Origin of the sequence: Parapedobacter luteus (assembly GCF_900168055.1) — a bacterium.
GTDB classification, from domain to species: Bacteria; Bacteroidota; Bacteroidia; order Sphingobacteriales; family Sphingobacteriaceae; genus Parapedobacter; species Parapedobacter luteus.
Genome location: NZ_FUYS01000002.1, coordinates 173,902 through 404,587 on the forward strand (window position 1 = coordinate 173,902; position 230,686 = coordinate 404,587).

Here is a 230,686-nt window from a genome sequence, read left to right on the forward strand (position 1 = left end):
GATGTCTAAACAAAACAAGTACCACGGGAGATTTGATTTCGGAATCGGAAATTTTGTCGTATTTAGTTTAGGTATTGCTGAATAATTGACTGTATTTTAGAAGATTATACTGAAAAAATTGCAGGTTGTAATAGCAGGCATCGCTGCTAAAAATTTGGCTTGAGTAGGTACTTGTCATAGAACCGGAAGATGTGCTCCGCGGCTTCTTCGGCGGTATCCACAAGCCGGTAGAGGTTGAGGTCTTCCGGACTGATATTGCCTTCTTCAAGCATCGTATTTTTTATCCAATCGAAAAGGCCACTGTAATACGCTTTGCCGACCAAGACGATGGGGAAACGTGCGACTTTACCGGTTTGGATTAGCGTAATGGCCTCAAATAGTTCATCCATCGTGCCGAAGCCCCCGGGGAGCACGATAAAGCCTTGGGAATATTTCATGAACATGACTTTGCGGACAAAGAAATAATTGAATTGTAAGAGTTTGTCACGGTCGATGTATGCATTGTGGAATTGTTCAAAGGGTAATTCAATGTTAATTCCAACCGATTTTCCCCCTGCTTCATACGCCCCCTTGTTGGCGGCCTCCATAATTCCGGGTCCGCCTCCGGAAACAACGCCATAGCCCCGTTCGGTCAGCAATCGCGCTATGTCTTCGGCCAATTTGTAGTATTTGTGATCTTGCGGTGTCCGTGCTGAGCCAAACAGCGATACGCAGGGGCCTATTTTGGCCAGCTTTTCGAATCCATCCACAAACTCGGCCATGATCTTGAAGATTTGCCAGGAGTCTTTTACTTTGATTTCTTGCCAGGTTTTGTTTTCGAATGCCCTTATGATTTTGTCTTCTCTCGTCCTTGCCATAAGATAGTGTCTTTGTGTCTTTGATTTTCGCTAAAATACTAATTTTTGCCCGGTCTGCCTATCGATAAACGGTCGACTTATCACTTATGACTTTCGCACTAAAAAAGTATCTTTGTTCCATGAATTTTTCTTCCAAATTGTTGGAGCAGGCCGTGGCGGAGTTTGGCCGCTTGCCAGGGGTAGGGCAGAAGACCGCTTTGCGCCTTGTGCTGCATCTGCTGAAACAACCGCAGGCCGATGTTGAACGGTTTACAACAGCTTTGGACCGCCTGAAGCGCGAAATCCGGTATTGCGTCACTTGTTATAACATTTCAGATAACGCGATTTGCGAAATCTGTGCATCGCACAAGCGTGATAAAGGACTTGTTTGTGTGGTTGAAGACACACGTGATGTGATGGCGATCGAAAATACCAACCAGTATCATGGTGTATATCATGTGCTGGGAGGACTGATATCACCCATGGATGGCGTCGGACCTTCAGATCTCCAGATTGACAGTCTTATCCGGCGTATAGAAGCTGGGGGCGTACAGGAGGTTATATTGGCCTTGAGTGCTACGATGGAGGGGGATACGACAATTTTTTACCTTTATAAGAAACTCAAAGACTTCGGCGTACAGATCAGTACCATCGCAAGAGGCATAGCCTTCGGCGGTGAACTGGAGTATGTGGATGAAGTAACCCTCGGACGTTCCATCGCCACCCGTGTGCCTTATGAGCGGAACATTGCGTAACAAGACCGTTGTCATTACCGGGGCATCCTCCGGTATCGGCTTAGCCTGCGCGGAAGCATTTGCGCGGCAGGGTGCCCAGCTTGTCCTTGGTGCCAGGCGGTATGTGACGTTGTGCGAAATCGCGCAATCACTGGAGCGGCAATACGGTGTCCGTGCACTGGCTGTGCAGTGCGACGTCACCAAGGAGGCGGATTGCGAGGCATTGATAAGGCAGGCGACTACTACCTTCGGTGTTATTGACGTATTGGTCAACAACGCTGGGCTTAGCATGCGGGCATTGTTTGCCAACCTGGACCTTGCTGTGCTCCGCCGTCTGATGGATGTAAACTTTTGGGGTACGGTACACTGCACAAAATACGCAATGGAGGCATTGCTGCGAAGCAAAGGAACGGTGGTGGCGGTTTCATCTATCGCAGGTTTCCGCGGGCTTCCTGGTCGCACAGGGTATGCAGCTTCCAAATTTGCCATCCACGGATTCATGGAGTCACTCCGTGTTGAAAACCTGAAAACGGGGTTGCATGTCATGGTGGTGTGTCCGGGCTTTACCGCTTCCAACATTCGGCAAACCGCACTGGATGCAATGGGTGGCGAACACGGTGAAACCAGTATGGACGAAACGAAAATGATGACAGCCGAAGAAGTGGCCGAACGGATTGTGCAAGGTGTTGTCCTTCGCAAGCGTACGTTAGTCATGACCCGACAGGGTAGGCTAACTGTGCTGATGAACAAACTATTCCCGGCCTGGGTGGATAAGCAAGTCTATAAATTGTTTGCTAAAGAAAAGAATCCGTTGGTGAAATAGCCCATCGCAGCACATGGGGCTGCTACCGAACAGGTTTGTGTACGCTCTTGCATGGGGCTCACAATTTCCTGACAATAACATAGAGTCCAATGGCTACGCCCACAAGTACGATAGTAGTGCCCCACCATAGCGTATTGAACCCATACTGATCGGCAATGCGGGTGCCCAGGAATGGCGAAAATACGTGAGCAGCGGAGAAGGCTAACGCATTGAGCCCCATGTAAGCCCCCTGGGTGCGTCTTGACGCCCGCTGTACAGCCACGGAGGCCATGAAAGGCATGGCCAGTATCTCGGAGATGCTCAACAGAAAAATAGACACATAGAGTATCCAATAGCCTGTGGGGATGGGAAGCAAGGCAAACGATAAGGCACAGAGTGCCGTGCCCCAAAAAATGCTGCTGGCATAGGAGAGGCGCCGCTCCGCGATATGCACAAGCAGCATCTCGAACAGGACGACGACAAATCCGCTGAACCCTAATATGATGCCCACCTGCTTTTCGTCCAGGCTATGTGCCTTTTGGTAGAAGAGTGGCAGGGTGCTCAGCAGTTGAAAGAAGCAGATCGCGTAGATACAGCAAAAAAAGCTGAATAATAGGAATACCCAGTCGCCGTAGGGGGACTTCGGTGCTGCGGTTTCGTCGATGTTGTGCGTAGACTTAGACCGGATCGTTCCTTTGCGTTTTGCAAAGAAGGCGATAAAAATAAGCGCAGCTATGAAGGCGCCCAGTGCGTTGCCATAAAATATCCAGTGGTATGAAATAGAGGCAAGGAAACCACCCATCGCAGGGCCGACGGAAAAACCAAGGTTGATGGCCATGCGGTTGAGTGAAAATGCCCGTGTGATGTTTTCAGGGCGTGCATAGCGGGCCACCGACACGGAGTTAGCGGGCCGGAACGATTCGGTCACCACACTGAGTATATAGATGGCGGCAGCCAGCGTTTCAACCGATGTAAACAGTGGCGTCACAACGAACAGCGGTACCGAGGCCAGCAAACTTAAGGTCTGTACCCAGAAATTGCCAAAACGGTCGGTCAGCCAGCCGCCAAGCCATGAGCCCGTGACTGCGCCAAGGCCAAAACAAGCCAGTACGACCCCGACTTCCCTGATGGAAAAATTGAGCGCCTGTGTCATGTAGATACCCAAAAAAGGCAGCACCATGGCGCCTGTGCGATTGACGAGCATGACCAGGGCCAGCATCCATGCGGGGCGCGATAGTCCCCGGTACGCGTCGATATATAGGCGTATAAACTCCTTCATTTATTTTACACCGATTTCAGATTTTGCGTGGCGATCGCTGCGATTAGCGTTTATGTCGTTCTTCGCATCTGACGCGGCCCGCCAACACTCTTCTCAAGCGGAGCGCTTCCCGAAATTTCATATCGGCTCGCTGTTAGCAAGGTTTTTTTGCCGGATCGCCGCTCAAATAGGTAGTCCAGCCGTCCGAGATTGATGCCGCCAAACCCTACTTGGTTTATCGTAGTGACTTCGCCATCCAGGTTTCGGATATCCTCAGGTTCGGGCATAAACGTGTGCGTATGTCCGCCAATGATGAGGTCGATACCACGGGTATGGGCAGCCAGTACCTGGTCGGAGACTTTATTGTCGCGGTAGCGATAGCCCAAATGCGATAGGCAGATGACGAGGCTACACTTGTAATCGTGCTTGAGTCTAGTGGCAAATTCATTGGCAGTATCAATTGGATTGAGGTAACGTACATCGCGATGGTGATTGGGATCAACTAATCCTTCCAATTCGATGCCCAGTCCGAAGATGCCGATGCGTAGCCCCTGTTTTTTGACGATAAGGTAGTCTCGGGTTTTTCCCTTCAGGATGGTATCACGGAAGTCGTAGTTGGCCGTCAGGAACGGAAACTGGGCATAGGGAAGCATTTTTGCCAATCCATCCAGCCCGTTGTCAAATTCATGGTTGCCCAAGGTGCTGGCGTCATAGCCCATTTTACTCATGAGCTCAAGCTCAACTCTTCCCTCAAATAGGTTGAAGTACGGTGTGCCTTGTACGGTATCGCCGGCATCGAGCAACAGCACGTTGCGCTGTTCGCGGCGAATACGCTCAACTAACGTTGCCCGGCGGGCCACACCGCCCAAGCCCTGGTTTCTGGAGCCATCCATTGGGAATGGCTCGATGCGGCTATGTACATCATTGGTATGAAGGATGGTAAGCGCAACATGATCGTCATTGGCCAAGGCCGATAACGGAATGCCGCCAAGGGTTGAAAATGCCGCAAGTGCGCTGGCTTGTTTCAGAAAAATGCGCCTACTGGTTGCGAGTGATTCGTCCATCGAGTTGCGTGTTAATATTTTTGCCTTCCTTGGTTTGCTGGCTGACGTAGTCTATTAATGCTTCGCGGACTTTTTTGCCCAGATCGATGCGTTTCGACGGTTTTTCGAGTCCCCGCGAATTGTCGCCCCCGTTAGCCAAATAATCATAGGTGACCAAGGTGTAGGTGCGGGAAAGATCGATCGGCTTGCCGGCGATTTCGATATCAACGGGTTTGCCGTCTTTAGTCTTCATCCGTATACCCGCAACGGGTTGCCCGCCTGTACTGGCGATAAACTGCGCCAACTGCTGTACGCTTTGGCCGGGTAGCTCCAGCACTACCAATTCATTTTCGAAAGGCATCAGCTCAAAGAGGAGGCCGACGGTTATATTCCCCTGTTGCAGCTCGGTACGCAGGCCGCCTTTAGTACCAAAGGAAAATTCTGCATTGGGATAGTGCTTACGGCCTTCAGCTAAAAGTGCGTCCGCAAAGAAATTGCCAAGCAAGGTTTCCGGCGCGTCGCTCGGCTTCGTCAGGTCTACATCGGTATAGCCGACAACCCGGTTCATTTCGGCCTCCAGCTGTTGTTGGTAAGGTGAATAGTACTTAATGTACGCCGAATCGGCGGGTATTTCGCCGCTGATTCCGTATTGCGTATACTGTGGTTTGGTTGGAGTAAAGTACCTGGAGCAGGCCATGATACTCCATACCACGAGAATCAAAGGAATACCCATTTTGGTAAGTCTCGCCATCCGAATCGCGTATTTAAAGGGATAAAGGTAGTCAAGAAGTATGGAAAACGGAAAAAGATATCATTAAGCTTTCGTAAAATACGTCTCAAGGCTGTTCATCAAGCGCTGACTCCATACTGATGATGCTGCGCTGTTCGGCCACCTTCAGTAAGAATACCAGAAGCTTCTCAAGGACAACCGGCTTATTGAGAATGTCATACGCATGTATTTCTGATAACCTTACCCGAACATCACCCATGATGTCTGCTGTGGAAATAACGATGTGTGTGTCCGGATAGTGTTTGTGGACGAATTCAGAAAGGGCTTGTCCGTCCATACCCGGCATATGCAGGTCGATGAATGCAATGTGATACGCATTGTTCTTCAATAATGATAAAGCCTCCAGGCCATCGTAGGCACAATCGGGGACGATGCCAAAATAAGCCAGTTGTTTTTGGGCCACCATTGCATTAATGGGGTTGTCTTCTACGAGCAATACCCGCAAATCCCCCAATTTATTGGCATAAGTGTCTACGGAATAGCTTATGCTCGGTTGGTCAATTGCCATGTTGCTCTGGGGCAAATCGAAGGCGATATCAAAACGGAATGTCGTGCCTTTTCCCATCGTGCTCTCCATCGAAATATGGCTATTGTGAAGTTCGATAAGTTTCTTGGTAATCGCTAAGCCCAATCCGGTACCGGTATGTTTCCTGGACGCCGGCTGCTGCACCTGCTTGAAACTATCGAAGATAACCTCATGGTACTCCTCGGGGATGCCGATGCCGGTATCTTTGATGGTAAAACGGATGGTCACCTTATGCGCATCACAGGACAATGCTTGCAGGGCAACCGTTACCTTCCCCGCATCCGTGTATTTAAGGGCATTGCTTATCAGGTTGTTTAGTATCTGGTTTATCCGGACGGCATCAGCTATGATTTTTTCTGGTATTCCGGGGTCCACAAAAGTGATCAGGTCGATATTTTTTGACTCAGCCAGTGAGTTGAATTGGTTCGTGATACGCTGCAACAGTTCGAACAAGTTGACTTCGTTTTGCACCAGCTCAACATGGTCACTGTCTATTTTCGTGAGATCAAGGATGTCATTAATAAGTTGCAACAAGTGATCTGCCGAGAAAATCAAATTATCCACATAGGCTTGGTGATCTTGAAAGCGGTTCATTTTTAGTAGGTTGCTTATGCCGATAATACCGTTTAATGGGGTCCGTATTTCGTGGCTCATGACCGATAAGAAGTCAGTCTTTGCCTGTGCAGCCTCTTCCGCTTTGTTTTTGGCTTCCAACAGCGCTTGGGTGGTTTTCATTTGCTCGGTAATGTCCATCGTTGCTCCCCGCAGTTTTACGACGCAGTTGTTTTCAACCACGGGAAAGCCGATGCTCCTCAACCACTTCTTGTCACGGATACGGAAAATAAAATCGTGCGGCTCCTTTTTTTCCAAGGATCGGCGAATATGCTGATCAAAGATGTAATCATAACCCGGGTCGCACAACGTCAGGATATCCTGGTAATTGATGGTGTCATTTTCGCCAATCTCAAAGATCAATTTGGTCTGGTTGGTCCAAAACATCTCTCCCGTCAATACGTCAAATTCCCAGCCACCGGTATTGCTCAGCTTTTGGCTGGATTCCAGTATCTGGTTTGTCCGTTCGAGCAATGCTTTTGTTTGTTTGAGGGCTTGCTCCTGTTTGATGCGGCTTGTGATGTCTTGGATTGTCAGCGCCAGGCGTTGCTGTTCTGCCGGTTGGTTAGTTTTGCTTACCATCGTTACTTTGGCTTTAAACCATTTATCAATGGTGGGATCAATGTGCTTGTATTCGAATTCTTGGGGCTCGCCTGTACGGATGGCCGCCGTAATGGGGGCGGAAAACAAGCTTTCCATGTGGGGAAATACCTCGGCTATGGTTTTACCGATAAATTTTTCCTTAGGTAGAAAAAACAGTGTTTCATCTTTGGCCCAAACATTTATAAACCGCCTTTCGGTATCGATTTCCAATACAATATCTTCAAGGAAGCAATCAACGAGGTAAGGTAGGTGTTCATTTCCCGTTGTCTGTTTTCGGCTTCCTTTAATTTTATATGGGTTAAATGGTCGTCGGTAACATCTTGTACATAACCGATAAGGCATTGGCTTCTATCCTGTTCGTTTTGTATCAGCCGTACATCCATGCGGCAAAAGCGGATGCCGCTTTGGGGGTGGTGTATGCGAAAGCCGAAGGCTACGGTTTGCTTTTGCCCGGTTGTTGCTTCCCTGATGGCGGTGGCGATCACCGGTATGTCCTCGGGTACCAAGACGCTATGCCAGCCTTTGCCCAGGGAGACGCCGACTTCGAGACCAGTGATATCTTCCCATGATTTGCTGACAAAAAGCGCATTGCCGTCCAGATCGAGCTTGAAAAAGCCGAACGGGGCCGCATGGAGTATTTCCTGGAGGTTTTGATCGGTTGTCTGGTCAAAATTTTTCATAGCGTACATAGCGGGGTCGTCCGATAAAGGCAGGCAATAAAGATAGTAATAAAGTAAGAAACCAAAAAGTTTTCTATTTCTTTTTACTTAATATTTTTAAACGACTATGCAGCTATTAGCCAGTCGGTTATAATTTAATGGGTGCGTTGCCTGTGCGCAGGGCTATCCTATTCCGGATTCTGGATCGAAGGGATGGCCTCGGACGGCCGGTTTTATCTGGTTTCCTGCGCTTAAACGAGGTCGGAAGATTGTACGCGGTCCAGTTGATGAGGAGTACACTGATAAGGATAACCGCCAATCCAGTAATTTGGATGCCGGTAATGTGCTCATCTGTAAGCAAAAGGCTTAGCAATACCGCTACGATAGGGTTTACATAAGCATATGTACTCACCTCTGTTGCCGGCCGCACCTTGAGTAACCAGATATACGCGCTGTATGCAATGATGGACCCGAATAGGATAAGGTATGCAATAGCCCACCAGGCTTGAGCGGGGATCTCCTGTGGGCGGAAGGCCTCCGCTTCGCCGCGAACAAATGCCGTGATGGTGAACGCCAGGCCGGCAATCAATAGCTGCCAAGCGGTGCCGACCATGCCATTGGCGGGCGTAGCCTTATCCGGTTTGCCAGTATATTTGGAGTATAATGAGCCAATTGTCCAAGCGATGGCACCGAACATCAACAACAGTAGGCCATTGGTGTTGGTTTTCCGCTCGGCGAGATCTACGGAAAGCGCCACCTGCTCTCCAAAAAGCATGACCACACCAAAGAAGCCCAGAAAAAGGCCAGCGATGGTCGGGAGGTTTGAAAAGTTTTCCTTCCACTTTGGTTTATCCAATAGGATAAACCAGATAGCGGCAGACGCAGCCATAATGGCTACCAGGCCGCTGGCCAGAAACTGCTCCACCCAAATAATGATACCCGTGTCAATGTATAGCAGCAGCAATCCGGTTATGCCAGCGTTCCGTATCACGGACCAATCGAAAATCGGATATTTTTTATAGGCATACCATCCAAGCATGAGCAGACCGGCGGTTGTAAACCGGATAGCGCCCAGCGTGAAAGGTTCGAAACCAGCCAGCGCTTTGTGGATAAAGAAAAAGGTTGAACCCCAAACGAGGTAAACGATGGCAAATGCCAGCGCGACCATGAGCTTAAATTGGTTTTGATTTGTTCCAGTCGTCATTGCTTTTGCTGTCAATTTTGGGGGATAAGTACCTGCTGTTGCTCTTTGACGGTTTCCAACACAATGGTTGTCCGGGTAGAGATGATATTTGGAATTTTAGCAAACGAATTGCGCATTAATTCTACCAGTGCCGAAGCGTCTGCCGTGCGGACCTTTACGAGGTAGCCATCGTCGCCCGCGATATCATGTACTTCCTGCACTTCCGGAATGGCCGCTAAAGCCTGTCCGGTGGTCGCACAGCCGATGCCATCAGCCGCTTTGATAAAAATAAAAGACAACAGCTTTTGGTTGACCGCAGCCGGATTAATTTTGGCGTTGTATTGCAAAATCACCTGTTTCTGCTCCAGTTTTTTCACCCGTTCCAGCACCGCCGAAGGCGCCATGCCGAGTTCGCGTGCGATATCTGCATTGTTGATACGGGCATTTTCCTGCATCAACCGGATAATGGTGAGGTCTACGTGGTCTAACGTGTATGTTGTTTCGCTCATTGTTCTCTACAAATTGTGTTATTTAGAATATTATTCAAAATGTATGCCATATATCGGAATAATATTCAAACCTGTTGATTTGTCAGTTTCGAAAAAAAGAATTTGCTAATATTAACACCGTTAATTAACTTTGCCACGTTAATATTTGTCATGGGAATCAAAGAAAGAAAAGAGCGCCATAAAGAGGATTTGAAAATAAGGATATTGGAGGCGGCAAAGAAGCTATTTGTAAAAGAGGGCTATGAGGCGACGTCTATCCGCAAGATCGCGGCAGAGATAGAGTTCAGTCCTACAACCATTTACTTGTATTATAAAGACAAAACAGATATCGCGTATGCGTTGCATCAAGAGGGGTTTAGTTTATTGCGCGAGCGGCTGGCTGCCTTGGTGTATGTGGACCAGCCGTTTGAGCGGCTGAAAGCCATGGGAAGGGCATACATTCAATTTGCCTTGGATCATCCTGATTTTTATGAGCTTATGTTTATTATGAAGGAGCCGATGAAATATTTGCAGGCCCATCATCCAGAGGAGGAATGGCCAGAGGGTGAGCGCATTTTCGATGGGCTGATAAAAACTGTGGCCGCCTGCCAGGACAGCGGTTATTTCGGGGGAATGGATACTAACGAGGTAGCGATGCTTTCTTGGAGTGTCGTGCATGGCTTATGCTCGTTGCATATTACGAGCCATTTCAAGCATATCGCTGAAAAGTGCGGCAGCTATGCGCTGCCGGCGCATGAGGCGCTACTGGAAAGCGTTTTCCAGGTTTACCTGAGGTCGCTCGAGCGGTTATCGTAATTTTTTTTGTTTATATATAAACACTGTTAATAATGAGAACAGTATTAATTATCTTGATTTGCATTCCGCTGTTTAGCTCGTACAGTGTGCATGCCGTTGCTCAGGACGCGTTAGCGGGCTATGTACAGGAAGGGCTGGCCAGTAACTTGGTACTCAAGCAACGCGATGTCTCGTTGCAGCGGGCCGAATACGGATTGAGGATTGCCAAGAGTATGTTTCTCCCTGCCGTCAACCTCCAGGCCGGCTACCAGACTGCGGATGGCGGTCGCAACATCCCGTTGCCCATCGGAGACATGCTTAATCCCGTATATCGTACGTTGAACCAATTGACGCAATCCAACAACTTTCCTCAAATTGAGAACGAAACCATCAATTTTCTTCCCAGGAATTATTACGATGCGCACATCCGGACCACCTTACCGCTCATCAACACGGATATTGCTTACAACAAACGCATTCAGGAGCAACAGGTGCAGTTGAGTGAGCTGGAGGTGGACATTTATAAACGTGAGTTGGTCAAGGAAATCAAAATCGCCTATTTTAACTACCTGAGTGCCCAGCAGGCCGTCGGTATCTATCGGTCAGCATTAGAGCTGGCCCGGGAAGGGAAACGCACCAATGAACGCCTGGTAGAAAATGGCAAAGGACTCCCAGCTTACGTCCTTCGCTCCAGTGGCGAGGTGGCCGAGGCTGAAGCTAAATTGACCGATGCTGAACTAAAAGCACGGAATGCGCAGCTTTACTTCAACAGTTTACTTAATCGTACAGCAGATTCAGGGATTGATACTGCTTTTAACCATGATGATGCCTTATTGGAGGCAGCAGGTATGCTCCGGCAAGGTACGCTATCGGTGGGCGAACGAGAAGAATTGCTATCGTTGGCTACCGCAATAGGTATACGTGAAACTGTGCTTCGGATGAACAAGCGTTTTGCGGTGCCCAAGCTGAATGCGTTCTTTGACCTGGGCTCGCAATCGGAAGGGTTTCATTTCAATGGGCAGACACGTTATTATATGGCCGGCTTACAATTGGAATTCCCTATTTATAACGGTAATCGGAATAAATACAACATTCAACAGTCACGGCTCGACCTTCAGGATGCCCAATTGCAACTGCAGCAGGTGCAGCAGCAATTGCAGCTTGCCAACTCGGTGGCACATCACAACCTTCAATCGGCCTGGCAGAGCTACCGGTCGTCCAAAAGTCAGCTGGAAGCTGCGCAGGCTTATCAGCGCCTCATCAGTAAGGGGTATCAAGCAGGTTCAAATAGCTATATCGAGACCGTCGATGCGCGCAATCAATACACGTCTGCCCGCATGGCTTTATTAATAAACACGTATCAGGTGCTTTCGGCAGCCGCTGCGCTCGAACGTGAAAATGCAAATTATCCGCTTATCCAATAAATTGAACAATCAAAAGAGATAGAAATGAACAAGTTCGGGAATATCAGTGTCGTGTTGGGCCTCTTGCTGAGTGCGGGGGCATGCGGGCACCGCAAACAGCAAGAAAGCTTGCCGGGTACGGAAGTCATCCCTGTCGTCGTGGTGCCGCTTGCATCACGGGATACGGTACAGTCGGTAAGCGCTACGGGCGTATTTACCACGGATGACGAGACCGTACTTTCATTCAAGAACGGCGGCGTCATTCAGCACATCCAGGTGAAGGAAGGGGATGCATTCAAGCGTGGCCAGTTACTTGCTTCGCTGGAGCCTACGGAAATAAACACCGCGGTGAAGCAGTCACAACTTGCGCTGGAAAAGGCCGAGCGCGATTACAAACGCGCTCGGCAGCTTTACCTCGATAGTGTAGCAACATTGGAGCAATTGGAAAACACGCAAACAGCGCTTGAGGTGGCCAGGCAGGATGCGGAACGTGCGACTTACAACCTGGGGCATACCAGCATCCGGGCGACATTCGATGGTTATGTGTTGCAACGCCCTGTCAATCCAGGGCAGATAGTTGGGCCCGGTACACCCGTGTTGGTCGTCAGTGGCACGGGACGTAGTGGATGGTTGCTCAAGGTCGGTGTCAGCGATAGGCAGTGGGCGGCCATCCGTGTGGGCGATAGCGCTACGGTATATAGCGGTGCTATTGCGGATGGGGCAATGCGAGCGGTGGTATTGCGCAAATCCGAGGGCATCGATCAGCAATCAGGAACGTTCACCGTCTATCTGAAGCTTTTGGATAAGCAGCTGCCTGCCTTGGCTTCAGGCATGTTCGGTAAAGCGGAAATCCGGCTGGCCGGTAAAAAGGACGCCTGGTTCATTCCATACGAAGCACTTTTGGATGGTGATGCCGGAACGGGTTATGTCTTTGTGACCGACGACGGTAAAACGGCCAAGCGGGTGCAGGTGCAGATAGGTGATATCCAACGTGATCACGTGATGATTACGGGCGGGCTGGAAGATGCGCAATCGCTTATCGTTTCGGGGAGTCCCTATTTGCGCGACGGTTCAACGATCACGGTAAAGTAAGATGACATGGATTTAATCAGATATCCCATAAAAAATTATCAGTTTACGCTAATCATGGTGTTGATGGTCATCGCTATCGGTGTGAGCAGTATCCTGACCATGCCCCGGGCTGAGGACCCCGAGATGCAACCACCTAATTTCCCTGTGGTGGTCATTTATCCAGGCACCAATCCGAAGGATATGGAGCAATTGGTCGTAAAACCCATGGAAACCCGGATCTACGACCTCGACAATATTAAGCGTATACGTACCACAATCCTGAATGGGCTGGCCGTACTTTTCGTCGAGTACGAACACGGTGTTGATTACGATGATAAATACCAAGAGCTTATTCGGGAAGTCAGCGCATTGCGTCCGCAATTGCCTGATGAGCTATACAGCATTGATGTACAGAAAATCGATCCTACGGGCGTAAATGTTTTGCAAGTTGCATTAATCTCTGAGAATGCGTCACGCAAAGTGATGAAGGATGTTTCCGACGATCTGAAAGAGGCGCTGGAGAAGGTGAAGGCCTTGAAGGATGTGAAAGTAAGCGGCCTGTCTGACCAGATAATAAGGGTGGATGTTGAGCCGGCGCGGCTCGCACAGCTAGGTATCCCGCTCAATCGGGTCATGCAAGCTATCCAAAGCGAAGGGGCTAACATTCCTGGAGGAAGTATATTGGCTGGAGGCAAAGTGTTTAGCATCAAGACCAGCGGCAACTACCAAAGTATTGAGAGCATCAAAAACACCATCATCTCCAGTGCGGAGGGAAAAAACACGCTGTTGAGGGATGTTGCGGCCGTGTATGCCGATTTTGCGCCGGAGACACATATTACGCGTCTCAATGGCCATCGGGCCGTATTTGTGAATGCGGCGCAAAAGGCCGGGGAAAACATTAGCCGGACACAGGAAGCGTATCTGAAGGTGCTCGATCAATTCAAAGCGCGCTTGCCGGACAATATCGACATGGTGTTGCATTTCGACCAAGGTGAAAACGTCAATAAACGGCTCAGTGGCTTGGGGATTGACTTCCTCATTGCAGTCACGCTGGTGCTTATCACGCTGTTGCCCTTGGGTATGCGTGCGTCGCTCGTGGTGATGATTGCTGTACCGCTGTCGTTATCCATGGGGGTCATTGTTCTCAATGCGCTGGGTTATTCATTGAACCAGCTGAGTATCGTCGGCTTCGTGGTGGCGTTGGGTTTGGTCGTAGATGATAGCATTGTGGTGGTCGAAAACATCGAGCGGTGGATGCGCGAAGGGTTTTCGCGTGTGGAGGCAGCCATCAAGGGCACCCATCAGATTGCGCTGGCAGTAGTCGGCTGTACAGTGACCTTGGCGATAGCCTTTATGCCCCTGATGTTTATGCCTGAGACGGCGGGCGATTTTATCCGTAGCTTACCGATGGCGGTCATCGGTTCGGTCATCGCTTCCATGTTGGTGGCCTTGCTGGTGGTGCCTTTTCTGTCGAGCCGGTTACTAAAGCCGCATGAAAATCCCGACGGAAACGCCGTGCTTCGCTGGCTCCAGCGCGCTATCCATAGCACGTATGCGGTATTGCTCGATAAGGCGCTGAAGCGCCCGTGGCAGACGGTCGCAGTGGCCGTTTTGATTTTTGCTGGCGCATTGGCACTTATTCCTGTGGTCGGTTTCAGTTTGTTTCCGTCTTCAGAAAAACCTCAGTTTCTAGTCCGTATCAATGCGCCGTTGCAGGCTAATATCTATGTGACAGATAGCATTACGCGCCAGTTGGAAGCTGAGCTTGCGGAGATGTCTGAGGTGCAATACTTCGCGTCCAACGTCGGTAAAGGGAATCCCCGGATCTATTATAATGTGGAGCAAGCCAACGAACGAGCAGATTTCGCTGAGCTGTTTGTGCAGTTGCAGGCGGATACCTCCCCAAAGGAGAAGGAAGCATTCATTGAGCAACTGCGGCAGCGTTGGACGCCTTATCTGGGCGCGAAGGTAGAGGTGAAGAATTTTGAGCAGGGGGTTCCTGTGATATCCCCGGTGGAAGTGCGTCTGTTTGGTGAGAACTTAGATACGCTGAAACGTTTAGCTGCGCAGGTGGAAACGATGATGGAGCGCACGCCAGGTGCATTGTATGTGAATAATCCTATACGAAACGATAAGACAGATATCCAGGTGGATATTCATCGGGATAAGGCGTTGGCCCTGGGGGTACCGAGTGCAAATATTGATCGGACGGTTCGTCTGATGTTGGCGGGATATGACGTGACTACCTATACCGATCCGGAGTCGGATGACGACGATTACCTGGTACGGTTGAGTATGCCTCGCGGCTCTTATCCGGATCTGACGGTGTTTGATCGGATTTATGTAGACAACGTAGCGGGTGTAGCCGTGCCGTTTAGCCAATTGGCTACGCTGAAACTGGTGCCTTCGCCACCTGCCATCTACCATATTGACCGGGAACGCACCGTATCGGTCAATTGTTTTGTAGCAAGTGGTTATACGAATGACGAAGTTATCCAAGACGTTGTCCGCCAAATGGACGAGATGTCTTTACCCATGGGATACCACTATGAGATGGGCGGTGAGGTGGAAAGCCGAGAGCAATCGTTCGGGGGCTTTGGAACGGTCATTCTGATTACAGTATTTATGTTTATTGCTGTGCTGGTATTAGAGTTTAAGACCTTGCAGAGTACCGTGATCGTTCTGTCGGTGATCCCGCTGGGAATTGTTGGTGCTGTGTTGGCCCTGCTGGTTACAGGCAATACGCTTTCCTTTGTGGCTACGGTAGGTTTGGTGGCGCTGGCGGGTATTGAAGTGAAAAACACGATATTACTGGTTGACTTCACCAACCAGCTCCGCCGGGAAGGTATGGAGCTTAACGAGGCGATTGAGAAAGCGGGGGAGATGCGGTTTTTGCCGATTATCCTGACTTCGTTGACAGCAATAGGTGGTTTATTACCGATTGCATGGTCAAGTAATCCACTGATTTCGCCATTGGCTATTGTCATGATTGGCGGACTGATTAGCTCAACGTTGCTGTCGCGTGTCGTTACGCCGATTGTTTATAAGCTGATGCCGCCAAAGGTATAAACGCAAACTGCCCGGCCTCTTGTGTGCCGGGCAGTCCTGCATTGGTCATTTATCTTTTTTTATTTGTCCGGTGCGTACGCCACCTGCATTAGGCAGCCCTTGTGCCCGTTTTTGCTTTTTTGAATCGGCGAATGCTTTGTCCGCAGTTGAGCTGCCCATTTCGCCTTTGCGGCTTTTGTCTTGTGTGCCAGTTACATTTTTTTCCTTCATGGTACCCCTCCATTTGTTTTGTTACCTTCAATAACAACCGAAGCGGTAGCATTGTTCTTTCCCATGAAGTAAAAAATCATTCTTGTTTCCCGCTGTCAGGCTCTTCGGCTTTTCTTTCTATCTCTTCCTTCATTTTCCGCTCCTTGGCCTCCAGCAAGTCCCGCAGGTTCCATCGTTTCAGGAGAATCTTGGTCGAATACCGCTTGAGGTGGTATTTTTCCGGCTCACCGATCAGGAATCCGAAAGCATTCATGGAAGGGATGGCATCGAACAACACCTTGATGGTCGCCGTTATGGGCAGTGCGAGAATCAATCCGGCCAAACCGAACAGCATGCCACCCAATAGAATGGATATGATAGCCATCAACGGGTTGATGCTGACTTTTCCACCCACGATGTTGGGGGTAATGACGTTGCCTTCCAAAAATTGCACCACCTGAAACCAGGCGATGACACCAATGGCATACCAAGAGCTGTCTTTGGTGGCCAATGCAAAAAGGGCGGGCAAGATTGACCCGATAGCGATACCAATGTAAGGTAGCAGCATGAGTAGCGAAGCCAGCGTGCCGAAAAACCAAGCGTACTGGATACCCATGAGCAATAGCCCCACCGTATTTAAAATAGCTACGATGCCCATCACGGTGACAAGCCCCAGCAAGTAGCTTTGTACGACCGTGTAAATTTTGTTGAGTGTATTGTGGACGCGTTCCTGCGGTGTGGATTTAAATGCGCGGAAGAAGAACTCACGGAAGAAAACCCGATAATACAACAGGAAGAACGAAAACAGGGGAACCAGCACCGCTCCCGCGAGCAAGTTGCCAATAGAACCAAAGGCTGCGGTGATATGGGAGGCTGCATTAGATAAAAACTGGTTGGCTTGGCCCCGTAACCTTTCGGCGACCTCCGTGGGTTCAAGGCCGAAACGGTCATGCAGCCATCGTTGTATCGTGTCAAAAATGGAAAGGAATTTTGATTGGATTTCGGTGCCATCCCTGCCGATGACGATGACTTGATGGATGATAAACCAGATCAAACCGGAGATAATTGCGATAGCCAATATGACGGCGAGCAGTGCCGAAAAAGCCTTGCCGAAGCGCAAGCGCTCCAGGAAACGTGCTACTGGGTACAGTGAAATGGCGATCAGGATGGAAAACATCAGTGGCACCAGCACGCTTTGCAATGCATACATGAGCGCGATGATAAGGGCCAGCGCAAACAGCGTTGCCGCCAGCTCCAGGGCATAGGGTCGTTTGGTGGGTGTTTCCTGCATAGTATAACGTTCTTTATGCCTTTCTCAAAGATAAGCAAAATTTTTGCGATCAAGACGTTAGCGTGAAATCAATTTGGCGCTTGGCCAAATCCACTTTTTTCACCCGGATACGCACCTCATCGCCCAACTGATACCTTTTTTTCTTTCGCTGGCCGATGATGGCGTAGTTCTTTTCATCAAGGGCATAAAAGTCGTCCGTGATATCGCGCAATCGTACCATACCTTCACATTTGTTTTCCTCAATCTCTACATACATACCCCATTCGGTTACGCCGGAGACGATACCCAGATACTCTTCGCCCACTTGGTCCTGCAGGAATTCAGCCTGCTTGTATTTTATCGAAGCCCGCTCGGCATCCGCTGCTTTTTTTTCCATCTGTGAAGAATGCTCGCAGAATTTCTCATAGGCTTCGGCGTTGGCCGATTTGCCTCCTGCAAGGTAATGTTCCAGCAACCGGTGCACCATGACATCGGGATAACGCCGGATAGGGGAGGTAAAATGGGTGTAATAATCAAACGCCAAACCATAATGACTGGTTTTTTTTGTCGTATAAATGGCCTTGGCCATGGAGCGGATGGCCAGGGTGGTCAGCACATTTTGTTCCTTTGTGCCTTCAATGCGCTCCATCAGGGCGTTGAGCGAACGGGCGGTCTCCCGGTCGGACTTGGTATTGAGCTTGTAGCCGAAGCGTGCGGCAAATTGCGCGAAGCCGGCAATGGTCTCTGCGTTGGGCGCATCATGTACGCGGTAAACGAATGTCTTTTTTGTCTTTCCTTTACCTTGCTTACCGATGAATTCGGCAACGCGCTTGTTGGCCAGTAGCATAAAATCTTCGATGAGTTTATGGGCGTCTTTGCGTTCTTTGGTATATACGCCAAGCGGCTTACCGTTTTCGTCGAGGTGGAACTTGACTTCGGTGGTTTCAAAGCTGATGGCGCCATGCTTAAATTTGCGGTCGCGCAACATGTAAGCCAGCTCATTAAGTGTAAGAAGTTCCTGGGCAAATTCGCCCGCCTTGTTGTCGAGTATTTCCTGGGCTTCTTCGTAGCTAAACCGCCGGTCGGAATGGATAATCGCTTTGCCGAACCACTCATTGATGACGTTGGCATTTTTGTCCATCTCGAATACGGCAGAGAAGACGAGCCGATCTTCGTGCGGTCGTAGCGAACATAGGTCGTTAGAAAGGCGTTCGGGAAGCATCGGAATAACGCGGTCTACCAGGTACACCGATGTGCCCCGTTCGAACGCTTCCTTGTCGAGTGCGGTGTCCGGCCGTACAAAATGGGTGACATCAGCGATGTGTATCCCGATTTCGTAATGGCCGTTGGGCAACTGCTGGAACGAAAGGGCATCGTCAAAGTCTTTGGCATCGGCGGGGTCGATAGTGAACGTAGTGACGGGGCGGAAATCACGTCGCTTGGCGATTTCATCTGCCGATATTTCCAAAGGGAAGGCTGCCGCATCCCGTTCGACGGCTTCTGGAAATGCCAATGGAAAGCCAAAATCGGCAAGAATGGCATTCATCTCCGTGTTGTTCTCGCCTTTTTTGCCGAGGACGTGTCTGACCCGGCCGACCGGGTTTTTGCTATCCTGGGGCCATTCGGTTATCGTCACCACGACCTTTTCTCCATCTTGCGCGCCGTTGAGATCGGCTAATGGCACGAAGATATCATTGAGCATCTTTCGGTCGTCAGCAACAAAAAAGGCAAACCGGGGCGATATCGTGATGGTGCCTGTGAATTCCGTGCGGGCACGTTCGAGTATTTCCACGACTTCCCCCTCTTTGCGCTTGCCCCGGCGCTTTTCATAGGCGTGTACTTTGACGCGGTCGCCGTGCAGGGCTTGCCGGAGTTTACGTGGTGCAATATAAACATCGTCTTCGAACTCGTCTTCGGGTACAATGTAGGCTGAACCATCCGCCGTCATATCAACACGGCCTATGACAAAGGCTTTTAGTTCTTTCAGTATATATTTTCCTTTTTCGATCTCCTTGAATAGGCCGATGTGGGCTTCCTCTTGCAGGATGTCGCGTATGGCGTTGCGCGATTCCGGATCAGCCAGGTTGAGTTTCGCGGCTACCTGCTTATAGTTCATCGGCTTATTGCCGGACTTTTCGATCACATCCGAAATCAGTTGCGTGAGGATATGTTTGAATGCGTTGTTTTTTTTGTTTGACATAGTTGAGTATTGGTACGTAAGATTTGAAACATCAAATAGGAACCACCAGATAATTTATTCCGCAAAACTAATATCGTCCGGCTCAATCAATGGCTCGCCGCGCAATCTCCGCAAGATTTGTGCCGTGGTGATAACGTCCTTTTCACAGTAGACACGGATACGTTCTAAATTGTTTTCTTTGTAATACACCTCGTAGACGTCTTCGCCGCTAATGTCGTCCTTGGGCGTAGGTATCCCCAGGACCGCCGCAATCAAGTTGAGAGACACGTTATTGCGGAAATCCCCGAAACGCCACAGTTCCATGGTATCTAAATGGTTGACTTCCCACGGTTTTTTGCCCGATACATCGAGTTGCGGCGGAAGCCCAAGCCCATTGATGATTGTTCTCTTGCAGATGTAAGGAAAATCGAAAGATTTGCCATTATGCCCACAAAGCACGAGGCTTGCCGGCTGTCTGCGGAGCAGTGTGGAAAAGCCAGTCAGTAATTCTCTTTCATCGGCTTGGGCAAACGACTTCACGCGAAACCCCATCCGGCTGTTCCGTTGGTAGAATATGCCGACAGACAGGCAGATTATTTTTCCGAATTCTGCATGTAGTCCGGCGGTGTGGTAGACGTCGGCAGCAGACTCTCCGTCTTGCAATATGTTTTTTACTTTGTGACACCACAATTCTTGGAAATGAGGTGTTAACGCGTCATATGAAGCGTATTGAGGCACGGTTTCGATATCCAGTACCAACACTTGCTGTAGGTCCAAAAGTTCTAGCATATTATTTCGTTAAAATTTCGAATCGGTGACTAATGCGTGCGCCGGTGTTATCAACCAATGTGATGCGGTGTATTCCCGCAGGCACATCAAGCGCAAGCTGATGAAATGTCTCCGTTTCGCCCACAAATGTTTCATCAAGATGCCAATATATTTTGCTGCCTTTGCTGCGATGTGCGGCACTAAAGATGACCTGACCGCGCTGGCCGTCAATTTCTAAAGGTATGTAAATTCTCGCGTCATTTTTGGGGTAAATCATTTCCATGACCAAATCTTCCGTGTGGGCCGCGCAATCGCTGGCAAAAGGAGGTAGTTCGCGGTAATTGGCGTGCCTTGACTTATAATAGAACTCCATGGCCGGAGGTAGTACAAACCAGGAGGTGGTTATCATATCCCCCGGGGCGGCACAGTCGGCGGTCACCCGTCGTGTGCCGCCCTTATTCGTGTGCACAAGTTGATGGTAAGGACAAACGGACGAGCGGTGGCCCGGTGCAGGGATGTAGATGGTATCGGGTTTAGGGCAGTCTTGCCCCGCGAGGTGACCGCTTTCGCGACATACAGCGGTCTGCACCATCCGGTCTAATGGCACTTCAAACCAACCTTGGTGAGGCAGCAACCCGAAAATTTCAAATAAGATTGGGGCAGCGGTCTCAATACCGGTCAGGCCGGGCCGTCCCTCGCCATCGGCATTGCCTACCCATACGCATACCACATGGCCGGGTGTAAGTCCTATGGCCCATCCATCGCGGAAGCCAAAGCTTGTGCCGGTTTTCCAAGCTATTTTCTTCGATGAGGTGAATTGCTCCCATAGCGCTTCCTCGCCAGGGCGCATTACTTCGTTCATCGCCTGGAAAGTGAAATATAACGAAGCGTGGTCAATCAGCGATGCTCGATCCCTGCCGTCGCCAGGCGGTCTATGGGTGTTTTTCTGATAGCTTGGGGCGTGATAATCGGCCGGGCTGTATCCACCATCATGGCGTCGATAATGGTTCAACGTACGAGCCATGCTGGCATATGTTCCCGCAAGCTGCCACATAGTCACCTCGCATCCCCCCAGAATCATGGATAGCCCATAGAAATCGGCCGGTCTGTTAAGCGTGCCGATACCTGCTTGGCGAAGAAAAGGCTGAAAGCGCTGGTATTTGTACTGTTGCAACATCTTCACTGCCGGAATGTTGAGTGACCGGCTTAACGCGCGGGAAGCCGGAAGGGCACCGTCATAGCCCAGATCATAATTTTGTGGCGTATAACCGCCGATTTGCGTGGGGATGTCCGGGATCAACGTATGGGGCAGGATCAGCCCGTCGGTAAGCATTGCCGCGTAGAGCAAGGGCTTCAGTGTGCTGCCGGGACTACGAAGTGCGGTTATCATATCTACATGGCTTTCGGCCTCGACGTTTTGCGGAGTATGTACATTGCCCACGTAAGCCAATGCGTTGCCAGTCTCGACGTTCAGCACGAGTGCTGCAGCATTGAGGATACCGTTGGCGCTCAGGCTGCGATGATGGCGATCAATAATATCGGCTATTTGCTGTTGCAAATTGGCTTTGAGTGACGTTTCGAGGCGTGTGGTGCCGGTACCGAGCTGGCGATATTCCTTCCTGAACCGATCCAAAAGGTGAGGAGCCAATCGCGGGAGGGGGCGCGGTTTGTCCGGTAGCGGTTCCAACTTGGCTAATGCTGCGGTAGCACTGTCGAGGGTGCCTTGCGCGGACAGTTTATCCAGCAGTGCATTGCGCTTGGCAAGTAGCAGCTGCCGATTGCGTCCTGGATGGATGAGCGATGGAGCGTTGGGCAGTACGGCTAGCATCGCGGCTTCTGCCCATGAAAGCTGTTGTGATGCACGGCCGAAATATCGCCAGGAAGCGGCGTCCAACCCGACCACATTACTGCCGAAAGGGGCATTTGCGCAATACATCCGAAGGATAGCCGTCTTGCTGTAACTGACTTCCAGCCGGAACGCCAGAAACGCTTCAATGCATTTTTGCCAAACCGTCCGCGGTTTGTTTCTGCTCATTCGGATAACCTGCATACTAATGGTGCTGCCTCCGCTAACCACGCGCCTGCCTGTCGTATTTTGCCACCCAGCGCGTAGCAACGCGAGAGGATCGATGCCTGGATGGAAATAAAAACGTTTGTCCTCAAAGGCGATGATGCACTCGATGAATTTTTCCGAAATGGTATCCGCTATCGGAAAACGCCATTGGCCGTCTTCCGCTATCGACGCACCTAAAAGAGCACCGGCTTCGTCCACGACCACAAACGAGGTAGGGGTACGGAAAAGTGGTTTGGGCAACGAGAAATAGAAAACGACAGTCATTAAAACGACCAACGTCAGGACCAACGCCCCTTTCGGCGTTTTACCAAAGCCAGTGAAACGCTTTGCCCATGTTTGCACCCCCGTCATCATTTTGCTAAAGTACAAAATATCATGACACCTTGGCAAGCTATGGTTTTGGATTTTGCTAAAAATACATGAATGTATATTTTGTTCATGTAATTATATTATCAATTTGAATATCTGATATTTAAAAATGATTTTGCTAAAGCTTTACTTAATTCTATGGCTATATTGTTAGCAAATTCAAGCGTGGGCGGCAACTGATAGGGAGCGGGGTTGGTAAATGATTGTTTGCTAAAATGGCCGACATGTATAACTAAGTTATATTGCTGTTATAACGAGTTGTTTCATAGGTTTTTATGTATTAATTAGCTATTCTTTTAGTGATGGTTTTGTGGTCTGTTTTAGCTGCTGTCCTGTTGCTGTTTGACGGGGAAACGGCAATCTGCAGAGGAAAGGAGGGTTATTTGCTGGCTGATTTGCATTGGGCGCATAACCCCACTGCGTTAATGCCTACGGACGTCAGTTGGTAACCTTCAGGAAGGCTGATTTTAGGCAGCTTGATTTCGTCTAAGCAATATATGCTATTGCAAGCCGAGCAGATAAAATGCACATGCTCATCATGGTGGTGGTGCTCGTCGCAGTCTGTTGAACAAAGCGCATAAGTGGCTGTACCGTGCAGGTCAAATATTTTATGCAGGATGCCTTTTTCTTCGAACGTGGCAAGCACCCGGTACAGTGTCACACGGTCTACCGCGTCGCCCAGTAATTTTTCAAGTTCCGGCTGGGATATAGCGGTGTCTTTGTCGGAAACAATTTGAAGTACACTGAGGCGGGGTTGCGTTACTTTCAGTTTGTTTTGGCGGAGCAAGCGGACGAACTTTTCGTCGGCGATGCCCTGTTCTCTTCCTGTTGCTGTCAACATCACATGCTTGCTGAAGCACCCATGGCCGGACCATGGGTGCTTAAAAGATCAATACAACTGTTACTTTCCGGCTGCGGCTTTAGCGTGGTCAGCCAAAAATTGGGCGAGGCCGTTGTCGGTAAGCGGATGTTTGAGCAGACCCAATATGGCTGATAATGGCCCTGTCATGACATCAGCTCCGATTTTTGCGCATTCCACAATATGCATGACATGGCGTATGGAGGCTGCCAATATTTGTGTTTCGTATCCATAGTTGTCATATATCAACCGGATGTCTTCTATCAGCGACAATCCGTCCGTTGATATATCGTCGAGGCGGCCAAGGAACGGGGATACATACGTAGCTCCCGCTTTTGCGGCAAGCAGTGCTTGTCCGGCGGAAAACACCAGTGTGCAATTGGTCTTGATGCCGCTGCTTGTAAAATACTTAATGGCTTTTATACCTTCCTTAATCATGGGTACTTTCACGACGATCTTATCGTTTAATTTGGCTAAAGCTTCCCCTTCTTTCACAATATTATCGAAATCAGTGGAAATCACCTCTGCGCTGACATCCCCGTCTACAATATCGCAAATGGCTTTGTAGTGGTTGATGATATTTTCCTCGCCTGTGATGCCTTCTTTGGCCATTAGGCTTGGATTGGTCGTTACCCCGTCCAACACGCCCAAATCTTGCGCTTCTTTGATTTGTTGTAGATTGGCGGTATCAATAAAAAATTTCATGTCTGAATGATAAAGAAGTTAAAATGAAACAGTGAATTTCAGCATGTAAAAATAACGATAATGTGGCAAAAAGCGAAATATTTAAGTAGTTTAGATTGAAGGCGGTAGCCGCGCGTGGTATGACTTTTGTGCGAGTATGGAGGTGAATCTCTTCCGAGCGCTCAGACATCGCAATTACCGGTTACATTTTACAGGACAGGCCATTTCCCTGATGGGTACGTGGATGCAGCGAATCGCTGTCAGTTGGTTGGTGTACCGGCTTACTGAGTCGGCCTTTATTCTAGGGTTGGTATCCTTTGCGGCGCTTATTCCATCGCTGGTATTGTCACCGTTTATCGGAAGTTTCGTGGATAGGCATCAAAAATATCGCATCGTGGTAATTACGCAGTGTGGTTTGATGCTTCAGGCCGGTGCACTGGCCCTGATGGTGTTTTTGGGATATTATAGCGTTTGGTGGATTGGAGTGCTTAGTTTAATTCAGGGTGTAATTAACACGTTTGATGTAACTGCTCGACAGTCTCTTATGGTCGAATTGGTGGACGATAAGGCCGATTTGCCTAATGCGATTGCTCTTAATTCTTCGGCATTCAATGCTGCGCGGATGCTCGGGCCGGCGTTAGGGGGTGTTTTACTAAGTACCTACGGCGAGGCAGTTTGCTTCGGGGTCAATTTTGTAAGCTTTATTGCGGTGATCGGTTCGCTATTATCCATGAGACTAACGACGAAGCCGATAGAAGCCAGGCAGGCTAGCACTTGGAATGGCTTTAAGGAGGGCTTTATTTACTTAAAGCATTCGCCACATATACTGTCCCTTATATTATTGCTGACAGCGTCCAGTATGTTAATCATCCCGTACACAACATTGCTGCCGGTAATCGCAAGGGAAATGTTTGATGGTGATGCGACCACATTCAGCTGGTTCGAGAGCGCGGCGGGTTTGGGAGCGATGGCAGGAGCTGTTTATATGGCTCGGACGCCGATGGGCGTTAACCTGCGCTTCCGTGTAATGAAGGCTTCGGGATTATTCGCGCTTGGTATTTTGGCGCTCTCATTTGCCTCTTGGCTACCTCTTGCGTTGGTAAGCACGTTGCTTGCTTCCATGGGAATGATGGTGCAGAATTCGAGTATCAATACCTATATCCAGACGCATGCCATGCCAGCATACCGGGCGCGTGCTATCAGCTACTACATCATGGCTTTCCAAGGTGTTTTTCCGCTGGGGAGCCTGTTTATCGGTGCGCTCGCCCAGGTTTGGGGCATTCATTATACTTTGCTCTTCCAAGGGGTAGCTGGATCGCTCATCGCTATGGGCTTCGTTATCTACATCTGGCAACACATCAACCGGAAGTACGTGCCTGTTTAAGCCATATCTCCGGCTATCAGCCACGGATAAATCAATGACTGATGCCGTGATATCAGATGTTACCTATCCCAGAATGCCGGCGGCTCGATGCCCAACGCGCGAAGGTAGACGTAGCCTTGCCCCCGGTGATGAATTTCATTGTCGATAAAGTAACACAGGTGCCACCAAACTTGGCCTTCCCACTGGCCGTAGGCGTTATCGATCTCCTGTAGCCGAAAAGGGGCAACTTGCGGCCATATACCGTTGATGTATGCTGTACTCCAATCCCATAGATTGAGGATGCCAGCTTTTGTTTGCGGGCTTGTGTCTATTGTTTCCGCGCCGCGTAAGTCATGTAATTCCTTCCATTCACCGGTCGCGATACCATGGGCGCCGGTGGCCCCCATACTGTTCAGCTCCATCGCTAATTCAGCAAATGTACGCATGCCGCCAATGGTGTACGATAAGAGTTGGTCTTCTGGAAAAGCGTCGATAACTTTCCGGGTAAGGCTTCGGTGCCCCTGCCAATGAGCCAGTAACTGCGAAAGCGTGATAGTGGTTTCCTGTTGTAATGATTCCATTGCAATTTATTTTTGATTACCGTAACAAAGAAAACAGGCCTCGCTGACAGCCCTATGGCAGCCGGCTATTGCATAAAGTTTTTTTAGTCTGCTGCTTGGTGGTGAGTTTATGCTATGTAGAAAGCCCCCAGCATCTCTTATTAGGTAGCTTTGTATTGGCAAGATCGGGTACATTGTTTGGGAAGTGACGGACAGGGGGCGATACAATTTCAGTTTTCATCAAGTACAGTTGGGGGTCGGTTGTCCGGGTTTCCATATATGACTCGGATGTTTTTCTGCGTAGCTGTAAATGAGTTGCATCATGTAATGGTTGCTATCGTAGCGGGTGAGGCACGCTTTCATATCCACTGCATCACATATGTCGGCCTGACGACTTACATAGCCCATGCCATAAAGATGCCCGTTTTCGACCCAGATGCAACTTAGTTCATCTGGTTCACGGCCTTTATCAAAAACAGCGAAAGTGGGCAAGTGCTGGTTGAGGTGTTCAATTGCCGACAGGACACGTTGATTGTACTCCATTTGTGGGACGTCCAACAAAGCGTCGCTTGGAAGGGCTGAGGTCGCTTTAAATGGAACGGAATCGGATGGCTGTATCCCGAAGATACAACGATGGGGGTGAAGGTCAAATTGCCGGATTAATCGATGGAGTAAGTTAAAGGCATCCAGTTGCCTGTGGAATAGCTGGATATGTTGGTGGTGCTTGGCATGCTTTCCAACGGCAAGGCGAAGGTACCCCCCTTGATCTTGGTAAGTATATAAAGCATACTTCGGTTCAAAGCGTTTCAGCGCACGGTTGTAAACAGGCCACAGCCGCTTGATTTCGATCGCTTCGAGGAGCAGCGCGAGTAGTTCAGTGCCGCACCGCTCGTATGTAACGGAATGGATATGGCGCAAAAAATGTTGGCGTTGACGGTTGGGGTTGTGTCCGCTGAAATGCTGCGCTACCCGGTTGCGTATATTCCGTGCTTTACCTACATAGATGACCTGGCCGCCCTGATCCCTGAAATGATAGACGCCCGGAGCAGTGGGGAGGCTGTCGAATTGTTCCTTCGGAAGGTTAGGAGGCAACTGTTGATGTTTGGATGTTTTCTTCAACATTTCGGGAATGATTCCATCGACATCCAGTGTCATCAACTGGGTAAATAAGATGGCTGTGGCCTGGGCGTCGCCTCCCGCCCGGTGACGGCTATTTATAGGGATGCCCATTGCATCGCATAACCGCCCCAAGCTATAAGATAGGAAGCCCGGTTTGATTTTTCGACTTATACGTACTGTGCACAACTTAGGTGCTGAAAGGTGAAACCCGGCTATTTCGAGGTGATGCCTCAAGAATGAATAGTCGAAATTGACGTTGTGCGCCACGAAAACACGGCCATCAAGTAGCTGATAAATGCGGCTTGCCAATTTATCAAATGTCGGGCTATCGGCAACCATCTCATTGGTGATGCCTGTTAAGGCTTGGATGGACAATGGTATAGGACACTGGGGGTTGATGAGCGACTCAAACCGTTCAACTATCTCTTGTCCATCATGAATGAGAATGGCAATTTCCGTGATGCCGCTTCCGGACGCATATCCTCCGGTGGTCTCAATATCCACGATGGCGTATTCGGTATGTGCAGACGGGCGCCCCATACCGGCAAATATACTAAAATAATTAGTGGTTCGCCAAAATTGATGAGGCAGAAATACCAGAAGGTATCAGACAACAAACTGACTTTGCCCGGTATACCACAGGTACCATTCGACAAAATGTTTGACCCCGATATCGACAGGCGTTTGGGGTTTGTAGCCGAAGGTATCTGCCAACTTACTGACATCAGCCCAGGTCGTTTCTACATCCCCCGGTTGCATAGGCAACAGTTCTTTAACGGCCTTTTTGCCCGTATGCTTTTCGATGGCCTCAATAAAGTCGAGGAGCTTCACGGATTTGCTATTGCCAATATTATACACCGCGTTTTTTGGCAAGTCCATCGCATGATTCTTGTTGTTTAACACGAGCTTTATTCCACCCACGATATCATCAATGTAAGTGAAATCGCGAGCTAAGTTACCGTTGTTGAATACCTTAAGCGGCTTGCCTTTGAGAATAGCATCAACGAAGAGAAACATGGCCATGTCGGGTCTGCCCCACGGGCCGTATACGGTAAAGAAGCGTAGTCCGGTGGTCTTTAATCCATAAAGGTGGCTGTAACTGTATGCAGCGAGTTCATTGCTCCTTTTGGTAGCTGCGTATAAGCTCACGGGCTGGTCCACACGATCAGCTTCGCTGAACGGTATTTTATTGTTCAGTCCGTATATCGATGAGCTGGACGCATAAATAAGATGCCCGACGTTGTAGTGTCTGCAACATTCCAAGATATTGATGAAGCCGATGAGGTTGGAGTGTGTATACGCCTGTGGATTCTCGAGCGAATAACGTACGCCCACCTGCGCAGCCATGTGCAGCACGGCATCGAAATGCTGGTTGCGGAAAAGCGGCTCGAGCTGCTCCATGCCCGCGATGTCTGCTTTCACGAAATGATAGTTTTCATGGGTCTCGCTTTGGACCAGCTGGTCAGCCGGAAGATCGACTTGGCGGATTCCGCAGGAAGCCAATCGCGCATATTTGAGTTTGACATCGTAATAATCATTGATGTTATCGAGCCCAACCACACGATGTCCTTCATCAAGGAGCATACGCACCAAGTGAAAACCAATGAAACCTGCAGCTCCGGTAACTAATACATTCATTTCTGTTGATTTTGGGGTTACATCACCTTGACCAATATATAGCGGCTCAATTGCTCGCTTCTTGTCTCCGCGTTGAGGAAAGCCGGCTTCAACCGGGTAATCCGGTAATGGGAAGCTTCAGCTACGGTTTCATACGATCGTCCGGCAGCTTTCCACTGTTCCATATCCGGAGCTGATATAAAAAGGTATTTTGCCGTTGCTTGGATGGCGGCGTCCATGGGAATTCGCTCAATATTGGTTTGTGTATAAAAGTCCAGCGTCCAGTTCGTGTAGTGATCAGGCATGACAATGTCTTTCGGCTCGATTCCCTGTTCCCGAATTTGTTTGGCGATCTGTAAACCGGCTTGATACTGTGTTAGTTGGGGGTAGAATTGCGTATTTAAGAAAATATTAAGCATGGCGGCAAAATATATGCCTATTGCAACGATACGTGATGTAAGGGCCTTGTTCGACCAGACGGAGCGTGCGAGAAGCACGCCTGCGCCCGCCACCAGTAGAAGGCCGCCAACGCTTGGAACGCCAAACGCGAAGCCAGTTAGATAGAACATCAGTGCAAGCCCAATGCCGATCAACAGGTATTCGGCCAGCAAATAGATTTTAGTTGTCCGCACTGCAGGCTGTTTGCCCAATTGGAATAGGTAAGAGGCCGTGAGGATGCTGATAATCGGAATAAGGCTGTTGAGGTAGTGAGGCAACTTGAACTTCGAAAAACTGAAAATCAACATAATCATCCAAAACCCGCCAACGGTAAGGAACTCGCATCCATTGGATTTGGAAAATCTGCTTTTGATAAAATACCATGTCCGACTAAAGACGCCGCCATACAACGGCACAGAAAATGGTATGAACACCCATAGCAGGCTATGAAAGAAAAAAAGGTAATCAGGGCTGTTGGCCCCGAAATCTTCGCCACTGAACCGTTTGAAACTTTGATCCCAAAGGATGAAGCGCACACCAGAAACGCCATATTCGCCACGTACAAGCATTTCGGGATGCAGATCGAACTGCTGGTAATATGCATAAAGGACGGGCGTTATCCCCACAACAAAGGACATGAGCCCCAAAAGCACTTTCCAGCGAAAGAACTGGCCCCACTCACGGCTATACAACAGATAAGCGAACACGCACACGCCAATAATACCCACACCGACCATCCCCTTTGCACCCAGCGCCATTGCTGCCCCTAATCCGCCAAACAGGATGTGTACGCTTGCTCCGTTTTTTATATAGGCGACGACGTGGTAAACACCAAAGATGACTGCGCCGGTAAGTATTGCGTCTGTACGGACGTCATGCGCTGAAAGTACAATGGTCTGTGCCGACAAGAACATCAAAGCTGCTACATGAGCCATCGCGCGGTCGCGGTACAGCATGTGTGTGAGTTTATAAGTGCATGCCGCTGCCATGGCAAGAAACAGAAAGGCCGGAATGCGGTACGCGATATGGTTAATGCCAAATAGTTTCATTGACCAGGCGGCCAGCCAGAAATGGAGGTGTGGTTTGTCGAGATATGGTTCATTTCCCTTGTAGATATGGAAATAGTCGTTATTCAACGCCATGCGCATAGCCATGGAGGCGTGTTGCGCTGCGTCGTTTTCCATCAATGGGACAAATAACCCCAAAAAATAAGCAACCGAAAGGGCGACATAAAGGACGATGAAATCCTTATCTGATAATTGCGTGCTCATTACTTGCATTAAATCAATAAATTTGCGCCCGTATAGGTGCAATTGGAGGCGCAAAAATAAACAAAACTATCAGCATACAACATGGACAGCAGCCGTTTTTACTCAATAGTCATCCCGTTATATAACGAGGAGGAGAATGTGCCTTTATTGATCGCAGCCATTACCGAGGCAATGCGGGGCCTGCGGTACGAGTTGATTTTGGTTGATGACTTCTCATCAGACGGCACACGTCACGCTGTCAAAAGAAGTGCAGACCCGCACGTGATCCTAATCGAATTCAAGAAGAATTATGGACAAAGCTCGGCATTGATGGCAGGGATCGACAGTGCACGCGGAGATTATATCATCACGCTTGACGGCGACCTGCAAAACGATCCATCGGACATCCCTATGATGGTCGATGTATTGGAGGCTGGCGATTACGATTTGGTCATCGGCGAAAGGCAGAAACGCCAAGACAATATTATCCGAACATTCCCATCGCGGATAGCCAATTCCATCATCCGGCGTACAACGAAGCTCAATATCCGCGACCATGGGTGCGCCCTTAAGGTGTTCACCCGGGATACCGCTAAAGAACTCCTACTGTACGGCGAGTCGCATCGATTCATCACGCTGTTGGCCCACCTCAATGGCGCGCGCATCAAGCAAGTGCCCGTGAAACATCATGCCCGTCGTTTTGGTGTCTCAAAATATGGTATTGGCCGTACATTCAAGGTGATTAATGATCTCCTGCTGCTGCTTTTTACGCAACGTTACCTTCAAAAGCCCATTTACCTGTTTGGCAATTTGGGGCTGTTGACGTTTTCGCTGGGCTTCATCATCAATGTATACCTGTTGATCGAAAAATTGCTTGGCAACGAGATAGGCGGCCGACCGTTGCTTATTTTGGGTGTGCTGCTAGTATTCGTGGGGATACAGTTTTTCACTATCGGCATCGTGGTGGATCTGCAGATGAAAACCTATTATGAGTCGCAGGACAAACGCCCGTTTATTATCAGAAAAGTCAGTACGTTTGAAAAAAGCAAGGAAAGTAGTAGCCAGTTTGGCTAGGATACTTGTCAGTGCAGTTTTGCTGTACGTCGTATTCACCAAAATTGATCTCACCGGCGTGAGGTCGTTGGTGAGTACTTCCCGCTTTGGGTTCCTACTACTCGCAGTAATAGCGTTTACCGCCTCGCAGTGGGTCTCGTCGCTCCGCCTGCTGATCTACTTTCATGCGAATGGGTTCTACCTAAATGCTGGAAGCAACCACGCGCTGTACTTATTAGGTATGTTTTACAATTTTTTTATCCCCGGGGGGATCGGTGGGGATGCTTATAAAATATATGTACTCAATAGGCGGTTTGGGTGGGCGGTAAAACCGCTTACGTCCAGTGTATTAAATGACCGGCTATCCGGATTGGTGGCCATCGTGTTGTTGGTGTTGACTATAGGTGTTGTGTTGTTGCCGGGTATATGGAAACTCGCGGTACTGCCGGGCATTGCTATGACCATATGGATAGCCCGCCTTGTGCTCCATAAACTATTTCCGATGTTCGGGCGTATTTTTTTTAAAAGTTTGGGGTATTCCTTAGTGGTGCAGATGCTCCAACTGCTTTGTGTTTACCTGATGTTGGCAGCCTTTAAAGCAACAACGGCAAGTTTGGTGTATTTTTTGGTATTCTTATTGAGCGCCATACTAAGTGTGGTGTCGTTTTCGGGGATTGGGGTGCGGGAATGGCTGTTTTTGCAGGCGTCTCAGCGATTTGACTTTGATCCTGAAGTGGCTGTTTCGGTGGCGCTATTATTCTCCTGCATGACCATATTGGTGTCGCTGTTTGGTATATGTTACCAGCTTGCAGGCACTCCCCTCAAGGCAATGGAGGAGGTGGAGTAGGAGGCCCCTGGGAAATGGCGGCGTTTATGGCCCCCGGCTCGGTAGCAGCAGGCATCGCTTGTTGGTCAATCGGTTTTCGTACGATGCGCATCATAATAAAATAAATGCAGGATAGCCCCCAAGCGCCCCAGAATAAGTAGCCTCCGGAATGAAATCTCGCCTTCATTAACCGATGGGTGGTCGTCGTAAAATCAAGATAGGTGAAATAAGATCCGATAAGGCCGGCGATGAGAAATAGCAGGATGGTAATGAAAGCCATTCTTCCGCTCAGACGTACCTTTACCAGCCATAATACGAAAATGAGCGCCAGTTGGATTGCAAAAAGCAATAATGCGATTTTCCACCATATCTTGAAAACGTTATATTGGCTGTACAATACGCTGATACCCATCTTTCCGACAAATGACATCTGTGATATCAGCACGCCGGAAACAGTTGCAAGCAAGGCCTGTACAGCAATAAGTGTTCCTATTCCTTTCATCCTGTTGCTGGGAGTTTGCTATTTGGTGACGCCCCATCCCGTTTCTTTATTGAAGCGGAGTGTATAGGTCTTCTTAGTAAACGAAGCGTTGTTGTCGGCACCTTTTTTTGCAAAGTCCACGAAGTCTGTTTCGGTCTTTTTGAGTGTTACGGTTGCTTTCGCCCGGTTTTTGCCCGTCTGTTCAACAGCAATTCCACCGTCTTCGTCAAGCGTATATTCGACGGTCTTCACGGTTGCTTTCTTATCCGTCTTTTCAAGCACGAATGGGATGGACTTATTGGTCAACTTAACAAGGTATACGAAGGTGCTGTCTTTGGCCAGGAAACGCTTTCGCTCCTTAAGCAATTCGAGTGTCACATATCCTCCTTTTTCCAATTCTTTATACGTTGCCAGGAGATCGGCATCTGATTTTTGGTCGAATTTCACTTCGCCGTATTCCATTTCGGCGGTCTCAAACACGGGATTGGATTCCAGGTGATAAGTTACCTCACTTAGCGCCACCCGATCACTGATGGACTTATCACTGCCACAGGCGGCCCACAACAGCGTGAGGATCACAATTAGCGATTGATGCTTGACGATCATCATATGCGGAAGATATCTTTGTCAAATATAGTATATTGCAAAAGTTATTCCAATGTTGCAAAGCGCTATTGATAACCTAATAGCCGAAGTACCTGCTTGCTGTTCTGCTCTTCGCCGAACACTTCAAAATTGAACGTTTCGTCGCGGTTTCTCCGCACCAGTACATGCTTGGGCGAGGGGAGCAGACAGTGGTGGATGCCGCCATAACCGCTCAATACCTCTTGATATGCGCCAGTGTGAAAAAAGCCAAGATATTGCAATTTACGCGTTTTCGGCATGAACACGCTATTGATATGTGCCTCTTGGCTATAATAATCTTGTCCGTCACACGTAATACCTCCCAAATTTACGCGCTCATATTCGGCGTCCCAGTTGTTGATCGGCAGTAAGATATACTTTTGGTTGAGCGCCCATACATCAGGTAAGTTAGTGATGAACGAACCATCCAGCATCAACCATTTTTCGCGGTCGTTTTGTTGCTTGCGGCCAATTACCTTATAGAGAATGCCGGAAGCTTCCGCAACGGTATACTTACCGAATTCGGTGATGATATCGGGTTCCATAACGTCATGCACTGCGCAGATTTGCTTGATACGGTTCACGATTTCATTAACCATGTATTCATAATCGAAATCGTGCACCAAGGAATCCTTAAACGGCATGCCCCCGCCGATGTCAAGGGTGTCCAGGTCTGGGTTAATTTTTTTGAACTTGCAGTAAAGTGTGACATACTTCTCCAGCTCATTCCAATAATAGGGGGTGTCCGATATGCCTGAATTAATAAAAAAATGGAGTAATTTGACCCTGAAATTGGGATTGGGGGCAACTTTGTTGTTATAGAAGTCGAGGATATCCTCCAAACGGATACCCAACCGGGAAGTATAGAACGGTGAATCCGGCTGTTCCTCCGCTGCAATACGGATACCAAGGTTGCAGGGCTCTTCAAGCTCTACCTCGTCGTCATAGATATTAAACTCTTCTTTATTGTCCAATACGGGAATAATGTTCTTGTACCCATCGTGCAGCATATCGATAATGTACTGCTTATACTGATAGGTCTTGAATCCGTTGCAGATGACCGTAATATCCTTATTAACCACTCCTTTCTTCTCCAATGCATCGATCATGGGCATATCAAAAGCTGAGGAAGTCTCCAAGTGGATGTCATTTTTCAATGCTTCTTCCACCACATGCTTGAAATGCGAACTTTTCGTGCAATAGCAATATTTGTAGGTGCCGCGATAGTTGTGTTTCAATATCGCCGTTTGAAATAATATCTTGGCTTGCTGTATCTTCTTACTGATAATGGGTAGGTAGGTGAAACGCAACGGCGTTCCATATGTCTCAATCATTTCCATCAGATTGAGATCATGGAAGTACAGCTCGTCGTCTATGATTTCAAACCCATCCTGAGGGAAACCTACGCTTAGGTCAAGAAATTCCTGATAGCTCTGCATTTTTTGTATATTTTTCTTCTAAATAATCGTCTGCGTTTCAATGGCAGAGGCGAATTGGACAAACATCAATTTGCATATGATGGCCTGTTTGTCTAAGTTTGGCAAAGATATATTTTCGCTACGAAACGATGTATATATCTAATGTAAATTTGCGATTTCGCATATCAATGCTAAGAAATTAATGCTTAAATACTTACATGGTCAATACGATACTACAACAGCTTATTTATCATACCCAGCAGGCAGTCAAAGCCTTATATGACTCCGATATCCCGGAAAATCAGCTAACAATACAAGAAACGCGGAAAGAATTTGAGGGGCAGCTAACCATTGTTGTGTTTCCAATCACGCGGTTTTCCAAAAAATCTCCGGAAGTCACAGGTGCCGAAATTGGCGCGTACCTAAAGGAACAGCTTCCCGAACTAGCCGCGTTTAACACCATCAAGGGCTTTCTCAACCTTAGCTTGTCTGACGCGTACTGGACCGATGTGTTTAAAACACACATTATTGGGGAAAGTTTTGGTAAATTTCCTTCAAACGGAAGCAAGGTAATGGTCGAATATTCATCGCCAAACACCAACAAGCCGTTACACTTGGGACACATCCGTAATAACCTGCTGGGTTATTCGGTTGCTGAAATACTGAAAGCATACGGGTATGAGGTTATCAAGGCTAACCTCGTGAACGACCGCGGTATCCATATCTGCAAATCGATGTTGGCCTGGCAGCGGTGGGGGAACGGAGAAACACCCGAAAGCAGTGGATTAAAAGGGGATCACCTCGTAGGCAAATATTATGTACAGTTTGATAAGGCATATAAACAAGAGATAGACGAATTGATGTCGCAAGGCTTCAGCGAAGAGGAAGCCAAGAAACAAGCACCTATCATCCGCGAAGCGCAGGCAATGCTCCAACGATGGGAGGCCGGCGACGAATCGGTGATTACGTTGTGGAAGTTGATGAACGGTTGGGTATACGCTGGATTCGAGCAGACATACGACCGCCTTGGCGTAGATTTCGATAAATACTATTACGAATCTGATACCTACCTTCTCGGTAAGGATATCATTCAAGAAGGGTTGGACAAAGGGGTGTTTTTCAGGAAGGCTGACAACTCCGTATGGATAGACCTGACAGGGGATGGGCTGGATGAAAAGTTGGTACTGAGAGGGGACGGCACGTCTGTCTACATAACACAGGACTTAGGTACTGCCCAGTTGAAATATAATGACTTCCAAATGGACGAATCCATCTATGTTGTGGGGAATGAACAGGATTATCATTTCAAGGTGCTTTTCCTGATTTTCCAAAAGCTGGGTAAGCCATGGGCTTCCGGCCTATTCCACTTGTCATATGGCATGGTCGACCTGCCATCCGGCAAAATGAAATCACGTGAAGGCACGGTGGTTGATGCTGATGACCTGATGGACGAGATGTATCAAACCGCCAAAAAACGGACGGAAGAATTGGGAAAAACAGAAGGGCTGTCCGATACGGAAAAGGAGTATCTCTACCATATCATCGGTATGGGCGCATTAAAGTACTTCCTGCTTAAAGTGGAACCAAAAAAGCGATTGCTCTTTGATCCCAACGAATCAATCGATTTTCAAGGACATACCGGGCCGTTTATCCAATATACTCACGCACGGATCAAATCGGTACTGACTAAAGGGGCTTATTCATTGGATACGCCATTAGTGATGCCTGCAACGCTAGCTTCCAGCGAGCGCGACTTGATTCAGCTGTTGTATAATTATCCGGTTATCATCGAAGCGTCGGCTAAGGAGTTCAGCCCAGCACAATTGGCCAACTATTGCTATGAAGTCGCCAAGCAATATAACAAATTTTACCATGAGGAATCTATTCTTAAGGCCGATGAAGAGGAATTGCGGGTGTTCAGGCTACATCTATCGTCAGCTACGGCCCGTATACTTGCAGGAGGCATGAAATTGTTGGGAATTGCGGTTCCAGAGCGAATGTGATGGCAAGCGAGGTTAACGTTGGACTTATCGGCTTTGGTATGGCGGGGCAAGTGTTTCATGCCCCAGTCATTACGGCTATCGACGGTTTGCGGTTGCGTAGTGTAAGTGCTCGCAAGCCGGAGCAACAAAAAGTGCTGCAAGAACGGTATCCCGGGGTAGCCGTTGTGGCACATGCGGATGACATCATCCATGATGATGACATAGATTTGGTCGTGGTGGCTACTTCGAACGACGTGCATTATACACTCGCCAAAGCTGCATTGCTCGCCGGCAAACATGTAGTGGTAGAGAAGCCTTTTACCAATACCGCAGCGGAGGCGGATGAACTGATAACGTTGGCCAAGGAGCGAGGGTTGCTGCTCAGCGTGCACCACAATGCCCGCTGGAACAGCGATTTCCTGACAGTCAAAAAGGTGATGGAAAGTGGCCGACTAGGTCGGCTGGTTTCCTTTGAAGCGCGATATGACCGGTTCCGTAATACGCTTAGGGAAGGTGCCTGGCGTGAGGCCGGACTGCCCGGATCGGGTATTCTCTACGACTTGGGCGCACATCTTATCGATCAGTCCCTTCAACTGTTTGGAACCCCCGAAGCCATCAATGCCGATCTGCGCAAGCAGCGGCCTGGTGCACAGGCGGTGGATGACTTTGAACTTATCCTTCACTACCCGCAACTCAAGGTGTCGTTGAAAGGTGCGATGCTTGTAAAGGAGCCGTCGCCGCGCTATGCGCTGTATGGTTTGAACGGAGCTTTTGTAAAATACGGTGTGGATCCTCAGGAAGCAGCCCTCAAAGCAGGGGAATCACCTCGTGGGAATCCCGATTGGGGGAGGGAATCCAGTGACATATGGGGAAAACTGAATGTACTTCAAGCCGGTACGGATATCATTGAATATATCGAAAGTGAGCGCGGTAACTATCCAGCGTTTTACCGGAATATCTGGGCCGCCGTTTTGGGTCGGCAAACACTTGCTGTAAAGCCCGAAGAGGCACGTAACGTTATCCGTATCATAGAGCTGGCTGAAAAAAGTTGGATGGAGCGGCGAACGGTGGATTTTAACTTATAGCTTACAATTGCTTGTGGATAAACAATACGATGCCATTATTGTCGGTGGTGGGGCTTGCGGCTTGATGTGCGCCGTACAAGCGGGCATGCGTGGCAGGCATACATTGGTATTGGAACGTAATGACCGTCCGGGGGCGAAGATACTCATATCAGGTGGGGGGCGGTGCAACTATACCAACTTACATACATCGGCGGCGAACTTTGTGTCGGCCAATCCGGCATTCGCCGATCAAGTGTTTGCGAGGTGGACGGTGGCCGATACCGTTGCCTTTTTTGAACAGCAGGGAATTATCGGGAAGGAGAAAAAACTGGGCCAGCTTTTTCCCGTAAGTGATAGCGCCAAAGATGTGGTACGGGCTTTCGCCAGATTGATTCAACGGCACGGGCAGGCGCTGAACCTGAATAGTCAGGTCCTATCCGTTGCCAGAACACCGGACGGCATGTTTGAGGTAAGCTATGAACATGAGGGGAAGCTGAAACAAGCGAAAGCGAAGGCGGTGGTCATCGCGAGCGGGGGGCTGCCGGTGGCAAAGTTGGGAGCCAGTGACTTTGCATTGCGTACTGCACGCCAGTTTGGCTTGGACATCGTGCCTGTAGCTCCAGCGTTGGTGCCGTTGGCCATTACGGGAAAAAATGCCGAATGGTTTGCTTCGCTTTCGGGCAACAGCGTTTTCTGCCGCGTCGCCAATGAACGCATCAGCTTTGAAGAGAATATACTATTTACCCATTGGGGACTAAGCGGTCCGGCGATATTGCAGATTTCATCGTACTGGCGGCCAGGCGAGACCATTGCAATCGATTTGTTGCCCCATTTCTCCATCGAACGATTGATAAAGGATGAACGGGAGGCAGGAGGGAGGCGGTTAGTTTCGCAAGTGCTCGGCAATTTCTACTCCCGTAGGCTGGTGGAAGCGTTCGGTAGATTTCTGCCGATCGATACAAAAATCGCGTCATTGGGAAAGACAGATTCCAAGCGGATCGCAGAAACGATCCATCGGTTCGTCGTAAGGCCAGCGGGCGACAAGGGGTACGACAAGGCAGAGGTAATGCGCGGTGGAGTGGCCGTAGACGAATTGAACCCGCAAACCTTGGAAGCAAAGAAAGTAGCCGGATTGTATTTCGGCGGCGAATGCGTAGACATGACGGGATGGCTGGGGGGGTACAATTTTCAGTGGGCTTGGGCAAGTGGATATGTGATCGCGCAAGCAATTTGATAAAAAAAATTATATCGTCATGATGTTTTTGAAATCTTTGATACTTGTTGGGCATCTTTTGACTTGCTCGAAGCAAGGAGCGGAAAACCGTGGTATTGACTACTGGGCTGCGCTGGCAGATTCGCTGCAGCAATCCACCTACACGACCTATCTATCCGCTAATGGCAATTATTACATTCAAGACAACGCGGGAGACACCACGTTCCACTATTGGTGGAATGCGCATGCCCTCGATGTGCTGGTGGATGGCTTTTTGCGTACAAAAGACAGTACGTATCTTATACGGGCAAAACGGCTGTTGAGCGGAATGCATGAAACCAACGGCAGCCGATACCCGAATGTGTTTTACGACGATATGCTGTGGCTGGCGTTGGCGAGCTTAAGAGCGTATGAAGCCGGAGGAGATCCCGTGTTTCTCGATGCCGTAAATATTCTTTGGTCTGATATCCAAACGGGTATCAACCCGCATCAAGGCGGTGGTGTGGCATGGCGGAAAGACCAACGAGCCTATAAAAATACACCGGCAAATGCGCCGGCAATTATACTGGCATGCCGGCTATACCAGCATTTTGGACGAGCATCGGATCTTCAGACAGCTATCGCTCTCTATGACTGGCTGAAAGCCACACTCGTGGATCCGGTATCCGGAGTGGTATGGGATGGCATTAACCGGCAGGGGGATGGCCGCATTGACAAAGATTGGCTTTTTACTTATAACCAAGGTGTCTTTTTGGGAGCTGCTCATGCGCTTTATGAGGTGACCAACAAGCGAACTTATCTGGATGATGCCCGCTGCACTGCGGATGCATCGCTCAAAAGCAGCGTCATTTCGCCCAATGGTATACTTCGTTATGAGGGGCAGGGCGATGGAGGATTATTTAAAGGTATTTTTGTTCGCTACCTTGCGCGACTTGCCCAAGATACGGTTGTACCGGCAGGTAAACGGGATGAATATGTCCAATTTATCGGTGCAAACGCGTCGGCCGTGGCGGGCCAAGCATTAATAAGACCGCAACTGTTGGTAGGGCCAGATTGGAATAGATTGCACCATGGTGTGGTGGACCTGTCCGCTCAATTAAGCGGCTTGATGTTGATAGAGGCCCAAGCTTACCTCGGAAGAAAAAATAATTAGCTTTTTCTTTCGGATAGCTAAAACGGTTTATATATTTGGCAGGTCGTAATGCGTTATGGCTTTGACCGAGCTGATTTAACCTTAAAATTGCATGGGAAATTTATTGTCGAAATCTGGCAGTCAGGAGTTGCCAGCTAACCAAACATCTAAGCTTACCGAACGTAAATATTGGCTCGTATTTGGCTTTGTCACGCTGTTATTTTTACTTTGGGGTATCGCCATCACCATGGGTGATGTATTGAATAAACATTTCCAGAACGTACTTGGCGTGTCGAGGGCTGAGTCAGGTCTTGTACAGTTTTCAATTTTCGGCGCATACGCCGTGATGGGCATTCCGGCCGGTCTCTTCATGAAGCGGTTTGGATACAAATCGGGTGTATTGCTTGGCTTGGCTTTGTACGCTGCGGGCGCCTTCTTGTTTGTTCCGGCTGCTGATGCGGAGTCCTTTACCTTTTTCCGTGTAGCATTATTTATATTAGCGTGCGGATTGGCCACTTTGGAAACGGTCGCGCATCCATTTATTGCTTCGTTGGGTGATCAAGCATCGAGTGACAGGCGCATTAATTTTGCGCAATCCTTCAACGGACTCGGAACCATCATCGGTCCAACGCTGGGAAGTTATTTTATATTAAGCGGTAATATCGGCGAAGCAGGGAGCTTGACATCAGTCAAGATGCTTTATGTAGGGATTGGTGTAGTCATTGTCCTTGTTGCCATCATGTTTAGCTTGTTGCGCATTCCAGCGCTACCATTTGAAGGCGGGAATGTACATGGCACGGCACAGGAGACAGCACCTATGCCGGCTAAAAAAGGTTTATTCCTGCATCGCCATTTTATCTGGGCATTTATAGCGCAATTTTTCAATGCTGCCGCGCAAGGAGGTACATGGGCGTTTTTCATCAACTATGGGCATGAGAAAATGGGACTGTCCGATGAATTAGCCGGTTATTATTTTGCCACGAGTATGGTCATGATGACCATCGGCCGGTTTGTGGGCACATTCCTGATGAAGTATATAGCTCCCAATAAGTTATTAGCTGCATTTGCCGCATGCAATATCGTCATGTGCCTAATTATTGCACAGAGCTGGGGATGGCCGTCGTTCATTGCGTTGCTGATGCTTAATTTCTTTTTCAGTATCATGTTTCCCACGATCTTCAGCCTTGGCCTCAAGAATCTTGGGCCGCATACACAACAAGCGTCCTCCTTCATTGTGATGGGGGTCGTAGGAGCGGCTATTTTTCCGTTTATTATGGGGCGGGTTGCTGATTATGACGTTGCCGTTGCCTATTACTTACCCATCATCTGCTACTTCGTGATTTTCCTTTTTGGAGCGAAGTTTTATAAAACAAGTACATAGAGCCTGTGTTCTTACGTAAAAAAGCTCGGCAGCCGCACGGATATGCTGCACTTCCAAATTCGTGACTTATTGCTTACCTTTGCAGGGTAGCAAACCTGTTCTATCGCTCCGGCCGGATGCCGGGGAGGAAAGTCCGGACAACGTAGAGCACCCCGCTTCCTAACGGGAAGGGTTTCGGCGATGGCCGGAATACGGAAAGTGCCACAGAAAAAAAACCGCCTGTGTTTCGGCATAGGTAAGGGTGAAAACGTGGGGTAAGAGCCCACGGCTTTGCGTGGTGACACGCATCGCGGTAAACCCCGGGGGTTGAAAGGCCAAATAGGTTGCGGAGATTAGGAGGTTGCTCGCTTCCATCCCTCATGGGAACCGCAACGGGTAGGCCGCTGGAGCTTGCCAGTGATGGCAAGCCTAGATAAATGATAGAAGTCCCATGCACCTGCTGTAGCAGGCTATTGGGATACAGAATCCGGCTTACAGGGTTTGCTTTTTTTGATATATGCGGAGGGAAAAGTGTATTTGGAGGACAGCAAAATGGAAGAATACTTTTATTTGTGTATCCGGTACGCAATACGCTATACCCAATACAAAATATGACCAAGATATTAATCATTGACGACGAAAGAGCGATTCGAAGTACATTAAGGGAAATCCTTGAATACGAGGATTACAAGGTAATCGACACGGATAATGGAATCGACGGTCTGGACATCATCAAGAGGGAAGATGTAGACCTGGTGCTCTGTGACATCAAGATGAGCAAGATGGACGGCATGGAGGTGCTTACTGAAGCGCTGACAATCAAACCGGATCTGCCTTTTATCATGATCTCCGGCCACGGTACAATTGAAACAGCCGTCGAAGCTAGCAAGAAAGGGGCGTACGACTTTATATCCAAACCGCCAGATCTTAATCGGTTGCTTATTACAGTCCGCAATGCGTTGGAGCGCGGTACCCTGGTTACCGAGACCAAAGTGCTGAAACGGAAAGTAAGTAAGACACGGGATATTCTTGGCGATTCGAGTGCTATTCAACGCATCAAAGAAACTATTGAACGTGTGGCTCCAACAGATGCCAGGGTGTTAGTGACGGGTGCGAATGGCAGCGGCAAAGAACTTGTGGCTCGTTGGCTGCATGAAAAGTCGCCTCGTGCAAATGCGCCGCTTATTGAAGTGAATTGCGCCGCTATCCCGTCGGAACTTATTGAAAGCGAACTGTTCGGGCACGAAAAAGGGTCGTTTACGTCGGCTGTTAAACAACGTATTGGAAAGTTTGAACAAGCACACAACGGAACGCTTTTTTTGGATGAGATCGGAGACATGAGTCTTTCGGCACAGGCCAAAGTGCTTAGGGCCCTGCAGGAAAACAAAATTACGCGGGTGGGTGGTGAGAAAGAAATTGCTGTAAACGTACGGGTAATTGCTGCTACCAACAAGGACTTGCTTAAAGAAATCGATGCAGGCAACTTCCGTATGGACTTGTATCACCGGCTGAGTGTAATCATTATTCATGTGCCGCCCTTGACTGAGCGAAAAGATGACATTCCCGTATTGGCAAAGCATTTCTGTGAGGAGATTTGTGCAGAATACAACATGCCGGTGAAACAGATAACTGAAGAGGCCATGGAAGCACTGAAAGCGTTACCATGGACGGGAAATATCCGTGAGCTCCGTAATATGGTGGAGCGTCTGATTATCCTCAGTGATAAATCCGTTACAGACCACGATGTGCGGGCATTTGCTAATCCAGGCTCTTTTTCTGAAGCATCGCCTGTTGCTCCAATCAAGACGGAGCCTACCATCGAAGCGAAGCCCGCTGTCGTCGCTACATCCCACAGTGTTTCTGCCAACCACTATGACGATTTCTCTTCCTTTCAGGATTTCAAGGACTATACAGAGAAGGAATATATTAAATATAAGCTGGAAAAGAATGGCTGGAACGTGTCAAAGACCGCGGACGAAATCGACATACAACGTAGCCACCTTTATAGCAAGATAGAAAAATACGGCTTAAAAAGAGAAGCTTAGGTTTTCATGCCCACGGCACCAGGCCGTGGGCAATCCCATCTGTTCATTCATTGAACTTCCGATACTGTCTCCGAATCAAAACCACTACGACTATAATGAGCACGATCGCGCCTAATACGATATAGCCATAAGTTTGCCATGCGGTTTCCTGGACCGTATCGTGCTGCTGGGCGAACGCAATATTAGCGGAGTTTGTCAATAAAAAAAGTAATAAGGCAGCAATACTGTGCATAATATCAGGATTTTTAAAGCAATATATATATTTAAATGCACAACCGAAGCTTATGTTTTATTATTTTTACTTTTTTATCAAATACCTGGCTTGCTACGCTATCTCGGCGAGAAAATACCCTTCTCTATCGATAATATCCCGATTTTTTAGGATATTGCTCAGATTAACTTTTCCTATAATATATTTAAAGTCCTGGGCATAATAGCGCTCGCTGATCGAAGTGAACTTGAGATGTTCAATAAAGCTCTCCTCTTTGTAACGTAGGTAGACTTCTATTTCCCAATCCGTGCTGTAAGCAAGCCCGTTGGCATCAATGTGTTTTTTGTACTCGTATTTATAACCATACCGCAAAGCCGCTATGTCGGATAGTACGGCGGATCCCGTTGGATGGCCGCCGGCGCCTTTGCCATAGAAAAATTGCTCATCGGCGAATGCGGCTTTAACCAGCACACCGTTGTATTCGTTCTCTACGCCATACAATATGTTGTCGCGAGGAATCAGCTTTGGCAACACATATAAAATGACAGATTTATCATTGATTTCCCGCGCTGTAGGGACCAATTTGATTTTGAAATTCTTTTCTTTGGCGAATTGGATATCGGATGCGCTAAGCTTGTCTATTCCGATATTCAAAATCGCTTCCGGGGCGATATAAAGGCCGTAAGCATGCGATGCTACAATAGCCAGCTTAAATTTTGGATCGTACCCACCGACGTCCAATGTAGGATCAGTCTCTGCAAAACCGAGGTCCTGAGCTTGTTTCAACGCCGTAGCATATGCCAGATTTTCGTTAAATATTTTAGATAAAATATAGTTGGATGAACCATTGAAGATACCCGTCACTGCATGGAGCAGTTCATTGTCATAGTACTCTTCGAGGTTCCTGATAATGGGAATGCTTCCGCATACCGCCCCTTCATATAGCAAACTTGTGCCATACTCCTGCTGGATGGCTATCAAATCAGCTAAGTGGGTTGCGATCATTTTTTTATTGGCAGAAACGACGTTTTTCCCCGACCGGAGGGCGCTGGACACGATATCGAAGGCAGCCTCCGCATCGTCGATAAGCTCTACAACAGTATTGATTTCCGGGTCGTCCAGCACGGCGTTGGCATCGGTGGTAAACAGTTCGGCGGGTAATGTGCGTTTCTTTTCAGGGTGTTTGATGACGAATCGTTTGATTGCAAGGTTGAGATTTTTGGTTTTGATGATATCGTGCAGCCCTTGCCCCACTACACCAAAACCGAAAATCCCCAAGGTAAGTTTGTTGTTCATGTTTACTGTTACGTTATTTAATGTCTGGCTCAGCTAACGTGGCAACGTGCGCTCCACTTTCAAGTTAAATGTTCTGGAATTTGTCAATATATGTAACATGCATTGTGTTTGTTTGCTGCTTAGTGATCGGGGTTACCTAATCTTATCAAATGCCTGTTGCAGATCGGCTTTGATATCGTCAATGTGTTCGATACCCACAGAAATACGGAGTAAACCAGGAAATACGCCGGCGTTCAGCTGGTCAGCTTCACTCAATTGCTGATGTGTGGTGGCTGCAGGGTGTATGATTAATGTTTTCGCATCGCCAACATTTGCCAGATGGCTTATCAATTGCAGGGCATCGATGAATGCATTGGCCTTATCCGCACCTCCTTTGATGATAAATGACAATACGCTGCCGAAACCATTTTTTAGATACTTTTGGGCGTTGTTATGGTGTGGATGATTTTTTAAGCCCGGATAGCTTACCCGCTCAACCTGTGGGTGGCTTTCAAGCCATTTGGCTACTTCAAGGGCGTTGTCTACGTGGCGTTGTACGCGTAGCGAAAGTGTTTCCAGGCCTTGTAATAACAGAAAGGCATTGAACGGCGAAAGCGCGGGGCCATAATCCCGAAGCCCTTCCACACGTGCACGAATAGCAAATTGAATATTCCCGAATGGGCCGCCCACGCCGAACACGTCACTGAATACCAAGCCATGGTAGCCTTCAGACGGCTCGCTGAATTGCTTGTATTTGCCATTTCCCCAGTTGTAGTTTCCTCCATCAACAATTACGCCGCCGATGCTGTTGCCATGGCCGCCAATCCATTTAGTGGCCGACTCAACCACAACATGTGCACCATGTTCCAATGGTTTGAAAAGGTAGCCGGCTGCGCCGAATGTGTTATCTACAATGAGTGGTAAATCGTATTTTTGCGCGATACTCGAAATCCGCTCAAAGTCTGGAATGCTGTAGCTCGGATTGCCGATCGTTTCTACATAAATCGCTTTGGTATTGTCATCGATGAGCGCCTCGATATTCTCTGGAGCGTCGTCTTTTGCAAATCGTGCTTCTATGCCTAATCGTTTGAAGGATACCTTGAACTGATTGAATGTGCCACCATATAGGTTTGCGCCGCTGACAAAATTATCACCGGTTTCTAATATGTTGGTCAATGCGATGAATTGAGCGGCTTGTCCTGACGCAACAGCCAATGCGGCCACTCCGCCTTCCAACGCAGCGATGCGCTTTTCAAACACATCAGTGGTTGGGTTCATAATCCGTGTGTATATGTTGCCAAATTCTTTCAGGGCAAATAGATTCGCGCCGTGTGCCGCACTATTGAATACATACGACGTGGTTTGATAGATGGGTACCGCACGCGAACCCGTAGTGGGGTCGATTTCTTGGCCAGCGTGTACTTGCAAGGTCTCAAATTTTAGATTTTCATTAGCCATAATCTGCTGTTTTTATTTGTGGATTAATCTGATATTACAAAGGATGCATGCGCTACGGTACACCAGTATCGCTGCGGGCGCTAGCCAGCAACTTGTATACCTATTGCGTGTACGGGATTAGCAGCATGTACACATCGTTCCGCTGCACATTCGGATGGCTTGAATGACGGTAAGGGAGGCGGTCTGATGCCCAGATGTCCAATTGGCTGGATAACGATTGCTGCTTGTTGGATACATGTTCATTGTCTTTTTATTTATATGCTCCCAACAACAATGTTGGTTGGGACAGGATTTGGCACCTTTTCCGTCGCTTCAGATGGTTGCCAGTGGGTCATTGAGCCAGTCTCTCGCCACTTCTTTATAAACCAAGACCTTTTGAAGAGGAATTGATTTGTGTGTGCATGCACACATCGATTGCAAATATAGGTTGTGCGATTTGTATGTGCAAAGTATTTTTGATTTTTTTGTACCAATGAATATTACATTTAATACAGCAGCGCTGCTATTTCCGGCAATCAGTTTAATTATGTTGGCTTACACCAATCGGTTTTTGGCGTTAGCTGCGTTGGTCCGCAGCCTGCATGCAAAATATCTTGAACACAATAAAAGCGGTGTTTTGCATGGACAGATTCAGAATCTTCGGTATCGGTTGAAGTTGATTAAGCAAATGCAGGCCATGGGTGTATTGAGCTTCGTCGCCTGCATCGTTTGCATGTACTGCATTTATATTGAAAACAACTACTTCTCAGAGCTGACCTTTGCGCTGAGCCTGCTTTTTTTTGCTATATCGCTCATTATTTCGTTGCTTGAGATTCAGGTCAGCAATAAAGCCCTGGAACTGGAGTTGAGCGATATGGAAGAAGGAGATGACAGGTCACTGGTCGACTACATCAAGAAAAAGTTTGATAAGAAAAAAAGTGGCCCTCAATCGGAGGGCCACTAAATTTAAGTTTAGAGGGAGGTAAGTTATCTTACGAAAAGGAGCTCCCGAAGTTTTGGCAATGGCCACTTGCGGTCGTCAATTATCTGCTCAAGTTTATTGATGTGATACCTGATTTTGTCAAAATAAGGTTTTACATTTTCATCATAAGCTATGGCCTTTTCGCGTGTGTCTTCCAATACATTGGCTTTTTTGCGTTCTTGGCGCATGGCCTCAGCTTCAGCAATAATGGTATTGACATGCGTGGATATACGCTCAATAAGCTCTACTTGAGCATTATAAGTATCCGCTTTTAATCCGATGTCTTTTAGCCCTTTGACATTGGTTATCAGATCATTCTGATAGTTAAAAGCGGCCGGAGCGATAAGACTGTTTACAATTTCACCATATACCCGTGCCTCAATCTGGATCTTCTTATAATAGTTTTCCAGTAAGATCTCGTGGCGAGCCTTGCTCTCCCGCTTACTTAGTACGCCAAGTTTTTCAAAAAGTTCGAGTGATTTCTCGCTAACGTAAACGTCCAGTGCTTTTGGCGTCGTCTTAATGTTGGAAAGGCCCCGCTTATGCGCTTCTTCTTCCCATTCTTTGCTGTATCCGTTGCCTTCGAAACGAATAGCTTTGGATTCTTTGATGTATTTGCGTACAACGTTAAGCAGCGCCAAATCTTTCTTCGTGCCTTTTTTGATTTGCTTGTCAACTTCCGACTTGAATTCGATTAATTGGTTTGCTACGATAGCACTGAGGACGGTCATCGGGCTGGCACTGTTTGCCGACGAACCGACTGCCCTGAACTCAAATTTGTTTCCCGTAAACGCAAATGGCGACGTTCGATTCCGATCGGTATTGTCTAATTGCAGCTCAGGAATTTTGGGAATACCATGCCAAAGTAACGTTTCGTTTTTGACTTTCTTTGCTACCCTTGCGGTTTCTACTTCGTCAAGCACAGCATTTAGTTGGCTGCCAAGGAAGATGGAAATAATGGCAGGTGGGGCCTCGTTAGCACCCAAGCGATGGTCATTGGCGGCACTTGCGATGGATGCGCGCAGGAGGTCTGCATTGTCATGTACCGCTTTGATGACATTGACGAAAAACGAAAGGAACATCAAATTGTTTTTCGGTGTCTTGCCGGGAGAAAGCAGGTTTACCCCAGTGTTGGTAATCATTGACCAGTTGTTGTGCTTGCCTGAGCCGTTGATGTCGGCATAAGGTTTTTCGTGGATCAACACCTTGAATTTATGCCGTAGGGCTACTTGCTCCATGACATTGAGTAATAGCTGGTTGTGATCAATAGCCAGGTTGATTTCCTCAAACATCGGTGCACATTCAAACTGTGAAGGGGCTACTTCGTTGTGCCGGGTCTTCAGCGGAATACCCAATTTGAGTGCTTCTTGCTCCAGATCCACCATGAAGGCCAATACCCGCTCAGGAATGGCACCGAAGTAATGATCCTCCAATTGCTGACCTTTAGCAGACATATGGCCAAACAACGTGCGGCCAGTAAGTTGTAAGTCGGGTCGGGCATTGAACAACGCCAAATCTACGAGAAAATACTCTTGCTCTACCCCTAAGGAGGCATTGACTTTGGTTATGGACTTATCGAAGAAATTGGCAACGTCCACCGCCGCCTTATCCAAAGCATTGACTGCTTTTAATAACGGTGCCTTGTAATCCAAGGCCTCACCGGTATACGATACGAAGATGGTAGGAATGCAAAGTGTTTTGCCGCCCCCAGTTTCATAAATAAATGCGGGAGAAGAGGGATCCCAGCCTGTATAGCCCCTTGCCTCGAATGTATTACGAATACCACCGCTTGGAAAACTGGAAGCATCTGGTTCTTGTTGTACCAAAGCACTTGCTGTAAATTTGTCGATAGCCGAACCATCCGGAAGCGGTTCGAAAAACGCATCATGTTTTTCGGCAGTTGCGCCCGTAAGTGGCTGGAACCAATGGGTATAATGTGTTACACCATTGCTGATAGCCCAGCTTTTCATTGCCTGAGAAATGTGCTCGGCGAGGTCAAGGCTAATGGCTTTTCCTTCGTCAATAGTTTCTACCAACTCGGCATAGGCATTCTTAGGAAGATATTCCTTCATCTTCGCCGTTGTAAAAACATTTTTGCAGTAATAGGAAGAAGGTTTAATCGTTTCGTAGATTTTGTTGTTGTTTAACCGGGATATGGCAGTTTCAACTGCCTTGAATCTCAAACCTGACATTTAATTTGTGTTTATTTGTTTGATACGCTTTGTTGTTTTTTTGTTTTCTGCTCCAATATTCGAAAAAAAAAATGACATTTCATTATTTTTTTACTAAAAGTGGAAATAAAAATAACATTTTATGCAGATTTGTCGGACTTGCTTTTTTTCTATTGCTTATTTTATAATAAGGTTGCTTTTCCGATCATAAGAAAGCGCCCAAAATACCAAGTGATTTTGGACGCTGAATCATGAAAAAAGTAAATATCCGTGAGTGGTGGACGTTATTTGCCGAAGCCCCAATCGATACCCTTTAATACAGCAGGAACACCCTTTTCAATCCAAGGAGCTGCTGGCTTTCCTTTCAGGAAGTGGTCAAAAAACTCCAGTTGTCTTCGCTGAATATCTTTACGGTTTTGCCGCTGTACAAGGTTGTGCGCTTCGCCGTTGTAATTGAGCATCCAAACGGGTTTCTGTAAACGGCGTAATGCCGTAAACATTTCGATTCCTTGATACCAGGGCACTGCGCCGTCTTCATCATTACTCATGATGACCACAGGAGTCATGACATTGGGTAAATGAAATAAGGGAGAATTTTCGATATACAGTTGTGGGTTTTCCCATAATGTCGCACCGATGCGGCTTTGTGTGCGTTCATATTGAAACTGCCGGTTCATTCCGCTGTCCCAACGGATACCACCGTAGGCCGAAGTCATGTTGACAACCGGTGCGCCAGCCCAAGCCGCCGCATACATGTCGGTGCGTGTAATGAGATGGGCGACCTGGTACCCACCCCAACTTTGGCCTTGGACGGCCAGGTGTTCACCATCTACCCAAGGCTGGGCTTTTAAGGCCTCCATGCCCGAGTTTACATATTCTTCGGCAGATTGCCCCGGATAGCCAATTTCATACCGGATATCTGGAGCGAAGACGAGGTAGCCGTTGCTTACAAAGAAGCTAATATTGAGCCGTGAAGGTGTAGGGGATGGCGGAATATAGCTGTATAGCCCGTTTGACAACCGCTCATAGAAATACGCGATGACGGGATATTTTTTGCTGGGATCAAAATCTTCGGGCTTATAAAGAATGCCCTCTGCAGCATAACCTTTGGGAGTGGTCCATTTCACCAACTCAGCAGTCCCCCAGTTGTATTGTTGTTGCTGTGGATTGATGCTGCTGAGTTTTGTTTCCCTGATTAGATCGGTAGATGTATAGAGATCGGGCGGGGATACGTAATTTTCTTTTGTATAAACATATAAATCAGTATCTTCCGCGCTTTTTATTTGACCGTATCGGTATGGGCCGATGACAATGGCTTTGGGATCACGGTTATTGCGGCCATCGGTGGTATACCAGCCGTTTTCTTTGGTTACGTGGCTAAAAGCCGATAATATCCAAGGTTTCTTTACGTCGATGACAGCAGCGCCACCCCGTCTGAACATGCTTGGCCGCCCGTCTGTTAAGTCCTGATAACGGAAGGTGATCTGATTGCTCCTTCCTGCGCCGTTCGTGACTAACCGGCGTTTGGTGCCATCTGGGCGAAATGCCCAGATGTCGTATTTGTCATAAATAAAGACTTCCTTGTCGTCTTCATCCCACCCGGCTATTCCATATCCATTGGGCTCATCGGGTACGTCATTATCTTCATCTGCAAAACTAACAGGTACGTCCGTATTCAATTGCACCGTATGGCCGCGTTGGATGTCATGGCTGTACCAATTGCCATCAGTACGGTTAAACCATACCGCATAGGTGCCCTGAGGGGAAAGGCTGATGGAGCCCCTGACGTTTTCCGCTATTTTTTTTCGGCTTCCATCAACGGTGGAAACTGCGTAGATATCTTGGAATGATCCAGTTTGCCATTGCGTTTCAATGCGTCTGCCTACGTCTGTAGTTGCAAGTGCAAATTCATTATCAGCATCTTCCGTAAGCCTGGTGTCCGGCAGTTGTTCGTCTGCCAATGGGATGATCTTGCGCCCCTGTTTGGGATAGGTTACCGCCAGGTAACTCCGATTTTGTTCGCGGCGCAGGTTAGCCAGTTGCTGGGATTGCAAGTAGTCGTCTTTCCAATGCCAGATATCTACCTTGGCGTGTTCGAACTCAACCAACGTGGTATCCTTGACCGCAGGAATGGGAGCCACGCCAAAAAAGAGCTTCGCCCCATTTTTGCTGAACCGTACATTGCCTTCGCCACTGACACTCCAATGTTGCGGCATGCCGGCGGTTTGCCGATGCGCAATGATTACGGCCGTGTCCTGATCGGATGTGTAATAATATAAGTTGAACGTTTTTTGAAGCGATTTTTCCGGACTTTTATCGGCTACAAACGCCAATTGCGAGGCCGATTCATCGAAGGCTATATTTTTATACACACCCTTGCCACGGCTGATATGTCTGGATGTCTTGGTGGCCAAATCATAATAGTATAGTCCCGCATCAGTGCCAATGCTGTCCTTTTCGGCGGCAGTACGTACGTATACCAGTACGTGCCCGTCTTTACTGAAGTAATACGTTTCAACGCGTTCAATGGTTGTTTCTTCGCCGTCCGTGAGGTGCCGGATATGCAAAACGGACTGGGCCTTTTTGCGTTCGGGTTTGCCCGCTTTGCTGGTGTCTGCCGCCGTCGTATCCGGACGCACAGGGTTCTGCTCGCTGATATAGGCGATATAATTGCCTGATTCTTCAGGTGTCTTATATGATTTTACGGCTGGTATCTTGTATACGTCAGCTGTTCCCAATGCCATAATGGCCAGCGAATCCTTCGGCATCTCATCGGGCTTCTTCTTTTTTATTTTTGCTTCGCGGGTATCTTTGAAAAATGGCTTGATTTGAGCTATTAAGAACTTGCCATCGGGCGAGAAACTTGGGTTGGCTGCCCTGTGTATGCGGCCCAACGGCTGGTTTTGGGGCGTGGTAACAACCAGTTCCGCGTCGCCCTCCTGTGGACTGATGATATAATAAATGAATTGGCCATTTTTAGAAATCGCAGATGTACTGATACTTTGCCAGCCATCGTAAACGCTATGGTCAAGGGGCTTTTTTTGCGCTAGCGTTGTACCGGCGACAAAAAGTAGAAAAAAAAAGGTAGCAATCTTTTGCATGGTTAAGTGGGGTTGGGTATTCATGGTGCAATATTGGCACAAAAAGATGTTATTGTAAGGGGCTGTAATATCATTTTTACATAAAATCACTCGATGGGCTGACTGCCGTCATTTCTGTAGCGTAACAAGAACGTCAAAAATGCGTCAAACCAAAGGTTTTTAGTCCTGTTTTCGTTTTGGATTTCCTTTTATGGTGTTAAATCGTTTATTTTTACAGAGAACGATCAATAATTAGCGAGTACGTGACCATTATTTTAAGTATAAAAAACGTCGGAAAGACGTATCAGAGCGGCGGTAAATCGCTGACGGTTTTGCAACATATCAATTTCGAAGTAGAGGCGGGTTCAACGCTGTCCATTGTTGGCCCGTCAGGTAGTGGTAAAACCACTTTACTTGGGCTATGTGCAGGTTTAGACCGCGCGAGCACCGGAAGTATTGTATTGAACGGGATTCCCCTTGATGACCTCAATGAAGATGAACGTGCGAGGGTTCGCAATCAGCATGTCGGCTTCGTATTCCAGAATTTTCAACTGCTCCCGACGTTGACTGCGCTTGAAAATGTAATGGTTCCCCTCGAACTGCGTGGACAACGAAACAGCCGGACTACAGCGCTTGAGCTGTTGGATAGGGTAGGGTTGGCCAACAGGGGGCACCATTATCCATTGCAATTGTCGGGAGGCGAGCAACAGCGTATTTCTATCGCGCGGGCATTTTCGAACTCCCCTAAAATTCTTTTTGCTGATGAACCGACCGGTAATCTGGACGCCGATACAAGTGAGACAATTGAACATTTATTGTTTAACCTCAATAAAGAGATGGGAACGACCCTGATACTCGTTACCCATGATTTGGATCTGGCTTCCAGAACACGACGTGTCATCCGAATGAAAGGGGGCGCAGTGGTATCGGATACTGTTGTACAAGACAACGCGTTGTAAGCCATGCAGCCATTACAAAACAAGATTGCGATGGACTGGATTATCCGCATGGCGTGGCGTGACAGCCGTAGGAGCCGTTCGCGGTTGTTGCTCTTCATTTCATCCATCATTATTGGAATAGCTGCGCTTGTAGCCATATATTCGTTTGGCCATAACCTCCAACGTGATATCGACAATCAGGCCGCTACATTGGTAGGGGCGGACCTGGTATTGCACAGCAACCGCGAATTGACAGGGGAAGCACGGCAGCTTATTGATTCGATCCGTGGATTGAGTCAAGGTTTTTCAGAGGAACAAAGCTTTGCATCTATGGTGCTGTTTACAAGTAATGGCGGCACCCGATTGGTACAAGTACGGGCTTTGAGCGAAGGTTTCCCTTATTATGGGCAGTTGGAAACAATACCAGAAACTGCTGGAACCAGTTTCCGAAATTTTAGGCAGGCTTTGGTTGACAAGACATTGATGCTGCAATTCGATACTAAGGTGGGAGATTCGGTTAAAATAGGTGCGCTGACCTTCGAAATCGCGGGCCAGTTAGAACAGGCGCCTGGACAAAGCGGAATATCCGCGACGGTAGCCCCGGCCGTATTCATCCCATTGAAATATTTGCCGGCTACCGGACTTAACCAGAAAGGAAGTCGGATAAATTACGATTATTATTTCCATTTGAAAAATGGGATGGATGCTGATGCCATTGTGGCGAACCGCGATTCGCTTTTGGAAACGCATCGCATGGGATATGATACCATCGCGTCACGTAAAGAGGAGACGGGTCGCTCATTTTCGGACTTGAACAAATTTTTGTCTTTGGTCGGCTTCGTCGCACTTTTACTGGGATGCATTGGCGTTGCCGGCGCGATACACATTTACATCAAGGAAAAGTTAAATAGTATTGCGATATTACGTTGCCTTGGTGCGAGTGCGCGGCAAGCTTTCCTGATTTATCTTGTGCAGGTGCTTGGGGTGGGTATTATCGGTTCGCTGATAGGTGCGTTGCTGGGCACGCTCATTCAACAGCTCCTGCCCTCCATATTCAAGGATTTCGTGCCGGTGGATATTAGCAATGATGTTTCATGGGGGGCGATTGCACAGGGTGTTGGTCTGGGCGTGTGGATATCCGTGTTGTTTGCACTGTTGCCGCTGATAGGTATTCGCAACATCGCACCATTGAATACACTACGGCTATCGCTGGATGCACCCAGTCCGCTTAAGGACCGGTGGAGCTGGTTTGTCTACGGTCTAATCGCGTTGTTTATCGTTGTCTATGCTTACCTGCAGCTCGATGGGATGGCGCAGACTTTGCTATTCACCGGTGGTGTCGCCTTGGCTTTTACGATGTTGTATATGGTGGCCCGTTTGCTAATATGGCTGGTTAAACGGTTTTTTCCTGCGTCATGGGGATATTTATGGCGACAAGGGCTTTCTAATCTATTTCGGCCAAATAATCAAACCGCCATTCTCGTGGTGGCGATCGGGCTGGGTACTGCATTTATCGCAATGTTGATTTTGGTGCAGGGCATGCTCATTAGTCGTGTAGCGCTATCGGCAAGCGAAAATCAGCCAAACATGGTGCTGTTTGATATCCAGTCTTCGCAGAAGGCGGAGGTGGCACAATTGGTGAGCGCGCAGGGATTGCCGGTATTGGATGAAGTGCCCATCGTGACGGTTCAGCTGGAGGCAATCAACGGCATTACGGCCGACGATGCCCGCAAGGACAGCACCATTCAGGTGTCGCGTAGGGCCTTGGGGGGCGAACTTAGGGCAACCTACCGTGCAGTGTTGAGTGATTCGGAAAAAATCACAGCAGGCGAATGGGCGGGCACGGCCGCTCCGGGCGATACAGCCCGCGTATCGTTGGAGGAAGATTACGCCCGCCGTATCCGTGTGAATATCGGTGATAAACTGCTATTCAATGTGCAAGGCGTCCGTATACCAGCTATTGTTGGAAGTTTCCGGGAGGTCGACTGGAACCGCGTACAGACCAATTTCAGATTGATATTTCCGGTAGGTGTGATTGACAATGCTCCGCAATTTCATGTGCTCATGACTCGGGTGCCAAATGAAGTGGAATCGGCAAGGATGCAACAGGCGATGGTACGCCAATTTCCGAACGTTTCCATCATCGACCTGGGGCTGATTTTGTCGGTGTTGGACGAAATATTAGAAAAGATTGGCTTTGTTATCCGTTTCATGGGCGGATTCAGCATTCTTACCGGTTTTGTGGTACTGATTGCATCGGTGATGATAAGTAAATACCAACGGATTAAGGAAAGTGTGCTGCTGCGTACGATGGGCGCGTCCAAACGGCAAATACTGATCATCACTGGTCTTGAGTATTTCTTTTTGGGCATGATTGCGTCACTCACGGGTGTATTCCTTGCCTTGGGAGCGAGTTGGGCGCTTGCCGTTTTCAGTTTTGAAGTGCCATTTGCGCCCGACATCATTACGATATTGCTGCTCATGCTTACTGTTACCGTCCTTACGGTGTTCGTCGGTCTGGTCAATAGCAGAGCCATTACCTTACGTCCGCCATTGGAGATCCTGCGAAAGGAGGTGTAAGTAGCTTACAAAAATGGCGGTTTACCGTTCCAGCAGTCTTCCTACCGGGTACCGAAGGTGGGTTTTCTCGTAATATGGCGATCGCTTATAAATCCATTCCAATTGCGCCCGGCCATCGTTGCGCAATTGTTCGTCTGCAGCTTTTGCGGCATTAAACTGACGCCTCAGTTCGGCATCTTCATTTAACATCCGGAAGGCTTCATCTTCGAAGATATACGCCGAAAAATGTTCTTTTTGACTAAGAATACTGTCGAAGAAGTTCCAATTGAAGTAAGAATCTGTCGCCTGTGGCTCCAGTGCTTCGATGATATACCGGTTGCCTGGTTGGTCTGTAATGACGAGGTAATCGCCCTGGTAACACGGGATGAGCTGGTTATCCGTGCGCAGTTTGACATTGCTATGGGGATAATGTCCTTCATAGGGGGTACGGGCCGTTTGGTAATCTTCAATGTAATAAAGTTGAAGCATAAGTGAGGTGTCTTTCTCCAATCGGTTTACCTGTATGCCATTCAATGTCAGGAGGTCCGCCACATCCTGCCATCCTTGCGGGATGACGTATGCATATGGCTTTTCCACTGTTATCCCCGGCTTATAGCGGTTATAGTAGGGGATTTCTTTTGTAAATGGCTTCTTGCGGTCGTAGTATTGGCGCGGAAAGCCGCTTACATCGCTTGGCTTTTCATTGGATTCGTATCCATTAAACAGGATGTGCTCGTATTGCGCGGTGTCGAGCTCCCAGGTAAGTACGAATTGTTGTTGGGTCTTGGACTGTTCACGGGCCCGCTTTCGCTGGGCATGGATTTCAGTAGCCCGTTCATCAGCTAAGGTAATAAAATGATTCAATAGCGTGTAGGTAGACCATACGCGTTGGGCATAAGGTTTCCACATATGAGTCTCAGGCATGTAGCCGAATGTATGGTGTAGGGCAGCATATCCCGTAGAGTAGCGTGGGCTTTCAAAGAACGATACCAATCCCGATTCGGGTGTTCGCCCACGAAAGTTGACGTAAGGAACCATGCCGAAGTTGCTTATTTCCATACGTTTATATAATTCGGCCGTGAACGCCGACGCCGTATGTTGTATTGCGGGATGCAGTTTATCAACCTGTGTGTCGATGAGTGTCATGACGTATTGATAGTCAGCGCCGTTGCTTGTGTGCGTGTCCATGAAGACATCCGGTTGCCACACGTGGAAGATTTCCTGAAAGGAACGAGCGTTGCGCGAATCGGTCTTTAGGAAATCTCGATTGAGGTCATAATTACGAGCGTTGCCACGGAAGCCATAAGATTCCGGCCCATTTTGGTTGGCGCGTGATGTACCGCGGTTGAGCATTCCGGCAATATTATAAACCGGAATGATGCACAATACCGCATTGGCGGGAAGACTATTTTGTGCCAGCAAGTCCCTGGCCAGCATCATTGAGGCGTCGATTCCCTCCGGTTCGCCCGGATGGATGCCGTTGTTGATGAGGATAATGGTTTTGTCTTGTTGATGAAGTTTTTGGGGGTCGAATTGTTCGTCTTTGGAGATAACAAATAAATGCAGTGGCTTACCTGAATCCGTTAGGCCGCAGGTAAGCAGCGTGCAAGTCTGGTATTTTGTGTCAAGAGATTGATAGAAGGCTATCACTTCGTTATAAGTGGCCGTCGTGTTGCTGTCGCGTTCGAAGGCTGTCTGTTGGGCCACAACACATGGTCCGAAGCCGATTAATGCAATAAAAAGAAACCGTTTCATGGTGTGTATGCTCTTTCACAGCAAAAATATCAATTCTACCTACAAGAGGGATGATGCAACGGAATAGATACAAAAATAGACGAACTTGAGTTCGGTTATTGCATGGCCAGGATAAAATTCAAAATTGCTACGCCGATGGTATCTACGGATTCTGCGGTATTGGAAAGTACAACTATCGCTATTCTTTTGTCGGGGGTAAATGCCATGTAGCTATTACTACCGGACGTGCCGCCGTTGTGCCAATAGACAAGCTCGTCGCCGATGAGGTTCATATGCCATGCAAGACCGATGTCGGTATCCGGAGGGTTGAAGTACGTAAACTGCCGAGTGCGTGCCAAGGCATGTTCCAGATCACTTTCGGGTAGCTTAAAGTGAGCTTTGGCGTAATTGAGCAAATCTGCCGTGGTGGACTTCAGTGAACCATGAGCCGTAAAGGCATCGAACGTCCATAATGGTGTTTCTTCGCCCTTTTGGTTGTATACCTTTGCCACATATTGGCTTTCCGGGTTAGGGTGTTCAGTGGTGTTTTTCAGTCCCAATGGTTGGCAAATAATCGCTTGTACCATCTCATCGTATGGCTTCCCATAGCTCGTTGCAAGTATGTCGCCTAATAAGCCAAAGCCCAAGTTGCTGTACAGATAGACAGAGTCAGGAGGCGTATCCGCTTGATAAGACTTTAAATAAGCATACAGATGTTCCTTGGAATAGCCGCGATACGGATCCAACGGATGTGCAGCCGCAGTAGCGTTGATATTGCTGGGCAGGCGTGGCAGGCCAGAGGTATGATTAGCTAATTGTTTGAGTGTAATCCGTTGAAGATCAGGGTTTGATGCTACGGAGTCTGGCAAGTATTTGGTAATGGTATCATCGATGCTCAGCTGCTGCGTTTGATCCAGGTAAGCGAGCAATGTAGCTGTAAATGTTTTGGTTATTGAGCCAATTTCAAAGAGGGTGTTTTCATCCGGAAGTTGTTTGTTGCCTTTTTCCGTTTCGCCATAGTAGAAGCTGCTGGTCTTGCCGGCGTTGAAGATACCGATGGCGAGCGCATGGGTATGGCCTTTGCGGCTATAACTTAAGGCAACAGAATCTACATATCGGTCAAATTTTGCGGCCACGGCATTGCTGGGGGAGGCAGGTTCGGGTTTTTCTGCCACCGGATCACCGGCATAGGGTTGGAAAAGCAATGTTTCAATCCGGTGAAGGCTATCAAGTCCCAAAACAACTTGTAAGGGGGTACTGAGGAAATTCAGTTTATAGACGCCTACGCCTTTTTCATAGCTTTTTAATTCGGCTGATTGAATCTGTCCAAGGCTATAGAGCTGTTGGGTCATCACCGTTTGGAAGGCTTGCAGCGAGAATGATTGCTTAAATTTTGGACCGGCCAGCGCGTAGATAGAATCGGTTTCCTGTAGGTTGAAGTGATATTCTATTTTATTGAAAACAGCCTGGTTGATGCGTTGGGCGTCTTCGTCTTGGGCAATGGCTGAAAATACGGATAATAGTAATGTGAATAAGGCGCAGACTATGCTATTCATGGTTCCAAACATTCAGCAAAATTACGTGAAACCAAACTACATTCCTAATAATTGTTTTAGGCGTGCATAACCGGCTTTACTCACACTGACGTTTTTTCCGTTAGTGAGTATGGCGATATGGCCGTCCTTTTCATGGGGCTCTAAGCGGATGATATGGTCTATTTTGACAATGAAAGAACGGTGGACGCGGACGAACTGAAGTGGATCCAATTGCGCTTCGAACGCAGCCATTGTTTTATTCTTCAAGAATGTACCATCATCCGTATGTATCCTTACGTAGTCATCATCCGCCTCTAAGTATAACACGCTGGTTACCGGGACAATTTTGATTTTAGCACCCGTCTTTATAACTAGTCGTTCTAATTTTCCGGGCGTATGTGCTGCGTTATCCAATAATTTCCGCGTATTTTCCTTTCCGGTCTCCATTTGCCTCGTATCAAGGAATTTAGCCATGGCCTGATCAAACCTTGCCTTGGTGATGGGCTTTAAAAGATAGTCCACGGCATGTTGTTCAAAAGCCCGGATTGCATATTCGTCAAAAGCCGTTGTAAAGATAACAGCGGGCGGTTTGTCGATGATTTCAAGCATTTCGAACCCATTGATTTTAGGCATCTGAATATCCAGAAAAACAATGTCGGGCTGGTGCTGCATAATCGCCTTGGCCCCTTCAAATCCATCATTACATTCTGCCACAATGTCCACTTGAGAGTAGCCTTCGAGGTACTCCGCCACCATACTTCGAGCCAAAGGTTCATCGTCTACCAATACCGCCTTAATCATAGCTGAGGAATCTTGATTATGCTGGTAAAGATATGTGTTGTCGCTTTAGTTTCCAACAAATCTGTACGGCCAAATAGCAAATATAGGCGGCGTTGCACTCCCCGGAGGCCAAAGCCTGTTCCCCTTTTGATTTTGTTGCTTTGGCTATCATATGGATTTTCGATCTGAATTTCCAGTAAGTGGTCGCTGCATGTGCAGGCGATACTGATCGTTACCTTATCCGTCGTGTCATACAACCCGTATTTAATAGCGTTTTCCACGAGTGGTTGCATGATCATGGCAGGCAAGGTCATGTTCAGGCACTCTTCGTCGTAATCGACCTGTGTCTCCAACCGGTGGCCGAAGCGTACTTTCTCGATTTCCAGATAGAGCTGCAGGTGTTCAAGTTCGTCTTTTAAAGCGATAAGTTGCTGGTCATCCTTTCGTAGTGTGCCCCGGAGGAAATCTGACAATTGAAAAGTCATATTCCGGGCTTCGTCCGGTTTGCGGCCGATAAGCGCAATGATGGAATTCAGGCTGTTAAATAAAAAATGAGGCTGAAGCTGTTGGCGAAGATTGTATAGTTCGGCCTCGCGCGCGAGCCGTTCGGCATCGGCTTTACGTTGTTCATTTTCTTTATATTCCTGTTGAATATTCCACAGAATGTTGATGACGGCTATCCACGCAATGAGCAACGCATTGATGAAAAAACGCAGTGGGAGAGATACATCAAGGCGATCCAGGTATGTTTTGTCGTTCAGGACATATTGTAAGATCCATCGGTCTGCGGATATGCTAATGCCTGCTAACACCAAACCCCACACAACAATATAAAAATATCCTTTCCTTCTGGGGGAATAATGATTCAACGCACTCGCAATGGCATAGCAGCATAACGTAAGGACGGTCGCGCTTATGAGGCTGTCATTCAATGCCAGATTGAAATCGACCTCAAACCACCATAGCAATGCGGTTTGTATAAGTGCATAAGCTACCCAGATAATAAAACAACTGATATTGATTAGTCGTTGTTTGGAGGCAGTATATGGTGTGGCACTCACTACGTTCGTATTTGTTGGCATGCGTTATTGTGGTCCTGCGCTTTGGTTAGATGTTTTTAATAGTAATTCCTCCAAATATCGAGGTACCTCTAATATAAACAACCTTTTGATCATCGGGAGGGATGCCCTGTGTAAACCGCCTGTCATCCACTTCACCGAAAACCGATACCACTTCGGACTGTATTTTCCAATGGGCAGGTACAATGATTTTGGTACCCGCAAATATCTGGAAAACATCGATGGCAATGGGATGCTGTATGTCCGCTTGAATCAGATTAAGATCTGTTCCACCGAAGATATTGACCATCTCGCCACCCTGGAAGCGCTTGGAGATCACGATCTTTTTGACTTCGCTGAAAATCGTTGTCGACTTGAGGTAGTCTTCACTGGACAATGGACCTTGGTCGATGCCCGATGTCTCGGTTTCGCTAAACGCAGTAGGCCCGTCTGATGCAGGGCTGTCGGTCTCGTCTACCACTCGTTTATTCCAATCGTAAGGCTCTTCATGGCGTTGCGGGTTCCTGCTATAACATTTATGGCCTCCGCTAGGTCCGCGTGTGGGGGTGCCAGACCTGCCCCTTCCAGCCAACAGCCATAAACCGATGCCAATGATGATCATAGGCCAAATAAACGGGCCAATATTAAAATCAAATGCCCGTTTCAGGATAAAAAAGACGCCGAAGCAAATGAAGAACAGCGACGCTGGATTTCTGAAATTCGAGTTGCCTCCGATGATCAGGCCCACGGCAATGAACATGACGGGCCACAGGTTGTGCCAATTAAATAGCCACGGCGGAAAGATCCAGTCGAGCCCCAATTTTCCGGCAAGTAACGCCGCACCGATGCCCAAGATTATAATCCCCGCCCACATTCTTCCAGAATTGGCATTGTTACGTGTCGGATACTGCTGCTTATTCATGATATGTTATTAAAATCTTAATTTATTGTTCTGTACGCTGCTGTATATGATATTCCAAAGGTATATTGAATAAACGCCTTATGCAATAGCGATTAGGCGGTAGCAGGCTTTTTTTCGGTGAACGGCCGTTTTATTTCGGTTAACGCTGCCATCTTTTGCCGCGAAGTGTGTTTAATAAGAGACAATGAAAAATATTTTTTACAAAATCCGGCAAACATTTGTTTTAATCGACTAAATTCTTTTATATTTATCCCGATTCTGAGAATAAAAATTAAAAGCTTAACAATGGGAGATTTTGACAACAAAGAGCGTGAAGAGGTTTTTTCAAAAAAGGTAAGGGCTGGTAAGCGGACTTATTTTTTCGACGTAAAGGCGACCCGTTCAAATGATTACTACATCACCGTCACAGAAAGCAAGAAGCGGTTTGAGGACGGCGTGTTTATCAAACATAAGATTTTCTTATATAAAGAGGACTTTGAGAAATTTGCTGAAGGTTTGAATGAAGTGGTTGATTACATCAAAGCCCATCAGGAAGTAGTGGAAAAACGTTATGAGCCTGGGTTTGAAAATAATGGGGTAGGGGTAGCTGAAGATGCGGAATCTAAAGATGATTATTCGTTTTAATTGGAATAGCCAAGAAGATAGTAATCTAATATAAGTGGCCTTGCATCAATGTGCAGGGCTTTTTTGTTGTAAATAGTGGAGTGTTGGACTTACAATAACAGCAGGTTGCAACCCCGGATGTCACTGTTATCAAAACGTCCCAACACTTCAAAGCGATCACCGGGCTGCACTTTCCCTAAATCTTTTGTAGCAATGAATGAACAGGAATATACATTGGCCAGGTCGATAACGTTTATTGCACCGGTCTGTCCCGAAGGAAGTGTATAGAAAGGGTCATTGGTATCCTTGATAACGACCTTCATCCAAGGCGGGCACCGGAATAAGCCCTGCCCGGTCGAATAGGCTTGAGACAAAAGTTCGGTCATGCCGTATTCCGAGTGGATAAGCGGTACATTAAACCCCGCACGCAGCCGCTCGTGTACTTCCTCACGAATCATTTCATGCCGTCTGCCTTTCATCCCACCGGTTTCCATGACCGTTAGTTCGGGAAAATCGATGGCATGTGTTTCTGTAAAATCCAATAGCGCATAGGTGACACCGATGAGCAGCGTTTTTGTGCCTTTGGCTTTCAATTCATGCAAAACGTCATGCAACTCATTGTGGTTATAAAGAAAATATCCACTCAACGGGTGATCGCTTTCTCGGATAAGCGCGTCCACCATATAGATGAGTGAAGAACCTTCCCGCTCGGAATATGCCGGTAAGAGCGCTAAGATGGTTAGATCCTTGGGGTTGCCATAGTGTTGGGCAAACGCCTGCCGGAAACTCCGTTCATAAATCGATACATCGGCTACATAGTGTTTGCTTTGCACACTGCCGGTAGTCCCCGAACTGCTAAAGACAATTTGCGGTTCCTGATCCACCGACATGATTTTATGGTGCTTGAAAAGCTCAATAGGCAGGAACGGGATATCTTCTACACGGCGTATCGTTTCGGGGTCCCGTTTGATCAGCGATAAGTACGCGCGATATACGGCGCAGTGCCGTGCTTGGAAAGCGAAGACACGCAGGCAAGCTTCCTCAAAAGCTTGAGCATGTCGTATGGAAAAAATATCATATGCGGACGGAATCACCATTGCTGTATTCATCGCAGCAAAGGTAGCGTTTTACACGCACCTATAGCATCCCGCCGCACACAGAAAGCACCTGTCCGTTGATATAGGAAGCCAGATCAGAGGCGAGGAATAAGCAGGCGTTGGCCACATCCTCGGTCTCCCCGGCACGTTTCAGCGGAATATTTTGTTCCCAGCCTTCCACAACTTTTGGGTCCAATACATCGGTCATTTCCGTGCGGATGAATCCGGGGGCGATGACGTTCGTACGGATATTCCGTGACCCCAGCTCTTTGGCCACCGATTTGGAAAAACCGATAATGCCTGCTTTGGAAGCCGCGTAATTGGCTTGTCCAGCGTTGCCCTGCACACCTACCACCGAGCTCATGTTGATAAATACGCCCTTCCGGTTTTTCATCATAATCCTTGAAGCAGCCTTCGTGACGTTGAATACCGATTTCAGGTTGACGTCGAGTACATCATCCCATTGCTCTTCGGTCATCCGTAGCAGGAGGCCGTCTTTTGTAATGCCTGCATTGTTGACGACGATGTCAATCGTGCCAAAATCAGCAACAATATCGTTGATAAGTTTATCCGCCTCCTCAAATTTCGAAGCGTCAGAACGATAGCCTTTTATATTAGTGCCATTTGTTTGCAACTCCCTTTCCAGTGCTTCCCCTTTTTCGACAGAAGATAGGTAAGTGAATGCCACGTTTGCCCCATGTTCGGCAAATTTTTCGGCTATCTTCCGACCAATTCCTTTGGAGGCGCCGGTAACCAAAGCGGTTTTTCCTTCAAGTAACTTCATATTTTGCTGTTGTATACCTGTCTAAGATTGGGTGCAAACATAGGTAAAATGCATGGTATTCGCGAATGTGTCCAACAAAAACTGTCGGATTCTGCGGTACTGCCGAAATTAAAATTATTGTAATAATTAAACGAAATTGTTGCCAGCGTCCAAATAATTTGTTTCCTTAGTTGTATAACAACAACAAACGATGAATGACGAGTTTTTTAAACAACTTTATCATAAACAGCAGGATATAGCCGACGTGCCGCCAAACGGTGCGATTGCCGCATGGGCATTGAGCTTGCTTGATTTGCTTTTCCCCGAACGACAGACACATCCCGACCGGACTATTGCACAAATCCGCGAGCAGTTTGCGCAGTCAGAGCGCACATTGATCGCCATATTGAACCGAACAAAAGCATGTCAGGACTGCAACAACGGGTTGGTGGTACAACAGTTTTACAGTGCGATCCCCGAATTATACCGTGTGATGTATTCCGATGCTTCAGCGATCTACGAAGGCGATCCGGCCGCGGTCAGTGAGTTTGAAGTGATTCGTACCTATCCGGGCTTTCTGGCCATTGCGCTGTATCGTGTTGCGCACACACTGATGAATTTATCGGTGCCGCTGCTTCCTCGGATACTTACAGAATATGCGCACTCACAGACCGGTATTGATATCCATCCGGCGGCAGTGATAGGTGAGTATTTCTGCATAGATCACGGCACCGGCGTTGTCATTGGCGAAACAGCGGTGATTGGAGACAAGGTAAAGATTTATCAGGGGGTCACGCTGGGTGCAATGAGCGTGGAAAAACTCCTGGCGAATACCAAGCGGCACCCGACTATCGAAGATCGGGTGATTATTTATGCCGGGGCAACGATTTTAGGCGGCGATACAGTTATCGGTCACGATAGCATCATCGGAGGTAATGTATGGCTGACGTCCAGTATACCCCCTTATTCCACGGTATACCATCAGCCCACGGTGAAAATTGTGGATTCCAAAACAACACATTGACTTTATGCGGACGTTAATCGATTGTGTAGGCAATACGCCGCTGGTGGAAATCAGCAAACTTAACCCCAATCCCGACGTTAAGCTATATGCTAAGCTTGAGGGCAATAACCCTGGGGGGAGTGTAAAAGACAGGGCAGCACTCCATATGATTCGCAGTGCGATCGAACGTGGCGATATCAAACCCGGTATGCAGTTAATTGAAGCGACCAGTGGCAATACCGGTATCGCTTTGGCCATGATCGCCCGCATTTACGGTTTGGATATCGAGTTGGTTATGCCATCAAATTCCACCAGAGAACGTACGCTCACCATGGAAGCATTCGGTGCCAAAGTGACGTTGTTGGATTCGATTGAGATTTGCAGGGATTATGCGGAAGATAAAGGTCAGCAAGCGAATTATTTTATTCTAAATCAATTTGCCAATCCGGATAATTACCTTGCTCATTACAAAACAACAGGGCCGGAGATATGGCGGGATACGCAAGGGCAAATTACCCATTTCGTCAGCGCTATGGGCACCACGGGCAGCATCATGGGCAATTCAATGTTTTTGAAAGAGCGCGATGCTACGGTACAGATTGTGGGCTGTCAGCCGACGGAAGACTCCGCTATCCCCGGCATCCGCAGGTGGCCTACTGAATACCTGCCCAAGATCTATGATCCGCAACGGGTGGACCGTGTAATGGATGTTTCGCAGGCCGAGGCAACCGAAATGGCCAGGCAACTGGCCAAGGTAGAGGGCTTGTTTGTTGGTATGAGCACTGGAGGGGCCATGGCGTGCGCTGCCCGGTTAGCGCAAGAATTGGATGAAGGACTTATCGTATTCATCGCGTGTGACCGGGGCGATCGCTATTTGTCGAGTGATTTATTCGGCTAAGAGCCGAATTTACTTTTTAGGGCGACAAGCTTCGCGGCCATATCTTCCTCTTTCCGCTGCAGATGGCGACTCGGCTTGCGCGGGTACTGGCCCCCGGACTTCTGATTTTTCGGACTTCCGGATTTTTTCTCGGCTTCCGTTTTCATCGAAAGACTGATTCGATTACGTTTTTCATCGATTTCAGTTACCGTTACCATCACTTTTTGCTGTACTTTGACCACTTCATTGGGATCTTTTATGTAACGGTTGGCTAGCTGGCTGAGGTGTACAAGGCCATCTTGGTGCACGCCGATATCTACAAAAGCGCCGAAATTCGTGATGTTCGTGACGATGCCAGGCAAACGCATTCCGATACGGAGGTCGGCAATGCTATTGACCCCTTCCGTAAAGGAGAATTGCTCGAACTGCTCCCGCGGGTCGCGCCCTGGCTTAGCCAGTTCGGCCAAAATATCGTGAAGTGTGGGCATTCCAACGCTGTCACTCACATACTTTTTTAAGTCAATTTGTTTGCGGAGCTTTTCATCGCGGAGTAAGTCTGCCACGCGACAGCCGAGATCAGTTGCCATCCGTTCAACGAGAGCATAGCGCTCTGGATGAACCGCGCTGGCATCCAGCGGGTTCTCGGCGTTCCGAATCCGGAGAAAACCGGCGGCTTGCTCAAACGCTTTCTCCCCTAAACGCGGTACACCTTTCAGTGACTCCCTGTTTTTGAAAGCACCATGCATGTTACGGTAGTTGACAATTTGCTGGGCCAATGAAGGCCCTAAACCCGAGATATATGATAAGATTTGTTTGGAAGCCGTATTTAACTCAACGCCCACTGCGTTGACGCAGCTGATCACCGTATCATCCAGCGCGGCTTGCAGCTTAGCTTGATCCACATCGTGCTGATATTGCCCTACACCAATAGACTTAGGGTCAATTTTGACGAGCTCTGCCAGGGGATCCATCAGTCTGCGGCCGATGGATACTGCGCCACGGACTGTGACGTCGTGGTCGGGGAATTCCTCGCGCGCCACCTCGGATGCCGAATAAATAGAGGCACCGCTTTCATTGACCATCACCACAGCGACTTCGGGTAGCGACAATCGGCGTACAAATTCTTCGGTTTCGCGGCCAGCCGTCCCGTTGCCGATAGCGATGGCTTGTATACGATGTTTTTCAATCAAGTAGCGAAGGGTTTTAGCCGCTTCGTCTGCTTTCGCAGCGCCATTATGCGGAAATATGGCTGTGTTTTCCAGTAATGCGCCCTGTTCATCAAGGCACACCGTTTTACATCCCGTACGGAACCCCGGGTCAATGGCCATTACCCGTCGTTGGCCCAGTGGTGCAGCAAGCAATAATTGCCGCGCGTTTTCAGCAAAAACGCGTATAGCCTCCTCGTCCGCCTGTTGACGGGTAAGCATGCGCACTTCGGTTTCCATGGAAGGCTTTAGCAACCGTTTATACCCATCGAGCATGGCCATACGTACCTGCGCACTGGCAGGTCCAGAACCTTTTATATATGCATTATCTAAAATAGGTAATACCTCGTTTTCGGAGATTTCAATGTCGAGGTAGAGCATTTCTTCTTTTTCCCCGCGGCGCATCGCAAGGATGCGGTGCGAAGGAGCTGTTTTCAATGGCTCGGCCCATTCATAGTAATCCTTGTATTTAATCGCGGCTTCTTCTTTGCCGGGCACTACCCGAGAGACAAATTGCCCTTTTTCAAGAAAAATCTGTCGGGTTTTCGCTCTGATGGACGCGTCTTCGGCGATGACCTCGGCGATAATGTCACGTGCCCCGGCAAGCGCCTCTTCCGCATCCTTTATTCCGCTATTGGATGTTACCAAAGCTTGTGCCGCCTGATTAATATCTGTACCATCCTGGGCAAGAATGAGCTGCGCAAGCGGTTCAAGGCCTTTCTCGCGGGCTACACTTGCCCGCGTTTTCCGTTTCGGTTTGTACGGAAGGTAAATATCTTCCAAATTGGCCATTGTTTCAGCCGCGAAAAGCTGGGCTTCAAGGTCCGGCGTCAATTTACCTTGGTCTGTTAAGGACTTTAAGATGACCTCCCTGCGTTTGTCCAGGTCTCGCAATTGCTGAAGCCTGTCCCGGATACCGGTGATTTGTACTTCATCGAGGCTCCCCGTTAGTTCTTTGCGGTAGCGGGAAATGAAGGGAATGGTTGCACCTTCGTCGAGAAGGGCTATTGTGGTGCTTACTTGGCGTTCGGACAAAGCAAGCTCCTTAGAAATGCGTATTTCGTGTGTCATTTAAGCGTACTGATTATCTGGGGAGGCTAAGGGGCTTGATACGCGATCGATCCCACCTATTTGTGCGTTTTCTCTCCGCTCTCTTCCACTGGCCCACTTTCCGGGGTTGAAGCAGCATTATCCGATGTTTGATAGGCGTCGCCATAGTACGGACCCTGACTGCCATAGTAGTCTGGTTCGCGCCCAGGATTGTGTTGGTAAGTGCCCGCCGGGGCAGATGGATTATTTTCGTTTAATTTTTTGGGTTCATCTTCTACTATTACGTCCTTCACCTCCAAATCTTTCTCGAAATTATTAATTTGATCGCTGATGTCACGTTTAATGCTTTCTGAGGCATCCTTAAACTCGCGTATGCCCCTGCCCAAGCCCCTCGCCAATTCAGGTAGTTTTTTGCCTCCGAACACCAACAATGCCACAAACACGATAAGCATCATTTCACTTGTTCCAATGTTCAGGAAGGCGAATATTATACTCAACATAACAATACCTTTTTTATAAGCGCTAAGGTAGGGCTAAATTTTGTGATATCCATGGATTGTATAGAAAAATTGAATCGACTGACCATCCAACGCAAAGGAGCGCAGCTCCCCGGGACAACTCATGGTCAGCAGGCCGAAAATCGTTTTATCTGCTTCCGGATGCGTTTGAGGGCTTTTATCATGTGTTTTTCGACGGTGCTTATCGATATATGCAGAGAATTGGCGATTTCCAGGTAACTCATGCCCTGATAATATTTCAACTCGAATACCCGGCGAGGTTGCAAAGGCAGCGAGGCGAGCGCACGTTCAAAAGCTTGGTTTAGCTCATTAAAATCCAACCTATCGCCTGTTGAATTTGCCGAATTAACGTGCTTGTAGTTACTGGCATAATTTTCATGGGCAATTTTCAGTTTCGTATGCTTAAATAACTTGTAGCGAATTGCAGCATGCAGGTAGGCGTTTAGGGAGGTGCGGATATCAAGGCTATGCCGCTTATGCCACAAATCCGTAAACAAATCCTGAATTAATTCTTTGGCCTCATCTTCGTTTTTGACCCGTTGATAGGTATGGTTGAATAGTGATTCCCAAAATTGGAAGTAGATTTTTTCAAAAGCTTGCTCGCTTCCCGCCTTTAACTCCTCCAGCACAACTCTTTCATTGAAATGAACGCTCATTTTGTAACCATTAATTTGCCATTTACATTCTATAAAAAAATAGCAATTTAATATTTGGTGTACTGTTGGCTAGCGATATACAAATATATGAATACCGGTTTGATTACACAAAATTTGTACTAAATTAATGTTGCTTTATTCGGGGATAACTACTGGTCAATGTAAGTTTTCCTGCCTACATTGCAGACAGGAAAACTTACGGCCTAACACCCTAAAATTACTTTTGATATAACGCGTTGAATAAGAGCTTGAATGTGCCATGCGGCTGCGCCCGATAGGTAATCTGAGGGCCATAGGCATAGAGGTAGCCTTTGCCCACAGGCGCCTTAAAGGCTGCAATGCCGTCTTCAAGGTAATTTTGCCCCCAGGCCCAGCCACTCCGTAAGGGCTTGTCCGTGGCAAACCAGGCCAGCGCTTGGATGCCCTGTAAGCTCGCTTGGGGCTTCAAACCGAAGACTGGGCTGCTGTTGAAAATCACGTCGGTGTCTTCCGACATTCCCCAAGCGGCGTCAATCTCAGGATTAACCTTTACCCGCAGCACACTCCCCGGTATATAGAATCGTTCGCCGGGGATAGGTTGTTCCTTGCCGTCGACAGTCTCAACCAACGCGTTTTTGACAGGAAGCCCCAAGTGGTAGGCGAGGGCAGTACTGCTTCCTGTTGTAAGAATGGAGCCTCCAGCCTCAAGGAACGCTTTCAGTTGCGGGATAGATTTATCTGCCGTCAAGCTGCCTACCATGTGGCGATATTCCTCCGGTAAGTCGGCAGGGTCTGGGCCTCGTCCGCCGAATCCGCGGCCTCCCGTTTCACCACGGCCAAACGGCGGGATTCCACCCTCAATAAATAGAATGACGTCGTACTTGTCTTTGAGATTGCCGCGGTCTATTTCTTGAGGGAAAATAAGGCTGAATTCGAAATGATATTGCTCGAGCATCCATCGCACCCAACCTGAAGGCATGGAGCCTCCGTAGTTGTCAAAAAGTGCTATACGTGCGGGCTTGATTTGCACCGTGTTGGTTGGTGTCCGGGAGACTGGAACAGCCTCTATTCCCAATTCGGTGGCGGCTTGCTTAAGTAGATCGGCGCCTTTGGCAGATACGTAGAAAGAACCAGCAGGCATGCCATCCGTTGCTTGCTGGATGCGGTGTACATCGATACCCGCTTTTAGCAAGTCATTGACCACGATAAATGCATTGTTTACGTTTGCACTGATAAAAAATCCCCTGCTCGAAGTGGGAACAGCTTTTGCGGGAGGTACTTCCAATACACCATGTGGGAGCCGTTCAAATGGGCCATCCACCCCGTCGAGGACGCGATCGAAGGTGACACCCATTTGGTAAGCCAATGTCCAGCCGGCAACATCATATGGACGGGTCGGAGGGCCTCCCGGATAGGCAAAATCGTTAGGGTAATCTTGCGGTTCAAACATGTCGATGATATGGGGGCGGAATGCCTGATCTGTTTTGACGATGTAAGAGCCTTTTTGATACTTTTTGCCATTCAGGGTAAAATCAGCAGTTGCTTTGTGAATGAAGATACCGTTTTTTATCAACGTGTTGATGAATTTTACTGCCGTGGGAAAATCTTTCTGGTCAGCCGGAAGTATATATGCGCGGGCGTCCCGTTTTTCTGGATTGCCAAAGACACTTTCATAATATGAAGTGGGCAGTCGGCTACTTGGCATGCGTCCGCCAAGGGATTCGGCGGTTTCGGTGGTCGCCCCGCGGGCTTTATCTGCGTCATAATTTGCCTGGATTTGATCGATATTTCTGGGCGTCAGCTGCCAATAATCTTTGCTTCCTTTTTCAATGGAATTTTTGCCCATCTTATAGATGTTATAAAGCACCTGTTCACGATGACGGGCCGCATAGTCCAAAATGGCGTAATTCAACGAAATGGAATAGTCGATGGATTGTTTGAAAAGCCATTTTTGCGGAGTGACCGGATTCGGCGTATTGTTATTGGGCACAAGCCGTTCGGGGACCAAAGGCACTTCCATGGGAGTTGGATTTCCAATGATTTCGGTCAGCAGGCCAATAATGTTATGGAAATAAGTGGTGGTGCGTAGCCCACCGTTGTACCATGTGCTGAAAGGGGAGCCTTTCATACGAGTAAAGCCAGGTTTGTCCTCCACGTTAAGCCGATTGATCATGCTGGCACCGACAGCATCAATGCCGGTCATTAGCAAGGGGTCGATGTTATAGTTAAATGGGTCCGTATACGGAGGGCCGGCGACCACGGCACCCGCGGGAGCCGATTGATGATGGTTATACATAATTTGTGGCATCCATTCCAGGAAGAGCTGCCTATTCATGTTTTCCGATTCCTTCATATTTACCATATAGAAATCGCGATTATTGTCGTGGCCGATGTATTTATGGTACAGTACGGGGATGTTCATGGCGCGCTTGGTTACGTCGTTGTTTCGCATGTACCAATTGCCAACCAGCTCGTGCCCATCCGGGTTGGCGTGTGTTAGCAGGACAATGACATCATCCAATATGCGGAGCGTTTCCTCGTCGGTCTTGCTGGTGAGTTGGTAAGCCATTTCGATCAATTGGTGTGTACCCACCATTTCCGTGGAGTGCAGGCCTCCGTCAATCCACACGATGGCCTTGCCTGTGGAAGCCAGGGTTTTGGCGTCGTCGTCGGTTAATCCCTCAGCATAAGCCAGTTTCGTTGAGATTGATTTATATTCATCCAACTTTTTCATATTCGCCGGCGACGTAATGATAAGCATGTATTGGGGACGGCCTTCTTCGGTTTTGCCGATGTCCACCAGCCGGACCCGATCGGATTCCGCTAATTTTTTAAAATAGGCTTCTGTTTGCGTGTAATTTGTTAAGCTATAATCATCCCCCATAGCGAAGCCGAAATGCGATTGAGGTGTTGGTATGGACTGGGCAAGCGCTACCGCTTGCCATAGGCATAGCAACCATAAAGAAGTGTAGTTTTTGATTCTTTTCATGTTTTGCTTATATTGAGTTTTGTATTAATTAGCACTTATACCGGCTTCCGCCAATAAAAGAAGCAAGGCATATTGAATGGCTTCGTCTCCATTTTCATCAAGCCACCATTCGTTGAGTGAGTGACCCCCGCCGCCTTTGCCACCACGCCCGATAGTTACCGCAGGGACGCCCAACGAGAGGGGTGTGTTGGCGTTCGTCGATGCAGCCGACAATGAGGGCTCTTTTCCTAAATACTTAGCCGTGGCCATGGCCCGTTGTACCAAGGGGGATTCGGGTGCAGCTGTGCCTGTCGGCCTATCGCCTATTAGTTCGATGGTTACCGCAAGATCGTTCCCTTTCTTCTTCGTTTTATTCACTTCGGCAACGCTTCCCGCCACGGCATCATGCAGTAGCCTATCAATTTCTGCCAGTTTTTCCTGACTTTCCGATCGCATATCTACAATAACCCACGACTCATAAGGTATGCTGTTGACGGACGTGCCGCCACCTGCGACGCTTACGCTGAAAGTGGTCTTAGCACCTCCCTTGTCAATGAGTTTGCGTGCCGCTTCATCCCATTGGGCCATCGCCTTAGCCATGGCAACATGGGGGTTGACAATGCCATAAGCGCCATAAGAATGACCGCCAGGACCTTGAAATGTAATGCGATAACGATGTGATCCAATCCCTTGATTGGTAATCTGGCCGATGTCGCTACCGTCTACCGCCAAATAGCTATCGATTTTTGGTCCTTTTTCAAACAAGTATTTGACGCCCCTTAGGTCGCCTTCCCCTTCTTCCCCTACCGTACCTACAAACAACACATCCCCCTGTGTACGGAGGCCGGCACCATTCATGCTTTTCAACAAAGTGAGTAATATGGCCAACCCTCTGGTGTCGTCGCCAATGCCGGGCGCATAAAGCGTATCCCCCCTGTGTTTTACCGTGACATCGGTCCCTTCAGGGAATACCGTATCCATATGTGCTTCAATGACGGTGGTTTTTTTTCGCTCGGAGCCTTTCCGGAGTGCGAGGACGTTGCCGATGCTGTCCATCCATACGGAATCAGCTCCGGCTAGTTCGAGCATGGCCTTAAACTGGTTTGCCCGATCGGCTTCCTTAAACGGGGGTGCCGGAATTTCGGTAAGGAGAATGTGATTTTGGGTCGTTTCATCATGCAACGTAGTAATCCAGTCAAACGTTTCCCTGACGGTAGCGTGGACTGCCAATGTTTTTACTTCGTCGATGTAAGTTGCGGACACTTGCGTTGCTGCCGCTGCGGAAGATGCATCCTTCGGAGGCGATTGGCAACCGCATGCAATCAGGGTAACCAAGTAGCCCCCGATTGCACGCGTTAACAAATTACTTTTCAACAGGTAAAGCATCGTTATTTGGTGGCGTATAACTGATTGAACAACCATTTAAAGGTGCCGTGCGGCTGCGCACGGAAGGTGATTTCCGGCCCAAAGGCATAAAACGTGCCCTTACCTACGGAAGCGGTGAATGCCGTGATGCCGTTTTTCAGGTAGTCTGCTCCCCATATCCAGCCGCTGAGCAATGGGTTGCTGTCGCCGTACCAAGCTAACGGCTTGATGCCTTGGTTTTTGGCGTCCTGATCCAGCCTGAATACTGGGCTGTTGCTGGACATGACATTGACGATTTCAGGCATGCCCCAACCTGCCGGATCCGTTGTGTCCGCAAAAACTTGGTGGATACTGCCGGGCGCATAATACTGTTCGCCGCGAAGCGGCCTTTCACGGCCATCGTCATCTACTTCAACCAGCGCATTCTTGACCGGTAGCCCCAAATGATAGGCCAACGCGGTGCTGCTGCCCACGGTAAACAATGTGCCTCCGGCTTCGACAAACGCTCTGAGCTGCGGGATTGACTTGTCTACGGTGATGTTACCAACCATATGGTGGTACTTTTCAGGAATATCTTCCAGGTTGGGGCCGCGTCCGCCTCGCATTCCTGCACCGCCACTTGCCGAAACCGGCGGGATGCCACCTCCGATAAATAAGATAATATCATACTTGTCGATTAAGCCGCCATTATCTATTTCTTGCGGGAAAATCAATGAAAAGTTATCGAAGTGGTATTGCTCAAGCATCCACCGAACCCAACCGGATGGCATTGAACCGCCATAATTGTCGAATAATGCGATTCGACGAGGTTTTATTGCTGTTAAGTTGCCGGGCTTTCTGTCGACAGGGATGGGCTTAATGCCCAAGGTGTCTGCTGCTTTTTGAAGAATGGGCAACCCGTTAGCGGGCACATAAAACGAGCCCGCTGGAGCGCCGTTATACGTTTCCTGGATGCGTGATACATTGATACCGGCAGCCAACAGGTTGTTTACCGCAACAAAAGCGTTGTTGACTTCCGAGCTCAGCAGGAAGCCCGCTGATGATTTTGCAACAGTCTGCGCGGGCGGCGTTTGTATTTGTCCGTAGGGGATGGCTTCAAATGGTCCATCAAATGCGTCCTGAATGCGGTCAAAGTCGATGCCGAACTGGTAGGCTAATGTCCATCCCGCAGCGTCGTAAGGGCGTATGGGGGGACCACCCGGATATGCAAAGTCATTGGGATGATCCTGGGGTTCGAACATGTCGAGTACATGCGGCCGGAATGCTTGGGCAGTTTTTACAACATAAGAACCTGCCGGATAAGATTTACCTGCTACTGTAAAGTCCGAGGTAGCTTTATGGATCAATATACCCGATTTGATTAACGCGTTTACGAATTGCACCGCACTTGGAAAATCAGCTTGATTGGCGGGTATGATGTATCCCCGCGGATCGCGCAATTCGGGGTCACTGAATACCTTATCAAAGTACGATGCTGGGATGTTATCCCGCGAGGCATAACGGGCGGATTGCTCAAGCTCCTCCGTTTGGACTTTGTTGGCAGCTTTATCGGCTTTATAAGTGCTCTCTATTTTAGCGACATAGCTCGGCTTAAGCGGCCAGTAATCGGAGTTGCCGCGTTCGATGGAATTGCGTCCCATGGCATACATATTGAAGAGCAATTCATCGCCAAAACGGCTGGCGTAATCGAGAATGGCATAATTCAGCGATACGGAATAGTCAATCGATCGCTTGAAATTCCATGCTTGTGGCGTCACCGGATTAGGGGTGCCGTTATTCGGAATAAGCCGTTCGGTTATCAATGGTACACTCGAAGGTGTCGGATCGCCGATAATTTCGGTGAGTATGCCGATGCTGTTGTGGTAGTACGGTGTGGTACGCAATCCACCATTCCACCAAGTAGAAAACACAGAACCGCTTAACCGCGTATAACCTGGCTTTTTTTCGAGATTGAGCCGATTGATCATTGCAGAAGCGACCCCGTCAATGCCGGTCATCAATAACGGATCCAATACGTAATTAAATGGATCACGGTAAGGAGGGCCGGCGACTACAGCGCCAGCCGGTGCTGATTGGTGATGGTTATAGATAATCTGTGGATTCCAATCGATATACTGCAAGCGCGAGATAATGGTGGTCTCGATCAGGTTGTTCATATAAAAATCCCGGTTATTGTCATGGCCGACATATTTGTGATAAAGTACCGGCGTGTTTTTATTTCGCTTGAGTGGGTCCTGCTGCTGCATGTACCAATTGGATACCAGTTCCTGCCCATCAGGGTTGCAATGAAAAAGCAAAATCACGACTTCGTCAAGGATTCGTAAGTTTTCCGGATCATTGCGGCTGACCAGCTGATAGAATGTCTCAAACAATTGGTGTGTGGCGACCACTTCGGTTGAGTGCAGTCCCCCATCAATCCATACAACTGGTTTTCCTGCCAAAGACAGTTCTTTGGCTTCTGCTTCTGTCATTTCCGCACGCGCGAGCTTCCGGGAAATTTCTTTGTAGGTGTCTATTTTGGCCAGATTATCCGGCGAGGATATGATAATTAAATGCATGTCCCGTCCTTCGGACGTTTTTCCGGTAAATTCCATCTTTACCCGATTGGATAAAGCCGCTATCTTTTTAAAATAAGCCTCCGATTGTGTGTAATTGGCCAGCATGTAGTCGTCACCAATAGCAAAACCAAAGTGTTCCTTTGGTGAAGGAATGTGCTGCGCGAGGACTTGCATCCCTGCCAGGATGAAGACCAATAATGAAACAGTTATACGTCTAAGCATCGATTTTTGAATTATAATAAAGTTAGTTAGTTACACATCCATTACAGATTCTTAAAACGAACCCCCGTACGGCAATCACAGGGCTCACCTCTCGACTCATCACATGCGTTATCTTGAAATTGAACCAAACGGGTGCCATCGGTCATGGTGATTGCAAACTTAAACAAAAAGTAATCGTTTGGTTCAACTGTATCTAAATCGATACCGACGATTTCTGCAAGCTCAGCAGGTGTGTGACTGAAGGTCTTAGGAAACTCGGTAACCGTCTCATATAGCATATCCGTACTTCTTATGGTGCTTGGTAGCGGGAACTGCCTGATATTGGGCCACACACCAGCCAACGATAGGGTAATGGGATAGGTGGGAGGGCTTGATTCCCGACGATTGAAACTGATGTAAACATCGATGGACTGTGCGTGGACACGCCCGTCGGCATCATAATAATCGAGTGTCCACTCAAACTCTTGTGCGGTGGCATAATCGGGGGTGGCCATGTTGAAAAAAGAGACATTGGCGGTCTGATAAGTGGGTAGCGCTGATTTTTCAATGTTGATGGTGACCTTGGGCGTGGCAGCAATTTTGAATTGTTCCCAGTCATAATCCACATCTTTGCAAGAATTGGCCGCCCATGCCGTTACGGCGATCAAACTGTATATTAATGCCTTTCTCATTGTATTCGTATTAAGGTTCTTTTTCATTTCATTTGATTTGATGACTGATTTAATCGTTCACATCCCAAAAAACTGGTGTGAATTGTTGTTTTCGCTGAAACTCATCGCGAATCGCGATGACCGTCTCATTGGACGTCAGTTCGGTTTCTGAGTAATAAAAGCGCATGGGATATTCATCCAGCGGGGCCAGCAGATCCGCTAACTCGGGTAACCCTGTGCGACGGTAATCGTTGTATGCCTCCACACCGTTGCCATATAGGGCTATCCATTTCTGCATCATCAGCAACTCCATTTTTCCAGCAGCATCGGCAGCATCGAACTGCTCGCCGATGCGGTAAACGAAGCCGTTAATGTTGGCGGGCGGTATTGTCTGGCCTCCATTGCTGGCCGATACAGCGTTGACTAATGTAAGATGAGCTTCCACGCCATCCTTCAGCAGTTGCTTCGCATCTTCGCCGGTATTCAAGGTTAGCGCCGCCTCTGCGCGGATAAACTTAACCATGAAGTTGGTGATAAGCGGCAATATGCCGGCGCCGTTACCATCACCGTTCGTAAAAAGCGCTACCTTAAATGAGTTGTTGGTCGTGCCGGACACAGCGCCATCATTATTCAAGTAGACATGCTGTTCAGTAAGTGACGGGATCGTACCATTGTCATACAAGCCGCCCGCTGGATAGATGCCTACAATCGCCCGGGTATTCAAATCGGCAGGTGATGCGGTGCCGTCTCCCGGATAACGGCCATAATAGCCTTCGCCGTTGGTTGAATTGGCCAATCCACGTCTTTCGTCCATCCGGAAAATGTAATAGCGCAGCCGGGGGTCGTCCTGTGCCTTAAGGCGGTCGATGAGGGGCATACTTACATAGCCGCCCCGGCCGGTATTGTACCAGCTGACAAACCAAGGATGGCGAGCGTTGGGAGAAACGGTCGTACCATATTGAAACGTAAAATCGTGACGATTGTCGTCAATCAGTCCGTCAGCGTCGGCAATCAAGGCTTTAATGCCCGTCTCCGCACGGACCGCATCTACAAGGCGGATTTGATTGAGCAATTTCAACTTAAGGGATTTTCCCATCCGGCTCCATTTTTCGGCCGAACCCTGGAAGAATAGATCGGCAGACGAAGTAACCGAAAATCCCTTGCCGATATCGGACAGCCCTTCATCAATCAAATCGAATAAACTATCGTATATTTTCTGGCCATTTTCGAAGGCTGGGTTGGGATAACCACCGCCGGCCTGCGAATATGGGATGTCACCCCACACATCTACCATTATGCTGTATAAGTACGCCTTTTGGAGTTTAGCAATAGCAACATAGCCCCATTCTTCCTGTTCGGTGCCCACGCTGATAATGGTTTCAAGGTCGGGGATTGTCTCGGTGTAAAATCCTGCCCAGGGGGTCGAAAATGTGTTGCCTGTTTGGCTCCATCTGTTTAGGTTGCCTGACGCCACATGCTGTGAGACCGTAGTGGCCCCACCGTTCAAACCACCTGTAGCGCTTGAACCACTGAAATGACCAACCAGTGAAAGCTGCGTCGCAGGTAGCAAAAGGTTCAATGTAGGTTCCGTAGGATTATTGGGATCATCGTTGATGTCAACGAATTTCTCGCAGGAAATGGTAAAAACACCTACCAGAGCAAGACCCAAGTAGCTGCGCAGATTTTTTAGGATATGGGAGTAATGATTTGCTTTTTTCATTTTCTTCTTAATTAAGGGCACAATGGATATTAAAAGCTGAATCGGAGGTTTACCCCGTATCGGCGGCTGGTCGGCACGCCGCCGCCGTCGGTGCCGGCGTTATTGCCGGAAGTGGTGCTGACTTCAGGATCGTAATTCATATATTTGGGAAAGTTCGGAGCTTTATACCAGAGGTTTCGTCCGCTTATGGAGATGTATGCCGAGCCGAACGGTGATTTTTCCAGCCATTTAGACGGGATGCGGTATCCGAGCGAGACCTCGCGAAGCCGGAAAACCGTGGCATCGAAAACGGTGCCTTCTGCGATGCCTCCTGGTCCGAAGCCACTGCTAAAGAAGTAATCGATGACGGGGATAGCGGTATTATTGGGTATCTTGTTGCCGTTTTCATCGCGCAGGGGTTGCAGGGTGTTTACATCGCCCAGTACGCCCGGCCCGATATACAGCAGCTCCCTATCTTCGGTGTCCCGGGATACTCCACGGGCCATGGCCTCGCCGACGCCATCGGCATAGATCGCACCACCTTCTTTCCAGTCAAACAGTACATCCAGCGTGACTCCTTTATAGGACACGGTGTTACTGACACCTACCATAAATTTAGGTGCGGGATTGCCTATCGGCCCGCTTACGCCCGAAGATATGGGCTTGCCCGTTTGCGGGTTGACCAAGATGTTTCCTTCATCGTCTCGAGCATAGCGGCTACGGTATATCTGCCCATAAGGCTGTCCAGGGATGTGCACGTTATTGCCATACACGAGCTGTGCATATTCCCCAAGATCATCTACCATGTTATTGTTGTGGGTGAAGTTGGCGTTAATGTCCCAATTGAACCCGTCGCTATGGCGAAAGGGGGCTCCTGACAGCATGATCTCCACCCCACGGTTAGATGTTTGGCCCAAATTGATTATCCGGCTGGTGTAGCCGGTCGATGGTGGGGCATCTACGGTAAAAATTTGTTGCGTGCTTTGCTTATGGTAATAAGTCACATCCAGGCTGGCCCTGCGGTTGAAGAACTGCATTTCCGTACCAATCTCAAATTCAGTAATAAACTCAGGTTTGAGGTTGGCGTTGGTAAGCGAATTGGATAGGGTCAGGGTGCTCACATTGGACACTGTGCCATTCGAAAAGGGCGAGTCTATTCCACCGAATGATTGGTTGGCATTATACACATTCATGGTTAGGTAGGGAGACGCTTCATTGCCCACCCGTGTGTAGCCGATGCGCAATGTTCCAAAAGACAGGACATCGCTTTGTATTTTGAATGCATTGACATAGTTAAATGAAGCATTCGCACCACCGTAAAAGTAACTTCTGTTTTCTTTTGGCAGGGTAGAGGAGACGTCATTCCGTCCGACCAGATTGAGCGAAAGGAAATCTTTGTAATCAACGGTAATGTCTCCGAAAAACGCGTAATACCGTTGTTTGATGCGGGCACGGTTGTTGGGGAGCGAACCCAGCACAATGGTTGAGGTGTTGCTGATATCGTTGATGCCCCGCGTAATGATGTCGTTGCCATCGAATACCGAGCGGTTGGTCATCCGTTGGTTAATGTTGTTTCCGAAGATGGCCCGCACGGAATAGTCGGCCGCGAATGACTTGGTGACGGTGAGTAGCAGGGTGTTGTCCAATTCCTGCCGGTAAATGTTGTCTGCACTCATTGAGCCATTAGCGTATACGGAAGATCCTTTTCCTAATACGCTCAGCCGCCGGTCGGTATAGGCGTTGAATCCTACGGCGTTCTGAATGTTCAGCCAATCGAGTGGATCGTAGCCCAACACAAAATTGCCGTAATACCGGTCGACATTACTGGTGGAGGGGCTATTGGCGACCGACCAATAGGGGTTGTCAAGGCCGGCCCGTGCATAAACGTTATCCCCATTTGGTGTTTCATAGGGCAATCCGGTCAGATCATAGCTGGTGGGCAGGTAATAAAGGTTACTCATGACGTTTCCACTCCCCCCAATGGGCGGGGCTGTTTGATCCGTCATGACATAATTAATGGTACCGCTCGCGTAGAAATTATTATCCATGCGAACATTTCCGCCGATATTGATGGAGGTGCGGGTGATGCTATTGCCAGGGACGATACCTTCGTTTTTGGTACGGCTAAGGCCAGCGGTGAAGTTGCCTTTCTCACTGCCGCTGTTGATACTCAATGCGGTCTCCAGTACATTGCCGGTGCGGAAAAAAGCATCCTGTGCCTGTCCTGCATAAGAACGGTAGGGCACCTGCACCGGAGTGACGCCATCAGCCTCAAAAAACTCCGGAAAGTCGGCAGCCGATACCAGGCTGGCCAGCGGGTGGGGAATGGTGGCCCGGGAGCTATAAGCCGATCCCGAAGATCCGTATACGCCATCGCGGTAGTCGAAATTGGTGCCTTGGCCGTAAATTTGTTGATAATCGGGCAAACCTGCAATCTCTTCCAGTGAATAGGACGTGTTGAGGGTAATTTCCGTCCCCTTACGACTTCGCCTAGCCGATGCCTTAGTAGTGATGATGATAGCGCCATTGGCTGCCCGAGAGCCGTAAAGTGCGGCAGCCGCTGCACCCTTCAACACGGTGATGCTTTGAATATTGTTGGGGTCGATGTCGAATGCCCGGCTGGCTGTTGTTTGGTTACCTTGGGTATTACGCTCGCCTACACGGTCAAAGGTGGAGTTGTCAAACGGAATGCCATCTACCACGTAAAGCGGTTGGTTGTTGTTGCCTAGGGAGGAATTGCCGCGGATGGTAATGTTGGTCGATCCTCCGGCTACGCCGCCGCCGCCCTGAATGTTTACACCGGCGACCTTGCCAGTAAGGGCCCGTACGGGATCAGGTTCGTTTTTCTGAGCCAAAGCGTCCGCATTCACTGTAGACACGGCGTATCCCAACGTATTGGATTTGCGCTCGATGCCAGCAGCGGTAACCACCACTTCACTCAGTTCAAGCTGGTCAGGCTGTAGGCTTACATTGATCACATTGGATGTGCTCAGTGGTTCGTTGACGTCGGCGTATCCTACAAAGTGGAAGGTCAATGATGTTGCTGTTGGGGGCACCATAATCCGATACTGCCCGGTATTGTCTGTTGAGGTACCGGTGGTTGTACCGGTAACGGTCACCATCACGCCCGCCAGTGGCTCGCCGGTTTCGTCTGTCACCTTACCTGTGATGGGACGCTGCTGGCTTTTGGATGCATCGCTATTCTTGTAGATGATATAAAAATTGTCGCCGTTGTGTTTATAATGCAGACCGGTGCCCTCCAAAAGGAGATCCATCGATTCGGTAAAGCTCATCGCCTGGTATCTGCGTACCACCTCTGCCGCAACCCGGTGTTCAGGTAGTAATCCGCTCCGGTAGGCAATGGACACACCATGACGCCGCTCAAGTGACATGAGCGCCTCCCGTATGTCCGTCTCACCGTCGCTATCCATATGTCGCGGGCGGTTTCGGACTTCATGTCTTGCATTGTGCGACGCCAGCTGTGCCCACAGTGGGGTTCCGGCTAGCATTGCGATTAGCAGCAGGCCAAAAAATGGGGTAAAAATATTATGCATAATGCTCATTGATTTGGTTAGTTATTTAATGAATTGTTTCGTTTACCCAATAGTTTTCCCTTGACGTCCGGATACACGGACGACGCCTCACTGTAGTCAGTGAACAATCGTTTATCGTATTGATTGGAATGATAACCCGTGGCTGTACACCTTAGCGGGTTGTAAGAACGTATTGCCTTTCTTCTTCGGCCTCAACAATAGCCAATCCGTATAACGTAATAATGTGATCCAGTAGTTGCCTGTGATTGTCGATCACGGGTATTGAACCTGAAGCCTTTCGCTTCAATATACTTTCCTGTAAGACGGCCGTCCGTATATCGTATGTTTCTGCAAGTAATAGTTGAATTTCTGCGAACGATGTATTATCCAAAAGTATTTTACGGTCTTGCCATGCAAAATGCGCAACAGCCTTTTGGCTGACTTTTTTTGTTATTTCACCTGATGTAGAGTTACCGATATAAACCACATCATTTGGCTCCATCTCCACAATTTCCGCAGGCTTCCCTTTACGTGCATAATGCAACCTTATTTTACCGGTTTTTAACGCGATTTGTATTCCAGACGTACGTTTTTGAACGTTGAACTCGGTACCTACCACTTCTATGGACAATGTATCCGCGAGGTGTACGATAAATCGTTGCTTATCTAATTTCTTGGTCACTTTAAACGCCGCCTCGCCGTCAAGCCATATTTCTCTGTTCGTGGCTTTGTGATAAGAAATGGTGGAATTGCCGTTCAGCGTCACTTCGGAATCGTCTGGCAGCATCACTGATCTGATTTCTCCATATGCCGTCTGAAAGGTGGTTTGCCGCTGGCTATGTGGGTTGAGGATAGGAAGCGCAACGATGAATAACAGGACTGCTGCGACTGCATAGAGCCAAATCCGCTTTGGAAGCCGCTTGATCCTTGCTTCTTTGGTGCCAGACCGCGCGGTCTGGTGTTTGATTTGATGGAGTAGGTCTTTTTGCAGCGCGAGTCTGCGCTCGGTACTAAGACTGGCGGTATATGGTGACTCTGCCTTCGGCGTATCGTACCAGTCCATCAATCGTTGCTCTTCTGATGGCGTACATGTTCCGGTCAAGTATTTGTCGATTAATATTTCGAGTGTTTTGTTGTCCATTCCAGCCGTTCTTCAGTGTATATGTGTCAGATGGCGACAAAAACCTCTATATAAATTTTAATTTTTTTATAAAATTCTATTTTTCCGTTGATTTTATTTGATTTTGTAGCTGATTTTGTTGTTGTATTGTTGAAAACATGTTTTTTTTTGTTTGTTAGAAGTGCGGGCTATTTGTGTTTGGGTGTTTTGGTTTGCAGTTCCTGTTATATCACAAGCCAAAGCAATTCAATCGGATCCCACAATATACATATCAGCCAGGTTTTTATTTGTGTGGGTAGATAACCGAAATACTTTTTAAATGCCGCCGTGAAATGGGTGCCGTGTTTGTAACCCACACGTTGAGCTACCGACGCTACCTTTTCGTTTTCCTCCAGCAGCATTTTTTTTGCAAGCTGCATGCGGTGTGCGGTAAGGTAATGGAATACCGTGGTGCCAAGGACCTGTTTGAAGTGCTTTTTCAGTGTCGCGTCATTGGTCCCCACGCGATGAGCCAGGCTCAATAACGTGTGGTTGGCGGCTGGCTCGTTGTGAAGGATGTCCCTGACTTGGTATACACGATGTACTTCGTCGTCGCGCAGTGGCTGGTGGTGATAAACAGTATCCGACTCCCAACGTTGTTCCGCTTGCAAGAGGAGAAGCTCAATGATTTTCGCTTTTAGGTAATAAGTCTTGGAAAAATCCCGTCGTTTACAATAGATGATGTCAAAGACGAGTGCGCTTATCTCAGGGCTCAATGGCAGGCCTGCATCGCTCAAGGCCACCGGGTGCTGGCGGCTGATACTGCCGTTTAGCGCTGCAAAAGTGCGATGATGGAGCGGAAAATATTTCGTGAACAAATCAAGATGTAAATCGATGATAAGCAGTTCTTGCGGTTCTTGATAAGGCCACTCAATGACAACGGGGGTATTTGCTGTGACGAAATAAAGGTTGTGACCGTGGGCCGACACCTCTGACGATAAGGATTGGCGTACTGTGATTCGCGTATTTCCCTGAATACAGCATACTACCTTGACAACAGACTCACGATATTCCATGACCATTTTACCCGCGGCAGCGCCGCCGGAAATTGCTGGCGCCCTGCCGTGCAGGCAATAGAAGTTTGTGCCCCGAAATCCAGACCAAATGAAATGATCAATGTCCGGTTGTACATCGATAGACAACGGGTTACAGGGGGCGGTTGGGTGCATTTCTCCGTTTTGCGTTGCCGTATTTCCGTTTAAGGTCATTGTTATGTTGTTTAACCAGCTATTTTTGCGGCCAAATTACAAATTATTTAGACTATTTCTAAGTAAAATGACGAATATACGATGAATAGACTTTACACATCAATCTTACTGCTTGCCATGTATGCAAATGTACTGGCTTTGCATGCGCAAGAACATGTCACTATCCGGGGGCGAATAATAGATCAAGGAACGTCAAAACCGGTTATCGGTGCAACTGTTTCGATAAAGGAGAACGAGCGATCAGGCAGTTCCATCAGTGGTTCGGAAGGCGGGTTCACTATCCGGGCGCATGTAAACCAGACCATCGTCGTTACCAATGTAGGTTATTTGCCCGCGGAGTTAAAAGTGATAAATGAACAAGAACCTGTGCTGATCGCATTGGTTCCGGACAATAGGCAGCTATCGGAGGTGGTAGTCACCGGTGCACTGGGGCTTCAACGATCCGCACGCGAGTTGGGTACTTCGGCGCAGGTGGTTGACAATGAGCACCTCAATCAAGGACGGGTAATCAATCCGTTGTTGGCACTGGCAAGCAAAGTATCCAGCCTGCGCATCAATGCCAGTGATGCCACTTCCGGAAAAACAGATCCTTCCGTGCAAGTAAGGTTGCGGGGAACCCGTTCGTTTAACCGTGCGCAGAACGATCCCATATATGTCGTAGATGGCGTACCTATTCCTGACATTGGCCGGCTGAATCCTAATGACATCGAAAGCATCACGGTGTTAAAAGGCGCTAACGCTGCGGCGCTGTACGGTTCAGAAGGTGTGAACGGTGCCATCATGATCAACACCAAGGCCGGTAGCCGGGGAAGGGGCACCATACAGTTCAACAATGCAACCACGTTCTCAAACGTATTTCTTCTCCCACCCGCACAAACGGAATTTGGACAAGGTCAGAACGGCGTTTATTCGGCTACCACTGCCGAATCCTGGGGGCCGAGGTTCAACGGCGAAATGATGCCGTTTGGTCCCCCCATCAACGGTGTACAGCCCGAGATTCGTTATGCGGCGCCAGGCAGTGACAACCGGCTCGAATTTTTCGATACTGGCGTAACCACGCAAAACGATATTTCATTCTCCGGTGGAGATGAGCAATCGACCTATTACCTGTCTGTACAAGACGTACGCATCAAAGGGGTAATCCCTGGAGACCAGTCGGCTCGCACCGGAGCGCGTTTCAATGGGGCGCGTAATTTCGGCAAACTGAAGACAGCGTATTCTGTCAATTATATTTATTTCGACCGGAATACTACTCCTGATGGGCCGTGGCTCTCGGTCTATACCCAGCCGGCTAACCTGGACTATAGCGAGTATCGCAACTGGGAAGACCCCAATTCGCCCGCCCACCCGTTGAATTGGTACAATACTGTCTCATCGACTAAAAATCCATTTTTCATGGCCGACAATACACGTAATACAGCCAAACAGCAGACACTCAACGGCCGAATCGAATTGGATTATCAATTTACGGATTGGTTTAAAGCGATTTACCGGCTTGGGTATTACAATACCAACGAAGACACCCGTGCGATGACAGGCAAATTGGCATCGCCCATTGGTGCGCGTAATGTAAATGGCTCGGTAGAGGACGGAGCCAATACATTCAGACGGCTGAACAACGACTTAATACTCAACTTCAATAAGCAGTTTGGCGATTTTAGCACCAATCTCTTACTCGGTCAGAATGTGCGGATGGACGAAACCAAAGCCATCGGTGTAGGAGCGTCCAATCTGTTGCTGGAAGATCTGTTTAATCCGGGCAGCCGTATAGGGGAGCTTTCGGGAAGTTCGCGGATTGAACAGTACCGTTCCTTAGGCACGTATGGGGAGCTGACCGGCGGATACCGAAATTATCTCTTTTTGACCTTGACCGGCCGCTATGATCAAGTATCGGTATTAAGCAAAGACAACAGGGGGTATTTTTATCCCGGTATCAGCACCTCGTTCGTGTTTACGGATGCCATCCCGAGCTTGAAAGATCATCGGGTAGTCAACTACGGTAAAATCTATGCATCGTTCAACCGTACCGGAAACGTGACGTTGTCGCCTTATAGTCTCAATAACCCGTATAGCCAATCCGGCGGATTCCCATACGGTTCGCTTGTCGGTTTCTTGCCGTCCTTGACCAACCCGAATCCGAATATAGAACCGGAATTTGTGACGTCTTATGAAGCAGGGTTTCAGTTGGCCTTGTTTAACAACCGCTTGAATATCGATGCTGCGTACGTCTATTCGGATTCAGATGGGCAGATTTTTACGGCACTCTCGTCAAGCGCAACAGGATATAATAATTCCATCGTGAATGCCGGCCGCTTGACGAATAGCATCATTGAACTGTCGCTCAACGGGGATGTCGTTCGAAATAATAGCCTGAGATGGAACCTTGGTTTTAACTTCTCGTATACCGACAATCAGGTGAAGGAGCTATATTCGGGCAACGAATTCCGGATTTTCCGTCAGTCTTATGCGATTATCGGGCAGCAATACCCGACGCTGAAGGTAAGCGACTATGCGAGGGATCCGCAAGGACGGATTATCGTCGACGAAAATGGCAATACCAGTACGCTGGATGACAATACGGTGCTGGGCACCATGGTGCCTCCTTACCTGATGGGATTGAACTCAACGGTGACTTATAAAGGCTTCCAACTGGGCTTGCAGTTCGACGCCCGTATGGGCGGATGGATTTATTCAGAAGTGGTGCCGCGTATGTATACCGCCGGTACACACCCCGCTACCGTAGCGTATGGGCGACAGCCATTCATCATGCCCAATACCGTGATAGACAATGGCGATGGGACGTACAGCCCCAACACGTCGGTGGAGTCGAGGGGGGATAAGGCATTTTGGCAGTCGCAGGGTAATGTGCAAATAAATACCGCCGCGAAGGGCGATTACTTAAAGCTTCGGGAACTGAATTTATCGTACACGTTACCCAAATCCTGGCTGTCCAACCAACGGGTTATCAGCGCGGCAAGCATCGGTTTTATCGCAAACAATTTGTTTATCATCCGGCATAGTTCCAATACATTGGGCGATGCCGAGTCCTTATATAACCAGACCGACGGTTACTTGAGCTTTCGCCAAATCCCGCCGTCACGTACGTATGGATTTAATGTGAATGTGACCTTCTAATGAGTTTTTTAATATTCAAAAGTAAACGATTACAATGAAACATATTTTTAGAGTAGCTGTTTTTTCAGGGCTGTCTATCCTGGCCGCTTCCTGCGACAGTTTTCTGGACGTCAATGTGAATCCGAATGCGCCGGTTAATGAAAACCTCACCTTGGCTTCGAAACTTCCTGCGGCCCTTAATAGCACGGCCACGCAGGAGGTGTTGCAGCTCAATCAATTAGGTGCATTCTGGGGTGGGTATTGGGGCACAACAAGTGAGGCACTCGCGTCGTTTAATGACATTAAGTACTACGACGGGATAGGAATCCGTGGGTCCAGGGATGGCATCCAGATTTGGGAGAATACCTACAACATTTTGTTGTATTATAAATTAATAAAGGATCAGGCAGAAACGGAACAAGCAGGGTTTTACGCAGGAATCTCCAAAATCATGATGGGATGGCATTTTATGCGGCTTGTGGATATTTATAACAATGTGCCCTTCGACGAGGCTTTACAGGGCACCAATATGCCACAGCCGACCTACCAATCCGGCCAGGAGGTGTATCAAAAGTCGATCGACTTGATCACCGAAGGTATCCTAGACATCAAATCTGCATCGGTGGCACCGGCCAGTGACGATATTTTCTTCGCCGGAAACCGAACACTTTGGGCGAAATTTGGAAATACTGTCAAGTTGCGCGCACTGTTGCAGCAATCGGAGGTCTCTTCCCAAAGCGGTTACATATCGGCCGAAATTCAAAAGATCATACAAGAAGGGTCCGGTTTCCTGGGCATTGGCGAAAACGCCTATTGCAACCCCGGTTACTTAAACACGGCCGGCAAAATGAACCCATTTTATGAGACATATTACCGTAACGCGGGTGGCGCAACGGTAGCCAACCATACGAATATTCGGCCTACCGAATACCTCATCGAGAAGTACCAAGCATTGAATGATCCCCGTTTGGACCAGCTTTATTTAACAGCCAGCGGATCATATAAAGGTGTACGGTTTGGCAACCCGGTAGCGGCAGACGAATATAACGCAGACAATACTTCAGCATTGAAAGGGCCGGTCGAAAACGGTAACCAGCCTGCTGGTTTGTTGAAAAGCTTCAACCAATCTACGGTGATCCTCTCTTCTTTCGAAAGCCTGTTTCTGCAAGCTGAAGCTGCTGAGCGCGGTTGGATTGATGGTGCTGCCGCCACGTTTTATCGTCAGGCCGTTGCGGAGTCGTTTGCCTATATCGGACTTAGCGGTTCGGAAGCTGAAACGTATACCGCGCAACCGGCTGTTGCATTGGGCGAGGCAGGTAACAGGATAGCACGGATCATCGAGCAAAAATGGCTGGCCATAAACAGCATCAATAGCTTCCAAGCCTGGAACGATTTCAGAAGATTGGGATTGCCCGATTTTCCTAATTCCGAAAGTGCGCCGTCGGCTGACGCGAGGCCCTTGCGGCTGATGTATCCCGAAACCGAACTCCAGACAAACAGGGACGAGGTAAACCGGCAAGGGGGCGACAACATTACGAGCGATCGTGTGTGGTGGGATATTGATTAACGCTTTACCGGCATAAACTATGGAACACACGTTGCCCGTTCGGGTGGTGTGTTTTTTTTATGATTTGGGCGCGATAAATTTGTACCTTTATCGCTCCTATATTAGACAGCTGTATACTGTGCGACAACGATTCGCTCTATATAAACCATACTATTTAAGTACACTGGCGTTGGCCGGTCCAGTAATGATCTCGCAACTGGGGCACATGATGGTGCAGACAGCCGACAGCATTGTCGTCGGGCATTTTGCCGGTACCATACCGCTTGCCGCTGTATCTTTGGTGCACAGCGTGTTTATGATCGTCATGGTTGTTGGCCTCGGTATCGCCTATGGGCTCACACCGTTGATAGCACAGGAAAATGGTCGGAAGCACTATGAAGAATGCGGAGTCCTGCTTTCCAATAGTTTGTGGATTAATACCTTGTCTGGCATCTTGTTGTTTTGTTTGGTGTATTTCGGCTCCATGGCTGTCATCGATCACCTCGATCAAGATCCCGCAGTGGTCCGCGAAGCGAAGCCTTATCTGTTTATCCTCGGTCTGTCCGTTGTGCCGATGATGGTATTTAGTACGTTCAAGCAATTTGCGGAAGGATTGGGATTCACCAGGCAAGCGATGAACATCACGATATGGGGGAATGTATTGAATATACTGTTGGCAATTATTCTGGTGAAAGGAATGTTCGGTTTTGCTCCCATGGGCGTGAGGGGTGTAGGCTATGCGACGCTGACTGACCGGTGCTTGATGGCGCTTGTGATGGGATTTTATGTGTTCCGATCGGTTAATTTCAAGCGCTATTTAAAGCGATTTGACGTCTGGCGCATTGGCTTCCACAGGTGTATAGCCATCCTGCGTATCGGTGCACCAGTAGCGCTGCAATACGTATTTGAAGTGGGGGCTTTTGCGGCTGCGGCGGTAATCGCTGGAACAATAGGAGCCAATGAGCAGGCGGCACATCAAGTGGCAATCACCATGGCGGCCACCACCTATATGATGGCGAGCGGCATTGCTGCCGCAGCAACCATCAAGACGGGCAATAGTTATGGAAAATACAATATCCCGCGGTTGAAGCGATTTGCGCTGTCCAGCTATCTTATCGTTCTGGCATTCATGGGCTTTGCAGCTGTGGTGTTTGTGGTATTCAACCGGTATCTCCCATGGATTTTTACCAGCGACCTCGTAGTTATTGGCATCGCCGCCCAGCTATTGATTATCGCGGGATTGTTCCAGCTGTTTGATGGTACGCAGGTAGTCGGGCTGGGCATTCTGCGTGGCATGGGCGATGTCAATATCCCCACGCTGATAACTTTCGTGGCCTACTGGGTGATAGGGTTACCCTGCGCCTACGTGCTGGGTATCTCCCTTGGTTTTGGTGTGAAGGGGATATGGTACGGGCTTACGCTCGGCCTGTTTACCTCTTCGGTATTGCTGTATCTACGGTATCGCCGGGTAGTGTTTAAATCTCCCGATTTACATCCCAGTTTTCGAGGTAATCCGCAACGCGTTTAACAAACCGCCCGCCGAGCGCACCATCCACCACGCGGTGGTCATAAGACAATGAGAGGTACATCATATGCCGTATCCCGATCATGTCGCCGTACGCCGTTTCGATGACCGCAGGTTTTTTTGTGATGGTGCCCACGGCCAATATGGCTACTTGCGGTTGGTTAATGATAGGCGTCCCCATGATATTGCCGAAAGCGCCGATGTTGGTTAGGGTGAATGTGCCGTCTTGGGTATCGTCCGGTTTCAGCCGGTTGGCTCGAGCGCGGTTTGCCAGGTCGTTTACGGCTTTGCTAAGGCCGACCAAACTGAGCTGATCGGCATTTTTGATGACCGGAACAATCAGGTTACCTGAAGGCAATGCGGCGGCCATCCCGATGTTGATATGACGTTTTTTGATGATTTGTGTCCCGTTTACCGAAACGTTGACCATGGGAAAATCCTTTAGGGCCTTGCTTACGGCTTCGATAAAGATAGGCGTAAAAGTGATTTTTTCACCTTCACGCTTTTCGTACGCATCCTTTACCTTATTTCTCCAATTGACCAGATTGGTCACATCAGCCTCCACAAATGAGCATACATGCGGTGAGGTTTGCACACTCCTGACCATGTGGTCAGCGATTAATCGGCGCATGCGATCCATTTCGATGATTTCGTCCTGTGGAGATAGGACGAGGGTTGGTTCTTGGTGATGCCAATCCTGCTTGCTGGTAGGAAGCGGATCGGGGATAACCGTTTGCGTCTGTGCTGAAACGTCTGACACCTGGGTTTTGCGTTCGTTTTGTGCCTGATGCCGCGCCGCCTTTTTGGTTTCCAAATAGTTCAATACATCTTGTTTAGTCACCCTGCCCTCATTGCCCGTGCCAACGATCTTGTCCAGCTCTTCACTGGTAATGCCCTCTTCAGCAGCGATGTTTTTGACGAGTGGTGAGTAGAAGCGCGAATCAGGCGCCTGGGTATGTGGCTGGCGCTCCGGTTCTGCCAACTGCGCAATGCCCGGGATATCATGAGCGGTATGTTCCTCGGTAGTTGTTTCGAGGGGCTGTTCGGCAGGCCGGTCAGTGGTATCACTGTTTTCGTCCGCTACTTCAATAATGGCTACAACATCGCCTACCTGGGCAACCGTATTTTCGGCAAAGCGTTGTTCTTTAAGTATCCCCGCCACGGGCGATGGTACGTCCGAATCTACTTTGTCCGTGGCAATTTCCAATACCGGCTCATCTTCCTCGACGTGATCACCGGGATGCTTTAACCATTTTATTACGGTTGCTTCCGATACGCTTTCACCCATGCGGGGGAGTTGTAAATTGAATGTTGCCATAAGCTAATTTTATCTGTTTCACGCCGGCGCTATTCGGATGGGATAGCTTGCCTGCTTTGTGACACTGCACCTCCTGCCAATCCGGCCCAAGTTACATAAATAATCGAATAAAAATAAAAGAACGGAATTTTATTTCGCTAAATTGTGTTTTTCCGCAATTAAAAAGTTGTCTCGTAGCCTATTTATGCTCAGCGTTCAATATTTGCCAAAGCATAAACAAAGCCGCCATCGACGACCGATCGATGTTAATGGCGCGGTCATGACCAAAAAGATAGCCATGTGCGGCCACTTGGGTTTTTCCAGCTACGGCTATCCAAACCAGGCCCACTGGTTTTTCCGGTGTGCCCCCATCCGGCCCGGCAATACCACTGACGGCAATGGCGTAGTCTACCTTAAAATTCCGCTGTGCGCCCAACGCCATCTCACGCACGGTTTGTTCACTTACTGCCCCATGACTGTCGAGCGTCTCTTGTTTGACATCCAAAAGCTTCATTTTCATGGCGTTTGAATAAGTCACCGCGCTTCCTTCAAACATAGAGCTGCTTCCCGGGAGCGCGGTGATAAGCTTGGCGATGTTGCCACCCGTACAGCTTTCAGCGGTTGCCAGGAGCAGTCCGCGCTGCTGCATGAAATCGCGGATCAATTGTTCGAGCGAAGTATCTTCACCAGCCAGGAAATGTATGCCAATGCGTTGCTTTATTTGCTGCACAATCGTCGTGGTTTCCGCTTTTAAGGCGTTTAAGTCACCTCCGGTAGCTGACAGCCTGAGCCGTACAATACCTGGTTTGGGTAAGTAGGCGAGGTGAATATGGTGCGGTAAGGCGGCTTCGATATCGGCAATTTTTTCGGCCAGATACGACTCACCGATGCCTCCGGTGAGTATGGTATGGTGCCACAATGGTTTTCTGTCCTCAAACTGCTTGAGCCGTGGGATTACCCGCTCGAGCATGATATGCTTCATTTCAAACGGTACGCCTGGCATAATGATATACGTTTTGCCCTTGTGCGATACCCACATGCCCGGAGCGGTGCCCATTTCATTGAACAACACATCACATTTATCCAGCACGTCGGCCTGCCTGCGGTTTATTTCAAGCATTGGTCGCGCACTACGCGCGAAAATTGATTCGACATGCGCAAGGACTTTGGCATCACGGCGGAGGCCGCAGTCAAAATATGCGGCAAGCGTTTGCTTCGTGACATCATCTTTGGTGGGACCCAATCCGCCAGTGACCAAGACGACATCGGCCCGTCCGGACGCCAGCGTAAGCGCGACAATGATGTCTGCCGGATAATCAGCTACGGAGCTGACCTGCTTGACATGGATGCCTATCGCGTTCAGTTGTTGGGCTATCCATGCCGAATTCGTATCGATAATTTGACCGATAAGGATTTCGTCGCCGATGGTAATGATTTCTACTTGCATACGGTTAGAAACTACCAAAAGAGTCGTTTCGTTTGGTTAATTTTAAATCTTGTAAGATGGATGCTTTTGCCCGGATGGTGACGTTGTAGCTTTGAAACCGCCCGAAGGGTACCCAGCCGAACGACATATCCCAGCAATGGAGGTCGCGGTAAATACTAAAACGGGTCAAGGAGATTTCTTTTTGCCTGAAATCATATCCCGAATTGAATTGAACCTTCCATTTAGGCGTAAGGCTGAAATCGCCATGTAAATTCAGCGTGGCGGTGACGGTAGACCGTGTACCCGGATTGGAATATTGAAAGCTGAATGAGCCAGCAAGGTTCCAGGGGATGTTGAAATCAACAAACGCATTGGGGTCCGAACTGATTCTCGCCAGTGCCTGTTGCTGCTCAGGGGTCATATTTGCTTTCTGGTTGTCCAATGAATCAAGGCCACGCTGCCGGCTGTCATTGGCTTTGGGGTTAAAGCTATAGTCAAACGATAGTCCGAAATTCGTGAGCCGGGCAAGCTGGCCTTCTGTAATAGCAAAGCGGTTTACGCGTCTTCCCATGCCTTGGTCAAAATGATAAGGGTCAAATGTGCCATTGAAATTGAGGTTGATTTTTTGGTTGAACAACGCCGTACGTCCGGAAAAATTGATGTTTGACAGGTTAAACGAATCGGCCACGAAATTATAGTTGCCGCTGAAAGTAAGCCCTTGCAGGATAGGAATTTTCTTGACCCCACCATTGGTGGTATCCTTACTGCTCAGGATTTTTGCCTCGATATTATTGTCGACGGAAAAACCGATACCCATCGAACGTCCGCTGCCCGGCGAACCGTACCGGCTACCCTGAAAAATCGAATATAAGGTTTCCCTGCCCTGCGCATCAGTAAACCGCCGGTAAAACCCATACATCGGATTAGAAAAGTCGGGGCGGTAATTGAGGTTGACCGATGGCGTGATGACATGCCGCATGGCCTGTATCTTGCCAATTTTGGGGTACATCCCGTAAATCTTGGTGGAAAGTCCCGAAGAAACCGAATAATCGTACGACCGTTCGAACCCATTAACGGTATCCCGCAATTCGACATAACCGTTAGGGGTGTTGTCCAATCGTCTTCTATACGTTTGCATATGCCAGCTTTCGTTATAGTTGACACTGGTATTGAACTGGAAAAATTTCAAGACGTTCAGTGACAAACTGATGGGGATACTGTGTTGAAAGCCGCTTTGAAATTGACTTAATGTTTCTTTACTGAATAACCCTGATTCTTGCGCATTCAACACGTTATCCCCTCGCAGAGAATAGCTGACATTGATGCGTTGATACCATTTCTGTTCGCCCACCCGATCTTTTGAATCAAAGGGATTGAACGAGCTTACGCTCAACGCAAAGGTTGGCAGGTCCAAGGAGACGGTTTGCGCCGTCATATCTTGAGAATGCCGCATGCTGGCCGTGAAGTTTACTTTTCCATCAGCGAATGTTTTTCCATAACTGATGCTGGAGTTCATTGAATTCCGGGTGAGCTCTTGATAGTTGTATGAAGCATTAGCCGCTGTATTGTGTGCGTAAGAGCTCGTTCCAAACATGACATTAGCACTGAAGGTCGTTCCGGGATTCGCTTCCTGCAATTGAGTATGATTCCATGTAACCCTAAAGTCATTTCTCGTTTGGTATTGGGCGGTACCTTCCACACCGCTTTTCGTATTCGCATAGTTAAGGTTGAATCCGCCGTTGTACTTGTAATTAACGCGGTAGCGAGTAAGTATGGCGGCTTCGTATGAGCCTTTTGAATACAACGTTCCACGGATTTCACTGTCCCAATAATCATTCAGAGCCAGGTACCAACCGATATCGCGCATAAAAAAGCCCCTATTGAATTCCTCGCCGAATGTGGGGAATAGGAAGCCCGAAGCTCGTTTATTCGGCTTGGGGAAAAAGCCAAACGGGATGGTGATAAACCGTAGTGGTATTCCTTCCATCACCAGATATGCCGGTCCGGAAATAATTTGGTTTTCCGTAACCACACCTTTACTAATCTGGATACCAAAATGGGTGTGGGGTTCGGGCAGGTTACAGGTGCTATACATGCCATGATAGAGCGACATTTCATTGTATTGATTTTTGCGTACCCTGCTGGCCTGAATGAATCCACCTTCTACTTCGGTGAAAATACCGAACGTTATGCCATTCCCTGTATCAAAATTATATCGCAATGAATCGACGGCCTTAGGTGTTTCGTTGGGGAAAATGACGATCGGTCTGCCAACATATTTATTATTATGGTCGTTCCGCCCGCTGGCAAATACTTCATTTTCAGCCTGGTTTACACGGATGTAATCTGCGGCAAGCTCAAAACCTTCATATTTGACTTTAGCATCGCCATACAAATAAATAATATTCGTTCTCAAATCAGTAATCTGGGAGTCGGCAGCTACGATGCTTACAACCGCTTTTAACCCATCCTGGGTATTGATTTGGACGGTATCTTGTCTATTGAGTGTGTCTGCGGCAAGACTGTCTGGGCGAAGAGCATCGGTGGTATCGACCGGCAAAATCGGCCGCTGCAGCGAATCAAGTCTGGTGCTATCCTGTTTGGAGCGTTCTTGACCATGTACGGATACGGTCAAAACTACCGTTAATAAAAAAGACGAAAAAAAAACAGCAACAGCCTTCAAATTTGACAACGAATATTATTTTTGCAATAAATCGGAATTGCGCACAAAATTAATTAAAAATAGTTAGGATTCTGGTGTATTACATCGATATGATAAAACATCCCACAAAGCAAGTTCTTTATTTCATTTCCCTGTTTATATTTATTCCAACGATTTCTTTTGCAAATAAGTATCAGGATACCGCATATACCGTTAGAACCATCGTATTGGATGCCGGGCATGGCGGGGACAAACCCGGAGCTCGCGGTGCAACATCGCTGGAGAAAAACATTGCTTTGCAAGTTGCATTGAAGTTAGGCAAGGCTATTGAATCTGAGATTCCCGGAGTGAAGGTACATTACACACGAACAACCGATGTTGATGTCGAGTTGTACAAGCGTATCGAGTTTGCCAACGCAAAAAAAGCAGACCTCTTTATTTCCATCCATTGCAACGCTGCGCCTGCCCGGCGGGTAAGGATGCGCAATAGCAAAGGGAAATATTATTATACGACCGTTCAGAATAAACAAATCAGAGGTACCGAAACGTTCGTGTCGGGATTTGGCAGGCTGGATGAACAGGAAGTTGCATTGCGGGAAAATGCGGATATTTTGCTGGAGGAAAATTATGAAGAGAATTATCAGGGGTTTGATCCGAACGATCCCGAAAGTTTTATCGTATTTTCGCTGATGAAGAATCAATTCCGCGAACAAAGTATTCGGCTCGCCTCATTCATCCAACAACAATATGTCAAATCAGGAAGGGAAGACAGGGGAGTACAAGAATTGAGTTTGGCCGTATTGGCGCGGGCGGGTATGCCTGCGGTATTGACCGAAATTGGTTTTATCAGTAATCCGGACGAGGAAACCTACATGAAGTCGGAAAGTGGGCAGGCGGAAATTGTGAAAAACTTGCTGGAGGCAATTAAAGCCTACAAGCGGCAGGTGGAACATTGAACGTGCAGCATAAACAATACAACGTTTAGGTTGTTAAGTGGTGGTTAGGGCCGCGATCGGTGGCCGGTGAGCGGCGGCTGGTAATCGGTGGGCCGTGGTCAGTCATTGTGTAAGAACTAAATTGGAAAATCTTGAAGATTGCAAACGAAACCAAAGTAGGTATACTGGCTGTGGTAGCCATAGCCATCCTCGTTCTGGGCTACAGTTTTTTGCGGGGCAACGATGTCTTTAGTCGTGAAAATACGTTTTACGCAACATACGAACGGGTAGATGGGTTGACCGCATCCAAGCCTATCCTTGTAAATGGGTACCAAATAGGGCGCGTATCCGCCATGCAGTTGCAGGCAGATGGTAGAATTAAAACCGAATTTAAAGTCAGGCGGGATTATGCCATTCCGGTAAACACTGTTGCGCGCCTTGCGAGCACCGACTTGTTGGGAAGTAAAGCCATCGTTTTTGAACTGGGCGACAGCCCGGAATACGCCAAAGACGGCGATAAGTTGGAAGCGGGTTTACAAAAGAACATCATGGAGCAGGTTGAGCCTATCCAAAAGAAAGCTGAGGATATTGTTGCGGTATTGGATTCGGTATTGAGTTCAATTAATAATACCATCAACAAGGATTTTCAACGAGATTTTAACCGGAGTATAAACAGCATCGCCAATTCGCTTCAAAACCTTGAGGGAATTACCGGGCAGTTGGACGGTCTGGTGGTTTCTGAGCGAAATCGCATCAGCCGAATCGTCGCCAACGTCGAATCCATTACGGGTAATCTGAAGGACAATAACGAGCGCATCGGGCATGTACTGGCCAATCTCGACAGCATAACTGATCAAGTGGCTAAAGCTGACTTCGCGCAGACCATTGTCAGTGCAAATCGAGCAATGGCCGATTTTCAGTCGATCACTGATCGGATAAACCAAGGCGAGGGGTCTATTGGTATGTTGCTTAATGACGAACAGCTGTACAACAATCTTAATCAAGCTTCGAAAAATCTGGAGGAATTAATAGCCGATATGAAAGCGCGGCCGGGGAGGTATGTGCATTTTTCAGTATTTGGACGCAAGAACGATTAATGGCCACTGCGAGGCTGTTAGCACGCTGAAAACGAGCCGGTTGTGTTTAAAAATAAAAAAGTTTGTCATTTTAAAGAATAAGCCTTACTTTTGCAGTCCAAATAAAAATCCTATGCGGAAGTGGCGTAATTGGTAGCCGCACCAGACTTAGGATCTGGCGCCGAAAGGCGTGGGGGTTCGAGTCCCTTCTTCCGCACTTGAATCCTCCCGAAGATATCGGGATCCTCCCGAAAACATCGGGGGGATTTTTTATATATGCGATAAACGCTTAAAATTGAGTATGAACATTTCACACGAAAACATCGACGAAATCAATGCTGTCATCACCGTAGACCTTACTCCCGAGGACTACAATCCGCAAGTAGACAAAGCTATTAAGGAACAGGCCAAAAAAGCCAAGCTGCCAGGATTCCGGCCGGGGATGGTACCGGTATCCCACATCCGGCGGACGTACGGCAAAGCGCTCTTGTTTGATGAAGTGAATCGGTTGGTCAGCGACAAAATTAACCAATATATCAGCGATAATAAATTGGAGATTCTTGGTCAGCCGCTGCCCAAAGAAGATGATAAAAATGATTATAACTGGGATTTTCAAGATACGTTTTCCTTTCACTACGAGATAGGGTTAGCGCCGCAGTTTGAAGTTCCCTTCAACGAAAAGACCACGTTTACGGAATATGTCGTAAAGGCCGACGAAGAGACGCTTGAATCGCGCATCAAGAATCTGCGCCGTAGCTATGGCAAGATGACCAACCCCGATATAGCTGAAGACGGAGATGTGCTGTATGCCGAGTTGAAGCAAGTAGACTCTGAAGGGAAAGAAATAGAAGGGGGTGTTGTCAATACCGCTTCTGTACGAACCGATTTGGTTGACGATAAAAAAATTAAGAAATCCCTCGTGGGATTGAAGAAAGATGATGAGGTGACCATCGATCTGAAAAAAGCTTTTAAATCGACAGCGGATATCGCCCGCATGCTCGGCGTAAAGGAAGAGGATGTTGAGGCATTAACGACCAGTACATTCAAGCTGACGGTTAAAAATATAAATCGTCTGGAAGAAGCGGAATTGACGGAAGATTTCTACAACAAACTGTTTGGTGAAGGAACGGTTAAATCCGAAGCCGAGTTCAGGGAGAAAGTGAAGGAAGAAGTAGAAAGTATGTTGGTGCAGAACGCCACACAAAAATTGCAGAACGATATGTACCTGAAGGGGTTGGAATCTGTCAAGGTAGATTTTCCGGAAGCATTCCTGAAAAGGTGGCTGAAAGCCACTAATCCGGAGATCAAGGATGACGAATTGGAGGAAGGGTTTGCCGATTTTCTGAAAAACCTAAAATGGACGCTTATCGAAAACCGCATCATTACCCAAAACGGACTGGAAGTCAAATACGAGGAGGTCTTGGCACTCGCAAAGGAGCGTATCGCTGCGCAGGTCAAAATGTATAGCCCCGGACAGGAAGCCACTGACCAGCAATTGTCCCAATATGCCGTGCAATTACTTGGCGACAAAGAGCAGGCAAACCGGCTATTTGATGAGGTAAAAGCGCTTAAAGTATTTGATCATCTTCGCGGAGTGGTCAAATTAGAGAAGAAGGAAATCGAGTACAACAAGTTTTTGGAGCTTTAAGTAACCGAGATTCTCGGCTAACGCATTTAGAAAGGGGCTGTATCAAACTACAGCCCCTTTTTTTGAGATTTTTTTTATTTTTCCACGGCAACGAATTTCGCCAGTGGCGCCATTCTTGCACGGAAGAGCTGGAGCGTGTCGTTCTGGAGGTGGTAGCTGTCGGTCATCTCCAACACCCGTTTTAAGCCATTTTCCACCTCCATGTTTTCGCAAGCCATCATGGTGCCGATGAGCTGGGAAAATTTAATCCGGTTGGGCTCGGCCAATTCATACGTTCCGCCCAAACCATTACAGCCACCGTTGGCCTCCAATCTATTGTTTTCTTGATTTAACCGGATGTAAGGCTCCTTTTGTGTCGTGCCAGCGTCGACCGCAGTGCCATCCAGTTCAATCAGTTTCCAATATCTCCCAATCACGGTATCTGTTAGTTTGGTCAGTATATAATGGGCTGCCAGATTGCCCGTAATACGGTTGCCATCCCTATCAAGATGAAACAGGCGGTTTTCGCCTACTTGGAATTTTTCGTTCCGTTCGTCCAGCGTAATCCGGCTCCCGCTTTCATCCCAACTGAATGACCCCGATTCCCTAAACACGGAATCGCCTTTTTCAAGGTATTGTGTTTTCAATAGATAGGAATTGTCCGTTTTCAACGTTAGTGTGTAATCAATCCCCGGACAATCTGCGCACGGCAATGTGCCGTGATAGGTGCCGCTCCAATCCACCGCGTTGCGGCTATTATGTGCGGCATCTGGCGGCTGGGTGGCGGTTGTCTTTTTCATTTGGCATGAACCGGCCACGACTGCGGCTATGACCATGCAACCAATAGCCCACGTAGAATTTGTAATAGGTTTCATAAGCGCTTGTTTAGAAAAATAAAAGCATAAAGTATACCAAAAGACTTATCGACCGGATATTTTAGCAACCAACAACTTCACGCCTTCGATGCATGCGACGCACGAGACAGACACCGCTGCGGTCAGCCACAAGGCTTCAGCAGGCAGGGCTGCGGTTTTAAATATCGGCTGCAAGACTGGCGCATACACCAACAACAGCTGCAACCCCACTGAAAAAAGAATGGTCATAATCAGGAACGGATTTCGAAAAAGGGGAAGCCGGAACAACGAGGTGTTTAAGCTTCTAACGATCAATGCATTTCCCAACTGCACGAAGCTTAACATGGAGAATACCATTGTCTGCTGCAATACGGTTTCATACCCCTTATTCGTCGCCGCAAATTGCAGCACAAAGGCTCCAATAGCCATCAGGCAGCCAGTGAGCACTATCCGTGGAATCAGTCTTCCTGCAAAAAGATTTTCGTCCGGCCGCCGCGGCGGCCGTCGCATGGCATCGTTTTCTGCGGGTTCTGAGGCGAGGGCCAAGCCAGGCAAGCCATCCGTTACGAGGTTTATCCAAAGGATATGAATAGGCAATAGCGGGATCGCCAGTCCCAGAATCGGGGCAAAAAAGATGACGAGAATCTCGCCCAAGTTGCATGACAGTACATATAGGATGAATCGCCGGATATTGTCATAAATGCGGCGCCCTTCCTTAATGGCTTTCACGATGGTCGCGAAGTTGTCGTCGAGCAGAATCATGTCTGCCGTTTCCTTGGAGACATCCGTTCCGGTTATGCCCATGGCTACACCGATATTTGCTTGTTTCAAAGAAGGTGCGTCGTTCACGCCGTCTCCGGTCATGGCCACAAACTCGCCGTTCTGTTGTAGGGCCTTCACTATCTTTAACTTCTGCTCGGGCGATACCCGCGCATAAACAGCCGTATGCTTTGCCGTGTCTTTCAATTCATCGTCCGACATTTTATTGAGTTCGGCCCCGGTAAGCGCTTTTTCATGGTCGGAAGTGATAAGCTTCAAACGCTCGGCAATGGCAACCGCAGTCAGCGGCTGGTCACCCGTGATCATCACTGGCTTGATACCTGCGGTAGTGCACAGTTGGATGGCCTCCACCACCTCTTCCCGCGGCGGGTCAATCATGCCTGCCATACCCAGAAAATCCAAATCCGTTTCCAGTGACGGCGTTAATTGTTCCGGCTGTTTATCCAGCCATTTATAGCCAAAAAAGAGCACTCTTAGTCCTTCGCGGGCCCATTCGCGGTTGGTGTCAAGCCATTCTTCTTTTTTTTCGGTAAAGCCGGCAGCCAATGTATCAGCGATTTGACCTGGCGCACCTTTCACAAGCAAAAGGTATTTGCCGTCAAATTGATGGAGCGAGCTCATGCGCATGCGCTCCGAGTCGAAAGGCACTTTACCTACAATAGGATAGTCGGTCTCCGCTTGCTGCTTGTCGATTCCCTTTTCAAGCGCATAAGCGACCAGTGCGATTTCTGTAGCGTCGCCCAATGGTTTTCCGCTTTCATCAAACCGGATTTCGTTGTTCAAAAAAAATGCATTCAGGAGTAGCGATTCCTTTTCTTCCGGACACCATACGCGCTCGACCGTCATTTTATTCTTGGTAAGTGTTCCGGTCTTATCGCTGCAGATATAGGTTACCGATCCAAGCGTTTCCACAGCTGGCAGCCGTCTGATGAGCGCCTGCTGTTTGACCATCCGGGCGGCACCGTTGGCCAAGGCGATGGTGATGACTGCGGGGAGGGCTTCAGGCAGCGCCGCCACGGCGAGTGACAATGCCGTGAGAAATATGGTCAACACCTCTTCGCCACGGTATAAGCCATGAGCAAATATCGCTGCACAGATAAACAGCACGACAACGACCAATTGCTTGCTGAACTTTCGGAGCCGGCGTTGCAACGGGGTTTGCTCGGCTCCGCCTTCCAGCAGGGAAGCTATTTTGCCCATTTCCGTGGCCATGCCGATTTCGGTCACCACCATCTTTGCCGATCCATTGCTGACAACAGTCCCTTTGAAAACCATATTCAGCCGGTCGCCGGGCAATAATTCTGCCCCTGTAATCGGGGCGGTATGTTTTTCCACAGCGTGGCTTTCCCCGGTGAGCATGGCCTCGTCTACTTTGAGAGCACTGATTTCCAGTAGCCGTCCATCTGCAGGAACGATATCACCGGCGTCAAGCAGCACGACGTCGCCTGGAACCAATTGACTTGCTTCGATCTCCGCTGGTGCGCCGCCTCGGACGACCGTGGTTTGCTGCGCCGCCATTTGTTGCAGTTTTTGGATGGATGCTTCTGCCCGGCTTTCCTGAATATATCCGATAATGGCATTGCCCAGGATAATGCCGAGGATAACATACGCATCAGTATGTTCGCCTACAAAAAAGGAAATAGCCGCAGCTACAGCAAGGATGCCAATCATCACATCCATAAATTGGGAAACAAAAATCACAATTTTTGATTTTTGCCTGCCGCCTTTCAACTTGTTGAAGCCGTGGTGTTCTCGCCGTGCGGAAACATCTTCTTGGTGTAATCCGTCCGGAGAAGAACCCAAATCTTCCAATGCTTGTTTAGCAGTTTGTTGATGCCAATGTGAGGCCATATCATGAGATAACAGGTGTTTTAAGATAGCTATTTATACTAATCGTAACGGTAAGCTTCGAATTATGTTTGTTTCGTGGATAATTGGTATCTTGTTTGGCGAATTGACGTTATGGAAAACTATGATACACTAAGCATTCCTGAGGCCACCCTTTTGCAGAACAAATTGCGCGAACGGGTGGATACATCGGAAAGGGAGCTGTCCATTCAATGGATTGGCGGCGCTGATGTCTCACTCAACCTATATAGTACCACCATTTATGCAGGCATTATCGTACTCTCGTTTCCCGCATTGCAGCCGGTGGGGTGGTCACTGGTCAGGGCGGAAACCCGCTTTCCATATGTGCCTGGATACTTAGCGTTTCGCGAAGTGCCTGCATTGGTGGAGGCATGGAGAAGGTTGACCCTCAAACCTGATGTGCTCGTGGTCGACGGCCATGGTATTGCTCACCCACGCCGGCTGGGCATTGCCGCCCACTTCGGTGTGGAGACCGGACAACCAAGTGTGGGCTGTGCCAAGAAGCTGCTGACGGGTAACTATCATGAACCCGGTTTATTAGTGGGCGATCATAGTCCAATCATGGCCGGTGTCGAGCAAATTGGATATGCCTTTCGTAGCAAAAGCAAGACCGCGCCGGTATTTGTTTCGCCCGGGCATTTGGTTGGCATGGAAAACAGCCTGCAAATCATCCGGCAATGCATAGGAAAGTACCGGATTCCCGAACCTACTCGACTGGCACACGAGTTGGTCAACCGCTTCCGGCGTGGCGAGTTGCCAGAAGGAGTCGGATAATTTAAGGCAGTTTTACCTTATAGATTTGATACGGATACTCCACCTTATCCTCGCCATTGTTCCATTGTGGATCGCGCTGCAGCTGGGCACATGAAAAATACAAATATCCGTCCGATCCGATGCCAAATGAATCCGGCCAAAGCAGGCGATCATCCTGCACCAGGGTATGCAGCCTACCGTCGGGCGAAAGGTACTTGATGCTGTAATCCATGGAAGAGGTCAAATAGATATTACCCTTGTTGTCAGCTATCAGACCATGCGTTACGGCAGTCTCACCCATGTCTTCCACCTGTGTCGCCAGTTCGGTATCTGTTAGTGATGTATCAGCCAGATATCGGGTTTCAATGCGATAAAGGTTTAACTTATTGATTGGCTTGAAGTAAAGGTACCGATTGTCTTTGGTCAGCGCGATGCCGTTGACATTCGAACGGAAGGGATTGCCGCTCCGGTCGCGCATTTCCTTGCCATCGTAGGTCAGGATGATGTGAGGGTCGGCCGTGGTGAAAGGTTGGCCACTGAGTACGGTACGTGTCGATCCGGATGCAAGGTCCAATACAACGATAGCGGCGCGGCCGGGGTCGGAAAGGTAGGCTAAGCTCTTATCCGGGTCGATACGCATATCATTGAGCCCCGATGTACTTTTGTCGAGGTCGTCAAAGGTATATACGCGTTCTACTTGGTTGGTGGCAAGGTTTATTTTTAGCAGTTTGAACGCACCCTCGGCTGCGGCAGCGCCGTTCGGACCGCCGAATATCGAGCCTTTCGGCGCAGGTTTCGAGTCCAGCACCCAGAGGTTATCGTCGGTATCCACATACAGGTCCTGCACGTTGATGAAACGGGTGGCCGAATCGCCGGTATGCGCATTCCAGGCTTTGTCGGGAAAGGGTAGGGGCTGGCCGTTGACGATTTCGGTGAGCCCATACCGATAGTCCTTCCCTTGGTTGGGGAAGGAGACGAACAGGCGGTTGTCTGACGATACGCTGACGCCTATGGCGCGGCGCTTACCTAAGTCTACCACCGGAATCAGCTTGTCACTATAATGCCGTTGTTGGCTGGTCGCATCCAGGCTGGTCATCGCGCCCAACACCGAAACGATTATGGCCACCCGGCCGCATTTCTTGAAGGTTATCATAGCATCTTCATTATTTCCAATATGTCAAAAGTCCATTCTCCATGCCAAAGTAAGGATCCGTTTTCGGTAAAGGCACCTGCGCCATGTTTTGGTCTGCTTGCGGCCGTTCTCCATCTTCGCCCCGGAGAAGATCCCAATCTTTGCCATCCGGGTATGCGCCCACTACGATGAAGTCCGGACTGTGCCGGATACACTTATGCCCAACACCTGCCGGAATGATCATGATATCTCCGGCTTGCACATTCATTTGCCGGCCCTTCTCGCCACCTAATTGCAGTAGCGCGTTGCCGCTGAAACATCCCAGTACTTCATGCGATGTGCTGTGGTAATGATGGAAGGGATAAATGCCGGCTTGCCATGAATTATACCAGTCGTTTTGCCTGAAGTGCTTTTCAAGCCAGACGGCCCCTTCAGATCCCCTAGCCTTGAAACACGCACGGTATAGCAGCAGTGGGTAATGACTATTGGGGATGAGGCCATCATCGTTGAATAGGTATTTTTCGATGCCAATCATAAAACCTTACTATTGAAACAGTTATTTCTCCTTATGTCCCTGCAGGACTGTCAGGATGAATGAGACGTTCGTCTTTTAGCGCCTTCCACAGTGCTGCCGGTACGTCGGTGTGGAATGACCTTACATTTTCCTGCACCTGTTCCGGGCGGCTGGCCCCCGGGATGACCGCGCCCACTACCGGATGCTGCGCTGCAAACTGCAGCGCCACGGTAGACACGCTTACATTATATTGGTCGGCTATCGCTTTTATCCGTTTTCGTTTGTCTACCATTTCTTGCGGCAAACCGGGGCCGTAGTTCCAGCGATCCAAGCCCGCGGCAAAGCCACCATTAAGCGGGCCACCGATGACAGCCTTCACGTTTTTCTCGGCCATCGCGGGAAACAAGTTCGTCAAGGCATCTTCGTGTTCGAACAATGTATATTGGATAGCCACCAGCATGACGTCCGGATCGGCCACTTCCAGTGCTTTCAGGATGGGTTGTGGCCTGTTTACTCCCAGTCCCCAAGCCTTGATGATGCCCTCTTCACGCAGCTGTGCCAACGCCGGAAAAGCCCCTTTTGCGGCGATATCGAATTGTTCCGTCCACCGATCACCCAAGTCGCCGTTGTCCGGAGACAAGTCGTGTACAAATACTACATCGATAGATGACAGACCCAGCCGCTGTAAGCTGTCCTCAATGGATCGCTTTACGCCGTCTGCCGTATAATCATACCGGAATTTAAAATTGAGGCGTCCTTTCCAGAGGCCGGCCGACCCGGGTGCAAACTTCGGGTCGGCCTCGAATATTCGGCCAATTTTGGTGGATAGCACATACTCCGATCGGTCTTTCTCAAACAGGAAATGCCCGAAACGGCGCTCGCTTAAGCCGTATCCATAGAATGGCGACGTGTCAAAATACCTGACACCGGCGTCCCACGCAGCGTCCAATGTCTGATTGATTTGCTCGTTGGTGTGGGCCTGCCAGCCGTTGCCGGCCGCCACGCCGCCCAATCCAAAATTTTGTGGAAATTGGAATACATTTGATGAATTGCTCATTGTTTGCTGTCTTACAGATAGGGTTTGTTGATGGGCAGGGCTTGCGGCAACTTGGGCATGGAATGAGGCCATGCCGGCACTGCCTGCTATTGCCGCAGCCTGTTGGATAAATTGTCGTCGGGTAGTCGTCATGGTTTGCTAACGTTGTCTAGTTCTTCGAGGTCTTCGCTGTCAAGTGTCAGCTTCGCAGCATCGAAAATAGTTGCGAGCTGTTGCTTGCTGGTGGCGCTGACGATTGGCGCGCCAATATGCGGCTGGGCGAGCAGCCAGGCTAATGACACGGTAGCTGGCGTCGATTGGTGTTTGGCCGCCACCTTATCCAGTGCGTCAAGTACAGCTAATCCTTTTTCATTCAGGTATTTTTTCGCACCGCCCCCACGGACGCTCTTGTTGAGATCGGCTTCACTGCGGTATTTTCCCGTAAGGAATCCTGCCGCTAGCGCCCAGTAGGGGAACACCGTAAGCCCATATTTTTCAACCAATGGCGCATAGTCGGTTTCGTAGCCCGCACGCTCCAAGAGGTTGTAATGCGGCTGTAACGCCACATAGCGGGGGAGCCCATGCGTTTCCGCCGCGGTAAAAGATTCCTCCAGCCGTGCAGGAGAAACGTTGGAAGCGGCGACATAACGCACTTTTCCCGCTCTAATGACTTCTTCATAGGCCGAAAGTGTTTCTTCAACAGGCGTTTTGTTGTCATCGAAATGCGTATAATATAAGTCGATGTAATCGCTTTGCAATCGCTGTAGTGATTCGTCTACGGATTTCAGGATATGTCGCTTGCTGATATCAGATGGGTGTGCCTGAGTTTCCGAACCCACTTTTGTTGCGATCACTACCTTATCGCGGTTGCCCCGGCTTTTGAGCCAGTTGCCGATGATGGTTTCTGATTGTCCGCCCGTGCCGTTGACCCACCAGGCATAAGTGTCTGCGGTATCGATAAAGTTGAATCCGCCTTCGATGAAGGCGTCCAATATATCGAAAGATCCGGTTTCATCCAACGTCCATCCAAATACATTGCCGCCCAGGTTGATGGGCGCTACCTCCAGATCCGATGTGCCTATTTTTACTTTTTCCATATCTTTTTAATTTACGTTGTTTATGACTTTTTGTTTTCCGGTACGCCGAAAGTAACCGATTTGTGGTTAGCCGGTGTTCCGTTGCTGCACGCAAATTAGCGCCTTTAAAGGACTAAACGGCTAAATAAAAGCCATCATTCTGTAAAAATACGTCGGTTGCCGCGTCTGGGTATGAGGCGCCGTCCATAGGTGGCCGAAAGGCCTTGTCAGGTATTTGTTGTACGTGTACTCAATCGGGTGGCAATGATGCTGACGAGAAGGATCTGCAAGGCATGGAAAATCATCAACGGCAGGAGCATGAGGCCTACGGCGGCAGTTTGGCCAAACAGTGCGTTGGAAAACACCGTGCCATGTACGAGCGATTTTTTGGTGCCGCAGAATTGTACCGTGATGCGATCCGCAATGTCAAGTCCCATGCGGCGAGCAAAGAATCCCGTTAGGCCATAGACCAGGTAAAACAGTGCAATGACCAAGGCGGAAATAACGCCGATATCCAACCATTCCATGCTGCTGAATATGTGCGCTTCAAAGGAGTGAGCAAAGCTTTTGTAGATGATGAGCAAGATAATGGTTTTGTCAAATAAGCTGAGGTTTTTGGTATTGCGTCGGGCAAAGTCGCTTAGCCAGGGGCGTAGCGTCAAGCCGATGGCAAGCGGAAGCATAATACCGAGGAGCAGGCTCAAGTAGATATCTCCTGTATCCACAGCGGCGTGTTGCTGAAGAAAAGGCGCCATCCATAACGGCGTGACGGCAATACCGATAATGCCTGAAATACTGGCGTTGAATATGGCAGCGGGTATATTGCCGCGGGCCATCACGACCATTACGACTGATGACGACACCGTGGATGGTAAGGCTGCGAGGAAAAGAAATGACAACCATATCGTCTGCTGCTTTTCGCCATGAACGAAGGGAAAAGCCAATAGCACAAGCAATGGGAAGAGTATAAAGGTTGTTCCCTGCACCAGCAGGTGCAATCGCCAGTTGTGGAGGCCACGTAGCAACTCGGAAGTGCTCAATTTCAAACCATAAAACAAAAAAATCAGCGAAATGCCAAAGGATGATATCCTATCAAGCGGTATCGGGCTTTGCGAACTCCCCGGCTGCGGGAAAAAATAAGCGAGCAGAATGCTGGCGATGATGGCAATGACAAACTTATCAAGTTTCATAATGGTACAGCGAAGATACAGATTTTATGTATGTTTGTGGTGAGATACACGTTATACCGCAATGATTACCATAGCCAACGAATGGCTGCAGGCCACGATAAGCCCGATCGGTGCTGAGCTCAGAAGCTTGAAGAGACAGCATGATAATCACGAATACCTGTGGAACGCCAATCCGCGGTATTGGGCAAAGACCAGTCCGGTGCTTTTCCCCATCGTGGGTGCGCTGAAAGATGATACGTATTACTACAGGGGCCGTGCCTACCGATTGCCGCGCCATGGATTTGCTCGAGAAAAGTCATTTGACGGGAAGCTCTTATCGCCTACGGAAGCGGTCTTTACGCTGACTGACAGCGAAGAAACACGCACCGTTTATCCGTTTGCTTTTCAACTGATGCTGCGCTACCGGCTTGACGGGCACGCGCTCACCTGTCGTTATGAGGTTCACAATCCATCGGACAGCCAACCGCTGTTTTTTTCCATAGGTGGACATCCGGCATTTTCGGCCTTGGCAGAAAACGGCGGACCGGCGTATACGGATTACTTTCTTGAATTTCCGGATGACGATGCATTATTGTGCCACAAACTCGAAGGTAACCTGATTTCGGAACGTAAGGAGACCATCCTGCTTGACAAACGGCATCGGCTGCCGCTGCGATATGAATTGTTTTATGCAGATGCGCTGGTATTGAAGACGTTGCAAAGTAACACCATTACCTTGGGCAATGTGATAAATGACCGAGGTATCCTATTCCATCACGACGGTTTTCCTTATTTCGGTATTTGGGCGGCGAAAGGCGCAGATTTTGTATGTTTAGAGCCTTGGTGTGGCATTGCCGACCATATAGGGCACAACCAGCAACTGGAAGAAAAGGAAGGTATGCAACACCTGAGCGGGGGAGACAACTGGAGCCGCAGCTGGGCAGTCACTTGTTTTTAACGATAGTCATATGGGAGCCAATAACTGGGAGACCATCCAAAGCCATACGGTTTACGAAAATCCATGGGTTCAGGTGGAGCATCATGACGTGATTACACCTGCCGGTAAGCCCGGTATTTACGGTGTGGTGAAATTCAAAAATAAAGCCATCGGTATTGTGCCGGTGGATGATGACGGGTTTACCTATCTGGTAGGCCAATACCGGTATACCCTGGGTGAATATTCCTGGGAAATCCCGGAAGGAGGGGGACCGCTGGTAGAAGACCCGTTGGCTGCTGCCCAAAGGGAGTTAAAGGAAGAAACAGGGCTGGTAGCAGAAAACTGGCAACGCATCGGCCGTATCCACACCTCCAATTCGGTCACCGACGAAGAAGGCTTTATCTTCCTCGCGCAAGGGCTGACACAGGGCGATGCGGAGCCGGAAGAAACCGAGCAGCTCCAGGTGCGGAGAGTCGCGTTGACGGAGGCGGTAGCGATGGTTATGCGCTCGGAGATTACCGACTCGATTTCTATGTGCGCAATACTGATGGCTGCCCGGATGATGGGGGTATAAAACGCCATTTTCTGGTCATTTCTTCGTTGGCGGGATTGCAAGTGACGAAAGGAATCACGACATTTGCGCCATGTCACATCCAAAAGTCCAAGCTGTCTTTTTTGATATCGACGGCACACTCCTTGGGCTGAAAAGCAAGGCCATTCCGGACTCCACCATAGAAGCCTTGGCTATCTTGAAAGCAAAGGGGGTCAAAATTATTGTTTCCACCGGCCGCTCGTATGAGCATGCGCAATTTTTGGCGCCTTATGGGTTTGACGGGTTCATCACATTTAACGGAAGTTATTGTGTAGATAGTCAGGGGCAGCCTTTCTTTCGGCATACCATCGATGCCGATGACATTCGTATATTGCATAATCACTTAAGCACGGTAGATAATTTCCCGGTAGGGGTGATGACAACCGAAGGGGCATTCATCAGTGACATCACGGACGACGTGACGGCGATTTTCGAGTTGCTTAAGTTGGAAGTGCCCCGCCCGGAGCCGTTTACCGAGGCATTGAACAACGAGGTGCTCCAGCTCAACCTGTTTGTAGACGAAGACAAGGAATCCCACATCATCAACCATGTATTGAAAAACTGCGAGTCGAGCAGGTGGTGCCCCGTCTTTATCGATGTCAATGCCCGCGGGATCAGCAAAAAAATCGGTATGGAACAATTTTTTGCCAGGTATGGCCTCTCGGCCGGACGGACCATGGCTTTCGGTGACGGAGGAAATGATATTCAAATGCTGCGCACCGCCGGCGTGGGCGTGGCAATGGCCAATGCCGGAGACCATGTAAAAGCCGCTGCCGATTACGTGACGGGGACGACCGAGGAGGATGGTATTTGGAATGCGCTCAAACGGTATGAAATCATTTAACGTACTAATCGTACGAATCGTTATTTTTGCCGCCTTAATTCCTTCCTGTGCTTAAAAAAAGTTTGATTTCGCTGGCATTTGGTTCATTTGCCATCGGTATGACGGAGTTTTCCATGATGGGCGTGCTGCCCGATGTCGCCGCGGATTTATCAATAGACATTCCTACGGCCGGCTATTTTATCGCTTTGTATGCTTTCGGCGTGGTCGTCGGTGCGCCCACATTGGTCATGGCGTTGGCAGCGTATCCACCCAAAAAGGCATTGCTGTTTTTAATGGGATTGTTCGTGTTGTTCAATGGGTTGTTTGCCCTTGTACCGGGTTATCATACCTTGCTGATTGCCCGCTTCATGTCGGGGTTGCCGCATGGTGCTTTTTTCGGAGTTGGTTCGGTTGTGGCTGCGTCGTTAGCCAGTAGGGGTAAGGAGGCCCAGGCTATATCCATCATGTTTACTGGAATGACCATTGCCAACCTGCTGGGGGTGCCACTTGGGACCTATATTGGCCACCATTATTCATGGCGATATACGTATGTGTTCGTAACCTTGTGCGGTATTGCCACGTTGGCGGCTTTATACGTTTGGTTACCCGCCATTAAGTCTCATTTGCAGGGAGGGGTTTCTCAACAATTCCATTATTTCAAGACAAAGACCGCATGGCTGATGATGGCTATGATATCCATCGGCACGGGCGGGCTGTTTGCGTGGATCAGTTATATCGCACCGCTGATGACGGAAGTAGCAAAGGTACAGGAGGATCAGGTGTCGTTTGTCATGGTGGTCGTTGGGTTGGGAATGGTGGTGGGCAACCTTATCGGCGGAAAACTTGCTGATACCATTACGCCCAATAAAGCGGTCATCCTATCCTTTGCCAGCATGGCCGTATGTCTTCTCGTTGTCTATTTTACGGCACATATCAATGCGTTTGCCTATCCGATGGCATTCATTACCGGGATGATTTCTTTTTCGAATGGCTCACCCCTTCAAATGATGCTGATTAATTCGGCAAAGCATGCAGAAACACTCGCTGCAGCGGGTGGGCAGGCAAGCTTTAACCTGGGCAATACGCTTGGTGCTTACCTGGGTGGTTTACCTATCGTTTGGGGGTTAGGGTATCACTCGCCGCTATTGGTTGGCGTGCTGATGGCGACTGTGGGCGCGCTCTTTGCCTTGTATATCTTGGTCATGCGCAAGTACGGTCGGCTTTGATATCAGTGCGCGCTCTTTACCGCGTAACTCGCAAAAGCCGATAGGATATATGGCCATCCCTGTTCGGACGCCATCGCATCCCGGTATGCGGTATAGTTATTCCCATGGTTTTCGAATTTGCCGTGCGTTAGTTGTATACGCGTGGCGCCCGGTGCTGGCTGTTCGAACAATATGTAAACTTCACTGGCTTTGTTGGCATCCGGTTCAGGTACGCGCGATGCGCTAATTTGCCATTTGAAAGCGAAGCGTTTGCCCTGCTCGACTTCCATTACCGTACCCCAATCACATCGGAATCCATTTGGACCGATTTCCGTGCATAAACCATGTGGTATCGGGTCGATTACCAATTCCACCAGTTTATCTTTGGACCACGTGTACTCTTGCGGCCACCATAATGTTAATTTATTGACAAACAGATCGAATGCTGTTTTTATCGGTATTGTTACTTCAATTGTTTTTATAATGGTCGTCATGGTGTTGGCACTAATTTCGCCTGGTATGCTTGTTGTTATCCTCATGTGCTGGCTGGCGTTTTCAGCAATACATCGTAAAATTACGTCATTTTTTTGGGGCTAACGACCAAAATGTCGTCTTTTTTTGCAAAGATGGATTTGAAGCAAATGAAAAACATCGTCGTTTTCTGCGGTTCGAGTATGGGAACCGATAGTATTTATGAAGACCAAGCCTATCAGCTTGGTAAGACACTGGCTGAGTCAGAAATAGGGTTGGTCTATGGCGGTGCCAAGGTGGGCCTGATGGGGGCTGTGGCCAGTGGTGCACTCCAGCATGGCGGCCGTGTGGTTGGTGTTTTGCCGTATTTCCTGCAAACCAAAGAAGTAGCGCATGACGGTTTGACTGAGCTGATACTTGTTGATACCATGCATGAGCGCAAAACGAAGATGAACCAGCTTAGCGATGGCGTCATCGCCCTACCCGGGGGCTTTGGTACCATGGAGGAGCTCTTTGAGATGCTCACTTGGGGGCAGTTGGGCCTTCATCATAAACCAATGGGATTGTTTAATATCAATGGCTTCTATGATGAGTTGATTGCGCTCGTGCAAAGTATGGTAGACAAGGGATTCCTAAAAGAAATTAATCGACATATGCTATTGTGTCATAATGATATACACAAATTACTTGAGCAAATGAGTAATTACCGGCCGCCTGCGGTGTCTAAATGGATAACGAAAGAAACCACGTGATGGATGTGATCCCTTATTTTTTCTGCTTACAGGCTAAAAGAATGCATCGCACCATCAGCGACTGGGGGATATACCCGTTGTTTGTGTACATAAGCCTGCCGATTCTATTTGTCGCCGCCTCTGTGGCGCTTTTTCAGCGGACGTTACATGCGCCGTGGATTTATGTGGGAGTTGCGGGTGTGGTGCTGTTGCAGTGGTGTGATGTGGCGCGTCAACGCTTTCTGCAGCAGCTGTTTGGTCGCCAAGCTTATTTCTGTCTCCGTTTCCTTGAGAATACGGTGACAATACTGCCTTTTGCCTTTTTTTTGTTTTATGAAGGAGCTGTATGGTTTGCATGGGGTGCGTTGGTCTTGGCTGTCTTGGCCGTTTTCGTCCGGACGGGAAACTCAGGCCCGCGGGTGTTGCGCACGCCTTTTTCACGTGAGCCCTTTGAGTTTGCTATAGGCTTCAGAGCGTCCATATTTTGGGTATTATTGGTTTATTTGCTGTTAGTTATAGCTATTTATGTAAACAATGAAAACCTAAGCGCCGCCACGATCGTCCTGATGGTATTGATCTGCGCCAGTTATTATGGGCGGAGTGAGCCCCTGTTTTATGCGTGGATATACCCATTGGGTCCACATGCGTTTTTGAAACTGAAAATTAAAACGGCGCTGAAACAGGTCTCCCTGTTGGTATTCCCTATGGCGGTGGCGACAATGATATACTTCTCCGACAACTGGTTAGCTATATTACTTGTGTTGGTGGTGGGTTGTGGCTACCTTGTGCTGGCTGTGCTGGCCAAGTATGCGGCCTTTCCGGGGAGCGTCAATTTACCTCAAGGTATGGTGATGGCGCTTTCCTTGGTACTGCCGCCGCTATTGCTAGTGACCATACCATATTTTTATCGGAGGGCAGAAAATAATATATTACGCATCTTATGAACGTTCAAGTACGACAACTAACCAAGTCGTTTGGGGTTAATCCGGTGCTCGCCGGCATCGATTTGGATTTCGTTGGTGGACATGTTTACGGCATCGTGGGGCAGAATGGAGCAGGCAAGACAACGTTATTCAATTGTTTGGCCGGCTTGGAAGCCCACGGTGGTACGGTGACCACCGAAGGCGGACGGCTGAAGGACCGGCTCGGTTTTCTGCAAACAGAGCCGTTCATGCTGTCGAGGATGACCGGCAGGGAGTACCTTCGTTTATGCTGCAAGGCACGTGGCGTACCCGATGGTGACTTGGATGCGCGGAATGTATTTGACCTGCCGCTTGACCGGTATGCACAGCAATACTCCACCGGCATGAAGAAAAAACTGGCCTTGCAGGCTATCCTTTTGCAACCGAATGACGTTTTTATTCTGGACGAGCCTTACAATGGGGTTGATATCCATAGCGCGTTGCTGATTACCGAGATTATCCACCGCCTGCGTGCAAGCGGAAAAGTGATTCTTATCTCCTCGCATATTTTCTCGACATTGAAAGATACTTGCGATGTCATCCATGTGTTGGATAGCGGTAAGATGGCGAAAACAGTAGAAAAAGCTGATTTCAATCGGTTAGAGCAAGCGATGACCGACTTCGCGGTGGGGAACAAGCTGGATGCTTTGCCTCTGGGTTGAAATCGCTCCTATAAGGGACTTCGGTGACTCGCTGAAAAGCCGAGCGCCTTTCAATCGAAAGGCGCCCGGCTTTTATTGAAAAGGCGCCCGGCTTTTATTGAAAAGGCGCCCACCTTTTGCCCGACTGAAGACGGTCGTTATCCTACTTCGTTGAATACGTTGTGTTCGTAAGCTTCTTAACCAACTGTTTTCCCGGCCTGAAGTAAATTTTGCATCCTTTAATCGAATTGGCATTCACAGCTTTCGGCGTGTCTTGGGCTTCAGCATCCAGCGATAGATAGAAGGAGCCAAAATCGCCCAGCTTAATGATATACCCATCGGATAGTGCTTGGCTGATTGCATGGGTAAGACCTTCGATAACGGCAACGACGTCTGCCGCATTCAACGTAGAAGCATGCGATAAATTACTGCTGATGTCATGGATGTCGACATGCCCGCGGCTTTTGCATTGCGCAATATACCGCGGTTTGCCGGGGTCTTTAAAATTGTGTTGTTTGACGGTGATGTATTTTACGGACATAGGCGTTTGTATGAGTTTTTCTGTTCCAATATACACATCACGATTTAATATTCGCACTTTTTGCTGTCAAATTGTTTCCTGTGCCGTTTCTTCGACGCTTTGATTCGCTTTGACGCCCAATTTCATCAATACGGGCACAAAAAATGAGGCGATGCCGACAACCCCAACAGCGCTGCCCAATATGACAAACGTAAGCGTGATGCCGATGCTGTCAGCGATGAAACCGGTGCTTAACAGGCCAATCATGGATGGCAGCAGTGCGATGCTGAAGTACATCGAAAATACGCGGCCGAGCATCGCCGGATCGATTTTTTCCTGTAGTATGGTCGTGAAACTGGCGTTATTGATGGCGGCCGAAATGCCTCCGACAACGGTCAGCCCGACAAAGAAAACAAACCCGTTCCCGGGGATTAAACCCGAAGCACCCAGTGTGATCCCCAAGACGACATAGGTGCTGTTGATGATGACCACCTTATTCAGCGAGGGTTTGAAAATGCCGAGTAGTCCACCGCCGACCAACATGCCTACGCCCCAGACCACTTCAATCAGGCTCATTTCAAATTTTCCACCGCCGAAATGCTGCAAGGTGAGCAAGGGGAATAACACCGCCACCGGCATGATGCAAAACATCGCCAATACGGAAAATAGAAAGAGCCAGGAAATCCCCTTGTTTGAGCTTACAGCGTCGATGCCCAATTTGAGGTCGCGCAGGACTTGTTTTGCACCAGCCTGTTGCTCCGACATTTTTTGAGGATTGGGAATATGTACCAGTAGGAGTGATGAGATAGCTACTACTGCACCAATGATGTCCAGCAGCAAGACATAGCCGATGTCCATCAAACCAATGGCTAACGCGCCCAGTGCCGGTCCGCCGATATTGGAGACAGACTGGATCATCTGGTTGATGCCGCCGATACGTAGCAACTCGGATTCTGGTGCCAGCAACGGTACGGACGCTTGCATGGCCGGCATATGGAAGGCCGATCCGACCGATCGTAAGGCCAACAAGATATAGATAAAAATAAGCTCGGAATAACCGATGTAGAAAAGTACGGACATGGCCAATGTACATAAGGCAATGAATCCATCCGCCGCTATCATTGTCCGTTTACGATCCCAACGATCGATGTATACACCGGCAAATGGCCCAATAAGGGTCTGGGGAAGTATGGCTGCGATAGCTGCGTAGGCGAGGACCTCGGCCGATCCGGTTTCCAGGCTAAGCCAAATGATGATGGCAAAATTGACAGCTGAACTGCTTAAAAGTGATATAAATTGGCCACTCCAAATGATGGCAAAAGTTCGTTTCCACGAGTGTTGCATGATGATTAAATAAATCGTTCTCCTTTAAGGAAAAAGATGGTTAAACTAAGACGTAAAAAATGGAGAAAATGTTTCAGGGGGCAACCTGAAAAAGTAACTAAAGCCAGACGGCATGCCGTCCGGACTTAAGCCCTGTCCCGATAGACAAAGGCAATTTGGGTGCTTACGAGTCTCATCGAACGTGTTTGTGTTTATTGCGGGACAAACTTAGATAATTTTGATTTTATATGCAAAATAATCGTATTGCATATTAAGCATAGTTTCGCGCGCTTCGCTGCCGTTGAACACTTCTTGCAGCGGAAATGGCGCGTTTTATTTTTGTGACATTCGTATTGCATGTCGGTTTTTTTGGCTAATCTTTTCTAAGTTTGCAGCGTTTTAAGTTAATGTTAATAATGCGTGAAAACCGGACATGACAGCGGTGCTCAAACCGCAACGGATGTTATACGGATTGCACGTGGCCGTTTAAATAAATAATGATTGCGCATGAATAAAACGTATTTGGCAATGGCTATGGTAGCCGTTACCGCCACGACTGCCGTGGCACAGCAGCACCAGGCCATCAGGCTTGACTTGATGGACACCTCGGTGCGACCGCAGGATGATTTTTACAATTATGTAAACGGAAACTGGATGAAGACGGTGGAAATTCCGTCAGACCAGTCCCGCTGGGGGAGCTTCAACGAACTGGGAGAAAAAACCAACGAAGCGACACTAAAAATCCTTAAAGAATCGTTGACCGGAACGTATCCCAAAGGGTCCGATGGCCAGAAAATCGCAGACCTTTATCGCAGCTACACCGACTTTGATGCACGGGATAGGGCAGGTATCGACCCGATCAAACCATTACTTCAAAAGGTGGATGCCATTCGGAGTTTTGATGATCTGTATGGTTATCTGGTAGCAGTTGCTCCTATTGGGGGAAATCCTTTTTTCGGCGCGAATGTATCTGCACACATGAAAAACAGCAGCGTAAATGCCGTATATCTTGGTTCAGCAAGTTTGGGGCTTGGTAGGGCTTATTATCAGAAAGAGGATGAGGCCAATGCCAGAACACTTGCAAATTACCAGGATTACATCAATACATTAATGCCCAAGGTAGGGCAGATGTCCCGTGACCTTAAGGGACCCAAAATAGTTGCTTTTGAAAAAGAGTTGGCCAGCCACATGCTTACCGTGGAGCAAATACGCAACGCGTCGCTCCGCTATAACCCGGTAGCGGTGGCGGACTTGAAGAATCTGGTGAAAAACATTGATTTGGCGCAATACCTCGCAGACTTAGGGTTCAAGGCTGACACGGTAATCATCGGCGAGTTGAAATACTACCAGGAGTTAGATGAGGTGCTCAATCCTGCAAACCTGGAAACCATTAAAGACTTTCTGCGTTTCAAAATCGCAAACGATGCGGCGACGAGCCTGACGCGCGAATTGGACGAAATCAGCTTCGAGTTTTGGGGAAAAACACTCAATGGACAACAGGAACAGCGTTCGTTGGACAAGCGCGGACTCCAATTTGTCAATGGCATGGCTGGCGACCTGCTCGGCAAGCTGTATGTAGAAGCACATTTTCCGGCTGAGGCCAAAGCGGCTGCCGAAGAGCTGGTGTTCTACCTGCGTAAGTCGTTTGAGCATCGCATCGGGCAGCTGGAGTGGATGTCTCCAGCTACCAAGGAGAAAGCATTGGACAAATTGAGGAAATTCAACGTTAAGATTGGCTATCCAGATAAATGGCGGGATTATTCCAGGTTGGAAGTGGGCACATCGTTGTTTGAGAACATTTTGAATGCGCGCCGTTGGCGATTTGGAGAAAATCTCGCCAAACAGGATAAACCCGTGGATAAAACCGAATGGGGTATGACGCCTCAAACCGTCAATGCATACTACAGCCCCCTGTATAATGAGATTGTATTTCCGGCAGCGATTCTGCAGCCGCCGTTTTACGATTACACGGCTGATGCTGCGGTCAACTTCGGGGGAATCGGTGCAGTTATCGGACACGAATTATCCCATGGGTTTGACGACAGTGGTTCGCAATACGACGGCGATGGCAACCTGAATAACTGGTGGACAGATGAAGACAAGGCGAAGTTTGAGGCGGCTACATCGGCATTAGTGGCTCAATTTGAAGCCTACCAGCCCGTGCCGGGCGTATTCGTCAACGGTCGGTTTACGCTGGGCGAAAACATTGGCGACCTGGGTGGTGTGTCCGTAGCCTACGAAGCGTTGCAGATGTACCTGAGCGACAAAGGCGATCCGGGCAAAATAGACGGATTCACGCAGCAACAGCGGTTTTTCCTCTCATGGGCAACCATTTGGCGGGCAAAGACCACCGAAGCTTTTGTGGTTAACCAGGTGAAGACCGACCCGCATTCGCCGGCGCAGTACCGTGCCGTGGGACCGTTGGTCAACGTGGATGGGTTCTACGAAGCGTTTGACATCAAGGAAGGGGACAAGCTGTACCTGCCGAAAGAAAAGCGGATTGTGATTTGGTAACAAGGGCAATGAGGCCCCGAAATGGAAATGGCCGTCCTGCTTGGGGACGGCCATTTTTGTTGTCGCTTTTAAGAACGGAACATTGGGATAAGCTGTAGTACGAGCGAATAGAATAAGTCGTTCGAGGCAACGTGTTGCTCCCAAATGCGATGAGATGATGCAATTTCACCGTATCTTCGTGCATCGTTTTGTAATCATATGGTGAAAAAGGCCATCCTTACCGTTGGGCTGCTGGTGCTTTCCAACGCGTTTATGACGCTCGCCTGGTACGGGCATTTAAAGTTCAAGGAAATGAACTGGTTCAGTAACTTAGGACTGGTGGGGATTATTTTCATCAGCTGGGGTATTGCGCTCTTTGAGTATTCCCTCCAGGTGCCCGCCAATCGGATAGGTTTCAGTGATAATGGCGGGCCATTCAATCTGTGGCAGTTGAAGGTCATTCAGGAAGTTATTACGCTCACGGTCTTTTCCGTGTTTGCTATCGTTTTCTTCAAAAGTGAGCCGTTCCGGATCAATCACGTGATTGGTTTCGTATTTTTGGTGCTTGCAGTGTACTTTATTTTTAAGAAGTGAGTGATAAACGCCACCTGTAGCAAAACATGCGTGCTTCACGTCTCATCAGCAAACCATAAAACTACGATGAAAAAAATAGTTGTTTCCTGTTTGCTTCTGGCTACTGCCGTGTTGTTGTCCTGTTCAGTACGAGAGGAGGCTGGCGCAAAGGCCGACACATCATGTGAAGGGGTGATGTGTACTGAACAATTTGTGACGCTCTCGGTAACGGTAGTGGACAGCAAAAGCGCTCCCATAGCGCTGGATCGCATTAAAGTGACTCGCTTGTCTGACGGACGCGAACTGACTGCCGGAGACAATAGTGAGTGGGAAACCGCCCGGCAACAGGGCATGTATCGGCTTGCTGATGATGGCGATGAAGATGCTGTTCCCCGGTTTGAAGAAACCAAACTACGTTTTGAGGGATTCATTAATGGCAATTTGGTGGCGACAGGTGATTATGTAGTAACCTATGACTGCTGTCATATCTCGCTTGTCTCAGGCGAACAGGAACTGGTGATTGATGGAGCACCGCGGTGACTTCGTTAAGGCTGAAATCAAGAACTATAAAGGCGGTATGAGTTCTCGTCTACTGCCCCTCGCCGAGCGCAGGAATGCCTTTTGGGTAATTGTTCCGCCGTGCGCGGAAATCCTTATAATGCTGCTGGATATATAGGAGCAGATCGTATTCTGTAAAACCAAGTAACTGTTCGTAAGTAGGTCGGAAATACCAGTGAAAGACGTCAAGCTCCGCATCGGGTATGTTGGTTTGGGCTTGAATAAGCGCCTTAGTGAATCGGCGGTCTACATAGTCTTGCCGCTCGTCGTGGAATAGGGCGGCTTTCAGTCGCTTATGTTGCTTCTGTTCGCGCGAAAAAGAGGCGAAGAGCACATTGAGGTTGATGCCGATACCCACCGGACTGAGGGTCATCGCCTGCCAAGGTTTCACAGGTTTGAAGTTGAACTGGTCGGCGTACTCCCGGCGCATCCACAGTGAATCCTTTACGGAGTTGCGCCTGCCCAGCACGGTTACCTCGTCCAGACCTATGGCTTTGCCCGACAGGAAAATTTGCAACAGCGTGTCTGGAGGCATATACAGCTTGATCGACACGGGGTCATAGCCGACATGCGTAGCGGTGACGGTAAGGGGAAATCCCGTTGGGCTGGGCAGGTTGAAGTGGCCGGCGGCGTCGGTGGCGGCGCGTATTTGGCCCACTACGATGCTCGTCCCCCGGATCGGGTGTCCCGTTTGCCGGTCGCGGACCACCCCCTCCAGATGCTGGGCCCGCGCGCTTAAGAAAGGCAGGGCGCCGACGAGCAGCACCCGTAAGCAGAAATGCATGATGGAATTGAGAAGACTCATCAGTCGGTAAAATTAAACGTAGATGGCTCGATAGTCAACAGGTTTAACATTTATTAACCATAACCCGCGCGTTCGGGATGTCAATAAGTACGGGATTAATTGCTATCTTTACAAAAAGACCGATTATATTTAAAGACCACTTTGGTGGAGTATCATTCCAAATGAACATGCACAGACGGGAAATGTTAAAGAAGGCCAGCGCGCTGGCATTGTCAGCAACAGGACTGCCGTTGTTGGATGCCGACGACTTCGCCCCCAAAAAGCCAACCAACAAGCTGCCCCGGTGGAAGGGGTTCAATATTCTGGATTTCTTCAATCCCGACCCACGGAACAAACGGCAAAACACACCGGAGGAATACCTGCGTTGGATAGCGGACTGGGGGTTCGATTTTATTCGTGTTCCGATGGCTTATCCATACTATGTGGACTTTGACCGGACGCGGCCAATCACCAAAGAGGAGGTATACCGCATCAATGTGGATCGGGTACACGAGGTGGTGGATTTGGTAGAGAAAGCCAACCGTTGCGGCCTGCATGTGAGCTTAAACCTACATCGGGCACCCGGATTTTGTGTCAATGCCGGATTTGAAGAACCGTATAACCTGTGGGAAGATCCCGAGGCGCTTGAGGCTTTTACTTTCCATTGGGCATACTGGGCTAAGGTGTTTCGTCATAAGACCCAGGACCAAATTAGTTTCGATTTGCTCAATGAACCCTGCTGGCGAGCGGATATGAATGATCAGTTCTCGAAACGCTCAGCCGTGCCGAAGGAACTGTATCGTTCGCTTATCGTCAAAGGGTTTGATGTGATCCGGATGGTCAATCCGAAGCACCGTATCATTGCAGATGGCAATAACATCGGGAATGACGTGATCGACAATATCCCCGAGCTGGACGTGGGGCAAAGCTGTCGGGGATATGCACCCGGCTTGGTGTCTCATTACAAGGCGCCTTGGGTCTTCCCGCGCCCGCAGGACCTGCCTGCCGTATCCTGGCCCAACGTTGACAACGGGAAGCTACAGGCTAAGGCCTGGCTACGGGAGCAGTTTGCGCCGTGGATAGCATTGGTAGAGCAGGGGGGAGGTGTACATTGTGGCGAATGCGGTGCTTGGCGGGAAACGCCGCATGATGTGGCCTTGACGTGGATGGACGACATGTTTTCCGTATTAACGGAATACGGTATCGGGTTTGCATTATGGGAATTTGATGGAGACTTTGGTATCCTGAATTCCAGCAGAAAGGATGTGCAATACGAGGACTGGTACGGTCAAAAACTCGACCGGCGTATGCTGGCGCTATTAGAAAAATATATATAAGTTATCAACACATGAAGTTCGTCGCCCATGCCGGCTTGCTTTTCAATATTTCGGCATGCACAGGGCAAGAGGGGGCATGTGCACCCGGCAGATAGCCTGTACTCATCAGAAATTCATTGACAATCTCGCCACCGGTAAATCTGAAGGTCTTTTTGAAGAGCTTCAGCCACTCTTGGAGTGTCTTTGGATGGTGGTGATCCAGCCACTTTTCAAATGAGCCATATTTCTGTTGCAATTGGCGGATGACTTTTGCATTTTCAATCGCCGCATTGACTTTGAGCCGGTTGCGGATAATGCCCGCATCGGCGAGTAGCCGTTCGCGGTCGGCCTCGGTGTATGCCGCTACTTTAGCGATGTCAAAATTGTCGTAAGCCGTACGGAAGGCTTTTTCCTTTCGGAGGATGGTTTCCCAGCTTAGCCCCGCTTGATTGATTTCCATAATGAGCCGTCCAAATAACTCATTGTCATCGTGGATGGGGAAGCCATAGTGGTTGTCGTGGTAGTTTTTATGTAATGCCCTTCGGGATTCGGGCTGCATGGAAGGAATATGATCGCAATACGACATTCGTGCAAATGGAATTGAATACGGAAGCGAATTTAGCAAAAAAATTAGTATTTTGCTTATCCCTTATGATGGGCTGCTCCCAATGCGGTAGGTGGGTAGCCAAAGTGTTTTTTGAATGCATAGGAAAAATGGGACAGGTTCTCAAACCCTGTCTCGAAATACACCTCTACTGGCCTGCGTTGCTTTTGAGCCAGGTGATAATGCGCGAGCTCCAGCCGTTTACGGGTAAGCCACCTTTGGGGTGTTGTGCCAAAAGCCCGCTTAAAGTCCCGCTTGAATGTGGTAATGCTCCTTCCGGTCAGGTAGCCGAATTTTTCCAAGGGCATATTGAACATGAAGTTCTTTTCCATGTAGCTGACCAAGTCTATTTTACCCGGCATTTCAAAATTGGCCAGTACATCATCTATCCCCGGGTCGATTGCCCTGAGGATACTGATGGCTTCCGTAATTTTCAACGATGCGATGTTGTCGGGGAGGTTTTTCATATCGAAATAAGGCACCAATGAAGCGAGGCAGCTCTCCAGCAATGGGTGGTTGTCAAAACGACGGATGCTCTGTACGGCCTGCGCTTTTGGTTTCACGTGCAGGTGGGCATAAAAATCACGAAGCCTTGCCGTGGATAGGTGCATGACTACCGTCTTGTGCGGTTGCCCATCTTTGGGGTAATTGATGATTGTCGCCAGCTGGTTTCTTGGAATCAAAAAGATATCACCTTTTCTGAATACGTAGGTCGCGTCTGCCTGTACAATTTTTGTCTCACCCGAAAGAAACCATATCAGCATGTGATGGTCAAACATGATTTCCGATTTAAAAAGCTTGTCCTCATAGCAAGAAAGCTTGATGTCGTCCGTGATGTATTTTGCTTGATATTCCATATCGTTATATCAGTTCAGTGGGTGCATTCAGGGTACAAAAATACGAAGTGCAACCATTAAGCCGTCTGCCAACGCAGTGTCGTTATCTAAATCTTGTTAATCAGTACAAATATAGGCAAGCTATCATTTAGTGGCTTTGTTCAAACGTCCTGATTTGCTTTGTTCAAAAGGTATAAGTAGCTTCTTTATCCGAACCAGCCCTTGCCCGTGAAATAATTTTACGGTAGCTTTGTATAAGCCGGTATACACTCCGGTGACATAACCACCTAGCTGTAGCCAACATGACAAGGAGGAGATGCGATGGAAATTTTCCCGTTAAATAAAGTCGTCCGGCTCATCGAACCGGGGCCGGTGGTCATGGTATCGACCCTTCAGCAAGGCCACGCCAACTTGATGACCATGGGGTTCCATATGATGATGCAGCACGACCCACCGTTGATTGGCGCCATTGTGGGTCCATGGGATCACAGCTACCATGCGCTACGTGCCAATAAGGAATGTGTCATTGCTATTCCTGGTGTGGATTTAATCGATAAAGTAGTTGATATCGGCAATTGTTCCGGAAACGAAGTAGACAAGTTCGCCCGCTTCGGCTTTACTCCGCGTAAGGCTAAACATGTTGCGCCTCCTTTGGTGGTCGAATGTTTGGCTAACATTGAGTGCCGGGTAGCCGATATGCAACTGGTCGACCAGTATGACTTCTTTATCCTCGAAGCTGTACAGGCATGGATAAATCCCCACCGGAAGGAACAGCGTACGTTCCACCATAAGGGCGATGGGACGTTTTCCGTCTCGGGACGGACGCTGAACCGGCAGGATCGGATGGTGCGCTGGAAACAATTTCAGGACTGAAACGAGCGTTATACCGCTATTTTATCGACAGCGCTTGCCAAAGCATGTTGTTGGATATCAGTGATGGCTACGCCTTCCACGCGATATGTCGTGATGTCGGTGATGCCGATGAAATTCAACATCGTGGTAAGGTAAGGTTCAATGAAATCGAAGGATTTCATTGGGCCATTGCTGTATATTCCGCCCGACGATATGGCAAGGTAAGCCTTTTTGTTTTTGACAAGCCCTACGGGCCCATTAGCTGAATAGGTGAACGTAACACCGGCACGTGTAATGTGGTCCAGCCAGGCCTTAAGCGTCGAATGGATATTGAAATTATACATCGGTGCGCCGATAACGATGATATCGGCCTCCATTAATTCCGCAATTGCTTCGTCGGAATGCTTTGCAGCCTCCGCTTGGGCTGCCGACCGCTGTTCCGGTTCGGTCATGAAAGATGTCAGATGTGACTCTTCCAGGTGCGGAAATGGCGTATCCGTCAGGTCGTGCGTTTTTACGGTGCTTCCAGGATACTTGGTGATCAACCGCGCGATGACTTCATTGCCGAGCTTGATACTGTAAGAGGCATTGCCCCTTGGACTTGAAATAATGTGCAAAATCTTCATTTCCGTATTTTTTTTTGCACAAAAATAAGTGGTTGTAACTATAAAAAGTATATTACTATATTGTGGTATAGTGCTATCGCATTGTATAGTATGCAGAAATAAGATGCCGGCAAACAATACAGGTTATCGTAAGTTGGCAAATAAAATAGATACTTGTTAGCTTGTACGTCGATGAAATTACATGTCTTTAATGCGGATACGCGCCGTCAGTGGGCAGAGGCCGGCTACCAATTTGTCAAGCTCTCTTCATCGGAAGATATCGGGTTTGAGCGCCGGGGGAACGGCACATTTATATTGTTGGAACCCTATCCTCCAAACCGGAATATTGCGCGCCATGATCAGATCGTGGGTCTGTTTGATTCCAAGATCAATAAAATCATTGCCGATGGTTGGGGAAGGTACTATAAGTAGCATGCTTCAGGTCCCAGTTGAAGACTGCGGAAATCGGCAGATGGTCTGATAATTCATTGCCGCTGGGGTCGGTAAACTTGCCTGCTTCAACGCGGTAAGCTACTGGCATCAGGCTTATTTCGTGGTTGCTACGGTATAGTATTTTATCCAATGATTCAGTCCGCTCATCAATGGAAAGGTTGGACAGGGCTTGATGGTGAAGGTTTTTTTTCGGTACGATGCCATTTTTCATAAGTTGAACCCAGGCATCGGTCAAGGAAGTCTCCTGGAGAAACTGTTGCATATCGTCGTTTATGTAGGTATAGTGAGCATTAAAATCTCCCATCACGACGATTGCATTTTCTTGTGACTGTTTCTGGATAAAGTGCGAAAGCTGACGCAGATTTTGCTGCCGTGCATAATCGGCGCTTGGTTTTTTTTCGGCGGTTGCATGGAGGTTGTAAAAATCAATGAACACATGCTTGGCAAGTTGTATGCGCGTAAACATGAAGCCTTTTGGAGTCAAGCAATCAGTGCCGCTGCAATGCCGCCAGGCAACGCGTTTACTTTCGATAATGGGATACTTTGACAATGTGTTCAGGCCATCGCCGAACGGCACCACGCCGTTGTGTTTGGTGCGGAAGCCGTGGCTGTCCAAACCGGTATATAATTGGCGATTGTAATTAAAGTCTTCCTGTATATGAACAATGTCATATGGTGTAATCATACGGCCGATCTGGGCGATGCTCGTTGCACGGGGCGTGCCGGCGCTGGAGATGAATTCCGGCAACCCGGCTATGTTGTAGGTCATTAATGAAAGCAAACCCTGTGATGCATCGGGCATCGCCAGGTTCGTTACAGCCTCAGCTCGGTTGGCTCCCGATAAATTGGCCCATGGCATGCTGTTGGCAAATGCAAACACAATGACGGCCGTCAGGCTGATAAATAATATAACGCGAAGCGGCCATTGATGATTCCTGATAAGGGGGTTAGTGACAATCATAAGGTCGTCTTGATATACGGTATAAAGGTATCACTCAAAGGTTAACCGACGCTTAATTGCCGTTTAAGGAATTGTGTGGTTCGTGTTGATGGACCGTAAACTGGTCAACGATTTTTTTAATAAAAATTCACAATTTGTTAAACTTCTGTTGTGCAAGGGATTATATCGATTTTTTACATTGCATTACTTTGTGCAGATGATTAAAGTCGCCTTTTTTGCCGAGATACTAATTGAAGAGTTTGATGGAGCATCGCGTACAATGTTTCAGCTTATCAAACGCATTGATTCTGCTGAATTTGACTTCCTGTTTGTGTACGGAAGGGAGTCGGGGCACATAAACCGTGTGCATCGGGCATTCCGTGTGCCGTCCGTGAAGGTTCCTATTAATGCCGATTATTCAATAAGTATTCCCCAGTTGTCGAAACATAAACTGGAACACGCCTTGGATGCATTCCGCCCGGATGTCATCCATATCGCGACACCTTCTTTGCTTGGTTTTTTTGCGTTGAAATATGCCCGGAAGCGGCGGATTCCGGTGATCACCATTTATCACACCCATTTTATATCTTATTTGGGGTATTACCTGAGCAAAACACCGTTTTTGGTTAACGCCATGGAGAAAATAACCCGGGCTTCGATGAGGCGGTTTTACAACGCGTGCGACAAAATTTACGTGCCCTCCATGCGGATAATCAACGAGTTGCTTTCAATAGGTATCGAGCGGACGAGATTGCAGTTGTGGCAACGGGGTATTGATTTTCATACGTTTTGCACAGGGAAGCGAGATAGGGATTATATGCGGCGTCTTACGGGGAATGATAAGCCCACGTTGTTATTCGTAAGCCGCCTGGTCTGGGAAAAAAACTTGACTACGTTGATACAGCTATACCAGCTACTCAAAGAAAAGCGATGGGAAGGCAACTTCGTGGTGGCAGGCGATGGGGCTGCTCGCCGCGAGCTGCAGGCACAGATGCATGATGCGTTGTTTTTGGGTAAGGTGGAACACGGCCAATTGGCCACACTATATGCGTCTTCAGATGTTTTTGTATTCACGTCGGTCTCTGAAACGTATGGTAATGTCGTGGTTGAAGCGATGGCATCCGGCTTACCCTGTGTTATAGCAGATGGTGGAGGCAGTGCCGATCTGATAATACATGGGTATACGGGTTTTAAGTGTACTCCCGATGACCCGCAGGCGTATTTCAATTACATCAAGCTGTTGATAGACAATCCGTTGCTTTGGGAAGAGATTAGCCAAAATGCTTTGCGTCATGCCCGGACTTTAGACTGGGGGCAATTGGCGGCTGTTTATTTCCGCGATGTCCATGCGTTGAATGACCCGAATAAGAGCTTTGAACATTCTTCGGTTTTATGAGTATCACATTGCGCATAGTAAAGGGTATTTTTTTTGTAAGCGTCATTATTTGTGTTGGATTATTTGTTTGGCATACGGATTTTGAAGCGGTCAAAGCGGAGGTGTACACGCTTGGTCATCGTTTTTTTTATATCCTGTTTGTGTCGTTTATCGCCTATTTTTTTGGTACGCTGGGCTGGTATGTCTGCCTGGGTAAGGAGAGACACAAGATTTCCATTGGGCGATTGTTCATCATCCGGCAAATCGGTGAGACAGTAGCGCTCTATAATCCTACCAACATCGTAGCAGGTGAACTATATAAAGTACAACTGCTGAAGCCCTACGGTGTCGACGAAAAAGCCGCGTTGACTTCAGTAGCCTCTTCACGGATCACGACCATCTTGTCCCAAGTATCGATGGCATTCCTGGCCTTAATGTGGCTTTTGTTTTCCCCTTCTCCTTCCACTGCATTTTCTGGAACAGCCGAGGCGCTGCTTGCCATTAGCGTTGTTGCCCTGGTCGGTATCATTTTCATTTTGTGGTTGAGCAAGCGCATGCCTGAGCCCCGGCACTCATTGCAAACCAAGCATTGGTGGAAGCGTCTTGGTAGGAAAATCCACGAAGTGTTATATGCATGCAGCCAGTTTCAAAAACATCAGAAAACCGCGTTTTATTGGTCGCTTTTCTTTTTTGCCGTTCATTGGTTGGTGGGTAGTCTGGAATGTTTGCTCATCCTGCGTTTTCTGGGATATGACGCAGGTGTGGTGGAAGGGCTGGCTATGGATATGGGCATTATCGTGCTAAAAAGCTTTGGATCGTTTGTTCCGGCGCAGTGGGGCGTGGAGGAACTTGCCAACAAAGTCGTGCTCATTGTTTTGGGCATTTCTGCTACGAGCGTTTGGGTGACGGTATCGATTATTCGGAGAAGCCGGCAATGCTGCTGGATGTTGGCGGGGTTTGCTTGTATGGCCTGGCTGCGTTATAGACACCACCGGCTTTTGACAAGTGATGCGGCATAATGGAAGTATTATTCGTTAGTCATAAGCACCCCCCCGCAACAGGGGGAATGGAAAAACAGAGTTTGGAGCTTATTGAAGGGATGCGGACGTATGCGGCCGTGCACAAACTGGTCTATACCGGGGAGGAGAATATTCTTGTGTTTTTCCTGCGGCTCGAAAAACGCATCATAAAACTACTGAAGAAGCATCCGGGTATTGGGCTTGTCCATTTCAACGATGCGTTGATTGGTTCATTGGCGCTGCGCTATCACCGTCGCTATCCCCAAGTAAAAAAAGTCGTTACCGTACATGGCTTGGATGTTGTGTTTCCTTGGGGTTATTACCAGCGTAAGATTTTGCCGTTGTTCAATCGGTTTGACCATATTGTAGCGGTAAGTGAAGCTACTAAACGCGCGATGATAGCAAGAGGGGTTTCGCCGGCGCGGATAACAGTAATCAACAACGGGGTAGACCATGCGTTTGCCCACTTCGCTAAGCATTCGGTGACGGAGAGTTCCATGATTAGCCATTTACAACTGGCTGCCCAAAAGCCATATTTTGTCTTGCTGGGCAGGCCGGTCAAACGAAAGGGATTCTCCTGGTTCCTCCGTGAGGTGGTTCCTCGGCTACCGGACAACGTCCGTATTATCATGGCAGGGCCGCTACGCGCCCGGAGGCGCTTAGCTCGTACGCTGTTATGGTGCTGTCCGCCCGTATGGCGCCATTTGATCGAGCTTTTCCTTGGATATCCTTCCGATGAAGGAGAGATTGCCCGGATATTGCAACAGCCGTCAATGCAGGCTAAGGTGACCCACCTGGGAAAAATCCCGTTGCCAGCTTTACAGGTGTTACTGCGGCATGCCGCCGCATTGCTGATGCCCAACATACCCGTTGCTGGCGACATGGAAGGGTTCGGTCTGGTGTGCCTCGAAGCCTCCGGAGCGGGAACACTGGTGGTGGCTGCCGATATCGACGGTATTCCCGATGCTGTCTCGCACCGGAAGAACGGCCTGTTATTGCCTGCCGCTGATGCGGATGCTTGGGCGGAACGGCTCCATCACATCATCAGCCACCCTGCGCAATATCGGCATATCGCAGCCGATTTTCAGCACTATACTCTCCAGCACTTCGGATGGGATAGGATGTGCCAAGCTTATGCATCCTGCTTTAGCGCGTTGTTGGCATGACGCTTCGCTGGAGGGGGGCTGTCGCAGCGGGGCATACGCTTGGAGCATCAACCGGGTGCTAAGCTACCATTAACCTAAGCCGGCATTGCAGTGGCTATACAACCACGGCCGCAGGGTTTTCGGGCTCCAGTCCTTGCGCCAACCGGGCGAGGTTTTTCAGTGTGGTTAAGGCAATTTCTTCCATCGCTTCGCTGGTAAAAAACGCTTGATGACCGGTGACCAACACGTTGGGAAAACTCATCAATAACTGGATGGTGTCATCGTCAATGATGGTGTGCGAAAGGTCGCGAAAAAAAAGTTTGTCTTCCTGCTCATAAACATCAATACCGAGATATCCGATCTGTTTAAACCGCAGCCCCTCCAGCACCGCCTGACTGTCGATGAGCCCGCCGCGGCTCGTATTGATGATCATCACCCCCTTTTTCATCTGGCGGAGGGTTTCTGCATTAATCAAGTGCCGGGTGCTTTCCAATAGCGGACAATGCAGCGATAGGATATCCGATTGGGCAAACACCTCACGCAGGGGTAAATATTGTACACCAAAGCGTTTAAGCTCGTCGCTCTCCACAACATCGTAGGCGATCAGCGTGCATCCGAAACCCCGCATAAGCCGTGCGAAGGCGCGTCCGATGTTTCCGGTACCGATGATACCGATAATTTTCCCATGGAGGTTGAATCCCATCAAGCCCTTTAGCGAGAAGTTCTGTTCGCGTACACGATTATATGCCTTGTGGGTTTTGCGGTTTAGTGTCAATATCATGGCCAAGGCATGCTCGGCGACGGCCTCAGGCGAATAGGCCGGTACGCGGCAGACGCGAAGGCCTGCTTGTCTCGCGGCTTCCAAATCAACGTTGTTGAACCCAGCACACCGCAATGCGATGTATTTTATGCCCTTCCTAGCCAATACGTCAATTACTTCTGCATTCAGCTTGTCGTTGACAAATGCACAGATGGCCGTTGCATGCTCCACTGCATTGACAATATGCGGGCCAAGGTGTGTCTCATAGTATTCCAGTTCAAAACCAAAAGATGGATTGAACCGGTCAAAAAACTCCCGGTCATAGGGTTTGGTCGAGAAAAACGTGACTTTCATGGTTAACGATACAAAATACGCTGCTTTATACAAACACGAAATTGGATGTATGGTTTTGCGTGCTTGTGTAGATTCACTAGCTAATTTGATTTTTATATACCGTTCGGTTTATTTTTTTTAATTTTGCAAAGCAATACTGGCAACACCATGACTAAAGCGGAGCAAACCAAGCAATTCATTATCGAGAAATCGGCCCCTATTGTCAATAAGAAAGGGATGGCGGCTACGTCGTTGACCGATATCATGGATGCAACGCGGCTGACGAAAGGAGGAATCTATGGGAATTTTGGAAGCAAAGATGACATCTGCCAGGCCGTATTCACGCACCTTAGCGGACAACTTGCTGCATTGCTGGATCAACGTGTAAGCAAAGGGCGGTCCGCTAAGGAAAAATTATATAGTGTTCTATCGTTTTACGAGGGGCGCGAGCAGGTAGAAGGGGGGTGCCCGCTGTTAAATTTTGGCGTTGAAGCTGACGATACGCATCCAGTCGTGCGTGATATGGTCAAACGGGCGATACTGAATGCAGAACGCCGAATCGCCTCAGTCGTGCAGGCGGGCATCACGAGTGGCGAGGTCGTTGCGGGCTTAGATGCCGAAGCCTTTAGCGTAAAAGTCGTTGCGCTTTTGGAAGGCGCTATGCTTATAAGGCGTGTGATGCGCGACAATACACAGATGCGCATGGTCGTTGCCGCGATTAAATCGGAATTTGAACGGCATCTGACGGCGTCGCCTGCGTCGGATTCCTAATTCGGAGTCTGACATTTTTTTTGTACAATAAAAGACCGTTCGGTTTATTTTTTTTAGTCATCATAATTAGGTTTTTTTTAATCACAAGTAAAATGAATACCACAGGAAACACCATTTTAATCACCGGCGGTTCGGCCGGTATCGGATTGGCCATCGCCAAACAATTTGCAGCGCAGGGCAATCAAATCATCATCACAGGCCGGAATCGTGAGCGGTTGGATCAGGCTATCGCTGAAATTGCCAATATAACGGCGGGACAAGTCAATGTAGTAGCCATTCAGAGCGACGTGGTCGATGCGGCCGATATCGGCCAGTTGGTCAATCGGGTAAAACAGGATTACCCGCAGTTGAATCTCTTAATCAATAACGCGGGGAGTGCCTTTGCTTATTCGCTTGGTGAGGATGATACATCGCGTTATGCGGCAGAGGAAATCCGAACCAATTACCTGGCTGTCGTGCGGCTGACCGCTTTGTTGCTGCCGATGCTAAAACAACAGCCGGAGGCGGCCATCGTCAATGTCACGTCTATCGTTGCATTTTCGCCATTTATTGCTGTGCCAACGTATTCGGCCAGCAAGGCTGCGCTGCATGTTTATACGCAGATGCTCCGCGAACAACTTAAGGCGAGCTCCGTACAGGTATACGAACTGATACCGCCGCTGGTCAATACAGCATTTTCCCAAGCCATCGGCGGTGCGGCGGGCATACCGCCGGAGGAGGTTGCATCAGACTTGTGGAAGGCGATACGGATCGGCCAGCTGGACGTGCCGGTAGGGCAGGCCAAAGCGGTTGTGCCTCAATAAGCAGTGAGGCTTTCGACATCTTCGCCAGACAGATCGAGCTCAACAGCTTTCAGGTTTTCCTGCAAGTGCTTAAGCGATTTGGTTCCAGGGATGAGCAGGATGTTGGGCGATCGGTTCAATAGCCATGCCAGTGCAATCTGTGCTGGGGTGGCTTCGTATTTTTCCGCTAATGTCCCGATTTTTTCCTGCATCTTGGCCGGGCCGGAAGCAAGCGGGTACCAAGGGATGAAAGCGATGCCCCGCTCAGCGGTGTAGTCGACGATTTCTTCCCAACTGCGTTCTGACAGGTTGTATCGGTTTTGCACAGAGACGATGGGTACCACTGTTTGGGCGCGCTCAATATCGGCGATTCCGGCTTCCGAGAGGCCTACGTGGCGTATTTTGCCAGCTTTTACCGCGTCAGCCACCGGCCCCAGCGTTTCCTCGATAGGCACGTCGGGATCCACGCGGTGCAATTGCCACAGCTGGATCTCGTCCTTGCCGAGCCGCTGAAGACTCCCGTCTATAGTTTGCCGGATGTACTCCGGACGGCCGTTTACAGGCCATTGGTTGGGGCCGGTACGTTCCAGCCCACCCTTGGTGGCCACGACGATATCCGAATAGTGGGAGGACAGCGCTTCCCGGATGAGCACTTCATTGGTATGCGGACCGTATGAATCGGCCGTATCGATAAAGTTGACGCCGGATTCCACAGCGTAAAGCAATACACGTTTGGCAGTTTCACGCTCGGGAGCGTCACCCCATACGCCGGGCCCCGTCAGTTGCATGCCGCCGTAACCCATCCGGTTGATTTCCAGTACGCCGCCGATTTTGTAAGTCAGTGATGTTGGTGTAGCCATGAATGATTGGTTTTAGTTATTAACGAAGGTTTTATACCCGATATTGCTTTTGTGCGTAATATTGCGTTTGTACGGGGCAACGATACGCCACCGGGCGGACCAGCCGCAGCGGTAAGATTGCTTTTTTACCGTCAACACATGAATAGTTGTATATCAAAGGAACTTTGCCTAAGTTTGGATTTTACAAATAGAATCATCCAATCAATGGAAATCATCAAGTCCACCTCGCTCGACGAGTTCTATCAGCAGGCAGCAGGCTTTACCGGCAAAAATGTAAGCGAATTATTGCCGCCCGGCATCCATAAAGAAATCGGCCATTTCAATATTTTCGATATCGCCGCTACCATTGAGGAAGTCAAGCGGAAAAACACCATGCCCTATAATCGCCGGGCTTATTATAAAATCAGCCTCATCCGTGGACGCAATAGGGCTGAATATGCGGATAAGGTGATGGAGATCGAGCGGAATGCCTTATTATTTGCCACACCCAAAGTGCCTTATCACTGGATTCCGATGGACGCCAACCAATCTGGGCATTTCTGTGTATTTACGGATGAATTTCTGGTCAAAAATAAAAGCGGTGTCGTATTGGATGACCTACCGATTTTCCAATCGGGCGGGTATCCGGTTTTTGAGATTGACGATGAAACAGCCGATGAAATCGGGCGCGTTTTTGTTAAAATGAAAAAGGAGATCGCTTCCGATTACTCCTTTAAGTACGATTTGCTTCGCAATTATGTGCTGGAGCTTATCCATTGCGGGCAAAAGTTGCAACCAGCCATGGCATTGGCTAACACGCAAAACGCGGCTACCCGCGTCGCATCGTTGTTTGTGGAATTACTGGAACGGCAGTTTCCCATTGAATCGCCCCAACAGCAGCTAAAATTGCGCACCGCGAAGGACTATGCGGATCGCCTGGCTATCCACGTCAACTACTTGAATAGGGTGCTCAAAGCACAGACTGGGAAAACGACCACTGAAATCATTGCGAGTAGGATAACCCAGGAGGCCAAAATCCTGTTGAAGCAAACCGACTGGAATGTTTCCGAAATTGCATATAGTTTGGGCTTCGATGAAATTGCTCATTTTTCCAACTTTTTTAAGAAACAGACCGATCTATCCCCGCTGGCATTCCGATCTTGATGCAAATGTTTGAATTTTGCAACTATTGATTTGCTCCTCGCAAACGCATGCTTACCGTTGTAGGCCATCTTTGTATCATCAAAATAAAAACGATAAAACGATGGAGAAAAACACAAGTAAAATAGCGTTGGTTACTGGCGGTAGCCGGGGCTTAGGCAAAAACATGGCTTTGAAACTGGCTGCAAAGGGCATTGATGTGGTGCTGACGTACAATCGCAATCAGATCGAGGCTGAAAAGGTCGTGGCGGCGGTTGAGGCAGCCGGGCAACGGGCTGTTGCCCTTCAATTGGATACAGCCGACACAAAAGGGTTTGATGCGTTCATAATGCGGCTCGGTAACGTATTACAGGAGGTATTCGGCACAGCACGTTTTGATTTCTTGATCAATAATGCCGGTACGGCATTGCATGCCGATTTTGCTGAAACCACCGAGGAACAGCTCGACACCATTGTGAATATCCATTTTAAGGGTGTGTTTCTTTTGACGCAAAAGGCGCTGCCTTACCTGGAGGACGGTGGGCGGATTATCAACATTTCATCCGGCCTTGCCCGCTTTTCGTTCAACGGTTCGTCCGCCTACGGTGCCATGAAAGGGGCCGTCGAAGTACTGACACGTTACTTGGCCAAAGAGTTGGGGCCTCGTGGCATTGCGGCCAATGTTGTGGCGCCTGGAGCTATTGAAACGGACTTCAGCGGTGGCTTGGTGCGTGACAATAAGGAGATAAATGCACATATCGCCGGCCTGACGGCATTAGGTCGTGTCGGCCTGCCCGATGATATCGGCGGCGTGGTAGCATTCCTTTGTTCGGATGAAGCCCGATGGATCAACGGACAGCGTATTGAGGTGTCCGGCGGAATTTTTCTTTAATAGGCCGCTGATCGTTTATCGGCAAACGTAGGCCGCCTTGCATAGGTTATTCAATATTTTGTCGTATCTTTGACGTTGGCTTTAGGGGTATTCTGAAGAAGAATTGAGAAAGACCCTTTGAACCTGATCCGGCTTATACCGGCGTAGGGAAAAGTTCAACCGTCACTTTTAGCGTGGCCACTTTGCGCTTCTCGATCCTTCCAAGGAAACCCACTTTAGCCATTGAAATTTTAAACGTTTGGAGCATGGAGAAGCGACTTTGGGATCACGTGCAACGGGTGCGCCAGCAATCACCTCTGGTGCAAAACATCACCAATTTTGTAGTTATGAACAATACGGCAAATGCCCTGCTGGCTGTAGGTGCGTCGCCCATTATGGCACATGCTGACGGAGAGCTGACCGATATGGTTGGTGTTTGCCAATCGTTGGTGATTAACATCGGTACACTGGATAACCAATGGCTTGAGTCGATGCTGCAGGCATCTGCCACAGCACATCGTTCTGGTAAACCTTGGATATTGGATCCAGTAGGAGCGGGAGCTACGCGGTACCGCGACAATGCGGTCAGCCGGTTGCTGGCCCTGCGGCCAACGGTGGTGCGGGGCAATGCTTCTGAAATTTTAGCGCTTGCCAAGGCCAATAGCGGCGCTACAAAAGGTGTAGACAGCAGGGCGACAAGCGGTGAGGCGCTGGATGCCGCACGGTATATTCAACAGCGGTATGGCAGTGTCGTTTGCATCTCCGGAGAGATGGACATTGTGGTGGGAGAAGGCCCGTTGGTTTATATCCGCAATGGCGATCCGCTGATGACGAAGGTGACCGGCCTGGGCTGCTCGGCGACAGCTATCATCGGTGCTTTTATCGCGGTTTCTTCCGATACCGTGGAGGCGGTGAGCGCCGCCATGGGCCTATTGGGGGTCTGCGGTGAGCTGGCGGTCGCCGTAAGCGCCGGGCCGGGTAGTTTGCAGGTCAACCTGCTGGACAAGCTGTATAATATCACGGAAGAAGAATTTGTCACCCGGGTCCGGATTTCCCATGAAGCTTGATCGCCCATTCCCTTACCGCCTATATCTGGTGATGTCGGAGGCTGACTGCCATGGCCGGGATCCACTGTGGGTGGCTGAAGAAGCCATCCTCGGCGGTGTGGATATCATCCAACTGCGCGAGAAGGGAGCAGCGGTTGAAGTATTTTTAAAAAAAGCAGCGCAATTGAAGACCGTGACCGATCGGTATGATGTGCCTTTAATCATCAACGACGACCTGAAGGTAGCCATACGGGTCGGGGCTTTCGGTATGCATGTCGGTCAGCAGGATCTTCCCCCAAGCGGCGTCCGCGAAGCATGGTCCGATTGTCGGTTGCTGGGCTATTCCATTGAACGGCTGGAGCAGTTGCAAAGTGCCGAGGCAGCCTTGGCTGATTATTTGGGTGTCAGCCCGATCTTCCGCACTGCTACAAAGACCGACACAGTGTCGGAGTGGGGGATCGCCGGCATCCGGCAGCTTCGAGGGCTTACGGACAAGCCCTTGGTTGCCATCGGCAGGATGAACCGGGGGAACGTGGCTGCGGTAATCCAAGCGGGTGCTGATTGTGTCGCGGTGGTGTCAGCCATCTGCGCTGCCGACGATCCGCGCGCCGCTGCCGCTGACTTGAAAGCACTCATCAATAATGCAATAGCTATATGAACACAAAAACGTACCGGTATCCGTCGGTGCTGACCATCGCCGGATTTGACGGCAGCGGCGGCGCTGGTATTCAAGCGGATATCAAGACTATTTCGGCATTGGGTTGCTACGCTACCTCCGCGCTTACTGCGCTTCCCGTGCAGAATACGCAAGGGGTAAAGGCCATCTACCCGATACCTTACCACACGGTGCAGGACCAGCTTGTCACTATTCTCGACGATATTTTTCCTGACGCCATCAAAATCGGTATGGTGCATACTGGCGAACTGGTGGATACCATCGTGGATACGCTGGCAGAATATGCCCAGACGCCGGTCGTGTTTGACCCCGTGATGGTAGCGACCAGCGGCGATAAACTTATCGAGGATAAGACCATTACCACCATTGTCGAGCGGTTGTTTCCTATGGCGGCCGTCATTACGCCCAATATGGATGAGGCGGCTATCCTCGCCGAAATGCCGGTACGCACGCTGGACGACCTTTACGTCGCTGGACTGAAGATCCGGAAATTGGGTTGCCAATCGGTGCTACTCAAAGGCGGCCACTTGGATGCACCGCGACTTACCTCCTTATATTTCGATGCGCAGGGGACTGTCCACGAGTTTGGTTTTACCAAGTCTGAGACAAACAACACGCACGGATCGGGCTGTACGTTGTCTTCGGCAATTGCCAGCTATATTGCGCTGAGGAATAGCTTGTTGGAGGCTGTGCGTAAAGGGCAGGAGTATGTGTATCAAGCCATTCTCCACGGCAGTGACGTGCAGGTAGGCAAAGGCAATGGGCCGTTGAACCATTTTTTTAATCCGCAGAAACTCACGAAATATGACCTGGTCTGAATACGCTTGGGTGGCCATCGAACCGATTTACCAATCCATCATCGCCATGCCCTTCATCACCGAATTGCAGGACGGCACACTTCCCATTGAGAAATTCCAGTTTTATATGGCGCAGGACTCGGGCTACCTGGAGCATTTCGGCCGGGCACTGGCGCTTATCGGTGCGCGCGCCCACGACACGGATGACGTATTGGCATTCCTGCGCTTCGGTGAAGGTGCTATTGTGGTAGAAAAAGCTCTGCACGAGTCGTATTTCAATGATTTCGGCGTTGCCGAACATGGCATGCTCGAGCCCGCCTGCCACCACTACGTGCATTACTTGAAAAGCACTGCGGCATTAGCCCCCGTGGAGGTAGCGATGGCTGCCGTGCTGCCCTGTTTCTGGATTTACAAGAAAGTGGGCGACTATATCTACGCTCATCAACACGCGGGCGACAACCCTTATCAACGGTGGATCGATACCTATGCCGGTGAGGACTTCGCGATTTCTGTGCGGCAGGCCATCGCAATTTGTGACAGGGTAGCCGCAGCTACTACAGACAGCGTACGCGAACGGATGACGGAAGCGTTCATCACGGCCAGCCGGCTGGAATACCGATTCTGGGATAGCGCATACCGGCTGGTCAGGTGGCAGTCGGTGGGTTAATTGCCAATTCCATTTGGATATTGCAGCGTTTGTACGGTGAAGGGTATCCGGTGACTTTCCGGAATCCTAACTTGTGGTACAGATTAATTGCCGGTTTCAGGATGGTGTTGCTTTCAAGGTACAGCGCTTTAGCGCCCGCTTTCCGGGCTTTGTCCACGATAGCCTTGCCGAGCAGCCAACCAATACCTTTGCCCTGCACCTTGGGCGAGACGGCCATCTTTGCCAGTTCGTAATCATAACGGGGGTCGTTCATTTTGATTAGCGCGCAAACGCCGACAGGTTCACCTTGGTATAAGGCTACCAGTATTTTGCCGCCATTGTCCAAGATGTATTCCTGCGGATTATCCAGCGCCTTATAGTCGGACTCTTCCATTTCAAAGTAGTCGGAAATCCAGGCCTCGTTGAGCGCCTTAAAAGCTGCCTGATATTTCGACTGGTAGTCAACAAGGATTACCTCGTCGCTTTCCCGGCGTTTTTTCTCCTCCTGCACCCTGCTGAATAACGATTGCTGTTCCAGCAAAAATTCCCATTCCGCTAAGGCTTCCCATAAGTTATGGGTCGCTTCAGCAATGATGCCATCAATAGCCCGGTCAATGTCCCGGTATTGGAAACTGATTTTGTCAATTAACTCCTTTCCTTTCTCCGATAAGGAGATAACGTTCTGGCGTTTGTCTCCGGAGTTGATGTTTTCGACGATTAAGCCGCTTGCGGCCATTTCGCGCACGATTTTGCTGACGGAAGGTTGGGAATGGCCGATCTCTTTAGCGATTTCGGTAATAGTTTTTCCATCCGCTTCGGAGAGCACGAAAAAAACCGGAAACCATTTGGGGGCGAGCGTTACCTCATACAACCCGTAGATTTTAGCTGCATCATCTGTCACCTTTGCAGCGAGCATCCGCAGTCGGCTTCCCAAGGCCATCTTGCCTGTTTTTGAAAATAAATCCATCTGTATAACTAATTACATAACCAGTTATGCAAATATAACGACAATATTCGGTACTATGCATCGCTCCGTCATTTATACCTGCTTTTTTCTTCCTCTTTTTTGTTCTTGTTCTACCGTAATGCGGGTTTGATCCGGGCCGCATGCGACGTGGATCCGGGAATTTCACAGATACACCCCGGATCAGCTCCGCATCGTACACGGAAGATGACAGGAGAATGATAAAAGAAAGGAGGAATAGGTTGTCTTGTTTTGCACCCATGATTGTCGCAACCTGCCGTACCATCGTTGGCCGGCAATCAGTAAATTTGCTCATGTTATATTTATATTAAAATAAACGATTATGCAAGAAAGCTTATCACGCTCTTTGGAAAACGCCTTTGGCGAGTTACTGACCACGTTGTCGTCTCTTGATGAGCAAGAGCTGAATACCGTGCCTTTCGCAGGGAGCTGGACAGCCGGGCAGGTGGGCGATCATCTGCGCCAGTCTTATGACGTGGTTGGGTGTCTTACTGGGCGTACTGAGGTGACGCAGCGCGATCCCGGTGCATACGTCGCGCCATTGAGCGAACAATTCCTGAATTTCGAGATCAAAATGCAATCTCCTGATTTTATTCTGCCTACCGAAGCCCCCATAGCAAAAGAACGGCTGCTGGATGGTCTAAAGCAGCGGACATCAGTAATCCTTGATTTTGCAGCAAGCCATGCGGATATGACATTGACTTGTCTTGATTTTGAATTGCCCACGTTAGGCGCACTCACCCGAAACGAATGGCTTAATTTTGTGCTGGTGCACACGTTACGGCATAATCACCAATTGGCCAATATCATGCACCGGCTGGATCACACGCTGTCATAGCACTGTCACTGGTAGGTTGTAGCTTTGCAGATGCGGACCAGTCACCGTAAGCGATGACATGCATACCACCAATTACCGGCATACTCAGCGGCAGACGATCGATATAGTTGCATATAAAAGCAACTTTATCTAATTTGGCGCCATGTATAAAACGAAAAACGCGCTGCTGCTGCTGTGTGCAATGGCAGCTTCCCTACAGGTGCTATGGGCTCAACGCTACCAGTATACGGTTGATTTGACCGATCTGCAGAATGATAAATTCAACGTGACGCTCCTTACGCCTGAGATCTCGGAAAGGACCGTGATCTTCGCGTTACCCAAGATAATCCCGGGTACCTATTCCATTAGCGACTATGGGACTTTCGCATCAAACATCGTGGCGGAGGACAGCAAAGGCAGGCGCTTGCCGGTAAAACAGCTGAACACCAACCAGTGGGAGATAAGCAACGCGAAGCGCCTCTACCGGATTACTTATGAGGTGGAGGATATCTTCGATACCGATAAGGAACACAAAATATACCCAATGGCGGCGACCAACATCGAAGAAAAAAACGTGGTGGTCCATACACCGGGGATTTTCGGCTATGTAGAAGGCCAAAATAAACTGCCTATCGAATTGACGTTTGAAAAGCCTGCTGATTTCTATGCATCGTCGGCAAAATTGCCGGTGGAAAGCACGGCTACGCGCGACGTTTTCCTGATGGAAAGTATAGATGATCTATACGACACCCCCATTATGTATGGTGTGCCAGACACCACAACGGTACAAGTAGGTAACTGCGAAGTTTTGGTATCGGTATACTCGCCCAATAAGACCATCACATCGCGTGAAATCGCGGATTGGTTGAGCGGATTGCTACAGGGCGCCCGTAAATACCTCGGAGGTAAGCTGCCGGCCGATCGGTATGCGTTTCTGTATTATTTCAAAGACATGGCGATCCAGCAATCCTTCCAATTGGGTATGGCCGGGGCTTTGGAGCACACCACATCGTCGTTTTACTACATTCCGGAACTGCCAGCTAATGTTTTGAAAAACCTGTTGGTGGATGTCTCGTCACATGAGTTTTTCCACATTATCACGCCATTGACCATTGCATCGCGGGAAGTGAAAGAATTCAACTACGACACACCGATATTATCCAAGCACCTATGGCTGTATGAAGGTACCACCGAATATACGGCACACCACGTACAGGTGCAGCATGGTATGAATACACCCGAACAGTTCTTGGATAAACTTGCTGAGAAAATCGTCGACTCCCGAGAACACTATAACGATACCCTGTCATTCACCCAGCTCAGCAAATACGCGGCTTCCACGTATGCCGATCAATACGGAAATGTGTATCAGAAAGGTGCGTTGATAGGGGCTTGTCTGGACATCTACCTGCTCCACTTGTCGGAAGGAGGATATGGATTGAAAAACCTGACGCACGATCTGGGTATACGCTATGGGAAGGACCGTTTTTTTGAGGATGATGAACTTTTCGACGAAATCGCCCGATTGAGCTACCCGGAGGCCAAAGCGTTCTTGGTGAAATACACACAAGGAAATTTGCCCATTCCCTACGAAGAATATTTCGGTATGGTGGGGATACGGTATCAGCCCGGGGAAACCAAGAAGTTGGTTGTTGATGAGCATGCCAACCCACAGGCCGAGTGGTTGCGGGCAGTTTGGTTGACGGGTACAGCGCCCTGCCGATAGCGTCAAGTCAGGAATTCAGCCCAGAGTGGGAAGTGGTCGCTGATGCGCCACGAGAGCTGGCTTTCGTTATAATTCCTGCTTTGCAGCACTTTACCACGAAAATCGTAGACGCCTCCGCGGGAATAGGTCATGGAGAGTTCGCTTTCAAACCAAGCAATTTGGTCGTAGAAGGAATACGTCTTCTTGAAGATTGTGCGATCGATGTCCTGTAAGTCCGCCGGCACATGCAGGCCCTTGGAAACAAAAGCCTCGTAAGTGGGATCGCCGGCTTTGGCAATATTGAAATCGCCCAATGTGATCAGGCTGTGATTCCAGCTGTGTAGTTCATCTGCCCAGTCGTGCACCCAATCGGCGATAGCCTGCAATTCGGGTATGCGCGAGGCAGGTGTACCGTACAGTACATGCAAGGTGAGCAACACAAAGGTTTTGCCGCCGACGAGGAAGCTCACGCCATATGGTGTGCGGGCGAATTGTCGTTGGAGCGAATTATTGTTCAGCGCTCGGTTTTCTTCCAGTACGTCATCGGGGATGACAACTTCACAAGCCAGCCCGGAGAGCTTCACCTTCCGCGTGTCAAACAGGAAGGCCAATCGTTCGTCATTACCTGGACGTCCCTTGGTGACATCGGTCATGAGAAACCCCCAGTGCGGTCCCATAAGTTTTAACGCATGGCGCAAAGCCTTGAAATTGCCTTTGACCTCCTGGACGGCAATGATGTCGAACCGCTTCAATATCGTCACGATGCACAGCAAAGATTGTAAATCCCTTTTGGGGCTTTGCTGGTCGGACGCTTGCCATTCTTCGGTCAATCCGCCGAAAGCACGGATATTCCAGGTGCAGATAAGCACATTGCGATCCAACTGCTTGGTGGGTAATTGCTCGTCGAGGTCGGCAGCCAAGAACTGCAGCTCTTGTCGCACGTTATGGGGTGGGGTATCCGTTATTTTTGGCATGGCAGGCATGAGATGCGGTGTTGCTGCCAAGTTATCCAAAAGTTTCCGGTAATTTTAAGCTTTTTACTAACAAAATAACTGCTAAGATTTTTTAGGCAGATTTTGCGGTTCCCGGCCAAATGCTTTCCGTAGCTCGCCTTTAGCCCGTTCAGGCACGCCCCTTTGCAGGTCATCGAGAGATCATTACGCCTTTATGCCTGCCCGCTCACAGGTGACTCAGGACAACTATTTGCCGAAACGCACGCGATAGATCACGCCGTGCGCATCGTCCGCTATCAACAAAGAACCATCGGTATATTGTGCGAGACCGCATACACGGGCGAACTGTCCTTTTTTGTCGTCCGTGAGAAAGCCAGTGATAAAATCCTCCACACGGGTTGGATGCCCATTTTCGTACCGGATGCGGACGACCTTATAGCCGGAGGGTTCGGCTCTGTTCCACGAACCATGCATGGTGACGAAAGCGTCACCGCTAAATTCTTCAGGAAACTGATCGCCCGTATAGAACAGCAAATCCATCGGTGCGGCATGTGCATCATAAAGCAGGGTTGGTTTGACCGATTTGGCTGCATATTCCTCGTGTGTCATCCCTTTGGGATCATGATGCACCTCGAATTGTCCATCGCCGTATACAAAGGGCCAACCGTAGTCCTGGCCTTCCTCGATTTTATTGAGTTCTTCCCGCTGCTCATCGTTTCCCAGCCAATCGATACCGTGGTCAAAGCCCCACAAATCGCCGGTTTGCGGGTGCCAATCAAACCCGATCGTATTCCGTAGTCCCGTGGCATATGTCGCCCGTTGGCTTCCGTCGAGACTTACCTTGAGCATTGTGGCATTTTCCTTATTCGTTTCGACGCAGGCATTGCAGGTGCTGCCCACGGAGACATACAAAGCGTTGTCTGGACCTACCTTGAGCGTCCGGTTACCATGTTGGCCGCCATCGGGAAGGTCATCCACCAACAGCTGCAGGCTATCGATGTTGCCATCGGGGTGGATGGTAGTTTTATACAATTCATTGACCGTGATGAGGTACAGATTGTCACCATCTACCGCGATGCCATGGAGTTGGTCTTTTTTTGTCAGTATCCTTACCACGTCGGCCTTCCCATCTTGGTCTTGGTCTTGCAGCAACGTCAGCGTGCCGTGGTCACGGTCGGTCACATAGACCGACCCGTTGGCTGCCACAGCCAGCATGCGCGATTTGCCCAACCCCTCAGCAAACTTCTCAATGGTAAAACCCGGAGGAAGTTTCAGGGAGGCAATGTTTTCCGGTGTCGGCAACAATTGTTTCGGTCTGAAAATATGGCCTTCCATGCGGCGTTCGATAATTTCCTTATTGCCGTCCTGGCCGAATAATGGCAATTGATGGATTGCAAATGAAAAAACCGCAATAAATGTCATCGTTTTCATGGTGTGTCTATTTCATGGGTACCATTCAAAAGAGCAAACCATTTAGGAAGCCAGATGTTTTGATTTACGTAATAACCGACTTGAGAATTGTAGCAAACAGGAATGAGAGCAATCAGGATACATGAATTTGGTGGGCCGGAAGTGCTGAAACTGGAAGAAGTGCCCATCCCGCGGCCTGCCCCCGGTGAAGTACTGGTGAGCGTACATGCGACCAGTGTGAATCCGGTGGATTGGCGGATACGGTCAGGCCAGCGAAAGGAAAAATTCCCGGTACAGTTTCCTTTCACCCCCGGCTGGGATGTCTCCGGCGTAGTGCAGGAGGTAGGAGAGGGGGTTCAGGGGCTAAAGGCCGGCGACGAGGTCTATGGCCGGCCCCACCCAACGCGAAATGGCGCTTACGCGGAGTATATTGCCTTACCGGCCGATGAGCTGGCCAAAAAACCAAAAAGCATTGACCACATCCATGCCGCGGCGGTGCCGTTGGCAGGGCTGACCGCCTGGCAAGGGCTGTTTGACCATGGGCACCTCACCGAAGGCCAGCGTGTGCTCATTCACGGTGCATCGGGTGGTGTCGGTACACTTGCCGTTCAGTTTGCCAAATGGAAGGGTGCTCATGTCATCGGTACAGCTTCGGAAAAGAACTTCGGGTTGCTGAATGAACTTGGTGCAGACGAGCTTATTGACTACCGGCAGGCGTATTTTTGGGAAAAGCTAAGTAACCTGGACCTGGTGTTCGATACGATCGGCGGCGAGACCCAACGGCGGTCGTTGGATGTCATCAGACCTGGAGGAAGGCTGATCACCACGTTAAAGCCGGAATACGTTGACGAAGCAAAAACCCGCAACATCCATTTGGAGGGCTATACCGCCCAAGCTTACCCACATCAACTCGAAGCCATCGCTTCGCTGATTGATGAACGCAGCGTGAAGCCTGTCATTTATAAAGTCATGGAACTGGAAGACGCGGCTGCCGCCCAGCAAGAGAGCCAAGGCGGCCATGTCAACGGCAAGATTATCTTGAAAGTCGCCGGCAAGTGACGACCACGTTGAATGGCATTACGTTATGTCAATCCAAACGGGTGCATGGTCGCTGGTCTTTTCCCACCCCCTTACCTGCCGGTCTACTCCGGCGGATTGGAGCCGTGGGGTCACCATGGGGCTGAGCAGAAAATGGTCGATGCGCAACCCCGCATTGCGGCCAAATGCATTGCGGAAGTAATCCCAGAAGGTATAGATGGTTTCATCGGGATATAGGCGCCTGAGCGCGTCTGTCCAACCCTGAGCAAGTAGCCTGCGGAAAGCCTCGCGGGTTTCAGGTCGGAAAAGTGCATCGTCTGTCCAACGTTCCGGTTTGTAGACGTCCACTTCGGTAGGGATTACATTAAAGTCGCCGGTTAGTATGACCGGTACATGTTGGTCGAGCAACGATTGACCGTGGGCGATGAGGCGGTCCAGCCAGCGGAGCTTATAATCAAACTTAGGTCCCGGTGCGGGATTGCCGTTGGGCAGGTACAGGCAGCCGATGACGATCTCATTGATTTTTGCTTCGATATAACGACTATGGTTATCTTCCGGCTCTCCCGGTAATGCACGGCAGATTTCTTCAGGCTGTCCCACTCGAGATAGGATCGCCACACCGTTCCAGCTTTTCTGACCGTGCCAGATGCTATCGTATCCGGCATCCCGCAGCGCTTGCTCGGGAAAATTTTCTTGGATGGCCTTCAGCTCCTGCAAACAGACGACATCGGGTTGGGTTTCTTTCAGCCATCTTAATACGATTGGAAGACGGGCGTTGATGCTGTTGACGTTGTATGTAGCAATTTTCATGAAAAATAAACTTCAATAGGTTGGTGTAAAGATGGGAAAATAATCGTTGTCTTTTTCAATGGGATATGATGTTTTTTCGTGGAACCGATGTCGTCGCAGCGGTGTAACTAATTTTTAACAATTACCCGTTTGCAAAACAATCAACTTTCTCTATTTTTGCCGCCACATGATGGGTTCATCGTTTCGGTTTCCATGGGTAATTTGCCTATTCTTGCTGCTCGGTTGTAGCGGTTTCCGCGTCTATGCAGAAGTTGATGCCGTTCATGTTGCCATCCCCGCGAAAGACAAGCAACAGGGTGAGGTGCATGCCGGAATTCTGAAGCACATCCAGTATGCGACCGTCAGACCATTTTCAAACGATTCAGACAGGCATCGCGATCAGATTGACGCTGCCAACAGCGAATCCGAAAATAAAGACGAGCGGCTTGGTTCGCTCAAAAAGAATAAAAAAGCTGTAAGATTTCTTGCAGCTTTTTTTGATTTTAAGATTCGCGAGGCAAATTGCCGTTATGTGAAGGCGCCCCAGCTTTCGCAAGGCTGTATTCGGCTGCCGTTTCGTGCCTATCTCCTGTTTGGCGTGCTGCGGATTTAGCCCCTTATAACCTCTTTTTCAAAGCGACAGTCCGGAAAGCGCCTGCCAATCTACGTAGTGTGCATCTACCCGGACACTTAATGTGTCTAAGCGTATTCGCGTAGATCACATCCTTTACTATGTCAATTTAATCAAAACTCCATTATTGTTCAACGTGAAATCGTTATGAATAGAATATTTAAGCTAGCAGGCCTATGTCTCCTGCTATGGCCGATTGCCTGTGCTCCAAAGCATGAACAACAACACGAAGAAGCAAGTTTTTTGGTGACCAGTCCGGTTCTGAAAGATACATTGGTAACCCAAGAATACGTATGCCAGATTCACGCTATCCAACACATTGAATTGCGGGCACTGGAAAAAGGTTATCTCCAGGAAATCTACGTCAATGAAGGTCAAGCCATAAAGAAGGGCCAGTTGATGTTTAAACTCAACCCTGCTGTATATGAAGCGGAAGTGCTGCAAGAAGAAGCAAGCATGCGCCATGCGCTGATTCAGTATGAGAACACCCAGAAATTGGCCGACAGCAACGTGGTTTCGGCACGGGAACTGGCATTGGCTAAAGCCGAATACGAAGAGCGAAAAGCGAGGTATGAGGTGGCAAAAGCGCACTTGGGCTTTACCGAAATCCGTGCGCCATTTAATGGTATTATGGATAAATTCTACGTGCGCTTGGGTAGTCTTCTGGATGAAGGCGAATTGCTTACCTCACTTTCTGATAACAGTAAAATGTGGGTGTACTTCAATGTGCCCGAAGCGGAGTACCTGGATTTTGCGGCACGGTCCGGGCGTGGCAAGCGCCAGGAAGTTCTGCTAAAAATGGCAAATCATCAGCTGTTTAACCAGAAGGGCATAGTCGAAGCCATTATGGCGGACTTTAATAATGAAAACGGAAACATCGCTTTTCGTGCGTCGTTTGATAACCCGCAAGGGCTATTGCGTCATGGCGAAACGGGGAGTATTCTGATGGCGGTACCGTTGAGAGATGCCCTTATCATTCCGCAGAAGGCTACCTTCGAAGTGCTGGATAGGAAATATGTCTATGTGATCGATCAAAACAACCGTGTGCAAGCCAGGGAAATTGTTGTTGCGCAGGAACTGCCCCATTTGTTTGTCGTAGCATCCGGGCTTTCCGAAAAAGATCGGATCCTCGTTGAAGGTCTACGGAGGGTGAAGCATAATGATCAAATCCATCCCCGATTCGAAGCGCCCGAAAAAGTCTTTGCATCACTCAGCGAACTAATGGCTGAATAGCCTCACACCTTCATATCGTATACCATGTTTAGTAAATTCATACAAAGACCGGTGCTGGCCATCGCCATTTCCTTGGCCATCGTATTCATGGGAATTTTAGCTATCAATACGCGTCCGGTTTCTCAGTTTCCAGAAATTGCGCCGCCGCGGGTCAACATTTTTATTGCCTATCCCGGCTCGAGTGCACAAGTATTAGTCGAATCAACGCTGATTCCCTTGGAACGGGCCATCAACGGTGTTCAGGGGATGCAGTATATTATCTCCGACGCAACAAGTGCAGGCGAGGCGACCATCCAAGTGATTTTTGAGCCAGGTACGGATCCGAACGCCGCCGTGGTGAATGTAAAGACCCGCGTAGATCAGGTGATGAACAATTTGCCGCCGTTGGTACAGCGGGAAGGGGTGGTGATTACACCTATCCAACCGAGTATGTTGATGTATGTCAACCTATACAGTACCGACGATCATGCAGATGAGAAGTTCCTCTACAACTACGCCAATGTACATATTTTGCCGGAACTGCAACGTATCAGTGGCATGGGGCGCGCCCAGATATTGGGTAGCCGCCAATTTGCTATGCGTATCTGGCTGAAGCCCGACCGCATGCGGGCTTATAACATTTCCACAGAGGAAGTGATGGAAGCCATGGAGGAGCAAAGCGTGATTGGCCGCCCGGGGCGGGTAGGGCAAGCCTCCGGGAAAACCGCACAGTCGCTGGAATACGTGTTGTCTTACGAAGGCCGGTTTAATAAGCCGGAACAATATGAAAACATCATTGTGGAGGCCACAGCGGCAGGCGAAATGGTCAAGCTGAAAGATATCGCCGAGGTCGAATTGGGCAGCGAGTTTTTTGATATCTATTCCAACAAGGATGGTTATCCTGCGGCGTCCATCATGCTGAAACAAAACTTTGGCAGCAACGCCAGTAAGGTGATTGAACATGTAAAAGCCAAACTGGAGGAACTAAGGCCGACTTTTCCCCCCGGCATGGACTATGAAATTAATTACGACGTGTCGAAGTTTGTAGACGCATCGATAGATAAGGTCATGCATACCTTGGTCGAAGCATTTGTGCTGGTGGCCTTGGTGGTATTTGTGTTTCTCGGCGACTGGCGGTCTACGCTCATTCCTACGCTTGCCGTGCCTGTCTCCCTGGTTGGTGCGTTTGTGGTCATGCAGCTATTCGGTTTGACCATCAACTTGATTACGCTGTTTGCGCTGGTGCTGGCAATCGGTATTGTGGTCGATGATGCCATTGTTGTGGTGGAGGCCGTACACGCCAAAATGGAAGAAGAGCACCTGTCGCCCTTCAAAGCGGTGAAGAAAGTGCTGGGCGAAATTAGCGGTGCAATCATTGCCATCACGCTAATCATGACAGCGGTATTTATACCCGTGGCGTTCATGACTGGTCCAGTAGGGATCTTCTACCGTCAGTTTTCCATCACTATGGCCAGCTCCATCGTGCTTTCGGGTGTCGTGGCGTTGACCCTTACACCCGTGCTATGCGCCATGATACTCAAGAACCATCATGGCAAGCCACGAAAAAAATCATTGGTGGATAAGTTTATCGACTGGTTTAATCAAAGGTTTGACCGGCTGACCGGAAGGTATACCGCCCTACTGAAGGTTATCGTCAACAGGCGAGTAGTTACGTTCGCAATACTCCTTGCTTTCGGATTCGGGATTTTTGCGGTCAATAAGACCTTGCCTTCTGGGTTCATCCCAAATGAAGACCAGGGGCAAATCTATGCCATCATCCAGACGCCTCCCGGGACTACCCTGGAACGCACAAACGATGTTTCCCGCCAATTGCAAAAGATAGCTGAAGAGGTAGAAGGTATTCAGTCCGTCTCGTCATTGGCGGGCTATGAAATCCTGACCGAAGGCCGGGGGTCAAATGCAGGTACCTGTATGATTAACCTGAACGATTGGGATAAGCGTAAACACTCCGTGCATGAGATCATCGAAGAACTGGAAGAAAAAACCAAGGACATCGGTGCTGTTATCGAATACTTCGAGCCGCCGGCCGTACCTGGCTACGGTTCGTCCGACGGGTTCTCGCTCCGGTTGTTGGACAAAGGTAGTACGATAGATTACCACGAATTCGATCAAATCAATAAGGATTTCATGGAAGAATTGCATAAGCGGAAAGAATTGAGTGGGCTTTTTACCTTTTATGCGGCTAATTACCCACAGTATGAGCTGATCATCGATAACGAACTCGCTATGCAAAAAGGTGTGTCGATAGGTAAGGCCATGGAAAATCTCAACGTGCTAATCGGTAGCTCGTATGAGCAGGGCTTTACGCGCTTCAACACCTTTTTCAAGGTGTATACACAATCTGCACCCGAATACCGGAAATTGCCTTCCGATATCCTAAACCTGTTTATCAAAAACGAAGCAGGTGAAATGGTTCCGTATTCATCGTTTATGACCATGGAAAAAACACAGGGGCCGAATGAGATTACACGTTTCAATTTGTACACATCTTCGGCCATCCGCGGCGTGCCAGCCCCCGGTTATACGACCGGAGACGCTATTGCCGCTATCCAGGAAGTCGCCAAAAGCACCCTGCCGATTGGCTATGACATCGCATGGGAAGGGCTTTCTTACGACGAGGCGAACAGGGGGAATGAAGCCGTTTACGTCTTTGTCGTGGTCTTGGTTTTCGTTTATCTGGTCTTGGCATCGCAATACGAAAGCTTTATTATTCCGTTGGCGGTGCTTTTATCATTGCCGGTCGGAATTTTTGGCTCGTTCCTCATGTTGAAGCTTTTGGGCTTGGCAAACAATATCTATGCCCAGATCGGGCTGATCATGTTGGTGGGATTGCTCGGTAAAAATGCGGTGCTGATTGTGGAGTTTGCGGTGATGAAACACTGGCAAGGGGCAACGGTGTTGGACGCCGCTATCGAAGGTGCCAAAGTGCGTTTTCGCCCGATACTGATGACATCTTTTGCCTTTATTGCCGGCCTGATGCCGCTTGTGATTGCTACTGGTCCGGGAGCCGTGGGAAACCGTACCATTGGCGCTTCGGCCCTGGGAGGTATGCTATTCGGGACGGTATTTGGGGTAATCGTCGTGCCGGGTCTGTATTATGTTTTTGGAACGATGGCCGAGGGACGGAAACTTATCCGCGATGAAGACGAAAATCCGCTTACTGAAGATTTGGTGCAAGAACGGCCCGAAAGGAAGCTACTGAAAAAGCTGAAATCCTTACTTAACTCCAAGCAAAGCAAATAAAAAAGATGAAAATAGCATATAAAACCGTACAAATTGCGTTTTTGGTAGCGATGGTGGTGAGCTGCAAAGGTCCCGAGTTCATTGTGCGATCTGAAAACAATCAAGTTCCGGCGAGCTTTCAGGGCTCGTCGGACACCACCAATATAGCCACCTTGACATGGAAAGAATATTTCACCGATCCGTATTTGATTACCCTGATTGATACGGCATTGAAAAATAACCAGGAGTTGAACATCACGCTACAGGAAATTGAGATTTCGCGCAATGAGATTCGTGAAAAAAAAGGGGAGTATTTGCCTTTTGTAGGGCTAAGGGGAGCTGCCAGCGTGGATAAAGTGCCCAGGTATACCAATATCGGTGCAATGGAAGCAAATACCGACATCAGGCCAGGCCAAGAAATGCCAGAACCGCTGGCCGATTACCTGATAGCGGCGTATGCTACCTGGGAGGTCGATATTTGGAAAAAGCTGCGTAATGCGAAGAAGGCAGCGGTGATGCGGTATTTGTCTTCGGTGGAAGGCAAGCACTTCGTGGTCACCAACCTCATCGCCGAAATCGCCAGCTCATATTACGAGTTGCTGGCCCTTGACAATCAGCTTGGGATTGTAAAAAAGAATATCGAGATCCAACAAAACGCACTGCGTATTGTGCGGTTACAGAAGGAAGCAGCCAAAACAACCGAACTTGCCGTACGACGGTTCGAAGCTGAAGTACTCCATACGCAGAGTCTTCAGTATGGCATCCAGCAACGGATTACCGAAATAGAGAACCGGATAAACTTTTTGCTGGGCCGGTACCCCCAGCCGATACCAAGGACCAGCCAATCCCTGGAATCGCAATTGCCGGAGGCTATACATGCCGGAATCCCCGCGCAGTTGCTGGCCAACCGGCCGGACGTCAAACAAGCGGAGCTTGGACTCGCCGCGGCAAAGTTGGATGTCAAAGTCGCTAGGGCAAGGTTTTACCCTTCGCTGGATATCTCTGCCGCTATCGGGTATCAAGCATTTAATCCCGCTTATTTGATCACAACACCCGAATCGTTGCTCTACTCGTTGGCCGGCGATGTCACGGCTCCAATAATTAACCGGAATGCTATCAAAGCAGCCTATTACAGTGCCAGCGCCAAACAGTTGCAGGCGGTATATGAATACGAACAACGGATTCTAAACGCCTATTTGGAAGTTGCCAACCAATTGGCAAAAATAGCCAATCTCGAAAAAAGCTACCAGCTGAAATCAAGGCAAGTGGAAGCCCTTTCGGCGTCTATCGGCATTTCAAACAGCCTTTTTGGATCGGCACGGGCAGACTATATGGAAGTGCTCCTTACCCAAAGGGATGCACTTGAGGCTCGATTTGAGTTGATAGAAACCAAAATGCAGCAGATGAACGCCATGGTCAACATCTACCGTGCGCTCGGTGGCGGTTGGACGGAATAGCAGGGCAAAAACCGGTAAAATTAAAAGCCCCCATCAGGGTTTTTTATTTTACCGGTTAATTCGTTATAGGAGCAAGTAATCGGATATTGTATGTACATTTAACCGTATCTTAAAACTTTTTTAACGGATTTTTTTGTCTTGATGTATTTTATATTCTATTATTGTCGACTAATAAGTGAGGTTTTTGTTGTTTTATGGATTTATTAATCCGTTTAACATATAATTCTTATCAGATTTTTATTGTTGTATGTATGTACATTTATGCGTGTGATTGATGAGGCCAAAGATAGTATGCTTTTTATGCTGGTTGTTATTTTCTAGCGCTTCATTGTCTGCTCAACAGGTGGATAGTACGGTTAGCGAAATTGTTATTGTATTTAAAACGCATTTTGATATCGGGTATACGGATTATGCCGAAGCTGTTGTGCAACAGTATAGTACTTCGATGATGGATAATGCGTTTGACATACTGGAGCGGAGTGAAGGTAGGCCACCCGAAAAACAATTTATTTGGACCGTGCCCAGCTGGCCGATGAGGCAAATGATTAATCAGAGCTTGCCTGATGTCCGGTCAAAAGTCGAAGATGCGTTAAGAAGTCGGCGCTTTGTTGTACATGCGTTGCCCTTTACGCTGGAGACAGAAGCCAGCGATCTTGAAGCATTAGTTCGGGGGATGAACATCTCGTCTACTATTTCACGGACGTATGGTTTGCCTTTGGCGATTGACGCAAAAATGTCCGATGTACCAAGCCATTCGTGGATATTGCCGACACTTCTATCGCACTCCGGTGTGAAATTTCTCCATATAGGCAGCAATCCGGCCCCCCAAACTCCGGATGTGCCGGTATTGTTCTGGTGGGAGGGACCTGATGGCTCAAAGTTGATGACCATGTACTGGAAAGAAAATTATGGTACTTCCTTACTTCCTCCGCCCAACTGGCCCTATAAAACTTGGCTGGCCATTATGCAAAACGGGAACAATGCAGGTCCTCCCACACCGGAAACCGTTGATCAATACCTGGCGGAAATCCAGAAAAAGGCCCCGCATGTAAAGGTCCGGATTGGACAGATGGCTGATTTCTATGACGCTATAATGCGCGAAAATCCCTCCTTGCCCGTTGTCCGAGGGGATATGCCGGACACCTGGATACATGGGTTTATGTCTATGCCTCGTGAAGTTAAAGATTCCCGCAGGATTAGCCGTGATCTTTTTGCATGGGAATCGCTGAATACACTATATAATACCTGGTTGCCTAATGGATATGATATTTCAGCACGGCTATCGGATGCGTATACGGATAAGCTCTTATTTGATGAACATACCTTTGGAATGGCGATGCCTCATGGCAGGAATGGTACATGGAGCTACGGCGATGAATTTAAAATACAACGCGCAAAAGGGGTTTATGAAGACATAGAAAAATCATGGAAGGAAAAAGCCAACCGGGTGTTTTCGGCGGACAAGGTTGTCACCCCGTCCTTGAACAGGCAATTATCGGAGTTGGCCGGCGAGGTTAATATAACAGGGAAAAGAATCTTTGTGTACAACCCGCTTCCCTGGCAAAGAAGTGGTGTGGTGACCATCAAAGCTTCCAGTTCATCGCATAAGGGGACTGCCATTAAAGATGTCGAGACGGGCGAGGTTATCCCGTTTTCAAACGAGAAAAACATCCTTCAATTTGTAGCGAAAGATGTGCCCGCATCCGGCTACCGGAATTACATATTGACGGATGGGGGCTCCGTCAATTCGGGAAATGAGCTCGAAGCAGACGAATCTGCCTATACCATAGCGAATAGCTATATAAGGATTCAATTGGACCCGGCCAAGGGAAGCATCACCTCCATCGTAGAAAAAAGTTCCGGCAGGGAGATGGTGGATAAAAACAGCGAATTTGGGTTTGGACAATACCTATACGAGCGATTCAGTAAAGAAGATGCAGCTAATTACGTAAAAAGTTATATAAAAAGCGGAGATGGTGATCGCGTAGGCAAGCCGAATTTAACAGAAGAACCTCATGTAACAGCGAAAGGGAACAATGCAAAAATTTTCTTCTGGAAAAATGATGTTTCCGTAACCGCAACGATGCTTTTTTCGGCATCCGCTGATCTTCCTCACGATTATAGTATTACGGTAAGTTTGTACAGAGACAGCCCGAAAGTAGAGCTGATTTGGAGTATCCATAATAAGCCTGCCGATTCCTGGGCGGAAGCGGGGTGGATAAGCCTGCCCTTCCAAGTTGATAATCCGACGTTTAGATTAGCAAGATTGGGAGCCGTGGTAAACCCCGCGACGGATTTCGTTAAAGGAAGCAATTTTGATTATAATTTCCTTAATTCAGGCCTGGCAGTAATTGATGATGAGGGAAACGGAATCGGCATGGCCACGCCTGACGCACCGGGGGTTAGCCTCGATAGGCCCGGTTTATGGAAATATTCAGGGCATTTTATTCCGGAAAGGCCGAATGTTTTTGTCAATCTCTACAATAATCTTTGGAGCACCAACTTCACGGAATGGATTGAAGGCTCGTGGTCTGCACGGATTGACTTATGGTTTACAACCGAGTTTAATAACGAGAAATCGCTTATTACGCCTGCTGAAGAATCCCGTTCTCCGCTGTTGTCCGCTTTGGTAAATGGTAATGGAGGCCGGTTGCCTGCAGCCGCGGCGGGTGTTCAATTGTCAAGGAAGGGTGCCATGGTTACTGCATTTGGACGAAATCCAGACGGGGATGGAATGGTATTGCGATTGTGGGAGCAAGCAGGGACTCCAGGGAAAATTACCGTAACACTTCCCAGCGGCCTACAAGCACGAACGGCAATGCCTGTTGATTTGCGGGGAGAGCAGGTAGGGGAACCGATAACAATAATATCAGGAACATTCAATTGTTATATGAATGCCTATGCTCCTGCGAGTTTTATTTTGCGATAGGACTTGTAGGGAATGATGTTGTGACACCACGGATAAAAAAAGGGACAAATCTAAAAAAAGACTTGTCCCAAGAAGTGACCCCGGACAGGTTCGAACTGTCGACCCACTGATTAAGAGTCAGTTGCTCTACCAGCTGAGCTACGGAGTCAACAATTCTTGGCAAAAGTACGCTTTTTCCGTCCAATTAGCAATGCAATAGAAAAAATATTAATGTTCCGGGACCGAAAACTGCTGGCCTATTCCGTATCGGGATGGGAGGCTCGCTTGGATCCATTGGCAGGCCGGCTGTGATAAGATGCTCCCCACTCACCTAAAGCATCGATGACGGGTTTTAATGTCTTGCCGTAATCCGTTAGGATGTATTCGACAACCACGGGATAGGAGTCATGAATGACACGTTTTACAAAGCCGTTTATTTCCAAGTCCCGTAATTCTTTGGATAGCATGCGGTCGGTGATGCCATTTACTTCTTTTGATATCTCTGAAAAACGCTTGTTGCCAAGCCAAAGGGAGAGAATAATGGGAAGCTTCCATTTGCCGCTTAAAAATGCCAAAGCTTCCTTTACGGGACGTATCCGATTCTGGCATTCTGAATGATCTAATTTGTGAGAGTCTTCCATGAAATGAGCTGATACCTTTCTTGCAAAGATACACTTTTTGCATAATAACATAAGCTATACATTAGTATAGTAATATAAAATATATAGTGTGTATATGCTAACTTTGTAGTTACTATTAAACGTATAATTATATGAAACAGAAATTGATTTATTGGCTGGCTACCGGATTAATCTCCTTAATGATGTTATATTCCGGATATGCCTATTTTACTGATCCCAACATCAATCAGGGCTTTGTTCATCTGGGTTTTCCGAGCTATTTTAGGATACAGCTGGGGGTTGCTAAGATTATCGGTGTATTGCTGCTATTGCTGCCCTTTGTGCCGATTTGGTTGAAAGAATGGACTTACGTGGGATTTGGTATCACGTTTATTTCAGCATTTATTGCACATGTAGCCAGTGGAGATCCGGTTTCAATGGTCATGGGACCACTGATAGCTTTGGTGATTTTGTTGGTGTCTTATGCCTACTTGAGAAAGCAGACGTTTGCCAAGGCGTTTACCGTTCGCGGCCACGCTTAGCGGTTACTTTTGTACAGCATGGGATAATTTACAACCGGTTGTCGTCGGGCAATTTGCTTGATTTTAGCCGTCAGCATCCGCTTGGTAAGCGGCTGTAGATAGTCGAGGTATAAGACACCTTCGGTATGATCATATTCATGCTGTATCATGCGCGCAGTGATACCGCCGAACACCCTCGTACGCGTCGTAAAATGGCGGTCTTCATAACGGATGGTTATACGCCAAGGCCTTTTTACCTTCTGGGAGAGATGTGGAATGCTTAGGCAACCTTCTTCATCTTCCCAGGTTTCATCAGATTGCTCGATGATTTGGGCATTGATAAACGTTTCGACGATACCTTCGTCAGTGGCGGCAAAATAGGTTTCACGTTCGGCTGTGTCATAGCTCTCATAGCTAGTCTTGCTGTCCACCGTAAATAACCGGATGGCGTGTCCGACTTGGGGAGCTGCCAATCCGCACCCTTGAGCGTTGTACATGGTTTCCCACATGCTGTCTATAAGGGGTTGCAACCCTGGATAATCACTGGAAATGGAGGCGCATTTTTGCCGAAGTATAGGATGCCCATAAGGACGGATGGATAGTATCATTGCCAATAGTTTTGCAGCAAAGATCCGCAGAAACTCTTTCCGACACAATGAACCGATGTTAACAAATCTGCCTGCGTATTCTGCTGAGCGCTTGCGGTGTAATGCCTATATAGGAGGCGATGTATTTGAGTGGAATGCGTTTGATAATCTCGGGTTGCTCGGCAAAGAGATTGAGGTAGCGTTCTTTGGCGGTCTGCCGAAGCAATTCCAGTTCCCGCTTATTCTTTGCCAAAAATAGCCTTTCTGCGGTATACCGTCCGATCACGTTACCGATTTGTGTTTTTGCGTATACCTTTTGGAGTCCATCGTGTGATATGCGCCAGGCGATTGTGTCCGCCAATGCTTGAAGTCGGTACGTTGAAGGGCTTTGCATCAGCAGGGAGTCATAGGCACTGGCAAATTCCTTGCTAAAGCAAAAGCCGAATGTCAGTTCGCCATCATCGTCAGGGATATAATAGCGGAGCACACCACACTCAATAAAATAGAGGAACCGTTCAATGTCTCCCTTTTCAGTCAGCACCTCACCTTTTAAAAAGCGGACCCGCTCAAATTGTGCAGAAATGTATTGCCAATCCGCTTGGCTTATTGCAGTGATTTGTTCGTAATATGCTTTGATGTGCCCCATAATGATTTTTGATGACGGCCTACGTCACAAAGGTACAAAATCTTATTTAGCCCGCTTTGGCCACTATCGTTATGGATTGGGTGAACAATCCCCTGCCGGAAAAATTTGGTTTCTTTCACCTTTTTTCACATACAAGTTTTTCAAATTCGATTTTTTGTAGTACGTTTGCACTCGCAAAAACGGTGAGGTGCCTGAGAGGCCGAAAGGAACAGTTTGCTAAACTGTCGTACTGGAAACGGTACCGCGGGTTCGAATCCCGCCCTCACCGCCAAAGCTGGGGCAGCCCGACTATTGTCGGGCTTTTTTGTTTGCCAGGTGAAGCGAATGGCTTGCTGGGGTTTTTGTGCTTGTTGTTAGCGGGGCGTCGTTGTTTCTCCGATTAGTCGTTTAACGAATTGACACCTTGTGCTTTAAGTTCATCAAGATGTTCTTTCATTGCCTTAACTTGCTCGGCTGGGTGTCCATGCCAAATCGTAACTTCGCCTACAACCCTGAACGGTCGTGTTGAGCGATAAGATTTAGTGGGGTTTCCTGGGAATTTTTTATCTGTCAAATCAGGGTCATCTTCAATTTCTCCCGTTGGTTCTACTAAATAAATCCGCTCTCGTCCGTCACCTAAGGCAAGTTCAGCGCCCCAGATAGCAGCGTCCAGCGTCGCCGTTAGGAAAATATATTTTGCGTTTTTCTGCAGCCCATAATTTGAATTGTAGCCTGCTTCGATTAGGTCGCCAACATTTAGGTCTGCCTTTGTCCCATGGAAAAAAGTTTGAGTGAAAGGGGTTGCGCCCTGTCCATTCGTGAGCCGGTCTTTGTCGTTTTGTTCCGTTGTCATTAGCTTATGCCATTTGTTTGTTTTTATTGTTTAAACCCGTTATCCATTGCGATGTTTTCGTGTTCATCACGGGGGATCCACGCCATTGGATTTCTGGCCAGTCACCGATCAGAAATCTTCCGGCAAAGCATATCGTTGCGGGGAAACTTCTGGTACGCCCAGCATCTGAGCCTTCGACTCAATGGGTGCGATAAACAGCATCGAGTTGCCTGGTCAGTGTTTCGTAGGCTGTCGTTGCTTGGCTTGGGAAATCGGTCCAGCGAGCCTCTACACCGATACCTCCCTGGTAGCCGATCGCTTTCAGAGCTTCCAGATAGGCGGTAAAATCGGTTCCCTCTACGCCTGGAGGCGTGCGGCTTTCCGGCTCAGCAATATCGCAATGCACGATGTGCTTTCCTGCCTTCTGCAACTGCGTTGCCGGCTCACGTTCCTTTAACATGTGGTAGATGTCTGCGTTAATGCCGAAATTCGGTCGATTCACCTGCTCGCAAATCAGCCGTGCTTCCTCCAAGGTCGTAATGAAGTTTGTTTCCTCGCTATTGAGGTTTTCCAAGGCTATTTTTACGCCGTATGTGGCAGCACGGTCGGCAAGCTTTCTACAAAGCGTAACGAATTGTTCCGTCGCTTGATTGAGGCTATATCCATCAGGGATCCTCCGCGCGGCGCCACTCCCAAAGATGATAATAGGGACGTTGAGTTGCTGTGCCCGCCGGAACACAGTATCGGCATAAGCCATTAAAGCCTCTGCATTGGCCTCGGGCCCTACACATTTTGCCTTTGCGGGCAAAAACACGTTGCATGCATAAACGGGAAGTGCATGTATTTCGTTGCCGTCAGCGGCTGCCAACAAGTAAGGAGAGACACCGGGGACCATAAAATCAAAACCGGCCCGTTGGGCTTCCTCTTGCTGTGCAGCCGATGCGCAAACGCCCACCGTAGGTCTTGGATGTTGGCAATAGCCCAAAAACGTGAACATACTGAATATTATGGTAAGCCACGCCGGTGTTGACAAATACATTGAAGTCGTCATGATCATTATGACCTATGTAAAATTGGTTATCGTTTCGTCAAGACACGGATGCACAAAAATAGGGGAATATTTTTGCATATCCAGCAGCAATCAGTTTGTGTGTGGCGTCTCCATGTCGACTTTTGTCGTCGTATTGCTTTTTTTGCCACTGGTGTCATAGTCAATGCGTACGTGGTAGATGCTCTTTAGCATATCTTTGAATATTTCGCTGACCATGGTGATGTCTTTCAGGGTGATATTGCTGTTTACAAGTTGTTTTTGGTTCAGCTTGGATTCAATAATTTTATCAACCAGATCATTCAGGCTTTGTGCACTGGGCTCCTTCAAACTCCTTGACGCCGCTTCGACGGAATCGGCCATCATCAAGACGGCAGTTTCCCGCGAGAAGGGAACAGGGCCAGGATAATGAAAGATATCCTCATCCACGAACTTTTCCGGAAACGACTTAATGTAGGATTGATAGAAATAATCTACCCTGGTTGTACCGTGATGGGTACGGATAAAATCGATGATTACTTCGGGCAGCTGGTTCTTTCTGGCAAGCTCTACGCCTTTGGCGACGTGCGAGATAATAATCTGCGCACTTTGTTCGAACGAAAGACCGTCATGCGGATTGTGTCCTTTGGTTTGATTTTCGATAAAATACTGTGGATTGAACATTTTACCGATATCGTGGTACAGGGCACCGGCTCTTACTAATAAGGTATTGCCACCGATTTTATAAATGGCCGCCTCCGCAAGATTGGCCACTTGCATGGAATGCTGGAATGTGCCGGGGGCTTTATATGACAATTCGCGAAGCAATTTCGAGTTGCTGTTAGTAAGCTCCATTAAGGTGACATCTGAAATAATGCCAAACAAGCGCTCGAACGCATAAATAAGCGGATAAGCCAGCAGGGTGAGCAACACGCTGAACACAAAGGGCGCGATGTCCGACCAGTAAAGGTTGCCGAGTGACCCGTCGCGCATCAGTCCCATACCGATATAAGCGATCAAGTACGTGCCCAGTATGATGGCGGATGAAATCAGGAACTGCTCCCGTTTCACCAGTGTTTTGATGCTGTATATGGCTACCATACCCGCGGAAAACTGAAGAAACACAAATTCAAAACTGTTGGGCACAAAAAAGGCGGCTAGCAGGACCATAAGCAGGTGGATATTCAGCGCCAGACGCGTGTCAAACAGGATCCGTATAATGATGGGGACAATGCAGTAGGGGATGTAATAAAGACTCGGCAGCTTGATTTTAATGGCCCAAGACAAGACGAGCAGCATGCCGGTAATGACAATAAGGATAAGGAATATCAACCGGTTGTTGTGGTAAATATCCTTGCGAAAGAGGTAAATGAACACGAAGAGCAGCGAGACGACCAAGGCGACAATGAAAAACTGTCCTAGCATGACCAATGCGCGGTTGCCTCCGATGCGCGCTTCTTCTTCGTAAGCTTTCCGCAAAGACTCTATTTTTTGGTAGATTTCGTTGTTGACCGTGGTGCCATTAGCCACAATGAGTTCACCGCGTTGTACCATGCCCCTTGTCGTGGAAATGCTGGCCAATGCGTCTTCTTCCAGCCTTGCGGTCAGCGATTCGTTGAAGAGGTAATTGACGGAAATATAGCTGCCAATGACATCGATGAACCATTCTTTTTGTTTGATGGCCGTTCGGCCATTGATCGTTTTGCTGACATATTCCGCCGCGGTTTCGGTTGTAAATACAGCCGCAGTATTCATTTGTTTGGCTACATGATCGGTCAATAACGTAAAATTGTAATGTGTACGATCACCTTGGAATTTGTTGTTCAGCGCAATGACTCCCCGCCGGTAAATATCCGTCAGTAGCTTTTTGCCCGTTTGTTCATAGGTGGCGACGTCTATATTCAACGTATCCAAGCCAGCGGCCTGCCATTTTTCGGGTAGATCAGCCTCGAATTGGGCAATTTGCTGTTCAGCGATCTGGGTATTGTGGTCGTAAATGGGATATACCGATTTTAAAACATTTTCCCGTTCCTTCTCAAGCTCGGCCTGCGTTTTTAAAACGGCAAAGTTATAGGGAGATATCAGATCTTCGTGCATCCAGACTTTCCCTTTCTCAAACTCATACCTGAAGCGGGGCTGCTTAGGTAAAAATAAGGTAATCAACACAATACTGGATAATATCATCCCGTATTTGAGTATATAACCATACCGCCCGCCTTTATGAGCTGCTTGATATTTAATTTTTAGCCGTGCCACGATGCCGTATTTTTAATCTCAAACTTACTAAAATAATCCGTTATACGGAAGGAACGGAGGATTACCTGTGGCAAATGTAGCAAAACGCTTTTATTATGGGCGGACGAATAGCCTGTTTTTAACAGTATCATAAATAGCAATTAATGATAGCTTATTATTTGTGTTGTAATTTTTCACCCTGAAATGGGCATGAGGCCATAAAGGGTAATTAATTACGGATGAAAACAAAAAGTCGCATCATGACAAAATCTAGTATTGAAATCACGGACAACGCATACCTCATCACCCTGGATAAATCAGAGTTTGAATATCCGTTGGTGCGTAAGCTGTTGAACAGATTGCTCAGTGGTAATCTTCATCAAGAAACAGGGCTTCCGAATGACGAAGATTTGACAGGTAAATATCCTGCAGAGCTCGGGGAGCGTTTCGACTTCCTTGCCGACAAATAATAACGGCGCTCGCTTTGGCTGACAATGGCAGCAATTCGTTATCTTTGCCAAAAAAAGTCATGCCCAAGCGTAAACACCTTGTTGCCCCGTCCGTATTGTCCGCAGATTTTGCGCATTTATATGATGACATTGCAATGGTCAACCAAAGCGAAGCCGATTGGTTCCATATCGACATTATGGATGGCGTTTTTGTGCCCAACATTTCTTTTGGTTTTCCGGTGTTGGCTTCCATAGCCCACTACGCAAAAAAACCACTGGACGTACATTTGATGATTACCCATCCCGACCGTTACATTAAGCAATTCAAAGCTGCGGGAGCGGACAACATTACCGTGCATCTGGAGGCGTGTACCCACCTCAACCGAACGGTACATGCCATTAAAGAAATGGGATGTACCGCCGGCGTGGCTATTAATCCGAGCACGCCCGTGGCCCAGCTTCACGAAATTGTGGATGATGTAGATCTCGTGCTTATCATGTCGGTTAATCCCGGTTTCGGCGGGCAAAACTTCATTGAAGCGACCTATCGGAAGATTAGGGAATTGAGGGCATTGGCAGCAGGACGAAATGACGGGCTGCTCATCGAAATAGACGGCGGAGTAAACAACCACAATGCCCTGGCATTATTGAAGGCAGGGGCGGATGTGCTGGTGGCAGGCAACTTTATATTTGCTGCCAAAAACCCTATCCATACCATTGCTGAGCTCAAACGCATAACGCCGGATTTGATTTCGACGTAAAGGGCCCGTTGCCATACGTATCAACTTGTTTAGAATATTTCCAAATTAAACGGGCGATTGGCCAAACCTCGTTGTAACTTGTTTTTTTTGTAAATTCGCAACAATTTAAAAATAACGACACCTTATCGACCGTTATTTTGTCTTTTCTTTATCATAATTAATTACTAGTAATAGATGGCATTTGATATTGACATGATTAAAAAGGTCTACGCCCAGTACGCCGAGCGGATTGCTGCCGCCCGTAACGTGGTGAATAGGCCTTTGACACTTACAGAGAAGATTTTATATACTCACTTGTGGGACGGCAATGCTACCCAGGGGTATGAACGAGGAATTTCGTATGTAGATTTTGCGCCTGACCGGGTGGCCATGCAAGACGCTACTGCCCAGATGGCCCTGTTGCAATTCATGCAGGCAGGAAGGCCTCGGGTAGCCGTTCCCTCTACTGTTCATTGCGACCACCTTATCCGGGCAAAGGAAGGCGCCGAAAAGGACTTAGCCGTTGCGACCACGGAAAGTAAGGAGGTATTTGATTTTCTGGCGTCAGTGTCCAACAAATATGGCATCGGTTTTTGGAAGCCAGGTGCAGGGATTATCCACCAGGTGGTTCTGGAAAATTACGCTTTTCCGGGCGGCATGATGATCGGAACGGATTCGCACACGGTCAATGCGGGCGGGTTGGGCATGCTGGCCATTGGCGTTGGTGGGGCTGATGCCTGCGATGTGATGGCTGGTTTGCCTTGGGAGCTTAAATTTCCGAAATTAATCGGTGTCAAGCTAACCGGTAAGCTTAACGGTTGGACGGCGCCCAAGGATGTGATCTTGAAAGTAGCTGGTATCCTCACCGTGAAAGGTGGGACAGGCTGCATCGTTGAGTATTTTGGTGAAGGCGCACGGTCCATGTCCTGCACCGGCAAAGGAACCATCTGTAATATGGGCGCAGAGATAGGGGCGACAACCTCTACGTTCGGGTACGACGAGTCCATGGAGCGCTACCTGCGAGCCACCAATCGTGCGGATGTGGCCGACGCTGCAAACGCTATCAAAGAACACTTAACTGCGGACCCGGAGGTATATGCTGATCCGGAAGCTTACTTTGACCAAGTCATTGAAATTAATCTTTCTGAGCTTGAACCTCACTTGAACGGTCCCTTTACTCCGGATTTGGCTACGCCGGTCTCGAAAATGAAAGAGGAGGCCGCGAAGAACGGCTGGCCATTGAAGGTAGAATGGGGGTTGATCGGCTCCTGCACCAATTCATCGTATGAAGATTTATCCCGTGCAGCGTCTGTGGCGAAGCAAGCGGTAGAAAAAGGGCTGGCCAGGAAGGCTGAATTTGGTATCAACCCCGGCTCTGAACAGGTGCGTTATACAGCGGAACGGGATGGTTTGCTGGATACATTTACCGATTTGGATGCCACGATTTTCACCAACGCATGCGGCCCGTGTATTGGTATGTGGGCACGCGTGGGAGCTGAAAAAGCCGAAAAAAATACAATTGTTCATTCGTTTAACCGGAATTTTGCAAAACGGGCGGATGGCAACCCGAATACGTATGCGTTTGTGGCTTCTCCTGAGCTAGTCGCAGCCATTGCCATTTCTGGCGATTTGTCGTTCAATCCGATTACGGATACATTGATCAACGACAAAGGCGAGGCAGTGAAATTGGACCCCCCTGTTGGCGATGAGTTGCCGCAAAAGGGATTTGACGTGGAAGACCCGGGCTATCAAGCACCCGCGGAAGATGGTAGCCACGTTGTCGTGGCGGTATCGCCCACTTCTGATCGCCTGCAGTTACTCGATCCGTTTCCGGCGTGGGAGGGAACAGACCTTACGGGGCTGAAGTTGCTTATCAAAGCCAAAGGCAAGTGTACTACTGACCACATTTCCATGGCTGGGCCTTGGTTGAAATATCGTGGCCATTTGGATAACATCTCCAATAATTTACTTATCGGTGCCGTTAATTTCTTCAATGATAAAACGGATTACGTGAAAAACCAGTTGACGAATGAATACGGTCCGGTGCCTGCTACGCAACGGGACTATAAGGCGGCGGGAATCGGTTCCATCGTGGTGGGAGATGAGAATTATGGCGAAGGTTCGTCTCGCGAACATGCAGCGATGGAGCCCCGGCATTTGGGGGTCCGTGCGGTATTGGTCAAATCATTTGCCCGTATTCACGAGACCAATCTGAAAAAGCAAGGCATGTTGGCTTTGACATTTGCTGATAAGGATGACTACAATAAGATATTGGAGGATGATACCTTTGATATTGTGGGGCTTACTGAATTTGCGCCCAATAAGCCGCTTACATTGGTCATCCGCCATGCGGATGGCTCGGTAGACGAAATCAACGTCAACCACAGCTATAATGAGCAGCAGATTGGCTGGTTCAGGGCAGGAGGGGCGTTGAATATCATCCGCCAGACCCAAGCTTCTGCGTAATACGAATTAACTAACTAAACTAAACAAAAGCCGTTCCGGTGTGCCGGAATGGCTTTTATTTTTTATAGCCATTCGTTCAGCGAAAAGGTGTCCTTAAGCCGATATCCTTTTTCGGTAAGCTGTATTGTGCAACATTCGTTGACGGGGTCGTGCTCTAAGAACAATGCGTAGTCGTTGTCAACAGCTTCCTGCCAGTAGTGTTTTCGCTCTTCCATCGTGGTAAGCGGCCTGACGTCATAACTCATCACGTAGGGCAGGGGGATGTGTCCCGCCGACGGGAGAAGATCGGCCATGTAAAGCAATGTTTTTCCGTTGTAATTGATCTGTGGCAGCATCATCGCATCGGTATGGCCGTAAGCAAAGCGTACGGTAATGTTCTCGGTAAATTTCACGCCGTCTTCAACGGGTATGAAACGAAGCTGGCCACTTTCATAGATGGGGATAATGTTCTCTTGCAGGAAGGAAGGCTTTTCCCGGTGATTGGGGAACAGGGCCCAGTCCCAATGCTGTTCATTACTCCAGTAAGTGGCATTTTTGAAAGCAGGAACTAAATTCCCCTGTTCACGTATGATAGCGCCCCCTACATGGTCGAAATGGAGGTGGGTGATGAATACGTCGGTGATGTCATCCCTGTGGAATCCATGGGTGGCAAGTGAGCTGTCCAATGTGGCATCGCCATGGCGATAATAATGGCTGAAAAATTTATCTCCCTGTTTATTACCTATACCGGTATCCACCAAGATCAAGCGCGATTCGTCTTCAATAAGCAGCAGCCTTGTCGCCCAAGTACACATGTTTCGCTCGTCTGCTGGATTTGTCCGTTGCCATATTGACTTGGGTACTACGCCAAACATAGCTCCTCCGTCAAGCTTGAAAAATCCGGTATCAATCGTATATAGCCTCATCGTTTTTAATTCTTAATGTTATAATATAGCCTTGGTCAGTTGCTAAAGATAGCAAATGCATACTTAAAAGTAAAACGCCAATAAATATGCCGCATTATCGTCCTTGATTTTTTTCTTTTTGATAAAAATGGCTAAAACGTTAAACGGTATTGTGCGTCAGTTTGTTGTCTTAGTGTATAATTTACAATAAACTGATTTTCAGCGATTTTTTGTTTTATTTTACCAATTTTTAGTCTGACATTTGCTACGATTTGCGCTACAGAAGTAAATAAAATATGTAAATAAAACGCTATGAATGAGTATACAAAGTTGTTTTTTGACTTGAGTTATCTTTTTATTCAGGAAAACGTAAATGTACACTATCAGAAAAAAACGGCAGAACTGGTTGAACAGGCCGTTGCAAGAAGCGAGGGGAAACTTGCTGATTCCGGTGCGCTATGTGTCGATACCGGCCGTTTCACCGGTCGCACGCCGTTTGACAGGTTCATTGTCCGCGATGCGCAAACTGAAAATACGGTGTGGTGGGGCTCCAATAATCAGCCGCTGACCAGCGAGGCGTTCGAGCGGCTGTTTGAACAAATGGGGCGGTACTTTCGAGATAAGGATGTGTTCGTGCGTGATGCCATCGTCGGGGCCGATCCCGGCCATAGTATTGATGTGCGGGTGGTTACTGAAACGGCTTATCAGAGCATTTTTGCAAACAATCTATTTGTAAGGCCGGCCTCGCCAGATTCCAAAGTGCGCCCCGAATGGTCGGTGTTGGCGGCTCCGGGATATACCTGCGCCGAACCAGAGCAGCATGGATTGCATAACCCCAATTTTGTGGTCATCAACTTTACGTGGAAAGTGGTTTTGATCGCCGGCACAGGTTATACAGGAGAGATTAAGAAGAGCATGTTTTCAGTAATGAACTATATTTTGCCGCTCGAAAAACGGATACTCGCCATGCATTGTGCGGCCAATACGAATGATGACGGGCACACTGCGCTTTTCTTTGGCCTCTCAGGGACCGGGAAGACCACACTTTCTGCTGCTCACGACCGGTCGTTGATAGGAGACGATGAACACGGTTGGGACGAAAAAGGGATTTTTAATTTGGAAGGGGGCTGTTATGCCAAATGCATCGGGCTGAATGAAGATGATGAGCCGGAGATTTTCCGGGCGGTTCGCTTTGGTGCGCTAGTTGAAAATACTAATTTCATCCCCGGTACGCGCGTACCTGACTACCGGGATGTCTCAAAAACGGAAAACACCAGGGCTGCTTATCCTATCCACCATGTGGCAGATAGTGTCCCAACCGGTATGGCACCGGCGCCGCGGGACATCTTCTTTCTCACGGCAGATGCCTTTGGCGTCATTCCCCCGGTATCATTGCTGACTACCACACAGGCGATGTATCATTTTATCTCCGGCTATACAGCTAAGGTTGGGGGTACAGAGGTAGGCGTTAAGGAGCCAAGGGCTGTATTTTCGGCATGCTTTGGAGAGGCTTTCTTACCGCTGCACCCTTCGCATTACGCCGAGCTGTTAAGGGATAGGTTGGCAGGCAGGAAAATTAATGTGTGGTTAATCAATACGGGATGGATTGCTGGCCCGTTCGGCGTTGGTCGTCGTATCAAACTGGAATATACACGGGCTATCGTGAGGGCAGCCCTGAACGGCGTGCTTAAGGAGTCTACGTTCCGGACCCACCCGGTATTTGGGCTGCATTATCCCGCCAGTTGCCCCGGTGTGCCGGATGCGGTGCTGGATCCGGTGCAGCTATGGCCTGACGAAAATGCGTATTACGGCCAAGCGAACCAGTTAGCTAAGCTTTTCATAGCGAACTTCAGGAAATTCGAAGATGCGGTAAGCGACGATGTGCTGGCCGCCGCCCCGACGGTACTTGCCGGCAACCCTTCGGTATAGGGCCCTCATCGATAGTGGGCTTTTTTTGATAAAATCACGCAAACGATTGCTTGTGGAAAAGCTATTGTTTTTACTGGGTGAATTTGCATATTGCGTGTCATTTTGAACGCATAAAGCCGATTCAGTTATCGCTATGAGCAATTTTAATCCACAGCAACTCGCTACGCTAGCAAAACAATTCATTATTGAAGGCGATGTGCTCAATGTGCTGCCGTTTGGTTCAGGACATATTAATGATACGTACCGTGTACATGTGCGTGGAACGGGAAGCGATTATTTGCTTCAGCGAATCAACCATCACGTCTTCGGTGATGTGCCGGCGCTGATGCAGAACATCATGCGGGTCACGCAGCATTTAAAACGGAAATATGACTCCTTTGGCGGTGATAATCTGCCCGTAGCGGATCGGGTATTGACGTTAATACCAACAGAAGCGGGGCTGACTTATCATCGAGATGAGGCAGGCAACTTTTGGCGGATGTTTATCCTGCTTGCCAACACACGAAGTTACGATATTGTAGAGACTCCGCTGCAAGCTAAGGAGGGGGGGCGTGCATTCGGGCAATTTCAACGGCTGTTATCCGATTTGGATGCTCACCTTATTCATGAAGTGTTGCCTGATTTCCATCACATTGGCAAGCGGTTAGCTAAACTGGACAGTGCCATCGCTGCTGATCGGGTAAACCGGGTATGCCGGGTAGCTGACGAAATAACGTTTATAAAACGCCGCGAAAACCGCATGCATACCCTATTAAATCTTGCAGCTGCCGGGAAGTTGCCCCTGCGTATCACGCACAACGACACGAAATTTAATAATGTTTTACTGGATGTTCATGATCGTGCACAATGCGTAATTGATTTGGATACCGTAATGCCGGGATATGTGGCCTACGATTTCGGCGATGCGATTCGCACCATCATCAACAGTGCAGCCGAAGATGAAGCCGATTTGCGTAAGATCACATTGAATATCCCGTTGTTCGAAGCCTATACCGCCGGTTATTTTGAAGAGGCGGATTCTTTTTTGACCGCGAGTGAAGTCAACTCGTTGATAGAGGGCATACTGCTGTTACCTTATATGCAGGCTGTGCGGTTCCTTACCGATTTTCTCGAAGGCGATCATTATTATAAGACGCATCACGCCGATCACAATTTGCAGCGTGCTAGGGCACAGCTCAAATTGGTTGAGCTGGTTGAAGCCCACGAACATGTGCTGCAGGACTGCATTCATCGGACAGCGGGACGTTATACGTAGCTGGGTTTGTAGCGAAGTCAATAGGAACACATATGAAAGGACTGGTCATACCTTTTCTGGATCGGGTAAACTACCATTCATCTACGGATGAGGTGTTGGCGGCTCTCGCCGGTTTGAGTGCCTTCAGGTTGGATGAAGTGGCTTGGTCGGATTATCCATATAAACCGTCGGTGTATGTCAAGATAGCCCATACAGCGGATAGCCTGTTGCTGGTATATCAGGTCAGCGAAAAACATGCCATCGCGAACCGCCGGAACACGAATGATCCTGTTTATAAGGATAGCTGTGTAGAGTTTTTCGTATCTTTCGACCATGTGCATTATTACAACATCGAGTTTAACTGCTTGGGAACAGGATTGATCGGGTATGGCCGCGAAGCCGAAAACGAGCGGTCTCTGTTGCCGAGGTCCCTTGTCGAACGTATACATACGGATAGTCACATCGTAACGAAACAAAAACATGGCGAAGACACCGCATGGCGACTCGTGCTGAATGTGCCGTTTAGCGTATTTGATGCGCACAGCATCAAATCCCTGGCTGGCATGCAGTGTACAGGGAATTTTTATAAATGTGGCGATGAACTGCCCGTGCCGCATTTCGTTTCGTGGAACAGGATTAATCACCCCACACCCAACTTTCATGTGCCCGGATGTTTTGGCGAATTGTTTTTTCAATGACCACTATGTCTGTCGCTCAGAACGGTATAGAGCATCTCATTGCTATGAAAAATATTTATCAGCGAAATAATTGGAAATTAAAATCATATTAGCTACTTTTGCACGCTCAATAACGCATATTAGTAACTCATAGATAAAATGAAGAAAGACTTGCATCCATCGAATTATAGGTTAGTGGTTTTCAAGGATATGTCAAATGACTATGCTTTCATCACGAAATCATGCATCGATACGAAAGAAACCATAAAATGGGAAGATGGCAATGAATATCCGTTGGTGAAACTTGAAATTTCGCACACTTCCCACCCTTATTATACCGGAAAAATGAAATTGGTCGACACTGCAGGACGTATCGACAAGTTCCGTAACCGTTACAACAAGAAATAAGGCAGGCATTAGATTAATGATATTGGTCCCGATATTTTATCGGGACTTTTTTATTTTAGCCGTTCTAAATGGAGACCTATGCATGTCGTTCTATTTAATCAGTCGGATAGGCGGGACGGGGATTTATCCATTGAAACGTTGGGCGGCCGATTTGTGTATCGGTATGACCCCTATTCTTCGGCTCAGGGGGGTATCGACGTTTATTCCGGGTTTTTCATGGAGTGGGGCCGGAGGGGTTCGCGACCTGTTGACTTGTCAAATTCTTAGGGGTCACGATGTTGGTGTATCAACGCGCGGATCGTACATTTGACGAACAGAAAGGTGTTGTGGCCAGGGGTTGCTAAATAATTTATTTAATCATTTATACATTAAAATCATGCGAAAGAAAATTGTAGCCGGAAACTGGAAAATGAACCTCGACTTTCAACAGGGGATAAGTCTGTTTTCCGAGATTGTCAATATGGCCAAGGATGAGGTGGTCGGCCAGCAGCAAGTAGTTGTTTGCAGTCCTTTTATCCATCTACATGGCATTGCGCAGCTGGCTAAGGGAACTTCCCGTGTAGCAATAGGTGCTCAAAATATCTATTTCGAAGAAAAAGGCGCCTATACCGGAGAAATATCGGCTACTCAGGTAAAGTCCGCAGGTGCTGAATACGTGATTTTAGGTCACTCAGAGCGCCGTGCGTACTTCAATGAAAGCGACGAACTACTTAGTAAAAAAGTAGATGCTGCTTTATCACATGGTTTAATTCCGATTTTTTGTATTGGCGAAACACAGGAAGAACGCGAAGCAGGCCGTTACTTTGATGTCATCCGTGGTCAATTGGAAAAAGGTGTCTTCCATCTTCCCAGCGAAGTGTTCAACAAGGTTGTACTCGCTTACGAGCCCGTGTGGGCTATCGGCACTGGGCTGACCGCAACGCCCGAGCAAGCGCAGGAAGTGCATGCATTTATCCGCCAACAAGTGGCCGGACAATACAATCAAAGCGTTGCCGACCAGTTGACAATCTTGTACGGGGGAAGCTGCAATCCGAAAAATGCACCGGAATTGTTCGCGCAAGCGGATATAGATGGTGGCCTTATCGGGGGCGCATCCTTGAAGTCCCGTGATTTTATTGATATCGTCAAGGTATTCAATAACTGAACGGATAGGCGATTGTTTCATGAAATACAGCGCGATTATTTTCACCTGCAATGGTGGTGAAGATTGGCACCAGGATCTGCTGATTGATAGCTTGGCTCATATGGGATTCGATACCTTCGAGCCCCGAAATGATGGGTTTGCGGCGTATATTGCCTCTGAACAGCTTGATTTACAAGCTTTGGAGGCATTGTTGATAAACCAACCCATGGGATTTCAAGTAGATTATCAGGTGCATGAAATACCGTCGCAAAACTGGAACGCAGTCTGGGAGGGCAATTTCGAACCCGTTGTGGTAGCAAATCAATGTTATGTGCGGGCGACGTTCCATCAGCCACCAGTCGGGTACCCGTATGAAATCATTATCGACCCCAAGATGGCCTTTGGTACAGGGCATCATCAGACCACCGCTTTGATGATACAGTACATGCTGGAAACAGCGTTCGAAGGGAAGACGGTGCTGGATATGGGATGTGGTACAGGGATATTGGCGATATTGGCAGCGAAGCGTGGTGCATCCCGTGTTCTGGCGATTGATAATGACCCGGTGTGCGTAGCCAGCGTCGAAGAAAACAAAGTGCTGAATGGTGCCCCTGGTATCATTGCCTTATGCGGTTCGGTTGATTTAATGGCCGACCAACTTGTGGATGTCATATTGGCAAACATCAATCGTAATATTCTGTTGGATCAAATTGCGCAATATGCCCGCTCGTTGAAACCAGATGGGATGCTATATATGAGTGGTTTTTATGACGGCGATGATTTAGCACTGCTTAAAGCCGCCGGTCTCCAGCATCAGCTGATCTACGAGCGTCATAAGCAGCAGGATGGTTGGGTAGCAGCACGGTTTATTAAAAAAGAATAGTTATGCGTGTACACTTTATTGCTATTGGCGGTAGCATTATGCACAACTTGGCCATTGCACTGGCCAAAAAAGGGTATATGGTGAGTGGTTCTGACGACCACATCTATGAACCGTCGCGCACCAACCTGGCCAACGAAGGGTTGCTTCCCGAACCAGGGTGGGATCCGGCACATATTACGGCCGATATCGATGCCGTAGTATTGGGAATGCATGCAAAGGCTGACAATCCCGAATTATTGAAGGCGAAGGAGTTGGGTGTCCGTATTTATTCGTATCCGGAATTTATCTATGAGCAAACGATGGATAAAACGCGGGTCGTGATAGGGGGGAGCCACGGCAAAACGACCATCACCAGTATCATTATGCACGTGTTAAAATCCATCGGGCGGGATTTCGATTACCTGGTGGGCGCTAAACTCGATGAATTTGAGTACATGGTACGCCTCACCAAAGATGCGCCCCTGATGATTATCGAAGGTGATGAATACCTGGCCTCGCCCATTGATCAACGCCCGAAGTTCCATTTATACCGCCCGCATATTGCCTTGATCAGCGGCATCGCCTGGGATCATGTCAATGTATTTCCAACGTTTGAAAATTATGTGACCCAATTCAGGCTCTTCATTAAAAGTATCGAACCCAAAGGCACATTGGTCTATAATAAAGAAGACAAACGGCTTCAAGAACTTGTACTCGAGGACCAATCTAAGATCAACAAACATGGCTATCGCACCCCGGAATACACTATCAATAAAGGAATCACATATATGCATACCCACTTGGGCGATATCCCGCTGCAGGTTTTCGGCCGGCACAATTTATCTAATATCGCAGCTGCATTTACGGTTTGTGAGTGGTTAGGTGTTGAGCGCGAGGCATTTTATGAAGCAATAAAACAATTTAAAGGGGCTTCAAGGCGTTTAGAATACGTTGCCAGCAATAATGATAGTGTGGTTTACCAGGATTTTGCCCATACGCCCACCAAATTAAAAGCAAGTATACACGCCCTTAAAGAGCAATTTCCGGGCAAGGCATTGGTGGCTATTATTGAGTTGCATACATACAGCAGCCTTAATAAGGCATATTTGAATGAGTATATGGATACCATGCAGGAAGCAGAGTATCCGGCGGTATTCATCAATCAGGAAGGGTTGAAACAGAAAAATGCCGAGGCGATCTCGGAAGATGCGCTTAAGAAGGCGTTTAATCAACCCAATTTGATATATTTCAACAGTATTGATGGCATGAAACAGTATCTTGTGGAAATGGACCCGGCTGGAAAGAATTTATTGTTTATGAGTTCAGGAAATTACGGTGGTGTGAATCTTGTTAATTTTGCCGATAAATTTTTGTATAAATAAAAAATATTAATTACATTAGATTTCCAATTAAAGAAAGCATTAGATAGTCATTAAGTTTCAACAATCATCTTACCAATGAATGCATTAGGAAAAAAAATCAGATTATTACGACACCAAAAAGGGTGGAGCCAGGAAGATGTAGCCAAGCGATTGGATATATCGATACCGGCTTTCTCCAAAATCGAAACCGGCATCACGGACGTCAACTTATCCCGGCTAGACCAGATATCCAGATTGTTTGGCTTGTCTGTAGTACAACTGTTAGCTACAAACGACTCTGAAGAAGAGAAAAAATATATCTCAGAATTGGCGATCGCCAACAAAAAACTCCAGGAACGGGACGCGGAAGTAATCGAGCTGCAGAAAAAAGTGATTGAACTTTACGAACTATTGCATAAAAAAGCGGCAGAGTAGTTTTTTATTGCAAATTCTTTTAATAGCCAAACACATCTACTATCATGACGCGGGTCATACATAGTAGATGTGATGAAGTAGTATGGATTCAAAATGGGCTTCAGTGCTGCTACTCCGGCAAACGAAGCAGCTTATCGAAGCCTACATTTGTGGTGTCAGGTAAGGGTTTACTTTCAATATGATGTGAGGGTGTTTTTTGTCAAAAATCATCGTCGTCATCGAAGTCATCGAACTCATCCAACGAGTCAAACTCATCCAACTCAAAATTATCCTCATCCTCAAAAAGATCGTCCGAATCGTCATCATCATCGGGCCCACCGTCAAAAGCGACCAAAACGTCATCCTCCATAATCGCTAAATCATTGTCGTGCATCATTGGCGTTTTCATAATCATCATTAAAAGATATTGTTGTTTTATTCAGGATAAAAATAGCAAGTTTTTGATTTTAAAACATTTTTTTTAAAAAAAATATCTCCCTCATCCTCATTCGCTTATCTCACCTATGGCGTTGTCTTCCTGGATGATTTCTTTGAGCTTTGGCAGGCCGGCTGTGTTGGTTATACCAAAGTGATCCATAAATAAATCGCTCGTGCCATATAGCAGAGGTTTGCCCAGCGAATCGGCTTTGCCAACTATCTTGATAAGTTCCTTTTCCAGCAGTCGTTGTATGGAATAGTCGCAGTTAACACCGCGGATCTGCTCGATTTCCAATTTGGTAATTGGTTGTCGGTAAGCGATAATGGCCAATGTTTCCAGCGCAGCTTGGCTGAGCTTTTTTTTTGCACGGTGCGTTTGGAGCTGGTTGACCGTTTGGTAATAATGCTGTTTGGTCAAAAATTGATACCCATTGTTTATGGTTTTCAGTTCAACCACATATTCCTCTTGGAGGTAACGGACCCGAATCGACTCCAATGCCGCTTCAATCATATGTTCTTCGATATCCGTACCTGTGGTTGACTCGAGGACTTGTTTAATTTCTGATATGCCGATGCCATATTCGGAAGCGTAAATAAGGGCCTCAATTTGTTGATTCAAGTTTTCCAAAATCCAATCCTTTGTGGGCGATTAATAATTGATAACTTGTTCTTCCATGGCCTCCGGTAATTCCCTGAATTCGTATTTCTGTGTGCGTAACTGCGGTTCGAACCCAGCTTCGCGGATAGCATCTTGAATGGATTTAGAAGTAAACCGATGGGGAGCGCCGGCTGCTGATACCACGTTTTCTTCTATCATGATGGACCCAAAGTCATTGGCTCCGGCATGTAGGCAAAGCTGAGCCACGCGTTTTCCGACGGTGAGCCACGAAGCTTGGATGTTCTTAATGTTGGGCAACATAATCCGGCTCAGCGCTATCATACGGATGTATTCTTCGCCGGTGACATTGTTGCGGATGCCACGAAGGCGCTTAAGCAGCGTGCCATCATCCTGAAATGGCCACGGAATGAAAGCGATGAAACCATAAGCCCCTGCGGGGCGCTCTTCCTGTACTTGCCTGATCCAGACTAAATGCTCAAACCGCTCGGTGAGCGTTTCAACATGCCCAAACATCATGGTCGCCGATGTGGGCAGGTTAATCTGATGGGCAGCACGCATCACATCCAACCATTCCTGGCCGCCACATTTACCTTTTGATATAAGCCGTCTTACCCGGTCATTTAGGATTTCCGCACCGGCTCCCGGCAACGAATCGAGGCCGGCATCCTTCAGCGCACGGAGTACATCGATATGGCTCATGCCCTCCAGCTTGGCAATGTGCGCCACCTCGGGAGGCCCGAGCGAATGCAGCTTCAGTGTCGGGTACAACGATTTCAATTCCCGAAAGAGATCGGTATAGAATGCCAGTCCCAAATCGGGGTGGTGCCCCCCCTGTAAGAGTAGTTGATCGCCACCATAGCGGAATGTCTCTTCTATTTTCCGCTTATAAGTCTCGATGTCGGTGATGTAGCTGTCTTCATGCCCCGGCCTGCGGAAAAAATTACAGAACTTGCAGTTGGCAATGCATACGTTGGTGGTGTTGACATTACGGTCGATTTGCCAGGTCACTTTGCCGTGAGGAACTTGTATTTTTCGTAACTCGTTTGCTACGTACGATAAGTCGGCTATCGTGGCATTGTTGTACAAATAGATTCCTTCGTCAATGGAGAGAAACTCGAATTCCAACGCCCGGCTTAGCAATTTGTCAACATTCATGAACGCAAAGATACGCAGTTTTTGATAAACGCAACAGCTTTTTGAAACGCGTTGAATTTTATTCGGCTGGAACCAATTTTAGCAGTATACCAGGCCCCTCAGTGAGCACCGTGATAAAGCCATCCGTATCTTGCGCGATATGGCGTACGCGCCCGATACCGGCAAGTAGTCGCTCCTCATGCTTGTAGATGCCATTGGTCACTTCAATACGTGCGATGTGCGTTTGCGCCAATGCTCCAGAAAATAGGTTGCCCTGCCAGTCCGTATAACGGTTGCCGGTGTAATACAATAATCCACAGGTGGCAATGGACGGCGTCCAATAATGGATAGGTTGTTCCATGCCTTCTTTGGTTGTCAATTCTGAAATGATTGCGCCACTGTAATCGATACCGTAGGTAATTATCGGCCAGCCGTAGTTCTTGCCTTTTTCGATGATGTTGAGTTCATCACCGCCGCGGGGACCATGCTCAGTTGCATAGAGAATACGGTTTACAGGGTCGTAGGCCATGCCTTGTATGTTGCGGTGTCCATACGACCAAATACTCGGCTTGGCCGCCGGATGATCTATGAACGGGTTGTCGCTCGGTATCCGGCCGTCGTCATGCAGCCGGTGTATCTTGCCCATATCGTTGGTGAGGTCCTGTGCATTTGCTTTGATGCCCCGTTCGCCCGTGCTGAAGTACAGATAGCCGGCCTCGTCAAATACAATGCGGCTTCCGAAGTGTACACCGGATGTTGATAGGGGGGTGGTTTGATACAGTGCTTCAAAGTCGATAATTTCGTTGCCTGTCAATCGGAAGCGGGCTAGTGTTGTACTGCCCCCTTCCTTTCCAGGCCGGGCATAGGTTACATATATCCATCCATTTTTAGCATAATACGGATGGAGCTGGATGTCCATCAGTCCGCCTTGCCCACGTTCGTAGACTTCCGGGAATCCCTTGAGTTTTTCTGTCTTGCCAGGATCGTTTCCCAGCGCGAGTATTTCGCCCTTCCGTTCGGTAACGAGTACGCGACCATCCGGCAGCCACACCATTCCCCATGGATTCTCAAGTCCTGTGCGAAGTGTATCAATGCGGAAGCTTGCTTTCTCAGACGTTATCAGGCGATCCGCAGTAACTTGTTGGTCGCTTTGTTGCCCATCGCCGGCACATGCCGGACACAGTACAGCTATAGCAGCTATATATAATAGCCCTGGCGTTTTCATGCTTTATGTTTGTGGTTGTCTATCAGTCAAAGATAGGAATATCTGTCGTTTTGATCGGACTATCGTCGAATGAAAGTTATCGCTTATTTTCGTGAATATTTAATGCCCCCTTGCAAATTTGTAATCAAAATGTTAAGTTTGTATAACCAATTGTACAAGAGCCTTGTTGAACAAACCAAACATTGAAACGGACGCTGAATTGCTGGAACGCATAAGCAAAGACGACCAAGTGGCTTTCAAAGCGCTGTATAAGCGGTATTGGAAAAAATGTTATATGTTGGTTTTGAGGCGCTCGGGAGATACAACATTGGCAGAGGATTTGACGCAAAGCATTTTTGTTTCGTTGTGGGAAAAGCGCCGGTCTTCGATGGTCAGAAATGTGGGTGCCTATTTGGCAGCTGCCGTACGTTTTCAGTTTATCTCGTACCTGAAATCCCAATTCCATGAAGATACCTATGTGCATCATTTGCAGCGCGAACAAAGTGATTTGCAAAATCCGGTGGAGGTCTCTATGCGAATAAAGGAATTGAATGAGGCAATAGACAAGGGGGTAGCCATGATGCCGCCCAAAACGAAAACCGTCTATACGCTCAGCCGCACCGAGCATTATTCCGTGAAGGAGATAGCGCGCAAACTAAACCTGTCTGAAAAAGCGGTGGAATACCATATCACGCAATCTCTCAAGATGATGCGTTTGGCATTAAAGGACTTTCTTCCCATTGCCTTATTTTTTCGGGAAATTTTTTAAAATAGTTTTAGGGATTTCGCCGTTTTGATAGACACCCTATATACCTATAGGTATTTATCAATGAGTAGGGAAAACTTTCACCGTTTATTGCAGCGCTACCTGGATGGGCAATGTACGCCTGCTGAACAACAGTTGGTGCATCACTGGTATGATATGCTGGATGAACACCAAGAAATCAATCCGGAAAACCTGGATGCCATCGAAGATGCCATTTGGCGTAAAATACACCAGCAGATGAATGCCGGTTTGCCGGAAAATAAGGCAACGGTGCGTCCGTCAACCTTCTCATCAAAGCGGCTGCGCTTATGGTTGGCCGCCGCTGCTGCAGTGGTGTTTCTCATCGGGGCTGGTATATTCATATACTTAAGGATTATTTGTTATCCGGTTAGCCCTTCGTTTGCAACCGATCCCATGCCGGATGGGCAGGTAATCACGGTGAAGAACGACACCGAATACCATATGAATATCATTCTACCCGATGAGTCGTTGGTTGAACTTTACCCGGGGGCGTTGCTCGAATACCCGAAACGCTTTAAAGAAAAAAACAGGGAAGTCCGATTGGCTGGCGACGCATTTTTTGCTGTGGCTGCTAATTCGGAAAACCCATTTTGGGTTTTTCACGAAGGGATGATCACAAAAGTGCTGGGGACCAAGTTTAAAATCAAGGCTCCTAAAGGAAATGCCAACGGCGAAGTGATTGTTTATTCAGGTAAAGTAGACGTATTTTATAATCAAGGTAGCCGCAACTTGGTAAAACGAATCCTTGCTGCTCCGGAGAAAGCATCCATCACCACTAATCAGCGTGCGGTACTGCAATCCAAAACCATCGAAGAAACCGTCATGGAAAACCCTTTGCCGGTTCGCGAACAGGTGGATGCTATCCGAAATGAAACGTTTAAAGACATTCCGATGACGACGTTGGCAAAAACACTTAGCGACCTTTATGCACTGGACATCGTGGCAGACAGTAGCTTGGCAGGAATCACCTTTACAGGGGATATCAGTGGTATCGGGCTTTTCAAGCAACTCGATATCATCTGTATGGTCACCGATACGCAGTATGAGACCCAAGGCACCACGGTTTTTTTGAGAAACAAACATTGACCCAATAAACACAAATTTTATCCCAAACACACTAATTGTAAACGATATGAAAGACGATAAGACTTAACTCATTAACTAATTACCGGCAATAAAGAAGTATTGCTGCCTTATTGTACCAAACTTGTTGTTCGTAGTGCGCTTGGCATCACCAAAGTGCTGAGTGCTGTTTTTTGACCATTCCCACCGACAGATGGTGGGGCAAGGGGTACTTACGCCCATTAAACAAACACAATTATGAAAAAACCAGAGACATAGCCTTAAAAAAAACCGGCAATATGGGGGTATTGCCGGCTACATCCGGAAGTGATGTTTTCCGGAAATTTTACAGTTCAAGAAATCTGTTTAACGAACCATAATTTTTCAAAAGTATGAAAAAAGAACGAATTGTTGCTTTAACCAAGATAGCGATGAGACTAACCTTTTTATATGCCCTCACTACATTGACTGTGGCATTTTCCACCCATGCTAAGGAGGCTGATGCACAGGGTGTTTTAGATAAAAGGATCGCATTTTCTGCCAAGCGTATTACCATCAAAGAAGTGATAGCAGCCTTAGAGGAGCAATCGGAAGTACATTTTATCTACAGCTCATCTGCTATCAAGGCTGATCGAAGGATTAAAGTGCCGACCATTCAGGGGGCGTTGTCCGACGTGCTTGAAGGGGTATTTAAACCTGTAGGAATTACGTATAAAGTAGCGCATGATAAAGTGCTGCTGTTCAGTATGGTCCAAGATTTTACGATTACCGGAACGGTAGTCGATGCCCAGGACAATGCACCCATAGTGGGCGCTGCCGTTAAGGTAAAAGGGACAACCAGAGGTACCAGTACCAATGATAACGGCCAGTTTTCGCTGGTTGTCAATCCTGGCGAATTGGTTGAGATAAGCTATATTGGCTTTGCCGCGCAGGAATTTACGGTAGACAAGGACAAACAAGTTTATAGCATCAGTTTGCGTCCATCACTTAGTACCTTGGACGAGGTGGTTGTCACCGGCTATTCCGCACAGCGTGTAAAAGATGTGACAGGCTCCGTGGCCGTTGTTGATGTCAATCAACTCAAGGCACAGCCGGTAGCCAGCCCTGTTGAGGCCTTGCAGGGAAAAGCCACGGGAGTCCAAATCATCAGTGACGGTGCACCGGGGGCTACTCCGCAAATCCGTATCCGTGGCTTTAGTACCATCAATAACAACGATCCGCTCTATGTCATCGACGGCGTACCTTACGAAGGAAAGCTGAGTTGGCTCAATCAGAACGACATTGAAAGTATGCAGGTACTGAAGGATGCCTCTGCCGCTTCTATCTATGGAGCGCGTGCAAATAACGGTGTGGTCATTATTACCACCAGGAAAGGGGCCAAAGGAGCACCGCAAATTTCGTTGGATATGTACTACGGTACACAGAATCCCCGGCGGGAGGCTTTCCCCGAAATGATGAACCCGACACAGTATGCCAATTATCTGTGGCAGTCCTTTGAAAACAATCCTAATTTTACGCCGGGCACTTCGGAGACTACCGGTAACAATTACAGGCTGGTAGACGGCGTTATCCAACTGCCAGAATATCTGGTAGCCGGGGCAGCCACTGGCCATAACGTAACGGCGGCCGATGCAGATCTGGCAAATTACAACTACAGCCGCGACCCGGGTACGTTCTATCAAATCACACGAGCCAATCATGCAGGTACCAATTGGTTTGAAGAAATGACACGCAATGCACCGATACAAAGTTATCAATTGAATGTGAGCGGGGGTGGGGAGGCCGCCAGTTATTCGATCTCCGGTGGGTACATGGAGCAGCAAGGTATCGTCAAGCACACGAATTTTGAGCGATTCAATGTGCGTTCGAATACCACTTTTTCGGCATTAAATGAACGGGTGCGTTTCGGCGAGAATCTGCAATACAGCTACGAGGAGTTTTTCGGTGTAGGCGTGAATCCTAACGTGGCGGGAGATTACCAGGGTGAAGGCAGCGCATTGGGATTTGCATACCGTATCCCGACCATCATACCGGTTTATGATGAGATGGGCAACTTCGCAGGTAGCCGGGGCGATAAGCTTGGCAATGCGCAGAATCCGGTAGCCATGTTGTACCGCGCCAAAGACAATAAACGCCGCCGGAATTTCTTCTTCGGCAATGTGTTTACCGAAGTGGATGTAGTGACCGGCCTGACCGCACGTACCAGTTTCGGATTGCGGTATGAAAACTACAACGGAATGAATATCGGGTATCCTAATTTGGAGTTCTCAGAAGGCAGCAATGCCAATAACCTAGATGAATGGCAAGGCTTCTCGATGGATTGGACTTGGACAAATACGCTCACTTATAAACGGACGTTGGGCGGCCTACATGATCTGACGGTGATGGCTGGTACGGAGGCCATTCGTTCAAATGCACGCGAGCTGGGGGGCGCCAGAAACGACTTCTTTTTGTTGGGCAACCTGGATTTTTATTACCTCTCGCGGGGAGCCAGCAATATCAGTAACAGAAGTTCGGGCAGTATTTGGTCCATGTTTTCCATTTTCGGTCGGGCAGATTATTCGTTTAATAACCGCTACCTGCTCAGCGCCACAGTTCGGCGGGACGGATCTTCAAACTTCGGCCCCGAAAATAAATACGGTGTGTTTCCAGCGGCCAGTGTGGCATGGCGTGTTTCCGAGGAAACATTTCTCAATGATGCCGAATGGTTAACCGATTTGAAGCTGAGGGCTGGCTATGGCGTAACCGGCAACCAGCGCATTCCGGGATTCCAGTATCTACGACGCTACGAGGTCTCTATCCCGTCGGCGTCTTACCCGATGGAGGGAAGTGGGCTGACGACCGGGGTATGGCAGAATGCGTATGACAATCCTGCCGTCAAATGGGAGCAGGTAAACTCGTTGAATCTCGGTGTGGATTTTACGCTGTTTGACGGTCAGTTTGACGGTGTGTTTGACTGGTATACCCGTAAAACGACGGACATGCTGTATCCGGTGCCACTCCCTGCGGCAGCAGGGGGTATGGGCAGTTCGCCATTCATCAATATTGGCGATATGGAAAACCGGGGCGTTGAATTGTCTTTAAATTACCACCATGGCCAGCGAGACAACCGTCCTTTCCAATTTGATGTGGGCATCAATTTTACTAAGTATACCAATAAGGTTGTGTCCCTGGCGCCCTCGGTTACGGAGCAACTGTATGGCAATTACCGCAGCTTGCAAACGACAATCCTTCGGCCCGGTGCGCCTTTCGGGTCGTTCTTTGGCTACCGGTTAGCTGGGATTTATCAAAGTGCTGAAGATATCGCCAACAGTCCATCGTATGACGGCGCGCGGGTAGGAGGCCCCAAATACGCTGATCTTTCCGGTCCGGATGGCACACCGGACGGTGTCATCAGCCCCTTTGATCGTACCATTATTGGCAACCCCCATCCGGATTTTTTGTACTCGCTGAGTTTCGGCGCCCGGTACAAGAATTTTGATATCAACATGTTTTTCAATGGTTCACAGGGCAATGATCTGTATGAAGCTACCCGATATTTTACGGATTTCAGCACGTTTGACGGCTCGGCCAGCGTACGCATGCTGGACACCTGGAGTCCATCAAATCCTACAGGTACGGTCCATTCGCCATACCGTGGTGCTTCCGACTTCGAGCTGGCCTCATCCAGCTATTATGTGCAGGATGGCAGCTTCTTCAGGATGAAAAACCTGCAGATCGGATATAACTTCCCTGGGGGGAGCCTGTTCCAAGGAAAAGTCAGGAACTTACGGGTGTATGTAAGTGGCACCAACCTGTTTACCATCACCAAGTATACCGGATTGGATCCCGAGGTGAGCCAAACTAACAGTACTTTTTCGGCACTCGGTGTTGATTTCGGGATATATCCGGTCGGTAGGCAGTATCTATTGGGTCTTAGTGTAGGGTTTTAACATGTTAAGGAGCGAACAAATGAAAAAGTTGAAAAATAATATCATCTGTCTTACATTAGTTGGTGTATTTACCGCTTGCAGCGGTGATTTTTTGGAACGTGTGCCACAGGGCGAACTGATTACCGCTCAATTGGAAAACCCGGAAGGGGTAGAGGCGACCTTAGTGGGGGCTTATGCATTGTTGAATGGCAACGTGAATGGAACGTGGGGAAACTATGCGTCAGCCCCGAGCCAATGGCTGTTTGGTGAAGTAGCGGCAGATAATGCCCACAAAGGCAGCAACAATGGCGATCAGCCGAATATGAATCAAATTGAATCGCACCAGGCTATCAGTACCAATGACAACCTGGCGGTGATGTGGAGCCGGTATTATGAAGGTATCGCACGGTGCAATAATACGCTGCGTCTGCTGAATGCGGTACAGGCCGGTTCAGGGGAGCGGCTTAGCGATAGCCGGGCTACCGAAATTACTGCTGAAGCGCGGATGCTTCGGGCCCATTATTATTTTTTCTTGAAGCGGGTTTTTCGCAACGTACCCTATGTGGATGAAAATACGGCGACAGCCGACGCGGTGACCATTCCTAACAATACGGATGTATACCCACAAATCGAGGCAGACCTCCGTTTTGCTGTAGACAATTTGCCGCCTGATAAACCGCTTGGCGAGATAGGTCGTGTCGATCGGATAGCGGCACAGGCTTATCTCGGCAAAGTGCTGCTATACCTGGGGCGGCATAGCGAAGCGCTACCCTTATTTGAAGCTGTGATGGATGCTAGGCCTGATATCACCACCTTGCCTTTTACAGACAACTTTGATGTCACCCGAGAAAACGGTCCGGAATCGATATTTGCTGTACAGCACGCCATCAACCCCGATGGAAGCGGTGACAATGCCAATGTGGGCGACATGCTTGGAGGCTTTTATGGCAATGCACCGGTCAATTGCTGTGGTTTTTTTCAGCCTACATTTGATTTGGTCAATGCTTTCCGTGTAAACGCAGCAGGCCTTCCAATGCTGGACGGAAGTTACCGTACCAATGCCTATACCTCGGATTTCGGGCTTACCGGCAATGCCAAAACGAATTATGCAGTGGATCGGACAATCGCTTTCGATCCTCGGTTGGATTATACCGTTGGCCGTCGTGGTGTTCCCTTCCGGGATTGGGGCATTATGCCGGGAGACAGCTGGATCAGGGACCCGGCCTATGCAGGACCGTTCGTCGGCGCCAAGCACATGATTGAGCAGTCGCAATTCTCTACGCATGCCGTGCAAGGCACCCTGCAGATTACCGGGCTCAATGTCAATCTTATCCGCTTGGCTGATGTGTACCTGATGGCCGCTGAATGCCAGGTGGAGGCCGGTAATCTCGGAGAAGCGTTGGCGTTGGTTAACGCTATCCGTGAGCGCGCAGCACAGTTGCCGGGCAAGCAAGTGAATGGAGCGCCGGCGGCAGCCTACAACGTGCAGCCTTACCCGTCGTTTCCCAATGCCGACTACGCACGTGATGCCATACGTTTCGAACGGAGACTTGAACTGGCGCTGGAGGGGCACCGTTTCTTCGATTTGGTACGTTGGGGCATTGCCAAAGAAGTGTTGGAAAGCTATTCGGCGTTTGAAGGACAGTTGCTATCGGCCTACCGCGGTTTGGTTTTCCAACCCCGGAATGAGTATTTCCCAATTCCGCAAGAGCAGATAGACCGAAGCCAGGGCGCATTGGTACAACACGACGAATATTGATGACTTATGATATCACGGAAAAGATTTATTCGTAACATAGGCGCTGGGATTGCCGCAACGGTGGCATCCCCAGCCATATTGCCGTTGTTTTCCTGCGACGGGCAGGAGTCCAAAGCGGAAGAAGGCGGTAACGGGTTATTCTTTAAGATTTCATTGGCAGAGTGGTCTTTGAACCGGTTGATTTTTGGCGGGCAGTTAGACCACCTGGATTTCCCGTCGTATGCTAAGGAAAAATTCGGGATAAGTGCCGTGGAATATGTCAATCAGTTTTTTAAGGATAAGGCGGAGGATCAGGCATACCTCAAAGAGATGAAGCGGAGGTGTGACGATCAAGGTATTACAAGCGTGCTTATTATGTGTGACTTAGAGGGCGATTTGGGGGATGCGGATGCCATTAGTCGCAAACAAGCCGTCGAAAACCACTACAAATGGGTGGAAGCCGCTCAGTTTCTGGGGTGCCACGCTATCCGTGTGAATGCCGCAGGAAGGGGGACAGCCGCCGAAGTCGCCCAACGTGTCACGGAGAGCCTCCGGCAACTGGCTTCGTTTGCGCAGGATTATGGCATTTCCGTCATCGTAGAAAACCACGGTGGTTACTCTTCCGATGGGATATGGCTGAGCAAAGTGATGCAGGATGTGGCGTTGCCCAATTGCGGCACCTTGCCGGATATCGGCAACTTCTGTATCCGCCGGAGTGAGCCGTCGGAGCAAACCATCGAGGCCTACCTGGCTGCCGAATGCTTAGAAGAATATGATCGTTATAAAGGCACCGAAGAATTGTTGCCCTTTGCAAAAGGCGTGAGCGCGAAGACATACGATTTTGACAAACAGGGAAATGAAAGCAGCATCGACTATAAGCGGATCCTAAAACTCATGCGTGATGCCAGATTTAGTGGATATGTGGGCATTGAATATGAAGGGCATAACCTTCCGGCCGATGAGGGCATTGCAAAAACCAAAGCCATGCTTGAGCGGTTGGGGCAGGAGATGGCATAGGCCAATTGAAGATTAACTATTAATACAAACACGCAGATGGGGGTGCCTGAGGCGTAATGGCTGTTCAGCCCCCCTTTTTATTGGAGGGTTCCCCCGAACCTAACTATTTCCTATCTTAGCCCTTTCAATGACATCATGGTTACATCTAAAAATCACAAACCCACTATACGGGCGTGGGCTATGTTTGACTGGGCAAATTCTGCATATAATTTGGTCATCACTTCCACGATTTTCCCGGCATATTACACGGCCATCACTTATACGGAAGCACACGGAGATCGGGTTGAATTCTTTGGATTTCAGGTGGTTAATACTGCATTGTCAAATTTTGCCCTGTCGTTTGCGTACTTGTTCATGGCGGTGATTTTGCCGATATTATCATCGGTAGCTGACTTCAAAGGCAATAGAAAGATGTTTATGATGGCATTTACTTACCTGGGAGGGGTTGCCTGTATGGGACTATTTTTTTTCAAGCTCGAAACACTTGAATGGGGGATAGTCTGCTTCACATTAGCCGCCATGGGATATGTAGGGGGCGTCTTGTTTAATAATTCATACTTGCCACAGATAGCTACCGCAGATCAGCAGGATCGCGTGAGTGCACAGGGATTCGCTTACGGTTATGTAGGATGCGTCGCCATACAGATTATTTGTTTCGTTTTTATCCTTAAGCCGGAGTGGTTTGGAATTACTGATCCCAGTTTCGCACCCAGGTTGTCGTTTTTGTTGGTCGGCGTGTGGTGGATAGGTTTTGCTCAAATACCGTTTGTAAAATTGCCGACAGACGCGCGTAATGGGCAGCGTGTCACCAGCCAGGTGTTGCGCAAAGGGTTTGCTGAGTTACAGGATGTATGGAAGCGGGTCAATGAAATTCCTCAGATCAAACGATTCTTGCCGGCCTTTTTCTTCTACGCGATGGGCGTACAGACGGTCATGATTGTGGCAGCTGCATTCGGCGAAAAGGTTCTTCACCTTGGGGCACCCAAACTTATTGCGACCATCCTGATTATTCAGCTCGTCGCAATAGGCGGTGCTTACCTGATGTCGTTATTGGCCCGTTATATCGGGAATGTGCGTGTATTGATGTTGGTCGTCTGCGTTTGGATAGGGATATGTGTTGCCGCTTATTATATCGATAGCGAAACGCAATTTTATATATTGGCCGCGTTAGTAGGTTTAGTGATGGGCGGTATTCAATCGCTTTCACGCTCTACGTATTCCAAGCTGTTGCCTGCAGGCGAAGCGGATACGGCGTCGTTCTTCAGTTTTTATGAGGTGACCGAGAAAATAGGCATCGTAATTGGTTTGTTTTCGTTTGCGCTTATCGAGCAACTGACGCGTAATATCCGTTATTCAGCGTTGTCGCTAAGCCTGTTTTTCGTAATGGGGTTGATTTTATTGTTTAGGATGTTGATATTGAAAAAGCCGCTTGAAAATGATCGTTGAATTGTTCATCCCCTGTTTTATTGATCAGTTGTTTCCCGAGACTGCGTTCAATACCATAAAGGTATTGGAGAAAGCGGGATGCCGGGTAACGTACAATCCGGAGCAAACCTGCTGTGGCCAGCCTGCATACAATGCGGGTTTCTGGGACGAGGCAAAGGAGATAGGCCAAAAATTTTTACATGATTTTTCTCCTGATCGGGTTATTGTGTCGCCGTCAGCATCGTGCACCGGTATGATTAAAAACGCATACAATGATTTGTTTACCAATACGATGGTACACAACCGCTGCAGAGCTATCCAGGGAAACATCCATGAGCTGTCGGATTTTCTTGTAAATATCCTTAAAAAGGACTATTTTGGAGCCGAATTGGAAGGACGTGCGGTATACCATGATTCCTGTTCGGCGCTGCGCGAATGCCGCATCAAAGATGAACCACGGCACTTACTGAGCAGGGTTGATGGCTTGGAATTGGTCGAGATGAAAGATACCGATGTGTGTTGTGGTTTCGGCGGTACGTTTGCGGTAAAGTTTGAAGCGATATCCAGCGCCATGGCCGAGCAAAAGGTACACCATGCGTTGGAGATGGAGGCGGATTTTATCATATCCACGGATTCGTCGTGTTTATTACACCTCCAGGGGTATATAGACAAACACAAATTGCCTATCAGGACCATGCATCTGGCCGATGTGTTGGCTCATGGCTGGGGAAATATCTGATAGGACAATGTTTACAAAACCTAATTTATAGATTATAATATATGACGAACAGACGAGCATTTTTAAAACACCTTGGTATCGGTGCGTTGAGCGTTTCCGTGTTACCATCGATGGCTTTACCTATGAATTTTGCGCGAAACAGAAAGCCGTTCTTTGAAATCTCGCTGGCGGAATGGTCGCTGCACCGGACGCTTTTTGCGAAGAAATTAGACAACCTTGACTTTCCTGAGACGGCGGCGAAAACCTTTGGTATTCATGCTGTAGAATATGTCAACCAATTCTTTAAAGATAAAGCAAACGACAAAGCATATCTAAGCGATCTATTGCAGCGCGCAAAGGATCATGGTGTAAAAAATGTGCTGATTATGGTAGATGGCGAAGGCGCTTTGGGGGCACCTGATGACAAAGAGCGTTTACAGGCTGTGGAAAACCACTTTAAATGGGTAGAGGCCGCTAAATTCCTGGGGTGCCATGCCATCCGTGTAAATGCAGCGGGGAAAGGTACTTCAGATGAAGTAAAAACTGCGGCTATCGATGGGTTGGGCCGGTTAAGTGAATTCGCCGCACCACATGGCATTAGCGTCATTGTGGAAAACCATGGCGGCATATCCTCCCATGGTGATTGGTTGAGTGCCGTGTTGCAGGAAGTCGGCAAAGAAAACTGTGGAAGTTTACCCGATTTCGGGAACTTCTACGAATACGATCGGTATCAAGGCGTACAGGATCTTATGCCTTTCGCTAAAGGAGTGAGTGCAAAAGCTCTTACCTTTGATAAACAAGGTAATGAGGCCAACATTGATTACCGGAAAATGCTTCAAATTGTTAAGGACGCCGGCTATCAAGGATACATTGGTATCGAGTATGAGGGCAAGGAGTTGAGTGAGGAGGAAGGGATAAAAGCTACCAAGCGACTATTGGAGCGTGTGGGGGAGGCCTTAAGCTAAGCCCTTGCCCGCGGTCGACCGTACGTTCGCTTCCGGAGATAATGCTGTAGAAGCCCGACCAAAAGCAACAGCGCAGGGGGCAGCGCTACGTTGAACAATTGCCAGAGAACATAGTGTGTCTTGACCTTGATTTGATCGAGCAAACGAAGTTTAACCTCTTTTTCTCGCAATGTGATGATTCCTATGTCGTCGGTAAGGTAGTCGATGGCATTCAAAAGCAGCGACTTGTTGCCGAACTGTTGTTCGGTATACCTGTCCCAACCAAGCGGGTAGGGCGATCCGTCCGTAGGATTGACCTGCCCTTTGAAGACGTCGCCATCGGCAATAACGATCATCTTAGCGTTTTTTCCCCTTCGGGGTAAGGTAATAGCCGGATCGATCCCTGCAGGTACTGGCCGGTCGGCAAACACTGAGGGGAATTCGCCTTCCAGCAAGGCCGCTACTGGATAAGGTTGCTGTTTGAATTTGGCGGGGTCGGGCGTTTCTTCCACAAGCTGCAGAGAGATGGTCGCTGGCACGTTTAGTAATCGTGAGAACGGTGATGATTGCAGGATTACCGTTTTGTGGACGCCCGGAATAGCAATGGTATCCAATGTGCCCGCAAATTCACTGCGGATTCCGTTGAGGTTTTTTAACACCGGATGTGGTGTGTTGGGTACAAAAATGGGATAGAATAGCCAAGGGGCTAGTTCGATTTGAGCCTGGCTGCCTACCTTTCCTACGGTCAAGGGAATTTGTGCACAATTCATGTCGGCAACGAGGTTGTAGTTGAACCGTATGCCATAGGTAAACAAGAGGTCATCCAGATTAAGGGAGCGCGCCACTACGGTCTGCTCACCGGTGGTGCGCAGACTGTCCAATTCGGCGTCGAGCTGGTCAATGGCCCACAGTACGTTGCCTCCGTTCATCACGAAATGGTTGATTTTAAACTTTTCCGTTTCGGAGAATCTTTGGGTTGGCTTAGCGACAATAAGTGCCTTCAACCGGCTAAGCCCCTCCACCGTGATGCTGTCGAGGTCTACAAACCCCACTTCATAGCCGTCCATCAGGCTCTGGATAGCATCATAGAGTTGTAGATTGTCCAGTTCGCCATGTCCTTCCGTGAATCCAATCAGGGGTTTCCCGCCCAACGCCACTTTCCTGAGGGCGGATACAAAAGCGTACTCCAGGTTTTGCACTGAATTATTCAGTACTTCCTCATGGGACGCTCCTGCGCGATTTTGCAGTAGATGTACCGGTATTTCGTTTTCTCCATAGGTAATCAACGCAGCCGGGAATATCAATTGCTGATTAAATCCGGTTTCCGTACGTACATTGAGGTTGGTGGCGGTTATCCCCATGTCGGCTAGGGCCGCGACATTTTGCTGTTGTTGCTGGGCATCGCCATCCAGGGGATTAACGATGCTGAATGTCAATTTGCCTGCGGAATATGAGGCCAAATCATGCAGCAGGTCGGTCGTCGCTTGCTTCAGCCGGATAAAGCCTGCCGGTAGTTTGCCGGCTAAAAATACGGTGATGTGCACTTCGTGGTCGAGGGTGGTTACGGTTTGCTTTGACAGCGGCGAAAGTGTAAAGCGCTTGTCTGCTGTGAAGTCCAAACGGCCAAAAGACCATGTGGCCAACAGGTTGGCCGCCGTTATTCCTATGATTAGCAAAAGTCCCTGCCAAAGCATTTTCCGTCCACCGTGGTGGTGTTTTGCGAGCAGTCTTTGCGTACACCACAGCCAGAATAATATGATGCTCACGAAATAAACGAGATCGCGGCTGTCCAGTACGCCTCGGCTCATGGCTTCGTAGTGGCTTTGGATGCCAAAAAACGATACGGTTTGCGGATAACTGGAAAAAAACTGCAGGCCGCTCAATGCATCAAAGGCGTAAAAAACCAAAAAGCAAAGCGCCAAGGCCGTCAGAAAAGCGATGATGGCATTGTTGCTCAATGCGGATGCAAACAAGCCGATGGCTGTAAAAGCTGCGCCTAAAAATAGTAAACCAATGTAGGAGCCGATTAGCGCGCCGACATCCACATTGCCTACCGGCAAAGCCAGACGGTGTATCGAATAACTGTAAATCAGTGTAGGCAATAGGGCCAGTACAACGATCGTCAGGCCTCCGAAATATTTTCCGAGTAATACGCTCCACATCCGGATTGGCCTGGTAATAAGTAATTCCCAGGTGCCGTCGGCCTTTTCGCCGGCAATACTGCGCATGGTGATCGCAGGAATCAGAAACATGAAAAGGTAGGGACTGAGCCGGAAAAACCCGTCAAGCGTCGCGTAGCCCGAACCCGCTATGCTGGTGTCTGGAAAAACCCACAGTAACAAGCCGGTGGCCAACAAAAACAGGCCTATCGCCAGGTAGCCGATAAGCGAATTAAAATAAGCAGCAATTTCCTTTTTGTAGATACTCCGCAATGGTGACGTTTTGAAGCTCCGAAAATAGAAAAACAGCGGCTGTAAAACAAGAAAGCGCGAACAAATGGTTGCCCGCGCTTTCCAACGTTATCGTAAATCCCCCTTATCGCTGCCCCGGCAAATAAACTTGGAAGCCTAAATTGACACCCAAGCCACTTTGTCTTTGTGCCCCTTCAACGGTAGCTTTACTGTAATTATAACCGGCAGACACTTCCAGCGCAACCGAGGTAGTGATGAAATGTGCATAACCAACATTAGCACCGAAGTCCAGTGTTGCGCCATCGCCAGGCGAGCTTCCAGCTATCCCGACATTACCATGTGCAAAGAAACGGCCCGATGCGCTGGCTCCCTCAGGAAAATAATAGCGTGCAAATGGAGAAACGCCGTAGCCCCAGATGTTGTCTCCACCCTTTACTGTTCTTAATGACAATGAAGGTTGCAAACCTATAGCAAAACCATCCGTAATAAAATATCCAGCCAAAGGTGCAAGGCCAATCCTAAACGTTTCGCCTTCGAAGCTATAGCCGATATTGCCTATCGTTCCGCCAACAATCCAGTTGCCTTGCTGTACGGGAGCTATCCCAACGCTGGCGGAGGTTTGCGGCCTATTAATATCCTGTGCAGAGGCAGCAAACATACCAACTAAAAATAGTGCTGAAAATAAAAGTACATGTTTCATGGTTTTTCGTTTAATGTCAATTAATTAATAAACAATGTTCTTAGTAAATAAACACAAAACGTGCCAGATTGTTTAGTGCATGGAAAGAGAATGCGCGATATTAGGACGTCAGCCGGACGAATAGCGCTTCGAGATTATTGTCCGCGTAGCGACCCGAAAGTTCATTGAGCGGGAAATCGGCGATGATTTCGCCTTGATGGATGATGACCACGTCATCGCAGACCGCTTCCACCTCCTGCATAATATGTGTAGATAGCAGCACGGTTTTTTCTTTGCCTAAATGTCTGATCAATGAGCGGATGTCCTGTAGTTGATTGGGGTCCAGCCCCGATGTGGGTTCATCCAGGATAAGCACGTCCGGATTGTGTAGTATCGCCTGCGCGATGCCCACGCGTTGACGGTAGCCCTTGGACAGCTGGTCGATTTTCTTATGTTGTTCAGGACCGAGGCCGGTCAAAGCAATGACCTCCGCGATCCGCGTTTTTTTTTGTGGTATCTGATGTAATGCAGCGATGAAGGCCAAAGTTTCGTGTACATACAAATCCCCGTACAGGGGATTATTTTCAGGTAAATAACCCAGGTGGCGCCGCGCCGCCAGCGCGTTTTGCCGGATATCGATACCGTATACCGAAGCGGATCCGCCGGTGGGTGAAATACTTCCGGAAAGAACTTTCATGGTTGTAGACTTGCCGGCGCCATTTGGTCCAAGGAATCCCGTAATCCTGCCCGGTTTGGCCGTAAAGGTAATACCCTTTAGTGCTGGATGCCCGTTGTATGACTTATGAAGGTTGGATACATGGATAGACATAGGGTGCTAATTGACAAAGGGCGATGTAAGTTTGTGTGCGTTGCGATAAGCATGGAGTGCCCTGCCTGCCTCAATGGGCCTATCGGTAGACAGGATATCCGCTCCCTGTTCAACCAATCCGGTATACACCGTATCACCCCGTGTCGCCGCCCGCTTGTCCAAATTGCCCATGGTCCCCAGGATACAAGGGATGCCATGGCCATGAAGCAGTTCATAAACGCTTGTGGGCGCCTCACTGGTGCCTACAAAAGCGAGGAGACGGTTATCAGGGATGTTGCGGTCACTGAGCCTGAGTAAATCATCTGCTGATCGGATGGACGCCGAGATCATCAAGTCCGGAGCCAATTGGTGTACAGCGGCCGCCTGATCGGCATTGTACGTGATTACGACGCTGTAGGCTTGTGCGCTGTTTCGCCGTATCGCTTCTATGACGGCAGCGTAGGGTACGTCGCGCTTAACATCGATAGTAAAGACAACTTTTCCAGCCCCCCATTGGAGTGCTTCGTCAAGCGTAGGTATGCGATAGGCCGTTAAATTGCCTTCGGAGTCTTTCAGCCTTAGTTTTCGTAGGGCCGCAAACGTGATTTCACTCAACTTGCCGGTACCGGATGTGGTTCGGTCAAGGGTTTCATCGTGCATCAGCACCAAGACCGAATCTTTCGTGAGACGGACATCGAATTCAATGATGATTGGCTGATGGCGATAGCTGTTTTCAAACGTCTCGATGGCATTCTCCGGGAATCCTGGCGCGGGTCCACCGCGATGAGCACTGACCAGGGGATAACGTTTTTCGTTGTAAGTAAAAAAACGATATAAGTCGCTAACACTGGTGAGTTTGATTTTATTGGCGGCATAACGGAAATCACTACTGCCGAGATTGGATGGTAGGCAGGACGTTATAAAAAGTGAAATAACAGCAACTGTCAATAGCGAGGTAGAACGCCGAATCATAAAAAAGGAATTTGACTTCACGGTAAAACTGGCATAAAGATACAAAATTATGCACAAAGTCAGTTTGCCAACTTGACCAATTCTTCCAGTTTCAGCGACAGCTGGTTTACCACGTGCCCGGCCTGTCGGTAATAGGGGTCCCGTTCAGCAAGCTTAGTCTCGATAAATGCCAACAGCGCTTCGCCCGACAACCCATTGAGTGCTGGACGTGTGCTGACGTCAGTCTGCATAAGTCTGTCCCATAGGGCTTTGGCAGGCAGATAAAAATATATGGTTATCCCGGTTTTGTTCATCCAAGCCATGTTGTCGAAGTAGCAGGGGGCGCCGCCGCCAGTAGATACGATCGTGGGGCGGTCCAACGGTAAGTTCTTTAAGATGCGGCTTTCGAGTTCCCTGAAAGCACATTCTCCATGCTGTGCAAAATAGTCGGTAATGGCGACGCCGGTTTCGCTAACGATTGTTTCGTCAAGGTCGATAAATGCGCGTCCAGTCTGGTTCGCCAGCTTGCGACCCCAGGTAGTCTTACCGCTTCCCATGAAACCGATGAGGAAGACCGCTTTGGTGTTCGTGTTGTTGTTTTCGTCAGGCATTCGGAACTATCAATAGTCTTTGCTGAAATAGGTCTTGTCCAGCACGTCAAACGTTGGCAGTGTATTGTAATGCCATTTGTCGATTACCGTGCCATTCTGCATGAGTAAAATGCCGGGGTTTGCCCGCACCATGCTTTTGAGCGGCACCGCATCGGCATAAAACACTTCCATAAGCAAGTCCAATTCATCGCTTATCCGCTCTGCTTCTTGGGTGCTACTTGCCGTGAGGAGTATAGAACGGATGTTGTAAGCTTCTGCCGCGTTCATGACCAGCGCATTGATTGTACGCAATGCGTTTAGATTTGTCGACTCCAAATCCCAGGCTACCACGATGATGTTGTAATAGGGGTTTTCAATAAGTTGCTGCGTGAAGTCATCGCCATTGGCATCCGTGATCAAGAGATCCGGTATAGGTACCTGATAGCCCTTTTTCACCAATCTGCTTTCCGGGTCGCCGATAATTTCCCAATTATCATCTTTCCAAAGCTCTTCGGCAAGATAGACCTTGTCCGACACGTTTTTCTTTTCACCCGACGTTTTATGCTTTAAGGTGTATACGACCTCATACTGGTCGCCTTCGGCACCCTCGGGAAGCGTCATCAGCGCGGGGAGGTGATTCCCTTTTTTATAAGGCAGAAAGTCAATGAACGGCAAAAAATTAACGGTGTATATGCCAATACCCAGTGATATAACGACGAGCGCAACGGTAGTGATTGATTGGGTGTATCTGTCAGACGTGATGGGTTTAATCCGCTTTCTATTGACGAAGATAACCAGGATAAGCGCCAGCAGCACGAGGTCTTTGCCGAAAGATTGCCACGGTGTAAGTGGTATGGCATCACCGAAGCACCCGCACGAGGTGACCACTTCAAAAAATGCGGAGTAGAACGTGAGAAAAGTGAAGAATAAGATCAGTATCAATAATCCCCAGGCAACCGAACGTCCCCAAAAGCCGAGCAATAAGAGCGCACCGAGGAGGACTTCGAAACCACAGACCACGATGGCGATAGCCACTGCATAGTCATTGAGGAAATGGGTGCCGAAGACATGGAAATATTCTTCCAGTTTATACCCAAATCCAGTCGGATCATTCGCCTTGATGAGCCCTGAGAAAATAAATAACAGTCCGGTGACGATTCTGGAAAATCCTAATAAGTAGTTAGTCGTTGTTTGGTAGTTATTGGATGCCTGCATCTGCGGTATGCTTTAGGGGGTCGTTGGTTGCCAGTCCGAGTTTAATCAGTGCGAAAACAGCATAATTGAGCATGTCTTGGTAGTTGGCTCTGATACCTTCCGATACCACGGTTTGTCCTTGATTGTCTTCGATTTGCTTCACCCGGTGGATTTTCATTAAAATGAGATCGGTAAGCGACGTCAGCCGCATGTCCCGCCAAGCCTCTCCGTAGTCGTGATTTTTGGCAAACATTAGCTCTTTGGTTTCCTGGATGGCATGGTCGTACCGCTGGGCTACGGTATCTAATGGGAGTTGTTCGTCGCCGGTTTCGCCCAGTTCCAACTGCATCATCGCAATTACGCAATAATTCACAATGCCAATGTATTCATCAGCTACCCCATCGCCCACTTTGCTGACTTTTTTTTCTTCCAGCGTGCGTATACGTTGAGCTTTGATGTAAAGCTGGTCGGTGATGGATGGCAGTCGCATAATGCGCCAAGCGGTGCCGTAGTCGGCTGTTTTTTTTATAAATAACTGTTGGCAATGTTCAATGACCCTATTGTATTGTACTGAAGTATCCATGTTAGGAGCAAAGATAAGGATAAGATGCGAGCGAAAAGAATAAGTCAACGAAGTTCGCGTAGCGTATTACTAAAATAATACAGATATTTGGGCGTGGATACTTCAACGATACGGACAGTACGGGTGACGCGTTATGTGACACCCTTGCGCGAAGGCGGGTCGCTGCCGGCCCTTGCGGAGGCCGATGATGGCTTCTTGTACGCGCTCAAATTTCGTGGTGCCGGCCAGGGAAGCAAAGCCTTGATCGCCGAACTGCTTGGCGGCGAAATCGCGCGGGCCTTGGGATTCCGGGTGCCGGAGATTGTGTTTGCTCAACTTGACGAAGCTTTCGGCCGGACAGAGCCCGACGAAGAGATACAGGACTTGCTGCAGGCCAGCACAGGACTTAACTTAGCCCTGCATTATCTTTCCGGGGCCATAACCTTTGACCCCGTAGTGACCACGTTGGACCCGGCGCTGGCTTCCCGCATCGTCTGGTTGGATTGCTTGTTGACTAATGTGGATCGGACCGCCAAAAATACGAATATGTTGATGTGGCATAAGGAGCTGTGGCTAATAGACCATGGGGCGTCGCTCTATTTCCACCATACCTGGGATAACTCGCACGAGCAGGCTGTGAGGTCTTTTACACAGGTGAATAATCATGTATTGCTTCCCTGGGCATCACAACTGAGGGAGGCTGACGCTGAATTGAGACCCAAACTCACGGCCTCTGTCATTCAGCGTATTGTTCAATTGGTGCCTGATGAATGGTTGGCAAACCACGATGTGCAATCACCGGAAGAAGCCCGGGAAGTATACCGGCGGTTTATAACGATGCGGGCGGCGGCGTCTGAAAATTTTGTAAACGAAGCACAAGATGCAAGAAAACGGGTTATTTGAGTATGCAGTAATCCGCTTGGTGCCTAAAGTGGAACGCGAGGAATTTTTCAACGTAGGAGTGGTGCTGTATTGCCGGGGGCAGCGCTTTTTGGATATGCGGTATTCCTTGGACGAAAACAAGCTGCAAGCCTTTTGCCCATCTTGCGATGCCGACGAATTGGAAGCTTACCTACTGGCATTCCAGCGAACGTGTCACGGATCGCATGACGGCGGGCCGATTGCCAAGTTGCCAGCAGCCGAACGTTTCCGGTGGCTTACCGCAAAACGGAGCACGGTCATTCAGACATCGCCCGTACATCCCGGGCTATGTACGGACGCACAAACAACACTCGAACGGTTGTACCGCGAACTGGTCTTGTAGGCTCCCGCTATTTGCATGCTTTCAATGCTTGATTGATCTCTTCAAGGGTGAAGATCCCCATTTTATTGCCAAATGAATTGCCCACATAGGTAAGCACGTAGGCGATTTCAATAGGGGCAAGTTGCGGGTTAGGCGGCATTTCACCATCAAACAGTTGTCCGTGGACGGTGATCGTGTCTTTAAGCCCATTTTTAATTATGCATGCCAGTTGCTCCCGATGGTTGAGCAAAAATGCACTGTCCGTCAATGCCGGATACAAATTTCCCAGTCCTTCGCCCTTGGCACCATGGCAATTTTGGCACTGGGCGGCATATAGCTTTTGGCCATTTACAGCATACTGCGCGGTTCGGATGGCGTCTTCACTCTGACAGGAATGGAACAGTACATACACGGATAGCAATGCGGCACAGCCATAGATATAGGTGTTCCGCATCACTCATATTCCTTTAAGAGGAGAGCCAATTCGTCGAGCAAGAGCTGTACCTGTGCGTCATTCGTGCCGTCGTAAGCTCCCCGAATGTGCTTGTCTTTATCCACCAAAAGGAAATAGCCCGAATGGTCATATCCGCCCGGCGCATCGCCGTCTTCTTTTGTATAGACCATATAGGCATCTGCCAGGCTGTATATTTCGGCTTTGCTGCCGGTGACAAACTGCCATTGGTCGTTGGTGACGCCCAGTTTATCGGCATAACGCTTGAGCACCGAAGGGGAGTCGTGGCGAAAATCGATGCTATGGGAGAGAAACCGCACGCGTTCATCACCTTTGTACCGCTCGTATACCTTCAGGAGATTGCGTTGCATGGTAGGGCAGATGCTTGGACAATGCGTGAAGAAGAAGTTGGCGATATACACCCCATTGTCAAATGTATGGTTGGTAATGAAAGTGCTGTCCTGATTAAGCAGCTTAAACTCGGGGATACTATGGTACAGCGTGTCTGTCAGTGTCTTGCCGTCCACCGCCTTCGTAATAGGCTCGCGGCTACCTAAGATTGGAAGCGTTTTGGTTTCCTGATTGCTGCATCCGGCTATGGCTCCGATAATCCAGCTACCGATAAGAAAAGAGACGATACGCATGGGTGGCTAAAATTGAGCTAATTTATCTGTACTTTCTTTAGCGACTTCTTCAAAGAGCTGTCGAAGGTCTTTGACTTTCTCGACCTCTTCTTCGTAGTAGGCCTTGATCTCAGCGTTTGATTTGTCCTGAGGCGCTACGTCGAAGTTCGTCATCCACTCCATCATAGCATCGGTTGCCTGCTCCAGCCGGGTTTTAAGGGCCGTGAGTTCTGTACGTGTTTGTGTCGTGTCCAAGTCGGGGTAAGCTGCCTTGAGCTGGGGAAGGCTTGCCAATAAGGAGTCTATTCTTACCGTATTACGATCAAAAGCACTGACTTCGGGCATGATTTCGTCGTGGACAGCAATTGCCTCGTTGCGTAATTGCTCAATTTCGGCTGCTTCCTGGCTACCGCCATTGCATGCGAACATCAATGATGCGGCTGTACCAAGGTGTAACATTAATTTCTTCATGAGATTGCACATATTTGGTTAACGGACAAAGATAGGGAAAAACTAATAGGTAGCTAAACCGGGTTTTCGGTATAATACTCTTCGTGGTCCCCACTGTGCACCTGGAGAACGCCAGCGACAATCAGATTAACGAGGATCCGCTGTGTCTTGCGCCTAGAGAGCCGGAGATGTTTGCACAATTCGGGCAGTTGCGATTTGGTATGTGTATGGACATATTCCAGTAATTCCTTCTCTTTTTCCGTATAATTGATGAATATTCCGTTTGGTTGGCTGCCCCGGCGCAATACATCGACCACCACCTTCCCGGCGAGGACGCTTTTGTCTTTTACACGGACATACACCCACCAGCGCTGGTCCTCGCTAAGGGCATAATGTGGTTTCGTGTCACTTTCTGCCACTTCGGCAAGTAGCACCAGCTTATCATCTACATATATTTCGTCAAAATGGAGATCAATGGCCGGCCGGCAATAAAGATGGCCGGCCCGTTGGAGCATATACCTTTCCTCGTCTTCGTTTTTCACGCCTTTGATATAACCGTTGTCGGCGACACCGACTAGCAACTTTCCGCCCTTATTGTTGGCAAAAGCAACCAATGTTTTGGCAATTTTTGCGCAGCTGCTAATCTTATTTTTGAAATCAAGCTGTTCGCCTTCTCCTTGCAGTATCAATGTCTTGATGGTCACGCCCTTGTATTGATTAACTGTTGCCATTTGTTTTTGTCGTACACGCACCAATAGCCGTATGACCATTTCCGTGCATTCTCCGTAGCCGGATAGGACTACTAAGGTAGCCACAAATTTTGAAAGATGAAAAAATCGATAGCCATCGCCAGCTTTACCAGGGCGGTGGTACTATCCAGCGGTCGAATACTTTCTTAGGATGCAACGTAAGCGCTGCCGTGCGATTAGACGGGCTTCGCCGGGCTGCCAAGCAATTGCTCCAGCCGGTATAGCAGGGATAGCTCGTCTTTGTTACGGCCATGGAACGCCAGAGCAATTCGGTGGGCAGAGCCCAAGGTCCGCTCTTTGATAGCCTCGACAAAGAAATCCGGATTTTCCTGGACAAAAGCCTCAAATTCGTCAAAAGCGTTGGCTGGGGCATAATCTGCATCATCCAACCAATCGAAGAGGCTTTCAATTTGAAACGCGGCGTCGCTACCAAAGGCATCGGCCGTGTCTTCCAAATCCAGCCAATTTGTCTGGACCTCTTCTTTGAGTGCGCTGCGTTCCGCGGGTACAATATGCCGGTCAACCGCAGCGATGCTGTACAGCAGGAAACCAAGTTTACGATAAAACTCCAACCATTTGCGTCTCGGGTACATAACCTATTGCTTTTTAGATATAACGAAAATCGGCTTATTAATGGTATATGGGCATGACGATAGTTAGTAAATAATATGATTGACCGCATGAAATTTTAAGAAGAAGATGCCAGCATTCGATTTAAATTTTATTTTAGCACGGTAATTCCTATTATAAATGACCGAGGATAGAAGCCTAATAGTATCTCACACCAAAAACGTATGGATGTTGGTTATTGTAGCCGCTTTAGGCTATTTCGTCGACATTTACGATTTGGTTATTTTTTCCATTGTCCGTGTCCAGAGTTTTCACGATATCGGTATTCCTGAAGCCGATATGCGGGTAGACGGCGAGTATGTGCTCAATATGCAGATGGCCGGGCTCTTGGTTGGCGGGATACTTTGGGGGGTATTGGGTGACAAATTTGGTCGCATTAAGGTCTTGTTTGGGTCTATCTTACTGTATTCGGTAGCCAACATCGCAAACGGATTTGTATATGATATCCATTCATATGCAATCATTCGTTGCATCGCGGGCATCGGATTAGCGGGCGAATTAGGTGCCGGTATTACCCTGGTCAGCGAGAGTATGAGTAAAGAGAAGCGGGGATACGGTACCATGATCGTGGCGTCAGTGGGCGTATTGGGAGCTATAGCAGCCTACTATGTTTCGGCAATATTTGATTGGCGAAACGCCTATTTCGTAGGCGGAGGGATGGGGTTGCTGCTGCTTGTCCTTCGTGTTGGTACATTTGAATCGGGCATGTTTAAAGATGTGGCAGGCAAACCTGTGGAAAAAGGAAAGCTCAGTATGTTATTTACTGATCCGGATCGTTTCAAACGTTACCTGTATTGTTTGCTAATAGGGCTGCCAATATGGTTTGTGGTGGGCATTTTAATCACACAGGCTCCCGAATTTGGCAGCGCATTGAACGCGCCCGTCACATTAAGTGCAGGCAAGGGCATTCTGTTTGGCTATATCGGGATTTCGATCGGTGATATTTTCGCCGGATTATTGGCGCAGCTGACAAAATCAAGGCGACTGGTTGTTTTTCTCTTCCAGTTGTTTATCATCGGAACCGCCACTTGGTATTTAAGCAGTGATGGGCTTTCAGAACAACGCTTTCATTGGATAGCGTTTTGTATGGGCACCGCAGTAGGATATTGGGCAACGTTTGTAACCATCGCCTCCGAACAATTCGGTACTAACCTGCGTGCCACGGTCACGACCACTGCTCCGAATTTTGTGCGGGGGGCGCTGATACCTTCCACGTTGCTGTTTGAGTTTTTTGTTGGGCGTTTCGGGATCATCATGGCCGCCTATATCATGATCTTTATACTCACGGCAATCGCTATGTTTGCCCTAAGCAGGCTAAAGGAAAGTTTCAATAAGGATTTGGATTTCGTGGAAGATTAACCTTTAGGGCATTTTTTGCACCGCTTACCGCGCTTGTATTTTTTACAGCACTTTTTGAATTCACACCCACAGCCGGGGCCATACGGATTAAAGCCTTTATAGGTTTGCGGATCGGCCGCTCCGGGCAACCGGCATTCCGCCGTGGTCAACACAATCAATGGGCGCTCATCATACATCACGTTGCAAAGTTAAGGCTTTATTTAGAAAAATTCCAATTAACACGGGAAATTTTTGACGGGCTGATGTGGAGACTTGGATGATTGTCATAAGTTTTGTAACTTGTGGACATTCCCGGTAGGGAAGTACCCAATATATACCAATGTATAAACGTCATGATTAATAAGGTTGTAAATGACGCGCGCGAAGCCATCGTAGGTATCACTGACGGTATGACGCTCATGTTGGGCGGTTTCGGTCTGTGCGGTATACCCGAAAATTGTATCAATGAAATCGTCAGGCAGGGCATTTCGGGGCTTACCTGCATTTCAAACAATGCAGGAGTGGATGATTTCGGCATCGGCATGATGCTCCAGAAACGCCAGGTAAAAAAAATGATAGCCTCTTACGTGGGAGAAAATGCAGAATTTGAACGGCAGTTGCTCAGCGGCGAGCTTGAAGTGGAATTGATCCCACAGGGCACCTTGGCTACTCGCTGCCTTGCGGCGGGCTATGGCATGCCCGCGATCTTCACGCCTGCCGGCGTAGGCACTGAGGTGGCCGAGGGAAAGGAAATACGGAGTTTCAGAGGCAAAGACTATGTGATGGAAATGGCCTTTGAAGCTGATTTTGCGCTTGTAAAAGCATGGAAGGGAGATACCGCTGGCAACTTAATCTACCGGAGAACGGCCCGTAACTTCAACCCTGTGATGGCCATGGCCGGCAGGATTACGATTGCGGAAGTGGAAGAGCTCGTAAACGCAGGTGAATTGGATCCCGATCATATTCATACCCCTGGTATTTATGTGCATCGGATTTTCCAGGGGCAGGGCTATGAAAAGCGGATTGAACAACGCACGGTGAGGAAACGTGAGGGAATCAATTTAACGAAAGCGGTAGATTATGCTGGATAAAAACGGGATAGCCAAGCGTATCGCTCAGGAGATAAAAGACGGTTATTATGTGAACCTGGGCATCGGTATACCGACGTTAGTGGCGAATTTTATACCTGACGGTATGCAAGTGGTATTGCAGTCTGAAAATGGGTTGCTGGGTATGGGGCCATTCCCCTACGAAGGAGAGGAAGACGCCGATCTCATCAATGCCGGAAAGCAGACCGTTACCATGTCGCCTGGCGCTTCGGTGTTCGACTCGGCGATGAGCTTTGGAATGATTAGGGCGCAAAAGGTCGACCTAACTATCCTCGGCGCGATGGAAGTGTCGGAATACGGAGACATCGCCAACTGGAAAATACCGGGAAAGCTTGTCAAAGGCATGGGCGGGGCCATGGATCTCGTAGCGTCGGCCAAAAACATTATCGTAGCCATGCAGCAGGTTAGTAAGGCCGGGGAGAGCAAGCTACTTTCCCGGTGCACGCTGCCGCTTACAGGAGTGCGCTGCATCCGGAAAGTGATAACCGAAATGGCGGTTTTCGAGGTCGATATCGAAAACGGTGGTTTCCACTTGCTGGAACGCGCTCCCGGAGTCAGTGTTGATGAAATACGCAATGCCACGGCAGGCAGATTCAAGGCGTCAGGAATGATTCCTGAGATGCAGCTTTAGAAGACTTTTGTGCGCAGCTCGGTGGAAATTTCGTCTATGATTGCCACAAGGGGGGCCGGATCATCCGTATTATTAATGATAATGCGGTCGCACAGGTCGCGATAGGGCAGAAGATATTGCCGATAGGCGGGCATGACATGATTTACCCATTTATATCGCACGTCTTCATCGTTGTAGCCGCGCTCAACCAAGTCTCTTTTCAGGCGTCTTTGCAAAGCGATTTCTTCTTCCGCATGCAAGAATATGCGATGATTGAGCAAGGCGTTTACTTCCTCGTAGTAAAAAATAAATAATCCTTCAATAATTAAAATAGGGGCAGCCCGGGTCTCCAGCAATTTCGGTTTCAACGCCGGATTGTTGAAGGTGTATTCTTTCCGGAAAATGGTCCGGCCATCGACAAGCGTTTCAATATCCCGGAAAAATGCGGCACGGTCAATAGCCGTGGGCAGATCAAAGTTATATAATTTGTTCTCTTCCCGTGTCTTGGTATTCGCAGGGATATAATAATCGTCTTGCGAGATCAGCGCCACCTCGTGCGGGGCGAAGTGGTTGAGGAAACTATTCAGAAAAAATGTTTTTCCAGAGCCACTGCTTCCCGCGATGCCAACGACGTACGGTGCGTTAGTTTGAGTCATTTGGGGTGCCGTAGGAGATTTCCACCTGGAAGCGTCTATCGAGTACGCCGATTAAAGACGCTGCTGATTTTGAGACAACAATAATGGCATCCTTCGTTTCTGCAGTCTCTGCAAATTTGCCCACCACTTTAATCAGCGCGGTGCGGTTCGTCATTGGGTTAGTGATTTTGATCACGGTACCGATGGGAGCGGTTTTATGCAACGCAAGCATGCTGCCTTCCCCTTGGTTGAGGTCATCTATCCACACGCCGACTCCTTTTTCGGTCATTTCACGGATGCCATATCGGTTTTCGGGGATGACCAGAGGGTCCGCTTCACTGGCCGCAGAATCTTCCGTGACAATAAGCTGGCTCGCTTTGGGAGGCGCGGGCGGAAGTTCCTTGTTTGGAATTTTCAGGATGGTGCCCGCTTTCAGTGCTTCGTCGGTGAGACCGTTTGCGCGTTTGATGCTTTCAACGGATATGACAAACCGTTTGGAAATATTGAAGAGGGTTTCGCCGTTGCCAACCTTGTATGCGGTGTATTCGTCTTGCGATAATGCCGGGGGAGCGGCTACATCCGCGGCAGCGAGGGCTGTCGATCCGGTATCGTTTGTCGTGCTATTACCGGCGTTGGCATTTGAATCTGCTGCAGGGATGCGCACGGTATCGCCAACTTTTAGTGATTTATTGCCATTGGCAGCTATGATTTGCTTGACGGGTACCCCGTATTGCCTGCTCAACCCGTAGTACGTTTCTCGCGCCTCCAATTGGTGGATAACTATTTTTTTGCCATTTTCATAACTCACACCTATGGAATCCAGTACAGATGAAGCCTTTGACGAAAAGCTGCAACAACCGATTAGCAGCGCCATAAAAAAAGAGGTACGGTATAAATAGGTGGTTTTATATGTAATGCTCATGTTAAAAATTCGTTGCAATTATACTAAATACGAAACAATTTCCTGTTTATTATCGCTGATGATGAAAAGCAACTGATCAATCATAAAAAAAACTTCCGGTGTCATTTTAACCAGGTTTGCTAACACAACCACATCCGCCAATATGGCTCGTCCGCTGGATACAACCAGTCTGACACGGAATGCCTGTCCATCTTTTTCATGGAAAGCCCAGATATGTTTTGAACCCACCTGGCAATAAAAAATATCGCCATAAACCGCATAATTTTTCAGAAACGTAGGAACGTCTGCCGTATACGTCCGGGGTAAGACTACGGCAGAGCCAATAGGTTTATCGATTGAAATGTTAAATTGTGTTAAATTTCCGTCGGATGGCGCGAGGTATTGTTCGTAGCCGGCGGCAAAACTGCGATGCCTGACAATGAGTTGCCGGTTGGCGATACCCAGCAACGTATAGTTAAACTGTTCCCACAGGAGGTTACCGGTAAAGGCATCAAGGCAGGCGATGCCAGGATGGTCGGGACTGTCCGTGCCAAACGCCCGAACAATCAATTTACCCTCAATAATCCCGGCTAAGGTCCAATGGCGGTCGCCATAGGGTATTTCATGGATCAACGAAACGCCCGTTGTGTAGTCTACTACCGAGAATGAAGGGGTTCCTTGATCCCGGTTGCGGGTTTCGATGGCAAGCACACCATTTGCCGTATCGGCTTCAATGCGCCAAATGAGTCCCAAAAAACTTTTTTGGAATACCGTTTTTAATGTATATTTATCCATTAATTAATAGCCCTCAAAATTATAAGGTTTTGAACGATATGTGCAAAAAAAAGCAGACAAAGAAACTGTTCGGGCTGGCGTCATTCTTCTTTGGACTGTTACTCGTGAGTTTTTCCGTACAGGCGCAACAGGTTTACCGGTTTGATCTAAAGGAAGATATCGGTCCCAATGCCTGGCGAACGGTAAAAAATGCGTTCGCCCAAGCGGAACAGGCCAAAGTGGATTTGGTACTTATCGAGATGAATACATTTGGCGGGATGGTCAATTTTGCGGACTCCATCCGTGTTCGGATATTGGATTCGTCGGTTAAGACGGTGGTTTTCATCAACCACAATGCTGCCTCGGCAGGCGCGCTGATAGCGTTGGCTACCGACCGGATTTACATGAGCAAGGGGTCCAGCATTGGTGCCGCGAGTGTCGTTGATCAATCAGGGCAGGTGCTCCCCGAAAAGCACCAATCCTATATGCGGGGCCTGATGCGGGCAACAGCCGAAGCCAAGGGCCGTGATCCGAAGATCGCCGAAGCGTTTGTAGATCCAGATGTGGATCTACCCCACATCAAACCTGCCGGTAAAGTGCTTACACTGACGTCGTCGGAAGCTGTTGACGTCCGGCTGGCGGAAGCGGAAGTTGCGTCGGCAGACGCAGTGCTCGCCGCAGAGGGGATACGTGATCCGCAGATCACGGTGCATCGCATTACAGCCATTGACCGGATTATCGCCTTTCTTATCAATCCAGCGGTTAGCGGTATACTGATGCTGCTCATTATCGGTGGGATTTATTTTGAGCTGCAGACCCCGGGTATTGGCTTTGCATTGGTTGTTGCCATTATCGCAGCCGTACTTTTCTTTGCACCGCTATACCTTCAAGGGCTGGCCGACAATTGGGAGATTGCGTTGTTTATAGCTGGCTTGGTGCTCATATTACTGGAGTTATTTGTAATCCCTGGCTTCGGTGTTGCGGGTATATTGGGTATTATCTGCCTGGTATGTGGGTTGGCATTCAGTATGGTTGTTAACGATTATTTTGATTTTTCAATTGGTGAGCCCGGTATGCTGTTCAATTCGTTTTTATTGGTCATCGCCTCTATGGTGGTGGCGACCATCGTGATGGTTATTTTTGGCAAAAATCTGTTGAGAAGCCGTGCTTTCCAACGTCTGGTATTGCAGGACGAACAACGTTCGCAGGAAGGATACACCTCTTCGCAGAAAAATAGCGCATTAGTCGACAAGGAGGGCAAAGCCAAGACCGTACTCCGCCCATCCGGCAAGGTCGAGATAGAAGGCAAGTGGTACGATGCAGTGGCGTTGGACGGTTTCATTGATATCGGCGAAGATATTTATGTGGAGAAGCATGAAAACTATAATCTTTTTGTCAGAAAGAAACGCACCCCATGATGACATGGGAAACTTTTTGTAGCTTCCGCTGTTTTACAGACAAATAAACTTATAACATCATGAACCCAAAAGTAATTAGTCTAGAAGAGAAAAAACTAAGGCCGGTTGTTGATCACCTGAATGATTTATTAGCCAACTATCATATTCATTACCAGAAATTGCGCGGATGCCATTGGAATGTCCGCGGGAACCATTTCTTTACGTTGCATGCGAAGTTCGAAGAATTGTATACCAATGCACTGACAACCATTGACGAGTTGGCGGAGCGCATTCTTACACTGGGTAAATCCCCCTTCAGCACATTCAAGGATTATGTAGAGAACGCTGAACTCAAGGAGGCAGATACCATCGGGATGAAAGATGTCGACATGGTCAAGGCTATCATCGAGGATTTGGAAGCGCTAATCGCCATGCAGCGTGATTTGCTGGAAATTACTTCGGAAGCAGAAGATGAGGGGACTAATGACATGATCAATGCGTTTATGCAATTCAACGAAAAACAGAACTGGATGTTGCGCGCTTTTGTGAATAAAGCTTGATCTCTGGTTCTCCATATAGGTGATGCCGCCCAGTCTGCGGGTAACCGGGACACAAAATCGAAAAGGCCTGTCCAAAAAATTTCGGACAGGCCTTTCGCCGTTAGTATCGGACTGGCTTGGATGATTCCCTGTTTCCTAAAACTTTAAGCCCACGGATAACAGCACATTATGCCGCTGGTTTTTTACTTCGGCAACCGGACTATACCAGCCAGCTGCGTCGTCTAACAGATAAGGGCTCATGTTGTAACTCCGTTGGAAATTTTGGTAAGTCAAATCTACGTAGACGTTGTTGATGCGATAGCCCAGGCCACCGGAAACCGTTTGACCACTATAATCAATGCCTTCATCTTTGTACGGGCTGCCAGCATAGCCGTACCCAGCCCTGATCATCAATAGCGGAGCAATTAAGTACTCACCGCCTATTCTGAAATTGACGGCACTACCATAAGTAGCCGCAATCCCATCATTGAAATCGCGGTCATATACCGCATCGGACGAAGACATCGACATGCTAGCGTAATCGACGTAGTCAATGTCGGCGCTCAAAAGCCCTTCGCCAAAGATATAGGCTACGCCACCGCTTAGTTTGTAAGGGGTACGCAGGTTGTAATCATAATATACCGGATCACCGGGGTTTTCATCAAAATTATCCGAACCGTTTGTCAGGTAATTGGTAATACCGAAGTAGTCTTCATAATCGTTGGTGAGGCTATACCAAGTCGGTGTGGTGGCCGAAAGTCCGATCTGAACTTGCGGGACTGGTTTGAAAATTACACCAAGCTTAGCATTAAATCCGTTTCCGGTAGTGTTTGACCAGTATTCGTCGTCAAATTCATACGCCGATTCCAAGAGGGGGTTGTATATCCCGTAGTCACTGTGGTTCGGATTCACAAAACGGGAGCCGGGGTTTTGGCTATAAATATAACCATAATCCAGGATGGCACCATCTTCCATAAACAGCCGGTTCATACGGTTGTTGATACGGGTGAAGCCCACACTTGCACCGATGTAGAATTGATTCGAATAGTTAGCACCGAAAGAAAGGTTGGTTTCGGATTGATGTCCTTGCTCACGGTAGTATGCGGTTTGTACATTGTCCACCGCGGTCATTGGAATCAACTGGCCATTGGCATTTTCGTCTACCATGCCAAACTGCCAACCGATATCACCAAGGAGGAAACCATCTTCCAACGCCATAAAGTCACCGTAGCTGCTCTCATGGTTTACGCCGGTAAATCCCAGTGTAGAATGAAAGTTGTTTGTCCGGTGATAGCCGATACCGACATTGAAGTTGAGCCAGCCTGACGAAAGGTTGCTGCCGCGCACTTTCCTGGTGGGGATATGAAAGACCGCAGCTGCTTGGTTGATGGCAAACTTATCGACATTGTTACTGCTATTAGTACCAAAGTATAAGGCGCTGTTGACATCGCTGCTGAAGTCAAAAGACAAGCCGATGTCCGATTGTCCGAAGAATCCGAGGCCGGCGGGATTTCCGGATACCGAACTGAGATCCCCACCGAGTGCCGTTTGGGCATTTCCAAGTGCCTTAAATCGCGCAGATGCGCCCTGTTCGGGTTGTGAAAACCGCAAAAACTCATCCAACGATTGCGCTTGGGCAGGGATAAATGCGCATCCCCATAACGACGCTAAGACTATTATGCTTTTTGGCTTTATCATATGTTTAGTACATTGAAACTTGTATAATGAAGGTCAGCCAATCCTTTGGTATAGATTGTAGCTGACCTGTCTTTTATAATATTGTTGTCGTGCTCTGATGGAATAACGATTAACCTCTGCCTCTTCCGCCTCCACGGCTGCTGCTACCACTGCTACCACGGCTAACGCCACCGCCGGAACCTGAAGAACGGGATGGAGGTGATACGGAAGAACCTCTGCTGCCGCTTCCGGATGACCGGGGGGCTACGCTACTTGGACGTGTAGAGGAAGCCGGGCGGGCAGGCCGGGCATTGCTCCCAGTTGGACGGGTAGTCGAAGCGGGGCGAGCACTTTGCCCCGCAGGCCTACGAGTGGTTGTCCCTACTGGCCGGGCAGTCTGACCGGCGGGACGGCCACTCCGTATACCTTCGGAGCTGCCGGTACTGCGTGTACTGCTTGGCCGAGTACCTCTAACGGTAGAGGTTGCACCTCCACGGGTGACCGAAGTGCGGGTCGCATCGCCTGCACTTCTCGTAGCTACCGTGCGAGTGGAAATGCGGCCATTTGCATCACGGCTAATCGCCGTTCTGGTCGCTGTCCGGGATGATCCAACGGCATTACTTGAGCGGCCTGTCCGGACATCCATGCGCGAACGCGAGGCCGTGCGGGTGCCTCTCGTGCGGTTGTCAATAATAACGGCACCGGGATAATAGCCACCCCAGCCGCCCCATCCCCAGCGGCTGTACGCATAGGGACCCCCGAAGCCTCTGCCATAATAAGGTGAACCCCAGCCCCAATGACCGCCGAAATAAGGGTTATACCAGCTGCTGCCCCAACCGAGGCCCCAGCCACCCCAACCCCAGCCGAAACCGAGACTCCAGGCGCCACCCCAGCCCATGCCCCATCCGGGTCCGTACCAGGAATTGAATCCGAACCATGGATCAAACCAAGGGTCATAATAGCTCATTCCGGGGGAATTATAATAAAAACGGTTTATCCGATTGGCATATTCACTGTCGCTGTACTCATCAGCATAATAATCATTGTAATAGCCATCATCCGCATACTCGTCTTCATAATATCCGTCCGCTGCTACCGCTTGTTGCTCATCCTGCTGAGCCCGTTCATCATAATAATAATCCGGGCTTTGATAACTTTCCTCCACTGCCCGGGCATTATTATTATAGACGTCGTCGCGGAATGCAACCTGCCTCGACGTGCTGCACGCACCCAAAAGCAGAATGCTTGCTAAGGTTATTACGCTGACTACTAATCTATTGGTCTTCATGTCAATTATCCTTTCGTTTGGTTAAAGCCCTCGCTTTTATGTGTATAGACGATATTTTGTATGATTGGTTTAATCCGCCGATCATTTTTTGTTCGGTAAATTTGCCAAAAGGGACTACCTTTGCTTGGCAAAATTTAAACAGTACATTACGGTTAAACGTATTGCAATCTGCAAAAATTACACTAATTTTATAGAAAGTCAACTATGAGCAAAGGAATTACAAGTCGCAAAACGGATTATTCCCAGTGGTACAATGAACTTGTCGTAAAGGCTGACCTGGCTGAGCACTCTGCGGTGCGGGGATGCATGGTGATAAAACCTTACGGCTATGCCATTTGGGAAAAGATGCAAGCGGCGCTCGATAAGATGTTTAAAGATACAGGGCATAGCAATGCTTATTTTCCTTTGTTCATTCCAAAATCTTTTTTTTCCAAGGAAGCTTCGCATGTTGAAGGGTTCGCCACAGAGTGCGCCGTGGTGACCCATTACCGCTTAAAGAATGACGGTTCGGGCAACATCGTGGTCGATGAAGAAGCAAAGTTGGAAGAAGAGCTCATTGTGCGCCCCACTTCTGAAACCATCATCTGGAATACTTATAAGGGATGGATAGAGTCCTATCGCGATTTGCCCATCTTGGTCAACCAATGGGCAAACGTTGTTCGCTGGGAAATGCGTACCCGGCTTTTCCTTCGTACGGCCGAATTTCTTTGGCAAGAGGGCCACACCGCCCACGCCACACGTGAAGAAGCGATGGAAGAAACAGCGCGAATGCTGGGAGTTTATGCCGACTTTGCCGAAAATTGGATGGCCCTGCCCGTGGTACGAGGCCGCAAAACAGAAAACGAACGGTTTGCCGGAGCCTTGGACACACTGTGCATTGAGGCACTGATGCAGGATGGTAAAGCCCTGCAGGCGGGCACATCTCATTTTTTGGGGCAGAATTTTGCCAAGGCGTTTGACGTAAAATTTACAGCCAAAGACGGGAAGCTCGATTATGTTTGGGCTACGTCATGGGGAGTGTCTACCCGGCTGATGGGGGCGTTGATTATGGCGCATTCCGATGACCAAGGATTGGTGCTGCCACCTAAGTTGGCACCCATACAGGTGGTCATCGTGCCGATATACAAAAATGAGGAAGAGCGGCAAACGATAGGCGGATTGGCGGATACGCTGATTGCCGAATTGAAATCCAAAGGTATTTCCGTCAAGTATGACGACCGCGATACACACCGGCCCGGATTTAAATTTGCCGAGTGGGAACTCAAAGGTGTGCCTGTGCGTATCGCCGTAGGGACACGCGACATGGAAAATGGTACGGTGGAGATAGCACGTCGTGACACCCAGACCAAGGAAACGGTATCCCAAGCGGGATTGGCCGACCGGATAGAACAGTTACTGGAAACTATCCAGCACACAATCTATGAAAAAGCATTGGGTTTCCGTGATGCGAATACCGTGGAGGTAGAGACCTATGACGAGTTTAAGCGGGTACTCGATGAGCAAGGCGGCTTTGTGTCTGCGCATTGGGATGGCACTGTCGAAACCGAAAAGCTCATCAAGGAGGAAACCAAAGCGACGATCCGCTGTATTCCGTTGGCCAATAAAGAAGAAGCGGGTGTGTGTATACGTACCGGGAAGCCTTCGACGCAGCGTGTGCTTTTTGCGAGGGCGTATTAGGTGACTATGTCCGCAAAGAAGGTTCTTATCATAGGATGTGGATGGGTGGGTACCTATGTAGCCACCCATTTGGTCAATGGGGGGCACCAAGTGTGGGCCACCTGCACATCCGAAGACAAAGCCGCGCGGTTGGTACAGCTGGGGTTAAAGGCACACGTCGCCAATTTCGACATCGAAAATAAGGTTGCAGGCATTCGTGAGGCGGTGTTTGACGTGGTTATCATCAGCGTCCCTATCACACATAAGGACACTATGGAGGTGGTCGAACGCCGGTTTTTCCGCCTCCGTGTTTTCCTGGAGACCCATTCGTTCGGGCAATCCATGTTTTTCGGATCGGTGGGTATTTATCCGAAGGTCGACGCTCGGATTGCTGAAGATACATTCGCAGCCGAAGAATTGGAACCCAAGTTGTTACTGGGCGAATCGATGCTACGTTTGGCTTTTCCCGATTTAAATATCCTGCGGTTGGGGGGGCTCTTTGGCCAGGAGCGCGTCATGGCGAAGTATTTTGTCGGCAAGGTCTGCGAGATAGGGTATCAAACGGCAAATTTCGTGCATGTTGAAGATGTTTATGGCATCATCCGCGCCATGATGGCAGCGCGTTCGCAAGGAAAGACATACAATGTAGTCTGCCCCGAACATCCGCTAAAGAAAGACGTCATTGACGTTTCCGCAACAAAATACGGTTATGGGTTACCGGCAGCTTTTTCGGAAGCCGACAAGACCGCAAAGATGGTGTTGCCTGACCGGTTGGTAGCCGATCTCGGTTACCGGTTTGTCTATCGTTCGCCGCTCCAATTCTGATCACGATGTTGGCCGTCATCCGATTCGTTTCTTCGGTGAATGTTTGATAACTTTACCCCACTATTGTTCATCGATTCATTGATTATCATGGGATATAAATTTGCAACAAAGGCCATTCACGCAGGGCAGCATGCTGATCCGACAACCGGTGCAGTAATGACACCCATCTATCAGACGTCGACGTATCGGCAGGCGGCGCCAGGCGACCATAAAGGTTATGAGTATTCAAGGGGCACTAACCCGACACGTAAGGCATTGGAAGACTGTCTTGCGGCATTGGAAAATGGACGTCATGGATTGGCATTTTCCAGTGGGATGGCAGCGACAGAGGCCGTACTGAAGCTGCTGGCGCCAGGGGATGAAGTGATTACGGGAGATGACCTTTATGGAGGCTCTTACCGGATGTTCACAAAAGTATATGAGCGTTATGGCGTCAAATTTCATTTCGTGGATACCTCCGATCCTTTACAAATCCAAGAGAAAATCACGGCTCAAACCCGTTTGATATGGATTGAAACACCGACCAACCCAACGTTGAAATTGGCGGATATCGCGGCCATAGGACAACTGGCAAAAGCAGCCGGCGTATTGTTCGCTGTCGATAATACCTTTGCCTCGCCATATCTGCAAAACCCGTTGGATCTGGGGGCAGATATTGTGATGCATTCCGTGACGAAGTACATCGGGGGGCACTCGGACGTAGTGATGGGTGCCTTGGTGGTGAATGATAAGGTGCTGTACGACAAGTTGTTCTTTTATTACAATGCCTGTGGCGGTACACCAGGCCCCCAGGACAGCTTCTTGGTACTGCGGGGGATTAAGACGCTGCACTTGCGCATGCAGTCACATTGCGAAAACGGTCGTCAGGTAGCCAAATACCTCCGTACACATCCCCGGATAGCGAAAATCTATTGGCCAGGGTTTGAAGACCATCCAGGCCATGCTGTTGCAAAGCGGCAAATGCGCGATTTCGGCGGCATGGTATCCATTGTGCTGAAAGATGCATCGCTTGCCGATACGTTTGCCGTAGCGTCATCCTTTAAAGTGTTTACCTTAGCCGAGTCGCTGGGCGGTGTGGAATCGCTCATCAACCATCCCGCGACAATGACACATGGCTCCATACCAAAGGAAGTCCGAGAGCGGGTGGGGGTAGTAGACAACCTGATCCGCATCAGTGTGGGAATTGAGGATATTGACGATTTGTTGGCCGATTTAGAAGGGGCACTTAAGTAATGGCGTTTGATGTTAAGGGCTTTCTTGACGGCAAGGTGGACGAATACAACCGGCCGGCATTTATTGCCGATGACCCGATATGTATTCCGCATCGGTTTACCCGGAAGCAGGATATCGAAATCATGGGGTTTTTCGCGGCGGTCCTGGCTTGGGGGCAGCGCAAGACCATTATCAATAAGTGTACGGAGCTGATTACCCGTATGGATGGCGTACCATTTGATTTCGTGCGGCTCCATCAAGAAAGCGATCTGAAGCAATTGGTCGGTTTTAAACACCGTACATTCAACGATACCGATTTGCTATATTTCATCAGCTTTTTTCGGGCGCACTATGCGATGCATGATTCATTGGAAAACGCATTTCTGCCTCCCAACGCGGCCGATACGGAATTTCGTGCCGAATACTTGGAACCTCAAACAGTGGCGCATGAAAGTCCGGCGCTTGCTTCATCCGTTTGCTATCTCGGCACGCTGCAAACCCATCATTTTGGAGTGGAGGAGGCTTTGAATCATTTTCGTGCCTATTTCTTCAGCTTGCCTGATTATCCGCTGCGCACGCGGAAACACGTCAGCTCGCCGTTGCAGCAATCCGCCTGTAAGCGGCTGAATATGTTTTTGCGCTGGATGGTGCGGCATGACGACCGAGGGGTAGATTTCGGCTTGTGGCGGCGGATCATGCCTTCCCAATTGATTTGTCCCTGTGATGTGCATGTCGAGCGGGTCGCGCGTAAACTAGGGCTTATCCAACGGCGCCAATCCGATTGGAAGACAGCGATGGAGCTGACCAACAACTTACGATTGCTGGACCCCGAAGACCCCGTAAAATATGACTTTGCCTTATTTGGCCTTGGGGTTGAAGGGGCGTTATAAGAAAAACGAATAACGAATTCAAATGAAAAAGATTAGCACATCCACCGTCATCACGCTTACGCTGTGTTTATTTATGGTTGTATTGTTGTTGAACCCAGATGCAAAGGCGTGGGTAAGTCGGGGCTTGATGGCAATCGGCTTATACAAGCCGGATTTGGCCAATAGTACGGACACGGTGGCACAGCCAACGCCGTCGACGGCAGCAGGGCGGCCACCGGTTTTTTTTAAGGATGGCGAAGGTACCCGCATCGACGTAGCCAACCAATCGGGTAAGGTGGTGTTCATTAATTTTTGGGCCACTTGGTGTCCCCCCTGTATCGCCGAGCTGCCATCTATTGACAAGCTTTACCAGCAATTTAAGGATCATGAGCATGTCGTCTTTGTCATGGTCGATGTGGATAATCAATACGAGCAATCCAAGCAATTCATGGTCGATAGAAAATTGAGCTTACCTGTGCACATTCCTTCGGGTAATATCCCGGCTGATTGGCTTGGCAATGCCATTCCAACCACCATTATCCTTGATAAGCAGGGGCAAGTCGCGGCGCGCCATGAAGGGATGGCTGATTACAGCCGCCCTGAGGTCGTCGAGTTCATCCAGAAACTGGCTGCCGAATAACCATGGGCCATGCCATGAAGCGTAGCTAGTGGTTATAGACCTCCGGATTGACACAGTAGGGGAGTTTGTCGCCGCGGAGACCTGCGAGTACATTTTCTACCGTAAGCTGCATCATTTTCATCCGGGTTTCAACGGTTGCCGAGCCTATATGCGGTAAAATGGCCACATTGGGCATATTCAGGAGTGGATTATCGGGTGCCATCGGCTCCGGGTTCGTGACATCGAGGCCCGCACCCCAAATCACTCCATTTTCCAGGGCGGTCCGGAGGTCTTCTTCATTATGCATGGAACCCCTCGCGGTATTAATAAAAATCGCTGATGCCTTCATTCTGGAAAACGCATCACGGTTGAAGATCCCTTGAGTCTGGTCACTGAGGTTGGCATGTACACTGAGGACATCACTTTGCTCGAGCAGTTCTTCAAATGATACCCTACGTGCATCCAAATCCTGCTCGGCCTCTTCATTATGCCCTCTGTTGTGGTAAATGACGGGCATATTGAAGGCATAGCGGCAGCTCTTAGCCATCTCGTAGCCGATGCGCCCCAGCCCGTATATTCCCAATGTTTTGCCTTGTAAATCAATGCCGAGGTCCACCATTGGATCAAAAAATTCCCAATTGCCACGCAGAATTTCCTTGTGTTTGTGAATCGCCTTGCGGGCGACATTTTGCATCAGTAAAAAGGCCGTGTCGGCCGTCGCTTTACTCAGCACGCCCGGTGTATTCCCGATTGGGATGCCCAAACGGGTGGCGGTGGCCACGTCTACATGGTCATAGCCTACGCTACACAGTGCAATGACGCGGAGGTGGTCGCACGCCGCCAATACATGGCTGTCGATGGCATGCCCGCCTACGCTAAATAAGGCATCGCTGTCTTTTGCATACTGGATGAGCTCATCGGGAGTCAGATCGCGCTTTTCCGTCCATTCAAAAAGCCTATGGCCCTGATCGGTCAATGATTGTTTGATGATTGCCGGGACTTCTCGGGTTATGAAGATGTTCATCATGAGATATCTGACGATAAATATAAGGTTTTTATTTTTTAGCAGCGATTTTTCTTTTAGGTTTGCGCAATTAAAAAAACCGTATAGCATGACCCGCCACGAACTTATCCGACAAATCAAGACTAAGCGATCCTTTCTTTGCATAGGCCTCGATACCGATATCGATTTGATTCCGCCGCACTTGCTGGACAGTGAAGATCCGGTTTTTGAATTCAATCGGCAGATCATTGCCGCGACGGCGGATTTATGCGTGGCATACAAGCCCAATATAGCGTTTTATGAGAGGAGGGGAGTAGCTGGCTGGAAAAGCCTGCAAAAAACGTGGGAAGCATTGCCTAAAGATTGCCTTCGCATCGCTGATGCTAAGCGTGGGGACATCGGCAATACGGCCAAGCGTTATGCGCAGGCATTTTTTGATCAGGGGACATCGGGGCTTGGCTTTGATGCCATTACCATTGCGCCGTATATGGGGCACGATTCGGTGCAGCCTTTTCTCGGGTTTGAAGGCAAATGGGGAATCGTTCTGGCGCTTACCTCCAATGCAGGGGGGCTGGATTTCCAAACGATTGCGGACGAGCAGGGGGTGCAGCTTTTCGAGCGGGTCATTCAAAAAACCAATACCTGGGGCGATACCGGCAACCTCATGTATGTTGTCGGGGCTACGCGAGGCGAAGCCTTTGCAACCATCCGCAAACATGCACCAGACCATTTCCTGCTGGTGCCCGGCGTGGGGGCGCAGGGCGGTAGCCTGCGCGATGTGTGCAAATATGGCATGAATGCCGACTGCGGGTTGCTGGTGAATGCCACACGTTCTATCATCTATGCGTCCAACGGCCTTGACTTTGCCGAGCAGGCAAGACGGGAGGCACTGGCCTTGCAGCAAGAAATGGAACGTGAGTTGCTGGCAAGCGGTGTGCTGTAACCATTTGCCGTAGCTCAACCCTTGATGGTAGCCACCCAATCGGCGAAAGCACGCATGAAGTCACGTAGAAACTCTATGGTAGCGGCGTTCGTAAGGCTTCCATCCTCGTCAAAAAGTTCGTTTGCATGGCCGACATACGCTTCGGGTTGCGCCATGGCAGGTACATTAAGGTACGCCAATGCCTGTCTCAGGTGATGATTTGCGCCGAAGGCACCGATAGCACTGGGGGAGACACTGACCACGGCGGCCGGTTTGCCATCCCAAGAGCTTTCGCCGTACGGACGAGAACCAACGTCTAGCGCATTTTTCAACACACCGGGTATCGTCCGATTATATTCAGGTGTAACAAACAGGATACCGTCGCAATCTTTGAGCTGCTTACGAAACAGGACCCATTCTTCCGGCGGTGATTCATCAAGATCTTCGTTATACATCGGCAACTTGCTGATGTCCATGATTTCCAATTGGAGTGACTCGGGGGCGAGCGCTATCAGCGCTTTCGCCATTTTCCGACTAAATGAAGCCTTTCTGAGGCTTCCTACATAAACTGCAATATTATAAGCCATCATAATAGCTATAAGCGTTTATGTGCCGAAAATGTTTGCGGTTTTCGTTATTTATAGCGAGGTTACCAATACTTTGTCAATGCGGTTGCCATCCATATCTATGACTTCAAACTCATAATTTTTCCACTGCATCCGTTCACCTGTGATAGGCATACGCCCAAGTTTAAGCAAGACGAGTCCGGCTATGGTATTGATATTGCCAAGCCCATTGTCTTCGTCATCTGTTGTAATGTTCAACAAGGTAAACAGGTTGTCCAGTTGGTACTGTCCATCAATAAGCATGCTACCGTCCTCACGTCTGACGATTTCGGGCCTTTCAGCGGTATCGCTGTTGGATATATCGCCGACCAGGCTGCTTAGGATATCATTAATGGTCACGATACCTTGCAGCGACCCATATTCATCAAGCACGACGGCTTGGTGGATCTTGGATGCTTTAAATTTATTGAGGATGCTATAAGCTGAACTGTTTTCGTGGACATAATTGACGGGTTGCGTCAGCTGCATGAGGTTAATGGGTTGATCAATAAGGTATTGTTTTAGCAAAAATTTGATGTGCACGACACCGATAATGTTGTCCAGGCTGTCTTTACATACCGGATAAACAGTATGGCCACTCTCCAGAATGGTTCGTTTATGTTCCTCGTATTCGTCGTCGATATCCAGCCACACAATATTGCTTCGGTGTGTCATCAAGTTGACGGCGCGCTTATCTCCCAGACTAAATACGCGGTCCACAATTTCGTGTTCAATGTGTTCAATGGCACCGATGTCGGCACCTTCATCCACCAGTGCTTTTATTTCTTCTTCCGTTACCGCATTTTGGGATGTCTTGATGTTGAGCAACTTGACAATCCCGTCGGTGGTTGCGCTAAGCAGCCACACAAACGGTGCTACCACCTTGCTGAGAATGTCCATGGGAAAGGCCATTATCATGGCATACTTTTCCGGGATGGCAAGACCAACGCGTTTGGGCACCAACTCACCAAGCACCAATGTGAGAAACGTGATGATGACGACTACTATCAACACGGATAGTTGAGCGCTGTATCCACTGAGCCAGGAAATTTCCGAAAGGTAAACGTCGAGACGCTGGGCTATGGTCGCTCCGCCGAAAATACCGGTGAGGATTCCAATGAGCGTGATGCCGATTTGCACGGTAGAAAGAAATCGGTTTGGCGAGTCCTTAAGCTTAAGCACTTGTTTAGCCGCCGCACTTTTTTTATCAGCCAGTACCTGTAAACGAGCCTTACGGCTTGATACAATAGCTATTTCGGAAGCCGAAAACACACCGTTTAATAGAATCAACGCCAAGATAATCAGCGACTCTGTAAGCATGAAGCTAAGATAACAATTAATTTACATAAACAAAAGTCAAGGAATACAGCGCTACGCTTCATCCAAGACCAGTTTCTTTGGTTTTTTTACTTGTTGCTTCAGCAGCGCCAGGTTAACCACTTCATGCATTTCGGTAACATAGTGAAACGTCAGATCCTTGATATAATCTTCCTTAATTTCAAGCACGTCCTTTTTATTGGCTTTCGAGAGTATCACCTCTTTGATATCGGCCCGTTTGGCAGCCAATATTTTTTCTTTTATGCCGCCTACCGGAAGCACTTTTCCACGAAGTGTGATTTCACCAGTCATGGCCAGCTTCTCTTTCACCTTGCGTTGCGTAAAGCTGGAGGCCAACGCTGTAAGCATCGTGATGCCGGCTGACGGTCCATCTTTCGGCGTGGCGCCGGCAGGTACGTGTATGTGTACATCCCACTTATCGAACACGCCATAGTCGATGCCAAATTCGTCGGCATTTGCACGAAGATAGGCCATGGCAATGCTGGCTGATTCCTTCATTACATCGCCCAGGTTGCCGGTCAAGGTCAATTTCCCTTTTCCAGGACTTAAGCTTGACTCGATGTACAGGATGTCACCCCCAACTTGGGTCCACGCGAGTCCGGTCACGACTCCAGCCACTTCATTACTTTCATAAAACTCCTTGTCGAATATGGGGGCGCCAAGGATCTGCTCTACGGTCGCGGCATCGATTTGCTTCGGTAGCGGGTCCTCCATCACCACGTGGGTAGCGATTCCACGTACGATCGATCCGATTTTCTTTTCCAATCCCCGCACACCAGACTCGCGGGTATACTCGTCGATGATTTTTTCGATGACCTTGGGTCGGATGGCCACATCCTTGGGTTGCAGCCCATGCAGTTCCCGTTGCTTCGGTATTAAGTGCTTTTTGGCGATTTCGATCTTTTCTTCAATCGTATAGCCATTGACCTCAATGATTTCCATCCGGTCAAGAAGTGCCGGTTGTATGTTGGTCAATGAGTTGGCCGTAGCGATAAACATCACGTTTGACAAATCATAGTCCAACTCCACATAATGGTCATAAAAAGCGTTGTTCTGCTCTGGATCGAGCACTTCCAGCAATGCAGAAGAAGGATCGCCGCGGAAGTCGCTGCCTACTTTGTCAATCTCGTCCAGTACAAATACGGGGTTGGAAGCCCCTGCCTTTTTGAGTGACTGGATGATCCTTCCCGGCATGGCACCGATATAGGTTTTTCGATGCCCCCTGATTTCGGCCTCATCACGGATGCCGCCGAGCGCCATACGGGTATATTTACGTCCCAATGCCTTAGCGATGGATTTGCCCAAGGATGTTTTTCCCACCCCCGGAGGGCCCACGAGGCAGAGGATTGGAGCCTTCATGTTTCGTTTGAGTTTCAGCACCGCCAAGTACTCGATAATCCGTTGTTTGACTTTATCTAAGCCGTAATGATCCCGGTCCAGAACGCGTCGGGCCCGGTGCAAGTCAAAATTATCTTTGGTGAAGTCATTCCACGGTAGCTCAAGGAGGAGTTCGAGGTAATTGACCTGTACGGAATAATCCGCGGCAGCCGGATTGATGCGGGCCAGTTTGTCCAGTTCCTTATTAAAGTGCTCATCGACTTCCTTAGACCACTTTTTCGACTTTGCGCGTTTCCGCAGGTCTTCCATCTCCAAATCAGGCGTGTTACCCCCTAATTCTTCCTGGATGGTCTTCAGCTGTTGATTGAGGAAATAATCGCGTTGCTGCTTATCTAAATCGCCTCTTACTTTGTTCTGTATCTGTGTTTTAAGTTCCAGTAATTGAAGCTCAACATTGAGCTGTTCCAGCACCTTTGAAGCACGCTTTTCCAAATCAGCCATTTCCAGCAATTGCTGTTTGAAAGACAGGTCTGCGTTGAGGTTGGAGGAAATAAAATTAATCAAGAACGCTGGGCTTTCAATGTTTTTTATAGCGATACCCGCCTCGCTGGGAATATGCGGCGACAGCTGGATAATTTGCAGCGCCATCTCCTTGATGGAAGAGAGCAGGGCATTGAACTCCCTGGTCGCTTTGTGTTTTTTTTCTTCAAAGCGTTCAATAAAGGCTTTGATATACGGATCGCTTTGAATCTGATCGCTTAGTCTGAAACGCTGCTTTCCCTGGATGATTACCGTTGTGTTGCCATCAGGCATCTGCAATATTTTGATGATCATGGCCACTGTGCCTACCTTGTTTAGCTGGTCAAACGTTGGGTCCTCGATCGCCATGTTTTGTTGCGACACAACGCCGATGATGCGATCGCCTTTATAAGCGTCCTTTACCAACTTTATGGACTTGTCCCTGCCCACTGTAATGGGAATAACCACACCGGGGAATAATACCGTATTGCGCAGAGGCAGGATTGAAAGCGATTCAGGAAGATCGGCGTTGCTCATCTCATCTTCATCTTGCTGGCTTAACAATGGGAAGAATTCGGTGTCTTCATTTATGATAGGTATTGCCTGATTAAAGTCAAATGGATCGAAATTACTCATGAATATTTTTTGTTCTTTTTATATAGGCGCCACATTGGCAGTCCCTATCTATTGTGCTTGTTTAATCTATCTTTATCTCGTGATGTATATGTATGTGCAATGGTTATGCCAATAGCAAACTTTTCTGATAATTCCATGTTAAGTTGTATCATCAAGACACGTTTACTGAAAAAAAGTCAGCTGTAGGAACAGGATAGCTTAGTTGTATGCTACGCACCACATTTGCTAATATATAAAAACTATTTTTGATAAATAATAAAATGGACCTTTTAGAGTTTTATGTTTTAAATTTCATTTGGGAAGTTGTGTGACGCAAATTGTATTTGAGTATAATAATAATTATGTTTGTAGCATGGAAATTGTACCATTAGATGGCGGAAAGCCGCTTTAGGAGGATATCGTAGAAAGGCAGAAAGGATTTTTGTAATTTAAATGTGATGAAAAGAAACAAATTAAACAATTTTTTTAGCGGGCTTAACCGTGTTGTTTCGGGTGCAGCATTATGTTTTGCAGTGCTGGTAGCGCAGGCTCAGACTACCGAAACGGCGCCCAGCAATCCTAATGTTCGTTTAGGACAGAAAGCCCTGATTGACGGGGATTTCAAAGCGGCTGCCAGCCATTTGCAAAAGGCAATGCCGGCCGAGTCGGGAGATCCGGATGTCATGTATATGTTGGGATATTCGCAGTACCAAATCGGAGACTATAGGAAGGCGTTGGAATCTTTTGGTAAAGTGGTGCAGTTGCGCCCCGATCACGAGTCGGCATACTATTATCGTGGTAAAGCTAACAACATTTTGGCTGTGCAGATCGACACAAAAATCAGCTCCAGCAATCGGGAAAAAATGTTGAACGCCGCTATCGCGGATTACACCAAAGCCATCGAATTGAATGCCGCTGATGCCAAGTATTACCAAAACAGGGGGATTGCTTATCGTGATTTGGGCATCCTGCGGGGTACCTCAGGCATGGCCAATTACGATAAGGACAAGGCGATTGACGCCTATGACAAGAGCATCGCTGATTTCGAACAGGTTTTGAGCATGACGCCGGGTAAGAAGGATATCCAAACGGAGATCAAGAAAGCAAAAGTTTACCGGGATAACCTGAAGTAAAAAGATTGGCTGTCGAAACAAAACGTAGAAAAGGCTTTGCGGTACCGCAAAGCCTTTTTAGTTGGAATCCTGTCCCTTTAGCGGATAAAGGCACTCACGGCGTAATTGCTTTCACCAATGATCTGTACCCGTTGTTTTCTGATGATTCGATATAGCGAATCAGGATAATAGTCAAGTTGCTCGCCAGTCTGGTAAAGCATATTTTGTACCTTATTGACAATCCGGATACGTTTGATGTGGCCATTCGTATCTTTTTCCACCGTAATCTGTTCAGTGCGCAAGTCCGGGTCGATGGCGGTATAAGTCAGCAAAGACGCTGTACTGTCCACTTGATAGCTATGCTGCCAAGCCGGCTTGTTGATGTCAGACTCGATAAACAATGCCAGTTCATTTTGCCAATTACCAATCCGGACATCATGAGTTTCTGTTTCGCCGTTTTTCGATACGGTTTTTGTAACCGTCGGTGCACGTTCCTGCAGCCGCGTTGCCTCGCTGTTGAAATACGCTTCCAGGCCGAAATAAGGGCTTGTTTGGCTGTCGGACTGGACGTCGGCAGACCCAGTACAGGATATTACCCACACCGAAAATGCGCAAAGGAGGCTTGCGCTGAATATCCGATTACGTTGAACCATGCGCCACTAAACCAATATCGTTCCCGTCATTTCCGCAGGAATAGGCAGCCCCATCATCGTTAGTATCGTAGGTGCGATATCGCCGAGCTTGCCGTCAGACACGGACTTGTAGTCGTTGTCAATCAATATACAGGGGACAAGGTTTGTCGTGTGCGCCGTATTGACCGAACCGTCATCGTTGATCATAAATTCAGCATTGCCATGGTCAGCAATGATAATGAATGAGTAACCAGCTTTAAGCCCGCATTCCACAACCTGCCTGGCGCAGCCATCCACGGTTTCCACCGCTTTGACTACCGCGTTGAATACGCCGGTGTGCCCCACCATATCGGGGTTGGCAAAGTTGAGGCAGATAAAATCCGGTTTGTGTGTGACGATATCATCACATATCGCATCGGCGACGCCTTGTGCGCTCATCTCGGGCTGCAGGTCATACGTCGCAACCTTGGGCGAAGGGATGAGTATGCGGTTTTCACCGTTGAACACCTGCTCGCGGCCACCGGAGAAAAAGAAAGTGACGTGCGGATATTTCTCGGTTTCGGCGATGCGCGTTTGAGTTTTATTGTTCGCTTCGAGCACTTCGCCCAGGGTATTGACGAGGTTATCTTTGAGAAAGAGCACCTGAACATTCTTAAATGTCTCGTCATAAGTAGTCATGGTGAGGTAGCGCAATTGAAGCGGATGCATACCCTGTTCCGGAAAGGCCCGTTGCGTAAGTGCCATCGTGATCTCACGCCCCCGGTCCGTACGGAAATTGAAACATACCACGATGTCGCCATTTTTGATCGTCGTAAGCGGAGTGCCATAGGCGTCGGTCTTGACGATTGGCTTAACGAATTCATCGGTGACACCCGCTTCATAGGATTGCTGTACGGCCTTCGCCAAGTCCTGCGTAGATGTCCCAATGCCATGCACCAACAAGTCATATGCCTGTTTTACACGTTCCCAGCGGTTGTCGCGGTCCATCGCATAGTATCGGCCAATCGCCGAAGCCAGCTGCCCTGTACTCGACGAAAGAAACTGTTCCATGTTAGTCAGGTAGCCAACACCGGAATGCGGGTCGGTATCCCGTCCATCCAAAAAGGCGTGGATAAATACCTGGTCATTGCCAAGTCCCGCATGTTTTGCAGCATCACACAAGCCTTTCAGGTGTAAGGTGTGCGCATGCACACCACCATCAGACAGTAAACCGATGAAGTGCACATGCTTGCCATTGTTTTTGGCGTATGCAAAAGCCTCCTGAAGGAGCTGGTTTCGTTCAAACTCCCCCTCTCTGACGGCCTTATGTATCCTTCCAAGCTCTTGGTAGACGATTCTTCCGGCCCCCAAATTCATGTGGCCAACTTCCGAATTTCCCATTTGGCCTTCAGGAAGGCCAACCGCTTCGCCGGAAGCCTCTAATTTAGCATGCGGATAGCGGGATAATAGTTCATCCAAAAAAGGTGTATTTGCCGCTAACACAGCATTTGACTGATCCTCTTTGCCATAACCTAAACCATCTAAGATTATGAGCGCTACTTTTTTATTCGTATTCACAGCAACAAACTTAGACAAAGTTGCTTTTATATGCAATTATAATCGCGTTCATAAAAGCAATATGACCGATAGCGCCCTGCCGCCGAGAAAACTTTTATCGGGAAAATATAATCCCATTGCTGTGAAAAAATGGGGCGAAAGCCGCGTAGCCGCAAATGACTTTCCGGAAAAAATGGCATGTTTTTGGCTAATGATACCCCAGAAAGAGCATTGGTGGTTTAAAATGCCTTTTGTAGAAAAAATGCTACACTTTCTTATACATTAAAGTTTTAATATTGCCAATTAGCAAACAACACGCTTGAATAAACAATTACGGTGGAAGTAAAGGGAAACAGATTAATAAGAAGGGCAACGATTACGGGGATAACGTGCTTATTTATGGTGTCGAGCCTCGCCCATGTCAGCGATGTAATCGATGATATTGCCTCATGTATCCGAAGCGCCAATACGAAGGAACTCTCCAAATATTTTTCTTCCACGGTAAGTATGACCCTGCTGAATGACGAGGGCATTTATTCGCGGGTTCAGGCCGAGATTATCCTGCGCGATTTTTTTGGCAGAAATACACCTACGGGGGTGAAAATGGCCCATAGGCTGGATTCCAACCCCAGCTTCAGGTATGTTGTGCTCAACCTGGAAACCTCCAAGGATACCTACCGGGTTTCGTATAAGTTGACAAACAATGAAAATACCTTTCAGGTAACGGAGTTCCGTGTTGAATCCGTTTACTAACCATTGCCTAATTTTACTTTTATTCGCATTATTTTATTTTTAATAGCCATCTTAGCAGCGTTTTTAACCAAATGCTTGAATGTTTGTATACCTGGATAGCCATCGCTTATGACAGGTATAAATGGTTTTGATGCTATATCGAATGACTCAAGAAGAAAAGGACAGGCTGCGCCGATTCATCGAGGCTGCACTTGCTGAAGATGTCGGGGAGGGCGACCATACAACGCTATCAATTATCCCCCCGGGGAAAATCGGAGAGGCGCAATTAATTATCAAGGAGCGGGGCGTGTTGGCGGGCGTAGAGGAAGCGCTTGCGGTGTTCGACCAAGTGGATCAGGGGTTGCACGTATCGGTCTTTCTTGAAGACGGGCACGAGGTGCAAGTCGGCGATGTTGTCTTGCAGGTACAGGGCAGCATTCACAGTATTCTGATGGCAGAAAGGCTGGTATTAAATATCATGCAGCGCATGAGTGGTATTGCTACGGCTACCCATCGGATTGCGGTGGCCCTGGCTGGCACGCCAACCAAGGTATTGGACACCCGCAAGACAACGCCCTTGATGCGATTTTTAGAGAAAAAGGCGGTATCCTTAGGCGGCGGGGTCAACCATCGATTCGGTCTCTATGATATGATTCTGATTAAAGACAACCATGTAGACTATGCAGGCGGCATCAAGCAAGCCATCGAGCATGCAAACCAATACCGGAAAACCCTGGACAAGCCCACTGCCATTGAAGTCGAAGTCCGGAATCTTGACGAAGTAGCCGAAGCGCTGAATGTCGGGGGTGTTGATCGGATTATGCTGGATAATTTCAGCCCCGACCAGGTACGGGAAGCGGTGACACGCATTGACGGCCGGTTTGTGACCGAGGCCTCGGGGGGTATTACAGAAGAAACGGTCCGTCAGTATGCAGATGCCGGTGTGGATTACATTTCCATAGGTGCACTTACCCATTCGGTCAAAAGCTTGGACATGAGTTTAAAAGCCAAACTTATCGAGTAATAGGTAGATGTTGTTTTTTGCGTCTTTTTCGTTAACTTGCGGTTCATGATATCGATTTATTTAGTCGGGGCAGTCGTGTTAGCCTATCTATTCGGTTCTATTCCCACAGCCGTATGGTTAGGCCAGTCGTTTTACGGCGTAGATGTACGGGAATATGGAAGTGGCAATGCAGGAGCAACCAACACGTTCCGGGTATTAGGCACCAAGGCCGGTGCAGCCGTTATGTTTATCGATATCCTAAAGGGCTGGACGGCCACCAATCTCGCTTATTTTATCGGGCCATCCGTCACCGGTCCACAAGCGGCAGCCCAATTTGTCAACTATCAGCTGGCGTTGGGTGTCATAGCGGTACTGGGGCACCTTTTTCCTGTTTTTGCGGGCTTCAGGGGCGGCAAGGGAGTCGCTACATTATTTGGGATGATATTAGCAGTCCATTTTCAGGCGGCGCTGGTCTGTGTGTCCGTTTTCATCATTATGCTGCTTCTTACGCATTATGTATCATTAAGCTCTATCACGGCGGGATTTGCCTTTCCGTTTAGTATCGTCTTTTTGTTCCATACGTCGGTCAAGTCGGTTTTGCTATATGGGATGTGCATCTGCGTGTTGATTTTAATTACCCATCAGAAAAATATCGAACGGTTGCTGAAAGGCAAGGAATCAAAAGTTTATTTGTTCCGAAAACGCAGTACATAGTCTGTGCGGCAATTCGGCATGTATATTGCTGTTTGGCATAACAAGGATCGTCAATCGAACAGTGTTAAATTTGAACGTCATGAAACCATTTATTAAAGGCACTTTTTTATTACTGATTTTTGCAACAATCGTTTCCTGTGCAACCGTGCCGCTGACCGGGCGGAGGCAATTGAGTTTAGTCAATGAAGCAGAGATCCAGCAGCAGGCGGCGCTGGCCTATCGCGACTTTCTGGGCGATTCGAAAACCAAAATAATCAAAGGGACATCGCAGGCG

200 protein-coding genes, 3 tRNA genes, 1 other RNA gene, 1 pseudogene and 2 riboswitches (1 of these 207 cut by a window edge) are annotated in these 230,686 nt (G+C 48.5%); of the genes and pseudogenes, 102 read left to right on the forward strand and 103 right to left on the reverse strand.

Features of this window, described 5'->3' with window-relative positions:
• Window positions 1-146 precede the first annotated feature (146 nt).
• On the reverse strand, window positions 147-857 hold the full coding sequence (locus tag B5X72_RS03885; protein WP_079715535.1) for an LOG family protein: 711 nt from the start codon (window positions 855-857) through the stop codon (window positions 147-149).
• A 119-nt stretch (window positions 858-976) separates the two neighbouring features.
• Here B5X72_RS03885 and recR point away from each other — a divergent pair, with 119 nt between their 5' ends.
• The gene (gene recR / locus B5X72_RS03890; protein ID WP_079715536.1) at window positions 977-1,591 is read left to right on the forward strand and encodes a recombination mediator RecR; all 615 of its coding nucleotides are present in this window, start codon (window positions 977-979) and stop codon (window positions 1,589-1,591) included.
• Entirely contained in the window at window positions 1,572-2,393 is an 822-nt protein-coding gene (locus tag B5X72_RS03895; protein ID WP_079715537.1) for an SDR family oxidoreductase, read from the forward strand. Before recR ends, B5X72_RS03895 begins: the two co-directional genes overlap by 20 nt.
• Window positions 2,394-2,451: 58 nt before the next feature.
• Here the strand turns inward: B5X72_RS03895 and B5X72_RS03900 are convergent, their stop codons facing one another.
• The 7 genes and pseudogenes from B5X72_RS03900 to B5X72_RS03930 all read right to left on the reverse strand — a co-directional run bounded on the left by B5X72_RS03900 (window position 2,452) and on the right by B5X72_RS03930 (window position 9,555).
• Window positions 2,452-3,651 carry an MFS transporter gene (locus B5X72_RS03900; RefSeq protein WP_079715538.1) on the reverse strand — a complete coding sequence of 400 codons (1,200 nt, stop codon included), beginning with the start codon at window positions 3,649-3,651 and terminating at the stop codon, window positions 2,452-2,454.
• A gap of 50 nt (window positions 3,652-3,701) precedes the next feature.
• Window positions 3,702-4,694 carry a bifunctional metallophosphatase/5'-nucleotidase gene (locus tag B5X72_RS03905; RefSeq protein ID WP_079715539.1) on the reverse strand — a complete coding sequence of 331 codons (993 nt, stop codon included), beginning with the start codon at window positions 4,692-4,694 and terminating at the stop codon, window positions 3,702-3,704.
• Window positions 4,669-5,424 carry a 5'-nucleotidase C-terminal domain-containing protein gene (locus B5X72_RS03910; protein ID WP_233632724.1) on the reverse strand — a complete coding sequence of 252 codons (756 nt, stop codon included), beginning with the start codon at window positions 5,422-5,424 and terminating at the stop codon, window positions 4,669-4,671. The genes B5X72_RS03905 and B5X72_RS03910 overlap by 26 nt, the downstream gene beginning before the upstream one ends.
• Before the next feature lie 85 nt (window positions 5,425-5,509).
• Entirely contained in the window at window positions 5,510-7,414 is a 1,905-nt protein-coding gene (locus B5X72_RS03915; RefSeq protein WP_176146089.1) for an ATP-binding protein, read from the reverse strand.
• Window positions 7,384-7,884 carry a PAS domain S-box protein gene (locus B5X72_RS03920; protein WP_217698090.1) on the reverse strand — a complete coding sequence of 167 codons (501 nt, stop codon included), beginning with the start codon at window positions 7,882-7,884 and terminating at the stop codon, window positions 7,384-7,386. Before B5X72_RS03920 ends, B5X72_RS03915 begins: the two co-directional genes overlap by 31 nt.
• A gap of 274 nt (window positions 7,885-8,158) precedes the next feature.
• Window positions 8,159-9,067, reverse strand: a pseudogene (locus B5X72_RS03925) (EamA family transporter); the annotation flags it as partial.
• 11 nt (window positions 9,068-9,078) lie between these two features.
• Window positions 9,079-9,555, reverse strand: a complete 477-nt coding sequence (locus tag B5X72_RS03930) for an Lrp/AsnC family transcriptional regulator (protein WP_079715543.1) — start codon at window positions 9,553-9,555, stop codon at window positions 9,079-9,081.
• A 150-nt stretch (window positions 9,556-9,705) separates the two neighbouring features.
• Here B5X72_RS03930 and B5X72_RS03935 point away from each other — a divergent pair, with 150 nt between their 5' ends.
• Genes B5X72_RS03935 through B5X72_RS03950 form a run of 4 tightly spaced genes read left to right on the forward strand, consistent with a single transcriptional unit; the run spans window position 9,706 to window position 15,872 of the window.
• Window positions 9,706-10,350 carry a TetR/AcrR family transcriptional regulator gene (locus B5X72_RS03935; protein ID WP_079715544.1) on the forward strand — a complete coding sequence of 215 codons (645 nt, stop codon included), beginning with the start codon at window positions 9,706-9,708 and terminating at the stop codon, window positions 10,348-10,350.
• Window positions 10,351-10,382: 32 nt separating this feature from the next.
• Entirely contained in the window at window positions 10,383-11,753 is a 1,371-nt protein-coding gene (locus tag B5X72_RS03940; protein ID WP_079715545.1) for a TolC family protein, read from the forward strand.
• A gap of 24 nt (window positions 11,754-11,777) precedes the next feature.
• Window positions 11,778-12,824: an efflux RND transporter periplasmic adaptor subunit gene (locus tag B5X72_RS03945; RefSeq protein ID WP_233632723.1), complete on the forward strand. Its 1,047-nt coding sequence runs from the start codon at window positions 11,778-11,780 to the stop codon at window positions 12,822-12,824.
• A 6-nt stretch (window positions 12,825-12,830) separates the two neighbouring features.
• Window positions 12,831-15,872, forward strand: coding sequence for an efflux RND transporter permease subunit (locus tag B5X72_RS03950; protein WP_079715547.1), 3,042 nt, complete (start codon window positions 12,831-12,833; stop codon window positions 15,870-15,872).
• A gap of 45 nt (window positions 15,873-15,917) precedes the next feature.
• On the opposite strand, the gene B5X72_RS20730 is transcribed toward B5X72_RS03950, so the two are convergent.
• The 7 genes from B5X72_RS20730 to fsa all read right to left on the reverse strand — a co-directional run bounded on the left by B5X72_RS20730 (window position 15,918) and on the right by fsa (window position 24,285).
• Complete coding sequence (locus B5X72_RS20730) at window positions 15,918-16,082, reverse strand: hypothetical protein (RefSeq protein WP_176146090.1); 165 nt, start codon at window positions 16,080-16,082, stop codon at window positions 15,918-15,920.
• A 76-nt stretch (window positions 16,083-16,158) separates the two neighbouring features.
• Window positions 16,159-17,352: an AI-2E family transporter gene (locus tag B5X72_RS03955; protein ID WP_079715548.1), complete on the reverse strand. Its 1,194-nt coding sequence runs from the start codon at window positions 17,350-17,352 to the stop codon at window positions 16,159-16,161.
• Between the two features lie 49 nt (window positions 17,353-17,401).
• Window positions 17,402-19,531, reverse strand: a complete 2,130-nt coding sequence (rnr, locus tag B5X72_RS03960) for a ribonuclease R (protein WP_079715549.1) — start codon at window positions 19,529-19,531, stop codon at window positions 17,402-17,404.
• Between the two features lie 54 nt (window positions 19,532-19,585).
• Window positions 19,586-20,299, reverse strand: a complete 714-nt coding sequence (locus B5X72_RS03965) for a 3'-5' exonuclease (RefSeq protein ID WP_079715550.1) — start codon at window positions 20,297-20,299, stop codon at window positions 19,586-19,588.
• A 1-nt stretch (window position 20,300) separates the two neighbouring features.
• On the reverse strand, window positions 20,301-22,706 hold the full coding sequence (pbpC, locus tag B5X72_RS03970) for a penicillin-binding protein 1C (protein WP_079715551.1): 2,406 nt from the start codon (window positions 22,704-22,706) through the stop codon (window positions 20,301-20,303).
• Between the two features lie 394 nt (window positions 22,707-23,100).
• Window positions 23,101-23,562 carry a Fur family transcriptional regulator gene (locus B5X72_RS03975; protein WP_079715552.1) on the reverse strand — a complete coding sequence of 154 codons (462 nt, stop codon included), beginning with the start codon at window positions 23,560-23,562 and terminating at the stop codon, window positions 23,101-23,103.
• A gap of 60 nt (window positions 23,563-23,622) precedes the next feature.
• Complete coding sequence (gene fsa / locus B5X72_RS03980) at window positions 23,623-24,285, reverse strand: fructose-6-phosphate aldolase (RefSeq protein ID WP_079715553.1); 663 nt, start codon at window positions 24,283-24,285, stop codon at window positions 23,623-23,625.
• A gap of 136 nt (window positions 24,286-24,421) precedes the next feature.
• Between fsa and B5X72_RS03985 the strand changes: the two genes are divergently transcribed.
• The gene (locus tag B5X72_RS03985) at window positions 24,422-25,648 is read left to right on the forward strand and encodes an MFS transporter (RefSeq protein ID WP_233632722.1); all 1,227 of its coding nucleotides are present in this window, start codon (window positions 24,422-24,424) and stop codon (window positions 25,646-25,648) included.
• Between the two features lie 59 nt (window positions 25,649-25,707).
• On the opposite strand, the gene B5X72_RS03990 is transcribed toward B5X72_RS03985, so the two are convergent.
• The 4 genes from B5X72_RS03990 to B5X72_RS04005 all read right to left on the reverse strand — a co-directional run bounded on the left by B5X72_RS03990 (window position 25,708) and on the right by B5X72_RS04005 (window position 30,632).
• Window positions 25,708-26,208 (reverse strand): DinB family protein, encoded by a 501-nt coding sequence (locus B5X72_RS03990; RefSeq protein ID WP_079715554.1) that lies wholly within the window; start codon window positions 26,206-26,208, stop codon window positions 25,708-25,710.
• 219 nt (window positions 26,209-26,427) lie between these two features.
• A complete protein-coding gene (locus tag B5X72_RS03995) occupies window positions 26,428-27,846 on the reverse strand; it encodes an exonuclease domain-containing protein (protein WP_079715555.1) in 1,419 nt (472 codons plus the stop codon).
• 66 nt (window positions 27,847-27,912) lie between these two features.
• A complete protein-coding gene (locus B5X72_RS04000; protein ID WP_079715556.1) occupies window positions 27,913-28,944 on the reverse strand; it encodes an NAD-dependent epimerase in 1,032 nt (343 codons plus the stop codon).
• A gap of 17 nt (window positions 28,945-28,961) precedes the next feature.
• On the reverse strand, window positions 28,962-30,632 hold the full coding sequence (locus tag B5X72_RS04005) for an ArnT family glycosyltransferase (protein WP_176146091.1): 1,671 nt from the start codon (window positions 30,630-30,632) through the stop codon (window positions 28,962-28,964).
• Between the two features lie 81 nt (window positions 30,633-30,713).
• On the opposite strand from B5X72_RS04005, the gene B5X72_RS04010 reads away from it, so the two are divergent.
• On the forward strand, window positions 30,714-31,685 hold the full coding sequence (locus B5X72_RS04010; RefSeq protein ID WP_079715558.1) for a glycosyltransferase family 2 protein: 972 nt from the start codon (window positions 30,714-30,716) through the stop codon (window positions 31,683-31,685).
• Window positions 31,678-32,511, forward strand: a complete 834-nt coding sequence (locus tag B5X72_RS04015; protein ID WP_176146092.1) for a lysylphosphatidylglycerol synthase transmembrane domain-containing protein — start codon at window positions 31,678-31,680, stop codon at window positions 32,509-32,511. Before B5X72_RS04010 ends, B5X72_RS04015 begins: the two co-directional genes overlap by 8 nt.
• Here the strand turns inward: B5X72_RS04015 and B5X72_RS04020 are convergent.
• The 3 genes from B5X72_RS04020 to B5X72_RS04030 all read right to left on the reverse strand — a co-directional run bounded on the left by B5X72_RS04020 (window position 32,486) and on the right by B5X72_RS04030 (window position 35,034).
• Window positions 32,486-32,992 (reverse strand): hypothetical protein, encoded by a 507-nt coding sequence (locus B5X72_RS04020; RefSeq protein WP_176146093.1) that lies wholly within the window; start codon window positions 32,990-32,992, stop codon window positions 32,486-32,488. The two genes, B5X72_RS04015 and B5X72_RS04020, sit on opposite strands and share 26 nt — an antisense overlap.
• An 18-nt stretch (window positions 32,993-33,010) precedes the next feature.
• Window positions 33,011-33,580, reverse strand: a complete 570-nt coding sequence (locus B5X72_RS04025) for a hypothetical protein (RefSeq protein ID WP_079715560.1) — start codon at window positions 33,578-33,580, stop codon at window positions 33,011-33,013.
• Between the two features lie 62 nt (window positions 33,581-33,642).
• Window positions 33,643-35,034 (reverse strand): arginine decarboxylase, encoded by a 1,392-nt coding sequence (locus tag B5X72_RS04030; RefSeq protein WP_079715561.1) that lies wholly within the window; start codon window positions 35,032-35,034, stop codon window positions 33,643-33,645.
• Window positions 35,035-35,231: 197 nt separating this feature from the next.
• Between B5X72_RS04030 and argS the strand changes: the two genes are divergently transcribed.
• The 7 genes from argS to B5X72_RS04065 all read left to right on the forward strand — a co-directional run bounded on the left by argS (window position 35,232) and on the right by B5X72_RS04065 (window position 43,809).
• Window positions 35,232-37,016: an arginine--tRNA ligase gene (gene argS, locus B5X72_RS04035; protein WP_079715562.1), complete on the forward strand. Its 1,785-nt coding sequence runs from the start codon at window positions 35,232-35,234 to the stop codon at window positions 37,014-37,016.
• The gene (locus tag B5X72_RS04040; RefSeq protein ID WP_079715563.1) at window positions 37,016-38,080 is read left to right on the forward strand and encodes an oxidoreductase; all 1,065 of its coding nucleotides are present in this window, start codon (window positions 37,016-37,018) and stop codon (window positions 38,078-38,080) included. Before argS ends, B5X72_RS04040 begins: the two co-directional genes overlap by 1 nt.
• Window positions 38,081-38,093: 13 nt before the next feature.
• Entirely contained in the window at window positions 38,094-39,293 is a 1,200-nt protein-coding gene (locus B5X72_RS04045; protein WP_079715564.1) for a BaiN/RdsA family NAD(P)/FAD-dependent oxidoreductase, read from the forward strand.
• 19 nt (window positions 39,294-39,312) lie between these two features.
• Entirely contained in the window at window positions 39,313-40,425 is a 1,113-nt protein-coding gene (locus B5X72_RS04050) for a glycoside hydrolase family 76 protein (RefSeq protein WP_079715565.1), read from the forward strand.
• 91 nt (window positions 40,426-40,516) lie between these two features.
• The gene (gene fucP / locus B5X72_RS04055) at window positions 40,517-41,785 is read left to right on the forward strand and encodes an L-fucose:H+ symporter permease (RefSeq protein WP_079715566.1); all 1,269 of its coding nucleotides are present in this window, start codon (window positions 40,517-40,519) and stop codon (window positions 41,783-41,785) included.
• Window positions 41,786-41,872: 87 nt separating this feature from the next.
• Window positions 41,873-42,275, forward strand: an RNA gene (gene rnpB / locus B5X72_RS04060) — RNase P RNA component class A.
• Window positions 42,276-42,375: 100 nt separating this feature from the next.
• Window positions 42,376-43,809 (forward strand): sigma-54-dependent transcriptional regulator, encoded by a 1,434-nt coding sequence (locus B5X72_RS04065; RefSeq protein WP_079715567.1) that lies wholly within the window; start codon window positions 42,376-42,378, stop codon window positions 43,807-43,809.
• 325 nt (window positions 43,810-44,134) lie between these two features.
• On the opposite strand, the gene B5X72_RS04075 is transcribed toward B5X72_RS04065, so the two are convergent.
• Window positions 44,135-45,316, reverse strand: coding sequence for a homoserine dehydrogenase (locus B5X72_RS04075; protein WP_079715569.1), 1,182 nt, complete (start codon window positions 45,314-45,316; stop codon window positions 44,135-44,137).
• A 132-nt stretch (window positions 45,317-45,448) separates the two neighbouring features.
• The gene (locus B5X72_RS04080) at window positions 45,449-46,753 is read right to left on the reverse strand and encodes an O-acetylhomoserine aminocarboxypropyltransferase/cysteine synthase family protein (RefSeq protein WP_079715570.1); all 1,305 of its coding nucleotides are present in this window, start codon (window positions 46,751-46,753) and stop codon (window positions 45,449-45,451) included.
• Window positions 46,754-47,004: 251 nt separating this feature from the next.
• Window positions 47,005-47,120: riboswitch (SAM riboswitch) on the reverse strand.
• 105 nt (window positions 47,121-47,225) lie between these two features.
• On the opposite strand from B5X72_RS04080, the gene B5X72_RS04085 reads away from it, so the two are divergent.
• A complete protein-coding gene (locus tag B5X72_RS04085) occupies window positions 47,226-47,696 on the forward strand; it encodes a DUF2721 domain-containing protein (protein ID WP_079715571.1) in 471 nt (156 codons plus the stop codon).
• Window positions 47,697-47,719: 23 nt separating this feature from the next.
• On the opposite strand, the gene B5X72_RS04090 is transcribed toward B5X72_RS04085, so the two are convergent.
• Window positions 47,720-49,906: a glutamine synthetase III family protein gene (locus tag B5X72_RS04090; RefSeq protein WP_079715572.1), complete on the reverse strand. Its 2,187-nt coding sequence runs from the start codon at window positions 49,904-49,906 to the stop codon at window positions 47,720-47,722.
• Window positions 49,907-50,169: 263 nt separating this feature from the next.
• Window positions 50,170-52,986 (reverse strand): alpha/beta hydrolase family protein, encoded by a 2,817-nt coding sequence (locus tag B5X72_RS04095; protein WP_079715998.1) that lies wholly within the window; start codon window positions 52,984-52,986, stop codon window positions 50,170-50,172.
• A 242-nt stretch (window positions 52,987-53,228) separates the two neighbouring features.
• Here B5X72_RS04095 and B5X72_RS04100 point away from each other — a divergent pair, with 242 nt between their 5' ends.
• Both B5X72_RS04100 and B5X72_RS04105 read left to right on the forward strand, forming a co-directional pair.
• Complete coding sequence (locus B5X72_RS04100) at window positions 53,229-53,924, forward strand: ABC transporter ATP-binding protein (protein ID WP_139378530.1); 696 nt, start codon at window positions 53,229-53,231, stop codon at window positions 53,922-53,924.
• A 30-nt stretch (window positions 53,925-53,954) separates the two neighbouring features.
• Window positions 53,955-56,483 (forward strand): ABC transporter permease, encoded by a 2,529-nt coding sequence (locus B5X72_RS04105; protein WP_245826816.1) that lies wholly within the window; start codon window positions 53,955-53,957, stop codon window positions 56,481-56,483.
• Between the two features lie 21 nt (window positions 56,484-56,504).
• Here B5X72_RS04105 and B5X72_RS04110 read toward each other — a convergent pair whose 3' ends face one another.
• The 5 genes from B5X72_RS04110 to B5X72_RS04130 form a co-directional block, all read right to left on the reverse strand.
• The gene (locus B5X72_RS04110) at window positions 56,505-58,217 is read right to left on the reverse strand and encodes a M14 family zinc carboxypeptidase (protein ID WP_079715574.1); all 1,713 of its coding nucleotides are present in this window, start codon (window positions 58,215-58,217) and stop codon (window positions 56,505-56,507) included.
• A 95-nt stretch (window positions 58,218-58,312) separates the two neighbouring features.
• Window positions 58,313-59,752: a serine hydrolase domain-containing protein gene (locus B5X72_RS04115; protein WP_176146094.1), complete on the reverse strand. Its 1,440-nt coding sequence runs from the start codon at window positions 59,750-59,752 to the stop codon at window positions 58,313-58,315.
• A 36-nt stretch (window positions 59,753-59,788) separates the two neighbouring features.
• The gene (locus B5X72_RS04120) at window positions 59,789-60,532 is read right to left on the reverse strand and encodes a LytR/AlgR family response regulator transcription factor (RefSeq protein WP_079715576.1); all 744 of its coding nucleotides are present in this window, start codon (window positions 60,530-60,532) and stop codon (window positions 59,789-59,791) included.
• Window positions 60,529-61,593: a sensor histidine kinase gene (locus B5X72_RS04125; RefSeq protein WP_079715577.1), complete on the reverse strand. Its 1,065-nt coding sequence runs from the start codon at window positions 61,591-61,593 to the stop codon at window positions 60,529-60,531. The genes B5X72_RS04120 and B5X72_RS04125 overlap by 4 nt, the downstream gene beginning before the upstream one ends.
• A gap of 25 nt (window positions 61,594-61,618) precedes the next feature.
• On the reverse strand, window positions 61,619-62,491 hold the full coding sequence (locus tag B5X72_RS04130; RefSeq protein ID WP_079715578.1) for a LiaF transmembrane domain-containing protein: 873 nt from the start codon (window positions 62,489-62,491) through the stop codon (window positions 61,619-61,621).
• Window positions 62,492-62,776: 285 nt separating this feature from the next.
• On the opposite strand from B5X72_RS04130, the gene B5X72_RS04135 reads away from it, so the two are divergent.
• Window positions 62,777-63,115: a DUF3276 family protein gene (locus B5X72_RS04135; protein ID WP_079715579.1), complete on the forward strand. Its 339-nt coding sequence runs from the start codon at window positions 62,777-62,779 to the stop codon at window positions 63,113-63,115.
• A gap of 89 nt (window positions 63,116-63,204) precedes the next feature.
• On the opposite strand, the gene B5X72_RS04140 is transcribed toward B5X72_RS04135, so the two are convergent.
• Both B5X72_RS04140 and fabG read right to left on the reverse strand, forming a co-directional pair.
• Window positions 63,205-64,203 (reverse strand): LuxE/PaaK family acyltransferase, encoded by a 999-nt coding sequence (locus B5X72_RS04140; protein WP_245826818.1) that lies wholly within the window; start codon window positions 64,201-64,203, stop codon window positions 63,205-63,207.
• 28 nt (window positions 64,204-64,231) lie between these two features.
• Entirely contained in the window at window positions 64,232-64,975 is a 744-nt protein-coding gene (gene fabG, locus B5X72_RS04145; RefSeq protein WP_079715580.1) for a 3-oxoacyl-[acyl-carrier-protein] reductase, read from the reverse strand.
• Between the two features lie 190 nt (window positions 64,976-65,165).
• Between fabG and epsC the strand changes: the two genes are divergently transcribed.
• Both epsC and cysM read left to right on the forward strand, forming a co-directional pair.
• Window positions 65,166-65,978 carry a serine O-acetyltransferase EpsC gene (gene epsC, locus B5X72_RS04150; protein WP_079715581.1) on the forward strand — a complete coding sequence of 271 codons (813 nt, stop codon included), beginning with the start codon at window positions 65,166-65,168 and terminating at the stop codon, window positions 65,976-65,978.
• 4 nt (window positions 65,979-65,982) lie between these two features.
• Window positions 65,983-66,855, forward strand: coding sequence for a cysteine synthase CysM (gene cysM / locus B5X72_RS04155; RefSeq protein ID WP_079715582.1), 873 nt, complete (start codon window positions 65,983-65,985; stop codon window positions 66,853-66,855).
• Here cysM and B5X72_RS04160 read toward each other — a convergent pair.
• The 11 genes from B5X72_RS04160 to B5X72_RS04210 form a co-directional block, all read right to left on the reverse strand.
• Window positions 66,852-69,110, reverse strand: a complete 2,259-nt coding sequence (locus B5X72_RS04160; RefSeq protein ID WP_079715583.1) for a Tex family protein — start codon at window positions 69,108-69,110, stop codon at window positions 66,852-66,854. The two genes, cysM and B5X72_RS04160, sit on opposite strands and share 4 nt — an antisense overlap.
• A gap of 56 nt (window positions 69,111-69,166) precedes the next feature.
• A complete protein-coding gene (locus B5X72_RS04165) occupies window positions 69,167-69,589 on the reverse strand; it encodes a Sec-independent protein translocase subunit TatA/TatB (RefSeq protein ID WP_079715584.1) in 423 nt (140 codons plus the stop codon).
• Between the two features lie 125 nt (window positions 69,590-69,714).
• Window positions 69,715-70,263 carry an RNA polymerase sigma-70 factor gene (locus B5X72_RS04170; protein WP_079715585.1) on the reverse strand — a complete coding sequence of 183 codons (549 nt, stop codon included), beginning with the start codon at window positions 70,261-70,263 and terminating at the stop codon, window positions 69,715-69,717.
• A gap of 217 nt (window positions 70,264-70,480) precedes the next feature.
• Window positions 70,481-73,231 (reverse strand): M14 family metallopeptidase, encoded by a 2,751-nt coding sequence (locus B5X72_RS04175; protein WP_079715586.1) that lies wholly within the window; start codon window positions 73,229-73,231, stop codon window positions 70,481-70,483.
• 24 nt (window positions 73,232-73,255) lie between these two features.
• Window positions 73,256-74,572 (reverse strand): M20/M25/M40 family metallo-hydrolase, encoded by a 1,317-nt coding sequence (locus B5X72_RS04180; protein ID WP_245826819.1) that lies wholly within the window; start codon window positions 74,570-74,572, stop codon window positions 73,256-73,258.
• Between the two features lie 26 nt (window positions 74,573-74,598).
• A complete protein-coding gene (locus tag B5X72_RS04185) occupies window positions 74,599-77,355 on the reverse strand; it encodes a M14 family metallopeptidase (protein WP_079715588.1) in 2,757 nt (918 codons plus the stop codon).
• A 41-nt stretch (window positions 77,356-77,396) separates the two neighbouring features.
• Window positions 77,397-78,026 carry a hypothetical protein gene (locus B5X72_RS04190; RefSeq protein ID WP_079715589.1) on the reverse strand — a complete coding sequence of 210 codons (630 nt, stop codon included), beginning with the start codon at window positions 78,024-78,026 and terminating at the stop codon, window positions 77,397-77,399.
• Window positions 78,027-78,075: 49 nt separating this feature from the next.
• Window positions 78,076-79,725 carry a SusD/RagB family nutrient-binding outer membrane lipoprotein gene (locus B5X72_RS04195; RefSeq protein WP_079715590.1) on the reverse strand — a complete coding sequence of 550 codons (1,650 nt, stop codon included), beginning with the start codon at window positions 79,723-79,725 and terminating at the stop codon, window positions 78,076-78,078.
• A 29-nt stretch (window positions 79,726-79,754) separates the two neighbouring features.
• Window positions 79,755-83,135 (reverse strand): SusC/RagA family TonB-linked outer membrane protein, encoded by a 3,381-nt coding sequence (locus B5X72_RS04200; RefSeq protein WP_245826821.1) that lies wholly within the window; start codon window positions 83,133-83,135, stop codon window positions 79,755-79,757.
• Between the two features lie 274 nt (window positions 83,136-83,409).
• On the reverse strand, window positions 83,410-84,378 hold the full coding sequence (locus B5X72_RS04205; RefSeq protein ID WP_079715591.1) for a FecR family protein: 969 nt from the start codon (window positions 84,376-84,378) through the stop codon (window positions 83,410-83,412).
• Window positions 84,379-84,581: 203 nt separating this feature from the next.
• Complete coding sequence (locus tag B5X72_RS04210) at window positions 84,582-85,604, reverse strand: helix-turn-helix transcriptional regulator (RefSeq protein WP_079715592.1); 1,023 nt, start codon at window positions 85,602-85,604, stop codon at window positions 84,582-84,584.
• Window positions 85,605-85,685: 81 nt separating this feature from the next.
• Here B5X72_RS04210 and B5X72_RS04215 point away from each other — a divergent pair, with 81 nt between their 5' ends.
• From B5X72_RS04215 to B5X72_RS04225, 3 genes are all read left to right on the forward strand, one after another.
• Window positions 85,686-88,739 carry a SusC/RagA family TonB-linked outer membrane protein gene (locus B5X72_RS04215; protein WP_079715593.1) on the forward strand — a complete coding sequence of 1,018 codons (3,054 nt, stop codon included), beginning with the start codon at window positions 85,686-85,688 and terminating at the stop codon, window positions 88,737-88,739.
• A gap of 34 nt (window positions 88,740-88,773) precedes the next feature.
• A complete protein-coding gene (locus B5X72_RS04220; protein WP_079715594.1) occupies window positions 88,774-90,285 on the forward strand; it encodes a SusD/RagB family nutrient-binding outer membrane lipoprotein in 1,512 nt (503 codons plus the stop codon).
• 205 nt (window positions 90,286-90,490) lie between these two features.
• Window positions 90,491-91,792, forward strand: a complete 1,302-nt coding sequence (locus B5X72_RS04225) for an MATE family efflux transporter (RefSeq protein ID WP_245826823.1) — start codon at window positions 90,491-90,493, stop codon at window positions 91,790-91,792.
• Here B5X72_RS04225 and B5X72_RS04230 read toward each other — a convergent pair.
• The 3 genes from B5X72_RS04230 to B5X72_RS04240 all read right to left on the reverse strand — a co-directional run bounded on the left by B5X72_RS04230 (window position 91,740) and on the right by B5X72_RS04240 (window position 97,147).
• Window positions 91,740-93,107 carry a dihydrolipoamide acetyltransferase family protein gene (locus B5X72_RS04230; RefSeq protein ID WP_079715596.1) on the reverse strand — a complete coding sequence of 456 codons (1,368 nt, stop codon included), beginning with the start codon at window positions 93,105-93,107 and terminating at the stop codon, window positions 91,740-91,742. The two genes, B5X72_RS04225 and B5X72_RS04230, sit on opposite strands and share 53 nt — an antisense overlap.
• 178 nt (window positions 93,108-93,285) lie before the next feature.
• Complete coding sequence (locus B5X72_RS04235; RefSeq protein WP_079715597.1) at window positions 93,286-94,533, reverse strand: competence/damage-inducible protein A; 1,248 nt, start codon at window positions 94,531-94,533, stop codon at window positions 93,286-93,288.
• 4 nt (window positions 94,534-94,537) lie between these two features.
• Window positions 94,538-97,147, reverse strand: coding sequence for a putative LPS assembly protein LptD (locus B5X72_RS04240; protein WP_079716002.1), 2,610 nt, complete (start codon window positions 97,145-97,147; stop codon window positions 94,538-94,540).
• Between the two features lie 137 nt (window positions 97,148-97,284).
• Here B5X72_RS04240 and B5X72_RS04245 point away from each other — a divergent pair, with 137 nt between their 5' ends.
• The 4 genes from B5X72_RS04245 (at window position 97,285) to tig (ending at window position 100,833) form a co-directional block, all read left to right on the forward strand.
• On the forward strand, window positions 97,285-98,130 hold the full coding sequence (locus B5X72_RS04245) for an N-acetylmuramoyl-L-alanine amidase family protein (RefSeq protein ID WP_079716003.1): 846 nt from the start codon (window positions 97,285-97,287) through the stop codon (window positions 98,128-98,130).
• Between the two features lie 131 nt (window positions 98,131-98,261).
• Window positions 98,262-99,206, forward strand: coding sequence for an MlaD family protein (locus tag B5X72_RS04250; protein WP_079715598.1), 945 nt, complete (start codon window positions 98,262-98,264; stop codon window positions 99,204-99,206).
• Window positions 99,207-99,320: 114 nt separating this feature from the next.
• A tRNA-Leu gene (locus B5X72_RS04255) sits at window positions 99,321-99,402 on the forward strand.
• Window positions 99,403-99,486: 84 nt separating this feature from the next.
• Entirely contained in the window at window positions 99,487-100,833 is a 1,347-nt protein-coding gene (gene tig, locus B5X72_RS04260; protein WP_079715599.1) for a trigger factor, read from the forward strand.
• Between the two features lie 74 nt (window positions 100,834-100,907).
• Here tig and B5X72_RS04265 read toward each other — a convergent pair whose 3' ends face one another.
• Together B5X72_RS04265 and B5X72_RS04270 are read right to left on the reverse strand one after the other, a co-directional pair.
• On the reverse strand, window positions 100,908-101,687 hold the full coding sequence (locus tag B5X72_RS04265; RefSeq protein WP_079715600.1) for a copper resistance protein NlpE N-terminal domain-containing protein: 780 nt from the start codon (window positions 101,685-101,687) through the stop codon (window positions 100,908-100,910).
• Window positions 101,688-101,732: 45 nt separating this feature from the next.
• Window positions 101,733-104,297 (reverse strand): cation-translocating P-type ATPase, encoded by a 2,565-nt coding sequence (locus B5X72_RS04270; RefSeq protein WP_079715601.1) that lies wholly within the window; start codon window positions 104,295-104,297, stop codon window positions 101,733-101,735.
• Between the two features lie 111 nt (window positions 104,298-104,408).
• Here B5X72_RS04270 and nfi point away from each other — a divergent pair, with 111 nt between their 5' ends.
• Window positions 104,409-105,089: a deoxyribonuclease V gene (gene nfi, locus B5X72_RS04275; RefSeq protein ID WP_079715602.1), complete on the forward strand. Its 681-nt coding sequence runs from the start codon at window positions 104,409-104,411 to the stop codon at window positions 105,087-105,089.
• 1 nt (window position 105,090) lies between these two features.
• On the opposite strand, the gene B5X72_RS04280 is transcribed toward nfi, so the two are convergent.
• From B5X72_RS04280 to B5X72_RS04300, 5 genes are all read right to left on the reverse strand, one after another.
• A complete protein-coding gene (locus B5X72_RS04280; protein WP_233632716.1) occupies window positions 105,091-106,221 on the reverse strand; it encodes an SMP-30/gluconolactonase/LRE family protein in 1,131 nt (376 codons plus the stop codon).
• A gap of 10 nt (window positions 106,222-106,231) precedes the next feature.
• Window positions 106,232-106,735 (reverse strand): cupin domain-containing protein, encoded by a 504-nt coding sequence (locus tag B5X72_RS04285; protein WP_079715603.1) that lies wholly within the window; start codon window positions 106,733-106,735, stop codon window positions 106,232-106,234.
• A 31-nt stretch (window positions 106,736-106,766) separates the two neighbouring features.
• Window positions 106,767-107,903, reverse strand: coding sequence for an aldo/keto reductase (locus B5X72_RS04290; RefSeq protein WP_079715604.1), 1,137 nt, complete (start codon window positions 107,901-107,903; stop codon window positions 106,767-106,769).
• Entirely contained in the window at window positions 107,900-108,847 is a 948-nt protein-coding gene (locus B5X72_RS04295) for an aldo/keto reductase (protein ID WP_079715605.1), read from the reverse strand. Before B5X72_RS04295 ends, B5X72_RS04290 begins: the two co-directional genes overlap by 4 nt.
• A gap of 206 nt (window positions 108,848-109,053) precedes the next feature.
• The gene (locus tag B5X72_RS04300) at window positions 109,054-110,016 is read right to left on the reverse strand and encodes a bile acid:sodium symporter family protein (protein ID WP_079715606.1); all 963 of its coding nucleotides are present in this window, start codon (window positions 110,014-110,016) and stop codon (window positions 109,054-109,056) included.
• Between the two features lie 61 nt (window positions 110,017-110,077).
• Between B5X72_RS04300 and B5X72_RS04305 the strand changes: the two genes are divergently transcribed.
• The 4 genes from B5X72_RS04305 to B5X72_RS04320 all read left to right on the forward strand — a co-directional run bounded on the left by B5X72_RS04305 (window position 110,078) and on the right by B5X72_RS04320 (window position 113,573).
• On the forward strand, window positions 110,078-110,953 hold the full coding sequence (locus tag B5X72_RS04305; protein WP_079715607.1) for an aldose 1-epimerase family protein: 876 nt from the start codon (window positions 110,078-110,080) through the stop codon (window positions 110,951-110,953).
• Window positions 110,954-110,963: 10 nt separating this feature from the next.
• The gene (locus B5X72_RS04310) at window positions 110,964-111,506 is read left to right on the forward strand and encodes an NUDIX domain-containing protein (RefSeq protein WP_079715608.1); all 543 of its coding nucleotides are present in this window, start codon (window positions 110,964-110,966) and stop codon (window positions 111,504-111,506) included.
• A 70-nt stretch (window positions 111,507-111,576) separates the two neighbouring features.
• The gene (locus tag B5X72_RS04315) at window positions 111,577-112,368 is read left to right on the forward strand and encodes a Cof-type HAD-IIB family hydrolase (protein WP_079715609.1); all 792 of its coding nucleotides are present in this window, start codon (window positions 111,577-111,579) and stop codon (window positions 112,366-112,368) included.
• 47 nt (window positions 112,369-112,415) lie between these two features.
• Window positions 112,416-113,573 carry an MFS transporter gene (locus B5X72_RS04320; protein ID WP_079715610.1) on the forward strand — a complete coding sequence of 386 codons (1,158 nt, stop codon included), beginning with the start codon at window positions 112,416-112,418 and terminating at the stop codon, window positions 113,571-113,573.
• A 2-nt stretch (window positions 113,574-113,575) separates the two neighbouring features.
• Here the strand turns inward: B5X72_RS04320 and B5X72_RS04325 are convergent, their stop codons facing one another.
• Window positions 113,576-114,091: an SRPBCC family protein gene (locus B5X72_RS04325; RefSeq protein WP_079715611.1), complete on the reverse strand. Its 516-nt coding sequence runs from the start codon at window positions 114,089-114,091 to the stop codon at window positions 113,576-113,578.
• A 102-nt stretch (window positions 114,092-114,193) separates the two neighbouring features.
• Between B5X72_RS04325 and B5X72_RS04330 the strand changes: the two genes are divergently transcribed.
• The 3 genes from B5X72_RS04330 to B5X72_RS04340 are packed head-to-tail and all read left to right on the forward strand — an operon-like array spanning window position 114,194 to window position 116,378.
• A complete protein-coding gene (locus B5X72_RS04330; RefSeq protein WP_176146095.1) occupies window positions 114,194-114,775 on the forward strand; it encodes an LOG family protein in 582 nt (193 codons plus the stop codon).
• On the forward strand, window positions 114,751-115,698 hold the full coding sequence (locus B5X72_RS04335) for a hypothetical protein (RefSeq protein ID WP_139378531.1): 948 nt from the start codon (window positions 114,751-114,753) through the stop codon (window positions 115,696-115,698). The genes B5X72_RS04330 and B5X72_RS04335 overlap by 25 nt, the downstream gene beginning before the upstream one ends.
• Window positions 115,695-116,378, forward strand: a complete 684-nt coding sequence (locus B5X72_RS04340) for an ABC transporter ATP-binding protein (RefSeq protein WP_079715614.1) — start codon at window positions 115,695-115,697, stop codon at window positions 116,376-116,378. Before B5X72_RS04335 ends, B5X72_RS04340 begins: the two co-directional genes overlap by 4 nt.
• A 142-nt stretch (window positions 116,379-116,520) precedes the next feature.
• On the opposite strand, the gene B5X72_RS04345 is transcribed toward B5X72_RS04340, so the two are convergent.
• Together B5X72_RS04345 and B5X72_RS04350 are read right to left on the reverse strand one after the other, a co-directional pair.
• Window positions 116,521-116,898: an HU family DNA-binding protein gene (locus B5X72_RS04345; RefSeq protein WP_079715615.1), complete on the reverse strand. Its 378-nt coding sequence runs from the start codon at window positions 116,896-116,898 to the stop codon at window positions 116,521-116,523.
• A gap of 66 nt (window positions 116,899-116,964) precedes the next feature.
• Window positions 116,965-118,221: an MFS transporter gene (locus B5X72_RS04350; protein ID WP_079715616.1), complete on the reverse strand. Its 1,257-nt coding sequence runs from the start codon at window positions 118,219-118,221 to the stop codon at window positions 116,965-116,967.
• A gap of 486 nt (window positions 118,222-118,707) precedes the next feature.
• Here B5X72_RS04350 and B5X72_RS04355 point away from each other — a divergent pair, with 486 nt between their 5' ends.
• From B5X72_RS04355 to B5X72_RS04365, 3 genes are all read left to right on the forward strand, one after another.
• Window positions 118,708-120,714: a M13 family metallopeptidase gene (locus tag B5X72_RS04355; RefSeq protein WP_079715617.1), complete on the forward strand. Its 2,007-nt coding sequence runs from the start codon at window positions 118,708-118,710 to the stop codon at window positions 120,712-120,714.
• Between the two features lie 198 nt (window positions 120,715-120,912).
• Window positions 120,913-121,287 (forward strand): DMT family protein, encoded by a 375-nt coding sequence (locus B5X72_RS04360; protein WP_079715618.1) that lies wholly within the window; start codon window positions 120,913-120,915, stop codon window positions 121,285-121,287.
• A gap of 66 nt (window positions 121,288-121,353) precedes the next feature.
• A complete protein-coding gene (locus B5X72_RS04365; protein WP_139378532.1) occupies window positions 121,354-121,806 on the forward strand; it encodes a hypothetical protein in 453 nt (150 codons plus the stop codon).
• Window positions 121,807-121,855: 49 nt separating this feature from the next.
• Here B5X72_RS04365 and B5X72_RS04370 read toward each other — a convergent pair whose 3' ends face one another.
• Window positions 121,856-122,629 carry a carboxypeptidase-like regulatory domain-containing protein gene (locus B5X72_RS04370; RefSeq protein WP_079715620.1) on the reverse strand — a complete coding sequence of 258 codons (774 nt, stop codon included), beginning with the start codon at window positions 122,627-122,629 and terminating at the stop codon, window positions 121,856-121,858.
• A gap of 161 nt (window positions 122,630-122,790) precedes the next feature.
• Between B5X72_RS04370 and B5X72_RS04375 the strand changes: the two genes are divergently transcribed.
• Window positions 122,791-123,945, forward strand: a complete 1,155-nt coding sequence (locus B5X72_RS04375; RefSeq protein WP_217698091.1) for a glycoside hydrolase family 5 protein — start codon at window positions 122,791-122,793, stop codon at window positions 123,943-123,945.
• 4 nt (window positions 123,946-123,949) lie between these two features.
• Here B5X72_RS04375 and B5X72_RS04380 read toward each other — a convergent pair whose 3' ends face one another.
• Together B5X72_RS04380 and B5X72_RS04385 are read right to left on the reverse strand one after the other, a co-directional pair.
• Complete coding sequence (locus B5X72_RS04380; RefSeq protein WP_079715621.1) at window positions 123,950-124,510, reverse strand: DNA-3-methyladenine glycosylase I; 561 nt, start codon at window positions 124,508-124,510, stop codon at window positions 123,950-123,952.
• Window positions 124,511-124,566: 56 nt separating this feature from the next.
• On the reverse strand, window positions 124,567-125,385 hold the full coding sequence (locus B5X72_RS04385; RefSeq protein WP_079715622.1) for an AraC family transcriptional regulator: 819 nt from the start codon (window positions 125,383-125,385) through the stop codon (window positions 124,567-124,569).
• Window positions 125,386-125,685: 300 nt separating this feature from the next.
• On the opposite strand from B5X72_RS04385, the gene B5X72_RS04390 reads away from it, so the two are divergent.
• Window positions 125,686-126,237: a flavin reductase family protein gene (locus tag B5X72_RS04390; RefSeq protein ID WP_079715623.1), complete on the forward strand. Its 552-nt coding sequence runs from the start codon at window positions 125,686-125,688 to the stop codon at window positions 126,235-126,237.
• A gap of 8 nt (window positions 126,238-126,245) precedes the next feature.
• Here B5X72_RS04390 and B5X72_RS04395 read toward each other — a convergent pair whose 3' ends face one another.
• A complete protein-coding gene (locus B5X72_RS04395) occupies window positions 126,246-126,842 on the reverse strand; it encodes an FMN-dependent NADH-azoreductase (protein WP_079715624.1) in 597 nt (198 codons plus the stop codon).
• A 171-nt stretch (window positions 126,843-127,013) separates the two neighbouring features.
• On the opposite strand from B5X72_RS04395, the gene B5X72_RS04400 reads away from it, so the two are divergent.
• Window positions 127,014-127,253, forward strand: a complete 240-nt coding sequence (locus B5X72_RS04400) for a hypothetical protein (RefSeq protein ID WP_079715625.1) — start codon at window positions 127,014-127,016, stop codon at window positions 127,251-127,253.
• Here B5X72_RS04400 and B5X72_RS04405 read toward each other — a convergent pair.
• Window positions 127,219-128,235, reverse strand: coding sequence for an endonuclease/exonuclease/phosphatase family protein (locus B5X72_RS04405; RefSeq protein ID WP_079715626.1), 1,017 nt, complete (start codon window positions 128,233-128,235; stop codon window positions 127,219-127,221). The genes B5X72_RS04400 and B5X72_RS04405 overlap by 35 nt on opposite strands.
• Before the next feature lie 196 nt (window positions 128,236-128,431).
• On the opposite strand from B5X72_RS04405, the gene B5X72_RS04410 reads away from it, so the two are divergent.
• Genes B5X72_RS04410 through B5X72_RS04420 form a run of 3 tightly spaced genes read left to right on the forward strand, consistent with a single transcriptional unit; the run spans window position 128,432 to window position 131,774 of the window.
• The gene (locus B5X72_RS04410) at window positions 128,432-129,610 is read left to right on the forward strand and encodes a glycosyltransferase family 4 protein (protein WP_079716006.1); all 1,179 of its coding nucleotides are present in this window, start codon (window positions 128,432-128,434) and stop codon (window positions 129,608-129,610) included.
• Complete coding sequence (locus tag B5X72_RS04415; protein ID WP_079715627.1) at window positions 129,607-130,608, forward strand: lysylphosphatidylglycerol synthase transmembrane domain-containing protein; 1,002 nt, start codon at window positions 129,607-129,609, stop codon at window positions 130,606-130,608. The genes B5X72_RS04410 and B5X72_RS04415 overlap by 4 nt, the downstream gene beginning before the upstream one ends.
• Before the next feature lie 47 nt (window positions 130,609-130,655).
• Window positions 130,656-131,774 (forward strand): glycosyltransferase family 4 protein, encoded by a 1,119-nt coding sequence (locus B5X72_RS04420; RefSeq protein ID WP_245826825.1) that lies wholly within the window; start codon window positions 130,656-130,658, stop codon window positions 131,772-131,774.
• 94 nt (window positions 131,775-131,868) lie between these two features.
• Here B5X72_RS04420 and B5X72_RS04425 read toward each other — a convergent pair whose 3' ends face one another.
• Window positions 131,869-132,867 carry a 2-hydroxyacid dehydrogenase gene (locus B5X72_RS04425; RefSeq protein ID WP_079715629.1) on the reverse strand — a complete coding sequence of 333 codons (999 nt, stop codon included), beginning with the start codon at window positions 132,865-132,867 and terminating at the stop codon, window positions 131,869-131,871.
• Window positions 132,868-133,014: 147 nt separating this feature from the next.
• Here B5X72_RS04425 and B5X72_RS04430 point away from each other — a divergent pair, with 147 nt between their 5' ends.
• Together B5X72_RS04430 and B5X72_RS04435 are read left to right on the forward strand one after the other, a co-directional pair.
• Window positions 133,015-133,617: a TetR/AcrR family transcriptional regulator gene (locus tag B5X72_RS04430; protein ID WP_079715630.1), complete on the forward strand. Its 603-nt coding sequence runs from the start codon at window positions 133,015-133,017 to the stop codon at window positions 133,615-133,617.
• 92 nt (window positions 133,618-133,709) lie between these two features.
• A complete protein-coding gene (locus B5X72_RS04435) occupies window positions 133,710-134,420 on the forward strand; it encodes an SDR family oxidoreductase (protein WP_079715631.1) in 711 nt (236 codons plus the stop codon).
• On the opposite strand, the gene B5X72_RS04440 is transcribed toward B5X72_RS04435, so the two are convergent.
• The gene (locus tag B5X72_RS04440; RefSeq protein ID WP_079715632.1) at window positions 134,414-135,259 is read right to left on the reverse strand and encodes an aldo/keto reductase; all 846 of its coding nucleotides are present in this window, start codon (window positions 135,257-135,259) and stop codon (window positions 134,414-134,416) included. The genes B5X72_RS04435 and B5X72_RS04440 overlap by 7 nt on opposite strands.
• A 204-nt stretch (window positions 135,260-135,463) precedes the next feature.
• Here B5X72_RS04440 and B5X72_RS04445 point away from each other — a divergent pair, with 204 nt between their 5' ends.
• The 6 genes from B5X72_RS04445 to tenA all read left to right on the forward strand — a co-directional run bounded on the left by B5X72_RS04445 (window position 135,464) and on the right by tenA (window position 140,435).
• Window positions 135,464-136,402, forward strand: coding sequence for a helix-turn-helix domain-containing protein (locus tag B5X72_RS04445; protein ID WP_079716007.1), 939 nt, complete (start codon window positions 135,464-135,466; stop codon window positions 136,400-136,402).
• 100 nt (window positions 136,403-136,502) lie between these two features.
• Window positions 136,503-137,270, forward strand: coding sequence for an SDR family NAD(P)-dependent oxidoreductase (locus B5X72_RS04450; protein WP_079715633.1), 768 nt, complete (start codon window positions 136,503-136,505; stop codon window positions 137,268-137,270).
• A 73-nt stretch (window positions 137,271-137,343) separates the two neighbouring features.
• Window positions 137,344-137,437, forward strand: a riboswitch (TPP riboswitch).
• A gap of 78 nt (window positions 137,438-137,515) precedes the next feature.
• Window positions 137,516-138,316: a hydroxyethylthiazole kinase gene (gene thiM, locus B5X72_RS04455; RefSeq protein WP_079715634.1), complete on the forward strand. Its 801-nt coding sequence runs from the start codon at window positions 137,516-137,518 to the stop codon at window positions 138,314-138,316.
• Window positions 138,306-138,953, forward strand: a complete 648-nt coding sequence (gene thiE / locus B5X72_RS04460; protein ID WP_079715635.1) for a thiamine phosphate synthase — start codon at window positions 138,306-138,308, stop codon at window positions 138,951-138,953. Before thiM ends, thiE begins: the two co-directional genes overlap by 11 nt.
• Window positions 138,950-139,789, forward strand: a complete 840-nt coding sequence (thiD, locus tag B5X72_RS04465) for a bifunctional hydroxymethylpyrimidine kinase/phosphomethylpyrimidine kinase (protein ID WP_079715636.1) — start codon at window positions 138,950-138,952, stop codon at window positions 139,787-139,789. The genes thiE and thiD overlap by 4 nt, the downstream gene beginning before the upstream one ends.
• Window positions 139,776-140,435, forward strand: coding sequence for a thiaminase II (gene tenA / locus B5X72_RS04470; protein WP_079715637.1), 660 nt, complete (start codon window positions 139,776-139,778; stop codon window positions 140,433-140,435). The genes thiD and tenA overlap by 14 nt, the downstream gene beginning before the upstream one ends.
• On the opposite strand, the gene B5X72_RS04475 is transcribed toward tenA, so the two are convergent.
• Window positions 140,413-141,381 (reverse strand): bifunctional helix-turn-helix transcriptional regulator/GNAT family N-acetyltransferase, encoded by a 969-nt coding sequence (locus B5X72_RS04475; protein ID WP_079715638.1) that lies wholly within the window; start codon window positions 141,379-141,381, stop codon window positions 140,413-140,415. The genes tenA and B5X72_RS04475 overlap by 23 nt on opposite strands.
• A 340-nt stretch (window positions 141,382-141,721) precedes the next feature.
• Between B5X72_RS04475 and B5X72_RS04480 the strand changes: the two genes are divergently transcribed.
• The gene (locus B5X72_RS04480) at window positions 141,722-142,237 is read left to right on the forward strand and encodes a DinB family protein (protein WP_079715639.1); all 516 of its coding nucleotides are present in this window, start codon (window positions 141,722-141,724) and stop codon (window positions 142,235-142,237) included.
• A 142-nt stretch (window positions 142,238-142,379) separates the two neighbouring features.
• A complete protein-coding gene (locus B5X72_RS04485; protein ID WP_079715640.1) occupies window positions 142,380-143,942 on the forward strand; it encodes a M61 family metallopeptidase in 1,563 nt (520 codons plus the stop codon).
• A 2-nt stretch (window positions 143,943-143,944) separates the two neighbouring features.
• Here B5X72_RS04485 and B5X72_RS04490 read toward each other — a convergent pair whose 3' ends face one another.
• Window positions 143,945-144,925, reverse strand: coding sequence for an endonuclease/exonuclease/phosphatase family protein (locus B5X72_RS04490; RefSeq protein WP_217698092.1), 981 nt, complete (start codon window positions 144,923-144,925; stop codon window positions 143,945-143,947).
• A 195-nt stretch (window positions 144,926-145,120) separates the two neighbouring features.
• Window positions 145,121-146,305: a PQQ-dependent sugar dehydrogenase gene (locus B5X72_RS04495; RefSeq protein ID WP_079715641.1), complete on the reverse strand. Its 1,185-nt coding sequence runs from the start codon at window positions 146,303-146,305 to the stop codon at window positions 145,121-145,123.
• 102 nt (window positions 146,306-146,407) lie between these two features.
• Here B5X72_RS04495 and B5X72_RS04500 point away from each other — a divergent pair, with 102 nt between their 5' ends.
• Window positions 146,408-147,343: an NADP-dependent oxidoreductase gene (locus tag B5X72_RS04500; protein WP_079715642.1), complete on the forward strand. Its 936-nt coding sequence runs from the start codon at window positions 146,408-146,410 to the stop codon at window positions 147,341-147,343.
• An 18-nt stretch (window positions 147,344-147,361) separates the two neighbouring features.
• Here the strand turns inward: B5X72_RS04500 and xth are convergent, their stop codons facing one another.
• Complete coding sequence (gene xth, locus B5X72_RS04505; protein WP_079715643.1) at window positions 147,362-148,132, reverse strand: exodeoxyribonuclease III; 771 nt, start codon at window positions 148,130-148,132, stop codon at window positions 147,362-147,364.
• A 166-nt stretch (window positions 148,133-148,298) separates the two neighbouring features.
• Here xth and B5X72_RS04510 point away from each other — a divergent pair, with 166 nt between their 5' ends.
• The 5 genes from B5X72_RS04510 (at window position 148,299) to B5X72_RS04530 (ending at window position 157,583) form a co-directional block, all read left to right on the forward strand.
• Window positions 148,299-148,724: a hypothetical protein gene (locus tag B5X72_RS04510; RefSeq protein WP_079715644.1), complete on the forward strand. Its 426-nt coding sequence runs from the start codon at window positions 148,299-148,301 to the stop codon at window positions 148,722-148,724.
• 165 nt (window positions 148,725-148,889) lie between these two features.
• Window positions 148,890-149,975, forward strand: coding sequence for an efflux RND transporter periplasmic adaptor subunit (locus tag B5X72_RS04515; RefSeq protein WP_079715645.1), 1,086 nt, complete (start codon window positions 148,890-148,892; stop codon window positions 149,973-149,975).
• 24 nt (window positions 149,976-149,999) lie between these two features.
• A complete protein-coding gene (locus tag B5X72_RS04520) occupies window positions 150,000-153,218 on the forward strand; it encodes an efflux RND transporter permease subunit (RefSeq protein WP_079715646.1) in 3,219 nt (1,072 codons plus the stop codon).
• A 5-nt stretch (window positions 153,219-153,223) separates the two neighbouring features.
• A complete protein-coding gene (locus B5X72_RS04525) occupies window positions 153,224-154,654 on the forward strand; it encodes a TolC family protein (RefSeq protein ID WP_079715647.1) in 1,431 nt (476 codons plus the stop codon).
• A 307-nt stretch (window positions 154,655-154,961) separates the two neighbouring features.
• Window positions 154,962-157,583 carry a glycoside hydrolase family 38 C-terminal domain-containing protein gene (locus B5X72_RS04530; RefSeq protein ID WP_217698093.1) on the forward strand — a complete coding sequence of 874 codons (2,622 nt, stop codon included), beginning with the start codon at window positions 154,962-154,964 and terminating at the stop codon, window positions 157,581-157,583.
• Window positions 157,584-157,658: 75 nt separating this feature from the next.
• On the opposite strand, the gene B5X72_RS04535 is transcribed toward B5X72_RS04530, so the two are convergent.
• Window positions 157,659-157,731: transfer RNA gene (locus B5X72_RS04535), tRNA-Lys, on the reverse strand.
• Between the two features lie 88 nt (window positions 157,732-157,819).
• Window positions 157,820-158,203, reverse strand: coding sequence for a winged helix-turn-helix transcriptional regulator (locus B5X72_RS04540; protein ID WP_079715649.1), 384 nt, complete (start codon window positions 158,201-158,203; stop codon window positions 157,820-157,822).
• 131 nt (window positions 158,204-158,334) lie between these two features.
• On the opposite strand from B5X72_RS04540, the gene B5X72_RS04545 reads away from it, so the two are divergent.
• Window positions 158,335-158,724: a DoxX family protein gene (locus tag B5X72_RS04545; protein WP_079715650.1), complete on the forward strand. Its 390-nt coding sequence runs from the start codon at window positions 158,335-158,337 to the stop codon at window positions 158,722-158,724.
• Here the strand turns inward: B5X72_RS04545 and def are convergent.
• Together def and B5X72_RS04555 are read right to left on the reverse strand one after the other, a co-directional pair.
• Complete coding sequence (gene def, locus B5X72_RS04550; protein WP_079715651.1) at window positions 158,721-159,311, reverse strand: peptide deformylase; 591 nt, start codon at window positions 159,309-159,311, stop codon at window positions 158,721-158,723. The two genes, B5X72_RS04545 and def, sit on opposite strands and share 4 nt — an antisense overlap.
• A 58-nt stretch (window positions 159,312-159,369) precedes the next feature.
• Entirely contained in the window at window positions 159,370-159,936 is a 567-nt protein-coding gene (locus B5X72_RS04555) for a Crp/Fnr family transcriptional regulator (protein ID WP_079715652.1), read from the reverse strand.
• 181 nt (window positions 159,937-160,117) lie between these two features.
• Here B5X72_RS04555 and B5X72_RS04560 point away from each other — a divergent pair.
• Window positions 160,118-160,207: transfer RNA gene (locus B5X72_RS04560), tRNA-Ser, on the forward strand.
• 108 nt (window positions 160,208-160,315) lie between these two features.
• On the opposite strand, the gene arr is transcribed toward B5X72_RS04560, so the two are convergent.
• The 3 genes from arr to B5X72_RS04575 all read right to left on the reverse strand — a co-directional run bounded on the left by arr (window position 160,316) and on the right by B5X72_RS04575 (window position 163,958).
• Window positions 160,316-160,768 (reverse strand): NAD(+)--rifampin ADP-ribosyltransferase, encoded by a 453-nt coding sequence (gene arr / locus B5X72_RS04565; RefSeq protein ID WP_079715653.1) that lies wholly within the window; start codon window positions 160,766-160,768, stop codon window positions 160,316-160,318.
• A 178-nt stretch (window positions 160,769-160,946) separates the two neighbouring features.
• Window positions 160,947-161,744, reverse strand: a complete 798-nt coding sequence (locus B5X72_RS04570; RefSeq protein ID WP_176146096.1) for a sugar phosphate isomerase/epimerase family protein — start codon at window positions 161,742-161,744, stop codon at window positions 160,947-160,949.
• A gap of 144 nt (window positions 161,745-161,888) precedes the next feature.
• Complete coding sequence (locus B5X72_RS04575) at window positions 161,889-163,958, reverse strand: HD family phosphohydrolase (protein WP_176146097.1); 2,070 nt, start codon at window positions 163,956-163,958, stop codon at window positions 161,889-161,891.
• A gap of 311 nt (window positions 163,959-164,269) precedes the next feature.
• Between B5X72_RS04575 and B5X72_RS04580 the strand changes: the two genes are divergently transcribed.
• The 3 genes from B5X72_RS04580 (at window position 164,270) to B5X72_RS04590 (ending at window position 167,664) form a co-directional block, all read left to right on the forward strand.
• On the forward strand, window positions 164,270-164,479 hold the full coding sequence (locus B5X72_RS04580; RefSeq protein ID WP_139378533.1) for a hypothetical protein: 210 nt from the start codon (window positions 164,270-164,272) through the stop codon (window positions 164,477-164,479).
• A gap of 59 nt (window positions 164,480-164,538) precedes the next feature.
• Window positions 164,539-165,219: a ribulose-phosphate 3-epimerase gene (gene rpe, locus B5X72_RS04585; protein WP_079715657.1), complete on the forward strand. Its 681-nt coding sequence runs from the start codon at window positions 164,539-164,541 to the stop codon at window positions 165,217-165,219.
• 174 nt (window positions 165,220-165,393) lie between these two features.
• On the forward strand, window positions 165,394-167,664 hold the full coding sequence (locus tag B5X72_RS04590; RefSeq protein ID WP_079715658.1) for an aconitate hydratase: 2,271 nt from the start codon (window positions 165,394-165,396) through the stop codon (window positions 167,662-167,664).
• A 62-nt stretch (window positions 167,665-167,726) separates the two neighbouring features.
• Here the strand turns inward: B5X72_RS04590 and B5X72_RS04595 are convergent, their stop codons facing one another.
• A complete protein-coding gene (locus B5X72_RS04595; RefSeq protein WP_079715659.1) occupies window positions 167,727-168,569 on the reverse strand; it encodes an MBL fold metallo-hydrolase in 843 nt (280 codons plus the stop codon).
• 291 nt (window positions 168,570-168,860) lie between these two features.
• Between B5X72_RS04595 and pckA the strand changes: the two genes are divergently transcribed.
• The 8 genes from pckA (at window position 168,861) to B5X72_RS04635 (ending at window position 176,577) form a co-directional block, all read left to right on the forward strand.
• A complete protein-coding gene (pckA, locus tag B5X72_RS04600) occupies window positions 168,861-170,477 on the forward strand; it encodes a phosphoenolpyruvate carboxykinase (ATP) (protein WP_079715660.1) in 1,617 nt (538 codons plus the stop codon).
• Window positions 170,478-170,610: 133 nt separating this feature from the next.
• Window positions 170,611-171,732, forward strand: a complete 1,122-nt coding sequence (locus B5X72_RS04605) for a phosphotransferase enzyme family protein (RefSeq protein ID WP_079715661.1) — start codon at window positions 170,611-170,613, stop codon at window positions 171,730-171,732.
• A 32-nt stretch (window positions 171,733-171,764) separates the two neighbouring features.
• Entirely contained in the window at window positions 171,765-172,409 is a 645-nt protein-coding gene (locus B5X72_RS04610) for a carbohydrate-binding family 9-like protein (RefSeq protein WP_079715662.1), read from the forward strand.
• 138 nt (window positions 172,410-172,547) lie between these two features.
• Window positions 172,548-172,796 carry a type B 50S ribosomal protein L31 gene (locus tag B5X72_RS04615; protein ID WP_079715663.1) on the forward strand — a complete coding sequence of 83 codons (249 nt, stop codon included), beginning with the start codon at window positions 172,548-172,550 and terminating at the stop codon, window positions 172,794-172,796.
• A gap of 376 nt (window positions 172,797-173,172) precedes the next feature.
• Entirely contained in the window at window positions 173,173-173,940 is a 768-nt protein-coding gene (gene tpiA, locus B5X72_RS04620; RefSeq protein ID WP_079715664.1) for a triose-phosphate isomerase, read from the forward strand.
• Between the two features lie 19 nt (window positions 173,941-173,959).
• On the forward strand, window positions 173,960-174,802 hold the full coding sequence (gene prmA, locus B5X72_RS04625; RefSeq protein WP_079715665.1) for a 50S ribosomal protein L11 methyltransferase: 843 nt from the start codon (window positions 173,960-173,962) through the stop codon (window positions 174,800-174,802).
• A gap of 2 nt (window positions 174,803-174,804) precedes the next feature.
• Window positions 174,805-176,163, forward strand: a complete 1,359-nt coding sequence (locus tag B5X72_RS04630; RefSeq protein WP_079715666.1) for a UDP-N-acetylmuramate--L-alanine ligase — start codon at window positions 174,805-174,807, stop codon at window positions 176,161-176,163.
• A gap of 75 nt (window positions 176,164-176,238) precedes the next feature.
• Complete coding sequence (locus B5X72_RS04635) at window positions 176,239-176,577, forward strand: helix-turn-helix domain-containing protein (protein WP_079715667.1); 339 nt, start codon at window positions 176,239-176,241, stop codon at window positions 176,575-176,577.
• Between the two features lie 199 nt (window positions 176,578-176,776).
• On the opposite strand, the gene B5X72_RS20735 is transcribed toward B5X72_RS04635, so the two are convergent.
• From B5X72_RS20735 to B5X72_RS04655, 4 genes are all read right to left on the reverse strand, one after another.
• Window positions 176,777-176,974: a hypothetical protein gene (locus B5X72_RS20735; RefSeq protein WP_079715668.1), complete on the reverse strand. Its 198-nt coding sequence runs from the start codon at window positions 176,972-176,974 to the stop codon at window positions 176,777-176,779.
• Window positions 176,975-177,061: 87 nt separating this feature from the next.
• Entirely contained in the window at window positions 177,062-177,613 is a 552-nt protein-coding gene (gene scpB / locus B5X72_RS04645) for an SMC-Scp complex subunit ScpB (protein WP_317043100.1), read from the reverse strand.
• Between the two features lie 30 nt (window positions 177,614-177,643).
• The gene (gene mqnC / locus B5X72_RS04650; protein ID WP_079715670.1) at window positions 177,644-178,768 is read right to left on the reverse strand and encodes a cyclic dehypoxanthinyl futalosine synthase; all 1,125 of its coding nucleotides are present in this window, start codon (window positions 178,766-178,768) and stop codon (window positions 177,644-177,646) included.
• A 58-nt stretch (window positions 178,769-178,826) separates the two neighbouring features.
• On the reverse strand, window positions 178,827-179,972 hold the full coding sequence (locus tag B5X72_RS04655) for a PQQ-dependent sugar dehydrogenase (RefSeq protein WP_079715671.1): 1,146 nt from the start codon (window positions 179,970-179,972) through the stop codon (window positions 178,827-178,829).
• Between the two features lie 166 nt (window positions 179,973-180,138).
• Between B5X72_RS04655 and B5X72_RS04660 the strand changes: the two genes are divergently transcribed.
• The 8 genes from B5X72_RS04660 (at window position 180,139) to B5X72_RS04695 (ending at window position 191,574) form a co-directional block, all read left to right on the forward strand.
• Window positions 180,139-180,720 (forward strand): sigma-70 family RNA polymerase sigma factor, encoded by a 582-nt coding sequence (locus B5X72_RS04660; protein WP_139378534.1) that lies wholly within the window; start codon window positions 180,139-180,141, stop codon window positions 180,718-180,720.
• A 60-nt stretch (window positions 180,721-180,780) separates the two neighbouring features.
• Entirely contained in the window at window positions 180,781-181,824 is a 1,044-nt protein-coding gene (locus B5X72_RS04665; protein ID WP_079715673.1) for a FecR family protein, read from the forward strand.
• Window positions 181,825-182,231: 407 nt separating this feature from the next.
• On the forward strand, window positions 182,232-185,732 hold the full coding sequence (locus tag B5X72_RS04670) for a SusC/RagA family TonB-linked outer membrane protein (RefSeq protein ID WP_245826827.1): 3,501 nt from the start codon (window positions 182,232-182,234) through the stop codon (window positions 185,730-185,732).
• A gap of 19 nt (window positions 185,733-185,751) precedes the next feature.
• On the forward strand, window positions 185,752-187,470 hold the full coding sequence (locus B5X72_RS04675) for a RagB/SusD family nutrient uptake outer membrane protein (protein ID WP_079716009.1): 1,719 nt from the start codon (window positions 185,752-185,754) through the stop codon (window positions 187,468-187,470).
• A gap of 6 nt (window positions 187,471-187,476) precedes the next feature.
• Entirely contained in the window at window positions 187,477-188,466 is a 990-nt protein-coding gene (locus B5X72_RS04680) for a sugar phosphate isomerase/epimerase family protein (protein ID WP_079715675.1), read from the forward strand.
• 135 nt (window positions 188,467-188,601) lie between these two features.
• Window positions 188,602-189,912, forward strand: coding sequence for an MFS transporter (locus B5X72_RS04685; RefSeq protein ID WP_176146098.1), 1,311 nt, complete (start codon window positions 188,602-188,604; stop codon window positions 189,910-189,912).
• Window positions 189,902-190,630, forward strand: coding sequence for a (Fe-S)-binding protein (locus tag B5X72_RS04690; RefSeq protein WP_079715677.1), 729 nt, complete (start codon window positions 189,902-189,904; stop codon window positions 190,628-190,630). Before B5X72_RS04685 ends, B5X72_RS04690 begins: the two co-directional genes overlap by 11 nt.
• A gap of 41 nt (window positions 190,631-190,671) precedes the next feature.
• The gene (locus tag B5X72_RS04695; protein ID WP_079715678.1) at window positions 190,672-191,574 is read left to right on the forward strand and encodes a sugar phosphate isomerase/epimerase family protein; all 903 of its coding nucleotides are present in this window, start codon (window positions 190,672-190,674) and stop codon (window positions 191,572-191,574) included.
• On the opposite strand, the gene gldG is transcribed toward B5X72_RS04695, so the two are convergent.
• The 7 genes from gldG to B5X72_RS04730 all read right to left on the reverse strand — a co-directional run bounded on the left by gldG (window position 191,571) and on the right by B5X72_RS04730 (window position 198,769).
• Window positions 191,571-193,985 (reverse strand): gliding motility-associated ABC transporter substrate-binding protein GldG, encoded by a 2,415-nt coding sequence (gene gldG, locus B5X72_RS04700; protein ID WP_079715679.1) that lies wholly within the window; start codon window positions 193,983-193,985, stop codon window positions 191,571-191,573. The genes B5X72_RS04695 and gldG overlap by 4 nt on opposite strands.
• Before the next feature lie 103 nt (window positions 193,986-194,088).
• Window positions 194,089-194,664: a hypothetical protein gene (locus B5X72_RS04705; RefSeq protein WP_079715680.1), complete on the reverse strand. Its 576-nt coding sequence runs from the start codon at window positions 194,662-194,664 to the stop codon at window positions 194,089-194,091.
• A 100-nt stretch (window positions 194,665-194,764) separates the two neighbouring features.
• A complete protein-coding gene (locus B5X72_RS04710; RefSeq protein WP_079715681.1) occupies window positions 194,765-195,472 on the reverse strand; it encodes an ATP-binding cassette domain-containing protein in 708 nt (235 codons plus the stop codon).
• A gap of 6 nt (window positions 195,473-195,478) precedes the next feature.
• Window positions 195,479-196,423 (reverse strand): glycerophosphodiester phosphodiesterase family protein, encoded by a 945-nt coding sequence (locus B5X72_RS04715; protein ID WP_079716010.1) that lies wholly within the window; start codon window positions 196,421-196,423, stop codon window positions 195,479-195,481.
• A 59-nt stretch (window positions 196,424-196,482) separates the two neighbouring features.
• Complete coding sequence (locus B5X72_RS04720; protein ID WP_079715682.1) at window positions 196,483-197,013, reverse strand: shikimate kinase; 531 nt, start codon at window positions 197,011-197,013, stop codon at window positions 196,483-196,485.
• Window positions 197,014-197,022: 9 nt separating this feature from the next.
• The gene (locus B5X72_RS04725) at window positions 197,023-198,207 is read right to left on the reverse strand and encodes a BT_3928 family protein (protein WP_079715683.1); all 1,185 of its coding nucleotides are present in this window, start codon (window positions 198,205-198,207) and stop codon (window positions 197,023-197,025) included.
• Window positions 198,191-198,769 carry a DUF1599 domain-containing protein gene (locus tag B5X72_RS04730; RefSeq protein WP_079715684.1) on the reverse strand — a complete coding sequence of 193 codons (579 nt, stop codon included), beginning with the start codon at window positions 198,767-198,769 and terminating at the stop codon, window positions 198,191-198,193. The genes B5X72_RS04725 and B5X72_RS04730 overlap by 17 nt, the downstream gene beginning before the upstream one ends.
• Before the next feature lie 87 nt (window positions 198,770-198,856).
• On the opposite strand from B5X72_RS04730, the gene B5X72_RS04735 reads away from it, so the two are divergent.
• Together B5X72_RS04735 and B5X72_RS04740 are read left to right on the forward strand one after the other, a co-directional pair.
• Window positions 198,857-199,651: a HipA family kinase gene (locus tag B5X72_RS04735; RefSeq protein ID WP_176146099.1), complete on the forward strand. Its 795-nt coding sequence runs from the start codon at window positions 198,857-198,859 to the stop codon at window positions 199,649-199,651.
• On the forward strand, window positions 199,629-200,012 hold the full coding sequence (locus tag B5X72_RS04740) for a DUF3037 domain-containing protein (protein ID WP_079715685.1): 384 nt from the start codon (window positions 199,629-199,631) through the stop codon (window positions 200,010-200,012). Before B5X72_RS04735 ends, B5X72_RS04740 begins: the two co-directional genes overlap by 23 nt.
• A gap of 7 nt (window positions 200,013-200,019) precedes the next feature.
• On the opposite strand, the gene B5X72_RS04745 is transcribed toward B5X72_RS04740, so the two are convergent.
• From B5X72_RS04745 to B5X72_RS04765, 5 genes are all read right to left on the reverse strand, one after another.
• Window positions 200,020-200,445, reverse strand: coding sequence for a c-type cytochrome (locus tag B5X72_RS04745; RefSeq protein WP_079715686.1), 426 nt, complete (start codon window positions 200,443-200,445; stop codon window positions 200,020-200,022).
• Window positions 200,445-201,086 (reverse strand): SCO family protein, encoded by a 642-nt coding sequence (locus B5X72_RS04750; RefSeq protein ID WP_079715687.1) that lies wholly within the window; start codon window positions 201,084-201,086, stop codon window positions 200,445-200,447. Before B5X72_RS04750 ends, B5X72_RS04745 begins: the two co-directional genes overlap by 1 nt.
• 6 nt (window positions 201,087-201,092) lie before the next feature.
• Window positions 201,093-201,524, reverse strand: coding sequence for a transposase (locus tag B5X72_RS04755; protein ID WP_139378535.1), 432 nt, complete (start codon window positions 201,522-201,524; stop codon window positions 201,093-201,095).
• A 65-nt stretch (window positions 201,525-201,589) separates the two neighbouring features.
• Window positions 201,590-202,246, reverse strand: a complete 657-nt coding sequence (locus B5X72_RS04760; RefSeq protein WP_233632746.1) for an AlbA family DNA-binding domain-containing protein — start codon at window positions 202,244-202,246, stop codon at window positions 201,590-201,592.
• Between the two features lie 194 nt (window positions 202,247-202,440).
• Window positions 202,441-202,857: a hypothetical protein gene (locus B5X72_RS04765; RefSeq protein ID WP_079715689.1), complete on the reverse strand. Its 417-nt coding sequence runs from the start codon at window positions 202,855-202,857 to the stop codon at window positions 202,441-202,443.
• Between the two features lie 205 nt (window positions 202,858-203,062).
• On the opposite strand from B5X72_RS04765, the gene B5X72_RS04770 reads away from it, so the two are divergent.
• From B5X72_RS04770 to B5X72_RS04785, 3 genes are all read left to right on the forward strand, one after another.
• Complete coding sequence (locus tag B5X72_RS04770; RefSeq protein ID WP_370584541.1) at window positions 203,063-204,253, forward strand: MFS transporter; 1,191 nt, start codon at window positions 203,063-203,065, stop codon at window positions 204,251-204,253.
• Window positions 204,254-204,585: 332 nt separating this feature from the next.
• Window positions 204,586-205,323, forward strand: coding sequence for a CoA transferase subunit A (locus B5X72_RS04780; protein WP_079716013.1), 738 nt, complete (start codon window positions 204,586-204,588; stop codon window positions 205,321-205,323).
• Complete coding sequence (locus B5X72_RS04785; protein ID WP_079715692.1) at window positions 205,313-205,972, forward strand: 3-oxoacid CoA-transferase subunit B; 660 nt, start codon at window positions 205,313-205,315, stop codon at window positions 205,970-205,972. The genes B5X72_RS04780 and B5X72_RS04785 overlap by 11 nt, the downstream gene beginning before the upstream one ends.
• Here the strand turns inward: B5X72_RS04785 and B5X72_RS04790 are convergent.
• From B5X72_RS04790 to B5X72_RS04800, 3 genes are read right to left on the reverse strand one after another with little or no spacing between them, the layout of a single operon-like run.
• Window positions 205,969-206,607 carry a uridine kinase family protein gene (locus B5X72_RS04790; RefSeq protein ID WP_079715693.1) on the reverse strand — a complete coding sequence of 213 codons (639 nt, stop codon included), beginning with the start codon at window positions 206,605-206,607 and terminating at the stop codon, window positions 205,969-205,971. The genes B5X72_RS04785 and B5X72_RS04790 overlap by 4 nt on opposite strands.
• Window positions 206,594-207,508, reverse strand: coding sequence for a LysM peptidoglycan-binding domain-containing protein (locus B5X72_RS04795; RefSeq protein WP_079715694.1), 915 nt, complete (start codon window positions 207,506-207,508; stop codon window positions 206,594-206,596). The genes B5X72_RS04790 and B5X72_RS04795 overlap by 14 nt, the downstream gene beginning before the upstream one ends.
• Window positions 207,509-207,526: 18 nt before the next feature.
• The gene (locus B5X72_RS04800; protein WP_079715695.1) at window positions 207,527-208,282 is read right to left on the reverse strand and encodes a DUF4905 domain-containing protein; all 756 of its coding nucleotides are present in this window, start codon (window positions 208,280-208,282) and stop codon (window positions 207,527-207,529) included.
• A gap of 38 nt (window positions 208,283-208,320) precedes the next feature.
• On the opposite strand from B5X72_RS04800, the gene B5X72_RS04805 reads away from it, so the two are divergent.
• A complete protein-coding gene (locus B5X72_RS04805; RefSeq protein ID WP_079715696.1) occupies window positions 208,321-209,679 on the forward strand; it encodes an NfeD family protein in 1,359 nt (452 codons plus the stop codon).
• Window positions 209,680-209,738: 59 nt separating this feature from the next.
• Window positions 209,739-210,218: a Dps family protein gene (locus B5X72_RS04810; RefSeq protein ID WP_079715697.1), complete on the forward strand. Its 480-nt coding sequence runs from the start codon at window positions 209,739-209,741 to the stop codon at window positions 210,216-210,218.
• A gap of 135 nt (window positions 210,219-210,353) precedes the next feature.
• On the opposite strand, the gene B5X72_RS04815 is transcribed toward B5X72_RS04810, so the two are convergent.
• Window positions 210,354-211,895, reverse strand: a complete 1,542-nt coding sequence (locus B5X72_RS04815; RefSeq protein ID WP_079715698.1) for an OmpP1/FadL family transporter — start codon at window positions 211,893-211,895, stop codon at window positions 210,354-210,356.
• A gap of 109 nt (window positions 211,896-212,004) precedes the next feature.
• Complete coding sequence (locus B5X72_RS04820) at window positions 212,005-213,162, reverse strand: hypothetical protein (protein ID WP_079715699.1); 1,158 nt, start codon at window positions 213,160-213,162, stop codon at window positions 212,005-212,007.
• Between the two features lie 204 nt (window positions 213,163-213,366).
• Here B5X72_RS04820 and proS point away from each other — a divergent pair, with 204 nt between their 5' ends.
• The 5 genes from proS (at window position 213,367) to B5X72_RS04850 (ending at window position 218,364) form a co-directional block, all read left to right on the forward strand.
• The gene (gene proS / locus B5X72_RS04830) at window positions 213,367-214,839 is read left to right on the forward strand and encodes a proline--tRNA ligase (RefSeq protein ID WP_079715701.1); all 1,473 of its coding nucleotides are present in this window, start codon (window positions 213,367-213,369) and stop codon (window positions 214,837-214,839) included.
• 6 nt (window positions 214,840-214,845) lie between these two features.
• Window positions 214,846-215,643: a 2-dehydropantoate 2-reductase N-terminal domain-containing protein gene (locus B5X72_RS04835; RefSeq protein WP_079715702.1), complete on the forward strand. Its 798-nt coding sequence runs from the start codon at window positions 214,846-214,848 to the stop codon at window positions 215,641-215,643.
• Window positions 215,644-215,730: 87 nt separating this feature from the next.
• Entirely contained in the window at window positions 215,731-216,876 is a 1,146-nt protein-coding gene (locus tag B5X72_RS04840) for a cystathionine gamma-synthase (protein ID WP_079716014.1), read from the forward strand.
• A complete protein-coding gene (locus B5X72_RS04845; RefSeq protein ID WP_079715703.1) occupies window positions 216,876-217,745 on the forward strand; it encodes a TIGR02757 family protein in 870 nt (289 codons plus the stop codon). Before B5X72_RS04840 ends, B5X72_RS04845 begins: the two co-directional genes overlap by 1 nt.
• Before the next feature lie 22 nt (window positions 217,746-217,767).
• Window positions 217,768-218,364: a TlpA family protein disulfide reductase gene (locus B5X72_RS04850; RefSeq protein ID WP_079715704.1), complete on the forward strand. Its 597-nt coding sequence runs from the start codon at window positions 217,768-217,770 to the stop codon at window positions 218,362-218,364.
• A gap of 25 nt (window positions 218,365-218,389) precedes the next feature.
• Here B5X72_RS04850 and B5X72_RS04855 read toward each other — a convergent pair whose 3' ends face one another.
• Window positions 218,390-219,370 carry a 2-hydroxyacid dehydrogenase gene (locus tag B5X72_RS04855; protein ID WP_245826831.1) on the reverse strand — a complete coding sequence of 327 codons (981 nt, stop codon included), beginning with the start codon at window positions 219,368-219,370 and terminating at the stop codon, window positions 218,390-218,392.
• A gap of 85 nt (window positions 219,371-219,455) precedes the next feature.
• On the opposite strand from B5X72_RS04855, the gene pyrF reads away from it, so the two are divergent.
• Entirely contained in the window at window positions 219,456-220,289 is an 834-nt protein-coding gene (pyrF, locus tag B5X72_RS04860) for an orotidine-5'-phosphate decarboxylase (RefSeq protein ID WP_079715705.1), read from the forward strand.
• Between the two features lie 14 nt (window positions 220,290-220,303).
• Here pyrF and B5X72_RS04865 read toward each other — a convergent pair whose 3' ends face one another.
• The 3 genes from B5X72_RS04865 to lon are packed head-to-tail and all read right to left on the reverse strand — an operon-like array spanning window position 220,304 to window position 224,704.
• A complete protein-coding gene (locus B5X72_RS04865) occupies window positions 220,304-220,858 on the reverse strand; it encodes an NADPH-dependent FMN reductase (protein WP_317043101.1) in 555 nt (184 codons plus the stop codon).
• Between the two features lie 48 nt (window positions 220,859-220,906).
• Window positions 220,907-222,193, reverse strand: coding sequence for a hemolysin family protein (locus tag B5X72_RS04870; RefSeq protein WP_079715706.1), 1,287 nt, complete (start codon window positions 222,191-222,193; stop codon window positions 220,907-220,909).
• A 51-nt stretch (window positions 222,194-222,244) separates the two neighbouring features.
• Complete coding sequence (gene lon / locus B5X72_RS04875) at window positions 222,245-224,704, reverse strand: endopeptidase La (RefSeq protein ID WP_079715707.1); 2,460 nt, start codon at window positions 224,702-224,704, stop codon at window positions 222,245-222,247.
• 437 nt (window positions 224,705-225,141) lie between these two features.
• On the opposite strand from lon, the gene B5X72_RS04880 reads away from it, so the two are divergent.
• Complete coding sequence (locus tag B5X72_RS04880) at window positions 225,142-225,816, forward strand: tetratricopeptide repeat protein (RefSeq protein WP_079715708.1); 675 nt, start codon at window positions 225,142-225,144, stop codon at window positions 225,814-225,816.
• A gap of 77 nt (window positions 225,817-225,893) precedes the next feature.
• Here the strand turns inward: B5X72_RS04880 and B5X72_RS04885 are convergent, their stop codons facing one another.
• Both B5X72_RS04885 and gpmI read right to left on the reverse strand, forming a co-directional pair.
• Entirely contained in the window at window positions 225,894-226,448 is a 555-nt protein-coding gene (locus B5X72_RS04885) for a hypothetical protein (RefSeq protein WP_079715709.1), read from the reverse strand.
• 6 nt (window positions 226,449-226,454) lie between these two features.
• The gene (gene gpmI, locus B5X72_RS04890) at window positions 226,455-227,984 is read right to left on the reverse strand and encodes a 2,3-bisphosphoglycerate-independent phosphoglycerate mutase (RefSeq protein WP_139378536.1); all 1,530 of its coding nucleotides are present in this window, start codon (window positions 227,982-227,984) and stop codon (window positions 226,455-226,457) included.
• On the opposite strand from gpmI, the gene B5X72_RS04895 reads away from it, so the two are divergent.
• From B5X72_RS04895 to B5X72_RS04915, 5 genes are all read left to right on the forward strand, one after another.
• Window positions 227,956-228,249, forward strand: a complete 294-nt coding sequence (locus B5X72_RS04895; protein WP_139378537.1) for a hypothetical protein — start codon at window positions 227,956-227,958, stop codon at window positions 228,247-228,249. The two genes, gpmI and B5X72_RS04895, sit on opposite strands and share 29 nt — an antisense overlap.
• A gap of 113 nt (window positions 228,250-228,362) precedes the next feature.
• Window positions 228,363-228,716, forward strand: coding sequence for a DUF4783 domain-containing protein (locus B5X72_RS04900; RefSeq protein ID WP_079715712.1), 354 nt, complete (start codon window positions 228,363-228,365; stop codon window positions 228,714-228,716).
• Window positions 228,717-228,858: 142 nt separating this feature from the next.
• Window positions 228,859-229,719: a carboxylating nicotinate-nucleotide diphosphorylase gene (gene nadC, locus B5X72_RS04905; RefSeq protein WP_079716017.1), complete on the forward strand. Its 861-nt coding sequence runs from the start codon at window positions 228,859-228,861 to the stop codon at window positions 229,717-229,719.
• Between the two features lie 45 nt (window positions 229,720-229,764).
• Complete coding sequence (gene plsY, locus B5X72_RS04910) at window positions 229,765-230,412, forward strand: glycerol-3-phosphate 1-O-acyltransferase PlsY (RefSeq protein WP_079715713.1); 648 nt, start codon at window positions 229,765-229,767, stop codon at window positions 230,410-230,412.
• Window positions 230,413-230,491: 79 nt separating this feature from the next.
• On the forward strand, window positions 230,492-230,686 hold the 5' portion of the coding sequence (locus B5X72_RS04915; RefSeq protein WP_079715714.1) for a M48 family metallopeptidase. It continues 618 nt past the right edge of the window; only the first 195 of its 813 coding nucleotides appear in the window; its start codon is at window positions 230,492-230,494; the stop codon falls past the right edge of the window.

Coding starts and splice junctions, on each gene's coding strand:
- B5X72_RS04390 (WP_079715623.1), top strand. CDS start 125,686: ATGGAAATTTTCCCGTTAAATAAAGTCGTCCGGCTCATCGAACCGGGG.
- B5X72_RS04220 (WP_079715594.1), top strand. CDS start 88,774: ATGAAACATATTTTTAGAGTAGCTGTTTTTTCAGGGCTGTCTATCCTG.
- B5X72_RS04120 (WP_079715576.1), bottom strand. CDS start 60,532: ATGATTAAGGCGGTATTGGTAGACGATGAACCTTTGGCTCGAAGTATG.
- B5X72_RS04570 (WP_176146096.1), bottom strand. CDS start 161,744: ATGTTCACGTTTTTGGGCTATTGCCAACATCCAAGACCTACGGTGGGC.
- B5X72_RS04440 (WP_079715632.1), bottom strand. CDS start 135,259: ATGGCTACACCAACATCACTGACTTACAAAATCGGCGGCGTACTGGAA.
- B5X72_RS04880 (WP_079715708.1), top strand. CDS start 225,142: ATGAAAAGAAACAAATTAAACAATTTTTTTAGCGGGCTTAACCGTGTT.
- B5X72_RS04405 (WP_079715626.1), bottom strand. CDS start 128,235: ATGATTGTCACTAACCCCCTTATCAGGAATCATCAATGGCCGCTTCGC.
- B5X72_RS04310 (WP_079715608.1), top strand. CDS start 110,964: ATGGGAGCCAATAACTGGGAGACCATCCAAAGCCATACGGTTTACGAA.
- B5X72_RS04785 (WP_079715692.1), top strand. CDS start 205,313: ATGCTGGATAAAAACGGGATAGCCAAGCGTATCGCTCAGGAGATAAAA.
- B5X72_RS04245 (WP_079716003.1), top strand. CDS start 97,285: ATGATAAAACATCCCACAAAGCAAGTTCTTTATTTCATTTCCCTGTTT.
- B5X72_RS04655 (WP_079715671.1), bottom strand. CDS start 179,972: ATGAAAACGCCAGGGCTATTATATATAGCTGCTATAGCTGTACTGTGT.
- xth (WP_079715643.1), bottom strand. CDS start 148,132: ATGAAAATTGCTACATACAACGTCAACAGCATCAACGCCCGTCTTCCA.
- B5X72_RS04195 (WP_079715590.1), bottom strand. CDS start 79,725: ATGAAAAAAGCAAATCATTACTCCCATATCCTAAAAAATCTGCGCAGC.
- B5X72_RS04635 (WP_079715667.1), top strand. CDS start 176,239: ATGAATGCATTAGGAAAAAAAATCAGATTATTACGACACCAAAAAGGG.
- B5X72_RS04780 (WP_079716013.1), top strand. CDS start 204,586: ATGATTAATAAGGTTGTAAATGACGCGCGCGAAGCCATCGTAGGTATC.
- B5X72_RS04210 (WP_079715592.1), bottom strand. CDS start 85,604: ATGACCTTAAACGGAAATACGGCAACGCAAAACGGAGAAATGCACCCA.
- B5X72_RS04480 (WP_079715639.1), top strand. CDS start 141,722: ATGCAAGAAAGCTTATCACGCTCTTTGGAAAACGCCTTTGGCGAGTTA.
- B5X72_RS03965 (WP_079715550.1), bottom strand. CDS start 20,299: ATGCTAGAACTTTTGGACCTACAGCAAGTGTTGGTACTGGATATCGAA.
- B5X72_RS04900 (WP_079715712.1), top strand. CDS start 228,363: ATGGTGTCGAGCCTCGCCCATGTCAGCGATGTAATCGATGATATTGCC.
- B5X72_RS04815 (WP_079715698.1), bottom strand. CDS start 211,895: ATGATAAAGCCAAAAAGCATAATAGTCTTAGCGTCGTTATGGGGATGC.
- B5X72_RS04235 (WP_079715597.1), bottom strand. CDS start 94,533: ATGCAAGTAGAAATCATTACCATCGGCGACGAAATCCTTATCGGTCAA.
- B5X72_RS03975 (WP_079715552.1), bottom strand. CDS start 23,562: ATGTTGACAGCAACAGGAAGAGAACAGGGCATCGCCGACGAAAAGTTC.
- B5X72_RS03885 (WP_079715535.1), bottom strand. CDS start 857: ATGGCAAGGACGAGAGAAGACAAAATCATAAGGGCATTCGAAAACAAA.
- B5X72_RS04010 (WP_079715558.1), top strand. CDS start 30,714: ATGGACAGCAGCCGTTTTTACTCAATAGTCATCCCGTTATATAACGAG.
- prmA (WP_079715665.1), top strand. CDS start 173,960: ATGAAATACAGCGCGATTATTTTCACCTGCAATGGTGGTGAAGATTGG.
- B5X72_RS04285 (WP_079715603.1), bottom strand. CDS start 106,735: ATGATTGGCATCGAAAAATACCTATTCAACGATGATGGCCTCATCCCC.
- plsY (WP_079715713.1), top strand. CDS start 229,765: ATGATATCGATTTATTTAGTCGGGGCAGTCGTGTTAGCCTATCTATTC.
- B5X72_RS04575 (WP_176146097.1), bottom strand. CDS start 163,958: ATGATATTATCCAGTATTGTGTTGATTACCTTATTTTTACCTAAGCAG.
- B5X72_RS04750 (WP_079715687.1), bottom strand. CDS start 201,086: ATGCGTATCGTCTCTTTTCTTATCGGTAGCTGGATTATCGGAGCCATA.
- B5X72_RS04140 (WP_245826818.1), bottom strand. CDS start 64,203: ATGAATACAGCAATGGTGATTCCGTCCGCATATGATATTTTTTCCATA.
- B5X72_RS04870 (WP_079715706.1), bottom strand. CDS start 222,193: ATGCTTACAGAGTCGCTGATTATCTTGGCGTTGATTCTATTAAACGGT.
- nadC (WP_079716017.1), top strand. CDS start 228,859: ATGACTCAAGAAGAAAAGGACAGGCTGCGCCGATTCATCGAGGCTGCA.
- B5X72_RS04360 (WP_079715618.1), top strand. CDS start 120,913: ATGGTGAAAAAGGCCATCCTTACCGTTGGGCTGCTGGTGCTTTCCAAC.
- lon (WP_079715707.1), bottom strand. CDS start 224,704: ATGAGTAATTTCGATCCATTTGACTTTAATCAGGCAATACCTATCATA.
- nfi (WP_079715602.1), top strand. CDS start 104,409: ATGGAAAACTATGATACACTAAGCATTCCTGAGGCCACCCTTTTGCAG.
- B5X72_RS04005 (WP_176146091.1), bottom strand. CDS start 30,632: ATGAGCACGCAATTATCAGATAAGGATTTCATCGTCCTTTATGTCGCC.
- B5X72_RS04720 (WP_079715682.1), bottom strand. CDS start 197,013: ATGCCTGACGAAAACAACAACACGAACACCAAAGCGGTCTTCCTCATC.
- proS (WP_079715701.1), top strand. CDS start 213,367: ATGAGCAAAGGAATTACAAGTCGCAAAACGGATTATTCCCAGTGGTAC.
- B5X72_RS03930 (WP_079715543.1), bottom strand. CDS start 9,555: ATGAGCGAAACAACATACACGTTAGACCACGTAGACCTCACCATTATC.
- fucP (WP_079715566.1), top strand. CDS start 40,517: ATGGGAAATTTATTGTCGAAATCTGGCAGTCAGGAGTTGCCAGCTAAC.
- B5X72_RS04370 (WP_079715620.1), bottom strand. CDS start 122,629: ATGAGTCTTCTCAATTCCATCATGCATTTCTGCTTACGGGTGCTGCTC.
- B5X72_RS04690 (WP_079715677.1), top strand. CDS start 189,902: ATGATCGTTGAATTGTTCATCCCCTGTTTTATTGATCAGTTGTTTCCC.
- pyrF (WP_079715705.1), top strand. CDS start 219,456: ATGACCCGCCACGAACTTATCCGACAAATCAAGACTAAGCGATCCTTT.
- epsC (WP_079715581.1), top strand. CDS start 65,166: ATGAATGACGAGTTTTTTAAACAACTTTATCATAAACAGCAGGATATA.
- B5X72_RS04670 (WP_245826827.1), top strand. CDS start 182,232: ATGAGACTAACCTTTTTATATGCCCTCACTACATTGACTGTGGCATTT.
- mqnC (WP_079715670.1), bottom strand. CDS start 178,768: ATGAATGTTGACAAATTGCTAAGCCGGGCGTTGGAATTCGAGTTTCTC.
- fsa (WP_079715553.1), bottom strand. CDS start 24,285: ATGAAATTTTTTATTGATACCGCCAATCTACAACAAATCAAAGAAGCG.
- B5X72_RS04375 (WP_217698091.1), top strand. CDS start 122,791: ATGAACATGCACAGACGGGAAATGTTAAAGAAGGCCAGCGCGCTGGCA.
- B5X72_RS04895 (WP_139378537.1), top strand. CDS start 227,956: ATGAGCGCTACTTTTTTATTCGTATTCACAGCAACAAACTTAGACAAA.
- B5X72_RS04740 (WP_079715685.1), top strand. CDS start 199,629: ATGCAAGAAAACGGGTTATTTGAGTATGCAGTAATCCGCTTGGTGCCT.
- B5X72_RS03905 (WP_079715539.1), bottom strand. CDS start 4,694: ATGGACGAATCACTCGCAACCAGTAGGCGCATTTTTCTGAAACAAGCC.
- B5X72_RS04340 (WP_079715614.1), top strand. CDS start 115,695: ATGAACGTTCAAGTACGACAACTAACCAAGTCGTTTGGGGTTAATCCG.
- B5X72_RS04425 (WP_079715629.1), bottom strand. CDS start 132,867: ATGAAAGTCACGTTTTTCTCGACCAAACCCTATGACCGGGAGTTTTTT.
- B5X72_RS04280 (WP_233632716.1), bottom strand. CDS start 106,221: ATGATAACCTTCAAGAAATGCGGCCGGGTGGCCATAATCGTTTCGGTG.
- thiD (WP_079715636.1), top strand. CDS start 138,950: ATGAACACAAAAACGTACCGGTATCCGTCGGTGCTGACCATCGCCGGA.
- B5X72_RS04225 (WP_245826823.1), top strand. CDS start 90,491: ATGATGGTGCAGACAGCCGACAGCATTGTCGTCGGGCATTTTGCCGGT.
- rpe (WP_079715657.1), top strand. CDS start 164,539: ATGCCCAAGCGTAAACACCTTGTTGCCCCGTCCGTATTGTCCGCAGAT.
- B5X72_RS03990 (WP_079715554.1), bottom strand. CDS start 26,208: ATGGAATCATTACAACAGGAAACCACTATCACGCTTTCGCAGTTACTG.
- B5X72_RS04545 (WP_079715650.1), top strand. CDS start 158,335: ATGAAACAGAAATTGATTTATTGGCTGGCTACCGGATTAATCTCCTTA.
- B5X72_RS20730 (WP_176146090.1), bottom strand. CDS start 16,082: ATGAAGGAAAAAAATGTAACTGGCACACAAGACAAAAGCCGCAAAGGC.
- B5X72_RS04395 (WP_079715624.1), bottom strand. CDS start 126,842: ATGAAGATTTTGCACATTATTTCAAGTCCAAGGGGCAATGCCTCTTAC.
- B5X72_RS04050 (WP_079715565.1), top strand. CDS start 39,313: ATGATGTTTTTGAAATCTTTGATACTTGTTGGGCATCTTTTGACTTGC.
- B5X72_RS04540 (WP_079715649.1), bottom strand. CDS start 158,203: ATGGAAGACTCTCACAAATTAGATCATTCAGAATGCCAGAATCGGATA.
- B5X72_RS03985 (WP_233632722.1), top strand. CDS start 24,422: ATGGAGGTGAATCTCTTCCGAGCGCTCAGACATCGCAATTACCGGTTA.
- B5X72_RS04725 (WP_079715683.1), bottom strand. CDS start 198,207: ATGCAGGCATCCAATAACTACCAAACAACGACTAACTACTTATTAGGA.
- B5X72_RS04695 (WP_079715678.1), top strand. CDS start 190,672: ATGACGAACAGACGAGCATTTTTAAAACACCTTGGTATCGGTGCGTTG.
- B5X72_RS04170 (WP_079715585.1), bottom strand. CDS start 70,263: ATGAGCGTTCATTTCAATGAAAGAGTTGTGCTGGAGGAGTTAAAGGCG.
- B5X72_RS04110 (WP_079715574.1), bottom strand. CDS start 58,217: ATGAAACGGTTTCTTTTTATTGCATTAATCGGCTTCGGACCATGTGTT.
- B5X72_RS04525 (WP_079715647.1), top strand. CDS start 153,224: ATGAAAATAGCATATAAAACCGTACAAATTGCGTTTTTGGTAGCGATG.
- B5X72_RS04200 (WP_245826821.1), bottom strand. CDS start 83,135: ATGGATAGCGACGGTGAGACGGACATACGGGAGGCGCTCATGTCACTT.
- B5X72_RS04500 (WP_079715642.1), top strand. CDS start 146,408: ATGAGAGCAATCAGGATACATGAATTTGGTGGGCCGGAAGTGCTGAAA.
- B5X72_RS04420 (WP_245826825.1), top strand. CDS start 130,656: ATGGAAAAACAGAGTTTGGAGCTTATTGAAGGGATGCGGACGTATGCG.
- B5X72_RS03995 (WP_079715555.1), bottom strand. CDS start 27,846: ATGGGGCGCCCGTCTGCACATACCGAATACGCCATCGTGGATATTGAG.
- B5X72_RS04270 (WP_079715601.1), bottom strand. CDS start 104,297: ATGGCCTCACATTGGCATCAACAAACTGCTAAACAAGCATTGGAAGAT.
- tenA (WP_079715637.1), top strand. CDS start 139,776: ATGACCTGGTCTGAATACGCTTGGGTGGCCATCGAACCGATTTACCAA.
- rnr (WP_079715549.1), bottom strand. CDS start 19,531: ATGTCAAACAAAAAAAACAACGCATTCAAACATATCCTCACGCAACTG.
- B5X72_RS03950 (WP_079715547.1), top strand. CDS start 12,831: ATGGATTTAATCAGATATCCCATAAAAAATTATCAGTTTACGCTAATC.
- B5X72_RS04125 (WP_079715577.1), bottom strand. CDS start 61,593: ATGCCAACAAATACGAACGTAGTGAGTGCCACACCATATACTGCCTCC.
- B5X72_RS04800 (WP_079715695.1), bottom strand. CDS start 208,282: ATGGATAAATATACATTAAAAACGGTATTCCAAAAAAGTTTTTTGGGA.
- B5X72_RS04430 (WP_079715630.1), top strand. CDS start 133,015: ATGACTAAAGCGGAGCAAACCAAGCAATTCATTATCGAGAAATCGGCC.
- B5X72_RS04185 (WP_079715588.1), bottom strand. CDS start 77,355: ATGCTTAGACGTATAACTGTTTCATTATTGGTCTTCATCCTGGCAGGG.
- B5X72_RS04160 (WP_079715583.1), bottom strand. CDS start 69,110: ATGACACACGAAATACGCATTTCTAAGGAGCTTGCTTTGTCCGAACGC.
- B5X72_RS04840 (WP_079716014.1), top strand. CDS start 215,731: ATGGGATATAAATTTGCAACAAAGGCCATTCACGCAGGGCAGCATGCT.
- tig (WP_079715599.1), top strand. CDS start 99,487: ATGAACATTTCACACGAAAACATCGACGAAATCAATGCTGTCATCACC.
- B5X72_RS03945 (WP_233632723.1), top strand. CDS start 11,778: ATGAACAAGTTCGGGAATATCAGTGTCGTGTTGGGCCTCTTGCTGAGT.
- B5X72_RS04030 (WP_079715561.1), bottom strand. CDS start 35,034: ATGCAGAGCTATCAGGAATTTCTTGACCTAAGCGTAGGTTTCCCTCAG.
- B5X72_RS04325 (WP_079715611.1), bottom strand. CDS start 114,091: ATGAGGATAACAACAAGCATACCAGGCGAAATTAGTGCCAACACCATG.
- B5X72_RS04135 (WP_079715579.1), top strand. CDS start 62,777: ATGGGAGATTTTGACAACAAAGAGCGTGAAGAGGTTTTTTCAAAAAAG.
- B5X72_RS04115 (WP_176146094.1), bottom strand. CDS start 59,752: ATGAATAGCATAGTCTGCGCCTTATTCACATTACTATTATCCGTATTT.
- B5X72_RS04745 (WP_079715686.1), bottom strand. CDS start 200,445: ATGCGGAACACCTATATCTATGGCTGTGCCGCATTGCTATCCGTGTAT.
- B5X72_RS04165 (WP_079715584.1), bottom strand. CDS start 69,589: ATGTTGAGTATAATATTCGCCTTCCTGAACATTGGAACAAGTGAAATG.
- B5X72_RS04000 (WP_079715556.1), bottom strand. CDS start 28,944: ATGAATGTATTAGTTACCGGAGCTGCAGGTTTCATTGGTTTTCACTTG.
- B5X72_RS04715 (WP_079716010.1), bottom strand. CDS start 196,423: ATGATTCGGCGTTCTACCTCGCTATTGACAGTTGCTGTTATTTCACTT.
- tpiA (WP_079715664.1), top strand. CDS start 173,173: ATGCGAAAGAAAATTGTAGCCGGAAACTGGAAAATGAACCTCGACTTT.
- B5X72_RS04885 (WP_079715709.1), bottom strand. CDS start 226,448: ATGGTTCAACGTAATCGGATATTCAGCGCAAGCCTCCTTTGCGCATTT.
- B5X72_RS04760 (WP_233632746.1), bottom strand. CDS start 202,246: ATGGCAACAGTTAATCAATACAAGGGCGTGACCATCAAGACATTGATA.
- B5X72_RS04065 (WP_079715567.1), top strand. CDS start 42,376: ATGACCAAGATATTAATCATTGACGACGAAAGAGCGATTCGAAGTACA.
- B5X72_RS04820 (WP_079715699.1), bottom strand. CDS start 213,162: ATGAAGACCAATAGATTAGTAGTCAGCGTAATAACCTTAGCAAGCATT.
- B5X72_RS04730 (WP_079715684.1), bottom strand. CDS start 198,769: ATGGATACTTCAGTACAATACAATAGGGTCATTGAACATTGCCAACAG.
- B5X72_RS04020 (WP_176146093.1), bottom strand. CDS start 32,992: ATGAAAGGAATAGGAACACTTATTGCTGTACAGGCCTTGCTTGCAACT.
- argS (WP_079715562.1), top strand. CDS start 35,232: ATGGTCAATACGATACTACAACAGCTTATTTATCATACCCAGCAGGCA.
- B5X72_RS04315 (WP_079715609.1), top strand. CDS start 111,577: ATGTCACATCCAAAAGTCCAAGCTGTCTTTTTTGATATCGACGGCACA.
- B5X72_RS04495 (WP_079715641.1), bottom strand. CDS start 146,305: ATGAAAACGATGACATTTATTGCGGTTTTTTCATTTGCAATCCATCAA.
- B5X72_RS04705 (WP_079715680.1), bottom strand. CDS start 194,664: ATGAAACATGTACTTTTATTTTCAGCACTATTTTTAGTTGGTATGTTT.
- B5X72_RS03910 (WP_233632724.1), bottom strand. CDS start 5,424: ATGGCGAGACTTACCAAAATGGGTATTCCTTTGATTCTCGTGGTATGG.
- pbpC (WP_079715551.1), bottom strand. CDS start 22,706: ATGATGACGGGGGTGCAAACATGGGCAAAGCGTTTCACTGGCTTTGGT.
- B5X72_RS04355 (WP_079715617.1), top strand. CDS start 118,708: ATGAATAAAACGTATTTGGCAATGGCTATGGTAGCCGTTACCGCCACG.
- recR (WP_079715536.1), top strand. CDS start 977: ATGAATTTTTCTTCCAAATTGTTGGAGCAGGCCGTGGCGGAGTTTGGC.
- thiM (WP_079715634.1), top strand. CDS start 137,516: ATGGAGAAGCGACTTTGGGATCACGTGCAACGGGTGCGCCAGCAATCA.
- fabG (WP_079715580.1), bottom strand. CDS start 64,975: ATGAAGTTACTTGAAGGAAAAACCGCTTTGGTTACCGGCGCCTCCAAA.
- B5X72_RS04435 (WP_079715631.1), top strand. CDS start 133,710: ATGAATACCACAGGAAACACCATTTTAATCACCGGCGGTTCGGCCGGT.
- B5X72_RS04330 (WP_176146095.1), top strand. CDS start 114,194: ATGAAAAACATCGTCGTTTTCTGCGGTTCGAGTATGGGAACCGATAGT.
- B5X72_RS04350 (WP_079715616.1), bottom strand. CDS start 118,221: ATGCAACACTCGTGGAAACGAACTTTTGCCATCATTTGGAGTGGCCAA.
- B5X72_RS04795 (WP_079715694.1), bottom strand. CDS start 207,508: ATGAGCATTACATATAAAACCACCTATTTATACCGTACCTCTTTTTTT.
- B5X72_RS04040 (WP_079715563.1), top strand. CDS start 37,016: ATGGCAAGCGAGGTTAACGTTGGACTTATCGGCTTTGGTATGGCGGGG.
- B5X72_RS04630 (WP_079715666.1), top strand. CDS start 174,805: ATGCGTGTACACTTTATTGCTATTGGCGGTAGCATTATGCACAACTTG.
- B5X72_RS03895 (WP_079715537.1), top strand. CDS start 1,572: ATGAGCGGAACATTGCGTAACAAGACCGTTGTCATTACCGGGGCATCC.
- B5X72_RS04085 (WP_079715571.1), top strand. CDS start 47,226: ATGAATATTACATTTAATACAGCAGCGCTGCTATTTCCGGCAATCAGT.
- B5X72_RS04265 (WP_079715600.1), bottom strand. CDS start 101,687: ATGAAACCTATTACAAATTCTACGTGGGCTATTGGTTGCATGGTCATA.
- B5X72_RS04095 (WP_079715998.1), bottom strand. CDS start 52,986: ATGCAAAAGATTGCTACCTTTTTTTTTCTACTTTTTGTCGCCGGTACA.
- B5X72_RS04335 (WP_139378531.1), top strand. CDS start 114,751: ATGGATAACGAAAGAAACCACGTGATGGATGTGATCCCTTATTTTTTC.
- B5X72_RS04770 (WP_370584541.1), top strand. CDS start 203,063: ATGTTGGTTATTGTAGCCGCTTTAGGCTATTTCGTCGACATTTACGAT.
- B5X72_RS04510 (WP_079715644.1), top strand. CDS start 148,299: ATGATGGGTTCATCGTTTCGGTTTCCATGGGTAATTTGCCTATTCTTG.
- B5X72_RS20735 (WP_079715668.1), bottom strand. CDS start 176,974: ATGATGATTATGAAAACGCCAATGATGCACGACAATGATTTAGCGATT.
- B5X72_RS04295 (WP_079715605.1), bottom strand. CDS start 108,847: ATGGAAAAAGTAAAAATAGGCACATCGGATCTGGAGGTAGCGCCCATC.
- B5X72_RS04305 (WP_079715607.1), top strand. CDS start 110,078: ATGATTACCATAGCCAACGAATGGCTGCAGGCCACGATAAGCCCGATC.
- B5X72_RS04290 (WP_079715604.1), bottom strand. CDS start 107,903: ATGACGACTACCCGACGACAATTTATCCAACAGGCTGCGGCAATAGCA.
- B5X72_RS04675 (WP_079716009.1), top strand. CDS start 185,752: ATGAAAAAGTTGAAAAATAATATCATCTGTCTTACATTAGTTGGTGTA.
- B5X72_RS04105 (WP_245826816.1), top strand. CDS start 53,955: ATGGACTGGATTATCCGCATGGCGTGGCGTGACAGCCGTAGGAGCCGT.
- B5X72_RS04385 (WP_079715622.1), bottom strand. CDS start 125,385: ATGGAATATCAAGCAAAATACATCACGGACGACATCAAGCTTTCTTGC.
- B5X72_RS04605 (WP_079715661.1), top strand. CDS start 170,611: ATGAGCAATTTTAATCCACAGCAACTCGCTACGCTAGCAAAACAATTC.
- B5X72_RS04835 (WP_079715702.1), top strand. CDS start 214,846: ATGTCCGCAAAGAAGGTTCTTATCATAGGATGTGGATGGGTGGGTACC.
- B5X72_RS04365 (WP_139378532.1), top strand. CDS start 121,354: ATGAAAAAAATAGTTGTTTCCTGTTTGCTTCTGGCTACTGCCGTGTTG.
- B5X72_RS03900 (WP_079715538.1), bottom strand. CDS start 3,651: ATGAAGGAGTTTATACGCCTATATATCGACGCGTACCGGGGACTATCG.
- B5X72_RS04300 (WP_079715606.1), bottom strand. CDS start 110,016: ATGAAACTTGATAAGTTTGTCATTGCCATCATCGCCAGCATTCTGCTC.
- B5X72_RS04205 (WP_079715591.1), bottom strand. CDS start 84,378: ATGGACAACAAAACACTCGAAATATTAATCGACAAATACTTGACCGGA.
- pckA (WP_079715660.1), top strand. CDS start 168,861: ATGAATGAGTATACAAAGTTGTTTTTTGACTTGAGTTATCTTTTTATT.
- B5X72_RS04765 (WP_079715689.1), bottom strand. CDS start 202,857: ATGTACCCGAGACGCAAATGGTTGGAGTTTTATCGTAAACTTGGTTTC.
- B5X72_RS04445 (WP_079716007.1), top strand. CDS start 135,464: ATGGAAATCATCAAGTCCACCTCGCTCGACGAGTTCTATCAGCAGGCA.
- B5X72_RS04415 (WP_079715627.1), top strand. CDS start 129,607: ATGAGTATCACATTGCGCATAGTAAAGGGTATTTTTTTTGTAAGCGTC.
- B5X72_RS04080 (WP_079715570.1), bottom strand. CDS start 46,753: ATGGCTAATGAAAATCTAAAATTTGAGACCTTGCAAGTACACGCTGGC.
- B5X72_RS04450 (WP_079715633.1), top strand. CDS start 136,503: ATGGAGAAAAACACAAGTAAAATAGCGTTGGTTACTGGCGGTAGCCGG.
- def (WP_079715651.1), bottom strand. CDS start 159,311: ATGATACTATCCATCCGTCCTTATGGGCATCCTATACTTCGGCAAAAA.
- B5X72_RS04850 (WP_079715704.1), top strand. CDS start 217,768: ATGAAAAAGATTAGCACATCCACCGTCATCACGCTTACGCTGTGTTTA.
- B5X72_RS04865 (WP_317043101.1), bottom strand. CDS start 220,858: ATGATGGCTTATAATATTGCAGTTTATGTAGGAAGCCTCAGAAAGGCT.
- B5X72_RS04555 (WP_079715652.1), bottom strand. CDS start 159,936: ATGGGGCACATCAAAGCATATTACGAACAAATCACTGCAATAAGCCAA.
- B5X72_RS04090 (WP_079715572.1), bottom strand. CDS start 49,906: ATGTCAGGTTTGAGATTCAAGGCAGTTGAAACTGCCATATCCCGGTTA.
- B5X72_RS04515 (WP_079715645.1), top strand. CDS start 148,890: ATGAATAGAATATTTAAGCTAGCAGGCCTATGTCTCCTGCTATGGCCG.
- cysM (WP_079715582.1), top strand. CDS start 65,983: ATGCGGACGTTAATCGATTGTGTAGGCAATACGCCGCTGGTGGAAATC.
- B5X72_RS04595 (WP_079715659.1), bottom strand. CDS start 168,569: ATGAGGCTATATACGATTGATACCGGATTTTTCAAGCTTGACGGAGGA.
- B5X72_RS04790 (WP_079715693.1), bottom strand. CDS start 206,607: ATGACTCAAACTAACGCACCGTACGTCGTTGGCATCGCGGGAAGCAGT.
- B5X72_RS04805 (WP_079715696.1), top strand. CDS start 208,321: ATGTGCAAAAAAAAGCAGACAAAGAAACTGTTCGGGCTGGCGTCATTC.
- B5X72_RS04680 (WP_079715675.1), top strand. CDS start 187,477: ATGATATCACGGAAAAGATTTATTCGTAACATAGGCGCTGGGATTGCC.
- B5X72_RS04485 (WP_079715640.1), top strand. CDS start 142,380: ATGTATAAAACGAAAAACGCGCTGCTGCTGCTGTGTGCAATGGCAGCT.
- thiE (WP_079715635.1), top strand. CDS start 138,306: ATGAAGCTTGATCGCCCATTCCCTTACCGCCTATATCTGGTGATGTCG.
- B5X72_RS03955 (WP_079715548.1), bottom strand. CDS start 17,352: ATGCAGGAAACACCCACCAAACGACCCTATGCCCTGGAGCTGGCGGCA.
- B5X72_RS04400 (WP_079715625.1), top strand. CDS start 127,014: ATGAAATTACATGTCTTTAATGCGGATACGCGCCGTCAGTGGGCAGAG.
- B5X72_RS03935 (WP_079715544.1), top strand. CDS start 9,706: ATGGGAATCAAAGAAAGAAAAGAGCGCCATAAAGAGGATTTGAAAATA.
- B5X72_RS04710 (WP_079715681.1), bottom strand. CDS start 195,472: ATGTCTATCCATGTATCCAACCTTCATAAGTCATACAACGGGCATCCA.
- B5X72_RS04475 (WP_079715638.1), bottom strand. CDS start 141,381: ATGGATTTATTTTCAAAAACAGGCAAGATGGCCTTGGGAAGCCGACTG.
- B5X72_RS04665 (WP_079715673.1), top strand. CDS start 180,781: ATGAGTAGGGAAAACTTTCACCGTTTATTGCAGCGCTACCTGGATGGG.
- B5X72_RS04175 (WP_079715586.1), bottom strand. CDS start 73,231: ATGAAAAGAATCAAAAACTACACTTCTTTATGGTTGCTATGCCTATGG.
- B5X72_RS04580 (WP_139378533.1), top strand. CDS start 164,270: ATGACAAAATCTAGTATTGAAATCACGGACAACGCATACCTCATCACC.
- B5X72_RS04230 (WP_079715596.1), bottom strand. CDS start 93,107: ATGGCAACATTCAATTTACAACTCCCCCGCATGGGTGAAAGCGTATCG.
- B5X72_RS04755 (WP_139378535.1), bottom strand. CDS start 201,524: ATGTTACACCTTGGTACAGCCGCATCATTGATGTTCGCATGCAATGGC.
- B5X72_RS04130 (WP_079715578.1), bottom strand. CDS start 62,491: ATGAATAAGCAGCAGTATCCGACACGTAACAATGCCAATTCTGGAAGA.
- B5X72_RS04685 (WP_176146098.1), top strand. CDS start 188,602: ATGGTTACATCTAAAAATCACAAACCCACTATACGGGCGTGGGCTATG.
- B5X72_RS03940 (WP_079715545.1), top strand. CDS start 10,383: ATGAGAACAGTATTAATTATCTTGATTTGCATTCCGCTGTTTAGCTCG.
- B5X72_RS04025 (WP_079715560.1), bottom strand. CDS start 33,580: ATGATGATCGTCAAGCATCAATCGCTAATTGTGATCCTCACGCTGTTG.
- B5X72_RS04520 (WP_079715646.1), top strand. CDS start 150,000: ATGTTTAGTAAATTCATACAAAGACCGGTGCTGGCCATCGCCATTTCC.
- B5X72_RS03920 (WP_217698090.1), bottom strand. CDS start 7,884: ATGAAAAATTTTGACCAGACAACCGATCAAAACCTCCAGGAAATACTC.
- B5X72_RS04215 (WP_079715593.1), top strand. CDS start 85,686: ATGAATAGACTTTACACATCAATCTTACTGCTTGCCATGTATGCAAAT.
- B5X72_RS04810 (WP_079715697.1), top strand. CDS start 209,739: ATGAACCCAAAAGTAATTAGTCTAGAAGAGAAAAAACTAAGGCCGGTT.
- B5X72_RS04845 (WP_079715703.1), top strand. CDS start 216,876: ATGGCGTTTGATGTTAAGGGCTTTCTTGACGGCAAGGTGGACGAATAC.
- arr (WP_079715653.1), bottom strand. CDS start 160,768: ATGACAACGGAACAAAACGACAAAGACCGGCTCACGAATGGACAGGGC.
- B5X72_RS04190 (WP_079715589.1), bottom strand. CDS start 78,026: ATGAGAAAGGCATTAATATACAGTTTGATCGCCGTAACGGCATGGGCG.
- B5X72_RS04345 (WP_079715615.1), bottom strand. CDS start 116,898: ATGTCCGTAAAATACATCACCGTCAAACAACACAATTTTAAAGACCCC.
- B5X72_RS04590 (WP_079715658.1), top strand. CDS start 165,394: ATGGCATTTGATATTGACATGATTAAAAAGGTCTACGCCCAGTACGCC.
- B5X72_RS04615 (WP_079715663.1), top strand. CDS start 172,548: ATGAAGAAAGACTTGCATCCATCGAATTATAGGTTAGTGGTTTTCAAG.
- B5X72_RS04075 (WP_079715569.1), bottom strand. CDS start 45,316: ATGAACAACAAACTTACCTTGGGGATTTTCGGTTTTGGTGTAGTGGGG.
- B5X72_RS04610 (WP_079715662.1), top strand. CDS start 171,765: ATGAAAGGACTGGTCATACCTTTTCTGGATCGGGTAAACTACCATTCA.
- B5X72_RS04855 (WP_245826831.1), bottom strand. CDS start 219,370: ATGATGAACATCTTCATAACCCGAGAAGTCCCGGCAATCATCAAACAA.
- B5X72_RS04410 (WP_079716006.1), top strand. CDS start 128,432: ATGATTAAAGTCGCCTTTTTTGCCGAGATACTAATTGAAGAGTTTGAT.
- B5X72_RS04380 (WP_079715621.1), bottom strand. CDS start 124,510: ATGTCGTATTGCGATCATATTCCTTCCATGCAGCCCGAATCCCGAAGG.